This window comes from Njordella aestuarii (genome assembly GCF_056494165.1).
In genome coordinates this window covers 3,747,470-3,978,155 of record NZ_CM151397.1, presented here as the reverse complement: position 1 = coordinate 3,978,155, position 230,686 = coordinate 3,747,470, and the positions used below count along the sequence as shown (strand labels likewise).

134 protein-coding genes, 2 tRNA genes and 1 pseudogene (1 of these 137 only partly in view) are annotated in these 230,686 nt (G+C 51.7%); 64 read left to right on the top strand and 73 right to left on the bottom strand.

All coding sequences use genetic code 11. The features are described from left to right. The 7 genes from dnaX to lptE form a co-directional block, all read left to right on the top strand. A protein-coding gene (dnaX, locus tag SH451x_RS15685) for a DNA polymerase III subunit gamma/tau (RefSeq protein ID WP_479357931.1) crosses the window boundary here: on the top strand, positions 1-231 show its 3' portion. It extends 1,779 nt beyond the left edge of the window; 231 of the gene's 2,010 nt are visible here — the last part of the coding sequence; its start codon lies off the left edge, out of view; the stop codon is at positions 229-231. Between the two features lie 57 nt (positions 232-288). Next, positions 289-645 (top strand): YbaB/EbfC family nucleoid-associated protein, encoded by a 357-nt coding sequence (locus SH451x_RS15680; protein ID WP_479357930.1) that lies wholly within the window; start codon positions 289-291, stop codon positions 643-645. An 18-nt stretch (positions 646-663) separates the two neighbouring features. Then, positions 664-1,263, top strand: a complete 600-nt coding sequence (recR, locus tag SH451x_RS15675) for a recombination mediator RecR (protein ID WP_479357929.1) — start codon at positions 664-666, stop codon at positions 1,261-1,263. A gap of 50 nt (positions 1,264-1,313) precedes the next feature. Beyond that, positions 1,314-1,631, top strand: coding sequence for a tetratricopeptide repeat protein (locus tag SH451x_RS15670; RefSeq protein ID WP_479357928.1), 318 nt, complete (start codon positions 1,314-1,316; stop codon positions 1,629-1,631). 11 nt (positions 1,632-1,642) lie between these two features. Beyond that, complete coding sequence (gene recO / locus SH451x_RS15665) at positions 1,643-2,401, top strand: DNA repair protein RecO (protein WP_479357927.1); 759 nt, start codon at positions 1,643-1,645, stop codon at positions 2,399-2,401. A 7-nt stretch (positions 2,402-2,408) separates the two neighbouring features. Further along, positions 2,409-3,731 (top strand): outer membrane protein assembly factor BamD, encoded by a 1,323-nt coding sequence (gene bamD, locus SH451x_RS15660; RefSeq protein ID WP_479357926.1) that lies wholly within the window; start codon positions 2,409-2,411, stop codon positions 3,729-3,731. Positions 3,732-3,821: 90 nt separating this feature from the next. After that, positions 3,822-4,346 (top strand): LPS assembly lipoprotein LptE, encoded by a 525-nt coding sequence (lptE, locus tag SH451x_RS15655; protein WP_479357925.1) that lies wholly within the window; start codon positions 3,822-3,824, stop codon positions 4,344-4,346. A 48-nt stretch (positions 4,347-4,394) separates the two neighbouring features. Here lptE and SH451x_RS15650 read toward each other — a convergent pair whose 3' ends face one another. Then, a complete protein-coding gene (locus SH451x_RS15650; protein ID WP_479357924.1) occupies positions 4,395-5,186 on the bottom strand; it encodes an SIMPL domain-containing protein in 792 nt (263 codons plus the stop codon). A 273-nt stretch (positions 5,187-5,459) separates the two neighbouring features. Between SH451x_RS15650 and SH451x_RS15645 the strand changes: the two genes are divergently transcribed. Beyond that, complete coding sequence (locus tag SH451x_RS15645) at positions 5,460-7,058, top strand: hypothetical protein (protein ID WP_479357923.1); 1,599 nt, start codon at positions 5,460-5,462, stop codon at positions 7,056-7,058. Between the two features lie 167 nt (positions 7,059-7,225). Next, positions 7,226-7,555, top strand: coding sequence for a hypothetical protein (locus SH451x_RS15640; protein ID WP_479357922.1), 330 nt, complete (start codon positions 7,226-7,228; stop codon positions 7,553-7,555). A 137-nt stretch (positions 7,556-7,692) separates the two neighbouring features. Here SH451x_RS15640 and SH451x_RS15635 read toward each other — a convergent pair whose 3' ends face one another. After that, complete coding sequence (locus SH451x_RS15635; RefSeq protein WP_479357921.1) at positions 7,693-8,466, bottom strand: transposase; 774 nt, start codon at positions 8,464-8,466, stop codon at positions 7,693-7,695. Positions 8,467-8,811: 345 nt separating this feature from the next. Between SH451x_RS15635 and SH451x_RS15630 the strand changes: the two genes are divergently transcribed. The 5 genes from SH451x_RS15630 (at position 8,812) to SH451x_RS15610 (ending at position 15,712) form a co-directional block, all read left to right on the top strand. Continuing rightward, positions 8,812-10,332 carry an aldehyde dehydrogenase family protein gene (locus SH451x_RS15630; protein WP_479357920.1) on the top strand — a complete coding sequence of 507 codons (1,521 nt, stop codon included), beginning with the start codon at positions 8,812-8,814 and terminating at the stop codon, positions 10,330-10,332. A gap of 55 nt (positions 10,333-10,387) precedes the next feature. After that, a complete protein-coding gene (locus SH451x_RS15625; RefSeq protein ID WP_479357919.1) occupies positions 10,388-11,929 on the top strand; it encodes a phytoene desaturase family protein in 1,542 nt (513 codons plus the stop codon). Next, a complete protein-coding gene (locus SH451x_RS15620) occupies positions 11,926-12,744 on the top strand; it encodes a lysophospholipid acyltransferase family protein (protein ID WP_479357918.1) in 819 nt (272 codons plus the stop codon). Before SH451x_RS15625 ends, SH451x_RS15620 begins: the two co-directional genes overlap by 4 nt. Beyond that, complete coding sequence (locus tag SH451x_RS15615; RefSeq protein ID WP_479357917.1) at positions 12,741-13,886, top strand: glycosyltransferase; 1,146 nt, start codon at positions 12,741-12,743, stop codon at positions 13,884-13,886. The genes SH451x_RS15620 and SH451x_RS15615 overlap by 4 nt, the downstream gene beginning before the upstream one ends. 221 nt (positions 13,887-14,107) lie before the next feature. Further along, positions 14,108-15,712, top strand: a complete 1,605-nt coding sequence (locus SH451x_RS15610; RefSeq protein ID WP_479357916.1) for an aspartate:alanine exchanger family transporter — start codon at positions 14,108-14,110, stop codon at positions 15,710-15,712. Between the two features lies 1 nt (position 15,713). Here SH451x_RS15610 and SH451x_RS15605 read toward each other — a convergent pair whose 3' ends face one another. The 4 genes from SH451x_RS15605 to SH451x_RS15590 form a co-directional block, all read right to left on the bottom strand. Then, entirely contained in the window at positions 15,714-16,742 is a 1,029-nt protein-coding gene (locus tag SH451x_RS15605) for a helix-turn-helix transcriptional regulator (RefSeq protein WP_479357915.1), read from the bottom strand. A 44-nt stretch (positions 16,743-16,786) separates the two neighbouring features. Further along, positions 16,787-17,203, bottom strand: a complete 417-nt coding sequence (locus tag SH451x_RS15600) for a bifunctional nuclease family protein (RefSeq protein ID WP_479357914.1) — start codon at positions 17,201-17,203, stop codon at positions 16,787-16,789. Positions 17,204-17,355: 152 nt separating this feature from the next. Then, entirely contained in the window at positions 17,356-18,759 is a 1,404-nt protein-coding gene (locus SH451x_RS15595) for a TIGR01777 family oxidoreductase (RefSeq protein WP_479357913.1), read from the bottom strand. Between the two features lie 34 nt (positions 18,760-18,793). Beyond that, the gene (locus SH451x_RS15590) at positions 18,794-19,804 is read right to left on the bottom strand and encodes a sigma-70 family RNA polymerase sigma factor (protein ID WP_479357912.1); all 1,011 of its coding nucleotides are present in this window, start codon (positions 19,802-19,804) and stop codon (positions 18,794-18,796) included. A gap of 462 nt (positions 19,805-20,266) precedes the next feature. Between SH451x_RS15590 and SH451x_RS15585 the strand changes: the two genes are divergently transcribed. Next, entirely contained in the window at positions 20,267-21,172 is a 906-nt protein-coding gene (locus tag SH451x_RS15585) for a MerR family transcriptional regulator (RefSeq protein ID WP_479357911.1), read from the top strand. 143 nt (positions 21,173-21,315) lie between these two features. Then, positions 21,316-22,068, top strand: coding sequence for a 3-keto-disaccharide hydrolase (locus tag SH451x_RS15580; protein WP_479357910.1), 753 nt, complete (start codon positions 21,316-21,318; stop codon positions 22,066-22,068). Between the two features lie 465 nt (positions 22,069-22,533). On the opposite strand, the gene tnpA is transcribed toward SH451x_RS15580, so the two are convergent. The 5 genes from tnpA to SH451x_RS15555 form a co-directional block, all read right to left on the bottom strand. Beyond that, on the bottom strand, positions 22,534-22,983 hold the full coding sequence (gene tnpA, locus SH451x_RS15575) for an IS200/IS605 family transposase (protein ID WP_479357909.1): 450 nt from the start codon (positions 22,981-22,983) through the stop codon (positions 22,534-22,536). A 591-nt stretch (positions 22,984-23,574) separates the two neighbouring features. Further along, positions 23,575-24,741 (bottom strand): hypothetical protein, encoded by a 1,167-nt coding sequence (locus tag SH451x_RS15570; RefSeq protein ID WP_479357908.1) that lies wholly within the window; start codon positions 24,739-24,741, stop codon positions 23,575-23,577. Positions 24,742-24,927: 186 nt separating this feature from the next. Then, positions 24,928-26,196 (bottom strand): OmpP1/FadL family transporter, encoded by a 1,269-nt coding sequence (locus SH451x_RS15565; RefSeq protein WP_479357907.1) that lies wholly within the window; start codon positions 26,194-26,196, stop codon positions 24,928-24,930. Between the two features lie 521 nt (positions 26,197-26,717). Next, a complete protein-coding gene (locus tag SH451x_RS15560) occupies positions 26,718-26,909 on the bottom strand; it encodes a transposase (RefSeq protein ID WP_479362913.1) in 192 nt (63 codons plus the stop codon). A 414-nt stretch (positions 26,910-27,323) separates the two neighbouring features. Further along, positions 27,324-27,902, bottom strand: a complete 579-nt coding sequence (locus SH451x_RS15555) for a methyltransferase family protein (RefSeq protein WP_479357906.1) — start codon at positions 27,900-27,902, stop codon at positions 27,324-27,326. A gap of 171 nt (positions 27,903-28,073) precedes the next feature. Here SH451x_RS15555 and SH451x_RS15550 point away from each other — a divergent pair, with 171 nt between their 5' ends. The 3 genes from SH451x_RS15550 (at position 28,074) to SH451x_RS15540 (ending at position 29,993) form a co-directional block, all read left to right on the top strand. Further along, complete coding sequence (locus SH451x_RS15550) at positions 28,074-28,490, top strand: hypothetical protein (RefSeq protein ID WP_479357905.1); 417 nt, start codon at positions 28,074-28,076, stop codon at positions 28,488-28,490. Between the two features lie 192 nt (positions 28,491-28,682). After that, positions 28,683-29,420 carry a hypothetical protein gene (locus SH451x_RS15545; RefSeq protein ID WP_479357904.1) on the top strand — a complete coding sequence of 246 codons (738 nt, stop codon included), beginning with the start codon at positions 28,683-28,685 and terminating at the stop codon, positions 29,418-29,420. Between the two features lie 57 nt (positions 29,421-29,477). After that, a complete protein-coding gene (locus SH451x_RS15540) occupies positions 29,478-29,993 on the top strand; it encodes a hypothetical protein (RefSeq protein WP_479357903.1) in 516 nt (171 codons plus the stop codon). 14 nt (positions 29,994-30,007) lie between these two features. On the opposite strand, the gene SH451x_RS15535 is transcribed toward SH451x_RS15540, so the two are convergent. The 3 genes from SH451x_RS15535 to SH451x_RS15525 form a co-directional block, all read right to left on the bottom strand. Next, positions 30,008-30,202 (bottom strand): hypothetical protein, encoded by a 195-nt coding sequence (locus SH451x_RS15535; protein WP_479357902.1) that lies wholly within the window; start codon positions 30,200-30,202, stop codon positions 30,008-30,010. Positions 30,203-30,618: 416 nt separating this feature from the next. After that, positions 30,619-30,700: transfer RNA gene (locus SH451x_RS15530), tRNA-Leu, on the bottom strand. 82 nt (positions 30,701-30,782) lie between these two features. Next, positions 30,783-32,141 (bottom strand): outer membrane protein assembly factor BamB family protein, encoded by a 1,359-nt coding sequence (locus tag SH451x_RS15525; RefSeq protein ID WP_479357901.1) that lies wholly within the window; start codon positions 32,139-32,141, stop codon positions 30,783-30,785. Between the two features lie 489 nt (positions 32,142-32,630). Here SH451x_RS15525 and SH451x_RS15520 point away from each other — a divergent pair, with 489 nt between their 5' ends. Continuing rightward, the gene (locus SH451x_RS15520; RefSeq protein WP_479357900.1) at positions 32,631-34,307 is read left to right on the top strand and encodes a sigma-70 family RNA polymerase sigma factor; all 1,677 of its coding nucleotides are present in this window, start codon (positions 32,631-32,633) and stop codon (positions 34,305-34,307) included. Between the two features lie 436 nt (positions 34,308-34,743). Here the strand turns inward: SH451x_RS15520 and ettA are convergent, their stop codons facing one another. From ettA to SH451x_RS15490, 6 genes are all read right to left on the bottom strand, one after another. Beyond that, on the bottom strand, positions 34,744-36,414 hold the full coding sequence (gene ettA / locus SH451x_RS15515) for an energy-dependent translational throttle protein EttA (RefSeq protein ID WP_479357899.1): 1,671 nt from the start codon (positions 36,412-36,414) through the stop codon (positions 34,744-34,746). Between the two features lie 93 nt (positions 36,415-36,507). Then, positions 36,508-38,118 (bottom strand): glutamine-hydrolyzing GMP synthase, encoded by a 1,611-nt coding sequence (gene guaA / locus SH451x_RS15510; RefSeq protein WP_479357898.1) that lies wholly within the window; start codon positions 38,116-38,118, stop codon positions 36,508-36,510. 122 nt (positions 38,119-38,240) lie between these two features. After that, positions 38,241-40,013 carry an aspartate--tRNA ligase gene (gene aspS / locus SH451x_RS15505; protein WP_479357897.1) on the bottom strand — a complete coding sequence of 591 codons (1,773 nt, stop codon included), beginning with the start codon at positions 40,011-40,013 and terminating at the stop codon, positions 38,241-38,243. Between the two features lie 125 nt (positions 40,014-40,138). After that, on the bottom strand, positions 40,139-41,029 hold the full coding sequence (locus SH451x_RS15500) for a hypothetical protein (protein WP_479357896.1): 891 nt from the start codon (positions 41,027-41,029) through the stop codon (positions 40,139-40,141). A gap of 341 nt (positions 41,030-41,370) precedes the next feature. Further along, positions 41,371-42,930, bottom strand: coding sequence for a serine/threonine-protein kinase (locus SH451x_RS15495; RefSeq protein WP_479357895.1), 1,560 nt, complete (start codon positions 42,928-42,930; stop codon positions 41,371-41,373). Next, entirely contained in the window at positions 42,911-43,522 is a 612-nt protein-coding gene (locus SH451x_RS15490; RefSeq protein WP_479357894.1) for a sigma-70 family RNA polymerase sigma factor, read from the bottom strand. Before SH451x_RS15490 ends, SH451x_RS15495 begins: the two co-directional genes overlap by 20 nt. Positions 43,523-43,665: 143 nt before the next feature. Here SH451x_RS15490 and SH451x_RS15485 point away from each other — a divergent pair, with 143 nt between their 5' ends. The 4 genes from SH451x_RS15485 to mgtE all read left to right on the top strand — a co-directional run bounded on the left by SH451x_RS15485 (position 43,666) and on the right by mgtE (position 47,718). After that, positions 43,666-44,544, top strand: a complete 879-nt coding sequence (locus SH451x_RS15485) for an NAD(P)-dependent oxidoreductase (protein ID WP_479357893.1) — start codon at positions 43,666-43,668, stop codon at positions 44,542-44,544. A gap of 173 nt (positions 44,545-44,717) precedes the next feature. Next, positions 44,718-45,194: a response regulator gene (locus SH451x_RS15480; RefSeq protein WP_479357892.1), complete on the top strand. Its 477-nt coding sequence runs from the start codon at positions 44,718-44,720 to the stop codon at positions 45,192-45,194. A gap of 336 nt (positions 45,195-45,530) precedes the next feature. Then, positions 45,531-45,845, top strand: a complete 315-nt coding sequence (locus SH451x_RS15475) for a hypothetical protein (protein WP_479357891.1) — start codon at positions 45,531-45,533, stop codon at positions 45,843-45,845. Between the two features lie 481 nt (positions 45,846-46,326). Then, positions 46,327-47,718 (top strand): magnesium transporter, encoded by a 1,392-nt coding sequence (mgtE, locus tag SH451x_RS15470; RefSeq protein ID WP_479357890.1) that lies wholly within the window; start codon positions 46,327-46,329, stop codon positions 47,716-47,718. Positions 47,719-47,953: 235 nt separating this feature from the next. On the opposite strand, the pseudogene SH451x_RS15465 reads toward mgtE, so the two are convergent. The 4 genes and pseudogenes from SH451x_RS15465 to uvrA form a co-directional block, all read right to left on the bottom strand. Further along, positions 47,954-48,052: pseudogene (locus SH451x_RS15465) on the bottom strand (hypothetical protein); the annotation flags it as partial. A 230-nt stretch (positions 48,053-48,282) separates the two neighbouring features. Beyond that, entirely contained in the window at positions 48,283-48,669 is a 387-nt protein-coding gene (locus tag SH451x_RS15460) for a GxxExxY protein (RefSeq protein WP_479357889.1), read from the bottom strand. A gap of 248 nt (positions 48,670-48,917) precedes the next feature. Next, entirely contained in the window at positions 48,918-50,183 is a 1,266-nt protein-coding gene (locus tag SH451x_RS15455; protein ID WP_479357888.1) for an SHD1 domain-containing protein, read from the bottom strand. 242 nt (positions 50,184-50,425) lie between these two features. Continuing rightward, entirely contained in the window at positions 50,426-57,223 is a 6,798-nt protein-coding gene (gene uvrA, locus SH451x_RS15450; RefSeq protein ID WP_479357887.1) for an excinuclease ABC subunit UvrA, read from the bottom strand. Positions 57,224-57,381: 158 nt separating this feature from the next. Here uvrA and thrS point away from each other — a divergent pair, with 158 nt between their 5' ends. Beyond that, positions 57,382-59,589 (top strand): threonine--tRNA ligase, encoded by a 2,208-nt coding sequence (gene thrS / locus SH451x_RS15445; RefSeq protein ID WP_479357886.1) that lies wholly within the window; start codon positions 57,382-57,384, stop codon positions 59,587-59,589. A 523-nt stretch (positions 59,590-60,112) separates the two neighbouring features. On the opposite strand, the gene SH451x_RS15440 is transcribed toward thrS, so the two are convergent. Beyond that, positions 60,113-63,877, bottom strand: a complete 3,765-nt coding sequence (locus SH451x_RS15440; RefSeq protein WP_479357885.1) for a hypothetical protein — start codon at positions 63,875-63,877, stop codon at positions 60,113-60,115. Between the two features lie 316 nt (positions 63,878-64,193). Here SH451x_RS15440 and SH451x_RS15435 point away from each other — a divergent pair, with 316 nt between their 5' ends. From SH451x_RS15435 to SH451x_RS15420, 4 genes are all read left to right on the top strand, one after another. Next, positions 64,194-64,859, top strand: coding sequence for a DUF6655 family protein (locus SH451x_RS15435; protein ID WP_479357884.1), 666 nt, complete (start codon positions 64,194-64,196; stop codon positions 64,857-64,859). A gap of 140 nt (positions 64,860-64,999) precedes the next feature. Then, positions 65,000-65,896: a DUF58 domain-containing protein gene (locus tag SH451x_RS15430; protein ID WP_479357883.1), complete on the top strand. Its 897-nt coding sequence runs from the start codon at positions 65,000-65,002 to the stop codon at positions 65,894-65,896. A gap of 105 nt (positions 65,897-66,001) precedes the next feature. Beyond that, complete coding sequence (locus SH451x_RS15425) at positions 66,002-68,407, top strand: BatA domain-containing protein (protein ID WP_479357882.1); 2,406 nt, start codon at positions 66,002-66,004, stop codon at positions 68,405-68,407. Then, complete coding sequence (locus SH451x_RS15420; RefSeq protein ID WP_479357881.1) at positions 68,407-70,719, top strand: hypothetical protein; 2,313 nt, start codon at positions 68,407-68,409, stop codon at positions 70,717-70,719. The genes SH451x_RS15425 and SH451x_RS15420 overlap by 1 nt, the downstream gene beginning before the upstream one ends. A 1-nt stretch (position 70,720) precedes the next feature. Here SH451x_RS15420 and SH451x_RS15415 read toward each other — a convergent pair whose 3' ends face one another. The 24 genes from SH451x_RS15415 to SH451x_RS15300 all read right to left on the bottom strand — a co-directional run bounded on the left by SH451x_RS15415 (position 70,721) and on the right by SH451x_RS15300 (position 106,273). Next, positions 70,721-76,039: a DNA repair ATPase gene (locus SH451x_RS15415; RefSeq protein ID WP_479357880.1), complete on the bottom strand. Its 5,319-nt coding sequence runs from the start codon at positions 76,037-76,039 to the stop codon at positions 70,721-70,723. A 110-nt stretch (positions 76,040-76,149) separates the two neighbouring features. Then, positions 76,150-78,132: a flotillin family protein gene (locus SH451x_RS15410; protein ID WP_479357879.1), complete on the bottom strand. Its 1,983-nt coding sequence runs from the start codon at positions 78,130-78,132 to the stop codon at positions 76,150-76,152. Positions 78,133-78,214: 82 nt separating this feature from the next. Then, positions 78,215-78,970 carry a hypothetical protein gene (locus SH451x_RS15405; protein ID WP_479357878.1) on the bottom strand — a complete coding sequence of 252 codons (756 nt, stop codon included), beginning with the start codon at positions 78,968-78,970 and terminating at the stop codon, positions 78,215-78,217. 250 nt (positions 78,971-79,220) lie between these two features. Then, the gene (locus tag SH451x_RS15400) at positions 79,221-79,610 is read right to left on the bottom strand and encodes a group I truncated hemoglobin (RefSeq protein ID WP_479357877.1); all 390 of its coding nucleotides are present in this window, start codon (positions 79,608-79,610) and stop codon (positions 79,221-79,223) included. 225 nt (positions 79,611-79,835) lie between these two features. Next, the gene (locus SH451x_RS15395) at positions 79,836-80,273 is read right to left on the bottom strand and encodes a nucleoside deaminase (protein ID WP_479357876.1); all 438 of its coding nucleotides are present in this window, start codon (positions 80,271-80,273) and stop codon (positions 79,836-79,838) included. Positions 80,274-80,711: 438 nt separating this feature from the next. Beyond that, a complete protein-coding gene (locus SH451x_RS15390; RefSeq protein ID WP_479357875.1) occupies positions 80,712-82,499 on the bottom strand; it encodes a CRTAC1 family protein in 1,788 nt (595 codons plus the stop codon). Next, complete coding sequence (locus tag SH451x_RS15385) at positions 82,496-83,848, bottom strand: tetratricopeptide repeat protein (RefSeq protein WP_479357874.1); 1,353 nt, start codon at positions 83,846-83,848, stop codon at positions 82,496-82,498. Before SH451x_RS15385 ends, SH451x_RS15390 begins: the two co-directional genes overlap by 4 nt. A gap of 195 nt (positions 83,849-84,043) precedes the next feature. Continuing rightward, a complete protein-coding gene (locus SH451x_RS15380) occupies positions 84,044-84,751 on the bottom strand; it encodes a lysophospholipid acyltransferase family protein (protein WP_479357873.1) in 708 nt (235 codons plus the stop codon). Between the two features lie 61 nt (positions 84,752-84,812). Beyond that, positions 84,813-86,051 carry a M16 family metallopeptidase gene (locus SH451x_RS15375; protein ID WP_479357872.1) on the bottom strand — a complete coding sequence of 413 codons (1,239 nt, stop codon included), beginning with the start codon at positions 86,049-86,051 and terminating at the stop codon, positions 84,813-84,815. Further along, complete coding sequence (locus SH451x_RS15370) at positions 86,041-87,312, bottom strand: M16 family metallopeptidase (RefSeq protein WP_479357871.1); 1,272 nt, start codon at positions 87,310-87,312, stop codon at positions 86,041-86,043. The genes SH451x_RS15375 and SH451x_RS15370 overlap by 11 nt, the downstream gene beginning before the upstream one ends. A gap of 166 nt (positions 87,313-87,478) precedes the next feature. Further along, complete coding sequence (locus tag SH451x_RS15365) at positions 87,479-87,871, bottom strand: FmdB family zinc ribbon protein (protein ID WP_479357870.1); 393 nt, start codon at positions 87,869-87,871, stop codon at positions 87,479-87,481. Between the two features lie 48 nt (positions 87,872-87,919). Next, positions 87,920-88,528, bottom strand: coding sequence for a nucleotide exchange factor GrpE (gene grpE, locus SH451x_RS15360; protein ID WP_479357869.1), 609 nt, complete (start codon positions 88,526-88,528; stop codon positions 87,920-87,922). 104 nt (positions 88,529-88,632) lie between these two features. Then, on the bottom strand, positions 88,633-89,775 hold the full coding sequence (dnaJ, locus tag SH451x_RS15355) for a molecular chaperone DnaJ (protein WP_479357868.1): 1,143 nt from the start codon (positions 89,773-89,775) through the stop codon (positions 88,633-88,635). Between the two features lie 185 nt (positions 89,776-89,960). Next, positions 89,961-91,580: a chaperonin GroEL gene (groL, locus tag SH451x_RS15350; RefSeq protein ID WP_479357867.1), complete on the bottom strand. Its 1,620-nt coding sequence runs from the start codon at positions 91,578-91,580 to the stop codon at positions 89,961-89,963. Between the two features lie 90 nt (positions 91,581-91,670). Next, complete coding sequence (groES, locus tag SH451x_RS15345; protein WP_479357866.1) at positions 91,671-91,967, bottom strand: co-chaperone GroES; 297 nt, start codon at positions 91,965-91,967, stop codon at positions 91,671-91,673. A 112-nt stretch (positions 91,968-92,079) separates the two neighbouring features. Then, complete coding sequence (gene groL, locus SH451x_RS15340; RefSeq protein WP_479357865.1) at positions 92,080-93,774, bottom strand: chaperonin GroEL; 1,695 nt, start codon at positions 93,772-93,774, stop codon at positions 92,080-92,082. A gap of 400 nt (positions 93,775-94,174) precedes the next feature. Beyond that, positions 94,175-95,683 carry a LamG domain-containing protein gene (locus tag SH451x_RS15335; RefSeq protein ID WP_479357864.1) on the bottom strand — a complete coding sequence of 503 codons (1,509 nt, stop codon included), beginning with the start codon at positions 95,681-95,683 and terminating at the stop codon, positions 94,175-94,177. A 15-nt stretch (positions 95,684-95,698) separates the two neighbouring features. Further along, on the bottom strand, positions 95,699-96,451 hold the full coding sequence (locus tag SH451x_RS15330) for an arginyltransferase (protein ID WP_479357863.1): 753 nt from the start codon (positions 96,449-96,451) through the stop codon (positions 95,699-95,701). Between the two features lie 105 nt (positions 96,452-96,556). Further along, positions 96,557-97,744 (bottom strand): ATP-grasp domain-containing protein, encoded by a 1,188-nt coding sequence (locus SH451x_RS15325; protein WP_479357862.1) that lies wholly within the window; start codon positions 97,742-97,744, stop codon positions 96,557-96,559. Positions 97,745-97,779: 35 nt separating this feature from the next. Then, positions 97,780-99,054, bottom strand: a complete 1,275-nt coding sequence (locus tag SH451x_RS15320; protein WP_479357861.1) for an alkaline phosphatase family protein — start codon at positions 99,052-99,054, stop codon at positions 97,780-97,782. Positions 99,055-99,179: 125 nt separating this feature from the next. After that, a complete protein-coding gene (locus tag SH451x_RS15315; RefSeq protein ID WP_479357860.1) occupies positions 99,180-100,265 on the bottom strand; it encodes an Mrp/NBP35 family ATP-binding protein in 1,086 nt (361 codons plus the stop codon). Positions 100,266-100,384: 119 nt separating this feature from the next. Further along, positions 100,385-101,215: a sugar phosphate isomerase/epimerase family protein gene (locus SH451x_RS15310; protein WP_479357859.1), complete on the bottom strand. Its 831-nt coding sequence runs from the start codon at positions 101,213-101,215 to the stop codon at positions 100,385-100,387. Positions 101,216-101,801: 586 nt separating this feature from the next. Then, positions 101,802-103,238, bottom strand: coding sequence for a DUF1501 domain-containing protein (locus SH451x_RS15305; protein ID WP_479357858.1), 1,437 nt, complete (start codon positions 103,236-103,238; stop codon positions 101,802-101,804). A 14-nt stretch (positions 103,239-103,252) separates the two neighbouring features. Then, the gene (locus tag SH451x_RS15300; protein ID WP_479357857.1) at positions 103,253-106,273 is read right to left on the bottom strand and encodes a PSD1 and planctomycete cytochrome C domain-containing protein; all 3,021 of its coding nucleotides are present in this window, start codon (positions 106,271-106,273) and stop codon (positions 103,253-103,255) included. Between the two features lie 145 nt (positions 106,274-106,418). On the opposite strand from SH451x_RS15300, the gene nagA reads away from it, so the two are divergent. From nagA to SH451x_RS15275, 5 genes are all read left to right on the top strand, one after another. Then, positions 106,419-107,618 carry an N-acetylglucosamine-6-phosphate deacetylase gene (gene nagA / locus SH451x_RS15295; RefSeq protein WP_479357856.1) on the top strand — a complete coding sequence of 400 codons (1,200 nt, stop codon included), beginning with the start codon at positions 106,419-106,421 and terminating at the stop codon, positions 107,616-107,618. Positions 107,619-108,057: 439 nt separating this feature from the next. Next, positions 108,058-109,005 (top strand): BBP7 family outer membrane beta-barrel protein, encoded by a 948-nt coding sequence (locus SH451x_RS15290; RefSeq protein ID WP_479357855.1) that lies wholly within the window; start codon positions 108,058-108,060, stop codon positions 109,003-109,005. 401 nt (positions 109,006-109,406) lie between these two features. Then, on the top strand, positions 109,407-115,640 hold the full coding sequence (locus tag SH451x_RS15285; protein WP_479357854.1) for a beta strand repeat-containing protein: 6,234 nt from the start codon (positions 109,407-109,409) through the stop codon (positions 115,638-115,640). 521 nt (positions 115,641-116,161) lie between these two features. Further along, the gene (locus tag SH451x_RS15280; protein WP_479357853.1) at positions 116,162-121,465 is read left to right on the top strand and encodes a beta strand repeat-containing protein; all 5,304 of its coding nucleotides are present in this window, start codon (positions 116,162-116,164) and stop codon (positions 121,463-121,465) included. Positions 121,466-121,545: 80 nt separating this feature from the next. Then, the gene (locus SH451x_RS15275) at positions 121,546-126,759 is read left to right on the top strand and encodes a Calx-beta domain-containing protein (protein WP_479357852.1); all 5,214 of its coding nucleotides are present in this window, start codon (positions 121,546-121,548) and stop codon (positions 126,757-126,759) included. Positions 126,760-126,841: 82 nt separating this feature from the next. Here the strand turns inward: SH451x_RS15275 and SH451x_RS15270 are convergent, their stop codons facing one another. Next, the gene (locus tag SH451x_RS15270; RefSeq protein WP_479357851.1) at positions 126,842-127,210 is read right to left on the bottom strand and encodes a hypothetical protein; all 369 of its coding nucleotides are present in this window, start codon (positions 127,208-127,210) and stop codon (positions 126,842-126,844) included. 545 nt (positions 127,211-127,755) lie between these two features. Here SH451x_RS15270 and SH451x_RS15265 point away from each other — a divergent pair. From SH451x_RS15265 to SH451x_RS15240, 6 genes are all read left to right on the top strand, one after another. Beyond that, entirely contained in the window at positions 127,756-130,605 is a 2,850-nt protein-coding gene (locus SH451x_RS15265; protein WP_479357850.1) for a trypsin-like serine protease, read from the top strand. Positions 130,606-130,660: 55 nt separating this feature from the next. Next, positions 130,661-131,263 carry a hypothetical protein gene (locus tag SH451x_RS15260; RefSeq protein ID WP_479357849.1) on the top strand — a complete coding sequence of 201 codons (603 nt, stop codon included), beginning with the start codon at positions 130,661-130,663 and terminating at the stop codon, positions 131,261-131,263. 198 nt (positions 131,264-131,461) lie between these two features. Continuing rightward, the gene (locus tag SH451x_RS15255) at positions 131,462-135,433 is read left to right on the top strand and encodes a YDG domain-containing protein (RefSeq protein WP_479357848.1); all 3,972 of its coding nucleotides are present in this window, start codon (positions 131,462-131,464) and stop codon (positions 135,431-135,433) included. A gap of 85 nt (positions 135,434-135,518) precedes the next feature. Continuing rightward, on the top strand, positions 135,519-136,580 hold the full coding sequence (locus SH451x_RS15250) for a TIGR03032 family protein (RefSeq protein ID WP_479357847.1): 1,062 nt from the start codon (positions 135,519-135,521) through the stop codon (positions 136,578-136,580). Between the two features lie 9 nt (positions 136,581-136,589). Further along, positions 136,590-148,316 carry a hypothetical protein gene (locus SH451x_RS15245; protein ID WP_479357846.1) on the top strand — a complete coding sequence of 3,909 codons (11,727 nt, stop codon included), beginning with the start codon at positions 136,590-136,592 and terminating at the stop codon, positions 148,314-148,316. 379 nt (positions 148,317-148,695) lie between these two features. After that, complete coding sequence (locus tag SH451x_RS15240; RefSeq protein WP_479357845.1) at positions 148,696-154,941, top strand: spherulation-specific family 4 protein; 6,246 nt, start codon at positions 148,696-148,698, stop codon at positions 154,939-154,941. Positions 154,942-155,032: 91 nt separating this feature from the next. On the opposite strand, the gene SH451x_RS15235 is transcribed toward SH451x_RS15240, so the two are convergent. Together SH451x_RS15235 and SH451x_RS15230 are read right to left on the bottom strand one after the other, a co-directional pair. After that, positions 155,033-156,415 (bottom strand): WD40 repeat domain-containing protein, encoded by a 1,383-nt coding sequence (locus tag SH451x_RS15235; RefSeq protein WP_479357844.1) that lies wholly within the window; start codon positions 156,413-156,415, stop codon positions 155,033-155,035. Between the two features lie 481 nt (positions 156,416-156,896). Then, entirely contained in the window at positions 156,897-158,114 is a 1,218-nt protein-coding gene (locus SH451x_RS15230) for a ribonuclease D (protein WP_479357843.1), read from the bottom strand. 145 nt (positions 158,115-158,259) lie between these two features. Between SH451x_RS15230 and SH451x_RS15225 the strand changes: the two genes are divergently transcribed. From SH451x_RS15225 to SH451x_RS15215, 3 genes are read left to right on the top strand one after another with little or no spacing between them, the layout of a single operon-like run. Beyond that, positions 158,260-159,072 (top strand): (5-formylfuran-3-yl)methyl phosphate synthase, encoded by an 813-nt coding sequence (locus SH451x_RS15225; RefSeq protein ID WP_479357842.1) that lies wholly within the window; start codon positions 158,260-158,262, stop codon positions 159,070-159,072. A 31-nt stretch (positions 159,073-159,103) separates the two neighbouring features. Continuing rightward, complete coding sequence (locus tag SH451x_RS15220; RefSeq protein ID WP_479357841.1) at positions 159,104-159,376, top strand: hypothetical protein; 273 nt, start codon at positions 159,104-159,106, stop codon at positions 159,374-159,376. Continuing rightward, on the top strand, positions 159,363-159,905 hold the full coding sequence (locus SH451x_RS15215; protein WP_479357840.1) for an acyl-CoA thioesterase: 543 nt from the start codon (positions 159,363-159,365) through the stop codon (positions 159,903-159,905). The genes SH451x_RS15220 and SH451x_RS15215 overlap by 14 nt, the downstream gene beginning before the upstream one ends. Before the next feature lie 477 nt (positions 159,906-160,382). Here the strand turns inward: SH451x_RS15215 and SH451x_RS15210 are convergent, their stop codons facing one another. Further along, positions 160,383-185,477: a cadherin domain-containing protein gene (locus tag SH451x_RS15210; RefSeq protein ID WP_479357839.1), complete on the bottom strand. Its 25,095-nt coding sequence runs from the start codon at positions 185,475-185,477 to the stop codon at positions 160,383-160,385. A 543-nt stretch (positions 185,478-186,020) separates the two neighbouring features. Here SH451x_RS15210 and SH451x_RS15205 point away from each other — a divergent pair. From SH451x_RS15205 to SH451x_RS15195, 3 genes are read left to right on the top strand one after another with little or no spacing between them, the layout of a single operon-like run. Continuing rightward, complete coding sequence (locus SH451x_RS15205) at positions 186,021-186,860, top strand: efflux RND transporter periplasmic adaptor subunit (protein WP_479357838.1); 840 nt, start codon at positions 186,021-186,023, stop codon at positions 186,858-186,860. A 2-nt stretch (positions 186,861-186,862) separates the two neighbouring features. Further along, positions 186,863-188,338, top strand: a complete 1,476-nt coding sequence (locus SH451x_RS15200; RefSeq protein ID WP_479357837.1) for an efflux RND transporter periplasmic adaptor subunit — start codon at positions 186,863-186,865, stop codon at positions 188,336-188,338. Between the two features lie 22 nt (positions 188,339-188,360). Continuing rightward, a complete protein-coding gene (locus SH451x_RS15195; RefSeq protein ID WP_479357836.1) occupies positions 188,361-190,514 on the top strand; it encodes a site-2 protease family protein in 2,154 nt (717 codons plus the stop codon). Positions 190,515-190,626: 112 nt separating this feature from the next. Here the strand turns inward: SH451x_RS15195 and SH451x_RS15190 are convergent, their stop codons facing one another. Then, positions 190,627-191,388 (bottom strand): Bax inhibitor-1/YccA family protein, encoded by a 762-nt coding sequence (locus tag SH451x_RS15190; protein ID WP_479357835.1) that lies wholly within the window; start codon positions 191,386-191,388, stop codon positions 190,627-190,629. A gap of 286 nt (positions 191,389-191,674) precedes the next feature. On the opposite strand from SH451x_RS15190, the gene SH451x_RS15185 reads away from it, so the two are divergent. The 3 genes from SH451x_RS15185 to SH451x_RS15175 all read left to right on the top strand — a co-directional run bounded on the left by SH451x_RS15185 (position 191,675) and on the right by SH451x_RS15175 (position 195,371). Further along, on the top strand, positions 191,675-192,808 hold the full coding sequence (locus SH451x_RS15185) for an acyl-CoA synthetase family protein (protein WP_479357834.1): 1,134 nt from the start codon (positions 191,675-191,677) through the stop codon (positions 192,806-192,808). A 212-nt stretch (positions 192,809-193,020) separates the two neighbouring features. Continuing rightward, positions 193,021-194,658 (top strand): hypothetical protein, encoded by a 1,638-nt coding sequence (locus SH451x_RS15180; RefSeq protein WP_479357833.1) that lies wholly within the window; start codon positions 193,021-193,023, stop codon positions 194,656-194,658. 23 nt (positions 194,659-194,681) lie between these two features. Further along, entirely contained in the window at positions 194,682-195,371 is a 690-nt protein-coding gene (locus SH451x_RS15175) for an SMC-Scp complex subunit ScpB (protein WP_479357832.1), read from the top strand. A 7-nt stretch (positions 195,372-195,378) separates the two neighbouring features. Here the strand turns inward: SH451x_RS15175 and SH451x_RS15170 are convergent, their stop codons facing one another. Then, complete coding sequence (locus SH451x_RS15170) at positions 195,379-196,515, bottom strand: glycosyltransferase family 9 protein (RefSeq protein WP_479357831.1); 1,137 nt, start codon at positions 196,513-196,515, stop codon at positions 195,379-195,381. 256 nt (positions 196,516-196,771) lie between these two features. On the opposite strand from SH451x_RS15170, the gene SH451x_RS15165 reads away from it, so the two are divergent. The 3 genes from SH451x_RS15165 (at position 196,772) to SH451x_RS15155 (ending at position 199,927) form a co-directional block, all read left to right on the top strand. Beyond that, positions 196,772-197,188 carry a hypothetical protein gene (locus SH451x_RS15165; RefSeq protein ID WP_479357830.1) on the top strand — a complete coding sequence of 139 codons (417 nt, stop codon included), beginning with the start codon at positions 196,772-196,774 and terminating at the stop codon, positions 197,186-197,188. Positions 197,189-197,437: 249 nt separating this feature from the next. Continuing rightward, positions 197,438-198,787, top strand: coding sequence for a ribosome biogenesis GTPase Der (der, locus tag SH451x_RS15160; protein ID WP_479357829.1), 1,350 nt, complete (start codon positions 197,438-197,440; stop codon positions 198,785-198,787). A gap of 303 nt (positions 198,788-199,090) precedes the next feature. Continuing rightward, on the top strand, positions 199,091-199,927 hold the full coding sequence (locus SH451x_RS15155) for a purine-nucleoside phosphorylase (RefSeq protein ID WP_479357828.1): 837 nt from the start codon (positions 199,091-199,093) through the stop codon (positions 199,925-199,927). Between the two features lie 26 nt (positions 199,928-199,953). Here the strand turns inward: SH451x_RS15155 and SH451x_RS15150 are convergent, their stop codons facing one another. After that, a complete protein-coding gene (locus tag SH451x_RS15150) occupies positions 199,954-201,300 on the bottom strand; it encodes a COG3014 family protein (protein ID WP_479357827.1) in 1,347 nt (448 codons plus the stop codon). A gap of 16 nt (positions 201,301-201,316) precedes the next feature. Next, positions 201,317-201,985, bottom strand: a complete 669-nt coding sequence (locus tag SH451x_RS15145) for an LpoB-related protein (RefSeq protein WP_479357826.1) — start codon at positions 201,983-201,985, stop codon at positions 201,317-201,319. A gap of 383 nt (positions 201,986-202,368) precedes the next feature. On the opposite strand from SH451x_RS15145, the gene SH451x_RS15140 reads away from it, so the two are divergent. After that, a complete protein-coding gene (locus SH451x_RS15140) occupies positions 202,369-203,181 on the top strand; it encodes a hypothetical protein (RefSeq protein ID WP_479357825.1) in 813 nt (270 codons plus the stop codon). A 28-nt stretch (positions 203,182-203,209) separates the two neighbouring features. On the opposite strand, the gene SH451x_RS15135 is transcribed toward SH451x_RS15140, so the two are convergent. Continuing rightward, positions 203,210-204,769 (bottom strand): GTPase, encoded by a 1,560-nt coding sequence (locus SH451x_RS15135; protein WP_479357824.1) that lies wholly within the window; start codon positions 204,767-204,769, stop codon positions 203,210-203,212. Further along, on the bottom strand, positions 204,766-205,962 hold the full coding sequence (locus SH451x_RS15130) for a YcjF family protein (RefSeq protein WP_479357823.1): 1,197 nt from the start codon (positions 205,960-205,962) through the stop codon (positions 204,766-204,768). Before SH451x_RS15130 ends, SH451x_RS15135 begins: the two co-directional genes overlap by 4 nt. Positions 205,963-206,114: 152 nt before the next feature. Between SH451x_RS15130 and SH451x_RS15125 the strand changes: the two genes are divergently transcribed. Next, on the top strand, positions 206,115-206,510 hold the full coding sequence (locus SH451x_RS15125) for a DUF2721 domain-containing protein (RefSeq protein WP_479357822.1): 396 nt from the start codon (positions 206,115-206,117) through the stop codon (positions 206,508-206,510). A 99-nt stretch (positions 206,511-206,609) separates the two neighbouring features. On the opposite strand, the gene SH451x_RS15120 is transcribed toward SH451x_RS15125, so the two are convergent. Next, positions 206,610-206,834, bottom strand: a complete 225-nt coding sequence (locus tag SH451x_RS15120; RefSeq protein WP_479357821.1) for an acyl carrier protein — start codon at positions 206,832-206,834, stop codon at positions 206,610-206,612. A 428-nt stretch (positions 206,835-207,262) separates the two neighbouring features. Between SH451x_RS15120 and SH451x_RS15115 the strand changes: the two genes are divergently transcribed. From SH451x_RS15115 to waaF, 7 genes are all read left to right on the top strand, one after another. Continuing rightward, positions 207,263-207,718, top strand: coding sequence for a hypothetical protein (locus SH451x_RS15115; protein ID WP_479357820.1), 456 nt, complete (start codon positions 207,263-207,265; stop codon positions 207,716-207,718). Between the two features lie 41 nt (positions 207,719-207,759). Beyond that, a complete protein-coding gene (locus tag SH451x_RS15110; RefSeq protein ID WP_479357819.1) occupies positions 207,760-208,173 on the top strand; it encodes a TadE/TadG family type IV pilus assembly protein in 414 nt (137 codons plus the stop codon). Between the two features lie 37 nt (positions 208,174-208,210). Next, a complete protein-coding gene (locus SH451x_RS15105; RefSeq protein WP_479357818.1) occupies positions 208,211-209,242 on the top strand; it encodes a vWA domain-containing protein in 1,032 nt (343 codons plus the stop codon). A gap of 44 nt (positions 209,243-209,286) precedes the next feature. Continuing rightward, a complete protein-coding gene (locus SH451x_RS15100) occupies positions 209,287-209,730 on the top strand; it encodes a TadE/TadG family type IV pilus assembly protein (protein ID WP_479357817.1) in 444 nt (147 codons plus the stop codon). A gap of 99 nt (positions 209,731-209,829) precedes the next feature. Further along, positions 209,830-210,990 (top strand): M24 family metallopeptidase, encoded by a 1,161-nt coding sequence (locus SH451x_RS15095; RefSeq protein WP_479357816.1) that lies wholly within the window; start codon positions 209,830-209,832, stop codon positions 210,988-210,990. Positions 210,991-211,109: 119 nt separating this feature from the next. Further along, positions 211,110-212,417 (top strand): Gfo/Idh/MocA family protein, encoded by a 1,308-nt coding sequence (locus SH451x_RS15090; RefSeq protein WP_479357815.1) that lies wholly within the window; start codon positions 211,110-211,112, stop codon positions 212,415-212,417. 241 nt (positions 212,418-212,658) lie between these two features. Beyond that, a complete protein-coding gene (gene waaF, locus SH451x_RS15085; protein WP_479357814.1) occupies positions 212,659-213,717 on the top strand; it encodes a lipopolysaccharide heptosyltransferase II in 1,059 nt (352 codons plus the stop codon). 107 nt (positions 213,718-213,824) lie between these two features. Here the strand turns inward: waaF and SH451x_RS15080 are convergent, their stop codons facing one another. Beyond that, on the bottom strand, positions 213,825-214,211 hold the full coding sequence (locus SH451x_RS15080) for a hypothetical protein (RefSeq protein ID WP_479357813.1): 387 nt from the start codon (positions 214,209-214,211) through the stop codon (positions 213,825-213,827). 428 nt (positions 214,212-214,639) lie between these two features. Here SH451x_RS15080 and SH451x_RS15075 point away from each other — a divergent pair, with 428 nt between their 5' ends. Together SH451x_RS15075 and SH451x_RS15070 are read left to right on the top strand one after the other, a co-directional pair. Beyond that, entirely contained in the window at positions 214,640-215,860 is a 1,221-nt protein-coding gene (locus tag SH451x_RS15075) for an alpha/beta fold hydrolase (RefSeq protein ID WP_479357812.1), read from the top strand. 387 nt (positions 215,861-216,247) lie between these two features. After that, a tRNA-Val gene (locus SH451x_RS15070) sits at positions 216,248-216,321 on the top strand. A gap of 381 nt (positions 216,322-216,702) precedes the next feature. Here the strand turns inward: SH451x_RS15070 and SH451x_RS15065 are convergent. The 9 genes from SH451x_RS15065 to SH451x_RS15025 form a co-directional block, all read right to left on the bottom strand. After that, positions 216,703-216,990 (bottom strand): DUF1330 domain-containing protein, encoded by a 288-nt coding sequence (locus SH451x_RS15065; protein ID WP_479357811.1) that lies wholly within the window; start codon positions 216,988-216,990, stop codon positions 216,703-216,705. Between the two features lie 46 nt (positions 216,991-217,036). Beyond that, positions 217,037-217,789 carry an SDR family NAD(P)-dependent oxidoreductase gene (locus SH451x_RS15060; protein ID WP_479357810.1) on the bottom strand — a complete coding sequence of 251 codons (753 nt, stop codon included), beginning with the start codon at positions 217,787-217,789 and terminating at the stop codon, positions 217,037-217,039. A 65-nt stretch (positions 217,790-217,854) separates the two neighbouring features. Further along, the gene (locus SH451x_RS15055; protein WP_479357809.1) at positions 217,855-218,736 is read right to left on the bottom strand and encodes an RNA polymerase sigma factor; all 882 of its coding nucleotides are present in this window, start codon (positions 218,734-218,736) and stop codon (positions 217,855-217,857) included. 255 nt (positions 218,737-218,991) lie between these two features. Then, on the bottom strand, positions 218,992-220,611 hold the full coding sequence (locus SH451x_RS15050) for a permease (RefSeq protein WP_479357808.1): 1,620 nt from the start codon (positions 220,609-220,611) through the stop codon (positions 218,992-218,994). Positions 220,612-220,656: 45 nt separating this feature from the next. Beyond that, entirely contained in the window at positions 220,657-221,064 is a 408-nt protein-coding gene (locus tag SH451x_RS15045) for a hypothetical protein (protein ID WP_479357807.1), read from the bottom strand. Between the two features lie 9 nt (positions 221,065-221,073). Next, positions 221,074-222,021, bottom strand: coding sequence for an AAA family ATPase (locus SH451x_RS15040; protein WP_479357806.1), 948 nt, complete (start codon positions 222,019-222,021; stop codon positions 221,074-221,076). A 13-nt stretch (positions 222,022-222,034) separates the two neighbouring features. Next, entirely contained in the window at positions 222,035-224,371 is a 2,337-nt protein-coding gene (locus SH451x_RS15035) for a transglutaminase-like domain-containing protein (RefSeq protein WP_479357805.1), read from the bottom strand. After that, the gene (locus SH451x_RS15030) at positions 224,352-225,677 is read right to left on the bottom strand and encodes a DUF58 domain-containing protein (RefSeq protein ID WP_479357804.1); all 1,326 of its coding nucleotides are present in this window, start codon (positions 225,675-225,677) and stop codon (positions 224,352-224,354) included. Before SH451x_RS15030 ends, SH451x_RS15035 begins: the two co-directional genes overlap by 20 nt. Before the next feature lie 172 nt (positions 225,678-225,849). Then, positions 225,850-226,239, bottom strand: a complete 390-nt coding sequence (locus SH451x_RS15025; protein ID WP_479357803.1) for a hypothetical protein — start codon at positions 226,237-226,239, stop codon at positions 225,850-225,852. Between the two features lie 440 nt (positions 226,240-226,679). Between SH451x_RS15025 and zigA the strand changes: the two genes are divergently transcribed. Next, entirely contained in the window at positions 226,680-227,978 is a 1,299-nt protein-coding gene (gene zigA, locus SH451x_RS15020; RefSeq protein ID WP_479357802.1) for a zinc metallochaperone GTPase ZigA, read from the top strand. Positions 227,979-228,039: 61 nt separating this feature from the next. On the opposite strand, the gene SH451x_RS15015 is transcribed toward zigA, so the two are convergent. From SH451x_RS15015 to SH451x_RS15005, 3 genes are all read right to left on the bottom strand, one after another. Further along, positions 228,040-229,179: a DUF1559 family PulG-like putative transporter gene (locus SH451x_RS15015; protein WP_479357801.1), complete on the bottom strand. Its 1,140-nt coding sequence runs from the start codon at positions 229,177-229,179 to the stop codon at positions 228,040-228,042. Between the two features lie 97 nt (positions 229,180-229,276). Next, complete coding sequence (locus SH451x_RS15010) at positions 229,277-229,975, bottom strand: PEP-CTERM sorting domain-containing protein (protein ID WP_479357800.1); 699 nt, start codon at positions 229,973-229,975, stop codon at positions 229,277-229,279. A 443-nt stretch (positions 229,976-230,418) separates the two neighbouring features. Then, complete coding sequence (locus SH451x_RS15005) at positions 230,419-230,586, bottom strand: hypothetical protein (protein ID WP_479357799.1); 168 nt, start codon at positions 230,584-230,586, stop codon at positions 230,419-230,421. Positions 230,587-230,686: the final 100 nt, after the last annotated feature.

The window sequence follows — 230,686 nt, the reverse complement described above, 5'->3', positions numbered from 1 at the left end:
CAGGCGACTCACCGTACGGTACAACTGCGGTTTCGAATTGCAACATCGGAACAATCTCCGCGGACAACCGCTCGTCCTGGTGCGCCTGCGGCCGCGGCACGACAATCGCTCAATCAAAGTCAGTTAACGCGGCACGTCAGCAGCAACGAGCTCATTTCCCAGTTGGTTAAGACGCTTGATGCAGAAGTCATCCGCGTCGATGTGCCGGCTGACTATACCATTGACGGCTAACATAGCATGCTTCCAGACCGAGCAATCACAGGTCTGACCCTCAGAAAGTTTTCACGAATGTTCAAAAATCTAGGCAATCTTACTCAAATCGCGGGCATGCTCAAAAATGTCGGCCAAATGAAAAGCAAGTTGATCGACGCCAAAGCTCGCTTGGCCGGCGAAACGGTCACTGGCGAAGTGCCTGGTGGTTCCGTCAAGATTGTGATGAACGGTTTAGGCGAAGTAACGCATGTGTCAATCGCGGCCGAAGTTTTGACACCAGAGCTTCAAACTCAACTTGAGCATTCCATTCAACAAGCGACGAACATTGCCGTTGCGAATGCCAAGCAACTGCACTTTGCGGCGATTCGCGAGGTCACGGGCGGCGTTGAGATTCCAGGCATGGATGGAATTCTTGAGGAGCTTGCCAAATAGCGTTTGGCAGATCCGAATATGGCAGAAGGTTCCAATGCGGTCAGTTCACTGATCGACCAGTTCAGCAAACTTCCGGGCATCGGCCGCAAATCAGCCGAACGTTTGGCGTATCATATCTTAAGAGTGCACGAGAGTGAAGCATTTGCACTGGCGGACGCAATTCGGCAGATTAGGTCGAACGTGCGCTACTGCTCGCAATGTTACAATCTTACAGAGAGACAGCTTTGCGATATTTGCTCGGACGATCGACGAGATCAAACCAAGATCTGCATCGTTGAACAGCCACGCGATTTGATTGCGCTGGAGAATTCGTCCTCCTACAAGGGGCTCTACCACGTGTTGCTCGGACGCATCGCTCCGTTAGACGGTATCGGTCCCGACCAGTTGACCATTGATCCACTGGTGGAGCGGGTACGGAACGGAAATGTTGCGGAAATTATTATGGCGACTAATCCGAATGTAGAAGGGGACGGCACTGCGCTCTACATATCTAATGCATTGCGGGAGTTTCCGCTACAAATTACAAGGCTTGCGCGTGGCGTAACCAGCGGAAGCGTGCTCGAATTTACAAATCGTGAAATTCTTGCAGATGCCATGAGCGGGCGTCAAAAATTTTAGGTATTTTCGAAATTTTACCAGCTACTGATTTTCCTAACAAAGCAATCGTTATGAGTCGCAGAGAAAAAATCGAGGCCATGTTGGCCGACGATCCCACAGATGTGTTCCTTCGATACGGACTCGCCATGGAACTAAAAAAAGAGGGGGAAGTTGACGCTGCCATTTCGAAAATGGTTGAACTTACCAGCGAAACGCCTCCGCACGTGCCAGCGTTCTTTATGGCTGCTCAATATGCTGCCGAAAAAGGGGACGTCGAAGAGGCGCGATCGCTTCTCCGAGACGGAATCGAACAAGCGAGAGATCAAAACGATTTGCATGCGGCTGGCGAAATGAGCGAATTTCTTCAAACGCTCGGCGACCTTGGCTGATCGGAGCATCAATGTCGAGTGAAAAGTCGCAAGCTATTGTGCTGCGAGTCGTGCCTTGGAGCGAAACGTCGCTGATAGTCACTCTCTTGACGCGCGACTATGGCAAGATTTCAGCGGTGGCGAAGGGCGCGCGGCGTCTAAAAAGCCCTTTCGATGGTTCGCTTGACCTGCTATCGCTCTGCTCTATCGTATTTATTGATAAGGCAGGCGACGTGCTTGATATCCTGACCGAGTCGAAACTGATTCGTCGTTTCCATTGTGCGAGCCGCGATCTGGATGCTTTACATTGTGGATATTATCTGGCGGAAGTATTAAATAGTGCGACGGAAGCGGATCGCGAGCTCGCAAGTTTGTTCGATTTGGCGAATCAGACTTTGCAAGCACTAGACGACGGGCAGCCACCCTTGAGCGTCATTGTGCAGTTCGAGTTGCGATGTTTGAGCCTCCTAGGGCACGCGCCGCAGCTAAACGCATGCGTCAATTGCGATATGGAATTGCCTGAGTCTGGAACTCGGACTGCGTTTTCTGTAACGGCGGGTGGGGTTGTATGCCAGCAATGTTTGCCTGGACATCGCGAGATTGTGCGAATCAGAAATGAAAGCATTCTCTACCTTCAGGCCGCGATTGGTCGAGATTGGAGTAGCGGCGAGGCGCTACTTTTGCCTACACAGCATGCAGCCGAAATTAGGCAACTCATGAATCGTCTTTTCGATGCGCTGTTAGAGCGACGGATTGGCGTAGCATACCTACTTGATTCCATCACGCGGTAGCCGGGAAATGCAACTTCGAAACACAGCCATCATGATCGGCATTACGATTTTTATCGAAATGGCCAGTGGATGTTCAAGCCTGCGTCCGGATGCTCAAAACTCGCCGGAATACAAAGCTGCAAAGAACGAAATCGAAAGCTACGAAGATAGCGAAGGAAACTATATCCGTCCGGAAGGCTTAAAGGCTGAAAAGAAAAAGGGTGGTGTATTGGGTAACGGTGTGAAAGTGCCATGGCCTGGTACAAAACCACTCGATAGAACCAAGGCCAAGGAAGTGTACGCAGAAGCCAATGCGCTTTTCCAACAAGCATCTGCTGCTGAGGGAGAAGAACGTAGCGAACTCTTTCACAAAGCCGCGAAACGATACGTACTAGCGGCCAAATACTGGCCAAGTAGTGCGCACGAGCAAGACGCCTGGCTACAAAGTGCGGAAAGCTACTTCTTTGCAGAAGAGTATCCTGACGCGGAAGAGATGTATGTCAAACTGTTGCGAAATTATCCGCGGACTCGCCACCTGGACATTATCGACAAACGTCGAATGGAGATCGCGCAATACTGGATTCGTTACGAACGAAGCGATCCTAAACCATTCTATGTCCTCAATATGTTCGACCCTAAGCGTCCCTGGAACGACACCGGGAACCATGGACGGCGAGTTTTGGAGAAACTCCGCCTCGACAATCCAACTGGTCGTTTAGCTGATGATGCTACCATGGAGCTAGCCACAGCGGCCTTCGAAAAAGGTAAGTACGAAGAGGCGGCTAACATCTACGAAGATTTGCGGATGACTTACCCCGATTCGCCTCATCAATTCGATGCACACTTTTTGGGCTTAAAGGCAACGCTGGAGACGTATCAGGGAGCTGAATACGACGGACAAGCACTCGATCAGGCCGAAGCACTTCTCAAGAAGATGGTCCGCCAGTTTCCCGAGCAGTCGCGCAACGAACAAGAGTACATCAATCGAGTCTATGCTGAAGTTCGCTATAAGAAAGCCGAACGACTTCAATATCTGGCAGAGTATCGCATGAAGCGTGGCGAAAATCGCGCTGCCGTCATGTACCTGGATCGCTTGTTGGCTGAATATGGCGATACGCCATTCAGCACTTCGGCAAGTGAAGCTCGTGATGCGATTAAAGATGCGGAGCCACAACCAGAACAGCAACTGAAATGGCTTGCAGATTTGGTTCCGCACAATGACAAAGTATCGCAACTCGCTCGAGAAGTCGAACCAATTGACGTGAGCGATGTACCGCTAGAAGGCGATAATATTAGATCCGATACGCGAATGGCAGAACCATTGCCGGGCGACAACCCGAGTCGCTTCTGATCGCGTTTCGACAGTTCCGATGTTTCAGCCAAATGTTTGTAGGGCTCGTTATAATATTTCGCGATGCAGAACTTGCATAAAAAACCGCCTATGCTTCGCCGAAATTGCTTGGGCTTGATGGCGATGGCTTTCTTAACGCAAGGATGTGCCGGATATCGATATGGCACCGCGTCGCTGTACCGGCAAGATGTGCGAACTGTGCACGTTCCAATGGTACGGACTGATTCGTTTCGCGCTGGCTTGGGCCCTCAATTCACTGAAATATTGCAAAAGAAGATCGAAGATCGGACTCCTTTTAAAATTGCTGATGCATCGACGGCTGACTCGACTTTCGTGTGTCGGATTGTAAGCGATACCAAACGAGTAGTGACGGAAACGCTGTCTGATGAACCTCGCGACTTGATGATCGGACTCGCTGTCGAAACAAACTGGACTGATCGAGTTGGCAACGTCTTGATGCAAAATCGTTTCTTGCCTCCCGGTGAAACGACCTTCTTCTTTACCGACCAAACGCATCTAGTTCCTGAAGGCGGCCAATCGATCACGACTTCGCACATTCAAGCCATGGAGCGACTTGCGGACCACGTAGTCGATCAGATGGAAGTTCGCTGGTAGTCGCTCGTCTTATTTGTTGCGAGTTACTAACAAATTGTTGTCGATGTGCTAATTCTTCAACTCAAATTCGATGTGGACACTGGCGGTAATTTCAAAACCACCGGCAGCTACGTCGCTAGATTCACTCTCGTCTCCAAATGGGTCGCCGATCGAGTTCCGATTTGAATTCGACAGCGTGCGGTAACCGTTTTCGTTCTCTCGGATGCTCAAGACACGTCCGATTGAAACTCCCAACTCTCCCGCCATCGCAGTGGCCTTCTCCTTCGCTGCTCGGACCGCCATTAATCTCGCTTCGTCGCGATATTCGCGAAGTTTCGAAGTTGAAAAGCCAACACTGTCCAGCTCGGTGAGACCACTCTTAAGCAAGCCTTTGTAAACTTCTTCGAATCGTTGCGTATCCTTCAGTTCAATTACAATGTGCCGGCGGGCTTCATACCCGATCGCAGCAAGCTTCTCTAAGCTATCTTCGCCCTCTACGTCGCCGAAAGGAGACTGATTCGCACTTTGATAGTTCGATTTTCCGTAGCCACTTGAGCGGACCGGGAAGATTGGCTTGAGGGAAATATGCTGAGTCTTAACTGCTGATGTAGGCAGTTCCATATCAGAAACGAATTCCGAGAGTTGGCTAATCTTTTCATCATTAGCGTCGGCCGCTTCGTCGATCGTTTTAGATCTTGAGACAATCGCACCACTTATGGTGATCGTATCCGCTTTGACTCGAATTTCAGAGCTACCTGTGACGGCGATCCGCGGAGATGGTTCTTCGGCCTCGCAAAAACGTGGCGTCAACAAAGTTAAACTTGCAAACAAAAGAAACGGGCCGAAGTAGTTTTTCATCATGTGGCTTTCAAGTAGTAAGAACGTATGGACGCAGTATAGATTTTAGCAAAAGCTCGGGTTACTGTTCGAGTCTACCGCCACATTGCGGCTTTTCTTAATGCCGACTGCGGCTTCTGACTAGCGCTCGTTTATCCAGAAAATTCTCTGCGCTATGCCAACGATGTTGGTACCGTAACCTACGTTAGCATACCCTCGTTCCTGTTCGGTGCGTTGAACCGTAGCGCCAACACAGTGCAACCGTTATAGTTGGATTTATCGTTACAAGCTGACACGATGACAATAGCTGCTTCAAGCAACGTATCTACCGCTCTACAACTCGCTCTGCCATACGCAGCAGAGGTGATTGACAGCCGCACTCGTACACAGCTGCTTGCAAGAAGGCTGCTCCGAGATGCTAAGTGGCCTAACGCGATCAAGAGCGCATTTGCGCAAGATAGTTCGGTGACTCACAACGCAAGTTCGGTTCACCCGGCAACTCGTGAGATCGCTGGCTTGTTCGCTTTGATGCAACCACATCAGCGACCAAGCAACAAAGCGTCGCTTGATGCGCTGCACATGATTGAAAAGGCCGTGCAAATCTTGCTCTCTGCAATTTCTCGCGGATCGACGTCTAGCGATGGAATACTGACCCGGTCACTGACACGGCGTGTACTAGCACCACTCTATTTTCCGAACCAGAATTCTATCTGGCAGGAATTACTCGAAGACGCGGTCGCCAATGCGATCGATACTTTTGTACTGTATGAGATAAATACTCATTGCGGCTCAGAATTGCTGCCCTACCTTGATGCGAACTTAACAAGATCTAATTCGGTGCAGCAAATAGTTGAGCGTGATTTTGATTTTTCATTCCAAAAGCTTGCCGCTGAGATACGATTCTCCCTCGCTGGAGATGCTGGTACCAATCGCGAACCGATGCAAGTGCCCGATTTAGTGTGGCCTGTCGTTTGGCAATGGACCAATGCAGAGCCACTGGTTGCGATTCCAGCAGCGTTAAACTGTCGAGCCGTCGACTGGCAGGCGATTGATCAAGCAAATAAGACGATTTCGCAGCTTCTAGCGTCCAAACATGTGCGCGAGACAAAAATCGGTCACGATGCGGTCGCTGATGCATTTCGTGCGCAAGCCGATACTACCAGCGGAGTAAAGCTCGGGGATGACAAGCGATGTGAAACTCTGGAAGCAACGACATCAGAAGTGAAGTCACCCGCTATTTCTAGCAACCGAAACGCGGCGATGGACAAGAGTGAGGCCACCGAAGAGAAGCCTGTTACCACTGTTAAAGTCGACCGCTCGCTCGACGAGGTCGACTCGTACTTGAACGAACTCAATTTTCAGGTCTACGCCGAGGATCAAGCAAGCTCTGAATCCACCAAGTGCGAGATTCGAACTCATCAAGATCCGATGCTGCTCGAAGGCTTGGCAAATGCACTGGACGTCTGTAGATGCGACAAGGGCGTTTTATCGCTACTGCAGATTCGGGCCATTTGTCTGATTGATGCACGTCCGGTGGTGTCCGTCGATACCGTTTGTGACTGGCATATGCGAGTGCTTGAGGCGATCAAGGAGGATTCAAACGGAGAGGCAAAGATTGCTTATTTGAATTCCGATGGGGACCTTTCCATCATGATTTCTGATCTTGACCGCTCCGAACTGGTGCGGCTTGTTCGTGAGTCGATCTTGTCGATGGAAGTAAGCGTAGCGACATCTGACCGGTCTTCAATTCAATGCGGCTTTGTCTGTGGCGTTGCAACCGTCACCAAGCCTCATCGCGGCTTTACAATCCAACAGTTAATCGACGGTGCCGACCGATGTTTGGACGGTGCGCTCGTCCAGGGACGCGGGGCGATTAAGAGTCTGGACGTTTATTAGTTCCCGGCGCCGCATCAAACTGTAACGAATAATCCGGTTGACTTGCGGACTGTGGACGCTCCAAAATTGCAATCGTAGATGTAGTTCACGCAAGATTGACTGTCTGCCGAAGTGAGTTGTATAGGGTAACTTCGACAGGTGAGTGTGTACGGAAGCTTCTTGCAGTCATGTCTTGTTTTGAACGTGATGATTTCGACGCTATTCTGGCTGTAAATCCCGAGATCGGTTTTGAGACGGAGGAAGCTGACGACCGGTTCTCCAAATTTTCGGATCTTGGTCGCCAAGATGTATCGCGCCTCCTTACTCCTGCTACATCGCCTGAGCGATTGCAAAGCATGCAGTTATCCGCGTCGGTAGCTAAGTCTTCCATCGATCGACTTGACCGACTGCTGAACCTGGAACGAGCCTATACCGTGGACCGGCCTGTGTACGATCTGTCAGCAATCTATCTTTCGAACAGCGATCGCTATATTCGGCCTCGCGCAAACGCTGCGTAGCTTTTGAAGTGGCGAAAGTGCCTTCCTTTGCCTACGCCCTTCCCGACCCGGGCTCGCCTCGGGCGATCGGTAGATATCCTTCACCTACGTCCTTCCCGACCCGGGCTTGTCCCGGTCGAACGGTGATCCCGAACATACTAGCGTATCGCTTTGTTCGTATACTCACCAACCGTACCAATGAATGCGCCGAACTGATACATTGCTTTCATGTCATAAACAAAAGCAAAATTGTTGAGATAGCTCAGCGCGATCGAAGCGGGAGCTAAATCAAACGGGCATCCTATAACGAGATGGATGTGATCCGGAAGAATTCCAGCTGTAGATAATCTACAATTCCACTTTTTAGCTACAGCTAGAGCCGTAGAACGTATGGCCGCGAGCTTTTCATGCCGGACTTCGCACCATCGCTCGCGGAGTACAATCACAACGTGTAAGTTGTACCAGTAGATGCCATGCGATGTATATTGTTTCGCTGCCAAATCGATCATGTTGTTCACAATCTGATAAGATGCTAGGCGAGCCTGCACTGCTGGATCTGCCATTTGGTGATGTCCCAATTGGTCTAACACGTACTGCTCCGACATTTGCCTTGTTGTATTTCCAATGCTACGTAGGGAGAAATTACGTTGGAAAGGAGCGTTCTTACGATTCCGAACGCAATAACTTAATCGACCTTTGACGCGTTGGACGATAATTTGCGGCGCGAGGTGAGGAAGAGTGCTCAACGCAAACTGGCTCGTTTTCTGATCTGTAAATCGATGATTGAGAAGTCGGATTCCGTCTGGCTCAAGTGATGCACTCAGGCTCGGCAACCAAGCGTCATTTGGCTCGTCGTCTTTCCAGAACACGGTGACAGACCATTGAAGCGGGGCCGAAAATTTACAAATTTCGATCGTGTATGTTGGCTCCATGGGGCAATACAAATTCGAAGGCGAGATGGAGTGTCTGGTTGTGATCATCTAACCACCAAGACAAGCTTGGTGGTGCAATTCTAGTCAAAATCGGAACGGCGAGAATCCGCTGTCTGGTCATGATCACAGTTCCACCAAGGCAAGCTTGGTGGCGATTTTATCAACCAACGTCCTTCCCGACCCGGGCTCGTCCCGGTCGATATGGGATCACAATCAGACGCCATTCTACGGATAATCGCGTCACGACCCGGGCTTGTCCCGGTCGAACGATGAGCCAAAGTTCCCTGGACAGCGTTTGCTTCGCCGCGACAATAGGGGCTTTCCGAGCCCTAATACTTCTTCTGTATGAACCAGTCCCTCTCCACTCCTCATTCCTTTGCAGTCGATTTGCAGTCTCTGCGCACAGCACAAGGCAACTGGTCGTCCCTACCCTTCGCCCATCGTTGCCAGATTCTCAAGAAACTCCCTGCGTTGCTGGAATCACAGGCCGAATCGCTTCACGGAAGCTTGAAAATTCATCACGATCGTTCTTTGGCAGATACTATCGCATCGGAATTGATGCCGTTAGCGACTGCGACCAAATGGATTTGTCGGCATGGTACGAAAATTTTAGAATCGAAAGGGTTCTCGTACCGCGGACTCAACCTATTTCTTGGGCGACTCTCAGGTGTAACAGTTCGCGATCCATTCGGCGTGGTGTTCGTCGTCGGGCCATGGAACTATCCCTTTTTTTTGACCGGCATGCCGACGCTACAAGCTCTCTTTGCGGGCAACGCCGTAGTTTGTAAGCCAGCTATTGGATGCGAGCAAGCAACAAGACGAATGTTTGAGGCCTTTGTTGCTGCAGGCGTGCCGAAAGACCTGCTTCAGATTGTTGACAGTAAGATAGATTCCGTTGCCAACGTTTTAGCTGCGGGCGTTGACCTCGTCGTCCTGACTGCCTCAAGTACAACCGGGCGTATTGTTGCTGCTGAAGCGGCTAAGTCTCTCACGCCGATGATCGCGGAGCTTAGCGGTTGCGATGCAATGGTTGTGCTAGAGGATGCGGACTTGGCAAGAGTCGTTGACGCAATCTGCTTTGGTTTGCGGCTCAATGGAAGCGCAACCTGTATGGCTCCGCGACGGCTTATTGCGACGCCGAGTACCATTGATGCGTTGCTTCCCGTTTTGGTCGGCCGCGTGCAGAGTTTGCCAGCCGCCAGTTGCAACGAGGCGACTGCTGCTAAACTTCAGCCTCTAGTCCAGACAGCAGTACGAGCGGGTGCAACTTGTGTCATTGGCAAAGATAACGAAGTGTTGCAGGACGGCCAGACCGCAGAGCGGCCCGTCAAAGTTTCGCCAATCGTTCTAGACAATGTCCGGCCGTCGATGGAAATTGCGGGGGCGGATATTTTTGCGCCCGTCATTTCACTCCTGCGTCTTCCTCATGAAGATGGACTCAAGACGCCAAAGTCTACAATCACCGATGAACGAATTCTTGCGGTTGTGGACCAATGTCCTTATGCCCTCTCAGCGAGTATATTTGGCGATGCGGAACGAGCGATGCAACTGGCAAAACGGATGAACGTCGGGTTTGTTTGCATAAATGACATATTCGCACCTTCGGTCGAACCATCCATCGGGTTTGGAGGTCGACGGGCGAGTGGTTATGGTACAACCCGTGGAGTGGAAGGGTTGCGGCAAATGACGCGAGAAAAATCAATTGTGGTTCGACGCGGGAATTTTTTGCCGCACTTGCAGTCACCCACTTCCCAGTCAGATTCCATCGTACGCAGTCTGTTCAAATTTCAATTTGCAAAAACGTTCGGAGAAAGACTTGCCGGGTTACGAACAATGTTTAAAGCTGGCGGTTCTCCTAAAAAATAATTGAGTAGTTTCAAATCGGAAATCTGGCGATCAAATTCGTCAAGGATGCCAAACAATGATTGATCAAAATAGACGTATCTTGAATGTCGGTGTGGTAGGGAGTGGTCTAGCCGGGCTTGCCACCGCTTGCACCCTAGCGGCTCGAGGGCATCGCGTCCATGTCTTCGAAAAGAACGAGTGGTTTGGCGGTAAGGCGGCCGAACATCGCGACCAAGGCTATCGCTTCGACATGGGGCCAACCATTCTTACGCTGCCTTCGGTACTGCATCGCATCTTCAAAGAGGCGGGCAAAGATATCGCTGATTATATGCAGTTGGTTCGACTCGACCCGCAATGGCGTTGCTTTTTCGAGGATAACACGTCCCTCGACTTGGTAGAGAACACCGCGCAGATGCGGGCGAACTTAGAAAAATTGACGGGACGCCGTGAGGTCGCCGACGGTTACGAACGTTTTATCAGTATTTCGCAAAGGCTGCATGACGTATCGAAAAAGTTCTTCTTCTGGAAAAGCATCGGTGGCATCGGCGATACGATGGATGTTGGCGGAGCATTTTCCTTGGACGTTCTCAAGGATGTCCTATCTTTGCGTATGGGGCGTTCGGTCGCAGGCCTAGTGCGATCTTGTGTTAGTGATTCTCGTGCCGCTCAAATGATCGACCACTTTACGCAGTACGTCGGTTCATCGCCCGAAGCATCGCCTGCAGTGCTATGCGGAATTGCGCATATGCAGACGGAAGAAGGCGTCTGGTATCCAATCGGTGGAACACGTGCTGTGCCAGAAGGGCTGCTCAAGCTCGCGCGTGAATTGGGCGTTGAATTTACCAACAATGCCGAAGTGGAACAGATTTTGTCGTCCAACGGTAAAGCATCCGGAATCCAGCTGAAAAACGGATCGTCTTACAAGTTTGATGCGGTGGTGAGCAACTGTGATGCGGTGCGGACGCATGAAGAGTTGTTGTCGGGGTCTTCGGCAGCAGCAAAATTCAAGAAGCGACGGACTTACGAACCAGCCTGCTCGGGCGTCGTTCTCTACCTCGGGTTATCGAAGCGATATGATCATATTTTGCATCACAACTTTGTCTTCTCGAAAGACCCGCACGAAGAGTTCGACTACATTTACAAACGCGGCGAGCCGGCGCCAGATCCGACGGCATACGTCTGTGCTCCTGCCGCTACCGAGCCAGGCGTTGCTCCCGAGGGAGGTGAAGCGTTGTATGTGCTCGTGCATACTCCTTATCTGCGGCCCAATCACGACTGGTCAAAAATGTTTCCAGCGTATCGTGACGTGATCCTGGACAAACTTGAACGGACTGGTGGGATGACTGGGATCCGTGATCGGATCGTCTGCGAAGCGCATCTCACTCCGGAAGGGATTCACAAGCGTTACCAAGTGCTAAACGGCGCTATCTACGGCCTCGCCAGTCATGGCAAATGGCTCGGCGCCTTCAAGCCGGCTAACCGCAGCAATGATATGCAGGGGCTTTACCTTGCTGGAGGTGCCGCGCACCCCGGTCCTGGTATGCCCATGGTAATGATGAGCGGCTGGATCGCTGGCGATGTCGTCGACCAAGATGCAGACAAACTAACTGCAAAGTGACCCATGGTATGGCATCGAAGTCGCGTCGAAGCAAAACTGTGCAAGCGCCAGAGCGTACCGAGTGGATCTTCAAAGGTTTTCAGTGGTACGCGTCGCGAATGGTTCGGCGCGAATTCGAATCGCTCGCCGTTGACGAGTCTTGCCTCAATGGGGAAACCTTTAAGCCTGATACGCCGGTGTTGGTTTATGCAAATCACCCTTCCTGGTGGGATCCTATCCTCGCTGTACTCGTCAATCAGTACGCCTTCCCTGAACGTCATTTTTTTGCACCGATCGATGCAAAAGCTCTCGAAAAATACCAAGTGTTCAAGAAACTTGGTTTTTTCGGAATAGAGCTCAAATCACACTCGGGCGCTGCTGAGTTTCTGGATGTATCAAGATCTATCTTAAATCGTCCCAATTCAGCGTTATGGTTAACGCCCGAAGGGCAATTTAGTGATGCTCGCGATCATGGTAGGCCTCTGATGAATGGTCTGACGCATCTGTTCGTTACAACTCCAGGCATGATCGCCATACCGCTCGCGATTGAATATGTGTTCCTCAACGAACGCAAACCGTACATGCTCACTAAACTAGGAACACCGATTGTCAGTCAGGAGGAAGGGCGGCACAACAAAGAGGCATGTGGTAATCGGCTAGCAAAAGAGCTTCGCACAACTCAAGCAAATTTGGCAGAACTCGCAAAAGAGCGATCGCTGGACCCATTTAAGATGATTGTGTCGTCCCACAAACGACCTGAAAGTTTGTACGATTGGTCGCGAGTCTTCAAATCACTGGTATCTCGCAAGCCAATAGAACTTCGGCACGACGCATGACTATTTTTTACTGGTTTGTCAGCTTGACCCTATTGCTCTTGAGTGTGCTGCCATTGGCGATGGTTATTGCTAATCTCAAGATTTATCGGACTGCGGTTCGACGGTCTGATGAAGGGTCGGCACCAGATGAAGTTGCTGCGGTCAGCGTCCTGATTCCCGCTCGCAACGAATCGACTTCTATCGGTAAGTCGGTCGGAGCAATACTCAATTCCGACTTCGATCGATTCGAGGTTATCGTTTTAGACGATCATAGTACGGACGATACCGCCGAGATCGTCGAGGGCATAGCAAAGACTGACTCACGAGTGCGGCTATGTAAATCCGAACCGTTGCCAGATGGATGGAATGGAAAGCAATTTGCTTGCTGGCAGTTAGCGAATCTTGCAACGCACGATTACTTCCTCTTTTTGGATGCAGATGTTCGTTTGACCCGTGACGCACTTGGGCGAATTGTCGACCAGCAGAGCACGAGTTCGGCAGATTTGCTGAGTGGGTTCCCGTTTCAAGAAACAGGCAGTATGGCGGAGAAGCTACTTATTCCGCTCATGCACCTTGTTTTGTTAGGTTACTTGCCCCTAGCTCGGTCTCGGTCGACCAACGACGCGTCCATGGCTGCAGGCTGTGGCCAGCTTTTTTACACGACCAGACAAGCTTACTTCACTGCAGATGGTCATCGTCAAATCGCCAGCTCGCGACATGATGGAATACAGCTTCCTCGAGCATACCGCAAGCGTCAACTGCGCACCGACTTGTTTGATGCCAGTGACATTGCGACGTGCAGGATGTACGAAGATCTGCCTAGCGTGATGCGGGGCCTTCTGAAGAATGCTCATGAAGGAATAGCAAACCCGCGTTTGATCATTCCGTTCACCGTGCTCTTGCTGGGCGCATTTGTATTGCCTCTAGCGATGGCGTGTCACGCTTTGTTCTGGAGTTGGCCACTGGCCCCGACGGTCATCCTTTGCATTGCAGCTTTGGTCTCGTTTGTGCCTCGCGCATTGATTGCGAAACGTCTTGAGTCGACTTACCTCGGGACACTCTTGAACCCAATTGCAGTGATCTGGTTTGTTGCAATACAATGGATTGCACTCGTGCAGCATTCTCGTGGTTCGAAGGTCGCTTGGCGTGGTCGCCAATCTTAATCGACTCTATCACTTTCCGGCGACGAGTTGACACGGAACGTTTAACTTTCTCCATGCTCTGTTGCAATGTTAAATTACAACGTGATAGATTTCCCTTGAAAGGCATCAAGGGTGTCGCGGTTCGCGTTGCCGGAAAACACTATTCACGTAAGGTCAACGTGCTTATAAAGACGCGTCGTTGGACCATATAAGGTCGTACTTACGAACGAATTGGACATAAAGTGACGCCACTAACGGTTTTGCTTGGCATTATAGTAATCGGTTTAGCGATAGGTCGAATTGCGGTCTATGGCGTTTCGTTTGGTACGTCAGCGATACTGTTCGTCGCATTGTTGGCCGGACACTTTGGTTTGAAAATACCAGACGGGCTTGGAACGCTAGGGCTAGCCATATTCGTGTTCTGCGTTGGCATTTCTGCAGGCCCTACCTTTTTCCGCGGGCTAGCGTCTCGCGGACGGATCATGGCGATCATTGGTGGTTTGATTGTGGTCGCTGGCTTTGCCACAACTATAGTTTGCGCCAAAGTTCTTGAACTGCCACCGGAACTCGCCGCAGGGCTGATGGCTGGTGCGATGACCAGTACACCCGCTCTTGGAGCCATCACAGAATCGACTATCAATCCAGCGGAAGTCGCAGTTGGCTTCGGTGTTGCCTATCCTATCGGCATCGTTGCAGTTGTGCTGTTTGTGCAATTGATAATGAAGCTGCATAAGCCAGCGAGCAGTGATAACGTATCCTATGGTGCAGACGAAACGTCTCCGAACGAACACACTACTATTGAACGGCGTGTGGTAGAAATCGCGAACCCTGGCATTGTCGGTCGCGCACCAGGCGATCTTGCAGTGCTTTCCGATTCGAACTGTCAGATATCACGGGTGCAGATCGATGCAAGATGGCGACCGACGCCACCTGAATTTACATTTCAGCTGGGCTCAAAGATCATTTTGGTTGGCGAACTGCATGTCTTGCAACGCGTCGCTGAAACATTAGGCGTGCTGTGCGAAGAGAATGGAGCTGTGCTGGATGCGGATCGCGAGCGAAAAACAGTTGTCGCGACTTCGAAAGAAATTTACGGGCAGACCTTGAAAGAACTGCGGTTACGGTCGCGGTACGGCGTCACAGTCGCACGGATTCGGCGGCACGATATTGAATTTGTGCCTTCATCGAGGACCCGGATCGAGTTTGGCGACGTTTTGACTTTAGTCGGTGAATCGATCAATCTTGCAAATATCGAAAACGTAGTCGGACATCGACCGCGAGCCTTGAATGAGACCGATTTGCTTTCGTTGGCGATGGGCATTGGCCTTGGGATACTCGTTGGCAATTTCACGTTAAACTTAAGCGGTTTGTCGGTGTCGCTCGGGATTGCAGGAGGGCCGCTCGCCGTCGGACTAGTGTTGGGCCATTTCCGCCGCATTGGTCCCGTTCGTGGTTCTTTTCCTCCTGCTGCCCAATTGTTGCTAACGGAAGGCGGGCTTGCTTTATTCCTCGCTGATGCCGGGGTGGGAGCCGGTTCGAACGTAGCTTCAGTCCTTACGCAACATGGACCGCTTTTGCTTGCCGTCGCAACGGCCATCGCGGTGGTTCCAATGGTCGTCGGCTTCTTGGTTGCTCGCTTCAGTTTTCATTTGCCGATGAAGCAAGTTTTGGGGGCGACTTGCGGCGGAATGACTTCGACGCCAGGGCTCGCGGTCCTAACCGGCGCGACTGATTCTAGCCAACCAGTAACAAGCTACGTGGCAGCTTATCCGGTCGCCTTGGTGCTGATTACGGTTGTCGCCCCGCTGATTATCAAAGTATTAAACTGGTGGATCGTTGCTGCTTAGTTTAAACAACGCCATATGTCTGCCCGATTCGCTTTACAAGGTCGGCAATGATGGTCCTGCTTTCGACAGGTTCTAATAGCTCGGCTTCACTCCCCATTTGCAGGATGCGCGGGATTATTTCCATCGGATGGTATGCCGGCACACTGACTGTTGTGGTGCCGTCCTCGTGGACAATAATTTGTTGTTCCGCATGCCAGGGATCTTCCTGAATCCAACGCGCTGCATTGGGCGACAACTTAATAACATACGATATTGCACGATCGCCGCTGAAGATGCCTACGCTTTTACCTACATGCTCTAAATCGACATCTTCATCGGGTTTAAACCAGTCGTCGAGCGCTGTCGCCTTATAGAATCGGTCCAGCTTCCAGTTCCGCAAACGTTCATGCGCTTCTTTGTCCTCGTCCCCTTTGCGGCCAAACTCGGTTGCTGCAACGTAAATACTCGACTGATATATCGCCAGACCATAAGGTTCAATGATCCGCATCGCGCGAGGCTTGCCTAGCGATTCGTACTCAATCTCCACGCGCCGATGTTCAGCGATGCAACGGTTGATGGTGCGCAGCAAACCTTGTTGTTTCTCATAACTCTTGTTGGGCAAGCCGATGACTCGCAGCGTCTTTCGGTATCGTTGGTAGTGGTCCCAAACGCCGGATGGCAATTGCTCTCGGATTTTATTCCAGAAAGACTCAATTCCTTGCCAGAATACGGTACCAATCAAGGGGACCATCAGGTCGCGACCCATAGAGAGCGAAATCAACTCGGAGGCCGAGATCGAAATCTTGTGGAGACCAATATCCGCGCGGCGCATCTTCCACACGCGACCGCTCGCGGTCTCTTCGCTGACGATGTCCATCCCAGCCGCTTGCAGTGCTTCAATATCGCGTCGGATGCTTCGCACATGCAATGAAGTGAGGCCTAAATCGTCCACCACGCTATCGCGGATATCCTCTAACGTGGAACCGAAACGCCGGCGCTCTAAAACCTGCAACACCTTATGTTGCCGAATCAGTTGCTCATTTCTCGCCATTGTGCCTCCTAGTTGCTTTATTGATCATCCCTGTGCGAACTTTGCTAGATTGCTTGCTCGCCTGACGCCGCATCGAGCACTTCTTCGGCGACGTAGATTGGAAGAGGTGGATCGTACGAAACCGCCACCGCGATTGCATCCGACGGCCTAGCATCAATGTCGATGATTTCGTCTCCGCGCATCAGTCGCAGTGAAGCAAAGTAGGTGCGATCTTTTAGCTCTGAAATGATCACAGATTCAATAACGGCGTCAAGCTTCTGAGCGACATCCACGATCAGATCATGAGTCAAAGGCCGAGCTGGCTTTCCTTCTGATTTGACGCGTCGATCAATGCTGGTCGCTTCAAAAATACCGATCAAGATCGGAAATTCCCGATCTCCCTCGACTTCCCTAAGAAAGATAACCTGCGAGTCGCTGATCTCAGTAATGATGATCCGAGCGAGCTGCATCAAAACGCCCATGATCGCCCCTAGCCATTGTTGAAGTGTATGTTGTTAGCTACACGTGACGTTATAGCTACCACCGGCAACCGTCAAGAACCCTGCAGAATTCTCACCGCCGCAACTGCCGTATGAAGCGTCACTCTGGAGCTAGGGCTACGCCGTCTGTTGGGCTATAAAAGATGCTGCAAGGCCGGTCCTAACGTCGAAAAACGCATCGGGTACCCTGAGGCCTTCAGTTTTGAATTATCACATCGATTGCTACGCAGCAACAATCCATTAGCAAGCTCTCCCAAGCCTAGCTCTACCGCGGCTTCTGGAATGACGATCCAATTGGGCCGCCGCATGACTTGCGCGAGCGAAGTCATAAATCGTCGGTTGCTGACGGGTTCTGCTGACAAGTTATAGGGTCCTTGGCAGCTGTCGTTTAACGCGAGCCATAAAAGCGCCGAGGCGGCATCGTCCCGTTCAATCCAACTCCAATACATTTCTCCGTCGCCGATTCTCCCCGAGCCACCCAATGAGCATTGCCATAAAAGCGGAACTAACCCACCATGCTGTGGATCCAGTACCATGGCAAGTCGTCCAGCGCACCAACGCGTTTTTCCATCGCAAGCCCGACGGCTCGCCGCTTCCCAATCGTGAGCCAGCCCGCCCAAAAAGTCGTTCGCCGGTGGCACAGTTTCGACTAACATCTCGTCCTCAGACGACGGGTAGATACCAACCCCCGAAGCCGTCACCACGCTGGCCGGCAGCAACCCAGCAGTGCTCAGCGTTCCAAATAATTTCTCCGAAGCGGGCACGCGTGATTTGTAAAGCGTCGACTTGTAAGATTCAGTCCATCGCTTCCCAGCAATACTTGCACCTGCGAGATGAATGATCGCGTCGACGTTCTCCCAGTCTTCCAAGTTTAGTGTGCCTGATTCAACATGCCAAGGCGTTGCGCTTGAGAATAAGCTTAGCGAGTCGGTTTTAGTTTGTCCCGAAACTACCTGGCTCGGATCTCGGACGCGTTCCAACGCAATGACTTGATGTCCAAGTACCGTCGCGAGGGCCGTAATTCGACGGCCGAGTGCACCACTTGCGCCTGAGATCACGATCCTCTTGCCCGTCGAACAATTTAGCTTTTGCCCCAATGCGAGATCGTCAAGGGTAACTCGATGCCGATACGCAAACATCTTCTCGAGTTTCGTTGCGATCGGTCCCGCTGCAAGTTTTTGCGCAAGAGAAAACCGCGAGATTTCGTATTCTACTTCGTCGGTCAAGATGCACGAATCGCGAACGCCACTCGTGAACCCGTGCGTATGTTTCCAACGCAAAAATGGGCCTGATCTCTGTACGTCTTGGAACGAATTCGGCGGTTCATACTGAGTGTGTTCGGCTTTCCAAGTGATGGGGATGCCAAACTTCTTAAGCTTAAATTCGACCTTCTCGCCGGTCTTTATCGAAGCAGCCCGTTTCTTGATCTCCACCTTGTCCGACGGAGGCATCAACCTATCGAGAGCCCCTCGACGCTCATGGTACGCAAACGCTGTCTCGCAATCACAGGGTAATTCAGTAGACTTCGTGAATTGCATACCTAGGCTTTGAACTTAAAGGGCGGGACCGCTGCTAATCTCCTTGCGCTGCTTCAACGAGCACAGGCTCTAGTTCTACCATATCACGAAGTTTATCGAGAGACCTTTTTTCGAGCTGGCGAATTCGCTCTTTCGAAACACCTAGTTTATCCGCAAGGCATTGGAGAGTCTTAACGTTGCGATGGCTGCCGAGAGAAAACCTCGCCCGAATAATCAGCTTTTCCCGGCGGTCCAGCGAATCTAGCATCTGAGCCAACCGGGAACGAAGCGCGTTCCATCTCGCTTCCGACATGCTCGACTCGCGTATCTCTTCGCTGATTTCCATACCGGGTTCGTCTACGCTGGCTGTCACCTGGAGGCGTTCGGTCTGGCGCTGCATGATCACGCGATACGAGTTGCGTCGAACGACTTGGGTTGCGTAAGTGCTAAACCGAAATCCACGATGGTAATCAAATTTCTCAACCGCACGGATCAAGGCTACAATACCGTCGCTCAGCAGATCGTCAAAATTGTTGTTAGGATTGACGAACTTCTTAACAATCGAAATAACAAGCCGCATATTCGCTTTGACTATCGAATCTCGATACCAATCCGCTGCTCGTAACATGCAAACTAGTTGCTGAGCTTCACTCTCGCTCATCTGTTTGTGATCGATACTGAGCCGCAACTTTTCAGCACGGTAACGAAGGTAGTTCATCCGCTGGAACAGTTCTTTCTCTTCCACTGCGGTCAGGAGTTTTGTTTCGCATAAGCGAGCGAGATGAATGGGCAGGTCTGGCAACTTGCTGGCTTTAGTGGCAATTGGGACATGAACGCCAAACAACTGATCTCCTAAGATTTCCTTCTCTGCCGTACCGCTCTGAAAGAGTTCGTTGTCGATGAACTCAATTGGCTGCTTGATCAATTCTCTCGCTTGGTCGGTGGCACACTTATCAGCAAAGTTCGCTTGTCGGTATGCGCTAAACGTTTGCTCGAGTTTGCTTCGACGAAAGGTCGCTTTAGCAACTCGCGTCTTCGAAGAACTGGATTTAGGTGGGTGGGACATTTCGCATTCCTTAGTTTCTAGGCACACTTCAATTAGGTTGTGATTTCGTGGCAATTGGCAGCTCAGCAGCATCGCGCGGCAAATGAACGTTTCTCACAAGGACGTACGAGCGATCGCCGTACTTTCAGCCCCGCAGTCCCTAGCGGGCGGGTCAAAACCATCAAATCACTCAGCTAAAACGTCCAAAACGTTCACTCTCTTTATAGCGAGTCTTCACCGATGAAAGCAAGTAGGGGCTCCGCTATTTCTGAATGTTTTTTGGATCGATATTTAAGTAAAGGACATAAGGTCTTTTGCGAAAGCGGTTTACGGTCAGATCGTTTTCCTTGTGGTCTTCGACGAATGACCGCTGCTGGCTCTTTCCTGCAGCGTATAATAGGTCATATGAGGAGAACGATTGTCTTACTGTTAAAACGTTCAACTCGTTCACTGTTTTTCCCTGAACGTTTCCAAGAATTCCAGATGACTTCCGATTACTCCCCGAAACAAATTGCTCAAGCGTTGAGTGTTAGCGAATCTTCGGTGAAACGATGGTGTGATCGCGGAATCATCGAGTCAACGAAGACGCTAGGAGGGCACCGCAGGATTTCTTCTCAGGCGTTGCAAAGTTTTCTGAAAGTGACCAACCGCAAACCCGATGCCCTGGCTGAAATTCCGACTGAAGATCTGAGTTATTCTGGAAGTCGCGCGTCTAGCGCCCATATCCCGGCCGCCCACGAGTTGCAGCGTCCCTATTTCCAGTTGCAGCAGCGGCTTTTGCAAGGGTTGCTGCGGAATGATGAACAAGCATGCAGAATGATCTTGATGCAGTTCTTCTCGTTCACAGAGAGTGTTGCAGAATTAGCAGATCAGTTGATCGCGCCATGCTTCAAGACGATCGGAGATTTGTGGCATAGCGGCGATGTCTGCGTTTTTGAAGAGCGGCAGGCAGTTACGACGATCATCCGGTTGCTGCATGAATTTCGACGAATGATCCCGACGCCCTCGGATAACGCACGCGTCGCGATCGGAGCGTCACCGAGCGACGATAACTATCTGTTGCCAACGACTTTGGTGGAAACGGTGCTGCGGCAATCGAATATCCGAGCGACTAACCTTGGCACAAACGTACCGTTCGATTCGTTGCTGGAAGCGGTCCAACGATTTAACGCAGATTTCGTCTGGCTCAGCATATCGTATTTAGAAGAGGAGTCGACTTTCCAGAATCAGCTAAATCAATTTATTGCAAGCCTGCCCGTTGGGACAACCATGTTGATTGGCGGAAGGGCTACTTCGCCGCTTAACCTCGCGGGTAATTCCCAAGTGATGTCGTTTTCGAACCTGCGGGAGTTGGAGAACTTTGCGCAGCGTCTCAACCGTATCTCGTAATCGATTTTCATGAGTTGGTCGTGATATCGCACCACGCTCGACTCGCCTATGGCATAATGGAAGCCCCAGAGTACCGTGACCAGCTCCCGAGGGTTTGCACGGTTCGGCTTTGCACTCGCCTCCACACAATCGAATACAACTGTATGATGAATCACTTGCTGAATGTATCTCTCCGAACGATCTACTCAACGAAATCGCTTCCCCTGCTTTGTGCGATTTCGATTCTAGCGACAGTTAGCGTTGCTGCCGAACCGGCGGTTTCCATCATCGTGTCTGGGGGACCAGGTTGGACTCAGCTGGGTGAACGGGATTTTGTCCGAGTCAATGGGGACGACAAAACGTTGGTCTGGGACGAAGGTACTGCTCACGGAAGCGGCGAGCCAATTGGTGTGACGCGAAGTGCTAAGATCTACCGCAATTTTGAATTGACGATTGAATGGATGCACCTCAAGTCTGCGGGGAACTCCGGTGTATTCGCTTGGGTTGCCCCCGAGGCGTTGGAAGAATTGCCTCCCGGGGAACTGCCAGCCAGCGGCATCGAAATCCAGATGCTGGACCATGGTTATGCGGAGTACTATGAAAAAACGACGGGCAAGAAGCCTGATTTTTTTACGACCAACGGTGACATATTCGCTGTCGGTAAGTCGACCATGAAGCCCTTCCCACCGCTCTCACCCAATGGGAGCAGGGGTTTTCCGAAGAAGGAGCTTAGCAAAGGCATTAACCAGTGGAACCAATATTACGTCCGGGCGATCAATGGCGAAGTGCGGCTTTGGGTGAATGGCGAAGAGGTCTCAGGGGGAAATCAGTGTAATCCTGCTGAAGGCTACCTTTGCCTGGAATCCGAAGGCTCTCCCATCGACTTTCGAAACATCTTTATCCGAGAATTGCCTTAAAAATCGGTGTTGGATGAGCTGTTTTCCAGCAACGAAAAGACCTGAAGGGGCTGACACCCTCTTTCCTATTGGTGCTAACCAGCGGTCGAATATTACGCTTAATGTTTCCTCATGCAACTCCAAGCCTGAAAGGCTGACACACTCTTTGCCGGCGGTGTTAACCGCCGGTTGATTAGAACCATAATCGCTAAAAAGCCCGAACGGCTGACGCACAGATACAAAAGTGTGCCGGCCCTTCGGGCCTTAAAACCAATCAATGTGTTGGAACCGGGGCCTTCGACCCCGGCAAGAGATGTGCCAGCCCTTCGGGCTTATTAAAAGACCCAGTACTTTTGCATAGCGACTCATCCTGCTCCCCTAAGCCTGAAAGGCTGACACATCCTCTGCCGGCGGTGCTAACCGCCGGTTCGCTAAAATCACCAGCACTTTAAGCCCGAAGGGCTGACACACAAAAGGTCGAGAAAATCAGTCAAACACATACCGTTGATCATATTCAATTTCATGCTTTTCCAGAAGACTGAGATACTCTTGCTCAAAAGACTGGTTAGAGTGATGCGCCATCTGATTCTCAATGTAGGCAACAACGCGATCGATCGCGGATGTACTCACTGTGAATGCTCCGTATCCATCTTGCCAACCAAACTTGCGGATTATTCCGCTGGTTTCATTTATATGTTTACTCGTGTTGGCCTTTAATTGGCCGATAAATTCAGCAACGGCGATTTTGGCGGGGATGCGAACCAGCAAATGCACATGATCGTAGAAGCCTCCTACTTTGATCGCAAATCCGCTCAGTTCCTTCGCTGTACCAGCCAAATAAGCAAACACATTCTCTCGAAACCCATCGGTAAGCCATTTGTGTCGCTTCTTGGTGCTGAAGACAACATGATAGATCAATTGCTGGTGAGTGGTCATTTTTTGTACTCCTAAGAATTGCAAAATCTGTCTTTCAAGGAATTTAAAAGATCTTTATGGAGTAAGCAAATATTCGGATTCATTTTGGTTCAGAGCTGGAACTCTCGGCCAGTTGGGAACGAGCGTCTCGCAGTTCTTTAGGCATTTGGCTCGGTCAATATGATTGCCTCTTGGCGTGTCCGGGGCACGGGCATAGTGATGCTTCTTCTGTCGGCCTAAGCCTGAAAGGCTGACACATCCTCTGCCGGCGGTGCTAACTGCCGGTTCGCTAGAACACAAACGCCTCAAAGCCCGAGGGCTGACGCCCAGATACAAAAATGTGTCGGCCCTTCGGGCCTTATAACCAAACAATGTTTTGGAACCGGGGCCTTCGACCCCGGCAAGAGATGTGCCAGCCCTTCGGGCTTAGTGCTCGGTCATAACAGATACAAAAACGTGCCGGCCCTCCGAGCCAAACAAGTACTTGGGACCGGGGCCTTCGAACCCGGCAGAAGATGTGCCAGCCCTTCGGGCTTAGCGAGAAGAAGATGTGCCACAGCCCTTCTGGTATAGTGAAAAGCTACTTGCCAGCGATTCGGCCTTCAGGAGAAACTACCGCACAGGAGCAAGTGTATAAGAGAAAGCGCCTAGCACTGTACCTCGCTTCACTGAATGGCATTGCATGCAGTCTGAATGCGCTCGCAAGGCGCCTACCATCCGGATACCGCCTTTTTCAAGATTTACAACTAACTGTTCTCCCTGAGTCAACCTCTGGACGCTTGCCGCCTCGAAATCCGTGAGTTTTCGCGTTGGCGCCGTGCGAATCTCTTCCATTTGAGGAAGATTCTTGCTGACATAAGCCACCGGTTCCGAAGACTTCCAAAGCCCAATAAGTTCCAGTGACGACAGACTCCACCCCTGATTCACGTTCGTCATTATATGATCCACCTTCATCCACAATTCGGGCACTCGCGAAACGCGATGAGGCAGAAAACCTGCAACCTCTTTTGGCGAACGAACGAATCCCCAACCACGTTCGAATACAAAGTCGTCGTAAGCTGACTGATGCAGGTACTCTAATGCTTCGGGATGTGGAAACCCATTCAAATACTTTCCATTCGGTTCAGATGACTTGTCTGCCTTCCAATCTGTTCCGACTGCATTTGGCGATGTAAGAAAATCGTCAATTGAATCAGACTCAGAGGATAGCGTTTGTTTGGACTTCAGGACGGTCGGCTGAGCAATGGGCTGGCTCAAATAATTCAGTGCTAGGATATGCTCGGGAATGGAACCATCCATAGTCGATACTCGATATACGCCAAACCCTTCTTGACGAATAAATTCATCAACCGTGGCTTCGTGCAAGACTTTCAACGCAAGCCTTCGATCGTCTTGATTGTCCCGTCGCGGGTTCCACCCAACGGTGCTTTCCAAATGTTCGAGATCTGCAACTGCTTCCTCCGATAAAGGTACAGACCACAGCGATGGCCACGGAGTCTTATAAACAGCAAGCTGCGGTTGAATCGACTCAAACTTATATTTGTGCCGCAGAGCAGCGACAAGCAACCGGGATTGCGCATCCGAGAGTGGTTTCGTCTCCACGCCCGTCTTCTTGTGTAAAAAACGTTCGGATTGATTGAGCAACTGAACGATTTCCTCGTCGCCAATCGATTGCGATACAGCCTGTCCCGATAGCTTTGCTGGATCGTGCCGTGAGTAGACAGTTGCGGCTGCGACGATAACCAAGACTGCCAGAGTCAATGCAAAATAGATTTTCATCGTACCGAGTCCCCTCTCGGGAGCTCAACTCGATCAACGGAGCTAAACGCTACTCCACCGCCATTGCAGCTTGAGCTCTCAGAATTTAGCTTAGCAGAGGCGATGCCAGTTTTCTATCCTATCCGCCGTAAGATACAACAACGTTTCTTCTTAGCAACGCGCCTGATTCCCAGGAGTTCTCGAGTATTAATGATCGACTGAGATGCCAAAGCTAAGAAAATGTGCGTCCATGCTGTTGGTGAAAGTCGAACCGGGCACCGGTCCAACGCCTGGCTGGATAAGTTGTCCCGACCGCGTGTTTTCTAGCATGTGTGAGTAGGCAATGTTGAAAGCGAGGGAGTCATTCGGAGTCAGCGAACCACCTAGGCTGACCATGTGTTCGTAGATCAGTGGCGATGCGATGTTGTAAAACGCTTCGCTGTTCTTTACAGGATTCTGGTTGTACGTGTATCCAACTCGCCCGGTCACCAAGTCAGAAAACTTTCTTTGTACGCCTAGCGCAGTTGCCAGCACCGAACTCCAATCAAGCCCACCCAGCCGACCAGTCGAATCGAAAACTGCTCGATCTCCAAATCCAGCTGTATTGGCATAGTCGAAATAGCGTACATCGAACGCGATGATCGTATCTTCAAAACCAGCATATGCGGTTCCGAGTGAAACGATCATCGGCAAGTCGATATCTGCAGTCATCGTCCGTGGCAAGCCGTTAGCGTCCTCACCAAAGAACTCGAATTCGCCTAACCAGCTAGTGCTCTTGAAAGACGATCCAAAACTCCAGTTGCAGTCGGCAACGTAGAACGCTCCAACTTGAAAGCCACCTCCCCATTGGTACTTGGAAGATCTTCCATTGGCATATTGTCCGTTGGTATTGGGCGAGCTGAATACGAACGGGTCGATTTGTACTTCACCAGTTGTGATTGTTGGGCCGGCGGAGATCGCAAGCTGGTCGGAAACAGCATACGATAGCACGGGAGCAAGCTGCATAAATTGCGCTTGCGAGCTGACTTGACCAAGTCCAATCGGTGGCGGTGCCAGTGCTAAGTTTGTAGGATCTGCTGGCAGGTTTGTTTTGAAGCCACCGACTGCGTTGACGCCTAGCCCCAAAGTGACCTGCGGCAACGACGTTTTATAGACCCAACCAACGTTTGGAATTGGGAAGGTACCGTTGTCGGAATCGGTTGATCCATTGAACGGCCCCAAGCTTGAGGTAACAGTTTGGTTTGACCACAGTAGATCGAGTCCGAATGCCGTTTGAGAGCTGTTCATACCCGATATCGTCGCCGGGTTCCAATAGATCGCACCAATTGCGTCTGTTGGAGCGGCAGTTGAAGCGCCACCCATGCCGCGATTTACTGGCCCTGCTGTTGACAGCCATGTCCCTTGGCCAACAGCGTCGGCTCCGATGAACGCGACAACGGACATTGCGAGAGACCATCGGAAAATGGACTTCAACATGAGTTTATGCTCGACAGGAAACGGTCAGATCCGGAGATTTCCTTAAATTCGGAAGAAATCCTACAACCACTGGATGCAAAAATCGGCGAAGTTGAAATTTGTTAAAGAGTGCAGGCAGATTCGCGGCGTTGTGTTACTGGGCGATTGAACGGGCCTCATCAAACGAACCGTGGTTAGTGTACATCCTTACAATGCCGCTCGACCTACCGCAACGACCTGCGAAGTATACAATCCGGCTGAGCTCGCCTCGGTCGAAATCGGATCAAAACTAGCCTAACGCGTTTTTGCGCTTGAATCATGACTGGCCTTGTTCCCGTAGAACGAAGATCTGATTGCTGCGTCTAGGATCATCAATCCATCAAGTAAAACTTGTTGGCGACTTCGAAGCGCTTGGAGCTGCACTTTGTTGGTCCCACTCCAAGTGAAGCGATTGTCTGGTCTAGCGATAAACGAACACGTCAAATACTAGTTTTGAAAAGTCTTGAGTATCTCTTTGTAAGGTCCCTCGAAGATTTTAGTGGCTAGAGAATTTTGAGACATAGATTGACCTTGCCACAACAGAACAGAATGCGAGTACTGTAGTTCTTGAAATTCCGAAAGCCACCTGCCGCACTTTTGATCGATTGAATGCGACTGTTGAAGCCTTCGCTTTTCGCGTTCGTGATGCGATGGTTTACGTACGAAAGCAAGCCTTCAAGGTGACGAAAAAGCAGCTTGGCGACCTACAGTAACGCCAACAGCAGGTCGATGTCGGCTTGCAAAACCAGAAAAGCTATGGAGCTGGAAAAGAGTCTTTACAACTCTTTTGGAATCAGCAAAGAAGGCGTCTCTCCGCTTAACTTCAAGCTCAGAAATCGACAATTTAATTCATAATTCGAGAATTTTGCTACCTTCGGGCGGTTTCAGTGACTGAGGATTCCGCTAGCATGCAAAGAGGCTTGCTCATTCTGTGAGGCACCGCCTGCTAAAAAATGGCTCAAGTGAAGAAGTTGTTATCTTTGGGGGCCACTCGACGAAAATGTTTTCCACAAGTACTTTGGAAATCGGTTCGTCTCAAGACTATCTATTGTTACATAGCGACTTTTCGTAACAGTGTTCCAGACAATTGTTTAAGGCGGTACAGGGCCTTACTGTAAAATGTGATGATGTGCCATGAGATCACAAATTGCTGGGATAAATACCCAGCGAAACGACCTTATCGCCTCGGCACGAAGTCCCGAAGTAGTCACAACAAGGAACTGTTCCCGAGCGGAATTTTTTAGCGTTGGAAAGAATCGAGGAACCTGGGCGCAATACCGTTCATATTCTCCGCTGAAGATCTCCCTCAATTTTGATTCTTCGTAAAGTATCGTGACCGATAGATAGAATCCGGCTGCAAAAAGGATCCCAACAAATAGTAAAGCGCTATGTACAAAGAACGGTATCGACAAAGTAAGAAGTAAAGTGCCGCCGTAGAGTGGGTTTCTACAAAATGCGTAAGGCCCAGACGTTGCTAAGGAACCGTCTTTCTTTCCGCCTATATAAAGCGTTGCCCACCATCGCGTGAGTGCCCCAGACAGAAATAGCACCCATCCTGTGGCGTGTGAAATGACGTCCAGGACGCTGCCTTCGCGAAGCATTGTCGGATGGAACAGGCTGTATGCGGCGAAAGGGGCGATTAAAAGTATTGAGATCCATGCTCGTGAGCGAACGACTCGTTCCCACATTCTTGCGAATCCTTCCAAGTTGTAACGACAATACGCATAGCGTCCTGCATAAAGCGGTATAGTATCAATAGCGTGTGGTTCAACGCAATGCTGAACGTCTGGAGGTTAACTTTACGTGATCGACTGCGGCGGCTTGGTTATGCAAAAACTGGATCCATTTGGATGAAACATATGCAGAAACGTCTCTTGATTTTGATGTTCTTGGTATGGTTCGCAGGATGCAACAGCAGCCACGATTCTGTTCTACCCGCCGACAAATCGTCAAATCATGTTCTAGCTGATAGTTATGGCGACGCGGAACTAGCTATTTCAACTATTCATGCTGGCACAAGTGAGCGCGAACTTCTGGCTGTAATGAATCCGAGCTCAATTGATTCCGGCACAGAATATATCGGTGGTACCGGTGCCAGAAGAATGTACTTTCACATTCCACGTGACAAACAAGTTTGGTTTGAATTGTCTGGATCTGGCCATGGAAACGAAGTGACCGCGATTGGTCAGATGGAACCGAAAACGAATTGGACGCGTTACGATGGTGACAGCATTTCGGTCGATCCAATCGCGAGCTGGATGCTGATCGCGAAATGACAGTCATGCTTGCACATCGAGTTTCACATTAAGCTTCGCGAGCTCCCGCAGTTCGCCGGCCGCGTGGTCTAGCGATTGTCGGTTCTCGGACTTCATCAAGTTTCGTTTCTATCCATCCTGTGGCCTTCGCAGTTCGAAGGCCCTTACAAAGCACTGCGTGTGACGAGTAGTTATCGCTACACACACAGAGCCATGTTTTCGCAGCGGCATCAAGACGTCATGTTGTTCGTCTTGGCAAATATTTGCAGCGCCGATCGTGGGACCACCAATGGGACCACGCTAGCGCCAGTTGCTATGTTTTTGTTGGTGCCGCGAGTCCTAGGAAGACTCGCGAAACACGCCGACGATCTGCGGCGTTGGGGCGGCTGGTATTGTTTTCTTGGACGCCAATCGCTACGGTCGACGGCAGTATTTTTCGGATTTGAATCGGTGTGGATACCCACAGGTGGAAATAGAATGCTCTTCAAAATACTTCCAATGTTCGCAATAGCATTGATTGCCAGTGCAACGCCTGGTTTCTCCCAAGATGCCCAACCTTCGAAAGACCAAATTGTGGTCTTAAAACAATCCAAGATTGAAAAATCGGATTGGTCGAACGTTGGCTTTAAGACTCCCGAAGCAGCGATGCAAACTTTCTGCTTTGCCATGCGAGAGAGAGACCTGGATCTGATCCGATCAAGCATGGACGGTTTAGTCGACATGAAAGAAATGGTACTCGAAGACATTAAAGTGGCTGCTGATGCCGCGAAGTCACTGCAGTTATTAGCGGTGCGAAGAATCGACGACAAAATCGTCGAAGTGAAATTTGAAGTGGCGGGATGGACGCCATGGCCGGATGACAAAAATGTTGCGATGGTGCACGTTCTTAAAAAGGTAGACGGTGATTGGAAGCTCGATACTGCTACTAGCACTCGCGAATCGACTTGGTAATATCTCGCGGCGAGCGTTTGTCGAACTGACCTACCGATTCCCGAAGCAGGAAATGAAATGCGATTAATGCAACTTCCAATGTTCGCTTTTGTAACAATGGCGAGCATTACACCCGCTATCTCCCAAGTCGCGATGCCTCCGCAGAGCGAGGTCGTTGATCTGAACCAACCCAAAATCGAAAAATCTGAGTGGACCAACGTTGGCTTCAAAACACCTGAAGCGACGATGCAAACACTGTGGTTTGCGATTCTTAAGCAAGATAAAGACTTGTACCAATCGTGTTTCCATTCTGCAGCGGAGAGGAACGCTGGCGAGATTTTCGAGTTTGAAACCGCCGCCATCATGGTGTCAACTCTGCAATTCGTATCGATACGTACGATTGATCCAGAAACCGTTGAAATAGTATTCGACGTCGAAATAATGAAAAATTTTCGTAGGCTGACGTTGAAGCAAATACTCAAAAAGCGCGAAGGTGATTGGAGAATCTTTTCTCCGCGCATGCGGCGTGGGGCAAGTTTAGACATTGAATATTTATCTACCCATGGATTTCGCATCTACAGTCCCAATCGGTAAGGTCCGATTCGTTCTCACTTAGTCTCCAAAAATGGCTTTTGACTTTCACGCAGTCGATCCAGCCTTGCCTGTGCTTCAGCAATCGACCGTGACAGTGATGCGGCTTCGCGTTCACGCATCTCCATTTCGAGAATATCCTCGATCGACTTGAGCAAGTTGTTCTTGTGATCCTCGACGAGATACTCGGCACGCTGCTGCAGTAACTTCACAACATCTTCGGCGTCATGGTCTTTGGCGACGAGAGCAACGATCGCGACGTCTTACTAGAAATTTATTGGAGCTTTCGTGCTGATGGTTGACCTTGCGGCCGCCTTTGACGGTGGCTGACTGAGATTGGCTTTGTGCTCTGCGGCAAAAGAACTCGCCGATACTCTTGGCGTAAGCCAACTAACGCTTTCCAGCCAAGAGCATCAAGACGATATGGAAATCAGCGTGCTGAAGGTAACTATGAAGCTTGAACTTCGGAATGCGAAACCTGCTATAACAGCTCGACCCGGCTAAAACCCTGCAACTAAAATGCTGGTCGCGTTTTCGCCGCGTTTTTCGGATAGTCCACAAAAAAAGGACTCGCCGAATGCTACGGTGAGTCCCTGTTTTGCCAACAATTCAGTGTTTTTTTGAAGAGTGCGGCCAAGAGGACTCGAACCTCCACGGGTTTCCCCACTAGGCCCTCAACCTAGCGCGTCTGCCAGTTCCGCCATGGCCGCAAAACTGGTCTAAGAAGTGCAAAGTCTAAGATCTTCCGCTCGTTCGTCAAGCGACCTACAAACTTTGTCTCTATCCCCGTCCTCAATCCTCCGCGCAGAAACAATACATCGCTTGCGTTGTTCGTACAAATAAACAGTCGCCACATGCCGCAGGTGACGACATACAACCCGCATCTAGCTTGTTTTCCGTTGCGACTTCACCCTTCCCTGTCGCCTGCACTGTATAGCCCTTGCCGGCTTCGTCGAACAAGTAGAGATAACCGTTCGCTGCAATCGGCGAAGAACTAAAATCACCCCCCAGCCGCAACTGCCACAGAGAATCGCCGTTCTGCGGATCAAAACAGCTGAGTACTCCTCGGTCTTCTACCGTAAACAAACGGTCTTGATAAAGCACCGGCGATGGCTTGCTTCCTATACCCCGCGATGCAATCCACTTTACGTTCGAGTCCGTAGCATTGCCGCTTGCACGCGGGTCAATCGCCATCAGTTTCGATTTGCTAAAGCCCGTGTTAAGATACACATGCTTGCCATCAAACAACGGACGCGTCGCACTTGAGTGCTCGTCATACGCGACAAACCAATTGCGTTTGCCGGTCCGCGGGTTCAACGATTCAACCGCCTTGGCCGCTGGACTTATCAACTGCAACTCTTTATCGATTTCAATGAGTGTTGGTGTACCAAACGCTTTGTGCATATCGCCATTGTCGGTCCCAAAATCAACCTCGCGGTCATTTCTCCAAAGCGTCTTCCCTGTCTCTCGATCAAGTGCAACAACGTATTGGAAATCGAAACCATCAAACTGGAGAATCAGAGAGTCTTCGAACAGGATTGGCGAACTCCCGGGGCCGCGATAATGATTGCACGGCAAATCGCGGCGGACCCAGACAACGGATTCTTCAACTGGCTTTGTTATGTCGATAGCCGCAGTTCCATACGCGCCGAAGTGACAATAGACGTAGCGATCATCGCAAACCGGAGTTGAAGACGCATACGAATTCGTGATGTGATAGTCGGGTTGAACTTCCGCATTCTCGAACAACAATTGGTCGCGCACAATTTCGCCAGAGCGGCGGTCAAGCCCAACCAAGCGTTGCCACTTCCCATCTGGATCGGCGTTTGTAAGCCAAACTCTATCACCCCAGACAATCGGCGATGACCAAGCTCGACCTTCAAGTGGTGTTTTCCACACCAAGTTTTTTGATTCGCCCCAGGCTTGCGGAGGCCTGCAATCTTCCGCTGCCACGCCGTCTCCATTTAGCCCTCGGTATTGAGGCCATGCCCAACCATCAAGCTGCTGAATCGTCGGCTTTGGCCAAGCCCACTGCATCAGCTCTGAGCTGGCTTCAGTTGCTGCCTGTTCCTGTGCGTTTGTTGTTCGCGTGACACCTTGGTTAAACCCGAGGAGAAGGAGACCGGCCGCAGCCACACGGAGTGTACTCATGCGATTAATAGAACTTTAAAGGTGATTAAAGCGAACTAAGTGGTAGGGGCGACGCCCTTCATAAGTCTACCCGCTTCCGGAATGATCCGTAAGTTCGTTTCGCAACTGCGACGGGCAATCGCTACACAACTGTTCGACGGTGTCCGTTCATGAAAAACGCCAGGTATCCAAACTGCGATTTTTCCTGAGGACAAATGTCCGCTTACTAGCGTTTTAAATAACTGTAGATGGATTGTTGCCTACACGCATCACGTTGATTTTTTGCTACGTCTAGAAAACAACAATGTTGTTTTGAGGAAACGTCCACGAAACTTAAAAATACAAACCGATTTCATAAATCATTGCGATGTAAGGACTTAGGGATCAATGCCAGTTCGATCCATGCCTTTGGCATCGCGAGTGCAAATAGTCTTATCGTTCTCGCAACGGGAACAAGATCACGAAGATTGACATCCAAGTTTCGCTGCTTCTGATAAGACGACTGGTCCTATGAAAAACTCGAACCAAACCCATCTCGACCGCGACGAACTGTTCTTCAATGATGATTTGAACGGCAAGTTCGATTTCGTTGCCGAACCAGCGGCTCGCTCCGAGGTTGACGAAGATTTCGACTCGGGTTTTGCAATCATTGAGGAAGAAGAGGAAGAGGAAGCTGACGACGAAGAACAAGCTTTCGATGACGCTGACTTTGGCGACGACCAAGAAGCGTTGATCGATATGGACGAAATGGAAGGCTCGGTCGATGCCATCGATGATCCAGTTCGCATGTACCTGATGCAAATGGGCGAAATCCCTTTGTTGAATCGCCATCAAGAAATTTCTCACGCCAAGCGTATCGAGCACACCCGAGCATATTATCGTCAGTGGCTTGTTTCGACCGACTATGTCTTGCTCGGTGCCACCAAGTTGTTGGAGCAAGTCCGTGATGGCAAATTGCGATTGGACCGTACAATCGAAGTTAGCGTGACCAACGCAGCTGAAAAGACCGCGATCATGAAGCGGATTGGACCGAACATCGCAACGCTGCGGAAGCTTTTGGCCAGCAATCAAGTTGACTTCTATACTGCAGTAAACAAATCAAATAGCCTTGAAGTTCGACGTGCAGCGTGGAAGAACCTGATTCGTCGTCGCAACCGAGCTACTCGGTTGGTTGAAGAAATGAACCTGCGAGCGAACCGATTGGAGCCGATCTTTGAAAAGCTTCGCAACATCAACGATCAAATGGTATCGCTTCGTAAGCGGATCGCCGATGTAGCTCTGAAGCCAAGTGATGCTCAAGAGGACGTCGCTACATTGACCGCAGAACTGCGAATGTTGATGCGAGCTACTTTTGAAACGCCAGCTACGTTGGCTCGTCGTGTTGAGCGAGTGGTAAACTATCGCCAAGACTACGAGTTCGCGAAAAGCGAACTGTCGGCCGGCAACTTGCGTCTCGTCGTTTCGATTGCGAAGAAATATCGTAACCGTGGACTAAGCTTCTTGGACCTAATTCAAGAAGGCAATACAGGCCTGATGCGAGCGGTTGATAAATTCGAATACGCTCGTGGATTCAAGTTCTCGACTTACGCAACATGGTGGATCCGCCAAGCGATCACTCGCGCAATCGCTGACCAAAGCCGAACGATCCGCGTGCCTATTCATATGATTGATACCATGAGCAAAGTGCGTCAGTTTACTCGCGACTTGGTACAAGAGCTTGGCCGAGAGCCAACGGTAGAAGAACTCGCCAAGCGAGCGAAGCTGTCGATCGAAGATGCTCGCGTAATCGTCAAGATGGCACGCCAACCGCTTTCGCTGGATCAGCCAATCGGCGACCATGAAGAGAGCACTTTTGGCGAGTTCCTTGAAGATCATCGTGACGACGATCCATTGTATGAAGCTAACCAAGAAGCTCTAAAATTCCACATCCACGATGCAATGCAAACGTTGAATTATCGCGAGCGTGAAATCCTGAAGCTTCGCTACGGTTTAGCTGACGGTTATTCCTACACATTGGAAGAAGTTGGTAAGATTTTCCAAGTTACTCGTGAGCGAGTTCGTCAGATCGAAAGCAAAGCCGTCCGTAAGCTACAAAACCCAGGACGTTGCAAAGCTCTAACGAGCTTCATCGACGGCTTGGATGTCGACCCGAACCACTCGTTTCCAACATCGGAATCGGTCAAGTAACTCCCCTCGTTCCCAGGCTCCGCCTGGGAACGCACGGTCTTGGAGGCTCCGCCTCCTTTTGCACGCTGGTTGACTGAGAGATGCGCAGGCAGAGCCTGCAGTGCAGTGGGTTACCAGGCAGAGCCTGGTAACCAGTGATAGCACTCCTCGTTCCCAGGCTCCGCCTGGGAATGCCCGGTCTTGGAGGCTCCGCCTCCTTTTTGCACGCCGGTTGACTGAGAGATGCGCAGGCAGAGCCTGCAGTGCAGTGGGTTACCAGGCAGAGCCTGGTAACCAGTGATAGCACTCCTCGTTCCCAGGCTCCGCCTGGGAATGCCCGGTCTTGGAGGCTCCGCCTCCTTTTTGCACGCCGGTTGACTGAGAGATGCGCAGGCAGAGCCTGCAGTACAGTGGGTTACCGGGCAGAGCCTGGTAACCAGTGTAAAGATCTCAGTGGTTACTTCAACTTACGGTAGCGATAGCGGCTGTTTTCGTCGTCGTCGATGCCTAGGCGTTCTTTCCGCTGCTCTTCATACGTCTGGAAGTTGCCTTCACACCAGTGCGTATAACCATCGCCTTCGAATGCAAGAATATGAGTTGCAATGCGGTCCAAGAACCAACGATCGTGGGTGATGACCACAACACAACCGGCGAACGAGAGAATAGCTTCCTCAAGCGCTCGCAGCGTGTCGACATCCAAGTCGTTCGTCGGTTCGTCAAGCAACAGGACGTTGCACCCGCGACGCAACAGCTTAGCTAAATGAACGCGGTTGCGCTCTCCACCGGATAGATTTCCAACCTTCTTCTCTTGGTCCGGACCGCGGAAATTGAACTTGGAAACATAGGCTCGCGAGTTCATCCGCTTGCCACCCATTTCCAACCAATCAAGTCCCCCGCTAATCTCCTCGTACACGCTCTTTTCAGCTTCGAGGCTATCGCGATTCTGGTCAACATAACCAAGCTCAACGGTATCACCGATTCGCAGCTTGCCGGCGTCCGGTGTCTCTTGGCCAGTAATCATGCGGAAGAGTGTCGTCTTGCCAGCTCCGTTCGGGCCGATGACTCCGACGATTCCACCCGCTGGTAACCGGAACGAAAGATCGTTGACAAGCATGCGATCGCCGAAGGATTTTTGCACACCTTCTGCTTCCACGACCAACTCTCCTAAGTGTTTACCTGGCGGGATTTGGATTTCGAGTTCCTCTGGTTTATCCTCGAACTGTTGTGCTGCAAGTTGTTCATAGGACGCGATACGCGCTTTGTTTTTCGCTTGGCGAGCTCGTGGCGACATCCGAATCCATTCCAGCTCCCGAGCCAACGTCTTCTGCCGTGCGGCCGCATGTTTCTGCTCAAGCATCATACGCTTCTGCTTTTGCTCTAGCCAAGACGAATAGTTGCCTTCGAATGGAAAGCCAGACCCGCGATCAAGTTCCAAAATCCACTGTGCGACGTTGTCTAGAAAGTAGCGATCATGCGTTACCGCGACGACTGTACCTGGGTATTGTGCCAAGTGCTGCTCGAGCCACTGAACCGCGTCTGCATCAAGATGGTTCGTGGGTTCGTCAAGCAGAAGAAGGTCCGGTTGTTGTATTAGAAGTTTGCACATGGCAACGCGACGGCGTTCTCCACCCGACAAACGACTAACTTCTGCATCCCCCGGAGGAAGATTCATGACGGTCATCGCCATTTCCACCGAGCGGTCCAAGTCCCACAAGTTGTTGGAATCGATGATATCTTGCAGCGTTGCCATTTCATCGCATAGCTTCTGCATTTTGACGTCGTCGGTGACTTCGCCCAGCAGCATCGATATTTCATTAAATCGATCAAGGACTTGGCGACGCTCGGAAACCGCTTCTTGCACATTGCCAGCGACATCTTTGTCAGGATTCAGTTGCGGCTCTTGAGGCAAATAGCCGGCTTTAAAACCGTTTGAAAGCCGAGCAATGCCGTCGAAGTTTTTATCTTGACCGGCCATAATGCGGAGCAATGTACTCTTGCCCGCGCCGTTGTTACCCAATACGCCGATCTTGGCGCCAGGATAAAACGCAAGCCAAATGTTCTTGAGTACTTCCTTTTGACCATGCTTCTTAGTCAAATCTTCGATCTGATAAATGAATTGTCGATTCATAGTTTATTCTGCGGAAAAGCTTAACGTTTGACTGGAATAGATTCGTACGCTGTGACTATCGCGTATCAAGCAACGAAAGATGATCGTCCGTTGTTATTCCCACTCGATGGTGGCGGGAGGTTTCGAGCTGATGTCGTAGCAAACGCGGTTGATACCTTGAATTTCGTTGATAATTCGCGTGCTGATTCGAGCTAGAACTTCGTATGGCAGATGCGACCAGTCGGCCGTCATGAAGTCGTCGGTGTTGACGCAGCGTACAGCAATCGTGTGTTCGTAAGTTCGGCTGTCGCCCATAACGCCGACGCTTTGCACCGGAACGTAAACCGCAAACGCTTGAGATGTTTGTCGATAGAGCCCAGCGCTTTTGATTTCGGAAACAACGATCTCGTCTGCATCTCGTAAGATGCGTAGCTTTTCAGCGGTGACTTCACCTAGGCAGCGAACTGCTAAACCAGGGCCTGGAAAGGGGTGTCGCCAGACAAGCTGTTCGGGTAATCCAAGTTCCAATCCCAGACGTCGGACTTCATCTTTGAAGAGGTCGCGTAATGGTTCGATAAGGTCAAACCCCAATTCTTCCGGCAAGCCACCAACATTATGGTGCAGTTTTATCGTCGCGGCTGGCCCATCGGCTGCAGCTCCGCTTTCGATCACATCGGGGTACAACGTTCCCTGTGCCAGAAACGTCGCGTCTTGAATCTTGTTGGCCTCTTCCTTAAAGCATTCGATAAAGGCATGACCAATTCGGCGGCGCTTTTCTTGCGGATCTGTAACTCCAGCCAGCACACTCAAGAAGCGATCGCCAGCGTTTACCACATGCAGGTCGGCTTTGAAGTGATTCGTAAATTCACTAATAACCGCCGCTTGTTCGTCTTTGCGCAACAAGCCATTGTCGATGAGAATGCACGAAAGCTGTGAGCCGATTGCCTTCGTCAGAAGTGCTGCTGTTACACTGCTGTCGACACCGCCGGAAAGGCCACAGATGACACGGTTCTTACCGACCCTCTCGCGAATGGCAAGAATGGCTTGGTTAGCAAAATCTCCCAAGTGCCATCGCCCCTCGCAATTGGCAATGTTGTATAGAAAGTTATGCAGCAAAGTGCTTCCCAGCGACGTATGCGTCACTTCGGGATGAAACTGAAGTGCATAGATCTTTCGAGTCCTGTGACGAACGGCGGCGATGGGGCAAGTTGATGTGGCAGCGAGCGATTCAAACTCTTCGCCAATTTCTTGCACTTGATCGCCGTGGCTCATCCAAACGTCGATCTCGTTGGGAAATCCGGTGAACAGGTCAGACATGTCGTTGATACGCAGTCGAGTTCTACCGTACTCGCGAGCTTCGGCGTGTTTGACTTTGCCACCTAGACTCTCGGAAATCAATTGCATGCCGTAGCAAATTCCGAGGATTGGAATGTCGAGATCGAAAATCCGTGGATCGCACTTCGGAGCGTTTTCGGCATACACGCTCGACGGCCCGCCGCTCAAAACAATCGCAGTGGGCTTCCGCTCTTGAATTCGCTCTAATGAAATATCGTGCCGCACAATTTCGCAATAAACATTTTGCTCACGAATGCGACGAGCGATCAGTTGGGCGTATTGCGAGCCGAAATCGAGCACAATAACCGATTCGTCGGAGAGATTGTGGCCGGCACCTAAATCCTTAGCTTGCGTAGATGCTTCTGCGTGAGGCTGACTGGCAGTAATCATTGGAATTTGCAGGGGTCAGAGAGGTTTGGCAGATCGCCAACACCTCGAAAAATGGGAAACGGCAAAGTATAGAGGACGAGTGCCGAATCAACTAGGGTTTGCTTCCAACGAACTCAGGAAGCTTATTTTTGCGAAACCAACGCAATTGCCAGATCGCGAAGCTGTTTCGCGTCTACCGTTCCGGGAGCTTCCGTCATCATGTCCATGGCTCGCTGGGTCTTCGGAAACGCGATTACGTCCCGAATATTGTCCAAGCGATTGAACAGCATCACCAAACGATCGATTCCCAACGCGATGCCGCCGTGCGGTGGAGCTCCGAATTGGAGTGCGTCGAGCAGGAATCCGAACCGGTCCCTGGCAATCTCAGGCGTAATACCCAGCAAGTCAAATACTTTTTGTTGCTGAACGTTGTCATGTATTCGGATCGTTCCGCCGCCCGCTTCGTAGCCATTAATGACAAGGTCGTAAGCGATCGCCCGCGCTGCCGATGGATCGGTATCAAGCATCTCCAAATCTTGCGGCCGTGGCGCGGTAAATGGATGGTGCATAGCTACATATCGCTGCTCTTCCGCATCATATTCAAACATTGGAAATTCAACGATCCACGAAAAGTGCATCTGCTGCGGATCGTATAGCTTAAGTTCAGCGCCCAAGCGTCGTCGCAGACCGTATAGGCCTTTGCAAGTCACAGACCACTGATCGGCGAGAATCAACAACAAGTCACCGGTCTTGGCTTCGAAGGTTGTTTTGATCGCTTCGAGCACTTCTGGTTCAATATTCTTTGCGATTGGCGACCACAGCGAACCGTCTGGTTCGACGCGGAACCAAGCGAGACCTTTGGCGCCAAAGTCGTGCTGAACGAACTCCGTAAGTTCGTCGATTCGTTTGCGCGAGAACTCTTCTGCGCGACCGTCTACTTTGATCCCACGGATAAATCCGCCGCCGTCGATCGCACCTTTGAAAACACGAAACGCAGTCGGCTTAACCGCTTCCGTCAAATCGACGATTTCCATGCCAAAACGCAGGTCGGGAGCATCGTGACCGAAACGCTTCATCGCTTCGTCGTAAGTCATCCGAGGCAACGGAACCTGCAGGTCAATGTTCAAGAACTCTTTGGCTAACCTAACCATCAATTGGTCAATCATGCCGATGATGTCTTCATTATTGATGAAGCTCATCTCGACATCCAACTGAGTAAACTCGGGTTGCCGGTCGGCTCGCAAGTCTTCATCGCGGAAGCAACGAGCGACCTGGATATATCGGTCGTAGCCAGCGACCATCATGATCTGCTTGTAAAGTTGTGGCGACTGAGGAAGCGCGTAAAAATGATTGCGATGAACGCGGCTTGGTACCAGATAATCGCGGGCACCTTCAGGCGTGCTACGACCCAGGATCGGCGTTTCGACGTCGATAAAGTTGTGCTCTTCGAAGTAGTCACGCATCGTTTTGATCATGCGGCTACGGCTGAAAAGCGTCTGCTGCATCTGCGGACGGCGAAGGTCCAAATAGCGATACTTCAATCGCAGATCTTCGCCCGGCATTTCATCTTGGTTCGGCACAAACGGCGGAGTCGCGGAAGGATTCAGGATCTTAATCTCTTCGACTCGGATCTCGATTTCGCCCGTCGCCAGCTTGGCATTTGTCTTTCCTTCAAGGCGATCGGCGACCGTTCCGGTAATCTGCACGACGAATTCGCTTCGCAGCTTCTTGGCAACGTCAAGGCAGTCAGCTCCACTTTCGGGGCCGGTAACAACTTGAGTAAGTCCGTAGCGATCTCGCAAGTCAAGAAAAACCGCTCCACCATGGTCGCGGCTGGTATCAACCCAACCGCAAAGGGTAACGCGTTGTCCAATATGGCTGGCTCGTAGTTCGCCGCACGTGTGAGTGCGCATCATGGCAGTGATTCCTGGTCCAATCCGTCCGCTCCAAGCTGCCGTCAACCGCGACAGCCGGAAAAGCGACAGATTCTAAGAGGCGAACGCCAAATTGGCTACGGCATATCTAGAACCCAACAAAATCCTCATTTTCGAGTGTCAGGCGATTCTGGCTGCGGCGGCTGACCTGGCTGAGGCGGCGGGTTTGGCATGACGTTGTCAAAATGCTGATCGAAAATCATTCCTTGTGGGCCTTGCTGGAAGAATCCTTCCGCGCCCGGGCCTGGATGCATGCCGGGCTGACCTCCGCCGATGATTGCATCCATCCATTCGCGAGGCAGACCAAAACCGTTATTCGGGTTCTCAACGACCCGCATCAAGGAATCGATCACCGTTTCGCGGTTCTCTCGATTGTTTTCAAGTTGGTCACGAAGCGCCGACGCACGCTGTTCGATTTCTTCTAGCTGTTTTGTCCGCCGTTCCAAATCCCGTTCGAACTGGCGAGCAAGATTCTCGCGGATCTGATCTCGAAGTTCATCTTTCTCGCCGTCAGGACTCTGACGATAACGATTGAGGAGCGCTCGGAAATCCTCTAAGTCTTTTCGATCTTCGGGGGACATCGGCGGATGTCCTGGGCCATGCATGGGCATTCCAGGACCGCCTTCCATCATTGGTATTTGGATCCGGCGTTCAATGCGAATATCTTGGCCGGGCATGTGACGCTCTCGGCTGAATCGCTCAGAGTCTGCAAGAGCGGCCTCATACGGATCTTGAAAGTCCCGTGGTCCAGCCACTCGGGTGATTCGCTCGAATTCTTCTCGAGCTCGCTGCATCTGCGCTTGAGCATCCTGGACCTGCTTTTGAGCTCGCCGAAATTCGCGGTCCACAGGATTTTCAGGAGCAGCATTGCCGTAAATATTTGGGTTGCCATAGCCGCCGCCAGGTTGAGGCATTGGCTGTTGTGCAAGCGCGACGGCTTGCCAAGCCCCGAGGCCAAGTGCCACGACGGCACAACTATAAGTCCATTGTTTACGCATAATTGAATACTCCTGAGAGAAACTAGGTGGAAGGATGGAACGTAAGTTTTATTAGTTATCACTGGTTACCAGGCTCTGCCTGGTAACCCACTGCACAGCAGGCTCTGCCTGCGCACGCCTCGTTCAACTGGCGTGCGAAAGAGAGGCGGAGCCTCTGAGGCAGTGCGTTCCCAGGCGGAGCCTGGGCACGAGGAAAGTTACTGGTTACCAGGCTCTGCCTGGTAATCGGGTGAACTACAGGCTCTGCCTGCTTATGAGTTCTGTCACTTGTTATGCCAGGAATGAGGCGGAGCCTCCAAGGCAGTGCGTTCCCATACGAAGCCTGGGCACGAGAGAGGTTGTTACTCATACTCGGGTCCCCTAAAATTGAAAGGCGAACTCTGTATCGATCTTTCAAACTCTGCTAGCTCCTGAGCCATCGAATCCAGCTCGTCTCGGTCGTTGAATCTGTCCAGAGGCAAACCTCGTTCGCTCTCGAGACTATTCAACATCTGATCAATTTGTCGGAAATGCTCATGGCTCAGAGGAAAAAAAGTGTTAGTCATCTCGTTCGGTGGAACTGCGGAGAGGATTGCTTCGAAAGCAGAACTCACGGCGATTGGTGTCGGAATGGACTGCCCGTCTTGCACGTCAACCTCGACAGGATGCATTTCGGAGGGGGCGGAAGCTTGTAAACTGTTCGATGCCGAGGTCGGCTGCGATTTGAAACGACCCATCCATAGCGGCGAGGTGCTGGCGATCACAACAAACACCGCTGCTATTCCCGCAAGCCAAAACGCAGGAGTGCGGCTGCGGCGAAGGTGTAAGTTTCCTTGCTGCAGGTCTGCCAGCAGTCGCTCGATCTTGCGATTCACTTCGTCGGCAGTCGCAAAACGCTGTGACGGTTTCTTTGATAGCAGCTTGTCGACCAAGCTCGCGACTTCCACTGGCACTTGCGGATTGATTGATACGACTGGTTCGTGGCGAAAATTGCAGATCCGATGAAGTACGGAAACAGCAGAACTGCCGCGAAACGGAGCACGCCCAGTCAATGTAAAGTAGAGGACGCTTCCGAGCGAAAATAGGTCGCTGCGAAAATCGATCGCCTCGCCAACGGCTTGTTCTGGCGACATGTATTGTGGTGTTCCCGCAACGATACCCGTCTTGGTCAGGGCCGCATCGTCGACGGTTCGTGCAAGGCCGAAATCGCTGAGCACAACGCGATCTGTTTTATCTTCCAACAGGATATTAGCGGGCTTAACGTCACGATGCACCAATCCTTGCTGATGTGCCGCGGCCAGCGCAGCCGCTGTTTGGCTCGCAATGCGAAGCGCTTCCTCGATAGGAAGTGGACCTTCCCGCTCGACCCGGGCCTGCAGCGAGCATCCTGACACAAATTGCATTACCAGGTAAGGTTGTTCGCCGGTAGCTTCGACGTTGTAAATTGGCAAGACGTTTGGATGCAAAACGGCCGCCGCCGCCCGCGCTTCCCTCGCAAATCGACGGCGCCCTGCCCCGCTGTGAGACAAATGTTTGGCGAGTACCTTCAATGCTACGACGCGATGTAGTTCGGAGTCGTACGCTTTCAGTACGATTCCCATGCCGCCAACGCCGACAACACGCTCGACATCATATCGACCCATTCGCCCTAGCAGTTCGGGGTGAACTCCTGGTTCTAGGAAGTCGAGTCGCGGAAGTCGTTCGGCGTTCTCGTTGTCAGCAAATTCCGGAGCCAAATGAGCATCCGTGCATTGTTGCAAAACTTGAGTCAGTTCGCTGCTAGAAGTATCGGCTGCGAACAACTGGTCAAGTCGCTGGCGGCAATGCGCACACGTTTCGACATGCTCCAGAGTTTGCTGGAAATTGGCCGAGTTCTCTTCGCCTGTAACAATCGAACGTAGATTAGTCTCTTGGCAATTCATCTTGCACCTCCGTCATCAGTCCCACTTGTTCTCGCAACCGACTTGTAACTCGAGACCGAGCGGCGTAGACACTTGCTATGCCTATTTCAAGATCTATCGCTACCGATTGAGCCGATTCCCCTAGCACCGCGGTCCTCCAAAAAGCCTCCCAGGTCACGGGTTCGACATGTTTTCGGATGCGAGAGGCAGCAAAGAGAATGACTTCGCGTCGGAACTCGAGAGCATCCGTTTGCATTGAACATGGGTCTGGGATGCTTTTTAAAATATCCAGCGAGGTTGTTCCGCCGCAGGCCGCGTTTCGCCGCGAGCTCATCTGCGAATTGAGAACTTGGTTACGAGCGATTGTGAACAGCCAATTGCGAAACTTCGGACCATTCGCCTCTGGCTTCCATCGCTCGACCGACTTAAGCACCGCGATCATGACTCGCTGCACCGTATCTTGTGCCTCGGAATCTTCCAAGCCACGCCGACGCGCGAAACTGTAAATGAACGGTTCGTAAACTGAAACAAATTCTTCCCACGCTTCGCGATCAGCAACTTGCGGCAATCGCATGATCAAGCTGAGTCGAGTATCTGGTATTTGGCGTGTCACAGTATTGTCCGAATGCGGTACGATTGTCGTTCGTCATATACTAGCACCTTTGATGCAATCGATATCTGACACTAAAATCGTGAGAAATCGGAAAGTTCGTCTAAACCAAGATCTAATCTTGCTAGCACTTAAGGAATCGTCGTTTGAAAATTGGTTGGATTGGCACCGGCGTCATGGGAAAAGCAATGTGCCGACGTTTGATGGACGCCGGACATGAGCTGAACATTTGGACCCGTAGCCCCGAAAAAGCCCAGGAGCTGTTGGCATCGGGAGCGGCGTGGTGTGAGTCTGCGTCCTGCGTCACGGAAACGTCTGAGATCGTTTGCTCGATGGTCGGTTACCCCGACGATGTTCGGCAAATTTACTTCGGCGACGATGGCATATTGGCCAGCTTGAGCGCCGGGCAGATTGCGATCGATTTTACGACGAGCCAACCTGCGCTTGCCCAAGAAATCTATGTCGAAGCACGAAAGGTCAACGCGTCCAGCTTAGACGCACCAGTTTCGGGCGGAGACATCGGAGCGACTAACGGAACGCTTTCGATCATGGTCGGCGGAGATGATATAATTTTCGAGCAGATGAAACCAGTTCTCGCTACTCTTGGCAAAACTATTGTTCTGCAAGGCGGACCTGGCAGCGGTCAGCAAACAAAGCTAACCAATCAGATCTTGATCGCTGGCAATATGATCGGAGTTTGTGAAGCTCTGCTGTTTGCACGTCAAGCTGGTCTGGATCTCGAGACGGTCCTGCAAAGCGTCTCCACGGGGGCGGCTGGCTCGTGGTCACTTTCCAATTTGGCACCACGCATTATGAAAGGCGACTTCGAACCGGGGTTCTACGTTGAGCACTTTGTCAAAGATCTGGGGATCGCACTTGAAGAGTGCAGGCGAATGAATCTAAAGCTAAATGGCCTCGAGTTGGCCTATGAAACATTTACTGCGTTGCAGCAGGCTGGCGGTGCGAAACGCGGAACTCAAGCGGTTATTCAAACGATCGCTGAACGCGCCGGAGTCGCTTGGTAAGCGTCATAATCGTTAATGTCGACGCATGCGGCAATGTTTGCTTGCGCGTCACCTTCTACGCAACTGCTGCCGATTAATAGTGATGTGTGCTCGGAGATCGAGTTCGCAAGCAGGTACCGTCCTTTACGTACTTATCGCTTACCTCGCCGTCATGGATGGGCGGAGGCACTATTATGGCAATTATTGGAACAGACGACTTTGAAGATTGGGATGGCTTTGTGCGCCAACTGCATCGTATGTGGTCGATGGATAGTATGGCAAGCCTCTCCGTACCCCAACGCTCCGTTCGAGGCGTAATTGTCGACGCGGATGCTGAGAGCAGACAGGGCCTTCAGGTTGTTCTCAGTCGCGCTGGGTACAAAGTTATGACCTGCCGCTCCTATGCTGCTGCGGCCCATATCGTTCATAAATTCGAATTCAATTTCCTGGTCGTCGACTGTGGGTTGGAAGATGGGGATGGCATCGATCTTTTACACCAGTTTGCCAACGAGAAGCGGGTACTGAAAGTCATGACCGGTTATGAATACCAGATCGAAGAAGCGTCGCGCTACAGAAGGTTGCACTGCGATGTTGTGATCGCAAAACCGTATCACAGCCTTGCAGCTTCGCGAATAATTTCGAAAGCTCTAAAGCGTTTTCAGTATCGATAGCGTATTAACCACAGATTGGGATCGCAGGAAATTTGGGGACAACACTGAGCGTCCGGGGCAGTTGCTTGCTTTTCTGGCACCACTGTTGGTTGAAATTGAACGCTATATTCCAAACAAGTTCGACAGCTAATACGACCTTCATAACAGTCACTCGACGCACCTTTAGAGCTGGCTGCTATTTGAACAAGCCGCTATCAGTCAATGATCTTCAGAGCACTCTTGCGAACAATTTTCTTGCAATCGAGGTATTTTCACGTCTTGGCATTGCTCTTGCTTATGTACCCGTCAGTTACACCAACAAGTGTTGGTAATCATCCCCTCTCGGAGAATAAAACGATGCATAAGTTTATGACAGGTTTGGCGTTGGCTAGCGTGCTTGGTCTTTCAGTTGGTTGCGAAGATTCCTATATGGATGAGCAAGCAGACGCGGTCCGTGATTCGGCTGACGCGACTGCGGAAAACATCCGTGAGCAAGGTCAAAACACGGCCGAAACAATGCGCGAAGCTGATGGAACAACCATCACGGGCGCTGCTGAGACCGACGCTGTTGAGAACCGTGCCGACACAGTTGAGGCAAATGCTGAAGAACGAGCCGACAAAATCGAGGCTTATGGCGAGCAACGAGCTGATAACCTTGAAGCTCAAGACTAAGTGCCAACGAATATTCACGTAAGTACTGAGGCCGATTTGACCGCACGGCAAATTCGGCTTCATGTCGACCCAGTAGCTAGGCATGACGGTAACGTACTTGCAAAGATACTGGGTCTTTAACATTATTCGACGTGGAGCAATGAGCGGAAGGTTACGCCATTCCTCTGCGTGGGTCCGTTCCAAGAATCACCCATTTTTTAAGAAGCGCCCATCTACCATAGCTTCGTTTCAGTCTTGAACGAGCGATGCTAAGGCCGTCTTTGGAGCGTTATCCGCCCATACTGTGATAAAGTGATATAGAGCCGCGCGAATCATTTGCGCTGATGACGCGTCGGGCAATTATCTATCTCTATGTTACCAGTTGGCATTCTTGAAGCGGATGTTTGGAGAGCGAGTTTATTGAGCTTGCGAGCCTTTTGCCAATTTGCACAATGCATGAATAGTTAATTGCATGCTCGCAAAAAATTAGATTGGCTAAAAAGTGACGTCCGAGTCAAAAATCGAAGCAGGTGCGGCTGGCTTGGCGGAAGAGCAGACACGGCTGAAGGATGTGTTGTCCGAGGCATTGGAGTCAGGCGACGACGCAGTTATATCGGCAACGATTCATGAGATCGAAGCGTCAGAGCTACCCTTCGTTATATCGCACCTGAGTGAGTCGCAGCGGTGTGACCTCATGGAATCGCTGAAAGCGGAAGAAGCCGCTGAGATGGTCGAGCACCTGCCGCTGGTGCAAGCGATCCAGTTGCTGGAGGAGATTGAGCCGAAAACTGCCGCTTCTGTAGTTGAAGAACTGCACAGTGACCATCAAGCTGATTTGCTGAGCGGTCTTGGAGACCGAGACGCTGAAAAGATTCTGGCCTGCATGCATCCGCAGGAAGCCGCAGCGGCTCGAAAGCTTGCTGAGTATGACGAGGATAGCGCTGGCGGTCTAATGGTGACTGAACTTCTGCGATTCAGGCAGGAGTGGACGGTTCAAGAGGTCATTGATGACTTGACAGCGAACGCTGAACGCTACCGCGATTTCCAAATTCAGTACGCGTACGTTTGCGACCAAAATATGGCATTGACTGGCGTTGTGCCAATGCGTTCCTTGCTGCTGGCTGCGCGGACTCAGAAGCTCGAAGAGTTAATGATCGGCAAGCCGACATGCTTTCAAGAGAACACAGATATGGATCGAATGCACGATGCGTTCGAATCTAAACCGTTTCTTGGCTTTCCTGTTATCGACGACGCTGGACGCTTGGTTGGAGTTGTGCAACGTCGCGATTTTGACGAAGCTTGGCACGAAAAATATCAGAGTCAATTTCTCGCGACACAAGGAATTATTGGAGAGGAGATTCGATCGTTGCCTCTACGTATCCGATCTGGCAGGCGGTTGTCTTGGCTATCGATCAATATCGTACTGAATTTGATGGCAGCAAGCATCATTTCTTTTTATGAACCGACGCTGGAGAAGGTGATCGCGCTGGCGATCTTTTTGCCCATCATTTCCGACATGAGCGGATGTAGTGGGAATCAAGCCGTAGCGGTGAGTATACGTGAACTTATGTTAGGGTTAGTCAAACCGGGCGATGTTTGGCGAGTCTGGTACAAGGAATTCCAAGTCGGGATTGTCAACGGGACAGCGTTAGGTCTAATTCTAGGTTCCATTGCTTGGTTTTGGAAAGGCGACGCGATGTTGGGATTTGTCGTAGGGATCTCGCTGCTCGCCAATACGATTGTGGCTGTATGTTTTGGGGGGATGGTCCCGTTGATACTGAAATATTTTAATCGCGACCCAGCGGTTGCATCTGGCCCGCTGTTGACGACCATAACCGATATGTGTGGGTTCTTTCTCGTGTTAAGCCTTGCAACTTGGCTTTTGATCAGCTAGAGCGGAAGGGGTAGGCTTTCCAAGCGGCATCGAAAATCACTGCAGGCTTTCCATTGCTTGTTATGGTATTTGGAACAACTCAGAATGGATCATCCTACAAAATATAAATGGTCTCACACGGAGGCACAAAGACACAGAGAAAGATGAGAAGGCTTGCTTCAGTATTCTCTTATCTCTGTGCCTCCGTGACTCTGTGGGAAAATCTGGCTTCAGGGAATTCTTTTCGGTTACGAGCCTAGTCTTTTATCGCACCGTTGATGATCCGTTTCATCCCATCCTTGATCATTGCTTGGCCAAAATTGATTAGCAATCCCAGGCGATAATCGAGCAAACGGCAATAAGAAACTTGTAGGCAGCATCGACGATTATTCCACGCATTCCATTGATTCTTCTGGTGTTTGAAACAACTCCGATTGGATCATGCTACAAAATGCAAATGGTCTCACACGGAGGCACAAAGACACAGAGAAAGATGAGAAGGCTTGCTTCAGTATTTTCTTATCTCTGTGTCTCCGTGGCTCTGTGAGAAAATCTGGCTGCAGGGAATTCTTTTCGGTTACTAGCCTAGTCTGTTATCGCACCGTTGATGATCCGTTTCATCCCATCTTTGATCATTGCTTGGCCAAAATTGATTAGCAATCCCAGGCGATAATCAAGCAAACGGCAATACGTCAGAGTCTGCTTGAAATGAACGGCCGAGAATTGCTCGACCGATTTCAGCTCTACCACAATACGGTCCTCGACAATTAGGTCTGCTCTGAACCCTTCATCAAACTCCAAGTCTTCCCATCGAATCGGCACTGATACTTGTCTGCGAACTCGCAGCCCACGCCGTATCAGTTCACGCTCCAAAACTGCTTCATAGACGCTCTCGAGCAATGCAGGTCCGAGGCTCGTATGAATCTTGTAAGCGGCATCGACGATAATTCCAGATATTTCATTGATTTTCATGGTGGCTGAAATAGCTCCGATCGGATGATATTAAAAGATACAAATGGTCTCGCACGGAGGCACAAAGACACAGAGAAGGAGAGACAGCCTTCAGTCGTCTCTTTTCTCTGTGTCTTTGTGCCTCTGTGAGAAAATCGATCTTTAGGGAAATCTTTTCGATTGCAAGCCTAGTCAGTTATCGAAGAGTCTGCTTGAAGTGAACTGCCGAGCAATGCTCGACCGATTTCAAAAAACGCTCGCGCTCGAAGTTACTGTCCGAATCCTGGTGGTGGAAAACCTTGTCCTGGAACGCCACCAGGAAACCCCTCTGGCAAATTCATTCCGGGACCTGGCATGCCCGGAATACCCATGCCAGGCATGCCCATGCCTGCACCCATACCCCCACCGAACATCATCATCATCATTCCCAAAGGCCCAAGTGCTTGGTCAAACTGTTGTTGATTTGACGCTCGTTCGATCCCCGTGAGGAACTGTTGATTCATAGATTTAAGCCCTGCCCGCATTTCATTCTGTGAATTCGCGTCAAGCTGACTTATTTTACTGCGAACTTCTGCGATGTTTTCATCCCATTTTTCCACCATGTCTTTAGGCAGCCAGTGCCCTTCGAATAACACAAGTGTAATTTCTTGTTCTTTCTCTTTATCGCTTCGGTAACGCACGATCGCTTCGTTTGAACTTACTTTCTCAATTGTGTAACTGACGCTATCGATATCTGGCAGCGACTGCTGTTCACCTAATTGTAATTCTGCTAGCACACGGCCAAGATCTTCCATGGCGACATAGGTTCGGTTTACATAGCTGCTTAATAAGGCTTGAACATCGCCTTTTTGTAGTTTTGCAGGCGCAAACTCTTCAAGGTCTAATACTGCATCGAGTGTTTTTACAAACGGATCGTAGGCTTTACTAAATTTAGGATCCTTGGGAATTGGGATCATCTGGCTGTTAAGCACGAAATTCTTTTTGGATTTGAGTACTGAAATTAGCCGCTTTTTCGTTGTCATAAGGTCTGCGTGAAGACCAGGATCAAACTTCGTTCCAACAAGTTGAACGATCTCCTGAACATCCTTCTGGTAGGATGGTGGCAGGAGATCCCAAGCGAAATCGACTTTCTTCTGCTTGGCGCTGTCGAGCATCAGTTTCATAAACGCTTCGATTTCCATGTTTTCAGGAATCGAAGTTAGCGATGTGCTTGAATTGCTCGATGGGGGCGAAGGAGTTGGAGTCGGCGCGATGTTATCCGATTCTTCTTTAGATTGACTTCGCATCTTTGCAGCGGCCGCTTTTGCTTGACGCTGGCTAGCCGAGTTCAGTTTCGACAGTGCCACCGTAATTTCTTTGCCGCCATCTCGCTTGAGTATGACGTTTGCTCCATCCATACGCACAAATTCAGCGACGATGGAAAACTTACCGGAAGCGTCCTCCCAGTTCATTCCCTCCTGTGCAAGCAGACAATTTCCAAGAGCCACGGCCAACGCCGCGGAAATTGCAAAGACTCGGAAACGAGAGATCTTCATTGGACACCTCTGAATTGTGGCGTGGAGGGAGGGAAAGTATGAATTTGCGATGGAATCGGATTGAGCGACGAATCGTGGGCGTTTCTTAGAAGCTCCCCCGCAATCTCAGCAACTGCTGGTCGTTTCCTACGACATCTATTTGCAAACGCAGTTACTATTTTTAGCTACGGAACGCCGAAAGTCACCACTTTCCGCCATGATTTCACGCAAATTGGAAACTTTATCGCGTTTGCAATCGCAGATCAAATTTCGCTCGTAAATTGGACGTCGTGAATTGCGTCGTGTGTTTCGTAAGCGGCTTCGGTGAGCCATTCTGTAAATTCGCGGATATTGACGACGGAATCAGTATTCATCGTAAACTCTACGATTGCCCAATTCTCGCTTTGCGTCACGTAATACGAATTAACAGCTTTCCGGAATTTGGAACCCTTTGTTTCAGCAACTCGTTGCGATGAGAATCTCGAACTTATCCGCGGTAGAGCCAAATTCTCAAGGGTATCCTGAGGAACTCGAAATGAGAATGCGACCAAATCGTTATTGCGTTTGATTCGAGCAAACCAAGACTTGCCGTCGGTGTCTATAATTTTAAGCTCCGTTTCGGAAACTACTTCGGGCTCAAAGATCTCCAAGTTCGTAACAACTTCTAACAAGCAATTGGATAAAGAGAATGCGTCCAACATGTCCGATGACGATTCATCGTCATATTCTACGATATTGCTTCCTAGCGAAGCACCATTAAAGTCGTCCGCGTTTGCGCTATCCACTTCATTGAGTACTTGCGACATAAGTTCTGCAAATATCTGAAGGTCAAAATCGTTTGCCCTGCCTTTCGTAACCAATTGGCTTAGTCGGAGAAGTTCCTTTTTGTCGACACCATCAAGACTTGCGACAGGCGAGAACGGAACCTCCAAGCGATTCAGCTCTTCATATGGGCCTGCAGCTAAGACAGGCTGGAGTGCGATTCCAGTATAACTAATAAGGCCGACATTATCATTTGTCGCAGCGACCGTGGAAATTGAGCCTTTAGGCTTACCCCTGCGAGTTGTCGGTTTGGTTGTTTTTCCTGTGGGCAGTTTGGCGACAGTTTTTGCATGCTCGACCAGCCCTTCCGGCGTTCCCGCGAATACAAGTTGTCCACCTTCCCACCCAGCTTCTTGACCGAGATCAATCACCCAGTCGGCACACTTGACCACGTCTAGGTTATGCTCAATGACGACGACGGTATTCCCTTGATCGACTAAACGATTGAATACGTGAAGAAGTTTAGCGATATCGTCAAAGTGCAACCCGGTCGTTGGCTCATCGAACAAGTACAGGGTTTGACCCGTTGCTGGTCTCGCCAACTCGGCGGCTAGCTTTACACGCTGAGCTTCTCCGCCGCTCAGGGTGGGCGCCGATTGGCCAAGGGACACATAACCAAGGCCGACATCATCGAGTATTTTCAGCGTCCGAACGATTTTGGGATGATCTTCGAAGAGTTCAATCGCTTCAGCAATTGACATTGTAAGCACATCATTGATCGTTTTTCCGCGGAAACGAATATTCAGTATCCTGCTTGTGTATCGCTGACCTCTGCAACTATCGCACTCCACCCACACGTCTGGCAAGAAGTGCATTTCGATCTTGCACTGGCCGTTACCTTCGCATTTTTCGCAGCGGCCGCCGGGCACATTGAAACTAAAGTCGCGTGCGGTAGCTTTCGCGGTTTTCGCTTCCGGCTGTTTGGCAAACAATGACCGAATCTCTTCAAATACGCCACTGTAAGTCGCGGGTGTCGAAGAAGGAGAATTTCCTAGCGGTGATTGGTCGACGCGGACGACTTTGTCGATATACCGCACACCATCGATTGCTCGGTGCGGCCCAGCATGCAAGTTCGCGCGATGCAGTTTCCGCGCAAGTGCCGGGTACAAAATTCCATTGATCAAACTACTCTTCCCAGAACCACTTGGCCCGGTGACCGCTGTCAGCCTGCCAAGCGGTATTGCAACATCCAGATGTCGGAGAGTATGCATATGTGCGTCGCGAATAACGAGCCACTGGACGTCGGCATGATCGTCGATGGGACGCCGATTCGAGGGAATGGCGATTGCTTTCTTTCCACTCAAATAAGGACCGGTAACGCCGGCGGATTTTTTTCGAACCTCGGCAACGGCGCCTTGGGCTACGATTTGACCTCCCAAGTGCCCCGAACCAGGGCCAAAATCACACAAGCGGTCGCTCTTGGCGATAACTTCACGATCATGCTCGACAACCAAAAGCGTATTGCCGTTATCTCGCAATCGATGCAATGCTGAAATCAAACGATGGTTGTCTCTCGGGTGCAAGCCAATGGTCGGCTCATCGAGTACATAGAGTACTCCGCCCAAGCCGCTTCCTAATTGCGATGCTAAGCGAATTCTCTGGGCCTCACCGCCGCTCAGCGAGTTAGCTGCTCTGCCCAGCGTCAAATACTCAAGCCCAACTTCCAGTAAGAAGCTCAACCGTTTCTCAATCTCCCGCAGAAGTTCGCCCGCTACTTTCTGTTCGCTCGTGGTCAATTTCCAGTTTTGGATTCGCGCCAACAAATTCCCTAGCGACATGTTTACCAAGTCGACAATGGTATCGTTGCGAAATATCGCGTTTGCCGCTTCTGCTCGGACGCGCGAGCCAGTGCACATCAAGCATTCGACTTCTGCAACGTACATCTCCAATCGCATTCGCAACGAGGGGCTAGATTTTGCAGCCATCTCCAATGCGGGCATCACACCACGATACTGAAATGAAAACTCGCATGGATTTTGAGCTGATTTCTTCGCAACATACCAACGATCTCCAGTTCCAAAAAGCAAAAGATTGCGTTGCGTGGAAGTGAACGCTCCAACCGGCTTCTTTAAATCGAGAGATAAATCCTCACCAAGCGTATTCAACATGACCTTCGACATCTCTACCGAAGTAGAGGGCCACAACATCAACCCATTTTCCTGCAGTGAACGCGTGGCGTCGATCAGCGACTCAAGATTTGTACCGATCTGTTTTCCCAGCCCTTCACAATGCGAACACCAACCTACTGATGTGTTGAAGGAAAAGTGATGTGGTGTAAGTTCCGCGTAAGACTTGCCACACGACAAACACGAAAGAAATAATGAATGCGTTTCGACCGACCATTTGGGTTCGTCTTGTTTGTCATCGCTCAACGCTAACTGCACTCGTCCGTCACTCAGACGCAGCGCTTGTTCGACGGAGTCGCTGATTCTTGATCGCGATTTGCTATTAATTTCTATTCGGTCGACAACGACCTGAACGTCCTGACGTTTCTTAGGGTCAAGTGCCGGGCGCTTTTCAATCGGAGTAGTAACTCCATCGATGCGAACTCGTGTAAAACCATCGACCAAGAGCTTTTCGAAGTACGAATCGGTTAGCTGAATCTCACTGTAGCTTTTCCGATCAACGATGGGGGCCAAAATCAAAGCCCGAGTATTCTCAGGATGCTGCAGTATACGGTCGACGATCTGATCGACCGTTTGTGTGACGACAGGCGCTTTGCAAGTTGGGCAACGCATCTGAGCTGCGCGAGCCATGAAGACTCGCAAATAGTCATAGATCTCGGTCACCGTTCCAACGGTCGAACGTGGCGTATGGCCAAGATTCTTTTGCTCGAGAGCAACAGCTGGCGAGAGTCCGGTAATGCTCTCAACGATGGGCTTTGGCATTTGCCCAACAAACTGTCGCGCATAAGAGCTCAGGCTTTCAACGTAACGTCGCTGTCCCTCTGCGTAGATCGTATCCATGGCCAGCGAGGTCTTGCCGCTGCCACTGCGCCCGCAAAACACAGTCATTTGATCTCGCTCGATCGCGACGTCGACGGTTCGCAGATTATGCGACTGCGCGCCGTGGACGATGATTTGGTGAAGCGGTGTAGGTTGGTTAGACTTTGGTGTTTTCGCGGGAGCTTTTGTAGACCGCTTCTTTTTGGTGCGAGCCAACTGGCTTGCGAAGTACTTTTTCAGTGCTTCGCCCGTGTAAGACTTTTTCACTTGCGAAACTTCTTCGGGAGTACCGCACGCGATCACTTCGCCCCCTTTGTGTCCGCCATCTTGCCCCAGATCGATAACCCAGTCGGCAGCTTGGATCAAATCGAGGTTGTGTTCGACTACTACGATCGTATTACCAAGCTCAACGAGTTTCTGCAGCACCGACAGCAGCATCGAAATGTCGTGAAAGTGCAAGCCCGTAGTGGGCTCGTCAAGAACATACATCGTGCGTCCCGTCGACCGGCGGCTTAGCTCCTTCGCCAGCTTGATGCGCTGCGCTTCGCCACCGCTGAGCGTCGGGGATGGTTGACCGAGCTTAATGTAGTCAAGTCCAACGTCATGTAAGGTCTGAAGTTTCTCTGCAATTTTGGGAACATTTTCAAAGTGCGTCAGCGCTTCTTGGACGTCCATGTTCAACGCGTCGGCAATTGATTTGCCTTTGAATTCAACTTCCAAGGTCTCTCGATCGTATCGCTTACCATCACAGACTGGACAAGGCACCCACAGATCGGCGAGCATTTCCATGTCTAGGCGTGTCGCACCGTTGCCTTCGCAAGCACTACATCGTCCGCCGTCGGTGTTGAAGCTGAAACGGCCCGCGTTGTAGCCTCTTCGTTTCGACTCAGTTAGCTGTGCATAGAGGGTACGGATCTCGTCAAAGACCTTCACATAAGTCGCCGGGTTGCTGCGCGGCGTGCGACCAATGGGGCTCTGATCGATATCGATGATCTTGTCAAGTTGTTCAGCACCGCTGATTGAGTCGTGCAAGCCAGGAACCTGTTGGGCTTTCATCAGCAAGTTTGCCAGCGACGGCGATAGAATGTCGCTGATCAGCGAACTCTTGCCGCTACCGCTCACGCCAGTAACACAAACGAAGCACCCGAGCGGAATTTCAACGTCGACATTCTTTAGATTGTGGTGCCTTGCGCCTTTAATCTCGATCTTCTTGCCGTTGCCAGGGCGTCGGGCGGCGGGACGACCCACCACTTTGCGTCCTGAAATGTAGTCGCCGGTTAAGCTCTTTTTATTTGCAGACAGTTCTTCGAATGTACTAACGCTGATCAGTTCACCGCCGCGAACACCGGGACCGGGACCGAAATCAACCAAGATATCCGACTGCTGCATCGTGTCTTCGTCATGTTCCACAACCAGCAACGTGTTGCCAAGATCGCGGAGACGCTTGAGCGATCCAATAAGCCGATCATTGTCTCTCGGATGCAGTCCAATGGAAGGTTCATCGAGCACATACGTTACACCGACAAGCCCCGACCCGATCTGTGAGGCTAGTCTAATTCGCTGCGATTCGCCACCTGACAAAGTAGGTGCGGTCCGATTGAGCGTTAGGTATTCTAGGCCAACTTGAAGAAGGAACCCAAGCCGTGCTTTAACTTCCTTGACCGCCTCGCTTGCAATCAACCAGCCAATATCATCCAATTCGAGATGTTCGATGAATTCCAAAGCGTCTGCCAAAGGCAAATTGCCGAACTCGGCCAAGCCTAACCAAGAAGACGCCTTGAAAACCGCACTTTTGCTCAAAGTATGCAGGCGCAGGTTTCTTGCTTGAGCATTCAGTCGTTCGCCTGCGCATGTTGGACAGACGGTTGCTCGCATCAGTTTTTCATGCTGGCGACGCAGCAGAGGGTTCCTAGTCGACTCGCGTGCAACTTTGAGTTCGCTAAGAATTCCATTGAATTTCGCGTAAGCCGCTCGGTTTTTATTTCGCCGCACTCGCTCTTTGAAAGCGACAACAAAATCACCGCCGTTCAGTAAAAAGTCCTTTTGCTCAGACGTAAGCTTTTGCCAAGGCGTGCGAAGCAGATAACCTTTGCTGATCTTCCAACGGCTTTCAACAGCCTCAGTTATGGTGCGCAAACGCGTTTGGTTCGCCTTGGTTATACTGCTCCACGGCCCCCACGCCACAACAGCTCCGCCCCGAATCGAAAGCGTCGGATCCGGAATTAACAAATCAATCTCGTAACTGTACAGGACGCCAAGCCCCGAACAATCTGGACACATCCCCTGCGGTGAGTTGAAGCTTAACAACTGCGGGCTGGGTGGTTCAAACGATAGCTGGCAGGCACCGCAAGCAAACTGTGTCGAATAGTTAGATTCAGTGTCTTCTTCAGGTGATTTCTTTTTGCCCGAATTTGAAGTCGTCGTAGTCTCTGTACTGACCACAATGACCGAGCCTTCGCCGATCCGGACAGCAGTTCTTAAACTTTCGAGAATCTGGTCGCGGTCTGAACGGTTTGAATTTGAAACCAGCCCGGCAGTCTGGTCGGCGTCTGCTTTCGACTTTCCACGACGTTTTGGTGCACTTTTTTCCGTCGTATCCGACGCCCGCAGGTTTGACGACGGGACGTTGCAACGGTTCACAACCAGTTCTATCGAGTGCTTTTTGAGTTTCTCAAGCCGTGGCGGGTTTGCTAAATCTATAAGTTGGCCATCGACGCGCGCTCGGACAAAACCTTGCCGCAGCCAGAGCTCAAATAGATCGCGGTGCTCCCCTTTTTGCATTCGAATCAGCGGAGCGAGCAGTAATACTTCCTGACCCGCGAACTTTTGCGTTAGGCTTGCATAAATCTGATCGACTGTTTGAGCGGCGACGCGTTGCCCGCACTTGGGACAGAAACTTGTACCGACCCGAGCGAACAAGACTCGCAGAAAATCTTGGATTTCCGTTATCGTGCCAACGGTACTGCGCGGGTTGTGGCTGGTCGATTTCTGGCTTATCGAAATCGAAGGACTCAAGCCTGAAAGGTGGTCTACATCTGGCTTCGGCAACTGTCCAATGAATTGCCGCGCGTAACTTGACAAGCTTTCCAGGTAACGTCGTTGCCCTTCGGCGTAGATCGTGTCAAACGCCAGCGAACTTTTGCCGCTGCCGCTAACTCCTGTAAAACATATCAATTTTCCATGAGGAAGTTGCAGGTCAACATCCTGCAAATTGTGCTCTCGAGCGCCTCGAACAACGATTTCTCGATCCACGTGCATCCTTTCGACGCTACCTCGTATAACACAGACTGACATTGATCGTTACACTATTGGACCGTAACGTCATTATTTTGCCAATCGCAAAGAGTGCTGCTTACAAAACAGCGAAAAAATCTACTGCTCGCGGACGACTTGCCGGGCAGTTAGCAGAACCAAATGTAGGAAGGAATTGCCAAGCGGCAGACTGAATAAAGATGATCGCAGTTCAATTGCCAGATGGAAAAACAATTGAGGTTGATAACAACGCCACTCCGCTTACTGTCGCGAAGTCGATTAGTGAACGGCTCGCGGCGGCCGTAATTGCGGCTAAGGTCGATGATCTGGTCGTGGATGGCGACCGCCCGTTTGCCGACTTAACAAAGGCGGAAAGCGGTACAGCAGCCAGCCCGCTGCGGCTTCGTCTGCTTACGGATCGCGATCCTGAAGCTTTAGGTGTCCTTCGCCATTCGTCTGCGCACGTCATGGCGCGTGCAATCATGCGGTTGTTCCCCGACGTCTCCCTTGCGTTCGGCCCTACGACTGCGACTGGGTTTTACTACGACTTTGATCTGCCACATAAGCTTAGCGAGGCGGACTTTGCAGCGATTGAATCGGAGATGGAGAAGATTGTCAAAGACGCGGAGGTCTTTGAGCGATTCAGTTTGGGGCGAAGTGAGGCGACAGAGCTCTGCAAGGGCATGAATCAATCGCTTAAGGTCGAGCATATCGACACCGGCCTATCCGATCACAGCGAGCTTGGCTTCTATCGGCAGGGCGAATTTGTAGATTTGTGCCGCGGACCGCATATTCCAGATGCTGGTCGGATCAAGGCCTTCAAGGTTATGAGCGTCGCGGGGGCATACTGGAAGGGCGATGCGGCGGGGAAACAACTTCAGCGCGTTTACGGAACAGCGTTCTTTAGCAAAAAAGAACTGCAAGCGTATCTCGATCAAATGGAAGAAGCGAAACGGCGCGACCATCGCGTCCTCGGCAAAAAGCTGGGCTTTTTCCAAATTTCACCGGAAGTCGGACAAGGCCTTTGTCTGTGGCTGCCTAAGGGTGCTCGGATCCGAATCATCTTGGAAGATTTCCTGCGGGCAGAACTCCTGCGACGCGGGTACCAACCTGTCTTCAGCCCTCATTTAGGTCGCGTTGAACTTTACGAAACCAGCGGTCACTTTCCGTACTACCGCGACTCCCAGTTTCCGCCGTTGTTCGTTGAAAGCGGCGGATCGCTGGTTGATGCCTGGATCGAACGTTTGGAATCGGAAAAAGGGATCAACGCGCAGGAAGAAGCCGCGATGGTCGCCGCAGCCGAAGTGCTTGGATGCCAGCTCTCCGAGTATTCGATCGATGCGCCAAAGGATGCTAAGGTCAACGCCTTAAAGGCTTGGCAAAGCACCCATGAGCGATATCTGGTTAAACCCATGAATTGTCCTCATCACGCCATGATCTTCAAAGCGAGCCCGCGCTCATACAAGCAGTTGCCGTTGAGGCTTTTTGAGTTTGGCACAGTTTACCGATACGAGCAAACTGGTGAGCTGAATGGGATGTTGCGTGTCCGAGGTCTTACTCAAGACGATGCGCATATTTTCTGCACTAGCGAGCAGGTGGAAGAAGAATTCCGCAAGACAATTGAACTTACTCGGTTCGTACTCAAGAGCGTCGGCCTCGAAGACTACCGCGTACAACTTTCGCTTCGCGACCCAACAAGTGACAAGTACGTTGGTTCCGAGGAAAACTGGGTGAAGGCGGAGGCGGCGCTGCGAAAAGTGCTCGAAGAATCCGGCCTGCAGTTCAGTGTAGCCGAAGGCGAAGCCGCGTTTTACGGTCCGAAGGCTGACTTCATGGTACGCGATTGTATCGGACGCCAGTGGCAGTTGGGCACAGTGCAGCTTGACTATAACTTGCCTGAACGTTTCCAACTCGAGTATACCGGATCCGATAATTCTACGCATCGTCCTGTTATGATTCACCGGGCTCCGTTTGGATCGATGGAGCGATTCGTGGGCATGCTGATCGAGCATTTTGCTGGTGCGTTCCCATTGTGGCTTGCTCCGGAGCAAGTGCGTATCTGCCCGTTGAGCGAAAAGACAAACGACTTTGCACTGCAACTTGAGGAGAAGATGACGGCGGCTGGGCTTCGAGTTTCTTGTGATCTGCGAGGAGCGAAGGTGCAAGCGAAAATTCGCGATGCACAATTGGAGTTGATTCCTTACATGGCGATCATCGGTCCCAAGGAAGCGGAAGCTGGCATGATTTCCTTACGCGATCGAATCGACGGCGACCTTGGAGCTCAACCGATCGACGAAGCGATTGCACGATTGCTTAAGGAAGTGGAAACCAAGCAGATACGGCAAGTTGCGAAGGTGGCCGAGGTTGTTGTTCCAGAGCAGACTGCATCGGAAGCCAACGAGTACTGATTTCCGCGGAGTCTTCCTATGTAGCCGGCTTCGCCTAGAAGCCGGTGACGTGTTGGGAGGCTTTACCGTTTCGCCACGAGCACTGCTGGACAAGCCAGCAGTGGCACCCTTTTCAGGGATCTGTTCGTAGTACCGCCTTCAGGCGGAGGCACGCGCAACCAAGCGCATCGTAGCTGGCTTCGCCAGAAGCCGGTGACGTGTTGGGAGACTTAGCCGTTTCGCCACGAGCACTGCTGGACAAGCCAGCAGTGGCACCCTTTTCAGGGATCGGTTCGTAGTACCGCCTTCAGGCGGAGGCATGCGCAACCAAGCGCATCGTAGCTGGCTTCGCCAGAAGCCGGTGACGTGTTGGGAGGCTTAGCCGTTTCGCCACGAGCACTGCTGGACAAGCCAGCAGTGGCACCCTTTTCAGGTACGGTATTCAAAGGCAACCGCACCTAACTTCAACCGCGTTCTAGGCGAACGCAGCTACATGAGGGTTCGAACACCTGCACAGTCGTGAGAAACAGCCAAGTCACCTGGCCTAAAACTTAGGAATTCCAAAGCTCGGAAACTGAGGTAACTGCGGGAGGGATGGAAGCTGCCCAGGCAAGGCTTGAATCTGCTGCTGCAGTGGCTCCAACTGATTCTGGAGTGGCCCTAGAATCTTATTAAGTCCCTTGTCGACTTGCTTTTGAACTGCTTGTTGCGCCGCGGCACTGATCAACTGTTGGCTGATCGATGTAAAGGCGGAAAAGTCGACACGCGGCTGCTGCAATGTTCCGCCGATGGGTAAGCTGATACTTTGACCTGCCAAAGACGCCAGCATCTGATTCTCCGCAACCCAATCTTGTTGAATCGGCACTTGTGCGACCATTTGTAACTTGCCATCAAGCGTTACGCCGCCGGACGTTGTGATAACGACGTCGCCAGCCTTCATCTGCACGTCTTTGTGTGTAATTGTACCTTTGTCTACAGCAAAGGAAATCTTTTGTTCTGGCATTTGAAGCCACAAGTCATCGTTGATCGTATTCGCGTCTAAAGTCAGACCCTTACGCATGGCTCGTATCTGGCGAACAATCCCAATCAACTGGTCCGCAAGAGGTCCAGGCCCCACCGTCGCTCCGTGAACGTAGAGTTTTCCGCTGACAGTTTGCTGCAAATAATCGAATGGATTCAGTTCGGCTCGTTCTACATCCAAGCTAAGCTGCCCTTCGATCGCGGCTACTTCCGAAAGCAGAGGCGCGACGTACTTAAGCCAGCCTTGGCACATTTGTGGCGTGATCGCTACTCGCTCTAAGATCATCTGGGGTTTCTGTGAAATAATCAGAGGTTCCGCAGCCAAATTGCTTTGGATGTCCCAACGCATTGTGCCTTGCGAGATAGGTATTTCAGCTTTGGTAGCGGCGAGCCCATTGCTAATTGTCAATGGCACGGTGCTTTTGCCAAGCACGATGCCGACGACGTTCGCATCGTCCCAACCGATATTCGTACTTGCCGTCAAAGCGTCCGCCCATGAGCCGGTCGAGTCATTGCGGCAGCGCCATAACACAGAGAAAGGCTCGGTCCTCTGGCCTCGAACTTGTGCATAGTCACCAACAAAGGGTTTGAGACGTGTCATCACCGTCTGCATATCGTACGTCAACTGCCCATCACAACTTGCCACCATCTCGACTTGATTTGATTCATAGTGTGATTTGCCAGCCATCGCAATCCATTCTGTCTGAACGGTAATCGATGGCACGTCAACTGAACCGTTGCTGAAAACATAAGTGCCTCTGGCGTCTGCTTTTACCTGAGGCTCACTCCATAAGGTTTCGACTGTCGAACTCGAAGGCATGGCTGTGCTAACGAGGCTGGCTGCTGCCGTGGCGTTCGTTGGCAACTGCTTGACAACTAGATCTTTGCCATCGACCGTGATTTGCCAGTCGACTTTCTCGCCATTCAACCACCATTGAAGCTGTCCAGTTACGTCACCACCGTAAGTGTATGCCCCATTAGATTGAGCATCGGGAGTTTCAAGTGCTTTCAGGAGGCGAGCTGGGTCGATTCGAAAGGCAGCTTGCCCCGCACGTAAATAACCATTCTGTTCCGCCGCTCCGTCTTTTGCTGTTAGTGCAAGCGATTCAGCTTGAACGATAAGCTCGTCGATCCGAGTTGCTGCGAGATCGCCCGTGTTTAAGCTGCCACGATATCTGCCTTGGATACGAGGTTCATTCACCGAGTAGCCGTCACCTTGAACTTTAAGGCCGTTGACTTCATAGCTTGCCGACTGCAGCGCGAGTTGCCAGTTGTCGACGGTACTTTCCAACTGCAGAATGCATCTGCCTGCCAAGTCGATGCCCGGGTCATAACCAGAGATGACTTTAGAGCGATTAATGCAAGCCCCCAGATCGCAATCAACATTTGCAATCGCGGCAGTCGGTGGTACAGGAGGACTGCCCGCTGGAAGTGCAACCAAACGAAGTGGCGTGCTCGTAGAAAAGTCAATCTTTTCGTTGTTCGAATAGAGATTGAGAGACGCTCGGTCGATCTGGACCAGTTCCATGCCTTTCAATTGTAACAGAGCAGACGCTTCGCCTTTCCAAGCCGGTTCTTCCAGGCGGCCGGTTGGCAATACAATTGTAAGTGGTGACGTATCAACGGTGGCTGTAGCGATGACTCTATCACGACCCTGCTGCCGCCACAAAACCGTAGCATTTGCAGTTCCTGCCAGCGATTCTGTGGGCAGTTTAATCCACTGCGATAAGCGATTTTCTAACTTGTCGAAGTCAATTTTTGCAAGTATTTGACCTTGCGTGAGTGTCCCTTGACCTTCCACGTCGCAAAATTCAGCTTTGCAAGCGACCTGAAACTCAGATCCCCCCTGAGTTGCGTCGCTGGTCGGTGTCACTCGCGCACTCATTTGTAATGCGTCATCCCATTGCATGCGAGTTCCGTTGATTTCTGCTAGCAAGTTGCCGAGGCGAACTTCGCAGCTTGCGCGAGGGATGTCGGTGGCGCCATCCGCTGGGATTTGACGAATTGCCAACGTCGCTTTCCCGGACAATAGTCGAGTATTATCCTGCATTACGATCAATTCGGGAGCAACTTGCAGAAGTCGGACGAGGTCAATTTCTCCGTCGACAATAAAATTTGAATTGGGGACCCATGGTTGTGCAAGAGTCGGACTTTCAAATGCAAGAGGAGATTTGGCCGACGCGCGCAGATATCCAACGTCACTCGTGAATTGTAACTGGTCAATCTGAATTAATTCGCCAACCAGCTGTACGTCACCTACCAAGCGAATCTGATTCAGGGACGCTCCACTCTTGCCTAAATATTCTGGAGCATCAATATGAAATTTATCAATTTGCGCTGTGGAGATATTTGCGACCATCGAGGTCGGTGATCGCACATCCACATCGGCCTGCAAAGTGACAGTACCACTTAGATTTTGAATCGGTAGCCAGCTCAGACGGCGTTTTACCAGACTCATCCACTCCAGCGGCATGCCACTGGTGCTGAGGGACAGGTGCAGTTGAGGAGTTGGCTCCCCACCGTCGTGATCCAAAATGGCCGATTGGGTTTTGACTGGTTCGATTTTAGCGCTGAACTGCCCAGTTGAGCGAAGTATTAAGTTGCCTTGACCGTCAATCTCGGCGATTCTACCAACAAAGCTCACGGGTGGAACAGTCGAATAGTCATCCGGTAGTGGGATTACGGCTTCGCTTATGCTGAATTCCCATTGGTTCTGCGCAACACTGTCCCGGGCGAGCACCGTAACGTCCTCGATCTGCAATGTTCCGCTGAAAATGATCGGTTCGCCTGTTGGTTCTTCAATTACCTCTGGCTCAACGGCTTGCCATTTCGCAAGCAACGGTTGTAGCGCTTCCTCGAGACTAGTTGTCTCAGGTTGAACGTCGATAGCAAGCCTTGTCTGACGAATGTAGACATTCCGAATGTTCTTGTAATTTGTAGCGAGATTCCAGAGCGACATCTGAGTTTCAATCTCACCAACTCGTACCAATTCTGCGCCGCGCGAATCCATGACACGAATGTCGTCCAGTTTAAGAGGCGATAGCCACCCAATGCTGATTCCGCCAACCTCGACATGCAGCGGGTCTAAGCCAGCGAATCGATTGATTACTTTTGTTACCAGGTTAGCGCTTGAAAGAGCGAAAGGTACGGCTAGTATCATTCCGACTAGCAATAACAAAAGAGCCGTGCCCACGAGTTTGACTCGTCGGAATTTTTTTACTGTCCGCGAACGGTTGGCGCGGATTTTTCCAAAGCCATCGTCGTTTGAAACTGTGGTGGATCGGGCCATCGAACACTCCTTGTTCAGATTATGTGCGATTCATTCGCACCGGTGACGAGCGACCTTGCGGATCAGCTCGTCCTTTGTATATCGTTTTGCATGGTAAGCATTTTGGTTCGGCGAAGTCAACCGATGCAGTTTTTCATTCGGCAAACCACGCACTCTGGTTGTGGATTAGATAGCAAAGATAGCGTCGCTGCGTCGTAGGTTGGTTCGGTTTCTGCGGGATTTTGTGTTTGGATTTGAGTTGATGTTGACTCCCGCCAGTGATCAACGGTACACACCCCACGATCAAGTCAACTAGGAATCTGTTTGCAGGTGTTGTATGCCAAAATTATCTCTGAATTTAATGTTCGCACTACTTGCGCTATGTAGTGGTTGCGCAAGCGTCAAAGAATCCGACACGGCGCGGACGGGGATCGAGCAGTTGCTGATCAGTTCTGCAGTCGATGATACGTTGAATAAGATAAATTATGCGCCACTTGCCGGCGCTAACGTTTTTCTCAAAACAGATTTGCTGGACTGCGTCGATAAGAACTACGTAATTGTGGGGTTACACTCACGGTTGCTGGCGAATGGATGCAAGCTTGCGAGCTCGGCTGAAGAGTCCGACGTCGTGCTTGAGGTCGCTTCGGGCGGTGTTGGAACTGACCGAACGGATCTTACTGTCGGCACACCCGAAGTTCCGCTCGGGCTTATGGGCAGTGTTCCAAAGCTGACCGTTTTTGAACGCAAGCGAGCAATGGGAACAGCTAAACTGATCGTGGTGGCAACTGATACCAAAACAAATCAGACTGTCATTAACAATGGATTTGCACTTGCGCGAAGCGACCATCAGTTTTGGTCCGCGTTGGGATCGGGCCCAGTCATGTCGGGGACTGTCGTGCAGCAATTGGAAAACCATACCGGTCGGTCGGAATCATTGCTCCCAACGACATGGGTTGGCGGGGAACCTAAGACTGCAGCGACGACGGTGGGATACCAACGTTAAAGTCTCTTTATTCGCGTAAGTTCGATTACGCTTCCGAGCGTTATTGACCGCGCGCTGTAGAAATTTGGCAGTTGGGAATGCCATTGAACCACTCTGTGATAGAATACGCTACTCTTCGAAGTAACATTAAGTAGCGTGTCATGACGGCAGTTGAAGAATATTTGAAGCCCGAGGTCGCTTCGCAAATCAAACGGTTGGATTTGCGAGCTAAGATGATCGTGCGCGGCTTTCTCCAGGGGCTTCATGCAAGTCCGACGCAGGGGTTCAGCGTCGAATTCTCCGAGCATCGGAGATATTCACCAGGCGATGATCCGCGGGGTATTGACTGGCTTGTCTACGCCAAAACCGATCGCTACTACGTTAAGAAGTTTGAGTCTGAGACGAATTTGACTGGCTATCTTTTGATCGATGTCAGCCAGTCGATGAATTACACCTACCGCCAACTACTAACTAAGTTCGACTATAGCATTTGTCTGGCGGCGGCACTGACGTACTTGATGATAGCGCAGCAAGATCCGGTCGGACTCGTAACTTATAACGAGAAAATGGTCGCGAGAGCTGCACCACGTTCCAGGCGCTCACAGTTATCCGCGGTGCTCGGGCATCTGTCGAAGCTTCAGGCCTCAGGTATCAGTAACTTGCCTAACGCCGTACAGCACTTGACATCCATGATGCGTCATAAATCGCTGGTGATGGTGATGAGTGACCTGATCGACGACGTGCCGGCAACTCTGGATGCGCTACGTCGTCTTCGCGCAAGTGGGCATGATGTGATTGTGTTTCATATTCTGGACGAGGCCGAAGTGCATTTCCCGTTCGAAGGTGTCGTAGAACTGATCGATCCAGAAACTCAGGAACGTTTATCAGTACAAGCGGATGAGATCGGAATAGACTATCGGCACTCCATCGAGCAATTTCGGTCTGAACTGAACAAGGGCTGCAGTGAATCGCGTATCGACTATGTGCCTTTGGATACGTCGCTACCGTACGATAAAGCGTTGCTTGAGTATCTTCAAAACCGCCGCCAGCGATTCTAACAGCAGCCATTTGGAATTTGTAGGGAAAACCGTTTGGATGAATATTAGCCGGCAGACGAGCAAATTGTTGGCAACGCGCAATTCAATGATGATTGCGGAGGGCATGTGAATTTTTTGCATGTTTCGTTAGTGGCCGGAATCGCGATGGCGCTTGTCCCCATCTTGATCCATTTTAGTGGTCGCAAGCAACCCAAGCCGGTGATCTTTCCTGCACTGCGGTTCGTCCAATCAACGAAGCTTGTTGCCGCTCGAGGCTGGAACGTCAAACGATGGCTTCTATTGTTGCTGCGAGTCTTACTCCTCGCTTTGGCCGCACTGGCACTGGCATCGCCGCGCGTGAACGGAGCGAGTTTCGCTAGTTGGATCATGATCGGCCTGCTGGCCATCCTAGGTATTTTCGCCGCAGTTGCATCCCTGGTCTCATTTACGCAAAACAAGAACACGACTGTCTCCTATGCAACACTGTTTGTGGCTTCGGTACTCATTGCAATTTCTGCGTTGTGGGGGACGTGGGTCTTGCTGCGTGGGCCAGCGGTCACGATGCAATCGTCATCTGGTCCAGTCGCAGCCGCGATCATTGTCGACGTTTCACCGGCCATGGCGTACCGTACCGAAAATCAGACTCAGCTCGAGAAGGCTAAAGAATACGCAGAATGGATTGTCGATCGCTTAGATGCACAAAGCCAAATCGGGATCCTGACCGACTCCTATAATGATCGCTTGGTCGTTGGCCACGCGAATGCAAAAAATCAACTTGAAAGATTGCAAGTTGGCGGACGTCCAACTGACTTACAGTCCCAGATTGCGAAGGCCGTAGAGTTGGTTCGAACCTCAGAAGTCGAACGTACCGAGATTTATGTTATCACCGATATGGGCACGAGTCAGTGGAATCAAGCTGATCGAGTGCTGCCGTCCATACTCGAAGATGACACGCCGATACTTCTTCAGATAATCGATGTGGGCCGTGAGGGGCGGAGAAATTGGGCCATTGACCAAGTTCAGTTGAGCCAAGACGTTGTGTCAGTTAACAGCGTGGTTCAGGTTCAGGCGACCATCAAATCGGCTCCCGAGACGCCTTCCGATCAAATCATTGTTGAATTGCGTGCTGAGACGAAAGATGCCGCTCTTCCCACGATTCGCGATGGAGAATTAGTGACGCCGTCCGAGGTTGTGGTCGAGCGTAAGATCGTCGATAGCGCAGGAGCAGGCGACAGTTTTCAAGTTTCGTTTCAATTGTCCAACATTCAGTTAGGTACCAATCATTACAGCCTTGCGATTACTTCGGTCGATCCGCTGGACATCGATGACCGCTGGCCATTTACCATCGATGGAGTTAAGGGAGGTGAAACATTAGTTATAGATGGTGGATCTACGTCTAGTACTGATTCATCGCCGAGCGTAAATGCTGAAATACTGAGCTCCATGATTGATCCCGCCCAATCAGCAGGCAACGTGGTTGACCTAGAACAGTTTAAAAGAATAGAGCTTTCCGATACGAGTTTCATTGCACTTTACAATCCCATTGTGGACCTGGATGCATTGACGCTTGAGCGACTAGAGGGATTCGTTGCGCGCGGCGGAGGACTACTTGTCATTTTAGGAGATTCAATTTCGCCGAATCAAGTATCAGGTTCTGGTGAAACGGAAGGGCTCATGAAACTGCTGCCCGGACGACTTGCAAGATTGACGCGCAGACCCACTGCAGATGTGCATCTCGAAACGACGTCAGCCACGCATGGTGTATTAAGAGAGTTTGGAAGTGAGGTAGCCAGGATCCCGTGGTCACGCTTTCCTATCTACCGTCACTGGGATCTCGAAGAACTAAGTCCTGCCGCCGTTCCAATTGTGAGTTACACCATCAGCGGTATGCCGGCGCTTATTGAGGAAGTCCGAGGAATCGGACGCATAATTACACTCACGACTCCAATTCCTGACATCGAATTTGGTGGACATGAGCCCTGGAACGAACTGACCACACAGGCCGAAGCATGGCCGAGCTTTGGATTGATCCTTGGCACTGCACGTTATCTCCAGATTTCTAGTGAGTCTCAACGGAACTTTGAAGTCTCGGAGAACGCGTTCGTCGAGTGGAGCGATTCTGCGATACCTTCTCGATTTGAACTCTTTCATCCCGATGGAACTCTGGAGCAAGTTTCCACTGATCAAAAGGCGTTGGTGTACAATTTTACAAACAAGCCGGGCCACTATAGGCTGCGAGGTCTACTCGAAAGTGCCAAGCTACTCAAAGGTTTTTCTGTGCATTTACCGGCAAGCGCCACAGATCTGACTAGGATCTCGGCAGAGGGGCTTGATGAAAAGTTGGGTGAGAGTAACTATCTCATTGCCAATGATAAAGAGAGTTTACGTGAATCCATTGGGCAAGGAAGATTCGGGCGCAACCTGTCGCCGTTCCTACTGCTGCTGATTACTGGGATTTACTTGGCTGAACAAGCGATGTCCCAGCATTATTATTCGTCAAAACGCTTTGACAAAGCGAAGAGGCGGACATAATGGAGTTTTCTATACAGCCGTATTTTGGCAACTGGGGATTTATTGCGGTCCTCTTTGCCGCCGTGATCGTAGTAGTCCTGTTCTTAAAGGAGCAGCAAAATCTAAGTCGCATGCGACGGTTATCGCTCGCACTGATACGATTCGCCGTTATAGGCATTTTGTTTCTAACACTTTTGCGACCAGGTTTTACTTTCAGTCGTGATGCGACGCCCGAAAGCACAATTGCAGTGGTCGTTGACCAGTCCGGAAGCATGCAGTTGCCTTCGGGGATTTCGACTGAGACTCGATCCGAAATTGCAAAAAGCATCTCGTTGTCGATCGCTTCAGCAGCCGAAACCTTGGGGGAAGGTTCAACGTTGAAGTTGTACACTTTTGATAGTCGGCTTCGAGAGCCTGCAAGCAACGAAGCGGAGCCAGACGCGACCCAGCAGTTTGTTGCGGAAGCGAACCGACTAGTCGAAAAACCGGAGGGGACCGCTACGGACATTCCGGGACCGATTAAAGAAGTGATTGAACGGAACGTCAACCCTCCGTTGCAATCGTTGGTATGGCTGAGCGATGGCATTCAAACTCTAGAGGAATCGTCGCTTTCCGTTCGGCAAATCGCCCGACAGTTGGCCGAATCTGATGTCCCAATGTACGTCGTTGGCATCGGTCCGCGCACGGATGCAGAACGCACGATGGATCAATGGGTTGATGGCGTCCCCGAGCAGATTGATGCTTTCACAAAGAATGTTGTGAATCTGAGAGGACTGCTGCGAGTAGTTGGGCTGACTAACCGTCGCCTCGAGCTGGTGACTACTGTACGAAAAGCGGATGGCACTGAAGTTAGTGTAAACAGGCAAACGATTACACCAAATCGTATCGATCAAACATTGCCTTTTACTGCACCTGTGACTGCAACGGAACAAGGGGCTTTTGAAGTCGAGATCGAAGCGGTGCCGGTTGATGGCGAAGCAACGCTTCGGAACAACAGGCAGATCTGCTTCATGAACGTGCGTGAAACTGGCTCACGATTACTTTACCTGGAAGGCGAACCACGCGCCGAGCAAAAGTTTTTACGCATAGCACTTGCCGATAGCCGAGATTTGCAGGTTGAAGTGCTGCCCATTTATCGGAATACCATGGGAAGTTGGCCGCTGAACGGACTCGCCAACGCAATCAAAGAAGGAACGTACGACTGTTTTATCTTGGGCGACATTGATTCGAATGCACTTGGTAACGAGACCATCGCAGCGATCGTCGATCAGGTTACCGCAGGAGCAGGCCTTATTACATTAGGCGGATACCACGCATATGGACCGGGTGGCTATGCCGAGACCCCTTTAGCGTTCGCGCTTCCATTTAATATTAGCGGGTTTCGTCGACAAACTTTTGATGCAGTTGACACATCTGGCCATATTACTGGACCAGTGAAGTTGAGTCGGCAACGTCGCCACCCCATTTTTGAGTTAGATCCAGCCGCCAACTTGTCCGACCAGCAGCTGATCGATCTCTGGAGCCAAGTGCCTCCGTTTAATGGTGCGAACCGTGTCAACGGGTTGTTACCTCAGGAAGGTATACAGTTGCTAGCGCAGAGTGAACAAGGAGATCCATTGATTGCAACAAAAGGGCTCGGGAGCGGGCGAGTGTTATCAATGACGTTCGATTCTACATACTTGTGGTGGCGTAACGGATTCTCCAATCATCACCGTAGATTTTGGCGACAAGCTGTGCTTTGGGCTATGCAATCCCAGGATCGAGAGCCAGGATTGAAGATATCTATGGATCGAAGACGACTCAGATTAGGTGCAGATGCGCGTTACACCATCGAATGGATTGGTGAAACGGAAAATGAAGCGATGCCTCAGAACCTGGAAATCCGACTAGAACAAACGGGCGAAGAATCCAGACCACTTGTTGCAACGCAGGTCGGCGGGCCCATCGCTAGTGGTGCTATCGCTGCCATGAGTTCGCCCGGGCACTACCAAATTGTTGCTCGAGTTTCCACCAACGACGGGACGACTTATGTAGATCGTTTACCTTTTGACGTCATCGATGACGCAGTAGAACTGATCAAAAGCGCTCCGGACTGGCAACTTATGGGACAGATTGCAGAATTAAATAGTAAAGCAGGTGGACAGCTGCTCTCGCCAGACCAGACGGACACTCTGATCGACTTGCTGAGACAACGATCTCAACGCTCGAGAGTTTCGCTTGTTGAATCACATCACCTGGGGGAGGGGCCGCTTGACAGCTGGATTGTCTTCCTGGCAATCTCAATGCTTTTGACGATTCAATGGCTCTTGCGTAAACGCTGGTTCCTTGCGTAACTCAAGCGGAATTTTCATCGTCGGTTGACTCCGCTTTTTCAACTTCGGCTTTTAACGTGCGATAGCTTTTGAGGCAGTCGTCAATCGCTTTCTTCATACGCTCAAGTTCAGAAGAATTGTGGACGGATGCTTCCAGAACAGGTCGTAAACCGTCGTAAAGCAACTGGTACTGTGTTCGAATTAGGTCACTTATCGAACGAGGAACTGAATGCTGGACAATTATTCGATCTGCAGGCGGAGCTTCAGATTTGTCAGACGAACGATCAGAAACTGCGGTTAAAGTCTGCATGAGATTCTCTCGAACCAAACCAATTTCTCGCGACATGCCATGGAGCCCTTCTGCAATGCGATCCTCTTTGAGTCGATCCGATTGCGCTGAAGTTGCTTGGGTAATCACGCGTCGAATCGATTCCAGTCCATCACGCAGTCCAGTTAGCGATTTGAGTACTTGAGATGCACGATCGTCACTGTCGAGACCCGACATGCGGACATTTTCAGTGAAAGCGTATTTAATTTCTTCCCATCTCGCAGCTTCCTCAGGCGTAAGCATTTCAAGCAATTCTTTAAACTTCAACCAGTTTGCTTCACTATCGCGAGTGAGAGTCTGTACATCTTGCTCGTACGTTGCAATGATCGTCGACATGAGTTCGGACGGATTCATCACCGGCATGATTTTCTCCGCTATGCGATTCATGTTGCGATAGCTGCCCTGCAGTTTAAATGCAGGTTCCGTTCGATATGCGTCGTTTTGTGCCGCACTGCGAATGTACTGGCGGTTGACTTTCAACACAACGTCTCGAACTTTTTCCAGCTTGTTAAGTACAGAGATCATGTCTCGTGCTTGGTCGCTGGAGATATTGCCTTCGAGATCCAGCGGATCATTGGTGCCAATACTTGCCGCACGGATGATCTTCTGTTGGTCAGCAGTACTGGCGCGAGAAAGAGGCAGTAGGGTAGAATTGCTTGTTAGGCAGTTTTCAAGATAGCTGAGTTCGAATGCATCGCGTGAGTCGCCAATAATCTCTCCCAAGTTGTAAACATCGGCCCGGTTGGCAAGCATGTCCGGTATTTGGAAGCGATCGCCGCTTTCTGTATATGGGTTTCCAGCCATTACGACAACGAATTTCCTGCCTCGCAGGTCGTACGTTTTTGATTGCCCCTCCCAGACACCTTCAATTCGGCGAGTCGCATCGCACAAAGAGATGAACTTCTGGAGTAATTCTGCGTTGCAATGCTGGATATCGTCCAAGTAAAGCATAACGTTGTCGCCCATTTCAAGGGCTAGATTGATTCGTTTGACCTCTTCCCGCGCTGATGCATTTTTAGCTTCGGCTGGATCTAACGATACAATCGAATGGCCAAGAGCCGGGCCATTGATTTTCATGAAAACAAGGCCCAGACGATTTGCAATGTACTCCATCAAAGTGGTCTTGCCGTAACCAGGGGGGCTAACTAGCAGCAGCAACCCCATTCTGTCAGATCGCTTGGCGTCTCCGGCTGCTCCCATCTGTTTGGCAAGATTGTCTCCGACTAAGGGCAGATAAACTTCGTCAATCAGTTGGTTGCGAACGAACGATGTAAGGACTTTCGGCTTAAACTCTTCTACTTTTAGGCTGCGAGTCGCTTCGTGTACGAGGTCGATCTTTAATTTAGAAAGGGCGTCAAAGCGAGGTAAGTCGTCCGCAAAGTAGCGACTCATGCGGGATGTGAATTCGTGAAAGTGGAACTGAAGTCGGCCGTGTTCGATTCGAGCGTGATCCCCACGCATGTCAGTAAGCTCCACATGCGGCTTCGCTTCGGACAAGTACTTCACATCCTGTTCACCAGAAGCGAGCAGTAGCAGTGTAGCCAATTCGCTGCGATAATTCGCTGGTGGATCTAGTGACTCGTCCACTGTTGGATGGCGTTCGGCCAAGAACCCATCCACAGCTGCGGTTGCGGTAACCCAACTCCGGTGCGGATTTGTGTTCGTAGCGGCGATGGCCTCGCGGATGTCTTGATACTGGTCATCGAGCAAATGCTGTAGCAGTTCGCGATATAAGTGGTGTGCGCTAAAACTAGAGGACGCAATGTACGGCAGTGGCTTGGAAGCGGAAAGCTTTTCCGAGACGTCGTTGGCTTCTTGAAAAAGTTTTAGAAACAAGTATTCGCTTGCAGGTTCGAGATCGTCCGAGTCGATGATCGAAAGCGAATTCGCTTCTAAACAACTCTTGATCGCAGAAACATAGTGAACGGTTTGCGGCGTCTTCGTGAGAATCTCTTTGACGGTACGGTGGCTGCGAACCCAACGTTCGATAGGTAGCTTCTGCTCGGACGAAATTGCAGAAAACCAGAGGAAGTCCGATTTCCCTCTTACATCTGGGTTGTATTGCAAAATGCCTAACTGTTTCGATTTTTGCACCAGCGCACTCAAAATTTGAGCTGCATCGGCGTCGTGCACACCTCGCATGTAACCTTCTCGATGCCGAGGCTGCATCTGCTCTCTTATCCATTCGATTTGTTCTGGCTTGTCGAAAGTCGCGAACTGTATGGCAGTAATATGCTCTGGCGTATTTGTTTCTAAATCAAGAAATCGGCGGTAGAGATCATAAGCGAGGAATTCGGCGCGATATACTTCCGAGGATTCGCTGCGTAAATTTTGCGACCAGAGATCTTGGGACTCAACAAGGACAGGCAAATTTAGTGGCTGGTAAAACTGAGTTCCGGTAAGATGCAGATTCAAATGATTCGCGCGTGCGACCATTGTCAGTTCGATAGGCTGTGTATTGACAGTAAAAGAGTGCTTGCCTAGTTTGATTGTATCGGAGCCGTCGGCGTACAACTCACGTCGGTCGCGCAATTGTCTCACCGAATCATCGCCGATGGATTTGAGTCGACTAAGCAAGTCCTCCATGCGAACCGTATCATCGAGCTTTTGTAGTTGCTCGGCTATCTGTCGCACTTTTGCAACCATCGAATCTGCTGCCAAGAACGACTGCAGTGCTTGCTCGTTCTCGATGCGGTGGGTACGGGATGCGATGCTGTCGAGAATGCGGTCCGCGGCTTGCGCCAGTCTTTCTGACTTGCGAGAACGCTCTTCGATCAGCAGCGAACGTTTCGATTCGAATGCCGAATAAATCGAAAGCCTTTTTTCTTCCAACCGTTCCAACAATTCATCAAATTCCGCGAACTTACTCTCTAGTTCTTCAATTTGTAAAACGACAGACGTCAGAGTTTCGTCAATCTTCTTAGGCGAATTCGCAGAGTCGATCGCGGCAGCCACGGATTGGTCTAGTAACTTTAATTGGGAAGCGAAATCGGCCTCCATCTCGCCACTTAGCAGTTGTCGAGTTTTGGCAGCGAGAGAGGAGCGGACTTTATTGAGCTCGCCAAACAAATCTCCGATTGGATCGACGATCTTTGTACGCTGAGTGACATCCTCGATATGGAGTTGGGCTACGGTTTCGACTAACAGATCTAAATCGTTGTTAAGCTTTTCAAGCGACTTTTGTAGCGACCGTCCATCGGCGCCCGAGTTGACAGAGTCGATCTGTTCGGCAGCAGACTGGATACTTTTTACATAAGGTTGCAGAGAGTTGTCCGTTAGCAAGAAAGTTACGGCGCGATGTCCAAGTCGTTCGTTAGATTCAACGATGTTTTGCTCAAGTTTCTCGACTGCCGCCAAGTCTATATATTTCAAATCCTTTAAGCCAATCACTTCCCCGCGCAACGTGCGCAACTGTTCGAGTTGGCTGACAAATTGGTCAACGCTTTCGTAGCGTTCACGTTCGATTTTGCTTATTAGATCACTTACAGCGGACGAAGAGCGAGCGAACGCAGCTTCTGTGTCGCGTCGAACGCGCACTACCTTCTCATATTCTTCGATAGCCGCCGTCGCCGCATCGCGGATCTTGACAAGCGGTTCAGAAAGCCTTGCTGTCTCTTCACGGTCTATCCAAAAGTAGCTATCAAGAATATCTGTCGCTCGCTTTTCAAGCTCTGCGTATAAATCCGCGTAGGATTCATCCTTTTCGATCAATTGCAGAAGTTCTTGACATTCGGCCATTCCGCGGACCAGCTCGCGATTACCGATTTTGAACAGAAGCGAATCAGTTGCTACCGCAATCTGAAAATCAGGGCCTACAAAAGGAGTTTGCCACACCTGAGCTGCGTGGTGTTTCTGCGGATCGTTCTGAGAACGAATGGTGATCATGCTACCGTTGTCGAAAAATGCCTGACCATGGCAGATCAACGGCGTATCGACCTCTTGTCGTATCACGTTGTACCTGAGATGGACATAAGTACCGCTCTCTTGGTCATAAAATAAGTACAAGTAGTCTTCGCCATTGGGGGCACTCAAGACGCGTTCGAACTGCAGATTTTCGAAGCCGTGGTCGAATAGCTTATAGTTTCCTGTTTGAAGAAAAAAGCCAGTCGGAAACACGATTCCATGGTCATCGGGCAATAAAGCGCAACTGCGTGCAATGGCGTCGAGCCGAACGACAGATTGCTGTTTCACGCTGTATACAAAATGTCGATAGTTAGTTTCCTGGTATGGCTTGATCTTAAGTAGTACCAAATTACCAAGTACGCAGAAATGGATTTCGGCATCATCGAGCGTTTGATCGGCATTGTCTACTGGCTCGGCATAAATTCCCGTGCCTGATGCTGTGTTATCTTCAATCTTGATCGTAAGGTCGCCGCCTACGCACTCCACGAAGACGATATCTTGGATCGACACATGGGGATGGAGGCCAGATCGGTGTTGGTCGCGAGTGACTCGAGTCCAGTTGAAGGCAACCTGTGTAGGGAGTTTGACTTCATGCACGCTGCGATTGTCAACATAATGCAGCGACTCTTTATCGATTGTCCATTTAAACGCCTTCACATCAGAAAAGTTCTTTCCGACTTGAAAGACCATATAAAGCTTTAGGCCACTCTGAAAGAATCGCAAGAAGGTAGGCGTTTTGTAGTACCGATACAACTCCTCAAAATCACGCAGGAATTGCGGTTGTTGCAGTTGATCGAGTCTCTCCTGATGTGCGTGCTGATCTTCGATACGGAAAAGATTGAAGACATCACTAGGGGCAATCTCGGTTTTCAGGCCAAACTGAACGTTAACCCCCAGAAGTAGCTTTGACCCAATTGCGATTAAATCTCGAGGAACACAGTTGTGATCTGTGGTCACATGCGCCGTCGAAAGCAACTGCGTTTCGATGTTCCCGAAGACTTCGGCGCGGGATTGATTAAGTTGCTTAAAGCGCAACCGAAGATCCGACGCGGCATCGCGCAAACGGTTGCGCAGAACCTCGTACGTTCCGGTTGTCAGTTGATTAGACATCGAGGAAAAGTGGTCTCGTGGCCGCGGTCGATCGTGGAACGGGGAAGCGAACGCGCAAATTCATTATTGAATGGTTACGCGTCTGCAGACTTCGAACATGACTAATTGGGTTAGTCGTCGTTGCTGATAACATCGCTCACCGACTTGTCAGTCAGGTTCAACGATTCCGCCATGGAAAGGAGCTTGATAATTCCCTGATTGATGTTTGAGCCTTTTTCTTGCGACATCATCTTTCCTAGCAGTGCCGCAACCGATAGGTTTCTTACATCGGAGCTATCGATGGAAAACTGCTGAATCAACTTTTTTAGGCTTTGTTCGAAATTCGATGGATCACCATTGAAGAAAGTATTCTTGACGTCTGAGGCAACTTTCGAGTTATTTACAAAGCTGTCGATGGCTTTACCGCCCTTCACTGCGGCGGAAATTTGACGGAAGAAGTCACCGTCGCCGCCAACAATATCGATGTTGGCAGACTTGAGTGCTTCCGCTAGCACGGACGCCTGGCTGATCGCAATACCGCGTTGTGTTTCGATTGCCTGAAGTTCGATCTGCTTATCCTTCTCCAATCGAAGTTTAAACTCTTCGTGATCGCGACCGACGCCATCCAACTCTTTCATTGCCGTCGCTTTGTCTGAAATGCCTTTCGCCTCGCTAGCGAACTTCTCCTGCAGCACGTGCGCTTCAGCCAAACCAAGCTTTTCGGTCGCTGCAGCTTTTGCTTCCATAACGCGAGCTTCAGCAAGACCTTGAGCGGCATTTTCTGCCGTCGTGCCTTCAGCCAACATTTTCATAGCGGCAGAATTGCGTTCAGCACTGTCTCGTTCGGCGTCGGCCGCGATGCGGACTTTCTCGGCGTGGAACTCGGCGGCTTTACGAGCAGCTTCGGCCGCTTTAATCTCTTTAACAAGCTCCTGTTCGGCGCGCATTTCAGCGCCCATAACTTCGACTTTTTTGCGACGCTCGGCTTCAGCGAATTGTTCTGTATCTTTGATCTTCTCTTTCTCTTCGACGACGGCGCGTTCTACTGTGACGCGTTCTCGAATGACGTCTTGAATGTTACGCTTTTCAATTTCGATCGCTTTCTCTTTTTCGACCTCTGCAACGCCGACGACGCGCATGCGCTCCATGGCTTCCAGCGATCGGTCACGATCAACTCGTTCGATTTCTACCGCATCAGTGCGCTCTTTATTTCGTTTAGCGACCAAGATCTGACGCAATTTGTTTTCTTCGGCTACACCAATTTCTTCGTCGGTTGCGATCTTCGCACGTTCGGACTGCAGACGATTTTCTTCTCGGACCTTGGCAGCGGCGGCATGTTCGCGTGCTTCAATTTCGGCCACTTCACGCTTCTGTTTTTCGACCGCTTCCACACGCTGACGTTCGAGTTCTAAAATTGCTTCTTGAGCTTCGACGTCCTGTTTCTTGAGAGTCTTTTCTCGTTCGCGTGTAAAGAAATTTTCCTTTATCTTTTCGTTCGAGGTAAGCTCGGTAATTTTCTTGATGCCCTCAGCGTCCAGAATATTGTTAGGATTCAGGAGTTCGAGTCTCGTTTGCTCGAGGTAGTCGATTGCAGCATCGTCCAAACGGTAGCCGTTCAAGTCCGTTCCAATGACTTTGAGGATTTCTTCCTTGAAACGTTCGCGTTTATCGTAGAGTTCGACGAACTCAAATTGCTTCCCAACAGTCTTCAATGCTTCCGAAAACTTCGCGTCGAATAGTTCTTTTAACGTTTCTATCTGACTTGCGCGTTTGGGGCCAATCGACTGCGCGACTTCTTTCATCTCGTCATCGGTCTTGTCGATGCGGATAAAGAAGGCAACGCGAATGTCGGCACGAATGTTGTCTTTACAGATCAGGCCCTCCGCCCCTTCTCGTGCGATCTCAAAGCTCTTGAGAGTGAGGTCCATTTTTTCGGCGCGATGCACGATCGGAAAGACGAAAGTTCCACTTCCCGTCACAACGCTAACTCCGCCGCGGCCTGTACGCACGATCGCTTCGTCAGGTCCTACACGCTCGTAGAACTTTCCAGCCAAACCCAAAATTCCGGCGATGACAAGAAAGATTGCTACGAATCCGATGATGCCGTAAACCATATTTGTCTGAAACCTGTTGTAAATCGAGAGAGGAAAAGGCGGCAAACGTCAAAAAGTGCGACCTCAATCGCCGCAAATTATCTTAATCGGGATCCGGCTGACTGGTACTTTTTAGAACCGGATCCAAGGAGGAAACGTGATAAATTCTCCTTTTCTGGTCATAGTGCGTGATCCAAACTCGAGCTCCCCGGGCCAGATTCGCACCATCTGTAACAACACTTAGTAATAGCGGAGCACCATTGGTTTTGTATTTTACCTGGCCAAAGGTCGCGTTCGCTTCGGTACTGCTAATTTCACACTCTTTGCCAATCAATGACATGGCGGTGATGTGCGAGCTGTTTTCCCAATCCCGAAGTGGCATGGTAAACAATTTCGTAACGGGCAAAGTCAGGACTACATTCCGAATGACAAGCACCGTGGACCAAACAAAACCTACTTCCCCAAACAGCCATTGATCGACGGCGAGCCACAGCGTGATGGAAACTCCCCACCAAGCGACCGAAAAGATAGCCATCCAGAAAACCAGTGGCATATCGCGGACGTTCAACCACTGCAGCAGCGTCGCTAAAGCGTCACCGACGCCAGTATGCACACCGTCACTTGGGGGTAACGGTGTGCTATGATGGCCGCCGTGAGACGGGATATGATTGACGTCGACCGAAAGTGGCTGGTCGGCATGGCCGGGCAAATGACCTCCGCTTCCATGAAGGTCGGCCCCGCTACTGTCGTGAAATTCGATCGAAAAAAAGGAAGCGACCAGTCCCCAGAGCGATGCCACAATAAGAAACATCGTGGGCAAAAACATCGGTCCAGAAAACAACGTCTGCAGAGTTTCCATAGGTTTTCGATAACGCTACTAGCAAGTGGCAGGGCATAACCAATGTCTGACTCAATTGAGCGCATCTTTGGCCGAAATAATGGCGTTCTGACCAGCTTGCTCTTGGAGATCGACGCGTCTAAGTATAACTCAGCTGAGCTCTGTTCGCTTTGGTTGCAAGATCGCAAATTAGAAAATTGCGTTCGGCTGCGTATCGTCACGAACCGAGCTGCCTGCGAGACTACTGCGATATGCAGAACTGAGTTTGCGATCAACCGTCGACGTTGGCTTCGCCTGTAACGTCTCGCGCTGACATTGCTATTCGGCGAACCGTTTCATCAATGTCATTGCGATCAAACCCCATCTCCGCCAACGTCTCGAAAAGATGCTGGCAGAACTTGGAGAAATGTGAGCGCTGGATATTTCGACCATGGTGTACGGCAGCTAGCGAACGGCCTGAATACTCTTGAGGCCCTCCCAAGGCCGCGGCAAAGAACTCCTGCTGCATGCTACGAAGTTTATCGATCGACGAATGTTCAAAAAAGGGAGCGAGTTCGGGGTCCTTTAACACTCGCTCGTAGAAATCATGGACTAAAGCGTCGACTCTTTCTGCACCACCAATCCGCTCGTACAAGGAAGAACTGTCGGACGGAGAATTCATCGGAGGAACCTTTACGATATAAACACACATTCAAGTCAGTTTGCCGCCATCCAACGGACGTTCCGGTCCGTTCAATTCACATTAAACGCCAAATGCCATCAAAATTAAAGCATCGATTTCCTTAATCCAGCAAGTTCTATTGTCGCGGGCTTGTCCTGACTTACGCAGCAAGCATTATGGTCCCAAGCCGCACAGTCGCCTGCGTGTTTGGCAACGAAAGCTTGGCTAAACTCCAATATCTTCATTCCACAGTTCCGGATGCTGCCTAATAAATTCTCGCATCAGTTGTATGCATTCTTGGTTTTCTAGGATTTCGAGCGACACGCCTCGAGAACGTACGTAGTCTTCAGGGCCTTGAAAAGTCAAATTTTCTCCAACGATCACGCGCGGGATTTTGTAAAGCAAAACGGTGCCGCTGCACATATCGCATGGTGAAAGAGTCGAATACAAAGTTGATCTCGCATACTGCCTCGCAGTCAAGCGGCCCGCATTCTCGAGGCAGTCCATTTCAGCGTGCAAGATCGCGCTGCCCTTTTGAACGCGTCGGTTATGTCCGCGTCCAACAATCTCATCGTCGATCACCAACACGGAACCTATTGGTATACCGCCTTCTTCAAAACCAAGTTTTGCTTCGGCAATCGCTTCGCTCAAAAATGAGGTCATGTTGTTGTGTTCCAAGCTCTTCGCAAAAGTAATGAACTGAAAAGTGCATCTGCTGGTAACGCTAGCAATTGTACACGAGCTGAAGAATTTTGGAAAATCTTCAATTGGAAATGCAAGACGCCGTTGATTCTGGCGATGAAAATCTTCAAGCTATGAGCATCACGCGACCAGCGATGTTCGAATGTGTCGAGCTGTTAGGTCGCAGGTGTTATGGTGAGGTCTGTTGTTATGGCCAAGAATACTGCGAAACCGGCTGCTTCCCCTGCGAAGAGCCCTGCCCCAGCAAAAAATGCAAAACCTGCTGCGAAGGCAAAAGCTAAGAAAAAATAAACTTCAATAGACCGTCGCGACAACAATGTGCGATGTGTCCGTCGAAACGTGCGTTGGCTTCGTTGCTTCCGAAGCCGACGCCTCTTTTCTTTAAGAACCTTCTTGCTTTCACATCTCGAAAGTTGTAGCGGACTCACCCTCAGCGAAACCTTCGACGATATAAATCTGCTTATTCCAACCGTCGACCGTAATTGTGTCGCGTTTGCCCGAAGGCCAGCGTACTTCTAAGGTCACGGAATTCGTCGTAGTTGACTTTGCCGACGTAAAATTCAAGAGTCGTTGCGACGTTGAAAGATAAGAACCACCGCCAACAGCGAGTCTCAATTGTTTCTTATCGTCGTCCTGCAAAACAACGGTCGCGCCTACTGCATTGCGGTTGCTGCGAGTGCCGATCAGACGCACTTGGAGATATCTTCCGTCGGTTTCTGTGATATTCTGAAGTATGTGCGAAGGTTCGTCCAAGTGGCTGACTACTAGATCCAAACGGCCATAGCCGTCGCCATCGAACAAAGCAAGGCCACGAGCTGCCCAATGCCCTGCGAAGTACCCGTCCATTTCAGGGCTTCGATCAATGAAACCTTCAAGCTGGTTCTCTAACAAACTCGGGCGCTGCAAATGGTCAGGATTTTTTCGATCGACGTGCCCGCTGACGACGAGGATTTCTTCATCGCCATCCAAATCCAAATCTGCAAACGCAGTTCCCCAGCTAACTTGCGACGGTCCAAGAAGTCCGATGCCCGCATGGATTGTTCCAAATCGATATCCCATGCGACCACGGCTCGAGTAGAGTGCTGGTAACTCTTTAGCGAAGTTCGTTACAAAAAGATCTGGGCGCTGATCACTCTGGAAGTCACCGACGGCGACGCCCATGCTTCCTTGATTGCCACCATTGCCATCAGTTGCACAACCCCACTGAATCGCCGATTCCGTTAGCTTTCCCCCGCCATCGTTCAGGTAGAGAAAATTTCTATCTTCGTCATTGGCAATGTAGATATCACAATCGCCATCCTGGTCGATGTCGCAGCAGACAACTCCTAGACCGCGACCGCCAGGAATTAATGCATAGGCCGAGCTTGATTCGACAAATTTTCCTTCTCGAGTTTGAATAAATAGTTTATCGTCGATGCCTGGGAATTGAGTTGGCGAGCAAGCTCCGCGCGGGCTGCCTGGTAGAGACAACGTGCAGACTGGATTGTTCTCCAGTGACCAGTTCCCATAGTGCGCAACATAGATATCCAACAAACCGTCGTTATTGAGATCCCCCGTCGCAGCAGTCGTGCTCCACAGGTTGTCATTAAGCTCTAGTGATGATGTTGCATCTGAGAACGTGCCATCCCCATTGTTTATTAGGAGTTGCAAGCTGCCGAATCCTGAAACAACAATATCATCAAAACCATCGGCGTTGATGTCGTCGCAAGTTATTGCATGGTTGTACCAGGATTCGAGGTTTATAGCGGAGTTGTTGGTCACGTCGGCGAATTCAAAGGGTCCGCTTCCACGAAAGAGTTTGCCGCGGCGGCCAGCCATAGAGCTGGGGTCGGGAAAGTAGCCGCCGCCAGCAAACATTATATCGACCAAGCCGTCGAGATCGAAATCGAACACGCTAACGCCGCCACCCACGAACTCGATCATTCCAAAAAGTTCGCTCTCGTATCCGCTGGTGATTGTGTGTTCAACTCCCGCCGACTCTGTTACGTCTTGAAATTGAAAGAGTGGTATAGTCTCCGGTACATTGGAAGAGGCCAAGCCGTTCACTGCTGACGTGCCCACGCCGGCTGTACCAGACACCGTAGGATCTGGTTTGTCCTGCTTACATCCACCGACGAAGCATGCGGTGAAGCAAGTCACGAGGCACGCGACAATCGGAGTTCGATATTTGAGGCGGCAGGGATTCATTGGCCAACATTTTCCACAGCATCTCGATGCTTCTGAGCCATTTCACTGTTACCGGCGGCAAAATAAAAGCGACTTAGATCGAGATGCGCTTCCTTCATATTCGGGTTCAGGGACAGCGCAGTTTGTAAATGCTGGAATCCCTCCGGTCGGGACATCAGGTTCATCAATAGATGACCGAGCTGATAGTGCGCGTCGGCATTGGCTGGATCTTGGGAAAGAGCTTGCCGGATCGCAGCAATCTGCCCCTGCTTACTAGTGGACTCCTCTGCAATGACTGCATGTTCAGCCGCTTTCGCCTTTTGACCAGTCGCCTGATAGGCAACCGATAGCAATTGGTTAGCTTCGGTATCCTCCGGCCAAGCTTGAACGAGTGGCACCAACGTAGTGATGACTGCTTCGTAGTTTTCAACGCCTTCGTACGCTTGAGCGCGGAATATCCTCGCGCGACTATTTAGGTCGAGGACAATAGTTTGACTATCGAAATACTCGTTGACCTTCTCGAATTCCCCAATCGCCAACAGCGTTTCGATTTGGCCGCCTTCCGCTTCAGCGTCGTCGGGGCGAACGTCGCTATACATTTTGAAGAAATCGTATGCTTTCCGCGGATCGTTCTTGCGCCAATATGATTTGCCGAGCTCTAGCCAAACAGGCACATAGTTCGGCTCTTTTTCATAAGCCGTCTCAAACTGTGTCAGGGCGTCGTCGAACAGGTTCGCCCTTGCTGCTAGCATGCCGGCTAAATAGTCGATGCGATAAGAATCGGGTTCTTGTGTCTTCCAAAGACCAAGCACGCCAAGAACGCCCTCTGTTTCGTCCAAGCGCATGAGCCCACGCGCCAGGGCCGTCGCATTCTCTGCAAAGTCAGCCTGATACGACTCCAGCACAGTATCGACGATTGCCTTGTCCATCGTCGACATCGTGTACTGGACATCCAAAAGCAACTGCTCGTGATCTAGTCGTGGTTGGTTGTATTTCTCAATCGCAGCTTGATCGAGCGCGCGATCGGATAGCTCAAGCTCACCCAGGTGACGATAGGCTCGGCCACGTAAGAAATTCGTCTCGCCAGTGCGTCCCCATTTGTCTTCGATGGTACGGATATGTTCCAACGCAGTGTGTGAATCTTCGACTTCAAGCAAGCGGTAAACTTGCTTTGTCGCCGTGGACCATAGATAACTGCGGTAGCCGTAAATCGACAATCCGATCAGCACCAACGTTAGTACTGTCAATCGAATTCGCTCAAGTCTATTCATCGTTTTGGCGGACAAAACGGGTTTCCTTTTCGTAAGCAGTCTGCGAGGTGTCGCAGGTGGATCCAGTTCGTCCACGTCTGTATGTTTCGAAAGTGCCATTCAATAAGCGTCAAAAGTGTCTGTAAATGTCGGGGCAACATCAACCCATTTTAGTATCAATCGAACCGTCGTGACTTCCAGTATACCACGCCGAATTCCGAATATTCGATGCATGCGTTGCTTTCGAAGATTGGAAAGCCGGGGGATTAGTGCCGTGTCGAGCTTTGCGACAATGTTTGGTTGTTCTGCAATAAATCAATCGCCAAATTTGTTGTCCATGAGCACTTCCTGAAGCCACTGAGTTTGTTCGGTGCGAGTTCTAGTCAAAATATCTTCAGGAAGATGTGTGACAGGTCCGACTTTGACCGTAACCTGAGCAGTCATAATCAAAGGCACCCAAACGTCCGCGCCGATTGGCGAACCGCGAAGCCATAGAGGGACGATGGGCACGTTTGCTTTTTTTGCAACTAGCAGCGCTCCAGCTCGAATCGATTGGATCGGCATACGTGTCCTGTTGAGTCGGCCTTCAGGAAACATTCCAACCAATCGCCCTTCGCTGGCAAGTCGGATTGCTTGTTTTGTCGCCGAGCTATCGTTGCCGCTACGAGTTGTAGGTATCGCTTGGAAAAGCCGGAGGGCTTTACCGAACAAGGGATGCTTAAAATACTCAGATGCAACCATCCAATGTACACGGCGGCCTGCAGCCAGCTGTACAAAGAAGGGATCTAAAGAGCAGCGATGGTTCGCCACGACGATCGCACCACCGGACGTAAAGTCGGTGATCTTCTTCGCATCCATGATGCGCACCCGCCACAGTAGTCTAGCAATCGTGTACGCAGGAGCATACAAGATTTTCTCCCAAGTCGAATACTCGCTTCTTTCAGCGAGCATTTCACGAATGCGAAAAAGCATGTAGACCAGAACACTCATTAGCACCAAAACGGAAATAAAACTTGGTACCATTAGCCGCCAGCCATCCAGTCTGATTCAATTGTAAGCTCAAGTTCAGTCAATTATCATCGAATCAACAAAAACGAAGTCCTGCCGTTGGCCCAACTGCCGTAATGGTGCCCTGCCCAGTTGCTAGCGAAACTGCCGCTTCGTTGAACTGATCCAGGCTGACACTGGCATAGTTTTCCAAGGTCTTCGTCAACGGCTCGTACAACTGACGAAAGATCCAGTTGTTCCCGATGGAGAACAAACGGTTGCTCGGTCGCTCTGCTGCGAGAATGATTGACGAGCAGATGCGATTCCTGACCAGTTCAAGCTCGCGCTGTGAGAGCGGGTTTTTCTCGACGCCCAACACGACTTCGCGGCAGATCGTCCAGTTTTCTTCTGCATCTTCGGGCGGGCATGCAAGGATTGTTGCTACAATCCCAGTGTCGTCAAAATGTTGAGTAAACAATCCTGCTGATTCGGCCAGTCCCGTGTCGATCAGAGCCCAAAATAGTCTTGAGCCACCGTCGTCACCGATGGCACTCGACGCCATCCGATAAGCAAAACGGTCACTCGACTTGCGATGCGGAGCACTTTGCAGTTTCACGACGTATTGCTGGTTGGCGATCGCAACAACTTGTTCAACAAACAATCGCTCCGGAGCAGCAAGTGCTGGAGTAATCTCAGGCGCTTTCGATGGTTCCCAGTCGGACGTTAGTTTCTCAAGCTGTCCGACAAGTTTATCGAAATCAACTGCTCCAGTCGCCACGAAACAGAGATGGTCTGCAGCATAACGTTGCCGGTGATAATTTCGCATCCCAGTCGACGTCAGAGTACCGACAGATTCATTAGTGCCTAGTATCCGGTTTGCCAAAGGGTGCGAGCCGAAGTATTGCTCCATCGACAACTCTAGTGCACCATAGGGTGGTTGGTCATCGTACATGGCAATCTCTTCTAAGATTACTTTGCGCTCGGTCTCAAAATCTTCATCACGCAACGACGGACGCATAAGATCTGTCAGCAAGTCGACCGATTGCGATTGGTATTCAGGGATCACATGCATATAGTACACAGTGTGATCTTCACTCGTGTAAGCGTTTGAATTTCCGCCTAATTCGTCAATCTCTCGATTCACCTGTTCCGCGGTTCGTCGCTGCGTACCTTTAAACTGCATGTGTTCAAGGAAGTGGCTTACGCCGGAGAGTTCTGCGGACTCATGGCGAGCGCCTGCTTTGACAAAGTAACCGAGCGATACGCTCAGTGCAGCATCGTCGATTTCAGCTACAACTTGCAGCCCATTTGGAAATGTATGATTTCTAAACTGCATATTCGTTTTCGAGTCTTCGTTCGCCTAAAGTTACTAGCGTCTTGTTTCGAGGCTGATACTCTGTTGCATGTTGCTTTAAGGTATCAATGGTCAGTCGGTCGACTTTGGCAGAAACCTCGCGTCGGTCAACAATTCGATGCAGATAGTACCAGTCCGTAGCATTCTGCGACGAACGCGATGTGCAAGATTCTTGCTCGAATACCAACGAAGTTTTCACGCGGGCCTTCAGACGCCGCAGTTCGTCATCGGAAATGCCATCAGCCAACGAATGGATCGTCGCTAGAATTACGCTCAGCGTTTCACCGGCGCGTGCCGTGGTTGTGCCAGCGTAAATGATCGTTGACGACCGTGTGCCGATTGATTGTGGAGCCGCAGAAACAGTGTACACGAGTCCGCGTTTTTCACGGACTTCAGTGAATAGCCGTGAGCTCATACCATCGCCAAGAATATTGATAAGTGCTCGTGACTCATAATATCGTTCATGGTCATACGGCACAGCATCGTAGGCTAGTGCGATTTGCGTCTGGCTGGTCTCTTCATCGATATGATCGTAGCCATCGCTCACTGGGATTTCAGCAATGTCACGAGGATTACCAGAATTCCAATCCGATAAAAGTGTTTCCACGGCGTCGATCGTATTTTGATAATCGATGTTGCCAGCAATCGATAGAATACTACCATGTGCGTGGATCTCATTTGCGTAATAGCGTTTAACATCCTCGAGCGTAACGCCTTGTACGCCTTCGGCGGTACCTGACGAATTGCGACCGAAGACTTCTCCATAGCGAAGCCGTCGAAGCCGAATCAGGCAGCGCTGGACGGCATCATCTTCAAGTGCCGATAGTTCCTGGAGCGCCGTCAGGCGTGAATCATCCAATTGATCTTCTGGAAAGTGCGGGCTCTTGAGAATCTCGGCATAAATCGCAAGCGCATCAAACAGGTATTCGTCGATCATGGCCGCCGAAAATGAACTGTGTTGCGTCGATACATGGCTATCGCGTTCCACGCCCAGAAAATCGAGATCTTCTACAATTGCACGGCTGCTGCGCGAGCCGGCTCCACGCTGCATCATCTCAATTACAATCGCCGCCAGTCCCTGTCGGTCCGCCGGCTCGTTGGCTGTTCCAGCGGGGACCATCATCGTGAAGGCTGCCGAACGCAGATGCGGCATCCGTTCCATGATCAGAGTCAGGCCATTTCCGAGCTTGTGCACGCGAACTGTTTCAGGAATGGTCTCTCCGAGCGTAGAAGAATTTGACATCGTTCGTCTGCGTTTCCGCAATAAAACCTTGTAAAAGTGTGCATATCCGCGCGAATCGTCGCACGAATACTTCAAAGCTCGATGGCCGTGTCTCCACCGCTTACGAGAGTTTATAGCACCCTAAACTATTCTTCAGATGCCACAAGCGGTGAAACTCCGCCAATTCCTAGCCGTTTTTAGGGCGACCGCCCGACTTTTTCGCTCCAGTCGAACCAGAGGGTTTCGAATCGTTGGATTTTGGACTGGCTGACTTCTCGGAAGTCGAGGAGCTTTCGGACTTGCTCGTCGACCCTTCGCCGCTCTTTTTGCTCTCTGACTTCGAATCAGAACTGCTCGTGGATTTGGAATCTGCAGCAGCCGACTTGCGATATGAATCGCTTCGATAGTCCGTCTGATAGAACCCCGAACCTTTGAAGACAATCGCAGCACCAGTTCCGATTAAGCGTCGGAGCTTCTTCTTTTTACACTTAGGACAAGTCTTTTCCGGATCAGCTGAAATCGACTGATACAGTTCAAACTTGTGATCGCATGCATCGCATTCGTAATCGTATGTGGGCATATTCGAGTGATAAAATCTGTAGAACGAAAAGTTACCCGGAAACTAAAACTATGACTCAGGTGATCCAGTGGAAACGATAACTTGGGCCGGACGAACTACGCGGTCGTACATTCGATAACCCTTGGTCGCTTCATACATAACTTCGCCACTTGCAAACTCGGTGCTGGGCGCTTGTGAAATCGCTTCGTGAAAGTTTGGATCGAATTCTTTACCTAACGCTTCAATGGGAACACACTGATATTTTGCTAACGCATTCATCAGCTGTTGGTTCACCATAACGACCCCCTGCAGCAAGCTATTGGACTGAGCGTCACCTGCGGACTTTGCAGCCTCTGTTGCCCGGGCCAGGTTATCAACGACTTCTAATACATCCCGAATCAAGGGAAGAGAAGCGTATCGCAATTGTTGCTCGCTATCACGAATCATACGCTTACGAAAGTTCTCAAGTTCCGCTTGAGCCATCAGTTCGCGCTTCTTATGATCAGCTAATTGTTGTTCGAGTTCAACAATTAGTTCTTCCGGAGAATCGCTCGGTGGCAATTCTTCGTTCTCTTCCATACGAAACGTCTGCTGTTCGCCGTCATACTGCGATTCCATAGCATCAATCGCTTCTTCCAGCGTCTTGTCGGTGTCTGATTCGTTGTTTTGATTGTTCATTACTGTAATTCCTTTATGAATCAACTGCGAAGGGTGGTGCACAGTTTCATTGAAGCGAAAATCGTTCCACTGATTTGTCTACAGCGAAGTTCGGCTGAACACTGCTAGCCGGCTGCTACATCATCCGTCTGGAAATAGGATTTAAGGCGGTCGAGAAATCCCTTTCGTTCCGGCGTCACATTTTCATGTTCCAATTCAGCCAGTTCGCGAAGCAATTCCTTCTGCCGTTTTCCTAGCTTCGTGGGAACTTCGATCACCGATTGAATCAGCAGATCTCCTTTGCCACCTCCATGGGGATCGGGCATGCCTTGGTTTCGCAATCGGAAGACAGACCCACTTTGTGTTCCAGCCGGAATCTGCAGTGATTGCTTGCCCGCTAGCGTCGGGACTTCTGCCGTCAGACCAAGTGCGGCTTGAGTAAACGTGATAGGCATCGTCAGCAGCAGGTCGTTTCCATCCCGGCGAAATATTGAATGTTGTTTGACCTTGATAAAGCAGTAAGCATCGCCTGGCGGTCCACCTTCGGGGCTGGGCTGCCCTTCGTTCGGCATCCGCACACGCATATCATTATCGACACCAGCCGGAATCGCGACCTCAAGCCGGACTTCCTTTGGCAAGAGGCCTGCTCCGTCGCAGCTCTTGCAGGGAGTTGTAATGACGCGACCGTTACCGCGGCAAGTTGGGCAAGTCGTCTGAACACGCAAAATTCCAGAAGACTGAACGACTTGTCCACGACCACCGCAACGTCGACACGTTTCTGGCTGCGATCCTTTGGCTGCGCCGCTACCTTCGCACGTCTCACACGCTAAATGCCGTGTTAGGGAAACAGTCTTGCGAACTCCCTCAAACGCTTCCTCTAACGTTAGCGTAACATCGCAGCGGAGATCTGCACCCCGCCGTACGCGGGAGCGACCAGAGCGAGCGCCGCCAAAAAAATCTTCGAATATTGTTCCACCGAAAGCATCTCCGAAGGCTTCAAAGATATCGCTTACATCATTAAACCCGCCCCCGCCTTGCTGATTCACGCCAGCATGGCCAAAGCGATCGTAGCGAGCTCGCTTCTCTTCATCACTGAGCACCTCATAAGCTTCAGCGGCTTCTTTGAACTTGAGGGTCGCATCCGTATCGCCAGGGTTTGAATCCGGATGAAACTTGAGTGCAAGCTTTCGATATGATTTTGCTATTTCGTCTTTGCCGGCAGTCTTACTGACCTGCAAAACTTCGTAGTAACATCGCTGCGTTGACATCCATCGCCTATTCCGGAACGCGTGATTCGCTCAGAGTCGTTGAGAAATCGTATTCCGCGGAAAGTGTTGTGAATCGGTTATTTGCGACAATGGCCACGTCGACAAATTTGAATGTCGGACGTGGCCACTATCAATCCTCGATGATATCCGCTGACAACATGCAAACGGATATGAAATTCAGCAGACTAAGCTATTACGCCTTCACCTAGTCGCTTCTTCTTGTCGTCCTTGTCGTAGGTCGTGACCAACGCTTCAGTCGTTAACAACAATCCGGAAATGCTGGCAGCATTAGCCAATGCCGTTCGCACTACCTTCAATGGATCGATGATACCCGACTTCAACATGTCAACATACTGACCAACGTTTGCGTCGTATCCAGTGTTGATGGGTTTCTGAGAAACTTCATCAGCCACTACACTTCCATCGATTCCAGCGTTGTCAGCGATCTGACGAAGAGGCGCTTCGAGCGCTGCGAGAATGATATTCGCACCGACTTGCTCGTCGCTCTTGAGCGTGCTAGCAAGCTTCGCAACCGCTTCACGGCAGCGAACCAAAGCGACACCGCCACCAGGAAGAATGCCTTCTTCAACCGCCGCACGCGTTGCATGCAAGGCATCTTCGACGCGAGCCTTCTTCTGCTTCATGTCGGCTTCAGTTTCAGCACCGACACTGACAATTGCCACGCCACCAGAAAGCTTCGCAAGACGTTCTTGAAGTTTCTCTTTATCGTATTCGCTGTCGGTTTGATCGATCTGAGCACGAATTTGAGCAACGCGGCGATCAACGTCGCCACGGTCTCCACCGCCTTCAACGATCGTCGTGCTGTTCTTGTCGACAGTAACCTTCTTCGCACGACCAAGGTGCTCCAAAGAAACCTTCTCAAGCTGAATACCGAGATCTTCGCTGATGAAAGTACCACCGGTCAACGCCGCGATGTCACCCAACATAGCCTTACGTCGATCGCCGAAGCCCGGAGCTTTGACAGCACAGACGTTCAAGGTGCCGCGTAGCTTGTTAACAACCAACAGAGTGAGAGCCTCAGCATCCACATCTTCTGCGATAATCAACAACGGCTTGCCGCTCTGCGCAGTCTTCTCAAGCAGTGGAACGAGATCGCGAATGTTGCTGATCTTCTTTTCGTAAATCAACAGCAAAGCGTTTTCGAACGAGCAATCCATGTCAGCAGGATTGTTGATGAAATATGGAGAGACATAGCCTTTGTCGAACTGCATACCGTCAACATAGTCGACAGTTGTATCGATCGTCTTGCCTTCTTCGACTGTGATTACGCCGTCTTTACCGACTCGCTCAAGAGCTTCAGCCAGCAAATTTCCGATGACCTTGTCGTTGTTAGCACTGATCGCACCAACTTGGGCCACTTCATCACGATGGCTGACAGGTTTCGCCATCGAATGTAGATGCTCGACGGCCGTGTTAACGGCCTTGTCGATACCGCGACGAATCGCAGTTGGATTAGCTCCCGCAACGATGTTACGCAAGCCTTCCTTGAAAATCGCACGTGCCAGAACCGTTGCCGTTGTGGTTCCATCACCAGCTAGATCGCTAGTCTTTTGAGCCACTTCCACGACCAGTTTGGCACCCATGTTTTCGAAGCGGTCTTCTAGTTCCACTTCCTTTGCCACTGTCACGCCGTCTTTAGTGACCGTGGGGCCGCCAAAGCTCTTGTCAATAATCACGTTGCGACCAGTTGGGCCCATCGTGACGGCGACAGCGTTCGCCAGTTTCTCAACACCGCGAAGCATTCTCGCGCGTGCTTGATCATCAAATAGTAGTTGCTTTGCCATTGTATGTTGAAGCCTTTGTCAAACGAAACTTGTCCCTGATACTCCGGTCGCTTAAGAGCAACCGGACGTTTCAACTAGCCGCATTCGCGCCTAGCTAACTTTCGCCAAGATGTCTGATTCGCGAAGAATCTTGTACTCAGCACCATCCACTTCAACTTCGCTGCCGCCGTACTTGCCGAAGATAACTTCGTCACCAACTGCGACGCTCAACGATCCTCGCGAGCCGCTATCAAGCAACTTGCCAGGACCAACAGCTACAACCTTGCCGCGCTGTGGTTTTTCACGTGCCGAGTCTGGCAACACGATACCGCCAGCAGTGGTTTCTTCTGCTTCAACAGGCTCTACAACAACACGATCATCTAGAGGCTTGAGATTAATTTTAGCCATATTTGAAAATCCTAATTTACGATTGATTTTGATTATTTGAACGGGAAAAACGAGAAACAAACTTTAGCCTTCTGGTTCCCCAGTTGCCGAAGTCAGCAATAGTCGCGGCTTACTACATCATGCCGCCCATACCGCCCATGCCACCCATTCCTCCCATGCCGCCCATACCACCCATGTCGCCCATGCCACCGTGGTCGTGATGTCCGCCAGCAGCTTCTTCCTCTTCCTTAGGAATGTCGCAGATTAGCGATTCGGTTGTTAACAACAACGACGCGATGCTCGCAGCGTTAGCTAACGCGGTCTTCACAACCTTAGCAGGATCAATAATGCCAGCCTTGATCATGTCGCAATACTTGTCGGTATTGGCATCGTAGCCTTCATTCTTGTCCTTGAGTTGTCGCACGCGGTTAACAACCACAGCACCGTCAACTCCAGCATTGTTTGCAATGGCACGAAGTGGGTAGTCAAGCACGTTTTGAATGATGCGTGCACCCAATTGCTCGTCACCTTCCAACTGCAATTTCTTAATCGCAGCTTCGCAACGCAGCAATGCAACACCGCCGCCAGGAACAACGCCTTCAGCCAGAGCGGCTTGAGTCGCAGCCTTCGCGTCGTCCATTAACGCCTTGCGTTCTTTCATTTCCGTTTCGGTAATTGCACCGACATGAATTTGAGCAACACCACCAGCAAGCTTGGCAAGTCGTTCCTGCAGCTTTTCACGATCGTAATCGCTATCGGTGTTCTCAATCTGACGGCGAATCTCTTCTACGCGTCCTTGGATTTCGGCTTTGCTGCCCGCGCCAGAGACGATCGTCGTGTTCTCGCTGGTGATAATTATCTTCTTGGCTTTACCAAGATCGCTCAGCTTGACGCTCTCAAGATCGATTCCCAGATCTTTGAAAATAGGCTTCGCACCGGTCAAAATTGCGATATCGCCAAGCATTGCCTTACGACGATCACCATAACCAGGAGCCTTAACCGCAGCAACGCTCAAAATGCCTCGCATCTTGTTGATAACCAACGTTGCCAATGCATCGCCATCGACATCTTCAGCGATAATCAACAGTGGCTTCTTGGCCTTGCTGACTGCTTCGAGCAACGGGATCATCTTCTTGTTATTGCTGATCTTTTCTTCGTAGATCAAGATATGGCAATCTTCAAGTTCGACACTCACTTCGTCTTGGTTCGTGACGAAGTGCGGAGATAGGTAGCCGCGGTCAAACTGCATGCCTTCTACGACTTCGACAGTCGTCTCATTTCCGCGACCTTCATCGACGGTGATAACTCCGTCCTTGCCAACCTTCAGAAAGGCTTCGGCCAATACATCGCCAATGGAAGGATCATTGTTGCCAGCGATCGTGGCGACTTGCTTGATTTCTTTTTTGCTCTTCTCGTTAATCGGAATAGCATTCTTGGCGATCTCGGCCGTAACCGCGTCAACCGCTTTCGCGATACCACGTGAAAGAGCCATTGGATCGCCACCCGATGCGATCATCTTCAAGCCTTCGCGGAAAATCGCTTCAGCCAGAACTGTTGCCGTGGTGGTTCCATCGCCAGCGACATCGTTTGTCTTGCTCGCGGCTTCTTTTACCAATTGAGCACCGAGGTTTTCGAACGGATCGTCCAGTTCAATATCCTCTGCAACGGTCACACCGTCTTTGGTGATCTTCGGCGATCCCCAGCCCTTATCCAAAACAGCATTCCGGCCCCGCGGCCCCAACGTACTGCGAACTGCTCGTGCAAGCTTGGAAACCCCAGCAAGTAGGGGTTGCCTTGCTTCATCGTCAAAGACCATTTGCTTCGCCACGTGCGAAATCCTTATCAAAAAGTAACGGAAAACTCGTTATCGATTGAATTCATGAATGCCATTCGCGAAACCGACCCGGCAATAGTGTGCTCGGGACCGATGGCGAAATGGCAGTGCTAACTAGCGTTTCACGCCCTGGTAAGCAAGATTCGGGCCAAACGCATTGGGAAACAGCTGCATCAACTGCGAGAAGACGCGTTCTAGATGTAGAATTGCTTGGAAATATGAAGACAAAACTTTTTGCAAAATTTTGAATTGTCCATTGCTCCAGTTCGTCTCGTCCGAAAACAGGGGGCCATGACGTACGCCTGTCAAATTGGCAAAGATGACGTTCTACAGCAGAGGACAACAAGGCTGTTTGAGTCAGCCTCGCCTGTGTCACGCTGCGAATAGAGCACCCCTACTTCATGTTCCACGCAGTGAGCCATTCGATGTTCTCAAGCTTTGCACCGAAATCCTGTACGAGCTTCACATGCATGTCGTCCAAGTGAGCTGCACCAAAAAAGATGGAGACATTACGCTTACCTTTTTTAAGTTCACGCCGCAGGACACTCATCGCTTTTGCGTTGCGTTCCGTAACCAAAGTTGACAGGCCGTCGGAATCTGCCAATCCTGCCATTTGCTGGTCGCTCGATTCGAACTGCATGGCGAACACTCGTCTCAGGGCTAACGCGCGGTTGGGCTGCATCATCGCTGCCAGCATGGCTGCCTCTTGCCCACCACCGCTGCTCTGCGCGGCAATCGAAGACCCCAGGACCCTCGCAAACATGTTAATGAAGCTGTCTTTTCGCTTTCTCATGTCAGCCATGAATTCAGCCGGAGACATATCCGCATGCACGAAATTCTTCGCGTCATAGTCAACTTCGTCTAATTGAAATTCCAGTTCGAGTGCGTCTTTCATCGCTACCTGCATTGAACTGACCGGATTGATAACACCCTCGGTGTCTTTGCGATTCGACAAGCGAATATCCGGATCGGCGACAAGTTCGAACAGTACTGCGTCATATTCTTTAAAGCGACGATTCAGTTCGCGATAATATTCAACTTCCCCAACATGCACCGCTCCAATCAAATCAACCTTCGCACCGTCGAATTCTCCGCCAACAATCTGGTAAGATGCCACTGCGGTTTGAAGCGATTCGATGATATCGTCTTCCGTTTTGACGATCTGCATAAACTTTGGAATTGTGTTCGCGGAGGCCGCATTTGCTTCACTTCCAGCAGGCTTCGAAAGATCGCGAAACGCCAACTCCTTCACTTCGGTAACGCACTGAAAGGTCGCATAGCCCAGCGGCTTGCTGCGAGTCACTTCAATACGAGTAGAAAACGTCCGGTCTTCGCGTGGGACTTCAATCAAGTCGATGTCGTCCACCTTAAACTTGATCGACTCTTTAGAAACTGTAAGCAAGAACTTGTACCAGCGGTCGTTCTCAAAACTCATGAACTGGGTTGACTCGTTTTCGGACGCGTCGTTGTTGTTGATGCTGCTGATCCCGACAACGCCGCCCCCCCAGCCACCGACGACTATCGAAAAAAATTCTTCGCCGATGGGAACAGTGACGCATGCAAAAAAATCGTTGCCGCTGATCCGACGAGCTTCCCATTTCAACTCGTAATTCTCAAGCGGAAGCAGTTGTTTTTTCGCAGTAATGCCAGCGAAAGGTTGTCCTGAACCTAGACTTAGCACTCCATTCTCAAGCTCGACTTTTCCTTCTCCCCCGAACTGTGTAGTTTCCCAGCGGTCTGCATATTTCTCAGCGTCCAACAGGTCGGTCCAGGTCTCAGTCGCAGATTGATTTTCGGTGGCGGCTGGCGACTCTTTGATTGCCGTTTCTTGAGAAACGGCGGGCGACCATGTTCCGATGATGCAAGACGCGAAAATGGCGAATGTTCTAAAATGAGCTTTCATTGTTCTTCAGCCAATTTAAGTTGGTGGTTGTTCGGATGGTGAGCGGACCCAATCGGTCGATGCTTCTTGGAAGCGGACCCATTCGCCTTTGACAAGTCGTTCTTGAACAGCAAATCTTGCTTTGTATCGCAGATGTTGATTTTCTGCCACGTAAAGCCCCAAATAAACGTACATCATTTTGAGTTGTTCGGCGAGGCGAATCAGTTTTAGAACAGCGTAAGTTCCAATCGACCAGTGCGAGTATGCCGGATCGAAAAAAGTATAGACCGCAGACATTGATACTTGCCCTACGTCGATAACGGTGCAACCGATCAGCTTTTCTTGATCGTAATAAGCTAACTCGCGTGTGTCGCAGCGACTGTCGGTCAAGAACTCTTTGTACTCAGTCGGCGTTGTCTCGTCGCCGTCTCCGAGATGTCGTTGCGACTTGTGCAAATTGTAGAGCTCGACTCGACGATCATCACACTGTGCATGGTTGAATTCACAACGGATCTGACGATCGCCCCGTTTTTCAACTCGAGCTATCGAACGAGTCCAGCGAAACTCGGGCACAATTACTCGTGTTGGCTCGCATGCACGGCATGCTAAGCAGTTCATGTAGTACAAATAAGGGCCTGAACGCCGCTGGCCTTTGGCAAGCTGACGGTCAAGCTGTTCTGGAGGCAAAATGTTCCGCGGGTACAGATACGACAACCTCGCGGTCCGACCAGGAAGGTAAACACAAGGATGCGCTGTCCCAAGCGCTTCAATCAATTGCGCTTCGTTCAACGGTATCCTCTCCTAGAATGTCATAGGGACACTTAAAATCGTTCACTGGCTCGTACGAAATCGATTCGTCTAACGACCAAAATTGTACCACACGCACCACTGAACTTAACAGATGCTGAAAGTCGTAAATGGTGCGATCAGCGTCGAATTGGAAATCCGGCGCCCAAACTCGTTTAGCGACTGCTCGGAAACGCTATTCTCAAAGCGGACGAGCACGGTGCAGACTGGATTTGACTTTGGAATCTGCGTCCCGGCAAACGGAATGTCAGCGTATCTGATCCAAATCTCCGAATCAACTTGATACCATCCGCGACGAATTAGCCACTGGTCTGACTGCTTTTTGCTAATCGTGACATCGTTTTCTGCGTAGACGATCTGTTTCGCCCAACGCGTCGAACTCGCCGCAGTAGCATTCCCTAGTGGCGAACTAACGCCAGCATTTGCAAAAAACGCATTGACCACACTCCCCGGGGCCGCAATTTCTAGCAACTCCATACCCGCCGTCCAGCGTGGGTTGATTTCGAGCAAACGAAACGATCCATCGGGCACTCGAATGATGTCTGCTTGAATGACGCCTGCATATTTTGTAGTTCGAGCGAGCAATCCAACTGAGGTTTCAAGCAGAATGGTGTCAACAGCGGAAAGACGCACCGGGCCAATGCTTCCAGTGTAAACAAACGGTTTGCCACCAACGGCCGGAGCGAACCCCTTGCCGATGGCACCAATAAGTTTTGCATCTTCACCGTTGCATAAGAATATGGTTCCATACTCAGTTCCATCAACGGCTTGTTGAAAGTATTCTGATTCGCTGTCGAACGAGGTTGAATGGTCGGCGCGGCGAATGCCAAGCCCTCCCGCGGACTTAAACGGCTTGCATAACCATTTGTGGCGCGAGAGAAGTTCATGCGGAGGCCTCTCTGGTACAGTCAGAGGCATCGTTAGTCCAGTGCCAGCGCGAATCAAGAAATCGTGCAACCAAAATACGTCGCGAAAGCATCGCAACGTGTCCGTATCTGGTCCAAGAAGCTGATGTTTTTGCGCTAACGCATTCCAGACTTCGGGATGGTTCTCAAGTCCACCGCATGGCAAGAGAAGCGCACGTTCCGCTTCTAGCAAGCCGGTAAGTTGATCTGTTGAGAATGAGTCGATGCGGTGACATTCGCACAGCGCCATCGTGTCGCGATCGGCGTACAAGTCCCACGCTTGAACCTTCCAGCCGTTTGCAACGAGGCATTCAGCAGCAGCGCGGCAAGATGCTCCTACCAGATAGACTGATTGATTTTGGCGTAGCAATAGAGTCTCGCTTTACCGATTATTCGCCACGAAAACTAAAGCATGCCACGAACGTAACCAAAAAATTCGCACATATCACTTGGGGCATTCGGGCCAACAATCACCGGCCCTTCGTCGGCTGGAGCACGAAGTCCGTGTGAGCCTTTTACAAGTGAAGTGTCGAGCGGAATAACATCCATCTTGTAACGCATGCCGACCTTCTTCTGGAGAAGTCGGCTGGCGGCGCGAAGTTTCGAAGTCATGAAAAGTTCGACTGGATCGTAGCCAGGCTTGCGATGGATATCGACGGTTCTCGCAAAATCCGGTGCATATTGATCTTCCAGCCAATAATAGTAGGAAAACCATGCGTTAGGCTGCGACAATGCGATCAACTCGCCGCTGCGTGGATGATCTAGCGATAGCTCGGCTGGGGCCACGACTTGGTCAACGCCATCTAGTTCGCGCAGATATGCGGCAACATCAGGTATCATTGCTTTGTCGCGAACGTACACATGCGCTACTTGATGGTCACAAACCGCAAATACGTTTGATTCGCCTGGAAGCATCATTTCACCATACGGGCCGTTTCGTACTGCCAGCCAACCTTGCTCCCGAAACTTTCGATTGATCGCAATTGCTTTATCAACAGGTCGGAGGCCATACTCAGAAACGATGATCGGTGTTGCGCCAATGTCGCTGCAAGCTTCGATTAGTTTGCCAACACATTGATCTACTTCCACCACTCGCTGCGGATCTTGCGTGGTGAAACGCTGGTAGTCGTAATCCAAATGGGGAAGGTAGGCGAGCGTAATTTGAGGTTTCTGTTGACGCATCACGACGCACGTTGCATCTGTGATCCACTGTGTCGACGCGAGTCCAGCAGCTGGCCCCCAAAACGCATGAAAAGGGAAATTGCCAAGTTTGGCCGTAAGTTGGCAGTCAGAATAATCGAGGACGTCAAAGGCCTTGGATCCGTCGCACCCGTAATGCGGCTTTGGAGTGACACTCCAGCGTACCGGTGCGTTTTGGTTGTACCACCAGAACATCTTGGCGGTCGTAAAGCCTTCGTAAAATTTTTCTCCTTGAACAAGCGAGTTGGCTTGCTGCCAAAATCGGATTTCGGCCGTATCGCGAAAGTACCAACCGTTAGCAACAATCCCATGCTCCCGAGGAGGCTTGCCAGTCAGCATCGTCGCCTGCGCAGTACTGGTGACTGCCGGCACAACTCCGCGCCAAGCAGTAGCGGGGCCGAGAGCCGAGATATGCTTGGCATGCGGCAGGAGCTTGGCTGTGAGTCCTACGACGTTGATGATGCAAACGCGTTTGTCCATGTCCCTGGTGGCTCTAAAAAATCGGTTACATTGAAGCCGAGTACCTTTAATCTAAAAGGCTCTCATTCCGCAGCGGAAATTTGCTTAGGCCATTTGAACAACAGTTGAATTGGACGTCCGCCGTATTACGAAAGCACGGGAAGTGGCATCGTCGGAGCATTCGAGCTGGCCGCGCGATCCGCGATCGCTCTAACCAATGCCCTGGTTACATCTTCAATGGGAGCACTCAATTGTGGATCGTCCATTGCCAGCGCAAGTTGGCCATCGTCGCACATTGTTCGGAGGGAAATGTTAATTGGCATGTCTCCCAAGAATGGGATATTCAGCTGTTCTGCTTTTTCACGAGCCCCACCGCGGCCGAATATGTCATAAGTCTTGTTGCAATCGGGACAGGTGAAGCCGCTCATGTTTTCGACCATACCCAGCACGGGTATCTTTACTTTCTCAAACATCGCAATCGCTTTACCAGCATCCAATAACGCGACCTCTTGCGGCGTGCAGACAATGACTGACCCTGTGAGTGGCAATAGCTGTGACAAAGTCAGCGCTATGTCGCCAGTTCCTGGAGGCATGTCGATAATCAGGTAATCCAGTTCACCCCACAAAGTATCGCGCAAGAATTGCGTGATAGAGCCGTGAAGCATCGGACCTCTCCAAACCACCGCTTGGCTAGGTTCGACCAAAAAGCCCATCGACATCACCGGCATGCCGTGGCATTCAATAGGCTGAATCTTACCTTCAAGCACTTCAGGGCGACGGTTTACTCCCAAGAGTGTTGGGATGCTCGGTCCATAAACGTCCGCATCCATCAAGCCCACTTTTGCACCTAGCTTCTTCAACATCAGAGCGATGGAAGCGGACACAGTGCTCTTGCCAACTCCCCCTTTGCCAGCAGCAACTGCGACGACGCTGCGTACCTTCAAGCCAACCTGTCCTAAGGTCGGGATCGGTCGGTCATCAGGAACTACCGTGACGTCGATTGACTTTACGCCGTTCAGGTTGATCCGCAAATGGTCAACGAAGCGGTCGACGACCTCCTGTGCAATTGGTGCGCTATGCGAAGAAAGCTTTAAATTGCAGCGGACGTTTCCGTCACTGATCTGCCAGTCGAGCACTTGTCCGGTCTTCGAAAGTGGTCGTCCCGACATTGGGTCTTTGAAACTGTCGAGCGCTTTAATTGCGTCGTTATGCAGGCTTGCGTCAGATGTCATCGAATGTCCAGTTGGAAGATTTGCAGAGCAGAAAGTGCTTGCCGAAATCGGATTTTAACGACATTCTAACCGATATTTATTTTAGCAAAACCTGAACTCGGCGCGATTCGCCGCAGATCTTAAGCGGACGAACATTCCAGCCAGCTGGACATGCGAGTCGCCGAATTTTCAAGAATCGTTGCATACTCAAGATGCTCGACCTCTTCGCCCAGTACTTCTATTTCGTAAGCACCGGTGTAGTGATTCGCTTCAAACGCCTGGACAATCTCGGCAAGAGGCAGGTGCCCATCGCCAGGGACGCAACGATTTTGCTCGCCAATCGGAGCACACTTGGCATCGGCGATCTGAACCAGGTTGACATGCGGAACAATCGAAGGCAGCCAGTGAATAACGTCAGAATTTTGACCCAAGTGGTAGCAATCAAACACGATTCCAACATTGCCGCGATCCATCGACGATACGATATCGAGCGTGTCGGGCAGATCGTTCAAAAACGTCCAATCTTTCGCACATCCAACATGCATCGGTTCGATTGCAAGTTGCACATTCACAGCGGCAGCGGCCTCGCTGAGCTCCTTGAGGGCATGCTTCATAATTCGACGGACATGATTTCGCGTGTGGCAACGTCGCCCACCGGTTAGCACGACCAAACAACCTGCATCGATCAAGGCTGCTTGTTCAATAGCGTCGAACGCGTCGCACAGAGATTCACTGTAATTGCGGTCGTCGCCTCCGGTGAAACCACCGGCCCAGTGCAGTGAAGAAACTTTGACGTTGAACTCGTCCAGTAAATCTTTCGCTTTGTGAATTCCGTAATCGTTCAGTTTGTAACGCCAGACTCCCATCGTTCGGAAGCCCTGCTGGCTGTAGCGTAGAACGTCTTCTTCAAATGTCCAGTTAAAGGTCGAAACTTCATTGACAGCTAGACGCGACGTCCATGTTCGCTGCATCCTAGACTCCCTTCGAAGATTTAAACACAATAGAGGATAAGTTTGGTAAGTAATCCATCATGGTGTCAACACGCGTAGCTGTTTGATGCCCGTGGATTGTAAATGTTCCAAGCAACTCGAAATTTGGCTCGCAGACACTCGTTCAAGAGCGAATGTCCAGCAAATTTGCCGTGCTAGGATGAGGAGCGAACATCGCAAACGTGACTCACGTTTGCAACTTGTGTCGCGGGCAGGGATGTTACCACCGATGACGCTTCTTGACGAGCGGACAAGTGAATTTTCTTTTGCACAAATGCCAACTTTGCAAGCTTTAGAGTCGTTGCAAAAAATCTTGAGAATTGTTTTGCCCATTCACAACGAACCATGTATAAAACGCGTTACGCAAAGTTCAAGCTGCGCGAATAATACACATGTGTGTATTCATTGGTAATGGACCGACTGAACCGCTCTTCGCGATTGTCCACTTACGATAGAGGTCTCTTTGCGTCTCATATGCATATGCGCGGGTGGGTTGCAGTTAAAGCGATGTATGATGCTTCAGCGACGACAGAATTTAAAAGTTCCGGAGCAAAAATTGAGTGACGCTCTAAGCTAAAATCGCTTCGACGACGTTTGGCTGTTCCACTCCGGTGAGCCTCGCGTCCAGGCCTTGGAACTTGTACGAAAACCTTTGGAAATCGATCCCACACAGCCGCAAGATCGTTGCGTGCAAGTCGTGCATTGTGACAACGTTTTCCACGGCGTTATAGGAAAATTCGTCCGTCGCGCCGTAGGTCATGCCTGGCTTTATACCACCTCCGGCTAACCAGATCGAGAAGGCGCGAATGTGATGATCGCGACCGGAACCTTGTCCCATCGGAGTTCGGCCAAACTCACCGCCCCAGATGATTAACGTTTCGTCAAGCATGCCGCGCGCTTTTAGATCGGCCAACAGTGCCGCACTGGCTTGGTCGGTTTCCTTAGCGGTAATTGGCATTTCTTTTTCGATATTCCCGTGATGGTCCCAGCCGCGGTGATAGAGCTGTATAAACCGGACGCCGCGTTCCGCCAGTCGACGAGCTAACAAGCAGTTGGATGCAAAAGATCCGTCACCAGGTTCTTTCACACCGTAGACGTCTAGCGACTGCTGACTCTCCTGCGAAAAATCGGTCAACTCTGGAACGGAGCTCTGCATCTTGAAAGCCAGCTCGTATTGCGCGATGCGCGTTTCAATTTCCGGGTCAATGACGCTTTTTGCTTTCAGTCCGTTCTGACGTTGAATCTCTTCGACGACCAATCGCTGCATACTTTGGCAGACGCCATCTGGGTTACCAATGTAGTGGACCGCGTCGCCTTGCGATTGGAACTGCACGCCTTGAAATTTACCGGGAAGGAATCCGCTGGACCATTGTCTCGCCGACACTGGTTGAACTCCGCCACCATTGGTCTTGGACATGAGCACAATAAAACCGGGCAGATTTTCAGTCTCCGAGCCTAGCCCATAGAGTAGCCATGAACCCATGCTTGGACGCCCATTCAATATTGAACCGGAGTTCATGAATGCCTGCGCCGGATCGTGATTGATCTGCTCAGTCACCATCGACCGAATTATACAAATGTCATCAGCGTGCTTTGATATGTGAGGAAAGAGGTTGGAAATTTCCTGGCCTGACTGGCCGTGTTTGGCAAAGTCGACGAAAGGTCCTCTCGCAAGCAACGTCGTGTTTTGCAACTGTGCAAGTTGTTGGCCGCGCGTGAGGGATTCAGGGAAAGGTTGCCCGTCTAACTTCTTGAGTTCGGGTTTGTAGTCAAACGTTTCGCACTGCGAAGGTCCGCCGGCCATAGCGAGGTGAATTACTCGTTTCACTTTCGCGGGAAAATGTAGTGGTTGGATTATCCCCTTCGACTCCACGATACCTGTCGACGCCGCATGGCTGAGAGGCGTCAGCAACTGAGAAAGGGACATTGAGCCGATCCCGAAGGCGGAATTTGTCAAGAAGCTTCGGCGGAGCATCGGCAATGTTGGTCGATCGAAAAATCGCATCGTAAGCTGACTCCTTAGTAAACTGTTATTGTTTCGTGAAGATTTAGGAGCACGCGACAAACGTTTGTCCAAGCGGCAAGTTCGCTGGCTGATGTATTCGATACAATTTCAGCTTGGCCAACTTTAAGGAGTTGTGCTGCCGCCTCCGAATCCGCTTCATAGTGCGTTCGAAGTGTCGCTAGCATTGCTAAAAGCGAATCAGATTCATCCTTCGTTGGCTCACGACCAACTGCTTGTAAATAGCCGGACTTGATAAGCGTCTCGTCGTTACCTTCGGCCAACTTTAAATTGTCGGCAAACTTCTTCGCCGCCTCGACCATCGAGGGATCATTCAACAGCGAAAGCGCTTGCTGAGGAGTGTTTGAATCGACGCGCATCGCGACACAATCTTCGCGAGTCGGTGCGCCAAAGTTCAGCAGCATTGGATGGAGGAAGGTCCGTTGCCAATGCATGAAGATTCCGCGGCGGTACTGAAGGTTTCCGCTGTCGGGTTTATAGTGACGATCGGGGAACTGCAAAGCCGCGTAATAATTGTCGGGTTGGTAAGGCTTGCTGGGTGGACCTCCAGCTGTCAAATTCAGCAGCCCAGCGATCTTCAGGGCGTTGTCACGCACCAACTCTGCACGTAGACGCCGCGGCTGATGTCTCGAGAACAATCGATTGTCAGGATCTTGCACCTGCGATTTGGGGTCACAGTTGCTTGATTGCAAGTATGCATTGGAGGTGACCATCATTCGCACCAAGTGTTTGATGTTCCAGCCGCTTTCGCGAAACTCGACTGCCAACCAATCGAGTAGCTCCGGGTGGCTCGGGGCTGACCCTTGGGCACCGAAATCGTCAAGGCGTTCACTCAGGCCTCGACCGTAGAACGTTGCCCACATTCGATTGACAACCACCCGAGCCGTCAGCGGATTTTGCTCCGATACAATCCAGTGTGCTAGATCAAGTCGATTCTGCTCTGGGCTTGCATCTGCAGGCTTGGGAAGAAATCCAGGCGTCTGCGGTCGGACCAATTCGCCCGTTTTGTCTTGCCAATTCCCACGTGGCAGAATTCGTACTTCGACCGGCTCTTTGGTCTCGACGATCATGACCGGAGCTTGCCCTTCGTTGCAGTTGCGGATCTTTGCATCAAGCTCACGCAGGACATTGCGTTTTGCGGTTTGGTCAGGAGAACTGCGGATGAAAGTTTCGAGGCATTCGCTCTTAGATTCTTCGAATGGTTGCGTAGCCAACTCTGTTTGCTTGGCGTTCACCGGAGCGAAAGGCGTTGCAAAAAAGGTGGCTTCCGATGACATCGGGCTTTCAAAATCGACGACCAGTTTATCTCCGACCTGCACAGCGACCGGTTCTGTAAACGTCCAGACCGATACGATTTCTTCCGCCAGGTCTCCAGAAGTGATCACCCAATTGTTATGGATGCCATCGATTGGAGAGCCGCCAGAATATTGCGGTACAAATTGATTTGCCCAACCATAGTGAATGGGCAACGGTAACTCCGATCCGTCCACTCTCAACAACTTAAACTTCGGTTTGAGCGACAGCTTTTTCTTAGGCTCATTGATGACCTGTCCGGAAATCGGCGTGAACTGGATTTTCACTGCGGACAGTGTAGGCATATCGAGTAAGAAACCTTTCGCAGCCTCTTCCGTTTCAGTCGCTGCTGTCTGGGGACCTTCAACTCGTATTGGCAAGACCTCTAACCTCTGCCAACCAGATTTACGTTTGCTTCCAAAGTCTGCAGCATCCACCAGCCATTGCTTATAGGAAGCTTGCTGCACTTCGTCCGCGGCAATTTCTGAACGCCACGTGGCAAGCAGTGTTTGCTTGTCCTCCATTAGTCGATGTTCTTCATCAGCCAGATACTTGCTGGCGACCATTTTCTCCGGTGGAAATGGGTGGTCGTTTCCCCATCCAGGTAAGTCTTTGTTAGGCGTATAGTTGTAATCAGCGTAGACACCCCATTGCTTCATGTCTACAAAGTAAGCCGACATCGCGTAAAAATCGCGAGTTGAAATTGGGTCAAACTTATGGTCATGGCATTCAGCACATCCAAACGTTGAGCCGAGAAAGGCCATGCCTACGGTTCGCACACGATCAGCAGCGTACTTGGCAAGATACTCTTCGGGCTGTGCTCCGCCTTCACGAGTCATCATGTTCAAGCGGTTGAAACATGTCGCCGTTAACTGCTCGTCAGTCGGGTCGGGCAGCAGGTCGCCAGCGATTTGTTCGATTGCAAATTGATCGAAAGGTTTATTCTTGTTGAACGAATCGATAACGTAATCACGATATGGCCACGAGTTCATAACTTGATCGCCATGATAGCCGACGGTGTCGGCGTAGCGGACCACGTCAAGCCAATCGATGGCCATTTGCTGTCCGAATTCAGGCCGAGCGATCAGGCGGTCTATCAGGTTCTCAGTCGCTTGCGGTGTGTTGTCGGCAACAAATTCTGCGATTTCGTCGGGCGAAGTCGGCAGGCCTATCAGATCGAGCGACAACCGACGAATCAACGTGGCCTTGTCAGCCACCGGGGCGAAGCTCAAGCCATTTTCATCTAGCTTTTTCTGGACAAAATAGTCGATCGGGTTCGTGCTTGTTATGTCCAAATTGGGTGTTTCGGGTCTCTTTGGCGGTACATAGGCCCAATGAACTTCATATTCAGCACCTTCGGCAACCCACTGTTGAAGGATTCCAATTTGTTTGGCCGTAAGAACTTTATGCGAATCTGGCGGAGGCATTAGTTCGCTAGGATCTTCGGCAGTGATTCGCAATAACAAACTAGAGGAAACGAGGTCATTTGAGTTGATAGCGCCGGCTGCAATCGCGTCTTCACGGATATCCAAACGCAAGTCGGCTTGTCGTTGTGCAGAGTCGGGACCGTGACACGAGTAGCAGTTGTCGCTAAGAATTGGCAGCACATCCCGATTGAACTTCACATCTCCTGCAACTGAAATGCTGGAGGCGAACGGGAGTATAAGAATAAGCAGCGTAACGTTAGACGCTTGACGCATGGGAGGTATCGGCATAGAAGACATGGATATTGGCTTTGCGGTTACAGGCTTGCCGTCCGCGGTGGGAATTGGTCCGTTTAAGCGTAAACGAAATCCGAGAGCTTTGTGTGAGCTTCGGCTCCAAATTTTGACTTTTTTGCTCGCTTTCAAGTTGCAAAGTAACTACCTCATGTCAATAACCGCCAGCAAGGGAATAGATGTAGCGTTCATAAATGGTACCGTCATTCTTGAGGATAATTTGCTCGCAAGTGGGACCGTCGTTTGCCAAGGCGGTCAAATAGTCGAGATTACAGACGAGAATCGGAATCTAAGCAACTTTGAAACTGTCGATTGTGGCGGTTGTTATGTGTCGCCAGGCTTTATTGATTTGCATGTGCACGGAGGGAACGGAGCCGACTTTATGGATGGAACAGTCGAAGCGGTGCAGACGGCATGTCGATCGCATCTCCTTCACGGGACCACGACAATTTTCCCAACGACGACGACCGGGTCGGCTTCTCAGATTCTTGACATGATCAGCGCATGCAAAGAAGCTCGCGGATCTGCGAATGTTCCGCATATTGAAGGCGTACATCTGTACGGTCCATATTTTGCGCCGGACAAAGTTGGTTGCCATTCAGCCGACGGTCGCCGAGATCCCGCTTGGGAAGAGTTTAACCAATATTTTGAAACGGGCATGATCAAGATTGCTACGTGCGCTGCGGAGTTGAACGGGGCCACAGAGTTTTATGAGAAAGCGAGGCAGCACAATTGTCTTATTACCTGTGGCCATTCGAATGCAAGCTGGGCTGAAATGCAGGTGGCGTTTGAAAAAGGAGTTCGGCATGTGGATCATTTTTGGTGCGCGATGAGTTCTGTACCGTCGCTTCGTCAACGCTTGGGCGTTCCGATGCAAGCGAGCATGGCAGAATTCGTGTTGATGCAGAAAGAGATGAGTACTGAAGTGATCGCCGACGGCTGCCACTTGTCTCCAGAGTTGCTAGAATTTGCTTATCAAATGCTTGGCGTAGAGAGGCTTTGTTTAGTCACCGACTGCAATCGCGCGCTTGATTTGCCTGCGGGACGATATCGTTTCGGCAATGAACATGACGGTAGCTGGTTCGAAAGCGACGGCCGCGTTGGCTGGGCTGGCAGTGGCAGTCTTGCAAGCTCTGTTGTAGGCATGGACCATATGGTGCGCACCATGTTTCAAAACACCTCTGCAAGCTTACCCGAAGTGATCCGCATGGCGAGCCTTACGCCAGCCCAGCGAGCAGGAGTCTCGAGTCAAACCGGGAGTTTAGCCAAAAGCAAGCGAGCAGACATTCTCGTGCTATCGGAACAACTTCAAGTGACTCAAGTTTTCGTCAAAGGAACCAGGCTTGTTTGATCAGTGCTGCGTGAGCGATCGACGCTACGGCAGTTGAACGATTCAAACTTTCGCTCCGCCATTTGCCAGTAATCAACCCAAAGGGAGTCACTGAAAGGCAGCCCACTTGGCGTCAAGCGAATGTGTTCGTTATGCCACTCCAGGACTCCCAAAGTAATGTGTTTAGGAATTTGGTGGGCGATGGCTTCAATGGATTGCGGTTGGAGTTGGGGATTTTATGTAGCGACTTCAAGAAATCCCTGAATCGACCTCCCGGATGTGAGAACAACCTTCTTACGGTAATTTCTGCGGATCATACCAAATAATTATGGAGAGGTAGTGGACAACTGCGAAACTCGGGTCATTTCGCTTCACGGCTGGATGCTATCCGACGATTAGTGATAGCATAGCGTCGTCGCAAAGGATGCAGGGACGCAAGCGTTAGAAATGGAGTTCGAAAATGCTGTCAATCCGAAACGTCTCAGCCATGGTATTGGTGGCACTGTTGGCTTCCTCATGCTATTCGCAACAGGTCTGCTGTGATGAATTCGGCAAGAGGCCGGACCGTAACGGTATATGGACTGCCCGTGCCGATGCACTCTTTATGCACCGTGAGACTGAGTCTGAGAGGGTGTTAGCGTTTAATACCGCTGACCCGACTGAAACTCTTCGCTCCAGTGGTCTTGATTTTGGAGTGCATACCGGATTCGAATTGGCCCTGCGTCGAGAAGCCTGTGATGGGACGGCTATTGAACTACGGTACTTCGGTTTTGACGGTTGGGATGCACGGACACGCGTTGCAACCACCAATGGAGATCTCCTGCAGTTCAATTCAAATCCGCCTGTTTTTGTAACAGCAGGTAACGCGCTGTCTGCGACTGCTTCTTCTGAATTGCATAACGCAGAATTAAATCTTTCACGCCCACTTTCTGAGTGCATCGATTTGTTATTCGGCTTTCGATATTTGGAGCTTGACGAAGTTGGAGCGATTGATGTAGTCGGCGCTGGAATCCCTACTACCTTAGCGGCTCGCACATCGAATCGACTTTACGGAGCTCAGTTGGGAGGCGAAGCGAGCCTATTCCAAGGCAGTTGCATTTCGCTCGACGCGTTTGGCAAAGTCGGCTTGTACGGGAATCATGCTTCACAACTGAGTCAACTTGCAACCTTTGCATCACTACAGTCGGAAGACGGCAGTTCGGTGGCATCGTTTGTTGGCGAGACGGGATTTACGGGAACAGTAGCGCTGACGGACCGACTGTCGCTTCGCGGGGGTTATCGTTTGTTATGGGTCGATGGAGTCGCACTGGCGACAGAGCAGACCAGCACGACCTTCAACAACGCGATTAATGACTCGGGGAGCGTCTTCTACCACGGAGCCCAAGCTGGCCTGGTTTGGTCATTTTAGTCCATTGCAGCCAGACACTCGAGAATTCTGCGTGCTAATTGGTTGGACTTGAGTAGTCATTGCTTGCCTCATTTGCAGCCCCATTGCTGACGCAGCAAAGCTATTGAACGATGATAGCTGCGAAAAATGAGCTTCTTTTCGCGGGAAAATCTGTCCTATCCGTTGCATGCTCTGTGGACGGAAGTAGCTAAGGAATAGAGATCTGCCGTAGGTAAGCAAGGTGGTTTTCATAAACTCCAGTTTTTGCTTTTTCACGTAAATGCCAAAGAATTTGACGGGGCATGGTTGCAACCACATGCCGCCGAGCTAATTTGAATGGGTCCAAGTCACCCGGATATTCGATATTATCGCTTTAACTGTTTCGGCGGTTGCCTGGGTGCAAAGCATCCCAGGTAGCCAAAATGAAAATTCCGTTTTTCAAGTCGTCTCGCGGTAAGACAAACAAAAACAAGCAATATCTACGACGATTGCTTATTGAGCAGTTCGAACCTCGCCGCGTTCTTGCTCCAGTTGCCACAGACTTTCCGATCGGCTTCGTGCCGCTGGGGACGACACTAAGGATCGAAGCGGCCGATATCGTGTCCGACTTCGGAACCGACTCGAATAGCAACCTGCAATCGAGTTCGATTAGTTTTACCAGCGCCTCGGTCGACGGCGGAGTAGCGCGGCCGCTGACGGATGTAGGGTTTGCGTTTCTGACCGGAGCCGGTAAAGCAGGGACCATTGTTCTCAACACGGCGACAGCTCCGGCATTCACTGGACTAGCGGTCGGCGCGACTGCGAATGTGTCGATCGGCTTCCGAGTGAGCGATGGCACGCTATCCGACACCGAAGTCTTGACGTATGCGGTCACGCGAGGCACCGCGATTGCCGATTCGGTCACGATTGAGTTTCTCGGCAACAATATTGCTGCCCGTGAAGTCACAGCCGAAGCAGTCACCACGAACAGCGTTTCGGTCCTTGACGTCGGGATCTCGGGGATCACCGATATTTCCGATGGCCTTGCGAAGTTTGATCTTCGCCAGTCCTTTGAACAAGTCTTTCCTGCATCGCCCGCGTTCGCGCTTAACGGGCCAAGTCAACAACTAACCATCGCCGCCGCGTTTGCCGATGATGCCAGCCGAGCAACGGCGTCTGCGACGGACGTCTCTCATGCTTTCGCGATGGCCACGCTTGGCTCGGAAGCGACCGCGACCGGCAATGTCATATCTTTCACTTTCTCGAAGTCCACAGACGAATCCACGTCGGTCGCGTTTGCGCAAGCGAACTCGACTGCTCGCGCGATATCGAACAGCAATTCCAGCGCAGCGGTAACAACGATCACTGGTTCCCAAGCGACGGCCAATGCCGATGACGGCTCGACGGGCGTTGCGACTTCGGCACAGACTTCGGTTGCGTCAGCGACCTCAAGTGGCGATTCGGTCGCGTCGAGTAACGCGAACTTGAATTCCACGTCGACAAGTACCGCTGAGAATCGTTCGGCGGCTTCTGCTTCGGCGGACATCGGTTCCAATGCCACTTCACAAGCAACTGAGGGTTCGGCAGCGGACGCGACTTCCACCAATGAAAGCACCGCGTCATCCACTGCGACCGACGATTCGGTTGCTACCACGACCTCCAACAGCAAAGCCAACGCAACGGCGAGTAGCTCAGACAACTCGAGTGCAACTGCGTTTGCAACGAAGTTTGGGGTAGGCACTGCAACGGCAACACTTGCCAGCGTTGCAAACGCGATCGCAATCGACGGCTCACGTTCTCTTGCCATCGCGAATGGGAGTTCCAATGCGGTTGCATTTGCCAAGGACCAATCATCTGATGCACGTGCCGAAGCAATTACCAATTCGTCGGCGTCGGCCGGTGCCGAATCTCGTTCGCGAGGTTCTGCGACCGCCCGAGATACTTCCACGGCCGTCGCGGGTGCAACCGATGAATCTTTTGCCGGTGCATTCGCTAATTTTAGCAGCGCTACATTAGCTTTGGCCACGCTGCGGGGCTCCAGCGGGGCAAGCGCCTCCTCTGGATCGACGGCCCAGGCGTTTGCATTTGCACCTGTCAGTCGAGTCGAAGCCTTTGCCGACACCTCGTCGGCTGCCCACGCCACGTCCGGTCACAATTTTGTCTCCACGGGTACGCTGGCGCAGGCGATCGCCGAAACGACGGCAGAGACCGACTTGGCAAAAGCTCGGGCCGCAGAGATTGCCAGCGATTTTATATTTGCGGCATCGGGAGGCGTATCCAATGGCGACAGCATCGCAAAGTTCATCGACCAGATCCCAGGCCGCAATCCGACCGCGCAGTTGCCTTCCGAAAGTATTGGTACTGTTGATGCAGACGCTCGAAATAACTCCCTGGCCACCAGCGTGGACGCAAGGGCGACGGCCTTGGACTTCAAGACCTCTAGAGCACGGTCACTCAGCACGACTGTCACCAACATCTCCATTTCCACGACCGCATCAGGAGTCGCTGGGCAAGGCAGTGACCTCAGTATAACCGCACCCGCGACGCCGATCATTGGTGCGGCGGGCGTTCCCATCGCTTTGCCATTCAATCTCACACAACTCGCCGCGGATCCCATCGATTCCATTCGATTCTTTGGATTTCCTGACGGCACTGTTTTTTCGGCAGGTGCGGCAGGGTCGTTAGGCTCTGGTGAATGGATAATCAACTCGCCACCACCAAGCAACCTAACATTCACTGTTCCAACTGGGACCAACAGAACATTCAACTTGGGTATCACGGCCATCAACGGGTTTGACGACTTTGCAACCGTATTCCGGCCCGTAAAAATTGGCACCACGTACACGATCACTCCGACCGATGCCAACAAGCCAGAGGGTAACTCAGGCGTCACCCCCTATACTTTCACGGTGACGCGGCATGGCAGCAGCAGCGTGGCGTCTACCGTCAATTATGACGTGCGCAACATCAACGGTGCCTCCACGGCGGCGGACTTCCAGGGCGGTGTACTTCCTCGTGGTGCAATCGCCTTTGCTGTGGGAGAAACCAGCAAGCTACTGACCATCAACGTGGTCGGCGATCGAAACGTTGAACGGAACGGACTCTTTGATGTCCGACTGCTTCGCGAAGTGATTCTAGTTCATGACCTAGCGTATGGATTGATTCGCGACGATGACACAACCGTATCTGTCGAATCACAAAAAACTGACCAGTTCGAAGGCTCAACGGGAAACACGCCATTCATCTTCCGTGTCACTCGTGCCGGTGACGTGAGCAGCGCCGCAACCGTCAACTACAACGTCGCTCCCATTGGAACCTCCACCGTCAACGCCGCCGACTTCGGCGGAACCCTACCCAGCGGCCAAGTCTCTTTCGCAGCCAACCAAGTATTCAGAGACATCATAGTTAACGTCACAGGAGATACGACGTTTGAACCGGATGAGAATTTTAATTTCGTACTGTCCAACCCAAGCAGCGGAGTCAATTTAGTTACTTCAATCGCTGGAGGAGTCATTCGCGCGGACGAGACGAGCTTGACCGTCGCAGCGACGAGTGCCAATAAGTCGGAAGGCAACAGCGGCATAACTCCTTTTACATTTACCGTGACTCGATCGGGATTAGCCTCGTTCCCCAGCACGGTCGATTTTGCGGTCACCGGAAGCGGTTCCAGCCCGGCAAACGCCGCCGACTTTGGTGGTGCTCTCCCGTCTGGGCAGGTCTTCTTTGCTGCCAACGAGCGCAGCAAAGTGATCACCATCAATGTGCAAGGCGATACCACCGTGGAACCCAACGAAGGGTTCACCTTAACGCTCTCCGGTGCAACGGCTGGTGTGACGATCGCTGCACCATCCGCGAATGGGATCATCCTTGATGACGACGCGGCACTCATGCCAACCTCGCTGGCTGTCGCGGCAACGAGCGCTGACAAGGACGAAGGAAACAACGGCAACACACCGTTTACGTTTACTGTGACGCGATCCGGCAACGTCAGCAGTGCAACCTCGGTCAACTTCGCGGTTTCTGGATCGGGAACCAACCCAGCCAACGCCACCGATTTCGGCGGTACTTTGCCTTCTGGACAGGTCACCTTCGCGGCGAATGAAACAAGCAAAGTGATCACCATCAACGTGCTTGGCGACACCGTTGTCGAGCCTACCGAAACCTTTGTGGTGACGCTCTCGAACGCAACGTCCAGTGCGTCGATTACAACCGCCACGGCAAACGGCATCATCATCAATGACGACATCCCGCCTGCCCCCGCGTCACTCGCGATCGCAGCAACGAGTGCCATCAAGAACGAACTGAATACAGGGAGCACTCCGTTTACGTTCACGTTGACTCGCTCCGGCAATCTTTCTGGAGCCACGACGGTCAACTTCGCAGTCACCGGCAGCGGTGCAACTCCGGCTTCGGCCGCTGATTTTGTCGGCGGCGCTTTCCCCAGCGGACAAGTAACCTTCGCTGCCAATGAGACTTCCAAAGTCATCACAATCAATGTGCTCGGTGAACTAGCCGTCGAAGCCAACGAAGGATTTACGGTAACTCTGTCAGGAGCAACCGGCGGCGCGATCATCGCCACCGCTAGTGCCGTTGGCTCGATTCTGAATGACGATACGGGCTTGGCCATCGCAGCGACGAGCGGCAACAAAGCCGAAGGGAACTCCGCGAACACGGCGTTTACGTTCACCGTGACGCGGACTGGTAATGTCTCCGGAGCAACCACGGTCAACTTCGCCGTCACAGGCAGCGGTGCGACGCCGGCGCAGGCAAGTGATTTTGTTGGTGGCGTGTTCCCGACCGGGCAGGTGTCTTTTGCCGCCAACGAAGCATCCAAAGTCATAACGATCAATGTGCTCGGTGATACAATCGCTGAAGCCAACGAAGGATTCGCGGTGACACTCTCTGGTGCAAGCGTTGGAAATACAATCACAACTGCGGCAGCCAGCGGTCTGATTCGCAACGATGATACGGCTCTGGCCATTGCCGCGACCAGTGCCAATAAAGCGGAAGGGAATTCCGGAAGCACACCGTTTACCTTTACCGTTACTCGCTCCGGCAATGTTGTTGGAGCTACCACAGTGAACTTTGTTGTCGTCGGTAGAGGAGCGACACCTGCTCAGGCTAACGACTTCGTCGGTGGTGCCTTGCCGAGTGGTCAAGTTGCTTTTGCGGCGAATGAAACGACCAAACTCATAACAGTCAATGTGCAAGGCGATCCAACTACGGAAGCCAACGAAGGCTTTGCAGTAAGACTAATGCATCCTAGCGCCGGGGCGACCATTCTGACCGCGATTGCACTCGGAGTCATCCAAAACGATGAGAACTCAATCTCCATCGCGGCTACCAGTGCCAATAAGAGTGAAGGGAATTCCGGCACCACTGCGTTCACGTTTACGGTGACTCGCATCGGCAATATAGGGACGCCGTCCACCGTGAACTATGCGGTCACCGGCAGTGGAACCAGACCGGCTCAAGCCAGTGACTTTGTTGGGGGCGTCTTCCCGACCGGTCAAGTCGTGTTTGCTGCCAACGAAACGTTCAAGGTGATCACGATCCCCGTGCGTGGTGATACGACGGTTGAATTTAACGAAAGCTTTACTGTCGGACTCGCGAACGCTTCGGCCGGCTTCTCCATCACCACTGCAACTGCCGCAGGTTTAATTCAGACGGACGATACATCGCTGGCCATTAGGGCGACGAGTGCTAACAAGGCTGAAGGAAACTCGGGTTCGACGCCCTTTACGTTTACAGTCACGCGTACTGGCGTACTGACCCGAGCCACGACCGTCAACTTTGCAGTTGCCGGAAGTGGTGCATCGCCAGCGCAAGCTAGCGACTTCGTAGGCAATGTGCTTCCCTCAGGTGTGGTGACGTTTGCAACTGGCGAAACCAGCAAGTTGATCACGATCCTTGTGGTGGGTGATCGGATTGTCGAAGTCAACGAAGGTTTTGTAGTGAATCTGACTGGAGCCACGTCGGGCGTCAGCGTTGCAACAGCTAGTGCCGCCGGATTGATTCGCAATGATGATACGACCATATCCATTGTGGCCACAAATGCTGAACAGTTCGAACCTGTCTCTGGTTCATCCTCTTTCACCTTTACGTTGACAAGGACAGGAGTCAGGTCCGGCACCAGCAGCGTGAACTTTGCCGTGGTCGGTAGCGGCAGCAATCCAGCCTCGCCAAGTGATTTCGTGGGAGGTCGATTCCCAAGTGGCACGGTAGTTTTTGCAGCTGGCGAGACTCGTAAAGTGATCACGATCCAGGTAGCGAGTGACGCTATCGCTGAAGTGAATGAAGGATTCACTGTCAACTTATCCTCGCCCAGCGCCGGAGTAACATTGGGCACCGCCAGCGCTTCAGGGCTCATTCGTGAAGGCTGTTTGAGCGGAGGACCTTTGGTTGCAGGTAACAACATACTGACTTACAGTTGCGGAGTGTCTGGCACCGTGGTGGCCATCGCGATGGGAAGTCGATCCGGTGCGACAACCATTGCCCAGCACGGAGTTACGCTTGACATTGCCGGCGCTGCGGTGATCGGCATGGGAGTGGTTGATGCCAACGGAATAGCGCGGGTCGTTGTTTGCTTGACAGCTCAACAACTTCGTTCACCATTATATTTCCAGGCCTTTGAGATTTTACCAAAAGGCAAAAAGAGCAACGTCTTTATCGACTGACGAAAGCTGGATTGTCTAACGCAGAGTTAAATCTGTTACGCCCACTTTCTGAGTGCATCGATTTGTTGATTCGCTTTCGATGCTTGGAGCTTGACGAAGTTGGAGCGATTGATGTAGCTGGTGCTGGGATCCCTACTACATTAACGGCTCCGCACATCGAATCGACTTTACAGCGCTCAGTTGGGAGGCGAAGCGAGCCGATTCCAAGGCCGTCGGATCTCGCTCGACGCGTCGACTTAAGGCGTTAGTCGACTCAGTTGTAGCGACCGGCTGGCTTAGGAAATGCAATCGATCGTTATTCGGAGCGAGAAGAGCGTTTCTTTGCCCGCTAAGGATGGACTTATTCAATTCGCTCTATGACGACGTAGGAAAAACGAAATCTTGAAAGAATTCGACGGGGCATGGTTGCAACCACATGCCGCCGAGCTAATTTGAATGGGTCCAAGTCACCCGGATATTCGATATTATCGCTATAACTGTTTCGGCGGTTGCCTGGGTGCAAAGCATCCCAGGTAGCCAAAATGAAAATTCCATTTTTCAAGTCGTCACGCGGTAAGACAAACAAAAACAAGCAATATCTCCGACGCTTGCTAATTGAGCAGTTCGAACCTCGCCGCGTTCTGGCTCCGGTTGCCACAGACTTTCCGATCGGCTTCGTGCCGCTGGGGACGACACTAAGGATCGAAGCGGCCGATATCGTGTCCGACTTCGGGACCGACTCGAATAGTAACCTGCAATCAGGATCGATTAATTTTACCAGCGCCTCGGTCAACGGCGGAGTAGCGCGGCCGCTGACGGATGTAGGGTTTGCGTTTCTGACCGGAGCCGGTAAAGCAGGGACGATCGCGATCAATACTGTCGGCGCGTCGGCGTTTACAGGTCTAGCAGCGGGAGCCAGCGCGAGTGTCTCGATCGGCTTTCAAGTCAGTGATGGGCTCGCATCGGCTTCGGGTGTGTTTAGCTATGTCGTAACCAATACGACGCGGATCGCGAATACGGTCGTGCTCCGATTCAATGCCGACTCGAATCAAACGCTTGTCGAGGATTTTACAGCGGCACTTCCGGTCGGAACGTCGCGCCTGCAAACTTCGTTCATGGGTGTTCAAGACATAAGTAGCGGATTGGCACAGCTCGACCTACGCCAGCCTGTTGACACCGCATTCAATCCACTCTTTAGCAATGCTTCTTTGACGATTGCCGCCGCGTATGCAGAAGGCTCGTCTAGCACCGACGCCCGCGCCTCAGGCTTTAGCAAGGCGTTATCGATTGCTTCGTCCGAATCACAATCCGTCGCGAATGCGTCGATAAATTCCCGCTCGATATCGAACGCAAGCGTTGTTTCAATTGGTTCGGCAATAGCAACTCTCGGTTCTGAAGCTACCGTTTTCGCACTTGACAATTCTGAGGCTACCGTTTTCGCGTCCGGTGGTTCAATTGCGATTTCCGTCGCGACAAGAGGCTCGACTGCTGATACTTCCGCAAGCGAACAATCGGATGTACTCGCTGATGCACTCGATGGCTCCAAAGCTTCCGCGTTCGCGAAAAATATTGGTTCTGCCTCGGCATCGGCGAGTGCAGAATCGACAGCGAATGCAACCGCTTCCGACCTTTCGACAGCCACTGCAACGGCGTCGTCGAGCAGCGTCGCGAATGCCGTCTCCGTCAAGGCCTCCGTGGCTTCGGCAAGTGCGAATCTAAGCTCCGATGCTCAGGCAGCCGCGAAGGAATCATCGGCTGCTTCGGCATCTGCCGATAGTTCGTCTTCTGCATCAGTGGGCGCGGAGGTCGGTTCCGCAGCAAACGCCGTTGCCACGACAAATTCTGCGGCGGTCGCAGGGGCCGCGGACGGCTCGGTTGCCAGTGCCACGGCAGACGTCGATTCCATCTCGCGAGCTCTTGCATCGCAGGAGAGCAGTAGTTCAAGCTTCTCGGTTCGAGGCTCAGCGTCGCAAGGGCTCTCATTGACACAGAGCGTTGCCAGTGCATTTGCGGAAGACTCGTCGGCGGCGGACGCAGCAGCCAATCACGATCTGGTGTCGACAGGAACGTTAGCGGCAGCGATTACGGACCTTGCCGCCGAGATCACGCTTGCGATAGCCCGTGCTTTTGACGTTACTCAGAACATGATCACCGAAGCCACGGGTGGAGTTTCGAATGGCGATAGCATTGCGAAGTTGATTGACGAGGCCCTCGGACGCAATCCCAACGCACAGCTACGTGCAGGTGCGAGCTCAACAGCGTTTGCCGACTTGAGTTCGCTGGCCACCAGTGTGGGTGTCAACGGACTGAGTTCGACGGCCGATGCCGAAAACTTCATGACGTCGCGGGCAAGATCAGGCAGCCCGACAGTCACGAGTATTTCGATCGCCACGGCAGCCGCTGGCGTCATTGGTCAAGGAACCAATCTGAGCAACACCGCTTCGGCAGCTCCGATCATCGGACGGCCGGGAGTCCCCGTCGCTCTGCCCATCACGCTTTCGCAACTCAGTTCGGATCCGGTCGATTCGATCGTTCTGTCGGGCTTCCCCACCGGCACGGTCCTCTCGGCAGGTACCTCCAGCAATGGCGGAACGACCTGGACGTTCAACTCCGCTCCACCGAGCAACCTTACCTTTACGACCTCGGCAGGTGCTTTCCTGCTGAAGACTACCGCCCGCAATGGGAGCAATTCCGTCGCCACTTCCGAGCGATTGGTCATGATCGCCGCGACCTCCTCGTATTCGATCGCACCAACCGATGCGAACAAGCTGGAAGGACATACCGGAACCACGCCGTTTACCTTTACCGTGACTCGCCATGGCATCGTCACCGGTGCTTCCACGGTGAACTGGTCCGTCGCTGGACGTGGCGTTTCAGCCGCCGACTTCCCTGGTGGTGTGCTTCCATCTGGTCAGATCGCCTTCGCAGCCGGAGAAACGAGCAAAGTGCTGACGATCAATGTTGCCGGGGATCGCACGGTTGAAAACAATGAGATTTTTCAGGTCAAGCTGTCCGCGTCTGCAACTGGGACAACGGCCTCACTCATCGAAGCTCTCGGCCTGATTCGCAACGACGACAGTAACATCTCGATCCTGCCGCTCAATCCTGATCAATCGGAAGGCGCGACAGCCACAACTCCGTTCACTTTCCGCGTAGCTCGCATGGGCGATATCAGTACCGCAGCCACAGTGACTTTCAATGTCGTTGGTAGTGGAACAAACCCTGCATCGGCCAGCGACTTCGGCGGAACGTTCCCCAGTGGAACCGTCATGTTGGCTGCGAATCAATCGTTCAAGGACATCACGATCAACGCGAGCGGCGACTTGATCGTTGAACCCGACGAGGCGTTCAACGTGGTCCTCTCAAACCCCAGCGGCGGAATTCTCCTTGGCACGTCGACAGCCCCAGGGGTGATTCGCAACGACGACACCAGCTTCGCCATCGCTGCCACCAGCGCGAACAAGGCCGAAGGGAACTCGGGAAGCACGCCGTTCACGTTCACTGTGACGCGATCCGGAGTTACCACGAATGCGACCTCCCTGAACTTTGCCGTTACTGGTTCGGGCGCGACACCGGCTCAGGCCAGTGATTTCGCTGGCGGACTGTTTCCATCGGGCCAGGTTGTCTTCGCGGCCGATGAGACAATTAAAGTCGTCACAATTCTCGTGCAGGGCAACACGGTCTTCGAAGCAAACGAAGGCTTTACCGTCACCCTCTCTGATGCCATCGCCGGTGCAACAATCACGACTGCGACGGCTGTCGGGACCATACAGAACGATGATACCTCAGTTGCGGTTGTCGCAACGAGTGCCGACAAAGCCGAGGGGAACTCCGGGAACACGGCGTTTACATTCACCGTGATTCGGTCGGGTAATACATCCGGAGCAACCACGGTCAACTACGCCGTCAGCGGCAGCGGTGCGACGCCGGCGCAGGCCAATGATTTCGCTGGCGTAGTGTTTCCCACCGGACAGGTGTCTTTCGCCGCTAACGAAACATCCAAAGTCGTCACGATCAATGTGCTGGGGAACACGGTTGCTGAACCCAACGAAGGCTTCACGGTGACACTCTCTGGTGCAACGGGTGGAGCCATCATCACAACTGCAGCGGCCGCTGGTCTGATTCGCAACGATGACACGGCTCTGGCCATTGCCGCGACCAGTGCCAATAAAGCGGAAGGGAATTCCGGAAGCACACCGTTTACCTTCACCGTAACTCGCTCCGGCAATGTTGTTGGAGCTACCACAGTGAACTTCGTAGTCGTCGGCAGAGGAGCGACACCTGCTCAGGCCAACGACTTCGTCGGTGGTGCCTTGCCGAGTGGTCAAGTTGCTTTTGCGGCGAATGAAACGACCAAACTCATAACAGTCAATGTGCAAGGCGATCCAACTACGGAAGCCAACGAAGGCTTTGCAGTAAGACTAATGAATCCTAGCGCTGGGGCGACCATCCTGACCGCGATTGCACTTGGTGTCATCCAAAACGATGAGAACTCAATCTCCATTGCGGCAACCAGTGCCAATAAGAGTGAAGGGAATTCCGGCACCACTGCGTTCACGTTTACGGTGACTCGCATCGGCAATACAGGGACGCCGTCTACCGTGAACTATGCGGTCACCGGCAGTGGAACCAGACCGGCTCAAGCCAGTGACTTTGTTGGGGGCGTCCTCCCCACCGGTCAAGTCGCGTTTGCTGCCAACGAAACGTCCAAGGTGATCACGATCCCCGTGCGTGGTGATACGACGGTTGAATTTAACGAAAGCTTTACTGTCGGACTCGCGAACGCTTCCGCAGGCTTCTCCATCACCACTGCAACTGCCGCAGGTTTAATTCAGACGGACGATACATCGCTGGCCATTAGGGCGACGAGTGCTAACAAAGCCGAAGGAAACTCGGGTTCGACGCCCTTTACGTTTACAGTCACGCGTACTGGCGTACTGACCCGAGCGACGACCGTGAACTATGCCGTTGTAGGAAGTGGAGCCGCGCCGGCAACGGCCAGCGACTTCGTAGGCAATGTGCTTCCCTCAGGTGTGGTGACCTTTGCAGTTGGCGAAACCAGCAAGTTGATCACGATCCTTGTGGTGGGTGATCGGATCGTCGAAGCCAACGAGGGCTTTGTAGTGAATCTGTCCGGAGCCACTTCCGGCGTCAGCGTTGTAACAGCCAGTGCCGCCGGATTGATTCGCAATGATGATACGACCATATCCATTGTGGCCACAAATGCTGAACAGTTCGAACCTGTCTCAGGTTCATCCTCTTTCACCTTTACGTTGACAAGGACAGGAGTCAGGTCCGGCACCAGCAGCGTGAACTTTGCGGTGGTCGGTAGCGGTAGCAATCCAGCCTCGCCAAGTGATTTCGTGGGAGGTCGATTCCCAAGTGGCACGGTAGTTTTTGCGGCTGGCGAGATTCGTAAAGTGATCACGATCCAAGTGGCCAGCGACAATATCGCTGAAGTGAATGAAGGATTCACCGTCAACCTATCCGCGCCCAGCGCCGGAGTGACATTGGGCACCGCCAGCGCTTCAGGGCTCATTCGTGAAGGCTGCTTGAGCGGCGGGCCTTTGGTCGCAGGCAACAACGTACTGACTTACTCGTGTGGAGTTCCGGGAACCATCGTTGGATTCGCGATGGGTACTGGACTTGGCAAGACGAACATCGCGCAGCACGGATTGCAAGTCGACATCGCAAGGGCAACGGTGATCGGCACGGGTGTCGTGGACGCGAGCGGCCGCGCCAGGATCGTGGTGCGCTTGACCGCCGCCCAAGCCGCCTCACTGATGTACTTCCAGGCCTTTGAGATCGCCCCGACCGTGAAGAAAAGCAACGTCTTCGTCGACTGACAGCCGCCCGTAGCAACCATCGGCAGACACCATTTCACAATTGAATTGAACTTCTCAACAACTGACTCAGCAAAATCATCATGAAATTCAACTGGTTTAACCGTCGCAAGAATAGTAATTCGACAACCCGCCGCAGGGCACAACAGCGGCTGCGCTTCGAGATGCTCGAAGATCGCCGAGTACTGGCCGCTGCGTTCCCGGAATTTCTCGACCCAAACCCGGCTCCGGGCAATTTTTTCGGGTCCAGCGTAGTGGCACTGAGTACTGGCAACGTCGTCATTACGTCGCCAGGCGATGATGCCAACGGGACGGATACCGGCGCGGCGTACCTATTCAATGGGGCCACAGGGGCACTCATCAGTACGATGCGAGGATCCAGTGAATTTCCGCTTGTCGGAATTCCTTTCTTCTCCGTGCAGGAACTGACCAACGGAAATTATGTGCTGATCAATCCAGGTTCGGTGACCTTTGGAAACGGGACTACGGGTGTCAGCGGAGTGATCTCCGCGGCTAACTCTCTGGTCGGGTTCGGATCTGACTCGATTGACTTACAAACGCTACGCGTGAATCCTCTGCCCAATGGGAACTACGTCGTCACTAATGCGTTCTGGGATAACGGAGCGGTGCAAGATGTGGGGGTGGTCACCTTTGGCAACGGAACGACCGGAACCGTCGGTGTAGTTTCTGCAGCCAATTCCCTGATCGGGTCGAGCGAGAACGATCGCATTAGCCAGGGGAACGCAATTCGGCTACTTCCGAACGGGAACTATGTTGTCTTAAGTGGGCAGTGGGATAATGGAGCGGTCGTCGATGCTGGGGCCGTGACATTCGGCAACGGAACGACCGGAGTTAGCGGAGTCGTGTCCGCAGCCAACTCACTCGTTGGCTCGTCTACGGGAGATATGCTCAGTTCTGGCCTTGACGTCCTGAAGAACGGGAACTACGTGGTCGTGAGTCCGAATTGGGACAACGGTGCTGTCGCGGACGTGGGTGCGGTAACGTTCGGCAACGGAACGACTGGTGTTGTAGGTGTCATCACGCCTGCGAATTCGTTGGTAGGCTCTACCGCAAACGACAAAATCGGTGGCGATGTGAGAGGGTCTTTGGGACTCGGAGTGAAGGCGCTCGAGAACGGCAACTATGTGGTCGCAAGTCCAGATTGGGACAATGGGGCGGTGGAGGACGCGGGAGCGGTGACGTTCGGCAACGGCAACACAGGCGTGAGCGGCTTCATCTCCGCCGCCAACTCTCTCGTCGGCTCGACCGCGATTGACCGAGTCGGCAATTTCGGTGTTCAACCCCTCACGAACGGCAACTATGTCGTCGTGAGCCCAAATTGGGACAATGGAACGATCGTACAAGCAGGGGCAGCGACGTTCGGGAACGGAACGACAGGCATCAGCGGGGTCATCTCGGCCGCCAACTCTCTCGTGGGAGGTACAGCCAATAACTTTGTAGGCGCGTCAAACTCGTTTGGTTTTACTAACGGAGCTGGTGTGACGGCGCTGACCAATGGCAACTACGTGGTAGTAAGCCCGTTCTGGGACAACGGCGCGATCCAGAATGTGGGGGCGGTCACCTTTGGGAACGGTACCACCGGCACCACAGGCGTTGTTTCCGCGGCCAATTCTCTCATTGGGGCGACTGCAGACGACCGGGTGGGAGGGGTCATCTTTCTCTCCAACCCCAACAGCACGTTCAACAACGTGTATGCCCTGGAAAACGGGAACTATGTTGTCGGCAGCACGCTCTGGAATAACGGCACTACGCAGGATGCGGGGGCAGTGACCTTGGGCAACGGCGCGACCGGAGTGACAGGAGTAGTCTCCGCTGCCAATTCACTTGTCGGAACTTCCGCAAGCGACTTCGTGGGCCTGAGAGTCACGCCGCTCACCAATGGCAACTTCGTAGTCGAAAGCCAGGACTGGAACAACGGCACCGTAGCGGATGCCGGCGCGGTGACATTCGGCAACGGCACGACGGGCATCGTGGGCATCGTCTCTGCCGCGAACTCACTGGTCGGCACCACGACAGGAGAACGCCTCGGCAGTTCGCGCGTGCAACCACTCAAGAACGGCAACTATGTCGTCAGGAACGGAAATTGGGACAATGGCACTGTTGAAAATGTGGGAGCGGTGACATTCGGCAACGGCACAACGGGCGTGAGTGGTCTCATCTCGGCCGCGAATTCACTCATCGGATCGTCAGTAGAAGACCGCGTCGGCGATTTCGGTAACGACGTGATATCACTGACTAACGGCAACTATGTGGTCTTGAACAACACATGGGATAACGGCACGATCGTCAACGCAGCACCAGTGACATTCGGCAACGGTACGACTGGTGTCTTGGGACCCATCACGGGCAATAACAGCGTTGCTGGTTGCTCGTCGCCTAGCTTCGCTCGAGTTGAGATTGATGACGTCAACCGCACGATTATTGTCAGCCATTTTTCTGACGGCGGCGGACGAGTCTTGGTCGGCTCGCAGGTCGATGGCTTCGCGCCGAGTGGACCGTGTGTTGCCATTGCGGCGACCAGCGCGAACAAAGTCGAAGGGAATTCAGGAAGCACTCAGTTCACTTTCACGGTGACACGATCGGGATTTACCGCGAACGCGAGCACCGTGAACTTTGCCGTCACCGGCTCGGGCCCGACACCGGCCCAGGCTAGTGATTTCGTCGGCGGAGTATTCCCAACTGGTCAGGTTTCGTTCGCAGCCAATGAAATCAGCAAGGTGATCTCGATCAATGTGCGTGGTGATGTTGCGGCTGAAGCCAGTGAAGGATTTACGATTACACTTTCCAATGGATCCGGCGGAACAGTGCTTACGACTCGGAGTGCCGTCGGAACCATCCAGAACGATGACACGGCTCTCGCCATTACGGCAACCAGCGCCGACAAAACGGAAGGCAATTCGGGAAACACACCGTTTACGTTCACGGTGACGCGATCTGGTAATGTGTCGGGGGCCACGACGGTGAACTTCGCTGTGACCGGCAGTGGTGCGACGCCGGCTCAGGCGAGTGATTTCGCTGGCGGAGTGTTTCCGACCGGACAGGTCTCGTTCGCGGCTAACGAAACATCCAAAATCATCACAATCAATGTGCTGGGTGATTCAGTGGCTGAAGCCAACGAAGGGTTCACCGTGACGCTCTCCGGTGCCAGTGGTGGAGACACCATCACAACCGCAACGGCCAATGGAATGATTCGCAACGATGATACGGTTCCTGCATCACTCGCAATCGTCGCAACCAGCGCTAGTAAGAACGAAGGCAACAGTGACAACACTCCCTTTACATTCACGGTGACACGTTCCGGCAATGTTTCTGTAGCAACGACTGTGAACTATGTGGTTACAGGTAGCGGAACAAGCCCAGCTCAGGCCAATGATTTCGCTGGCGGTGTGTTTCCCACCGGACAGGTGTCTTTCGCCGCTAATGAAACATCCAAAGTCGTCACGATCAATGTGCTGGGGAACACGGTTGCTGAACCCAACGAAGGCTTCACGGTGACACTCTCTGGTGCAACGGGTGGAGCCACCATCACACCTGCAGCGGCCGCTGGTCTGATTCGCAACGATGATACGGCTCTGGCCATCGCCGCGACCAGCGCCAATAAAGCGGAAGGGAATTCCGGAAGCACACCGTTTACCTTCACCGTAACGCGCTCCGGCAATGTTGTTGGAGCTACCACAGTGAACTTCGTAGTCGTCGGCAGAGGAGCGACACCTGCTCAGGCTGACGACTTCGTCGGTGGTGCCTTGCCGAGTGGTCAAGTTGCTTTTGCGGCGAATGAAACGTCCAAAGTGATTACCGTCAATGTGCAAGGCGATCCAACTACGGAAGCCAACGAAGGCTTTGCAGTAAGACTAATGCATCCGAGCGCCGGGGCGACCATCCTGACCGCGATTGCACTCGGTGTCATCCAAAACGATGAGAACTCAATCTCCATCGCGGCTACCAGTGCCAATAAGAGTGAAGGGAATTCTGGCACCACTGCGTTCACGTTTACGGTGACTCGCATCGGCAATATAGGGGCGCCATCCACCGTGAACTATGCGGTCACCGGCAGTGGAACCCGACCGGCTCAAGCCAGTGACTTTGTTGGGGGCGTCTTCCCGACCGGTCAAGTCGCGTTTGCTGCCAACGAAACGTCCAAGGTGATCACGATCCCCGTGCGTGGTGATACGACTGTTGAATTTAACGAAAGCTTTACTGTCAGGCTTACGAACGCTACCGGCGGTTTCTCTATCACCACCGCAGCGGCGACGGGACTGATACAAAGCGAGGATACATCGCTGGCCATTAGGGCGACGAGTGCTAACAAAGCCGAAGGAAACTCGGGTTCGACGCCCTTTACGTTTACAGTCACGCGTACTGGCGTTCTGACCCGAGCCACGACCGTGAACTATGCAGTTGCCGGAAGTGGAGCCACACCGGCAACGGCTAGCGACTTCGTGGGCAATATGCTTCCCTCAGGCGTGGTGACGTTTGCAGTTGGCGAAACCAGCAAGTTGATCACGATCCTTGTAGTGGGTGATCGGATCGTCGAAGCCAACGAGGGCTTTGTAGTGAATCTGACCGGAGCTACGTCGGGCGTCAGCGTTGCAACGGCCAGTGCCGCCGGATTGATTCGCAATGATGATACGACCGTATCCATTGTGGCCACAAATGCTGAACAGTTCGAACCTGTCTCTGGTTCATCCTCTTTCACTTTTACGTTGACAAGGACAGGAGTCAGGACCGGCACCAGCAGCGTGAACTTTGCCGTGGTCGGTAGCGGCAGCAATCCAGCCTCGCCAAGTGATTTCGTGGGAGGTCGATTCCCAACTGGCACGGTAGTTTTTGCAGCTGGCGAGACTCGTAAAGTGATCACGATCCAGGTAGCGAGTGACGCTATCGCTGAAGTGAATGAAGGATTCACTGTCAACTTATCCTCGCCCAGCGCCGGAGTAACATTGGGCACCGCCAGCGCTTCAGGGCTCATTCGTGAAGGCTGCTTGAGCGGTGGTCCTCTGGTCGTAGGCAACAACATACTGACCTACAGTTGCGGAGTGCCTGGCACCGTGGTAGCCATCGCGATGGGAAGTCGATCCGGAGCGACAACCATCGCTCAGCACGGAGTTACGCTTGACATTGCCAGCGCTGCGGTGATCGGCATGGGAGTGGTTGATGCCAACGGAATAGCCCGGGTCGTTGTTCGCTTGACAGCCCAACAGCTTCGCTCCCCTTTATATTTCCAGGCCTTTGAGATTTTACCAAGAGGCAAAAAGAGCAACGTCTTTATCGACTAACCAATCCGGTTTTACACTGGATTGCGCCCAAAAAGGATGTGGCGCTCTGGCAATGGGATTGTAGAGATGAAAGGAGGACTGGCTACACAAAGTCGTCGTCAAGATCGTTCAAAGACTCGTCAAAGTCGGTTAAAGTGTCCTCGCTACATTCGGAAGATTCCAGAAGCGATCGATACCAATGCAAATGCGCATCTTTGCTCAACTTCAACGGTTTCAGTTCAGAGCAAGTTATTGGATCATGCAGGGTAAACTGCAATGTCTCTTCATCTCTTCTTAACGCAAACTCTCGACTGACTCGCGCAAACAAAATTGTTGCACTTGATGGATCGGCGATGGAGTCAAGCTTAGAGAGAATTTCATTCCAATTTGGAAGCTTTTTGTTGGAGGGATCGTTCCTAGCGAGAAAAATTATGTCGCTATTGTCCTTCCATTTCGCAACTATCAAAAACATATCGAACTGATCCTCGTCGACTGGAAAGTTGTAAAATCCTGCGCTCAGCTTCTGCCTTAAATCCTATGAAAAGCATCTCCACATCTGTTTGAAGACATCGATAAGTTTATCAAGGTATTCGTGTGACAAAAAATCCGATTCACGAACTTCTTCTCACAATTTTCCGACGTTAGTTTGCGTGGCAGAGGAAACTAGACCTATCGACGAACTTATGCCATTGTATGATAGGCGCCAATTTGCAAGCTCAGTTGATGGCAAGCGGCGTTACAGCAGTTCCGTCTTGTTTTCTGGCGGCATGCCTCCCCGGTAGCGTCATCTGTCAGAGACGTCTGACAACGCACCAGAGGGCAATGCAATGGAAATGATTTGTAGCTCTTGAAGCGAGATTTTCCTCGCCAAAAAAGCTTGACTCTGTCAAATATTTTTCACTTTCGTTTTGTGTTCGCATGACTAACTTTTTCAAAAGCACTGGCAAAACCTGCACCGTCGCACGACACCGCAAAATCCTTCGGCGAATGAGGATCGAATGTCTTGAGCGGCGGAGTATGCTTGCCAGTGACTTAGAGGCTTTTGAAGAATTGCTCCTAAATCACACAAACGTCAACTCTGACAGCGTGGCGCATATTCGACCACCTGTGATGCGAATCATCAACGGTTCGCAAACGAATTTGTATCCGTCGGTCGGAACGGTTGGCGATTCAACCTTTGGGCAATACTGCACTGGGACACTCATCGCGCCTCAGTACGTTCTAACAGCAGCGCACTGTGCGGTCGATGGATCAAGTAGGGTTAGCGATACTCAAGGTCGAGTTCGATTGGGTACTACGACTTATTCGACCAGCCAAGTTATTGTGCATCCGGACTACAACGAATCACGGTTCGGTACCGACGCAGCCAACGATATTGCGATCTATAAACTCGCCGCGCCCATCACAACGATTACGCCATCGAATCTTTTCCGCCAAGTACCGACGGTCGGAACAACGATGACGCTCGTCGGCTTTGGTGGCGGCGGTTCAGGCAACACGGGCAGCGATGGATCCTTTGGAACGAAACGCGTTGGTACGACTCCAATTGATCGCGTGACTTCGACGCTGATCCATTGGACGTTTGACAATAACACTGAGAGCAACACCGCTCCCGGCGATTCTGGTGGCCCTTCATTTATTGATGTTGGAGGAGAACTGCAAGTCGCCGGTGTGACTTCTGGTGGGACGCTGGCTTCGGCAGGTCTTGGTGATGAGTCATACAATACACGCGTTGATGCTTACGTATCTTGGATCGATTCTATCCTCAATGACGAGCCAACTGCTGATTTCATCGACTATTCGACTGCGGGTGCGAGCTATAGCCAGTCGTTCGACACGCTTGCTTCTTCCGGAGCATCGTCGTCATTACCTAGTGGCTGGATGATTGCCGAGACTGGAAACAATGCCAATACAACGTACGGGGCTGGTAGCGGCACGGATACAGCAGGTAATACGTACAGCTTCGGCGCTTCAAGTTCGACCGAAAGAGCCTTGGGAAGTTTACTCAGCGGCTCACTTACGCCTACGTTTGGTGCTGCCATCAAGAATACGACTGGGGCCGCGCTTACATCAATGTCAATCAGTTACCGGGGAGAGCAATGGCGTTTAGGTACGACAGGTCGCGACGATCGGCTTGATTTTCAATATAGCTTGGACGCTACGTCGCTTACAAACGGTACGTGGGTAGATGTCAACGCGCTGGATTTCGTAACACCAACGACGACAGGTCCTGTTGGTGCACTCAATGGAAATGTCAGTGTCAATCAATCCATTCGGTCAGCAACTATCGAAAATATCGACGTCCCCCATGATGCGATGGTTTGGATTCGTTTCGCGGATGTCAACGCGTCTGGCGCAGACGATAGTTTGGCGATCGACGACTTTGTCTTTTCTGCATCAGCCGACACATTGGTCACACCAACGATTACCGCAACACCTTTAAACAAGGTCTACGACGGACTTGCGTTTTCGATAGCTGGGACGGCAGATGACGGTCCTGGTGGACTCGCAGCTGACACGACTGCTGCCAGTTTTACTTACACGTTCTATGCGGGCCCAAATCTAACGGGTGGTGTCATTGCGGCTCCAAAGAATGTAGGCAGTTATTCAGTTGAAGTTAGCTATGTCGGTAACGCGAGCTATAATCCGGTCGCTTCTGCCGTGTTTAATTTTGAGATCACTCCATTCACGTTGGTCGGGGACATCACTGCTGCCAATAAGGTGTTTGATGGCACGACCACTGCGACAATTCTCACTCGCACGCTCTCCGGTGTAATCGGTACGGATGTAGTCGACTACGTTGGCGGAACAGCCACATTCGACACTGCTGCGGTTGGAGTCGGCAAAATAGTGACTGCGGTCGGATTGAGCTTGTCCGGTGCGGCTGCTGGCAATTATACGGTGAATACAACAGCTACGACTACAGCTAACATCACGCAGCTGGTGGCGACGGTCGTCAATCGACGCGTGTTTTACAACAACGCTCAAGGCTTTAGCTCTGCTGGGTCAGCAGAGGCAGCCATTGCAAGTGACAAGACGGCTCTGCTGCCGGGCGGGACATCAACCTTTGCGAATTACACAAACTACGTGCGTGGACTAAACGGTGTGATCGTTGACATTGACAATTTGCCGGCGGCAACAACGGGCGATCAACTCTTGGCAAGCTTGCAATTTGACCGGTGGGATGGCATTTCGTCCGCTGGATTTGTGGATTTGCCCGCAGCGGCCGTGCCCGCCGTTACGATTCTAACTGCTAGCGGTGTTGGGGGATCAGATCGCGTCAAAATTACGTTTCCCGATAACACACTGCAGAACACTTGGTTGCGCGTTACGATCGTGGCAAACACCGAAACAGCTCTGGCAATGGATGATGAGTTCTACTTTGGGAATGTTATTGGCGATTTTAACACTGGCAATACTAATAATCGGCTTCGCGTGAACGCAACGGATATTGGGGAAGTCAGAAACAATCAATCAACTGGCCTGAACTCTGTGTCCGTCGTAAGCATCTTCGACATCAATCGTGATGGACGCGTAAATGCCACCGACATCGGAATTGTTCGAAGTAATCAGCAGACGGCTGGAATTGTTGCACCGATTAGTATTCCGTTAAATTTAAATTCGGTGGATTTAGCGACGCCGGTTTTAACGCCTTCAAGCGTGAGCGGCGGAGGAGTCGACTTTGTTTTGCGGGATTCGTCTAAAGCCATTACAGCCAATAAAATGGGAACTCTGACCCCTTTAATATCGCCCCCATCTCCCAGAAGCTTAATAAGTTTGAAGACATCCCGCGAAATTACTGCAAAAGTGGATGAAGCAATGCGGGTGAAAATTGAAAGATTAGACTTGTTTTTTGCTATGTTTTGAGCACCAACTAGATTACCTTTTTAGAGAACCTATTCGTCCCCTTGGAATTAATGATATGAAGAACGTTGCGTTTTGTTTCGGGCTGCTTGTTGCTGCTTACACAAGTGTTGCCAGCGCTGCGATTATCGTTTCGGTCGAGACACCTGCTGCTCCATTTGTGGCGAATTCGGGGATTCAGTCCATAAATATATTTGCGCGTGGCAATGGCATCGGCTCTGATTCAGGAATCGTCGTGACTGCTGATTTTCAGCTTGATGGGGGAGCAACGTTTGCTTCGCCGGATGCTGGAACTTTTGGTGGAATAGGATTCATAGGAAACGGAAATATCAACGGAGCAGGTTCCAGTTTTTTGCGTGATCCGAATGACGCATCGGTCGGAAACCTTAGCATCGAGTACAACCTTACTCAAGATTTCCTTATGGCCGATACTCTCTTTGCAACGTTAAGTATTGACACCACGGGTCTTGCTCTGGGGACCTATGACATTAATGTGCTCGATGTCCAGCTTGATGGAAACCCGGGAATATTTTCAGGCGGCTCGTTTTCTATTTCTGCGGTACCGGAGCCAGGAACTTTTGTGGTCCTTGCGGCGTTCGGTGCTGGAGCTTGGTTCCAACGACGACGGCTTGCTAAGAAGACTGAGTCGGTCGCTGCCTAGTTCATGCTACTCAGATTCTAGGATAGGCGTTAAGCTTATCCTGTGATTCAATGGCGGACTGGAAGCTTATCCTTCTTAAAAGTTCGCGTTTAAGAAATGGCGGAAACAGGCGTTTTAGTTTCCTCTCCAAGGAAATCTTGCACTGTAAATATAGCCGCCAACCAATCGGCGATTGTCCACGACCATAAAGTCTAGCCGATGACACGACGTAATTTCCACAGCCTTCGCCGATTACTCCTTGCGCTAGACTCAAGCAGGCTTGGCCGACAAGCTCGAAAAGAGTTTCGACGACTTGCGATAGAGACGCTGGAAGATCGTCGTGTACTAGCGGCGGCGCAGTTGATTGGGGCAATCTACACTCAAAACTTCGATTCGCTCGCAAGTTCCGGAAGCGTCGAGATTGTCGGAGGGCTCTTTCCGGATGGAGCCAATGGAATGCAGGGCTGGGCTTTCTCCGAAACAGGCACGAACAACAACGCAAGCTATTCAGCTAACTCAGGGACGTCGAACGCTGGTGATACTTTCAGCTTTGGTGTGGCTGGCACCAACGCCGCAACTGACCGTGCGTTTGGTATGCTTCAAAGTTCAAGTTTAGTAGCCACTATCGGTGCTTCCTTTCAAAACGCAACGGCCTCGACTCTGGAGTCAGTTCGAGTCTCGTATACTGGCGAGCAATGGCGTTTGGGCGCAACCGGAAGGAATGATCGGCTCGATTTTCAGTTCAGTACCAATGCAACCAGTTTGACGACGGGTACTTGGACTGACGTCAATGAACTCGATTTTATTGCACCGGTCTCATCGGGAACTGTTGGAGCTATGGACGGAAACGCTCCAGGCAACCAAGTCGCGTTTTCCAATATCGTGCTCCCCAGTGTGACGTTGTCACCCGGTTCTACTTTTTGGATACGCTGGCTTGATGCAAATGCCTCAGGCGCAGATGACAGTTTAGCAATCGATGATTTTAGTATCTCCACATCAGGTACCTCAAACTCTGGTGTCATAATCACTGAAACCGGAGGTAACACGGCGGTCACCGAAGGCGGCACGACAGATACTTACACGATCGCACTTCAGTCTGCGCCAACTTCCGACGTTACGATTTTGATCAACTCCGGCAGTCAACTTACGGTATCTCCCACTACGCTGATCTTTACACCCACGAACTGGGCGACACCACGAGTTGTTACGGTCACGGCTGTAAACGATTCTGCAGTAGAAGGGACACACGTTGGTACGCTTACACATACGGCCACAAGCAACGATGCGACTTACAACGCGATCCCAATCTCCAGTGTAACTGCGACAATCACCGACAATGACGGAACGTTAACAACCACGAACTTGCGAGTCGTTAACTACAACATCGCCAGTAGCAACGGTTCGATTCGAACAGGGCTTGATACAATATTGCAAGGGATTGGAAGCGAGATTGTGGCTGGCTTTGCGCGTCAGATCGACCTGATTGCGTTTCAAGAGGTCGATGTCATTCAGACCGTTACATCCACTGTTGCGAATCTATTGAATAACATTTATGGCGCAGGAATCTACGTCTCCGGGACGCTCGCCGGTTTGACTACAGGGGCCGGAACGCCAGGCATCGTTTACAATTCGCAAACGCTTCAAATGCTTGGCGAAACAGCGGTTGGTACGGTAAGCGGTTCTGGTCAAACTCGCCAAACATTGCGCCATCACTTCCAACCGATTGGCGGCGGAATAAACACCGATTTCTATGTCTATAACAGCCACTGGAAAGGCGAAGACGATTCGGAGAGCGAAGGTCGGCGTTTAATTGAAGCTCAAGCCATTCGCAACAATGCTGACGCTTTGGGCAACGGCAAGAATATTCTGTACGTTGGTGACTTCAACGTCTATCGAAGTTCCGACGATGGTTTTCAAGAGTTACTCAGCCCCGGGAACGGTCAAGCATTTGATTCAATCAATCGGCTTGGCAATTGGAGCAATAATTCTTCGTTTCGAGACGTCCATACACAAGCTCCATTAGTCAACGCTCCCAGCGGATTAGTCGGCGGAGGTTTGGACGACCGATTCGACTTCCAGTTAATCTCCGGCGAGCTTAACGACGGCGTTGGACTTGAGTATCGAGCTGGCAGTTATCATACCTTTGGCAATAACGGCAGTGTTTCGCTCAACGGCAACATTAACGCTTCGTCAAACACCGCGCTGGCCGGAGTGCCGAATCGGACCACATTGCTGAATCGATTGTCAACTGTCAGCGATCACCTGCCAGTAGTCGCCGATTATACCTTTACAACTTTTACCGATACGACGCCCCCTACGGTTGTAATTGACGACAATGACGCTGACAATTCAGTGTTTGTCGGCACGCCCGTCAACTATACGCTTTCGTTTAGTGAAGACATTCTCGACGGCACCGTTACAGCCGCCGACTTCAATAACGCCGGTACCGCCAGTATTTCGATTGGAACGGTTACTGAAACAGCCGCAGGGACTTTTTCAGTCACCGTAACACCGAGTTCGGCGGGAACGATCATCTTGCGCATCCCTACTGGTTCTGTGATCAGTGATCTCGGAGGCAACAACTTGGTGGTGCCGGTGCAAGACGCAGATACCATTACCGTCGTTGCTTTGGCGAACCCAACGATTACCAACAGCTCCGGCAACCGTGTCTACAACAACGCGGTGTACACGGCGACTGCTTCTATTAGTGGAAGCAATTCACCGCAACCAAGCCTCTCATTTGTCTACTACAGCAATGCAGCCGCTACCAACGTCATTTCAGCGCCCACCAACGTCGGAACATATTACGTACGAGCCTTCTCAACTGCCAACGCGGGCAACAACGCTTCGCAGTCTCCAGTCACTCAATTTCAAATCACTTCATTCGCGTTGACAGGCAACATTACCGCTGCCAACAAGATCTTTGACGGGACGACAAATGCCACGATTCTGACTCGATCGTTGGTTGGTGTTTTTTCTGGCGATGTGGTGAGTTATGTTGGCGGAATTGCGAATTTTGCCAGTACGTCGGTCGGAACTAACAAACTTGTCACGGCCACCGGCTTGAGCTTGACTGGTGCCGATGCAGGCAACTACACAGTTAATACCACTGCGACGACGACTGCGAACATTACTCAACCAGTTGCGACGATCGCCAATCGAAGGGTGTTCTACAATGGAGCTACCGGGGCAAACCTTAGCAGTCTTGGTGCCGCGGAGAATGCGATTGCGAGCGATAAGACAGCCTTGCTTCCAGGTGGAACATCAAGTTTCGCAAATTACACCAATTACTCACGCGGACTCAACGGCATTATTTTTGATATCAACAACCTTCCAGCGACAACAACACCAAGTCAGATGCTGGCAAGCTTGCAGTTCGCTCGCTGGAATGGAATCGATGTTGCGGGATTTGCAGGGCTGCCAAGTTCCGCGGTCCCGACAGTAGCAATCCTCAACGGCAGCGGAGTCGGTGGCTCCGCTCGGGTGAAGATAACTTTTCCCGACAACACGCTCCAGAACACTTGGTTGCGAGTCTCTGTTGTTGCGAACTCACAGACAGCACTCGCTGCGAATGATGTGTTCTACTTTGGCAATGTTATTGGTGAGGTCAATACCGGCAATACATCAGGTCGATTGCGAGTCAACGCGACCGACACAGGTGCCGTTCGCAGCAATCAATCGACGGCCAGTAACTCCGTAGGGGTCACCAACATCTACGACGTTAACCGTGACGGACGTGTAAATGCGACCGATACCGGCTTGGTCCGAAGCAACCAACAAACAGCAGGCATCGTTGGGCCACTGACGATCCCCTTAAATAGCGAGACAACAGGCCTTCTCTCGCGCAGTTCCAGCGGGGGCATCAACCGGAATTCGTTATTTGCGCCGCTGATGTCAGCAACAACTTTGGCCGTGCCGCTCGTTAAAGAAGGCTTCTTTTCGCTTGCAACGATGAATAAATCAACGAATGGAGAGGCGATTGGATGGAATGCACCAACGTTCGTTTCCCAGGACGCGATATCCAATCCTGCAGGCGTAGCGTCGGGGCTATTAAAGAGCAATTCAACAACGTCGGAAGAACTGGCGTTGCGACTGAAAGACGACATATTCGCTTCTTTAGATACGTCGGACTTGATCGAATCCTTGGGTGATCGAAGTTTCGTGAATTGGGACCGTCAAGAAAAAATCTGATCGATCAACCCTACCATGGAAAACTCAGCTTGGTCAGCGATGCCCAGCAAGAACGTGTCCCAGCAATCATGAGACTTTTTTTACAATGAATAGCGCAGCGACACCTGCACTGGAAATCAACACATCTCGTCAGTTCACCAGTTGGATGAGCGAGCAACGGTTAAGCCTAGCTTTTACGACTTATCAAGCCGGAAAGTTATTCTTGTTAGGTTTGCAGCCCGATGGAAAACTCTCTGTATTTGAGCGGACGTTCAATCGGTGTTTGGGGCTTTGGGCAGATGGTCAGACGATGTGGATGTCTTCGCTCTATCAAATGTGGCGGTTCGAAAATGTGCTCGATCCAGGCCAGAGTGCAGGCGGATATGATCGACTGTACGTACCGCAGGTCGGGTACACGACCGGCGATTTGGATATTCATGATGTGGCGGTCGAAGCGAGCGGTCGTGTCGTGTTTGTCAACACATTGTTTGGTTGCTTGGCCACGCTCAGCGACACGCACAGCTTTGTTCCTTTGTGGAAGCCACCTTTTATCAGCAAGCTTGCGGCCGAAGATCGTTGTCATCTGAACGGTTTGGCGATCGAGAATGGTAAAGCCAAGTACGTCACTGCGGTGAGTCAATCCGATGTGGCCGACGGTTGGCGAGATCGCCGTCAGGATGGCGGATGTGTCATTGATGTCCCGTCCAACGAGATCATCGCGACTGGGCTATCGATGCCACATTCGCCGCGAGTTTACCGCGACAAGCTGTGGTTGCTCAATTCAGGCACCGGGCACTTTGGATTCATCGATCGCACGACCGGCGAATTTGAAGAAGTGGCTTTCTGCCCCGGTTACTTGCGAGGATTATCTTTCCAAGGTGATTTCGCCATCGTGGGGTTATCGAAATCCCGGGACAACAAAACTTTCTCTGGACTAGCGTTGGATGATAACTTGAAGTCAGGCGATGCAGAAGCAAGATGCGGGTTACAGGTCATCGACTTGAAGAGCGGCGACGTCGTTCACTGGATACGTATTGAGGGAGTGGTCACTGAACTTTACGACGTCGTTGCATTAGCAAACGTCGTCCGGCCGCAATCGCTTGGTTTCAAAACCGATGAAATCCGCCGAGTTTTAAGAATCGGTTTTGAACAATCGATCAACGGTTAGAAAATCAGCATGAAGATGGCAAAACATTTCTCGAAGTCTAGAAACCGCGCTCGTAACGACAAGCATCGAGCCAAAACTCCACACCTTCGGCGCTTGTTTATCGAACAGCTGGAGGAGCGCAAGCTACTTACGACGATCGACTTGGCGGCGCTGGTGGCAGGTCAGGGGGCGACCATCTTTGGTGCGGAAAGTTATGACAATAGCGGATTCTCGGTGAGCGGCGCGGGAGACATCAACGGGGATGGCTTCGACGACCTGCTGATCGGCGCTCGCTATGCCAATGGGCCGGGCGTCGATAATACTATTATCGGTATTGATATCGGTGCCAGTTATGTGATCTTTGGTGGCCCGTCACTGCCAACCACGGTCGATCTGGGCAACCTGGGGACCGCCGGGATCACTATCTTCGGAGCGGCCGATTTTGACCGGATCGGCAACGCGGTGAGCAGCGCGGGGGACGTGAACGGGGACGGCTTCGACGACCTACTGATCGGAGCCTCCAATTCTAATAAGAGCTACGTAGTCTTCGGCCGCGCCTCGTTGCCGACAACGATTGATCTGGGCACCCTGGGGACCACTGGGATAACCATCTTCGGAGTGGACGCTGGAGACAGGAGCGGAATTGCGACAAGTAGCGCAGGGGACGTGAACGGGGATGGCTTCGACGACATATTGATCGGCAGCTACGCCGCTGCACAAGGTAACGCGAAACCGACTGCAGGTGAGACGTACTTGATCTTTGGCGGGGCTTTACTGTCACCGACCATGCAACTGGCCAACTTGGGATCTGCTGGGATCACCATCTTCGGCGCAGATGCAGGCGACCGCAGCGGCTTTGCGGTGAGCAGCGCGGGTGACGTCAATAGCGACGGCTTCGACGATCTGCTGATCGGGGCACCGTTGGCCGATGCAGGGGGCAATGCCAGGTTAAATGCCGGCGAAAGCTACCTGATCTATGGAGCTGCTTCGCTGCCTGCTACGTTCGACCTGGGCAACCTGGGAACGGTTGGAATTTCTTTCTTCGGTGGAAGCAATTACGACAGAAGTGGCAACGCCGTCAGCGGCGCTGGGGATGTGAATGGGGATGGCTTCGACGACCTGTTAATCGGTGCCTTCGAAGCCTACGGGTCCACTGCCGTCAAATTCATGGCGGGAAGGAGCTACGTTATCTTTGGCGGTCCCTCGCTGCCGACGACGATCAACTTGGCCAACCTCGGGACGGCTGGGATCACGATCTTCGGTAGTGACTCACTTGATTCTAGCGGCAATTCGGTCAGTCGAGCGGGCGATGTGAATGGTGATGGTTTTGACGACTTGCTGATCGGTGCCTTTAAGGCCGATGCGGCGGGAAATGCCAAATCCAATGCGGGTGAAAGCTACGTGATCTTCGGCAGCGGCTCGCTGCCATCGACGATCGAACTGACCAATCTGGGAACGCCGCAAGGGGTACCTGGGATCACCATCTTCGGTGTGGACATCGGTGACCAGAGTGGATCGATAGTTAGTAACGCGGGGGACGTCAATGGAGACGGCTTTGATGACCTGCTGATCGGTGCCCCCGGAGCCGCTGCGTCGGGCAATGCAAAAAATCAGGCGGGGGAGAGCTTCCTGATCTTCGGCGGCAATTTCACCGGAGCAATCACGCATCAGGGGACTGCGGGCGGCGACACTTTGACGGGCAATGCAGCCGCTAATGTGATCAACGGTGGCCGCGACAACGATACGCTCATCGGTGGCGGCGGAGCGGATGTGCTCATCGGTGGCCAGGGCAACGACGTGTTCGCCGTGAGCGACCTCAATTTTAAACGCATCGTTGGCGGAACCGGTAGCAACACTTTGCGGCTGGATGGGAATGGGCATTCCCTGAACCTCAGCAATATTCGGGATAACCGCATCCTTGGAATCGAAACGATCGACATCACCGGCAACGGCAACAACACGCTGACAATAACTCGGCGAGAAGTGCTGAACATTTCGGACGAATCGAATACGTTACTGGTTAAAGGTGACGGCGGCGATCAGGTGATCCTGGACGGTGGTTGGATGCGAGGAGCCGATGAAGTCATCGGTGGCGTGATCTTCCGCGTTCTGAGTCAAGGAGCTGCTACAATTAAGGTACCTAATGCCGTAGCGCTGGTGTCACCGACGACAATTGATCTGGCTAAGCTAGGACCGGTTGGGGTTACCATCTTTGGCGCCGACGCTTATGACCAAAGCGGCTTTTCAATAAGCAACGCGGGGGATGTCAACGGTGACGGCTTTGACGACCTGCTCATTGGAGCACGCTATGCCGATGGTCCGGGCAACGCCAAGTTGTCTGCAGGTGACAGCTACGTGATCTTCGGTGGCCCTGCGTTGCCGACCACGATCGATCTGGGGAATCTGGGGACAGCCGGTATAACCATCTTCGGCGCGGGTGTAGCCGATTGGAGCGGCGGTTCGGTAAGTAGTGCTGGGGACGTGAATGGGGATGGATTCGACGATTTGCTGATCGGCGCTCACCAGGCGGATGCATCAGGCAACACGATATTGTACGCAGGTGACAGCTACGTGATCTTCGGCGGGGCCTCGCTGCCGCAGACCATTGATTTGGCCAATCTGGGCGCGGCCGGGGTTACCATTTTCGGTGCCGCCACGTTTGACTTCAGCGGCATTTCGGTGAGCGGCGGCGGGGACGTAAACGGGGACGGATTCGACGACCTACTGATCGGCGCCAGTCGCGCGGATGCAGCGAACAACGCAAAATCGTTGGCTGGCGACAGCTACGTGATCTTCGGCGGCCCTTCGCTGCCGACAACAATCGATCTAGCCAATCCTCTCGGGGCGGCTGGGATCACCATCCACGGCGCGGATGCAGATGACCAAAGTGGCTTTTCGGTGAGCAGCGCCGGGGACGTCAACGGTGACGGCTTCGATGACGTGCTGATCGGTGCCTACTATTCTGATTCGCTGGGCAACGTCAGATTCTCTGGAGGTGAGAGCTACGTAATTTTTGGCGGCACTTCAATGCCACCGACGATTGACCTGGCCAACCTCGGGACGGCTGGGATCATTCTCTACGGAGCGGAGGGCAGCGATCAAAGCGGTTTTTCGGTCAGCAGCGCGGGGGACGTGAACGGCGATGGTTTCGACGACGTGCTAATCGGGGCTCACTTTGCCGATGCTTTAGGCAACGCCAAGTCGTTTGCCGGTGATAGTTATTTGATCTTTGGCGGTGCCTCGCTGCCGACGACGATTGATCTGGCCAACCTGGGGATCGCCGGGATAACCATTATCGGCGCGGACACGGGAGACAGAAGCGGAGTTTCCGTCAGTAGCGCAGGGGACTTCAACGGAGACGGTTTTGACGATCTGTTCGTCGGTGCGTTCCGAGCCGCCGCGTTGGGCAACGCCAAATCCAATGCCGGTGAGGCCTACGTGATTTTTGGAGGTGCCTCGATACCGTTGACAATCGATCTAGCCAACCTGCAGACGCTTGGCACCACCATCTTCGGCGCAGACCCAGAGGACCAAAGTGGCCGCAGCGTCAGTAGCGCCGGGGACGTGAACGGGGACGGTTTTGATGATGTGCTGATCGGTGCCCCTCAAGCCGATGCGGCGGGCGATGGGAAAGATCGTGCTGGTGAGAGCTACGTGGTCTTTGGTGGTGACTTCTCGGGAGTCGTCACGCACTCTGGGACAGCAGATGATGATACGCTGACGGGTACAACAGCCGGCAACTTGATGATTGGCGCTCGTGGCAACGATACGCTCATTGGCGGTGGCGGAGCCGATGTTCTCATCGGTGGCCAAGGCGATGATGTGCTGGCTGTGAGCGATTTGAGTTTCAAACGTGTCGTGGGCGGAACCGGAAATGACACTCTTCGGCTGGATGGAAATGGGCTTACGCTGAATCCTGGCAATATTCGCGACAACCGCATCCTGGGGATCGAAACGATTGACCTTACCGGTAGCGGCAACAACACGACGATTTTTACGCAGAGAGAAGTGCTGAGCATCTCGGATGAAACGAATACACTGATGGTTCGTGGCAACAGCGGCGACCAAGTGTTATTGCCAGAGGCTGGCTGGATCCGTGGATCCGATGAAGTTATCAACTCCGTGACCTATCGCGTGTTGACCCAGGGAGCTGCCACGCTCAAAGTGGTCTATGCGATATCGCTGTTGACAACGCCAACCATCAATCTGGCCAATCTGGGAACGGCCGGAATCACTGTCTTTGGTGCGAACACGGGTGACCAAAGTGGTGTTTCAGTGAGCAGCGCTGGAGACGTGAACGGGGACGGTTTTGACGACCTGCTGATCGGTGCGTACCGTGCGGATGCACTGGGCAACGCCAAATCGTCTGCGGGCGATAGCTACGTGATCTTCGGGGGGCCCTCTCTGCCAACGACGATCGACTTAGCCAACCTAGGTAACGCCGGAGTCACTATCTTTGGTGCAGGAACCTATGACTCAAGCGGCATTTCGGTAAGCGGCGGGGGGGATGTAAACGGAGACGGATTCGACGACCTCATTATCGGCGCCCACCGTGCCGATGCGTCGAGCAACGCCAAGTCCTCTGCGGGTGACAGCTACGTGATCTTCGGCAGTGCGGCGCTGCCGCCGACGATCGATCTAGCCAACCTGGGCGCGGCCGGGGTCACCATCTTTGGAGCGGACGAGAATGACCGGAGCGGCATTTCGGTAAGCGGCGCGGGGGACGTGAACGGGGATGGCATCGACGATCTACTCATCGGAGCTTGGTTGGCAGATGCGTCGGGTAACGCGAAATCATATGCGGGCGACAGCTATGTAATCTTCGGTCATACCTCGTTGCCGACGACGATTGATCTGGCCAATCTTGGTACGGCCGGAGTGACTATCTCAGGTGCAGATGCGTTTGACTACAGCAGTCATTCCCTCAGTAGCGCCGGAGACGTAAACGGGGACGGTTTTGATGACGTGCTGATCGGTGCTTTCCGTGCCGATGCGTCGGGCAACTCTAAATCTTCGGCAGGTGACAGCTACGTGATCTTCGGCAAAGCCTCGCTGCCGACGACAATCGATCTATCCAACTTGGGTTCGGCTGGGTTCACCATCTTCGGATCGGATGCATTTGATAACAGCGGCACCTCCGTCAGCAGAGCGGGTGACGTGAACGGGGACGGTTTTGACGACCTGCTGATTAGTGCCTACAGTGCGGATGCGCTGGGCAATGCCAAATCATCTGCGGGCGATAGCTACGTGATCTTCGGCAGTGCGTCGCTGCCGCCGACTATCGATCTGGCCAACCTGGGGACGCCAGGTGGAGTACCCGGGATCACCATTTCCGGCGCAGATGCGATTGACCGAAGTGGATTTTCGGTCAGCGGTGCCGGGGATGTGAATGGCGATGGCTTCGACGACTTGCTGATCGGAGCACGCGGGGCCGATGCGGCGGGTAATGTCAAAACTTATGCAGGTGACAGTTACCTGATCTTCGGTGGTCCTTCACTGCCAACGATGATCGATCTGGCCAACTTGGGAAGCAGTGGAATCCCCATTTTCGGAGCAGACGCGAATGACCGGAGCGGCGTTTCGGTAAGCAGTGCTGGAGATGTGAACGGGGACGGCTTCGACGACCTGCTGATCGGAGCTTACTATGCCGATGCGGCAGGCAACGCGAAATACAATGCTGGTGAGAGTTACGTGATCTTCGGTCGAGACTTCAAAGCGACAATCACACATGCCGGCACAGCAAACGATGATACGCTTACAGGCAGCGCAACCGCCAATGTGATGAATGGAGGTCGCGGCAACGATAGGCTTATTGGCGGTGGCGTAGCCGATGTGCTGATCGGTGGTCAAGGTGACGATGTGCTGGCAATCAGCGACCTGTCGTTCAAACGCAACGTGGGTGGAACTGGCAATGACACATTGAGCTTGGCTGGAAGTGGACTGCACCTTAACTTGCCGACCATCCGCGACAATCGCATCCAAGGGATCGAAGCGATCGACATCACTGGCACCGGTGACAACACACTAACGCTCAGTTATCGAGACGTCCTCAATCTCTCCGACGAATCCAACACGCTGATTGTCCGCCGCAACGCAGGCGATGTCGTCAACATTGGAACCGGTTGGACTGCGATTGCGAACGAAAACATTGGTGGTCGTACCTTCATTGTCTATAGCCAGGGAATTGCCCGGCTCAAAGTTCGATCCGCGACCGTGAATCAATTACCGGTCGGTGTACCAACGATTTCAGGAACGACAACCGAAGATCAAGTACTGACCGCAGTTACCAGCGGTATCAGCGATGCTGACGGATTGGGGACATTCACTTATCAATGGCAGCGAGCTACCGATGCCGCCTTTACGACAGGCGTAGTCACTGTTGGCAGCAATGCGGCGACTTACACGTTGGGTGACGCCGATGTTGGCAGGTTCATTCGTGTCAGGGTAACGTACATCGATGGCGACTCGACGGCCGAAGGCCCGCTGACATCGACTGCGGTTGGTCCGATAGTCAATATCAATGACGCGCCTATCGGCGTGCCGACGATTGCAGGAACCGCAACCAACGGTCAAGTGCTGACCGCAGTCACCAGTGGCATCAGTGACGTCGATGGATTGGGGGCATTCACTTACCAGTGGCAGCGTGCCAACGATGCAGCGTTCACGGCCGGCGTAGTCACTGTCGGCAACAACGCGGCAAGCTACACGTTGGGAGATACCGATGTTAGTAGATTTATTCGAGTCAGAGTAACTTATAACGATGGGAATGGGACCGCCGAAGGTCCATTAGCATCAACCGTTGTCGGAAGAATTTTCAAGTCGGTTGATCTGGCCAACCCGGGGACTGCCGGGGTCACCATCTTCGGCGCCGAAGCCGGGGACCGGAGCGGCATTTCGGTGAGCCATGCTGGGGATCTTAACGGGGATGGCTTCGACGACATGATCATCAACGCCAAATCGGGCGCGGGTAAAAGTTATGTGATCTTCGGCGGAACATCGCTGCCATCGTCTATTGATCTGGCCAGGCCGGGGACGGCTGGGATCACCATCTTAGGCGCGCGAGCGGGTGGTAGAACTGGTACCTCGGTGAGCAGCGCGGGGGACGTCAACGGGGATGGCTTCGATGACCTGCTGATCGGAGCCTACCATGGCATTACGAGCTATGTAATATTCGGCGGCTCTTCGCTGCCGACGACGATCGATCTAGCCAACCTGGGGACGGCCGGAATCACTGTCTTTGGCATTGATCCTGGTGACTTTACCGGCGGTTCGGTAAGCAGCGCCGGGGACGTCAACGGGGATGGCTTCGATGACCTGATAATCGGAGGCTATGATGCCGATGCGTCGGGCAACGCCAAATCGAATGCAGGTGAGAGCTATGTGATTTTTGGCGCAGCCTCGCTGCCGACGACGATCTATCTGGCGAACCTGGGCAGCGCAGGGATCACCGTTTTTGGAGCAGATGAGAATGACTGGAGCGGTGTTTCGGTAAGCGGCGCGGGGGACGTCAACGGGGACGGTTTCGACGACCTGCTGTTCGGAGCTTTCGGTGCTGACGCGTTGGGCAACGGCAAATCGAGTGCTGGAGAAAGCTATCTGATTTTCGGCGGCCCTTCGCTGCCACAAACGATCGATCTGGCCAACTTGGGGACGACCGGGGTCACCATTTTCGGCGCTGACTCGTCCGATCAAAGCGGTATTTCAGTGAGCAGCGCTGGAGACGTGAACGGCGATGGTTTCGACGACCTGTTGATCGGCGCTCACTGGGCCGATGCGTTGGGCAACGCTAAAGTGGATGCGGGCGAGAGTTACGTGATCTTTGGGGGTGCGTCGTTACCTACGACGATCGATCTGGCCAGCCTGGGGGCGGCCGGGATTACGATCTTTGGAGCCAACACTGGTGACGCTAGCGGACACAGCGTAAGCAGAGCGGGAGACGTGAACGGGGATGGCTTCGATGACCTGCTGATCGGCGCTTACCGTGCCGCTGCATCGGATAACGCTAAAGTGGATGCGGGCGAGAGCTACGTGATCTTCGGTGGTGCGTCGCTGCCGACATCAATCGATCTGACGAACCTGGGGATCGCTGGGATCAACATCTTTGGTGCCGACGCGAATGACTTGAGCGGTCGTTCGGTGAGCAACGCGGGGGATGTAAACGGAGACGGTTTTGATGACCTGTTGATCGGTGCCCACAATGCCCATTCGGCGGACAACTCAAGATTCGCGGCAGGGGAAAGCTACGTGATCTTCGGAGGTGACTTTTCCGGGGCAACCACGCACTCGGGGACAGCCGCGACTGAAACTCTGACCGGGACCGTAGCCGCTAACGTGATCAATGGCGGACGTGGCAACGATTCACTCATTGGTGGCGGCGGAGCGGATGTGTTGATCGGTGGGCAAGGGGACGATGTGCTGACGATCAGCGATCTGACCTTCAAACGCCTCGTTGGTGGAACCGGGGTCGATATGTTGCGACTGGATGGGAGCGTGCTCTCGCTGAACCTCAGCAACATTCCGGACAACCGAATCCTGGGGATCGAGCAGATCGACCTTACCGGAAGCGGCAACCATACACTCACGCTCAACCGCCGCGAAGTCCTGAATATCTCCGACGGATATAACACGCTATTGGTCAAGGGACACGGCGGAGATCAAGTTATCCTGCCGGAAGACGGCTGGATCCGGGGATTTGATGAAGTCATTGGCGGCGTGACGTACCGTGTGCTGACAAAAGGGGCTGCCACGCTCAAGGTGGCAGAGTCCATTTCACTGCAGGTGCCGGCGACGATTGATTTGTCCACTTTGGGTACGAACGGGATCACCATCTTCGGGGCAGACGCCGGTGATGGAAGCGGACGCAGCGTGAGCAGCGCGGGGGACGTCAACGGAGATGGCTACGAAGACTTCCTGATCGGTGCCGTCGGTGCTGCTGCGTCGGGCAATGCGAAAACTCTTGCGGGTGAAAGCTACGTGATCTTTGGCGGTGCCTCTGTGTCGAGCACCATTGATCTGGCCAACCTCGGTACCGCCGGGATCACCATCTTCGGTGCGGAGCATTTTGACTTCAGTGGCATTTCGGTGAGTGGCGCGGGGGACGTCAACGGTGACGGCTTTGACGACCTGCTGATCGGTGCCAGTCATGCAGGTGCTTTGGGCAATGCCAAATTCCTTGCGGGCGAGAGCTATGTCATCTTCGGCGGTGCGTTCCTGCCGACAACGATTGATCTGAGCAACCTGGGATCAGCCGGAGTAAATATCATTGGCGCGGAGGCGGATGATCAAAGCGGTATTTCTGTAAGTGGCGCAGGGGATGTGAACGGTGATGGATTTGATGACCTTTTGATCGGTGCCTATTTGGCCAATGGTCCTGGCAATTCCAAATCGGATTCCGGCGACAGCTACGTAATCTTTGGCAGTGCCTCGCTGCCCAGCTCGATCGATCTGGCGAACCCTGGGACAGCCGGTATCACCATTTTCGGAGCGGACGCTTACGATCATAGCGGCTTTTCGGTCAGCAGCGCCGGTGACGTGAATGGCGATGGCTTTGACGATTTGCTGATAGGCGCTTACCGCGCGGCTGCGTCAGGCAATGCCAAACCTCTTGCGGGTGAAAGCTACGTAGTGTTTGGTAGTGCTTCGCTGCCAACGACGATTAACTTGGGAAGCCTGGGAACTGCCGGGATCGTAATTTTCGGCGCGGACGCTGGTGACCAGAGCGGACGTGCAGTTAGCAGCGCTGGGGACGTCAATGGCGACGGTTTTGACGATCTACTTGTTGGTGCCAACAAGGCGGCTGCGTCGGGCAACTCCAAACCAGAAGCGGGTGAAAGCTACGTCATATTTGGCGGTGCCTCGCTGCCGACAACGTTCAACCTAGCTAACCTGGGCAACGCTGGGATCACCGTCTTTGGAGCGGAAGCAAATGACAGGAGCGGCATTTCAATAAACAGCGCCGGGGATATCAACGGAGACGGCTTCGACGACCTGCTGATCGGAGCCTATTATGCCGATGCGTTGGCCAACGCTAAGAGCTTTGCTGGTGACAGCTATGTCATTTTCGGCAGTGCCTCGCTGCCTACGACGATTGATTTGGCTAACATTGGGACCTCAATTGGAATACCCGGAATCACCCTCTTTGGAGCAGACGCGGTTGACTTCAGCGGTAGTTCGGTAAGCAGCGCAGGAGACGTGAACGGAGACGGCTTTGACGACCTACTGATCGGTGCGTCCCGTGGTGCTGCGATGGGCGAAGCCAAATTAAACGCTGGGGAAAGTTACGTGGTCTATGGCAGTAACTTCACCGGAGCGATCACGCAGGCCGGCACTGCGACCGGAGAGACTCTGACGGGCACCGCATCCGTCAACATAATGATTGGTGGTCGCAGTAACGATACAATCATTGGTGGCGGCGGGGCGGATGTACTCATAGGCGGGCAAGGCGATGATGTCCTCGCAGTCAGCGACCTAAACTTCTCTAGGATCGTCGGCGGAAGCGGCATTGACACTCTGCGTCTGGATGGCAGCGGACTGCACTTAAACTTGCTCACGATACGCGACAATCGTATTGTTGATATCGAGGCGATTGACATTACCGGCAGCGGCACCAACACCCTGACACTGAGCTATCGCGAAGTGCTGAATCTTTCAAGCACCTCCAACACGCTGATCGTTCGCAGAAACGCAGGAGACACCGTCAACATCGGCAGCGGTTGGTCTCAAGGGGCCGACGAAATAGTAGGACCGGAATTATTCACAGTCTTTACTCAAGGCCAGGCGATCCTCAAAATCCAACAGACCAGCTCTACAATCGCTGCTCGTCAAGTGTTCTACAACAATGCAACTGGAGCCAACTTGAGCAGTGCCGGTGCTGCCAACAATGCCATCGATACGTCGAAGACTGCGCTGCGAACCCCCGGCGCAACATCGACGTTTGCGAACTACACTAGCTACTCGCGTGGACTCAACGGCATCATCATCGATATCGCTGACCTACCCGCTGGAGTCACCAATGCGCAGATGCTTGCGAGCCTTCAATTCTCGCATTGGAACGGCATGAGTGGGGGCGGCTTCGCTGCTTTGCCTATCGCTGCAGTGCCGACAGTGACTGTTCTCGCGGGCAGCGGAGTCGGTGGTTCCGCACGGGTGAAGATTACTTTTCCTGACAACACGCTACGGAACACTTGGTTGCGAGTGACAGTACTAGCAAATCCGACTACCGAGTTAGCGGAAAATGATGTGTTCTACTTTGGAAATGTTATCGGTGAAGTCAATACGGGAAACACAGGCACTCGTCTCCGAGTCAATGCAACCGATACAGGTGCAGTGCGCAGCAATCAATCGACGGCGAGTAATTCTGTGGGCGTGACGAATATCTATGACATCAACCGAGATGGTCGCGTCAACGCGACGGATACGGGCTTGGTTCGAAGCAACCAACAGACCGCAGGGATTGTCGCACCGCTGGTTGTTCCACTAGCAGTTGAACCTGTTGCGACTCTCGCAGTGGATGTGATTGCTGTTGCTCCGTTAGTTCTGTTCGCGAGTGAAACTCCGAACAGATTGCCCACGGAAGACGAAACTGTAAGGATTGCTATGGTTTTCGAAGCACCAAGATTAATACCACAAACTTCAAATTTTACACACCAATCGCCGACAGAACTTGCTTCCCATATCACGACAGATCTTAAAGCCGATAAGATTACTGAAGAGTATTCCATTGTAGAGATCACCGACAAATACTTTTCGACGTTTTAGCGTCACTAGCTCCGCAAGTCCGCTGGTCGTAGCGTCCAGATATGCTGGTGAGAACGTAAGGGCCAATAGGGGCTTGACTCAAGCTCTTTTCCGAACAAACTTTGCTCCTGGCAATCTTATGGTTCGGGTTTTTCAAGGGATCTATACGGTTTCCAATCCCAACCGTCCTTCCCTTGAAAAGTATCTATTCATCGCCAATACAAGGTGGTATCAACGATTGATATCGTTTAGCCCAAGGTCGTTCGGCAAGACTAGCGAGTGGAAATTACTATCTTAGTTCAACCGAGATTTATGTGCGGTGAGTGACCACGGTTGATTCAACGATTATACTGGCGGCGATCTGCTTACCTATCAGTCGGAATTTTCGAGTTTACCTGTCATGATCAAGAAGCGACAATGCGGGCGTTCTTTACGCTTTGAGTCGTTCGAGCCTAGGTGTTTGTTAGCGTTAGACACCATCGCGGGAACTGGTATTACCGCGCAGTACTTTAACGATGCCGAATTGCAGACTGCCTTTACTTCAAGGACGGAACTGGGATTCACTCAGAATTGGGGAACTGGCGCACCGGTAGCAGGGCTGAATACGGATCAATTCTCAGCTCGATTTGTCGGTCAGGTCGAAGCGGCTTTTACGGAACCGCACACGTTCACGGTTAGTGCCGAAGGTGGCGTACGACTTTGGATCAATGGCGTTAAGGAAATTGACCGTTGGAATGACTCAAGCGTTATCGATGCAACCTCGACAGTCGACTTAGTCTCCGGTCGAAAATATGATATTCAATTGGAATTTAGAGAAACGGGCGGTACGGCCAGCGTCGATCTGAAGTGGTCGAGTGCATCGCTACCAAATCAAATTCTCCCCACAGATCGCTTATTTCCGAGCGAACGCGGAACCGTTGAACGACGCGTTTGGAACTCGTTGGCGGGCAGTGACGTTTCAAACCTAACGTCGCTTACCACCTATCCCAACAGTCCCACGTCGATCACTTCGTTGACATCTCTTGAAGTTATCTCTTCAGGCAGCAACCAGTACGGCGAACTATTGATAGGAAATTTGCATCCAACGGTCACGGGCATATATCGATTTTACATCGCTGCCGATGATTCGGCCGAGCTTTGGCTCAGCAATTCTGCTGACCTATCGGGAAAGCAGCGGATTGCGATCGTGACCAGTCCTACGGCGAGCCGCGATTGGACCGCGACTCCGGGGCAACAGTCTGTGCTAATTCCGTTGGTTGCTGGTCAAACCTATGCCTTCGAAGTCCTACACAAAGAAAACACCGGTGCCGATCATGTTGCTGTCGGTTGGAAAATTCCCGGTTCCAGTGCTATCAGCGTGATCGACGGCCAGTATCTTTCACCAAGATTGCCAACGGTACGGGCCTTCTCAGATAACGTCGTCGTAACCGAAGGACAATCGACGCCTCTAAGTTTTTCAGTGGTGCGTGACAACGGTCCAACGACCAATCCGCTGGTTGTGAATTACTCACTTCGTGGGACAGCGACGGCAGGACTTGACTACACTCCTGTGTCGGGCAGTGTAATAATCCCCGCAGGTTCGGTTTCGGCTAGTGTGTTTGTTACGTCGCTGAGTGATGAACTGACGGAAGGTACGGAGACGGTAATCTTCGAAATCATCGACGGCCCAGGCTATCAAGTTGGTTTGATCAGCGAACGTCGCACTCTTGCAAACATTCAAGACCTACGCGATGCGCCAGAGGGTGGTATACAAATTACATCTGTCTCGACCCTGGGGAACTCGGTAAACTTCGGCGGTGCGTTTCAGGCGGTTTCGGCGAGCCCCTTTACCAACGTCATTCAAGCTGCGATTACAACGCAGCCGATCAGCGAGTTTGGTGCACAGCTCAAGTTCTACTACAACGCGGCAATTCAATCCGGCGATTTGCTTTGGGCAGACTTCCACGTGCGCGCTATTGGTAGCGAAGGTAAAATTACGGCCGTTTCTGAAATTTCGTCTACGCCGTTCACTAAGAGCGCGGAGCGATCTTATGCAATCTCGACGGATTGGACTCGGATTCAAATTCCTTTTGTGTCCGTAGGTTCAACCGAAGCAGGCTCGGCTACGTTCGGTTTTTTCTTGGGATCTAAAATCCAGACTTTGCAGTTTGCTGACCTCTCCGTGAGAAACTATGGACCGGCCAAGGATTTCACGCCGTCGTCCTATTACCTGAACAACATTGATGGAATGTTTGGCAATTCAAGCGTCGAGACTGTCACCGGTCAATCGTTTGCAACTTCGGTGCGCATTAACACCGTGACCACACCTGATCAGTCCTACAAGCTTCAACACGTGGGTCGAAGCTCTCAGCGCGTAGCAGCAGGAAGCAACATTCGGCTTGAGTATTATGCCCGATCCATCTCAGGTTCCAATCCTCGCATCGAAACAGTTGTCCAGCAGGCAAGTGGCTCGTACTCAGTTTTGTCGAGTGTATTGCACGTGGTTACTCCGACTTGGACGAAGTACACACTCGATGCTACCACAGCGGTAGCCTTCGATGTCAATGATCTTCAAGCGGCATTCAACGTTGGCTTTACGCCGCAATCCGTTGAGATCGCCGACATCAAATGGACGAATTTATCGGCAACGGTTAGTCTCAGTGACTTGCCGTCGACCGGACCAGCGATTTCATACCTCGGACGCAGCGGCGAAGATCCCTGGCGTACTGCTGCGAATACTCGAATCGACGACGCGCGAATGGCAGCTTTGACGGTCAATGTCGTTGATGCCCAAGGCAATCCGATCGATGGTGCAGTGGTTTCGATTCAGCAACGCCAACATGCCTTCCGTTTCGGATCTGCGATTGATGGCTTCGATGGTTTGCTAAGCCCAACCGGTGGAGCTTCAGCGATCAAGTATCAAAATGAAATCAAGCGGTTGTTCAACACCGTAACGATCGAAAACAGTCTAAAGTGGCCTTTTTACTTAGAAGATCAACAACGCGGGGTCGATGCGGCGAGGTGGGCATATGACAACAACCTCTACCTGCGCGGACACACTATTGTTTGGCCCAGCAGGCGCAATATGCCGACAAGCGTTTGGGCTCAATACGATTCGATCAACGCCAGCCAAGGCAGTGTGGCTGCCGCGAACTATCTTCGTTCGACAATTGAGGCTCGCATCCAAGATTCTGTAATGACATTCGAAGACTTGGTTGGGGAATGGGACGTTGTCAATGAACCGTTTGACAACAACGACGTTATGACCATCCTCGGTGATAACATCGTCAATGACTGGTTTGCTCAGGTTCGAGCGCTCTCCCCAAACACAGAGCGCGTCCTCAATGACTATGACATCTTTTCGAGCAATGGCGGCAACGTAGCTCATCGAGCGAACTTTGATTATTGGCTTGGCCGACTAAGATCCAATGACGGCGATGACACGAACGACTTTATCGAACGCATTGGAGAACAAAGCCACTATAGCGAACGCAACTTGACCGACATCGTAGTTTTGGGCCAACTGCTTCAAACTTACCATGATCAGTATTCGTTACCGATCGGAATTACCGAGTTTGATATTTTGAGTGGTAACCAGCAACTGCAAGCCGACTACCTTCGTGACTACCTGACTATGTCCTTCAGCCAACCCGGAGTGGATGAATTCATCCTTTGGGGATTTTGGAGTGCACGGCACTGGATTCCCGATGCGGCACTCTACAACCAAGATTTTTCGATTCGATCCCATGGTCAAGCGTACGAGGATTTAGTATTCGGAAACTGGTGGACGGATACGCGCGGGACGACTCGCAATGGTGCGGTTAGCGCAGAAGTGTTCAATGGGGATTACGAAATTACGGTGACGTTTGGTGGTCAAACAATGACCCAAACTCTCAATGGTTTCAATGCCGACGGTGCAACTACCGTGATGATGCCAGGAATCGTCTGGTCACAATCGCAGTTGACAGGAAGCGAGGGGTTGCCGACTGGTTTGACAGCGGTGTTGTCTCAAGCCCCAACTGCGGATGTTGTGGTCAGCTTTCCGTCGAATACCCAAGTTGACGTTTCTCCATCGCAGTTCACGTTTACTTCTGCCAATTGGAATGTACCCCGAGCGATCGTGCTTACTCCAATCGAAGACTTTACTATTGAAGGCACTCAAACCGTGCAGCTTTCAGCATCGGTTTCGAGTACCGATTTACAGTTTAACGCGTCGCAAGTCAGTCCGATTTCGATCCAATTCGCCGATGGGCAATCCGCATGGCCCATCGTGACGCCTGCAACATTCGCGATTACCGAGAACAGTCTTAACGGCACCGCTGTTGGTACCGTTGTCGCTAGCGACCCTGATGTTGGGCAGACTCTCACCTTTAGCATCCTTAGTGGGAACACAGGCGGTGCGTTTTCTATTAACCCGTCAACGGGTCAGATTACGGTCGCGAACAACAGTGCGATCGATTTCGAATCGATGCCAGTATTCAACCTCGTAGTGCAAGCGACCGACAACTGGACTCCATCCGCTTCCGGCATTGGGTTGATCCATGTCAACTTGCTGAATTTGCCAGAGGCAACACCGTCGGCAGTACAGTTGATATTGCCGATTTATCAGTATCCGCTTTCAGCGCCAGACGTGTTGAGTCCTTGGTGGCAACAGGTGCGAGATGCTGCCACTTCAACGACGCCGATCACGGTCATCGCCAATCCAAACAGTGGTCCCATCGCGCCGGCGCATCCAGCCTACGCAGATTGGGTCACTGGTTTAACTAGGCTTCGCGAGAACCCTAACATCAGGATACTTGGATACATCAAAACGCGGGTCTCACCTACGACAGTGGAAGTTCGCACGCCCACTGAAATTCTGACTGACGTGGCGAGTTATGGATCGAGCTACAAACATCCAATAACCGGCGCTTCGCTCATCGACGGAATTTTCCTCGATGAGATGAGCAACGAGCTAGCGAACATTGCAACCTACTCATCCGTCGCGACAGGAATTCGGGCGAGCGTCGATCTCGCGGGGCGATTTATTGTTGGGAATCCAGGGACGGCGATTCCGGCAGCATACCTTGATCAGAATACGGCGGATCTGTTCATCATTCGCGAAGGAACGCCAGAGGACCTACTGAACAACCCAGACCCGAGCTATTTAAATGCGCCGGCATACTCGTCATTCGGGTTCGGCGCGATGATTCACAGTGCAAGCGGCGTTACAATGCTCGCTCAGATGCTGCGTGAGATTAAACGCCGAGGCTTTGATTATGCGTTTGTAACTGACGATTCGGGCAGCAATCCATATGATGAATCGCCCACTTACTTTTCTACGCTCTTGAGAGACATTCATGCTCCATTCATTGTTGCCGCGTCCTACACGCTTCCGGAAAATTCAGCTGGCGGCACGATCGTAGGAACTCCATTCGCCGGAGATCCTGACGCAGGTCAAATACTCAGCTTCAGCATCACAGCTGGCAATAGTAACAGCGCATTTGAAATTAACTCTGCGACCGGCCAGATCACAGTTAATAATTCTTTAGCTTTGGATTTCGAAACGACACCAATGTTTCAATTGATGGTGCAAGTCAGTGATAATGGTATACCATCGCTCATCGACTCAGTGGCCATCACAATCAATCTCTCGAACGTAGAGGAGCCCTCAGCCAGCATAGCTAATCGACGCGTGTTCTATAACAATGCAACGGGGGCAAATCTTAGCAGCGCCGATGCGGCCAACAATGCGATCGATACTTCGAAGTCGGCACTCCGAACGCCGGGCGCGGCCTCGACGTTTGCCAACTATACGAACTACTCGCGTGGTCTCAACGGCATCATTGTTGACATCGCTGGATTACCCGTAGGGGTAACGGTCTCGCAGATGCTCGCGAGCCTTCAGTTCGCACTTTGGAACGGTATCGATGCCGTTGGCTTTGCCGCATTGCCAGTTGCTGCCGTGCCGACAGTAACACTACTTCCGGGCAGTGGCGTCGACGGCTCGGCTCGCGTCAAGATCACGTTTCCCGACAACACGCTTAAAAACATTTGGCTACGTGTGACGGTGTTAGCCAATGAGATTACCGATCTAACTGCCGATGACGTATTCTACTTTGGCAATGTCGTTGGTGAAGTCAATGCCGGCAATACATCGAGTCGACTGCGAGTCAACGCGACCGACACAGGTGCTGTCCGCAGCAATCAATCAACGGCCAGCAATTCCGTAGGAGTTACCAACATCTACGACGTTAACCGTGACGGCCGAGTCAACGCAACCGATACGGGCATCGTCCGAAGCAACCAGCAGACCGCAGGCATTGTTGCACCGCTGAGCGTTCCGCTGAACACTTTGTCCGCCAACTCTGTGTCACACAGTACTATTGGAGAAAACAGCAAGAAGCTACCGGCAACACCGCTTATACCTGCATCAGAATGGACTGCACCACCGGTTCTAGTCGGCTCCAGCGTGCCTGCGGCGCTAAGGGAATCAGCGAAGGAAAACACGGTTGAATCGGAGACGATGCCACCAGTCCCCCTGGCTTCATCACAATCGCAGCCAGCAGTTATCGTGGCGATAGAACTCAAGAGCAAATCACAGTTAGCGGATGAGCTTTCATTGCAATTGAAGAACGACATCTTCGCGAGCTTCAACGAAGAAGACTGGAGCGAATCTTTGCGGTAACAAGATGCGTTGAACTCGGATAGTCAATGCAACTGATGTATGACCTCGGGCGATTAACAATCAACTAACATTGAAGTGAGGTTGCTTTTATTCAATCGGTTACTTGCAGGACTTGTAGCGGCACTGCAGGGCCAATGGAGTGGTACGTGAGTCGACGTTTCACATCCGTTTCGAAAAGTTCAAAGTATTCACCGCTGTAAACATCAAAAGGTGGTTCGTAAAACGTAATTCGATGACTTGGCTCCAAGTCCGAACTGGATTTTCGACTGAACAGCGAGCCAAAACCGTCGCTGCTGATCAAATTGCCATTTGTTGCTACAATCCTGGAAACGAAAGGCTGATCGTTCCGGACTTTCAACACTTCCGATTCCCAGTCAAACTCGCCAATTCCTGATTTGGTGCCAACCCAAGCTATCCCACTTTGCCAGTCAACTTCCAGACAAAACAAACAACCTTGGTCCAATTGGTGCTCGTCAATGATTCCAAACGTACTCAAATCCCAGCAGATCAATTTTCCATCATAAGCAACACTTATTGCGAACTTGCTATTTGGTCCAATTCGAACATCCATACAATCGTCGTTGTGCCCGACCAACTCGCCTAACAGTTCAACTTTGGAGCCGCTCCCTACCCGCCAGACTAGCAGTCGATCGTCGCGGCTTGCAGTAATCAGGGTTTTTCTGTCTTCAGAAATTCGAATGCGAGGAATTGAGCCATGATGTTCTTGTCGCGACTGCAATAGGGTGAGCTTGTAGTTGGCAGGTGCAATGCTCTCTTTTTTCGACGTCATTTGCCAGGTGCGAAGCAGGCAATCATCACCGACCGTTGCCAGATGGGCATTATCGATCCACGCAACGCCATGCAAATCATCGTCGTGCGCAACAACATCACAAGCAAGTTGCATTTCAGGGTATTTCCATATGGCAAGTCGATTGTCGCCGCCAGCGCTTGCCAAATACGCTCCGTCCGGAGATAGTGCGAGATCAAACAACCAGTTGTCGTGGAGTTTAAAGGTTTGTCGAGCGTGTTGCCGGGCCAAGTCAACTCGATGCATTCTCCCATCACCACTACCAGTAAGAACTGCGCCGGAGTCTGCCAACACGGCTACGATTGCCCCAGGAGGGATGGGAGCAATAGCCAGTCCAGATGCAATTGGGTCAGGGAGTCGACGCTCTATCAAAAGGTCCGTTCGCCGTCTCTGTGTTTCATCGATCGCTTTGTCAGAAATTTCGTTTCCAAGCACTACCATATGTTTAATTTTGCCGCGTGCGAGCGTTATGGATTCCCACCCTTTGTCTGTGACGCGAGTTTGAAACAGATCGAGTTGAGTTAGCTCTGGAAATGATTGAATTTGGTAGGCCAGATCAGAAATCAGTTTATCGTCGATCGCTTTCCCACTGAGAAAGAGACGCTTATCGGGAGCTCGACCTTGTATTTCCGCCCATTGTCCGCCAGCGGTTGCGATGCGCTTCAACAGAGTGTCCCTTGCTCGTGTGCGCATTGTTGGCACAACTACGAAACGAACTATCAGGGCTCCAATGCAAACAAGCAGAAGCATCGAGAGCAAACTGAATTGACGACGGCGGAAAATGCTACTCGTCTCTCTTCCAGCTGCAAATGCATCTGGACTATCCACATTTGAGCGTGGAATTCCGAGTCGCGTCCCAATGCTCGTCAGAAGTTTGTTAGCCATGGCGGAAGCTCGATCGGTAACTTCAGGAATCGAAAACGCGACAAGAATTTTGCCTCAATTTTCAGATCAATTCTAAACCACGGCAGAGCGGTAAAGTTTAGTTGAGGTACAGAAATTGACGAAAAGCATATTCTATGGCTTCGTCGTACCATTTTGGCAAGAATGCTATTTCTTAAGTGTTTTAACGAACTTCGTCACGCCTTCAGAACGAAGATGCTTTATTGCGTTGCTTGCTTGGCTTAAGCCGATAACCGGGACGGGATCAATCGTGGGGTATGACTCTCAGGGGCGCTTCGCTGGCTGGGTTGTGAATGCGAAGCGATGCCTTGCCGCTTAGCAGATCGTCAAGAACGCGCCCCACGATTTCTGACCGCCATCCTTTCAACAATCCTGGAAGGTCGTCTGCATCGTCGCCAGCGTTATCGGTCAGCCGATAGCTAACAAACTCCTTTAAATCGTCCGCGGTCCCCACGATCGATGCAGAAATCTGCTTGCGTCTGCAGATGCTTGACAAAGCAGCAGCTAGGAACTGAGTCAGCATTGTTGGTGGTTGCACGCGTGAAGCACGCCCATGGATAGGCCAATTCGGTGGCTCGTCATTTTTGCTCTCTTCGATCGCTTCGGAGATCGCCTCCAGTTGAGCACGAATATTACGCTGTTCCATGCCCCGAAGTGTCGAGATTCGTTTAACGTCCGATGATCGACGCTTGGCGAGCTCCACCAGCAAGTCGTCGCGAAGTACTCGCCGAGGTGGAATGTTCTTGCGTCGACCTTCCGCGTCGCGCCACCGCCATAATGCTCGCGCAATCGTCAGCGATTGGCGTGGCAAAGACTGAATGCCTGACATCCGATACCACTGTTCATCGGTTTCGAAATTCATGAGGTCTTGCTGTCGCGTGATCGATTCTTCGCGCAGCCAGTCCATGCGACCGGTGCGAGCAAGATCGGTCGCAAGCGCGTCATAGATTGTCGGCAGATCTTTTACATCTTGTATTGCATATTTGAGCTGCTGGGATGTCAGCGGCCGCCGCCGCCAATCACTGCGAGTTTCTTCCTTGTCTAGCTGCGTGCCAACAATACGATTGACTAAGTTGCCGTACGAGATCGGATATTCGTAACCCAAGAAACCCGCGGCAAGTTGCGCGTCAAATAGACCTTCGATCATCTGCCCTGTGGCTCGAAAACAGAATAAGCATTCTTCGCGGGCGGCGTGAGCGATAATGACCTTGTTCGGATCGACCACTTGCTCCCAAAAGTTGGTAAGTGGGCCACAGGTGAATGGGTCGATGATTGCAAGCTGCGACGGCGTTGCGACTTGGATGAGGCAAAGTTCAGGCTTGTAGGTGTCTTCAGCGACAAATTCAGTGTCAAATGCGATCAGATCGACTGAGCTCAGATGCTGACAAAACTCTTCGAGCGCTCGCTCGGTTTCAATGTATAGCGGATTCACTCGGATGTAAGCTTGACTACTGCAATGCAAGGATTGTGGCTTTTGAAGTTATGTTCTTGTAATTCCGATTGTCTTTTTGCACAACTTCTAGCCTGCCAATTCGGCCCGGAATTGCGTAGATTATCCACTCGCCGCGCAGTTACAGACTTCCAAGCCGTCAAAAATTTGCAGAAAAATGGCTTTGCCTCAATCAGGTTCCGGATCGATTTCAGAGCGTTTCTTTGGACAAAATCCGTCCGTTGAGGCGGGATCCGGCCGAAATACGAGTGTCAAGCTACCACGCACTTCGGTCCTGGTGAGCGTGCAAAATGCACGTGAACTCGATGCCTTAGTCGACTATGAAATCGCGTGGATTGACCTCAAGCGACCGAGCCACGGATCGCTGGGGTGTCCGACGCCAGAGGAAATCGATCAGTTCGTCGCAGGATTTCGCCGACTCTCGCAGTCGGTTTCAGGTGCTCGATGTTCGTTGGCCGTCGGTGATTTGGAAGAGCGAGATGAGTTGGGGTTAAGGGCAGAGCAATTGCAAGAATTCTCAATTCTGAAAGTTGGCATACGGGAGCTTGGCAATCTCGAAGGCAATCTTGCGAAGCTGCGAACATGGCGTGAGGCAAGTGGATTTAGCGATCGGTGGGCGATCACTTACTATGCTGATTTGAATGGTGCCGACCTTACGCGTTGGGAAGTATTCATCGATTTGGCGGGCAGAGAACGAGTTAGTCAAGTTTTAATTGACACGTCGCTCAAGAATGGACTTTCGACACTAGCTTATCTGCCATTAGACTTGCTGAAATCGATGATAGCATCTGCCGCCGACCGCGAAATCGATGTCATGGTGGCCGGTTCGTTACGGTTAGTTGATCTGGCTCCCGTTTGGAACTGCGGAGCAAAAATTGTGGGCGTTCGTTCTGCCGTTTGTGAAAAAAATATGCGCACAAACGCACTTGATACTGGTAAACTGCGAGAATTGGCGGAATTTTGGCTTTAGCGAATCGTACGATCTATAAAGGTACCTAACCGTGTCATCGGGAAGCGATCGAGGCAAACCGTCTGGGATAATTACTCAAGGGACTCGCGTGGTTGGGGCTGTCTGTATCCCTAACGCGGACGACCAGTTTATCGAGCAATTTAATCACTGTTACGGGCCAATGAAAATGGAATGTGCGCGGCTGGATGTACCAGTCGATACGCGAGAGTTGATCGAGATCGATCGCTTTCGTATGCCTGTTTGGTTTCGTCGGATGTGGGAGCGAAACGCTTCTGCAAATACGACTACCGTTGGGTCAAGATAAATCGCGTGACGCGACTCATAAGTTTCGGATTCTGGAAAATCAGCAAGCTTTGTCAGACATCTTTCATTACCAACGGTTGGTCGAGTTTTCTGATACCGATGCGGCGGGCATTGCCCATTACACATCGTTGATACGCTACATGGAATCGGCGGAACATGCATTGCTGAGGTCATTGGGCACTTCGGTAATGGATCAAGCACGTCGGCCGGTAACACATGAGCGAGACGATTTGCAGAATGGAGCAGACTTCCATTTGTCGTGGCCGCGAGTAAATATCAATGTTGATTTTAAAGCTGCGGCTTATTTTGAAGATCTCTTGGACGTCTCGGTGTGTGTGGTACATCTTGGACGATCAAGCTTGAAGTATCGATTCGAGATATCTAGGGCCGAATCGGACCATAACCCGATCGAACTTATCGGTATCGGAGTATTTACCACCGTTTGTTGTCGGGTTGTTCCAAGCCAACCGCTGCAATCGATTGAAATTCCAAATCATCTCAGAGCTGCTTTGGAGAGATTCTGTTGTTGATTTTGAGCTTGTAGAAACACAAACGCATCAGAGCTGGCTTCGCCCAGAAGCCGGTGGCGTAATGGAAAGCTCACCCAGGTTCGACCGCGTTCTTGGCGAACGCAGCTACGGAAGAAAATTACAAGCGCATCGTAGCTGGCTTCGCCAGAAGCCGGTGGCGTAATGTAAAGCCCACCCAGGTTCGACCGCGTTCTTGGCGAACGCAGCTACGGCAGAAAATTACAAGCGCATCGTAGCTGGCTTCGCCAGAAGCCGGTGGCGTAATGGAGAGCTCACCCAGGTTCGACCGCGTTCTTGGCGAACGCAGCTACGGAAGAAAACTACAAGGGCATCGTAGCTGGCTTCGCCAGAAGCCGGTGGCGTAATGTAAAGCCCACCCAGGTTCGACCGCGTTCTTGGCGAACGCAGCTACGGAAGAAAACTACAAGCGCATCGTAGCTGGCTTCGCCCAGAAGCCGGTAGCGTTGGGAAAAGACGCTAGCCTTTACCATGCTTTTGGTCGACGTCAAAAATCTTCATCGACTTGTCTTCCTCTTCATCACGCAAAATTCCACGCTTGTTTTCTGCGATAACAACTAACGGATCCAGCTGCATCCAAACCGGAGCTGTCGACATAACGGTGGCAACGACTTGTGCACTTTGCACAATCCAAATCACGACACCAGTACTAATGACTGTCTTAATCACAATGCGGTCGACGCTGGTCGTTTGCTCGATCAAACCATTGTCATCATTTCGGTTCACCGTCAAAAAGCCATTGTCAACTCGTTCCAACTCCCGCTGAGACGAACTTCCGTTTTGAAGCTCAAAAGGGTTCAGATCGACATGTGAATAACTACCTAGTCCCGATTGCGATCGTGTACGTACAAAGTTTGAACCTCCGATCTTAATCGCATTTACGGAGTCGTTAGACTGGGTCGTGTCTTCCGACGATATTTCGATCCCGGCGGCAATCAGCGCTTTTTCTTGTCCTGCACCAGAATCGCGACTTTGACTACCTTCGTTCTGCTTGGTGGAAGATTCCGTGGGAGAATCCAGTGGAACAACGCCGGTGCTAGCGCTTGGCGCCGCAGCATCTGGCTTTGGCTGCGAAGGCGCTTTTGTGGCACCAGACTCTGGTGAAGTAGAATTTGAACTGTTCAAATTGCCGGCCGGGCTGGTTTCAACTGTAACGTTGCTTGGAAGGGTTAGATTGATCACAGCCTGCGTCGGAGCTGACACGAGCACACCGTCTGTAACAATGTACGCGAAGGATACGGAGCCGACAAAGCCAGTCTTCGGCGTGTAGCTGAAACTTCCGTTGCTTGATAAGACAAGCGTGCCTTGTGTAGGTCCGCTGACAAGCACAACGTTCAGCGGGTTTCCATCGGGGTCGGAGTCGTTGGCTAGAACTCCGGAGCTACCGACGTTTAAAACATCAATGTAAGAGGTCGAGTATGATTCGCCCTTGGCAAGCGGCGCCTCGTTTACGTCTGAAACTTGAATATTGAAGTCTCGAAGCGAAGTTGAACCGTCTTGCGATGTTGCCAGTACAGTGATTTGATGGCCTGCGGATGTTTCGAAGTCTAACAAAGTGCCGTTGTTGACTCGCACTACGCCGCTGTTTGCATCGATTTTGAATCGCCCTCCTGCATCATCAGTCAGTGCATAAGCGATCAGATTGTTGGTGGCGTCGTTGTCGAAGGCGGACGCGGTTAATCCGACCACCGAATTGGTCACAGAGTTTTCCTGGACCGAATTATTGCCCGCATCTACATCCTGGATTCCGGAAATTCCGAATTCATTTACGTCCAGAATCGTGACCGCAAATGTTTGGACCATGAATGATCCATCCTGCGAATCGGCGCGAACGACAATGTACCGGCTAAGCCCCAGGGCTTCTCGATCGATCGCGCCCGCTACCCTAACAATACCCGTGACGGCGTCGATCGCGAAACGTCCAGCGTCGCTGTCAATGAGCGAATAAGTTATCACGTTGTTGGTTGCATCCGCATCGTATGAAGACGCGGTAATGCCTACCGCTGTACCAATCGCGGCGTTCTCGTAGACTTGATTGATCGCCGAATCAAGATCAACGACCGGTGATGCATCATTTTCATCGACATCGCCAATATTTATAACAAACGATTGTTCAATCCAACTTCCATCACTGGAAGTAGCTCGCACGATAATGCTTCGACTTGCACCGATCAGCTCTCGGTCAATTGTCGTGGCCGCTGTCACAACGCCGCTTGTGGCATCGATTGCGAATCGTCCGCTATCGCTATCGACCAAGGTGTAGCTAACGGTGTTGTTGGTGGCATCGTAGTCGACCGAATTCGCTGTTATGCCGACTTGTGTTCCGATCGCGGCGTTTTCAAAGATAAAGCTTGGGGAAGAGTCTAAGTCGTTTACAGTCGTAAGAGCATATTCGTTAACATCGCCGATTAGCACCGTAAAAGTGCGGGTGATGGTTGAAGCGTCGGTGGAAGTCGCCCTAACGATAAGATTGTAGCTGGCCGCAAGTTCACGATCGATCGCGCCTGCGACGGTAACTACACCGGTCGCCGAGTCGATGGCGAACACGCCACCAAACGTGGTGTCTAATGAATAGCTAACAGAGTCTGTGCCATCGGCGTCAATTGCGAAAGCTGTGATTCCGACGCTTGTGCCGAGCGCGGAGTTCTCTAAAACGTAGTCAGCCGCGGCGTCACCGTCGTTGATTGCTGAAACGCCAAACTCGTTGACGTCCGTGACTACGATAGTATAACTCGCTGTGGCTGAACTGCCGTCGGAGCTAGTGGCTCGAATAACGATTGTTTCTGTCGCAGAGGTTTCGTAATCCAAGCCGCCGATTGTAGTGACTACACCCGAGATGGAGTCGATAGCAAACTTCCCGTTGGCACTATCGTCGAGAGTGTAAGTGATTGTATTGTTCGTTCCGTCCTGGTCAAACGCATAGGCGGTAATACCTACGGTCGCTCCAATGGAGTTTTCGGCAACGATCTGAGCGGCAGGATTTGTGTCAGCGATCGATGAAATCGCAAACTCATTGACATCGGCAACTTGAATTGTAAAGCTCTGCGTATTGAACGAGCCATCCTGCGATGTTGCTCGCGCGACGATTGTGTGCGATGTCGCAACTTCATAGTCGATCGAACCAGCGACGGTTACCACGCCAGTAGTCGCGTCAATGGCGTAGCGTCCGCTGGAATCATTGTCCAGTGAATAAGTGATCTGGCTATTAGTAGCGTCCAGGTCTGCTGCGTTGGCGGTGATACCAACGGAGGATCCGATTGCAGCGTTCTCATTGATGATGTTGGTCGTTATATCGGCGTCGATAATCGGTCCGACATTAAACTCGTCAATATCGTTGATGTTAATGTAGAACACCTGAGAAGTAAAAGAGCCGTCACTAGATGTTGCTTGCACTGTAATCGATCGAATTGCACCATGGTTCTCACGGTCAACCGCTGCAGCGGTCGTAACGGTTCCTGTAGTTGCATCAATGGCGAAAAGGCCGTCAGGATTGTCCACCAAGCTGTAAGTTACACTGCTATTGGTTGCGTCCGCGTCGAACGCATTGGCGGTGATGCCAACTGCGGTTCCAATAGCAACATTTTCATCGATCTCATTTGCCGCTGAATCGTTATCAAGCGGGACTGTAACGCTGAACTCGTTTACGTCTATGATGTTAATCGTAAAATTTTCATCGGAGATAGAGCCATCAATCGATGTGGCACGAATGGTAATAGTACGAGTTGGACCATCCGTCTCGCGATTCAACGCACCCGCAACAGTCACGATGCCTGAAGAACTATCGATTCCAAACCTTCCACTATCGTCGTCGATCAAAGAGTAGCTGACCGAGTTGTTCGTTGCATCGTTGTCCAATGCATTTGCCGTGATACCAATGGTTGTACCGATCGAGGCATTTTCGAGCACACTATTAGCACCAGAATTTTGATCGACTACGGGAGACACGGCAAATTCATTTACATCTCCTATTTGAATCGTGTAAAGCTGTGTCGAATAAGAGTTGTCGCTCGATGTTGCGCGAACGACGATGTCGTATGACGGTACCGCTTCACGATCAATTGCGCCCGCAACGGTCACTACGCCGGTAGTCACATCGATAGCGAACCGACCTCCAGCATCGTCGTCCAGAGTGTAAGTGACGATATCGGTGCCATCTGGGTCGACCGCGCCTGCTGTGATTCCAACCGATGTTCCTAACGCTGAGTTCTCAAGAACGAAGTTGGCCGCCGTGTCGCTATCTGAAATTGCTCCAACGGTCGCTTCGTTTGCGTCCGTTAGATTGATTGTAAACGTCGCAGTGCTTGACGAGCTATCGGCGCTCGTAGCGCGGACGACAATGTTGTGAGAAGTCAACGATTCGTAGTCAAGCAGACTTCCATCGGCGACGGAGACGACGCCGGTGGAGCTATCGATGGCGAATCGTCCTCCTGCATTGTCATCAAGCGAATAGGTTACTGCGTCTGTTGTGGCATCTGAGTCAAACGCCCACGCGGTGAGACCGACGAGCGTTCCATTTACCGCATTTTCGCCGACTTCGTTTGCTGTAGCATTGGAATCTGTTGGCGTAGTGACGGCGAACTCATTTACGTCGTTGATTGTGATTGTAAACGTTTGCGTTGCGGTCGATCCGTCGCTTGATTGTGCTTGTACAGTTATGCTTCGCGACGCCCCGTGAGCTTCGCGGTTAATCGCTGCAGCAGTCGTTACCACGCCAGTGATGGAGTCGATTTGGAAAAGTCCATCAGGATTGTTGGTTAAGCTGTAGGCGATAGCATTCGTGGTTGCATCCAGATCAAACGCGTTAGCGGTTATACCAACGGTCGTTCCGATCGTAACGTTCTCGTCGACTTCGTTGAAAGCGTTAATGGTATCAGTGGGCGTTGTTACATCGAACTCGTTATCATCAACGATGTCGATTGTAAAACTCTGGTCAGTGAATGAGCCGTCGGCACTGGTAGCGCGGACAGTGATATTCCGAGTTGCACCATCAGCCTCGCGGTCGATCGCGCCCGCGACAGTGACCGCGCCGGAGTTGGCATCGATTGTAAAGCGTCCGCCATCGTCGTTGGTCAGGGTGTAGATAATGGTGTTGGTGGTAGCATCGTTGTCGCTGGCGAAGGCGACGATTCCTACGGATGTGCCTATTGCGGAATTCTCGACAACGGCATTCGTAGTTCCATTGGCGTCAGTGAGGAGGCCGACGTTAAATTCATCCACGTCACCGACAGCGATGGTAACGAGACGAGTCGTAAATGTTCCGTCTGTTGAGGCCGCTCGAACCATGATGTCGTAGCTTCCTGCCGCTTCGCGATCAATCGCTCCAGCGACAGTAACGACACCGCTTGTTGCATCGATGGCAAAACGTCCGCCTGCAGTGCTGTCAAGTGAGTAGGTAACTACATCGGTACCGTCGTCGTCAACGGCGAAGGCAGTAACGCCGACCACAGTTCCGATAGTACTATTTTCAAGTACGAAATCTGCATTTACGTCATTGTCGGAGATCGCCGAGATTGCTGATTCGTTGACGTCAGTGACGTCGATGGTGAAGGTTTCTGTGGAGTACGAACCATCGGCACTTGTCGCCCGAACGGAAATGTTATGCGAGTTCGCTGTTTCGTAATCAAGTGATCCGGCGACGGTAACCACTCCGGTCGCAGCGTTGATCGAAAAGAGTCCGCCGGCGTTATCATCAAGCGAGTACGTGATTGTGTTGCTGGTTGCATCAGCGTCTTGAGCAAAAGCGGTCAAGCCAACCGAAATCCCAGTTGCGGCGTCTTCTGCAATTGTGTTGCTGGCAGCATTGGCGTCTGTGACCGCTCCAACGTCAAACTCGTTTACGTCGTTGATCGAAATGATGAAAGTTTGAGTAGCCGTTGTGCCGTCGCTCGACTGAGCTTGTACAGTAATCGAACGTGTCGCCCCGTGAACTTCGCGATTGATGGCAGCCGCCGTCGTGACAACACCCGTTGCAGAGTTAACCTGGAACAATCCATCTGGATTGCTGGTCAAAGTGTAAGTAATGGTATTGGCGGTAGCGTCCAAATCAAACGCGTTCGCAGTGACACCAACGTTGGTTCCAATGCCTACGTTTTCATCTACTTCATTGGCAGTATTATCTGCATCGGTAGGCGTCGAAACGTCGAACTCGTTGACATCATTGATCGCAATATTGAAGGTCTGCGTAGCAGTCGATCCATCGCTCGATTGAGCCTGTACCGTTATGGAACGCATCGCGCCGTGAACTTCGCGATTGATAGCGGCCGCCGTTGTTACAACACCCGTAGCGGAGTTAATCTGGAACAATCCATCTGGATTGCTGGTCAAAGTGTAAGTAATGGTATTGACGGTAGCATCTAAATCAAACGCGTTTGCAGTGACACCAACGCTGGTTCCAATGGCCACGTTCTCGTCTACTTCATTGGCAGTAATATCTGCATCGGTAAGCGTCGAAACGTCGAACTCGTTGACATCATTGATCGCAATACTGAAGGTCTGCGTAGCCGTCGATCCATCGCTCGATTGAGCCTGCACCGTAATATTGCGTGTTGCTCCGTGCGTTTCGCGGTTGATAGCGCCGGCCGTGGTAACGACGCCAGTGCCCGCATTAATTTGGAAAAGTCCGTCGGGATTGCTAGTCAAGCTGTATGTAATTGTATTGTCCGTAGCATCGATATCGAACGCGTTGGCGGTAACGCCGACGGTCGTTCCGATGGCCACGTTCTCATCGATCTGATTGACTGCATTATCTGTGTCTGTCGGAGTTGAGACTGCGAACTCGTTCAAATCAGTCAAATCGACAACGAAATCCTTCTCGTAGCTCGTGTTCGTAGCATCGGTAACTCGTACTCTGATCGTGTGATTGTTCGAGGACTCGTAGTCGAGCAGGCTGCTATCGGCGACAATGATTTCTCCGGTCGAGCTATCGATCGCGAAGCGTCCGGAGGCATTGTTGACCAACGTATAGGTAAAGGTTTCGCCGCTATCGACATCGCTGGTTGAAATCGTCCCAACGGTGGATCCGTTTGCCAAATTTTCAGCAATCGTCAGGCCGGTAGCAGACATGTCGTATGGAGTGTCATTAGCGCCTTGGATCGTAATCGTGATCTGCGTCGTGCTAGTGAGACCACCGCTATCTTGCATCGTGTAGGTGAAGATATCTTGCAGTGTATCGCTGGACGTGCGAAGAGCTTGAACGGAAGCGTTGTTATTGTCGACGACGTAAATGTAGGCACCGCTGGCGTTAATCGTGATGCTACCGTAGTTTCCGGAGATGTTCGAGTTGACTGCGCCTGAGGCTGACGTCTGCACACCAACGCTGACCCCGACAACTGTCTTCGTGTCGCCTGCGTCGACGTCGGAGTCGTTCGTGAGCACGTTGCCCGTTGGATTAATGCCCAATGTTGCATTTGCAGTTCCGCTAGCTTCAACTGCGATTGCGGTGTCAAGGACAGCAGCCGGATTGTCGTTTAAGGCTGTTACCGTAATGGAGGCAACTTCGGTCGCGGTGCTGAATGCGGTTGCGTTACCGTTGGTAGATGCATCGACTTTGGCTCCGGCTGTGCCGTTGGTTTGGTCCCAAGCGCGAAAGGTGAAGTCGGCGGTGGTGGCGTTCTCTGCATTGGGTACGAAGCGAATAAGGTCAATACTTCGCAAAAGTAACGCTGAGCTATCTGTAACCGCACCGACAGACAGCCAATTGTTTCCGTTATTGAGCGAGTATTCCCAGATGCCGTTACCGGAATCGAGCGAATTGATGGCGATCCCTTCAAAGGCGCCGCTATCTACATCAGTGATCCGATTGCCTCCCGCCGATAGAAGAATCGATGCGACGGTTTGACCACTGTTGTTGGTGGCGTCTTCGGTAATAGTTGCCAGTGTCATGTCACCGGTGTTATCGAGCACAGGTGCATCGTTCACAGCCGTTATGTTTATCGTAGCCGTTGCGACGTTGCTGCTGGCAAAGGCGTCCGACGCCTCAACGGTGATGATTCGGTTGGCCGCGTCAGGCGACTCGCTCGCGTTATCGTACGTGATCGACCGCAGCACTTGCTGGTAATTCGAAACCGAGTCGCTGCCCGTGAGCGTTAGGACGCCGGTGCCACTGTCGTAGCTGGCGGTGATGGAGGTCCCGGACGTATTCGCCGCGAGAGTTTCCAGTGGACCGTCCAAACGATTGGTCAACGTGACCGTCATCGATTGCAACTGTCCGCTGTCGGTATCAGTTAACGTGGCATCCGTATCGGAGATTAATACGGGACCGCCATTTTCGGTCCACGTACTTCTGAATCCAGTACCGGGTGCTCCCGAGCTATTGTTGGCATCGAGGTCAATTGCCGGCGGCTGCGGGCCGACGTAGGAGATCGTAAGGTAAGGTCGAAGTGCGACGCTGCTGTACTCGGACGAGTAGAAGTCCCAAGCATCTGAATGATTTGTTAAAAGTGTCCAACCTAGCGCTGCTTGCCCATCGGCCCAAAGTTGAACGTCCGAAGTAAGATTCGTGAACGTCACCCATCCGCCTTGAGTTGCGGAGATCGTTGCGGATGCGGCCGCGACGGCTTCAGAGTTGTTGGCTGAAACACCGCCTGTTAGCGTATTCCAGGTAGAAGATTCCGACCAATTCGACAGCATACGGTGGAGGTTGACCACCGATGAAGAACTGGTGTCGTTCGGATGTGAGACATACACCGACAGCGAAGCATCGAGAATCGTTGAACCCGCAAGAATCTGTCCCGCACCTGTGCCGAAGAGGTTCTCGAATCGAATCAGTCCCTGTTCCGCAAAACCGCCCCAGTTATTCAATTGGACTTCAGTGTCGTTGCCAAACGAACTGTTGACTGCGTATTGCCGAACAAAGGTGTCTTGCGTGCCTGTGTAGCCATCGACGCCTTGTTGGAATTGAACGCCGCCGACTGTAATGTAGATAATATCTGAGTCGGTTAGGCTTCCGCCGGTACCCGTATTGCCAAGATCGTTGACTTCAACTGCGATCGCTGCCGTTCCGTTGAAGCCCACGTTCGGCGTGTAAGTCATTCCATCCAGAGCTGCGTTGATCGAATCGATGGTGCCTGTGATTTCCATGTAGCTGTCGGCCGCGCCATCGCCCACCAAGAATGTTAATCCTGCGGTGGTCGCAAGCGTTGAAGTACCATTAGATACGGCAAGCGTGACTTGGACGATGTTGTTTCCGGCATCCACATCAGAGACTTGAATGGATTGAGCACCGCTCAGCGTCAGCGTGCCATTGACTGGGATCACTTGTGCTCCCGGCATACCCAGGATCGGTGCATCATTGATTGCGGTAATCTGAATTTCGCGAGTTACCGTTGTGCTGTTCAATTCACCATCATTGATCGTAAATGAAACCGTTCGTGCTGCAGTGTTCGGAGCCTCGCTATTATTCGTGTAAGTAATTGATCGTATCGCCGCTTCGTATTCGGCTTGGGATGCCGAACCAGCGAGGGTCAGAGTGCCTGCGTTCCATGAGCCGACGATGCCATTCTGATCCACGAAGTTCAGCAAGTCCTCGGAACTAACATAGCCTCCGGAGATCTGTACTACCGCCGATACGATGTCCGCGTCGTCGACATCGCCAACAACCAGGGTGGAAGTCAGCACGACTGGAGCGTCATTCTCGCTGTAAGCGATCGGCGAACTTTCGATCGAGGTTTGAGTCGGAGCGTCATTGGCACCTTCGATCGTGATCGTGATCTGTGTCGTGCTGGATAAGCCGCCGCTGTCTTGCACAGTGTAGGTGAATACTTCGGTAAGCGTGTTGCTGTTGCTACGAAGCGCTTGAACATCCGCGTTGTTGTTGTCGGCAGAATAGATGTAAGTGCCGTCGGCAGCGATGGTGATCGAGCCGTAGTTGCCGGTGACGATTGAGTTGACGGAGCCAGTTGCTGAAGTTTGGACGCCAGCAGCGACGCCGATGACAGTCATGGTATCGCCGGTGTCAACATCGCTGTCGTTGCCGAGCACATTACCAATCGGGCTCGTACCTGCAGTTCCGTTAGCGACGCCGCCCGCTTCGGTTGCCGTGGCGGTGTCTGATCCGACCACGATCGCATCGTTGATCGATGTAACGACGATCTGCGCAGTCGCTTCGATAGTCGAATAGGCTGTCGTGCTACCACCGGTACCTGGATTCGCAAAACGTGGCGTGCCCGAAGTGGACGCAGTCCCCGAGGTTTGATCCCATGCCTTGAACGTTAACTGAGCCGTCTCGCCATTTTCACCATCGGGGATATAGCGAACTTGCGAGGCTGAGCTCAAGAGCAGAGCGTTGCTGGAGGTCACTCCATTGATCGTCGTCCACGCACCGCCAGTGGAGTATTCCCACGTGCCATTTCCAGTCAAGCCAGTAATCGCGATGCCACTTAGCGGCGAACCATCGACATCACTCCAACTTGCGCTGCTCAGAATGTCAGCCACAGCGTTCGGCGACGATGTGGTGTCTTCATCGGTTCCGGTCAAACTCACTATGCCAGCGTCAGATATCGTGGGCGCGTCGTTGACATTCGAAACTGTGATGAGAGCGGATTCCGTGAAACTGCTGAATGCGGTGGACCCACCGGTCGCGGTGATGTTCACTCGGTCGCCAGCATTGTCACCAGAAGACTGGTCCCAGGCGCGGAAGCCAAAATTGGACGATCCGCCTTGCTGTGCATCGGGATTGAATCGCACCCAATCCGTTGCCCTTAGAAGCAACGCGGTGCTGTTAGTAACACTGCCAACATCCAGCCAGTTCGTGCCTCCGTCGAGCGAGTACTGCCAAGTTCCATGCACGGCACTGGTGGAGATGATCGCGATGCCTTCGACAGCGCCTGAATCTACATCGGTGACAATGTCCTGACCTGATGAAGCGAGAACACTGGCTACCGTTTGTCCTGCATTGTCGATTTGATCTTCGGTTATTCCAGTGAGAAAGGTGTTGTAGTTGAAGTTGACCACTGGTGCGTCATTAACCGCCGTCACGGTGATGTCGCGAGTCATTGTGTTAGAGTCTTCTTGACCGTCGCTGATAGTGAAGCTCACGGTACGCATTGCGGTCGATGGTGAATCGCTGGTGTTTGCGTAAGTGATGCTGCGAATAGCCGCTTGATAGTTTGCAACTGTATCACTTCCCGTCAGAGTCAACGTGCCGCTACCGGAGTCCCATACGCCTGTGATGTTCGCGGTGTTGGCGAACGCAAGCACGTCTTGTCCGATAGCGTAGTTGCCAGTGATCGCAATCATCGCAGAATCGATATGCGTGTCGTCTTCGTCAGCGAGCGTAAGCGTGGATGTAATCGCCGTGGCAGTCTGATTCTCCGTGTATGCCAGCGGCGTGCCTTCGATCGATGATTCAACTGGCGCATCGTTGATCGCAAACTGTTGCGAGAATTCAGAAGTTTCTAGCGTGGTCAAGTCAGTCGCGGTTGCCGTGACTTGCATGCCCGTCGGAATGGATGCGATGAGGCTCTCGCTGAACGTGGTGTTTCCCGAGCCGTCGGTCGTGACATTGACTGACCCCAAGTACGTTTCGCCTTGGCCGTGACCGTTGGCGTACACGTCCGACAAGTAGAACTCGATGCGGTAAGTCCGACTGGCAATGCTGTTGAAGCTGCCGGTGACATTCAATCGCGTTCCATCGCTGCTGGCTGAACTGAACACTGGAAAATTCTGTAGCGAATTGCCGCCGGTGTCTGCGTCGCCAGCGTCGTTCGCGGAATAGTACGGCGCGGTGCCGAAACTAAGGTTGTCGCCAGTGGTTTGCAGGTCGATGCCAACAATGCCGCTGGCGGCCGCGCCTTGTCGCGACAAAACCGTGCCATTGCCGTAGAACGAGTTTTGGCTGATCTCGACTCCATAAGCACCATTGTTGACTGTGATGCCAGCACCGTAGTTGTCGGCGATGATGTTTTGGCTGATTGTGATGTTGTTAGTGCCGCTGCGCAGCGCGATTGCGTCGTACTGTGAATGCGAACCCGTGATCGGACCAACGGCATTTCCGGTAATCGTATTGTTGGAAATCGTCACTCCACTGGTTGATCCCGAGAGAATGATGGCTTGAGTCGAGCTGCCTGTGATGATGTTGCCATCGATCAGGCCACCGACGGAAGCATTCATGGCAATGGCATCACCATTGCTGTAGTTGTAGCCGCTGTTGATGAAATGGTTTGACAGGACATACCAGCCATCCGACGCGTTGCTTGCGTAGAAACCTGTCGCCCGCGAATAGGCTAGGATGTTGTTGGTCAACCATCCATTGTCTGCGCCAAGCGACTGCACGTTTTGGAAATTGTTGAGCGCAGCACCTGGGTCTGAAATCGACGTTGGACCTGTACCCAGGACGTTGGACTGAATCGAGGTATTCTGAACGCCGTTGTTTAATAGGATTGCGGCCGAACTCGAGAATCCATACATCGACAAACCTTGAATCGTTACGTCGTCGGCTCCCACGACGATACCCGCAAAACCGCTCGCACCCACAATCGCGATCTCGGGGCGGTCGATGGCAAAGATGTTTTGAGCGCCACTACCGACGCTGCTGTCTGAGCCCAAGGTTCCTGGATTGACGTTGCCGCTGAAAGCGGTCTGTGTGAGACCGTCGAGTACGACCGATTCGGTTATCGTGGGTAAGGCGGCGGTGAGCGAAATTTGCCAGTAGGCATCGACTCCTGCCACTCCGGTGTAACCAGCGTCGGTGTTGAGGATTGCGAAACTAATGGTATTCGCGCCGAGCGTGTTGTTGGCCGCGATGATAGCTTCTCGAAGCGATATGTGTCCGTCCGCACCGCCGCCAACAGCATACAATTGCTCGATGTTGTAACTCGCGCCCAAGCCTGTATCGTCAACATCGGAAGTCGTCGTGACGGTAAGGACTGAGTTTTGCACATCAGCAATCGTCACGGTGATGATTTGATTGTCGAAGTGGACGCCGTCGCTGACTTGAACGGTGACGATGTAGACATTGTTCGAATCGCTATCGGTCGGATTCTCGAAATCTGGTGCGGTAACAAAGCTCAAGTTGCCGCTGCTGTCGATCGTGAATTCGCTTTGATCGAGTCCGCCGATGATTGAGTAAGTGAACGTATCGCCCGGCAAGTCACCGTCATTGACCGTCACTTGAGTGACAAGTGAAAGCGTTTCGTTCAGAGTGATACCGGCACTTGCCCCACCGCCGTTGCTGGTAATTGCAACCGCTTGGTCATTGACCGGGTATAGCGTGATGTTGAACGTGCCAGTCGATGCCGTTCCAACACCGTCATCGACGCTGAAGGAAAAACTGTCGCTGAAGACTTCTGCGCCATTGTGGCTGTAGGTAACCAAATTCGAATCGATATCGGCCTGGGTGAACGTACCGCCGTTGCTCAGCAGCACACCGTTTCGATACAAACTGCCTGTCGTTGAGTAACTTGTGATCGTGTAAGTCAACTGCGATGTTGTGTTGTCGACATCTGTTGTCTCCAGCATCCCGGTTGAAATCGTGTTGCTGGTCGAATTCTCGTCGAAGGTCGCACCCGTGTTTGTCGACAAGACTTGCTCGTCGTTGACTGCCGTCACGCTGATGATGGCCGCTTCGATTTGATTGCTGAATGCGGTCGATCCGCCTGTGGTTGTTGCATCGACTTTGTTTCCGGCACCGCCACTGGTTTGGTCCCAGGCATGAAACAGCACGGTGCCGGTGTCGCTATTTTGACCGTTGGGAACGAATCGCAAGCTGTCGGTGTCGCGAAGGAGTAATGCATTACTTGTGTCGACCACTCCCACATCGGTCCAGCCTGAGCCGGTATTGTACTGCCAGACACCATTTGCACCGGAGACCGAAGTGATCGCAATCCCTTCGAGTGCTCCGGCATCGATATCGGTGATTCGGTCGCCGCCATCACTCGCGATGATCTGGGCAATGGTGTTTCCACTGTTATTTGTATCGTCCTCACTAATCGTCGTCAGCGACATAAAGCCGCTGTTATCCAATGCCGGCGCATCGTTGACGGAGTTGATAGTGATCGCGATGTTATCAGTATCGCTTTCCGTCAAGGCAGCGTTCGAACTATTCAAAGTCAGCGTGTCGCCGCCGTTGTAATTGACCGTCGGTGTGTAGTTCAGTCCGTTCAGTGCTGCGTTGATGTCTTCAACCGTGCCTGAGATCGTCATCGATGCAGTGCCGTTGGCTCCAGCATTGAACGTCAGGCCCGTTGTTTGTGAAAGAGTCAACATTCCATGCAGGACTGATACTGTGATTCTCTCGCTAGTCCCGGCATCATCGTTAATCGAGATGCGGTTGCCGTTGGAAGTGCTGAATATGATCGCTGTGTCTTCGTCGGTGACTTGCGCGGGGGGGACTCGGTTGCTGATCGGCTCAGGTGCATCCGTCAAGTTGATCGTCATCTGCTCGGTGTAAACAAGACCGCCTGCGTCTGTGACTTTCACGTCGATCGTGTGCGAGGTGGCCGCTTCGTAGTCAAGCAGCGTGCCATCGGCCACGGTGACTTGCCCAGTGGTTGGGTTGATGGCAAACCTTCCGCCAGCGTCGTCCAGCAATTCGAAAATAAACGAGTCGCCTGGATTCGGATCGGCAACGGCGAGCGTTCCGACAACGGTTCCATTAGCGGAGGCCTCGGCAACTGTGGAATTGCTGAGCGTCAGATCCGTCGGCGCATAGTTTGTCGGACTTGGGTTGATCACGAACTCTTTATCGAACGTATTGCCAACGGAATCGGTAACGCGGATCGTTACGTGACGATCAGGGTCTGTGTAGGGATCGAATGCAGCACCGGCTTTCACAACTAGGTGGCCATCGACAATGTCAAAGTCGTTATTGTCGGCAGCGACGATCGAGAACGTGTGCGTGTCGTTGACTTCGGTGTCCGTCGCGATCAATGCGCCGAGGTCAGCACCGACTTGTGTTGAACTCACCAAACCCGGCGTGTAAATTCGCTGTTGAACAACACTGCCGATATTTTGATCGAATGCAGTCCAGGTGAAAATCAACGCACCGTCGGCTCGTTCTGTGATTGCCGGTTGGCGTCCCCAACCTTGCGCGATGTCACTCACCTTGAACTCGTCGTCGGTGGCGATTCCATTTTGGTCGAACGTTCGTCCCCAAACAGCAGAGCTTTGGCCTTCGCCGCTGGATAGCCAAGTCACTGCGAAACCGCCGGTGCTGAGGGACGCGATATCGACGAAACTTTGATTGCCGGCGGTCGATTGGCTCAGTTGCAGATCGCCGGTCGCGAAACTTCCATCAGCGTTGAGGATGCGTCCGTAGATGCCAAACAACGAACCGTCTTGTCCGCTGCTCTGCCAGGTAACGGCTAGTTTGCCGTTGCTGAGCGTGGTGACGTCCGGCAGGTATTGTGTGCTGCTGGTGTATTGATTGACAAGAAACTCATTGCCCGCCGGAGTGCCGTCCGCGTTGTAGAACCGGCCTTTAACGCCCCATCCCGACGCGTCGCCCGATTGGTCGCTCCAGACCACAAAGACTCGACCATCGTTCGTGTAGGTCACATCCGAGTAGTACTGCTCGCCTGAGAAGTTTTGATTGACGACTTGTTCACTACCTACTTTCACGCCACTGGAATTGAACATCTGCAGTACTGTTTCGTAACCGTTGCTGATGCTATTTTGATAGCGACTCATCCACGAGACTACAAAACTACCGTCAGCGTTTACGGCTACTGTCGGTATTTGCTGGACGTTATCGGTGTAAGTGTTGACCACCGTCTCACTGCCGACTAGCACACCGCTGTTATCGTAGCGGGCCACGACAATTCCATGGCTGCTTCCGTCGATACTATTATCTGTCCAACTAGCAACGAAACCACCGTTGGGGAGCGCTGCAACTGATGCGTAGTATTGCGACGCTGTCGAACCGATGTTCAATGCGAAAGGACTACCAACGGCAATTCCAGCCGCATCAAAAACTTGTACCAGAACACCAGTCGAGTTTCCTCCGCCCGTTTCAAATCCGTTGTTATGCCAAACGACCACGTGCCCACCATTGGCAAGGGCTGTCGTATCGGCGTACATGTCCGTGATTTGGCCGTAGACTTCCGTTTCGAGCAAAGCCGTTTGAGCGACTCCACTGAGGTCAAAATGTTGGCGGAAAACCTTATCGTTCGTCTCGGTCGCTTGTGTGTAATTGCTGGTTTTCTCCCAAGCGAACACCAGATCGCCGCTGGCCAGTTGATCAACCGATGGCAAGCGTTGTTGATACGACGCGCTGTAGCTGCCGACAGCGAACTCTGATCCTACTGCGTTTCCGGACGCATCAAACCGGCTGGCCAGCATGCGGTAGGTCGCGCCTTGATCGGCCGAAGCGTAGACGACCACGAAGCCGCCGTCGCTGAGCAGTGTCAGTTGTTGAGCCGTTTGATCGCCGGTCGCGGTTGTGTTGAGCTGGAACTCCGCTTTTTCGACGGTTCCATTGACGTTGTAGATTTTGCCGTAGATGCCGTAGCTGCTACTGTCAGGACTCCGGTAGGTTACCAGCACACTGTCGGCGTCGAGCTGCAGCATTTCAGGGTTGAGCTGCGCGTTAGCGGTCGATGTGTTCACGACAAACGGCGTCCCCTGAGCAACCCCGCCTGCAGTAAAGAATCGCCCCAGCACAGTATAGCTGGAACCGTCAACAGCATTCATCGAGTCGCGCCAAGTCACCATAAACGATCCGTCGCCGAATCCAGCAACCGCCGGCTCCGTTTGATCCAGGTTCATCGTGCTGACGGCCATCTCGCTGCCGACCTTATTACCGGACGCGTCAAATTTCTGCGCGTAAATGTGGTAGTTGTCGGCCAGCCCATTGCTGTTCTCGTCGATCTGACTTCGCCAAGTGACGGCGAAACCTCCATCCCCGGTCGACGCCACGTCTGCATCGAGTTGATAGAATTGGAGCGTCGTGTTGACCTGGAATGTAGTGCCAATTCCATTGAAGTTGGCATCAAAGAGCTTGGCGTTCACCCCGAAAGTATCGCCGTCGTAGTTGTTGTGCCAGGTAACGACGAAGTTTCCGTTGCTCAACTGCGTTACGTCCATCGCATAGTCGCTATAGCCCAGGACGTCCAAGGCCAGCGGCGTGGGCTCGCCGACTGCGACGCCGTTGTCGTCGTAGCGTTGAATGGACGCATCCCAGCCCGAATCAACATCGTAGGAGGTCGATATCAAAACGTAGCCGCCGCCACTGAGCGCGACGACTTGCGGATAGGTGTCTGTGTATCCCGTATAAGTTTGCAGATTCTCGATCGGTTGAGCGACCAGTTCATTGCCTGGTGTCTCAAGCGAAATGTCCGTCGGCGCGGCGTTGAATGCACCCAGCGTCGTGTCATAAGTTGAATCAGCAAAATGCAGTTGCTCGACACCCGTCAGCGTGTCAGTACCATCACGGCCTGGCGTATTGTCAGTAACCGTCCAACTGCCGTTGCCGTTGTCCGTTATCGTGTACTGTGAAGCATTGCCGGTGTAGAAAGCCGTGTCGCGACCGATGCCGCCTTCGATCGTGTCATCGCCTGCACCTCCGGTGATCTGGTCATTCATATTCGTCGGCACGAACTCGATGATGTACGCAAAGTTGGTCGCCGTGCTTTGGTCATCCCAAGTTCCATCCGTCTTGAGAATCACACCATCCTGATAAATGCCGCCTGCAGGCTGTCCGCTTGCAAAATTCTCGTAAGTGACCGACGTTCCATCCGTCCACACAAAGGCCTCTTGATGTCCATGATCGTTCGCTCCAATCCAAACGTTGTTTCCTCCAGCCAAGGATTGCACAAAAGCGTTTTCCGCCGCCGAAGTGATTTGAACCAAGCGGCCTTCAACACCGAGAACGGTACTTCCATCAGCCGCCGCCTTAGCCGCATCCCAGCCCACCGCGCCGGTTACAAGTTTGTAAAACTTGCCAGTCTGTGCGTTGTAAACGAGCGATGGATCAGCGGCTGCCATGTTCGCCACCGTCACATCGTCAGCGCTAACCACATCGTTGCCATCGCCAGCGTAGATCACGTCGTTGCCAGCACCGGCATGGATCGCATCGTTGACGACCGCTCCACCACTGGCGTTTCCATCCGCGTTTCCGCCGTAGATCGTGTCGCCACCAAAGCTGCCCGTGATGGAGCCATCATCGCTGCCATCGCTGAGGTCGTGATAGACATCGCTGCCATCATTGATCGCAATAGTCAGCGACTCGACGTAGCTATTCCCTGCCGCATCGGTGACTTGCACGCCAATCGTTTCGGTTGGCCGAGTTTCACAGTCCAGCAACAATCCATCGGCGACGGTGATCTCGCCAGTGCTGCTGTCGATCGCAAAGCGTCCGCCGGCAGTGTCAGTTAAGCTGAACGTGAAGCTGGAAAGAACTTCGCTGGCGTCCCATTCAATGACGTACGTGTTTGTTCCGGTTGCATTCGCATCGTTCCACAAGCCGGTACTGAGCGTGAGTTCCGCTGCGTCTTCATTTCCGCCAGAATTGTTTGGCTCAATTCCGTTCCAGTTTGCATAGGCGCCAGCTGCAAGTGTACCGCCGCTTGTGCCTGTCCAGAACAGTTGCGATTCATTTGAACCATCAAGCCAATGCCATGAGCTTTCCGTAGTTGCGTCAGTCGCACCGATCCAGACATTGTCCGAGAACCCCTGTACTAATCCGCGTACGAGTTCGTTTTCGTAGTCCGAGTTGATCGTAACAAGTTGCCCACCGAATCCGTTCAACAGCGCAGAAGTTGCATTGCCGACCGCAGTGCTGAAAGTCACGCCACTGTTGACCGCTTTGTAGAACTTACCAGTTGCCGCGTCATACGACAGGGTCGGATCGTTGTTCAGAATCGTCGTGACGGCAGCGGGAATTTCGATCACCCGAATGTCGCCGACCGATGGCCCATAGCCTGTTGCACCTGTGTCCAGCGTCGCGAAGCGAAGGCTGGTTGAGCTACCATCGGCCGTAAACGTCAGGCTTCGAGTTTCCCAACCCATATTGCTGAGTGACCAATCGTTGCGCGCAGTTAGCGACACGTCGAGCGATTGGCCGGCGGCAGAAACGCGTAAGTCCTGAACCGCATCGCCGCCAGAGAATTCTCCTGCAGCAACAAACACGACTTGGTAACTGCGTCCAGCGACCGTCGAGATGGTTTGAGAAATTGAGCCGCCACTATCCGTGAGCGATACTGAGCGTCCGCCAAAAGGCGTTGACTCAAAGTAGGTTCCGATGTGGTAAACATCGTTGCCGTGAACAGTCCAATTTCCAAGAGTAGCGCCATCGGACATCAGCAGGAAGCTACCGGGATCAGCCGCCTCCAGAAACAGCCCATCGCTGACGACATCGTTGCTAACATCCGGATCGCTCGGCACGACGTAGCCAACCCTGGTTCCATCGGTCGCGTTCTCGCTGATGTGCAGGTCTTCGACCGGCGTGCTGGCGGTGAAGCCAACTCCGGTGGCGTGACCAATGCTCAGGTTGTTGCCGCTGACGACATCGACGACTTGGCTCGATCCGTTGAAGCCATCCATTTGCCAGTTGGCAACCAGGCCGCTGGGCAAACTACCGCTGTCGAACTTGTTTTGATAGTTCAGAGCGATTTCGGCTTCGCTGCGGACCTCGTTCCAGATGCGAACATCGTAGATGGTTCCAGCGAACGTAAGGCTCGAATCAGTGTCCCCCGCATCGTCAAAAGACTGTCCGATGGAAAGCGTTGCGCCAGTTGCGAAACTCGTTCCAGTTCTTAATCCCGTTCCAGTCTCCGCAAGTTCACCGTCAATGTAAATGGCCCAGTTCCCTCCGTCCGAATCCCAACTCAACGCGACATGATGAGCATTGCCATCAAGCAGGGATGGATAAAGCTCGCTCGATTGCCGACTTACATCGCCTACAGCGATTTCGATCTCTCCGGTGTTATGGACGATAACGGTGAGTTCGTCAGCGACTCCCGCAGTGTTGTAAAAGTCGATGAGCGTATGACTGGTCCCCGTGGAAGCATCAATCGCAAACATCGTTTCGACCGTGACAGCATCAAGATTACCAATCAGCTCTGCCGTTGATTGCAAGTACGCATCATTACCACCGTCGGTGTTCAACTCGATGCCGCTGGATAGATTGGTCGGCGCGTTGTTTGATTCGGTGAGGTCCGTCAGCGAAATCGTAAACGCTTCATCGTAAGTCGCCGTGCCATCACTGACGCGAACCGTCACCGAGTGCGACGCATTCGTTTCGTAGTCCAGCAGCGAACCATCGGCCACGGTGATTTCACCTGTGTCGGCGTTGATGGTGAATGCACCGGCGACCGTTTGCGACTGGATCGAATAAGTCAATGCGTTAGTGGCATCGAGAACGGCGTCAGCTTCCCACTGGACAATAAACCCGCGAACGCTAGAAATTCCAGAGTCGTCCCATTTACCGTCCGAGCGGCGAATTACTGCAGCATCTTCATCTGCGGTGAAGGCGTCTGGTCGTCCAGCAGCCCAGTTGCTGTAAGCACTGCCAACTGAAAAACCGCTGCCATTGCCCTGCCAAAATTGCTCTGTTTCTGTACCACCATCTAGCCAGCGCCAGTCACCTTCCGTGCCTGCATCGCTGGCACCGATCCATGGATCCGATGTCGCACCTTGACTCAGTGAGCGGGCGATCGCTTGCTCGGTTGCATTGCGAATCGTCATCAACTGCCCGCCAACGCCATTGATGAGTGTTGATCCAGAATTCACAGTCGCCGTTGCGAAGGTTACTGAACTGTCAATGAGCTTGTAGAACTTCCCCGTCTCGGCGCTGTATCTTAAACTCGAATCTGCAGCCAGCAATTGTGTGATGCGTGCTTCGCGGTCGATGTCCAATCCATCAACTTTGCCGACAACGGTTCCGTCCAGAGCGTTTTCGTCGAGTGTCAAAATTAACGACGGTTCGCTAGCCGTGAATCCGCTTTGGTTGGTGTGCTTTACCGTCAGGTTATTTCCCGAAACGGTCTCGGTGATCACGCCTCTAGTGGATAGATTGTCGAAATTCCATTGGGCGATCAGGCCGTCTTCGTTGTGCGGCAACTCGCTGCGGTAGGAAGCCGCTATTTCACTCGCTGATCGAATGTCAGAGAACAATCGCGAGTTGAAAATGGTGCCTTGGAATGACTGGCTCGATTGAAAAGCACCCTCGACGGAATCTTGCTCCTGACCAAAGATCAGCGTCCCGCCGCTCTGGATGGTTGTGTTGGCGGCCAAGCCTGTACCGCTGCCCATGGAGACACCGTCGAGAAACATCTCCCAGGCTCCGTTGTTGCCGGTTCGGCCATCCCAAGTGAAACCGATCGTGTGCGTGCTACCGTCGCGTAAGGTCCTGAAATCGAACGTGCTCGAGGGAATGGCTACCGAGCTGCCGCTGGCACCCACGTTGACACGGAGGTCGCCGGCACTGCCGATGATCATCAGCACCTCGTTGGATTGACTGGTCGTCGCGTAAGAGACGAGTGTGGTGTTGCCAGTGTTGCGCGTTGTCGAAAACTGAGTTTCAAAAGTCAGCGTGTCGCGTCCACCCAAGATTGCCGAGCCGTCATCCGCAATCAGGTACGCGTCATTCCCGCCGTCATTGTTGAGCTGCAATCCGCCTTGGGTGCTAGAATTCGTCGTGAGTTCCACTGGTGCCGAGTTGCCGACGGTGGATGTCGCGACGACGGCTTGTGACAGCTCGGACGTATTGTTGTTGTAGGTTGCCGTGGCAGTGACGACTTCGCCTGCCGCCACGGTGCCTGAATAGCCAGTCAATGCAACATTGGTGAAGGTTGCGTTGCCGCTGGTGTCGGTGTTGACGGTGGTACTGCCGAGGTATTTTTTTGCGTCACGACGGCTGTAGTTTTCCGTCGATGGCGTAGCGTAGAAGTGAATGACGACACCCGTCAGACTGGCCAACGTATTGATCGAGCCGCTGACGGTGACCGTTGTTCCTGCAACATCGACCGTCGTTGAGGTGATCGTAGGGAAATTCTGCAGGTGGTTACCGCCTGAGTCGGGGTCGAGATTGTCATTGGCCGTAACACCGTTTGCTCCCAAATCAATTCCCAATCCTACGTTGCTGTAGATCGAGTTGCCGACAATCGCATTGCCCGCGCCAGCCGTGGTGGCAACCTCCACACCAGCCGTGTACAGACCACCGATCCCGTTTGCAATAATCGTGTTGCCTTGACCCGTTGTCGTTCCCCCGAGCGTGTTATTCGTTGCGCCGTTGGCGAACAATACACCGCGTTCCAGATTGCCTTCGACGAGCGTAGCGGTCGAGTCCGTACCGATGGAGTTGCCGTAGATGAGGGTTCCCGAAGAAGCTCCATCCACCGAAATGCCGCTGTGAGTGTGCCCCACGATGACGTTGCCAAGCCCAATGCCTCCGATCGTCGTATTGTCTGCACCGCCGCTAATCAAAATGCCGGAGTTACCGTTGCCAAGAATTTTGGTGCCGTTGCTCCCTAGGCCGATGTAGTTGTTCTGGATGAAGTTACCATCCGAGGCTTCTCCATTGACTTCGACTCCATCCCCATCATTGCCGGCGATAATGTTTCGGCGGGCGGAGCCTGCACCACCGATGATATTATTCGTTGCTCCATTGTAAATGCGTATACCGTCATTCGTGTTTCCACGGTCAAGCTGTCCGGTTACATCGGTGCCGATGTAGTTGCCGTAGATCATGTTGCTTGAGCTTCCGGCACCCTCGATCAGGATCCCATTCAGATTTCCCGAGATCACATTGCGTTCGCCGGAGTCGTTGGTGCCATCGGCATTGGTACCAATCAAATTCCCGCTGCTGCCACCGGTGATGATGATGCCTGCCCAGTCGTTGCCCAGAACTGTCGAGCCATCGACCGCGAGCCCGATATAGTTACCCTGAATGAATGAGTTATCAGTGTTGAAAAATGAGATCCCATACCCATCGCTGGCCACGATGTTACGTTCGGCTGCGTCATCTCCCCCCACGTACACGCCGGTCGAGTCGCCATACCAGATACTGTGGAGCAAGTTGGCGACCAGGTTCATTCCGGTTTTGTCGGTCCCCAGATAGTTGCCGATGATCTGGGTATTATTTGCCCCGCCGGCCCCGTTGATGCCGTTGTTGGAATTGCCCGAAATGACATTACGATCAGCCGCTGTTGTTCCGCCGATGATGTTGTTATCACCCGACCATATGTTGATTCCGTCGTAGTTGGCGGCCGCCGCAGTGCCGGCCGCATTCGTGCCGATCCAGTTACCCACGATCAGGTTGCCGGACGACTCAATGTGGATTCCGGCCGTATCGAATCCCTGAATATTGAAGCCCCGAAGCGTACTGCCGTCACTGCCTGCATTCAGCGTCAGCCCGTTCATTCGCGTGTCACCGTCAACCAGCGAAATCAGTGGTTCGCCCGCGAAGCCGGATTGAGTGGTTGCGTCAATGATGACCGTATCCGTAATTCCCGGAAGATCAGTGCTGGAAATCGTAATGATCTGATTCCCCGTACCGATTGCAAAGTCGATCGTGTCCGTCCCAACATTCAAATTGGCCTGCGTGATCGCCCAACGGAGGCTGCCCACGCCGCCGTCATCCAGTGTGTTGGTGACGGTATAGGTTTGCGGACCGACTCCCGTCAGATTGAATTGCCTCGCAAACACTCCGCTCGCATCGGATTGTCCAGACTGGCTGCCGTTGCCGCTCCAAACGATGACGGCCAGACTACCATTGAGTGCCACCGAAGGATTCTGTTGGTTGTTGGAGGTCGTCTGGGCAACCCGAATTTCTCCGCCTACGGCAATTCCTGAACTATTGAACTGTTGTGCGTAGGCACCGGTGCCCGTTCCATCTTGACCGGAAGTGTCGTGCCAGGTGATGACAAAGTCTCCGTCACCGTCGACAGCTACCTTGGATGCAGTCTGAATTCCTTGAGTGTACGTGTTAACTTGGAAGTCATTACCCTGAGCTACACCTGAGGCGTTGATTCGTCGAGCAAAGATACCATCTTGATTTCCATCGCTACTTGTAAAGGAAATGACAATGTTGTTGCTGTCGTCGATTCCGATGGAGGAGTAGTCTTGATTCCCGGTGATTGTCGAATTGATAAGCGATTGATTGTTGACAGCGACACCGGTCGATGAGAAGGCGCGAGCGTAGATACCCGTTCCATTACCATCGTTCGCATCGGTCCAGGTAACGATGAAGATTCCATCACTCCGTATAGCCACATCTGGACGGTTTTGTACACCAGTCGTTACGTTGTTCGCGATGGTATTGGCACCCTGCGCAACTCCACTGCTGTTGTAGCGTTGGAAGTAGACATTACTGGTGTCTTGAAACACGATCACAAACGAGTTGTCCGCGCCAAAGTCAGCCGAATGGTTCGTCTGAGCGCCTGCGAGCGTGCTAACAACTGTTTCGCCAGTGATCGCAGTCCCGTTGACATCGAACAGTCGCATATAGACTTCATTCGTGCCCGAACGATTGTCCGTCCATGTCACGACAAAGTTGCCGTTATCTGCCATCGCGACATTCGCTGACGTTTGTGCACTTGAGTTCACAGCGTGTACACGAAACTCTGATGTAAGAACGGTGCCATCCGCATTGAACACCGCGGCATAAGTATCTGCGTTCCCACTGCGATAGTCTTCCCAAGCAACGACATAGCGACCGCTTCCATCCATATCTACTGCGCTGCCGCCATTCGCCGACGTAAATTGGTTCTCTGCGGTTGAGGTATGAACCAGTGTTTCACCACCAGCGACTACAAGATTCAGCGTGTGGGACCAGTTAATCTGGGAATATGCATTGATGACAAGTCCCGAGGAAATTTCGCCCTGACTGTATTCCAACTCCCAGTCGCCATCGAAGCTTGAATGACCTGTTACGTTATCACTAGCTGCGACGTCAGCACCCGTTAGCATTGCGATCGAGTCAACCAGTCCGCGTCCAGTAGACGTGCTGGCTACATCGCAGCCGTAGATCAGAATGTCACCATTGTCGCTGAGCGCCATTCCGATCCGACTCAGGCTTTCAGAATGATCTGTTACATTATCATAGGTCAACCAGGAGTTACCTAGCTGGATCACTCCATCGAAACCGTGGGTGATGATGTGTATCGCATCGATCGGTTGGCCGAACTGGGCCAAATAGTCGGCGATCTGCCCCAGACCATCTTCGCTGGAATCTATATATGCAACCTGCAACCAAGTGCCAACTTCATTTTGATTTTGCAGGTCGGCAAGTAACGTATCGAAGTCAGCGAGGTTGGCATCTACGAATACCAGTTCGACACGTTGCCATTCTTGAGACGAGATATTGGCAGTAGAGCCTGTTTCCGTTCCAAGTTCATCGGCTGCTGGCGAGGCAATTGGCGGTGCGTCGAATATCGCTTCTTCGAGAGCCCACTGAATTCCCTGTTCAGCTTGATCAATGTTGACGTCAATACTTTCAAGAAATGCGTCATCAATCGGAAAGGGACTTGCGCTGTACAAGACCCTGGGTTCGATCACCAGTGCATCGATTGAATTAAAATCAACCGGCCCTGTAAGACTGCTTCTAATTTGGGAAGTGATTTTACGGAAACGCTCTTGCCAAGTGGCGTTTGTGCCGTACTGATTGTGCCGGTTGTTCATCGATCAAAAACTAGCTGCCAGGGATGAGCAAGGTCGATGTTGCTCGACATGCGTTTTTGCAGCAAGCGCGGTGCGAGCATGTGTAGCTCGGTGAAAAAATCGCGCAGTGCACCAGACTAAATGTCGGTCGACTTTTCCTAAGAGGTCGGACTATTCGATCAGTATGCCCAAGACGTTTGGCAAAGGCGTTCGGTTTAGGAGGCTTTTAGCGATGGCGGCAGTCCCGAAAATTTTCTCGATGTTCTTAAAATAGCTCCGGCGCGACTGTTGAGCTTGTTTTATAATCTGTTGCTGTACAGATGTGACGCTTTTGGGCTCTACCTAACTTTCGGAAGAACGATATTCAAACGAGTCGAATATTCGTTAAAATCATTAGAAATTAAAACCTCCTAAAGGTTTCCCGCAACTTATCTTCGCAATCCTTCTACTTGCTTAGTTTTCTCGCGGTAGTCTTCGACGAGTTTAAAATATGCCAATTGGTGTGTTTATTACTTGTTCATCCCTAAGACTAATTTCCACACGATAGACCGTTTTCGGTTGCCAATGTTTAAGCATCAATCAGGCGTGATGATGGTACTAGCCATAATCATGCTTGTTGTACTACCTTCGAAAGGATATTCGCAAACTGCTTTAAACAGCGGTGCGGGGGAAGGTGTGTTCGAAGGTGTGTTACAACCAATCCGAGAGATCGACGTCGCTTCCGCCGATTTTGCAATTCTTCGCGAACTGCGAGTCAAACCGGGTATGCGATTGAAAATGGGTGATGTAATAGCTGTTTTAGAGGGGCAGGACTTTGAAAATCAGCTCGAAATTGCAAAGGCTGAATTCAATTCCAGGGGGAAATTAGAACAAATCGAAGTCGAACTAAAGCTGCAGCTTCAAAAGATTGAAACACTTTCTGAGTTATTTGAAACTGGGAAAGCAAACCTCCAAGAGCTCCAACGCGCACAAAGCGATCTGGAGATCACGCAAGCAAGGCTGCGTAGCGAGCAGGAAAGCATTGAGATTCAGGGGCTACAAGTAGCCCGACTCCAGCACATGCTGGAACAAACCTTTGTTAGGTCACCGATCGATGGAATCGTCGTCGAGATACAAAAGGAAGTTGGCGAGTTCGTCGCGTCGCATTCGCCTAGCATTGTGCGCATGCATGATATCTCAAAGCTCAAAGCTACATTTCCGATGTCCGAAGTTGAAGTGGTACGTTTGAACAAACGCTCAACGATGAAAGTCAAGCTTTCCGATGGACGAGTGACGGACGGCGAAATCGAGTTCATTCCCCCAGTTGCTGATCCCGAAAGCGGTTGGTTTATGGTCACCGTTGTTATCGACAACGCCGATGAATCGATTCGTTGCTCACGATGCAGTCGTGCAGGGTCTGACTAGCTATGTCGGGATCACTATTAGCAAACGATTTGAATGCTCGACTCGATGGTTTGTCGCAAACTATTGATTGCCTCTCGGAATCCATCGAGCACAGCAGTTTAGCGGAAAGCGAGAATTCCTCGAGCAAACCTGATTCGTTGACGGCGATTTCTGGGGCCATGCGCCAAACTCAGTTGCAGACCGATTACGTTCAGCGCATTTGGCAAGCGCGTTTTATACAAGATCAAGTTGTCGAGATATCAGCTCGCTATCGTTCGGAAGTGCATCTGTTTCAGATTCGATTCGGAGGTCCGAAAGTAGTTGCAGCCACAGGCCTCAATGGAGGACCGCCCTCGCTGAGTACCAAAGAACTAGTGCGACTTGTTGTTGACGCAAGCGCGAGCAGTCTTCCGCTAAGCTCGGTTTTCGTTCCCGGTAAGTCAGCTGCGAGCGCTTTGGCGAACGACGTGTCGAGCGAGCGCGCTGGTGCAACTGTTTATGCGTTCGTTACAACGCCTCCACATCAGGCTCGCAGCCTAGTCATGATTTTGCTGGCGTCCCAAACCGATTCCGTTGAAAGAGCCGCGGCAGTCCTTCAAGAATTTCCAACCGAATTCCGCTCGGTGGCTGAACAATTTTCAATCTGGAGATTCTGTCAAACTGGAATTAAAACACGAAGCCGTTCCAAATGGTTGGCCACAATCAGTACTCGATATTGGATCTGGGCGTGCGCCATATTGCTCGGGGTCATACTCTTATATCCTGTACCATATCGGCCTACTCGCGATTGCAAATTTGAGCCTGCGTTTCGACATTACGTGTCAGCTCCCGTGGACGGGATTTTAAAAACTACGTTGGTGCGCACGGGGGAACGCGTTGAGCAAGGGCAATTACTAGCTTTCTTGGATGACAAACAACTCCGCCGCGATTTGGCAGTGGCTGAAGCTGACTATCAAGCTGCTTCAAAACGACGTGACATCGCATTAGCAAGCAGGATTGGCGGAGAGCTTCGTATCGCGCAGTTGGAGCAACAGCAAGCGGAGCTGAAGATCGCTTCAATCGAAGAACGGCTTGGCCAGCTTGAGATTCGAAGCCCGATTGCGGGACTTGTCATCCAAGGAGATTGGCTGGGAAGCGAAGGGAAACCGGTTGAATCCGGTGAGAGTCTTTTCGAAATCAGCGATCTAAAGACTTTAATTGCAGAGGTTGAGCTAGAGCCTCGCGATATCGGTCGGGTCGGAGTTGGTACGCAGGTTATCATTCAGTCTGATATGAACGGATCTGAAGCAATACGTGGAACGATTCAACGCATTGAACCTCGAGCAACAGTGGTCGATTCAAAGTGCATATTTTACGCCGATGTAGGCCTACCAACTTTCGATGAAAAGTTGCGGCCAGGTCTGAAAGCAAAAGCCAAATTAGTCGCAGGCAACCGGTCGATCGCACGGCAACTGTTCCAGCAGCCATACGAATGGCTGACGAACCTTTGGGTCTGGTAGCTCCAGAGGGACTGAGCAAACGATGGCTGACTCGACACTCAAACTGCGCAGAGGAATAAAATTCGTACCGACGGGTAAAGCGAGTCGGTTGCGGTACGTCGTGGAAGATCGGTCAACCGACCGGTTCTTACGCATTGGACGTCGCGAGTATCTCTTTGCATCTGCGCTAGACGGGCAACGCGATGTTAGCGAAGCGGCCAAGACCGCCATGCTATCAGCACCTGAACTGCACTGGTCGCAACCGTTTTTCGAGAATTGCCTGCAGTGGCTGATGCAAAATCGTATTGCAGAAAAAGTTGCAGTAGCCGAACCTGCAATCAGCGAATCGAACAGCTCACGTGGGAGTGAAGCAGCTGGTGTCGCGCCGCCCTCGACCAAACCCAAGAAATTTGATCCGTTTTCGATTCGCATACCGCTCTTGAGTGGCGACGTAATTCAGCGGCTACTGTCGAGTGTAGCCATGTGTATGGGGCTCTGGACGGTAGTCTTGACGATAGTTCTACTGGCGATTGCGATCGGCGTTGCGGCAGCAAATTGGCAATTTGTGACGAGTCTATCAGCCAAGCTATTTGTTCCAGAGAGCAAGTATTGGTGGTTGTTTGCATGGGTTGTGCTTAAATCAGTTCACGAAGTTGGGCATGCTGCGGTCGCAATTCGCATTGGTGGGGCAGTTCGGCAAGCTGGCATAACGTTCTTTTGTTTTGCGCCGATCCCGTATGTTGACGTCACGGATGTCTGGCGAACTGACAGGCGTGTTGATCGTATCCTTTGTTCGATCGCCGGCATGTGGGCAGAGATTGTAGTTGGCGCAGCTGCGATTATCGTTTGTTGCTTTACGACCTATCCGTCGATCCAATACGCCTGCATCTCGTTAGCGACGCTCGGTACCATCACAACGTTAGCCTTTAACGCGAATCCTCTGATGCGATACGATGGCTATTACGTCGCCAGCGATCTGTTGGAGAGACCAAACTTGTGGGCAGACGCCCAGAACGCGTTAACATCCCGATTCAAATCCTTCCTTTCGCGCGACAGCATTCTGATCCAGGGTCATTTAGGGTTAGCATTGTACGGCTTTGCGACCACGGTCTACCGCTTTCTTCTGCTGGGTGGAATTGCCTGGGGGGCGGTCTCCGTATGGCAGGGTATCGGCTGGCTTGTAGTCGGATTAGCTGCGTATCTGTGGTTCGTAGCCCCTTGGATTTACGCCATCAAGAGCCCTGCAAATCCTGCAAGACCGCCGTTTCGACTATGTTGGAAAAAGGTTGCATTCATCGCTACTGGGCTATCAATTTTAGCGCTCGCAGCAACAGTACTTCCCTCACCGTTTGTTCGTTACGTTCCAGGTGTCGTAACATACATCGATCCTATCGAAGTCAGACCCGAGTCGAGCGGAGTCTTAGTGGAGATCTTCGTAAAGGACGGAGATTGTGTGGAATCCGGGCAAGCGCTAGCGACGCTGCTGAACCCAAAGTTGAAAGACGAGTTAGCGCTTGCACGATTGGAATTCGCAAGCGCAAACGAGCGTTCTGCGACGCTGGCTGCTCAGCGAAAGTTGGGAGAGATGCAAGCAGAAATTGCTCGTCGTGATTCGCTCGCAAAACAATTGCATGTACTCGAGAAGCAGGAAGCTGGATTAGTGGTTCGAGCTGGTGCGACAGGCATATTTCTGTCCAAAACGGCCGGTCGGAGGATTGGCTTCCAGCTAACAGAACAAGATATCCTGGGCACTATTAACAGTTCCTCGGACCTTGAGGTAGAACTCTCAATACGACAAGAGGATATCTCTCCCTTCAATCGCCTTCTAAATAAAAATTCGGGGGCTGCCGAAAACTTTGATGGAATTGAAATCCGAACGATTCGCGGCGAAGTAGTGCATGGAACCTTACAAAAGGTGTCGCCCAGAGCTTCAGATGAAGTAAAAGATCCGATGTTTGCCGCTATTTATGGCGGTCCCGTTCCCGTGCGTTTGGAGTCTGACCAATCCGACGAACGACTGCTAGCTGACGAATCGCGATTTTCAGCCAGAGTGTCCTTGGGTGAAAATGCGGCGAAGTATGTCCGGGTTGGTCAGCGTTGTATGTGCCGCGTAAAAGATAGGAACGAAACTCTATTTAGCCAGATCTGGTTGTTGGGCCGCACTTGGCTTCGTTCCTTTGCGGCGCAGCATCAATAGATCGTTGCAACATTGTACAGAGGCTCCGGCCAGTTTTGTGACTCCACCTTGGCGTGGTTCCGACAGCTGATACCCAGCGTTTTGTCTCTCAAACAAAATTTGGGAAAAGCCGCTAGTCTTCGCGAAAGAATAGAGTTACACGCAAGAAGTGCCACACGAGCAGCGACACGGCAGCGAAGAGCGATAGCGAAGCGGCTATGTGTTGGTCCGTTCGATACTGATGCAGAATATTGGAAGTGTCGTACAAGATAAACAATGCCGCAACGACGATCAGTCCGACAGAAATCCAGAGTCCTGGACCGAAGCCAGACTGTGAGAAAGCGCCGAGCACGACGAACGCTGCGAGAGCCAATCCCCCCAACATCAGGTAGTACCCTAACCAAGTATAGTCATGGTTAGTTGCATAGCCGAATAAGGTCATGCCACCGAAAATTATAAGTGTGGCAATGGCGACTGTGCGTGGCATGTCGGGGTCTATTACGAGGGCCTTTGCAATCAGTGGCCATAGCAGCAAGGCGGAGACAAGGACGTAAGTCGCCAGTGTCCCGTATTGAATGACGCGCGATGGGTTCTTGGCCGCAATGTACCGAGCAATGCAGCTCGATAGTACGAACATTGCGAGGACGGCGATCCATAGGGCGCCGCCTAGCGGTTCGACTTGCTCGAGTACTCGCTCGGGCGTAACCATCTGAGTTAAACCGGCCAGTAAACCGATAAAAGTGAGGATGGCGACCGACAGGTGGAGGTATGTCTGTCGAAGGAAGGTAGTGCGTTCGCTGTGCGTAGCAAACGCTGCAAAATCCCGCTGCCCTTGTTGGGCGTAAGGATTGGTGGCGTCCATATACTGTTGTCCGAGAGGAATAAACAAATCCATTTCATACCGCCGGTTCATCATGAATCTCACATTTGTGGTGGCGATAGGGGTGGGGAATCTTACTCGAATATTGTAAACTGCCAAGTGGGTATTTGTACAAGCTTGAAATCAATAGTTTTCCCAAAATTAACGTTTGCGGGAGAAAAAACGCCTTTCTAGCTTCGCTATCGTCTAAATCGCATTCCCAACTGCTGGAAATTTTACGATTTGCTATAGTATTCAGCACTCGGTAAATCCGTCAGCATTTTCGAATCCCACCTCACCTTTGCAGGACCAGACACGAAACATGAGCAGCTCCACTGCCCCATCCTTTGAAATTGCGTCTCAAGCGGCAATCGATGACGCGAAAAGTAAGCTTGACGAGCATACTGTTGAAACGGTTCAGTGGCATTTCTCGGAGGAAACGGGCTCCCCATTTTGGCTTGGAAAGAAAAGCGAACTGAAATTTGACCCGTTGAAAGAGGTCAAGTGTTTTGACGATTTGAAAAAGTTCCCGCTATTCGAAGACGATTGGTTACGGGGTGGTCCGATCAATCGCTGGATACCCAAAGGAATGGCGGGGAAGCCAACTTACGTTTTCGAAACAGGTGGAACAACGGGAATACCCAAGAGCCGCATGGTAATTGATGACTTCCGCATTGATTATGAAAACTTTAGTGCCACATTGCCTGACGAGTATTTTCCGAAGGGCTCTAATTGGTTGATGCTGGGACCGTCTGGACCGCGTCGCCTGCGTCTTGCGGTTGAACACCTTTGCCAGTTCCGGGGCGGCATATGTTTTTGCATCGACCTCGATCCTCGGTGGGTTGTCAAGCTGATCAAAAAAGGCTGGATGGAGCACTTGGAGGAGTACAAGAAGCATTGTATTGACCAAGCCATTACGGTCTTGACGGCTAATCACGATATTAAGTGCATGTTTACCACGCCAAAGTTGCTAGAGTCTTTGGCGTATGGACTCGCTGAGAAGGGGACAAGTATTCAGGAAGTCGGCATAACTGGGATTTTCTCTGGCGGTACCGAGTTTACTCCGCAGTGGACTCGTTTTGCGGTTGAAGAGTTGTTGGGCGGTCCGACTGACGAGAGTGGTGTCTACATGACTCCGACCTACGGTAACACTTTGATGGGTCTGGCGTGCTCGCGACCGCTCAAAGGGCCTGACTACACGATCGCTTACTATGCTCCTGAGCCACGTGCTGTGGTTGAAGTCGTCGATTTTGAAGATGCCAATCAAATTGTTGGTTACGGCGAAACAGGGCGTGCCAAGCTCTATACGATGACGAAAGAATTCTTTGTCCCTGGTTTCCTCGAACGTGACGAAGGGGAACGAGAAAAGCCATACGTTAAGTATCCGTGGGATGGGATCAGCGGTGTGCGCCCTTATCATGCGATCTCTGGTGGAACCACGGTCGGCGTATATTAGGACCGCTTCGCGGTAGAATGGGTGGTTCTGTCATGGCCGCGCCGGGCAGAACTCAGAGAAAAGATCGACTTTTTAGTGCTGTTCGATTGCATTGAGCGTGGCGGACTGCGAAAATCGGGGCAGTTGAACTGGCCGTCAGTCGCTTTGCATCGGGCGAGCTACCAAGGTTGGTGCAGGCTAACAATGCGTCCAAACTGAAAACGAGGCAGGCCGTGGATAGTTTAGAAAAGCCGATCCGAGTTGCTCAACGAAGGCTGTTCGTTCAAAAGTTTTTGGATGTACTGGGCCGCGCGTTGTTATGGTGTTTGGGCATCGCGGCCATTGCGGTCGTCGCGGCTAAATTCGTTGACTTGCCGTACGAATTTTCGCCTTGGGTAATCTTTTGGAGTGCGCTAGCGTGCGGCTTGGCCTTGGTCGTCTCGGCTGTCATCACTATCCTTCGTCGTCCGAATCGTGTTGCCTCTGCGACAGCGGTCGACAAACGGATGAACTTGAGAGAACGACTCAGCACGCTTGAGCAGTTGACTCCAGAACTACGTCAATCGCCGATGGGGCAAGCGTTGGTCGACGATACACGTCGCAAGACTCAACGGTTAGATGTTCGAGACTCGTTTCCAATTAAGTTGAATACGCACTGGGCTTACACGCTGGTGCCAACATTGGTAATAGCCCTCTCCTTTCTGTTCGCTGATCCAGCCGACATAGCTGCGAAAACGGCGTTAGAACAAAATATTACTGTCGAGCAGGTTAAGAACAGTACCGAGACGCTACTTAAGCAAGTTAGAAAGCAACGTGAAGCGGCTGAAAAGGATAAGTTAGAGGACGCTGACTTCTTCAAGAATCTAGAGAGCAAGCTTGAAGATTTAAGATCCAATCCGCCCAAGCAAGAAAAGCAGATGCTTGCAGAACTGAAAAAGATGCAGGACCGACTGGAGCAGAAGCGGCAAGAAATGGGGACGGGTGAATCGCTCAAAAAGCAGTTGGCGGGGCTAAAGAAATTAGACGATGGGCCTGCCGAAAAACTAGCTGAATCGATGAAGGATGGCGACATGGAAGAAGCTGGCGAACAGGTTCAGCAAATGATGGAGAAGTTAGAAAAGGGCGAGCTTACAAAGGCAGATCAAGAGAAGCTGGCCGAACAGCTTGAGCAGATGAGCAAAGCGTTGGAAGAAGCCGCCAAGGAGCACGAGCAGCAAAAGAAACAATTGGAAGAACAAATCAAGAAGGCCGAAGAATCGGGCGACTCGGAAAAAGCGGCTGAATTATCTGAGAAGCTGAACAAAATGCAACAAGCTGACGCTGATGTAAAGGCAATGGCTGAGATGGCGGAATCACTGGCCAGTGCAGCCGAAAGCCTCAAGAAAGGTGACCAAGCAAGCACTAACAAAAGCTTGGGCGAAATGAAGGATAAGCTCGGCAAGATGGCACAAAATCGCAAGCAGTCCGAGAAGCTTCAGGAGTTGCAAGAGGGGCTGAACAACTCCAAGAGAGCGTCCAGCTGCACCCAGTGCAGCGGCGAAGGATGCGCCGAATGCATGAGCAAGAGTAACCAAAGTGGCTTTAAAGATTTCGCTAAAGGCTTCGGTCGTGGCGGTGGCAAGCGAGATGAGTCAGCCGACGATACATCAGACTACGACTCACAAGTTCGTGGGAATCTGCAAAAGGGCGAAACTGCTTTCGGAGGGACTGTTGGCGGTGAAAACAAGAAGACTCCGACTCAGATGGATGTTCGCGATGCAATCCTGTCGGCAGAAATTGAAGAGCCCGATCCGATCGAGCAGGCAATTTTACCCAAGCGAGAACGAGATGTCTCGCGCGAGTATATGGATTCAATCCGGAAAAACGAGTAAAGATAGCTTCGGAAAAAACGATCATGGACGACGAAACAGAGATTTCGCTGGAAGATCTGGGTAAAACCTATCAGCAATTGTATGCGCAGGAGAATGCTCCGCAGCCCGATGCTTTGACAGGGGCCATCGTTAACGATGAAGATAACGATGTAGAGCCGCAATGGTCGGAAGACGACGAAAATGCAGCGGAAGGCCCGATCGCTACTACCCCCGACGCTATCATCGAGGCAGTTCTTTTTGTCGGCCACCCGAGAGGTAAGGGAATAAATGCTGCATCGCTAGCGAGCATGATGCGCGGTGTGGCTGAATCGGAAATTCCGGTCATTGTGCAACGGTTGAACGAACGGTACGAACTGAACCGAAACGCTTTTCGCGTTGAACTACGTGACGATGGCTATCATCTGATTCTTGAGCCGTCGATGTCTCACATAAAGGCTGCGTTCGCCGGTAAGGTGCAGACCTTTAAACTGAATCAGCAGACGATCGATTGCCTTTCGCTAATTGCATATCGTCCGGGAACAACACTCAGCGAGATTGAGACGCAGTGGAACCGGCCCGCCGGCGCGATTGTTCGAATGTTGCTACGACGAAACTTGGTCGAACTGAAGCGAGACGGTCAGGGCAAAGCTGCAATTGATCGCTATTACCCCGCAGATCGTTTTTTTGAAGTCGTCGGAATAGATTCGCTCGATGATTTGCCGCGAGTTGACTAGCCGTTTGTTACGCAGCACGCCGTTGCATACATTCGAGTTGTAAAAGATGCGGGACGCTCTGCTTGCGAAGCTTCGATATACAGGCTTGAAAAACCTCGTCTACAGAAATCGCCTTCATCGCGGCATTGGTTGTGCCACGACGATATCTAGCTGAACCCCCGTCGTATCGCTTTTGGATCGTGACATGTTGCGGTCCATATGGGCCCGACCGCTGCGCTAAAGACGTGCCAAACATCGCGATGCACGTTGTGCCAACCGCGGCTGCCAAATGCATGGGGCCGGTGTCAGAACCGATGAATAGCTGGCAACGGCATAGCCATTGTGATAGGCTCACTAGGTCGGTACTCGGTGCCAGCACCGTTGACCGCGGCGCTAGGGATACAATTGTCTTCGCGAGATCTTCTTCTTTGTCATTGCCCCATAGAACCATTGATTTGACCCCAGTCGCTTGAAAGATGCGGTCGGCCAGCACAGCAAAGCGATCGACCGGCCAGCGTTTGCTCTCCCACCCTGCCCCGGGATTGAGTGCGATGAATCCTTTGTGTTTCAGCCCAAGCTGCCGCATCTCCGATTCAACCCGCGCCGGGTCCAGTAATCGGTCATCCCACCCAAAATCAGTTAGATTCAGTCCCGTGGCAGGATCGATCTGTGGTTCAATATGGCACATCTCTAGTAATTCCAGATGACGTTCCAGAATGTGCTCCGAGAGTGGATGTCTCCGCTCGTTGTAGAAGATGCTCGCTCCTTCGCGAGCTTGGCAACTATCAAAACCAAAACGGCGAGGTGCGCCGGAGAGCCAGGTAACCAAACCACTCTTGAACAGTCCTTGAGGGTCGATTGCCAAATCAAACTTTTCTGCCTTTAATCTTCTGCGCAGAGAAAGCAAAATTTTGGGCTTAAGTAGGAAGCCCTTTTGAAGGCGAATCACGTTATCGACGCAGGGATGATGTTCCAACAGTGAAGACGCGCCGCAATCGACTAGCCAAGTGATCGTGGATCTAGGCCAAGCTTTCTTCAACTCTGTGACCATCGGCATGGTGAGAATGCAGTCACCGATGGCGCTCATGCGCACGATCAAGATCTTTGGTTCGGGGCCAAGATCGATTCGTGACTGTTTTCGTTCATCGATAAATGTTGGTAGCACCAGATGCCTCGCAATGGCGTGAACTCGCTTAGCTATCGTTCAAGTGAGCGGTTTAAACGATGCCAGTCCTAGCGGTTGTATCGGCAACCCCGAAACCAGTGGAACAGGAATTTGGCGAATCTGGCGGTTTGCCAACATTTTTTCCTGCTCGAAAATTTTAGCCGGACGCATCACGCAGCATGTTCGGCTTCGGAACCGCTATAATACCGCACGTCAAAAGTCTCAAACTCATCTCCTGAAATCGCTGTCGTTTGTCATGGGTGTACGTTTTCGCTGCCATCATTGTGAACACCAATTACATGTAAAGAGTAATTTAAGTGGCCGACGTGGGATTTGCCCCGAATGTGGCGGTCGCTTTCGAATACCGCTAGCAAACCAGCCACATTCTTTTGATGTGGAAGTAAAGCTGGCTAAAGAGCCCGCTCTTTTGCCACCGTTGGATACCTTTGGAGCGCAGGTTAAAAATATAGCCGAGGTGTCGGAGGATTTTGACGATAGTTCGCGGAAGTATTTGGTGCGACCGCCAAACGGCGGAATTTATGGACCTGCGGACTTACACACAATTGAAAGTTGGATCGCTGAAAACCGCATTACGGCTGACACGGAGCTTGCGCCGGTTGGTTCGAATGACTGGACAAAGGCGTTAGATGTTCTGCCGAAAGCTTTCAAGTGACGTAGATTCGTAGCGGTTTACAGTTTTTCGCTGCAAATTGCTGGCTATCATTAAAACGCTAACCAAGTAAGATTGTGTCTTTGCAGGACAAATTGGATTAGTTTAGACAGTCGTCTCCAATCCGCGGTTTTAACGTTCAAAACAAGTAAACCTGCCATCATTTAGCACACTAGTTCAGGTCTTTGGTAGGAATCGACAGCGATTCTTTTCGCCGCGAACTGGTGCTTTTTAGTAAGTTTGTAGAGCTTCATGTCTGTTCCAAGTGTAGCAATTATTGGTCGTCCCAACGTCGGCAAAAGCAGTATATTCAACTGGCTTTCGGGACGGCGTTTGGCAATCGTCGATGATGTCGCAGGTGTCACTCGCGACCGTGTGATTACGTTGATCGAGCATGAAGGGGTGCATTTCGAGCTGATTGATACGGGCGGAATTGGCATTGAAGACGTCGACAACTTGACGGCTCAAATTGAAGCTCAGATTCAGGCAGGAATTGACGAAGCGGATGTGTTGCTCTTTGTTGTCGATACCCGTACTGGTCTGTTGCCGCTGGATCAAGAAGTCGCGGACCGGTTGCGCCGCATTGACAAGCCGATTTTGCTTGTTGCCAATAAAACGGATGATCCGGCGATGGATCCTAATGCCGAAGAGTTTCAGCGACTGGGACGCGGCTGGCTGATTCGTGTGAGCACAATGCAACATCGCAACAAGGGAGAGTTGTTGGATGCGATCATCGAGCGCTTGCCGGATACGGAGCAGACCGAAGCAGACACTGCTCCGCCAACGATGAAGGTAACGATTGTTGGGCGTCGTAACGTTGGCAAGAGTACCTTTGTGAATTCGCTGGTACGAGCGGAACGTATGATTGTTAGTGAGGTTGCCGGTACGACTCGCGATAGTGTCGATGTGCTCTTTGAGTTAGACGGTCAGAAGTTCTTGGCAATTGATACGCCGGGGCTTCGGAAAAACAAGAGCGTGCGCACGGACATCGACTGGTATGGAATGCATCGCGCTCAGCGAAGCATTCGCCGCGCTGATGTGGTGCTAATGTTCTTTGATTGTTCGCAGCGTATCAGTAAAGTCGACAAGCAACTCGCGCATTACATAACAGAGCAATTTAAACCATGTATCTTGGTTGTTAACAAATGGGACAAGATGGTCGAGCATATGCCGACCGAACGTTGGGTCCGATATCTTCGCGAACACTTCCCAACAATGTCATATTGCCCGATCGCCTTTATTACAGGGCAGACCGGAAAGAACATGAAGACATTGCTGAATCATGCCCAAATGCTTTACAAGCAAGCGAACGATCGAATTACGACGGGGCAGCTGAATCGATTAATCAAAACGGCGCTTGAGAGTCATCCACCGCCGATGCATCAGATGAAGCGACCGAAGATCTTCTATGGTACTCAGATTGGAACTGCCCCGCCCACGATTGTTCTCATGTGCAATAATCCGCAGGGGTTTCCGGGGCCGTACCAGCGATATCTGCTAGGGTATCTTCGCGATCATTTGCCGTTCGGGGAAATTCCGATCAAGCTGTACCTGCAAGCGAAAACGCGTGACGATGAACGTGACGAAATCGGGCACTCGTAGAGCTTGCAATGCTGTTAGATTAGTTCCGAGCAAAGCAGTCGTATTCTTCGATCGAACGTGGCCTTAGGAATTGCACCGCAATAACTTCCGCATTCGAGTTAAGATTTCGGGATTTGGTTACAGGACAATTCCTTAGTTGGATGCACTCTACGTCAGGCATCTAGCTATATGGAGAATGGTTCAGGTATCAGCGGCCAGCAAGCACCCGGATTATGATGTGATCTTTTCGAATCAAGATCCATTCTTACAATGGCAGCACTATTATTGAAACCATGGACTTCTGTTAGTTGAAAGCTCTTTTATATGCTTGATTTGTTCGACAAAATTCAAGAATCCGCCGCCTTCATCCAGTCGCAGTGGGATCGAAAGGTCGATGCGGGAATCGTTCTTGGTACTGGCTTGGGGCCATTGGTCGAGCAGATCGAAATCGAAGCGTCGATCGAGTACGGAGAGATACCGCACTTTGTGAAATCTACAGCGACTTCGCACCGGGGACGATTAGTCTGCGGAAAGCTCTGCGGTCTGAACGTGATGGCGATGGAAGGCCGCTTCCATATGTATGAAGGGTATCCACTTAAAGCGATCACCTTACCTGTCCGCGTCATGAAAGCTATGGGCGCACAGTTACTGGTTGTGTCTAACGCGTGTGGTGGCATGAATCCCTATTACAAAGCGGGGGACATTATGCTGATCGATGATCAAATCAATCTGATGGGCGACAACCCGCTTATCGGAATCAACGATGATCGGTTGGGACCACGATTCCCCGATATGTCCGCGCCCTACGATTTGCAATTGATTGATGCGGCACTTGAAGTTGCCCGTAAGCACAACATCGTCGCGCACAGGGGAGTCTTTGTCGCCGTGGCGGGACCCAATTTGGAAACTCGAGCCGAGTATCGTTTCTTAAGGATGATTGGTGCTGACGTTGTTGGTATGTCCACAGTACCTGAAACCATCGTCGCCGTGCATTGTGGTTTGCGAACGGTTGGGTTTTCGGTGATCACAGACATGTGTTTAGCCGATGCGTTAGAGCCAGCGAATGTTGCAGAGATCATTGCAACGGCAAACGACGCCGCGCCCCGGCTTACGACCTTGGTGAAAGGTGTTCTCGAGTATGAGAAGAATTCTCGAGCTTAAGGCTGTGGCTACCTAGAACTGTATGGTTACTTGCTCGTCGAAACAGTTCCGACTAGACGGTCATCCGGAAAGTAGCCCAGCATGTAAGTATTTGATCCATCCCGAATCTCAACTTGATGATCGTTGGGCTGGCCTATGGCGATATTTGATCGCAGTGGAATCAACGATACTCGATGCGAGCCAGTAGGGAGTTCGATGCGGACGATTTGAATGCACCGGGGCAACAATCCCCAGCTTCGCGTATCGGGCGCTTCGGTTGCTTCCCATGCAACGCCGGCGGCATCCATAGCGAACGAGACCAGCGGATCGGTATTCATCGTTTCTTTAGCAACCACGACAGACGCTTTTTTGACGACACGCCTTGCCACAGCACGTGCAAGAATTTCGGAGTGGTGCAGCCGGTAAGCCTGGATTGCCATGCTTTCGATATCGGCAATCGTCTCAGTCCGGGCGATCGGCATGTTATTTACTCGAACAAGCAGATTTTCGATCGGTGAGTCCGTTGTCTGGATGGCAGGGACCTGGATCGGAGCGATCGTTGGAGGCAACGAATAGGGGCCGGCTGCGGAAATGATTCTGTCTGCAATCAGCAGCGCGTCGCTGGTGGGTTCCTCTGAAACGGCGATTTTCTGCGGCCCACGACCTACCAAGCCGATTACATAGAGTACGCCCATACCTGGCCGAGAGTGGACGCCTCTCTGGGCGCGTTCCAAGTCCCAAGCAAAAGCTTGTACTCCTGGATAGATTTCGCACACGCGTGCATAATTGGCAGCGGCTTCATCATAGTCATGAAAGGTTGCTTCGCGGAGTAAACCGCGCAGGTAAAACCCGACCGGTACGACTGGATAAGATGCGATCTTTTCGGCGCCCAAGCGTTCCTGCGCAGCAAGATATACTTGCTGCTGCTTCTGGTCCAACTGCAAAGAGTAGCTTTCGGCATCGATCCCGTCGTACATCAAATTGCTGATGGAAAGCATTGCACGTATCAGAATACGCTCATAGTCTTCTCCGGCGTAAGCACGCGTTCGGTCATCCGTTAGATAGGACGAAGCGTTCTCGGTGAGCGATTTTTGCTCGAGGTGGTCGAGTCTGTCGCGGACTTTGCGTAAACGGACTTCGGCAGATTCGGGTTGACCGTTAGAAAGATCTACGATGGCCATGTCTAGCTCAAGGCAATCGCGATCACCGCGGTGGGATGCGGCCAGTTTCTCGAGTTGCAGCTTGCAAGAGTCCAAGTCGTTCGCGTAGAACGCTTGGCGCGGTGCTTGCATCCTTTTGGAATAAGTCGCACAACCGACGCTTGCGCATGTGCTAACGACAACTATCGCGAGATAGCTGAATCGCGACAGTCGCGAAAGTGACATGCTGCGCATTGGCCTTACTCCTGGCCTAGGATTTCAGCGGGTTGTAGTTCCAGAATTTTCCAACGGCTGATTTATGGTAACCCTTACGCACTTCGGCTGACTGTTTGTCGTACTGGCCGGTATGGACATTCGTTAGTTCGAGTGTCAGAACATAGTCACGCTGGGTGTTGGAGTTCTTCTGCGTCGTACCGCTGGTCAGGGTGGCGAACAACAAGTAGTCAATTGGTGCGCCTTGACGTTCCAGCGTCGCTGTGAAGAGTCGCATATTGTCGGGCACCAGCAGCGAATCTGGACGCAATCTTGTCTCGATCAAAGCTGAATCTACCAAACGGCGACTGATGGCTTGGAAGCAATTTGATTGGACGATCTGGGTATCGATTTGTTGGTATAGTTGGTCCTTGAAGTCACCGAGTTCTTCGGCACTCTTGTTTTCGATTCCGACAAAACAAATCGTCTTTTGTAGCGGTTGACCATCGTAGCCGACGAGCTGATTTGGTGACGCTGGATCTTGCTGGCGTCCCAACAGCTTGCTCACAGCCTCGTCTACTAACGGATCGAAGACTTCGGCGCCCGCGTCGTGACTGCCAACCATGTTTGCGTCTTCTTTTTTGAGCACGTGGCCATATTGATAGCCGCGGCAGCCAGCGAGTAAACCGCTAGCACAAGTAACGCTTAGGAAATATCGCCGCTTCATGATTGCTTCCGTGCAAAACATGGTTATTCAATGGTCAAGAAAGCCAGTTCGGCTTCTCTAATGCATTTCGGCATGATAGCTACGTTGTCCGCAGCAATTCGACCGAGACGCTCGATTCATGTTGTCAAATTACCTATTTTGATGCAAGACAGATTCAGACGGGAATGCTGTCAATTGTAACGTCACGGGATTTCTCTCTGGAAATTTAGGCGGAAGACAAGAAATCTCTTCGGACGGAGATTGCTTCCGGGTAACCCTCAATTCATGTTTTAAGCTTGCAAAGAAATTTCGCAGCTATCTTGCCCCACGCCGTGCGCGAAGCGAAGATAGATCGTTCGCATCTCTTTTCTTCTCCCGGTCTGCCTTATCAAGGAGTTCTTGTCATGAGAAAAACACTGCTTGCAATTCTTGCGACGGTTTCAGTTGGAACACTCTTAGCCAATCATTCTCTGGCTCAATTTCCAACCCCTCAAACCGGCCCAGCGGCATCACAGCCAGAAATTCAGATCAACAGTCTAGAGCAACCGTTGGTATGGGATAGGCCAAAAGGCGACAAGCCTGGCTGGTTATTGAGTGGGGAAGCAAGCAATCAAGAGAAGGTTGAATTACAACGAATAGTGGCGGAGAAACTCAACCGTAAAATATCAGTTGAATTTAACAATGTTCCGCTTCGAAGTGCGATGGAGACTTTATCCGAAGAGCTGGAGTTGGGAATCGTTTACGACGAAGTTGCGATGGAAGGCGGCATCTCATCGCCTGATGATCCAGTGATTTTGGAGGTCAAGAATGTGCGTGTGATCGAAGTGCTTAAGCTCATGTGTGAGCCGCTGCAGCTTGCCGTGAAAGTAGAACCTGAGTACTTGTTTGTTACCACGCTTGATGAGGGAAATGCAACTGAAGTTCGCTATTACGATTTAGGGTATGTTATACCAAGCAGTGAGCTGACTTCGGATCTATTGGAAGTAATGCACAGTAGTTTGCCTGGGGATTGGGGGCATGATGAAGACAGGCTGAGCGTATTTGGTTCACTCTTGATAGCAAAATGTTCGGTTGAAACACACGATGAGTTGGAACGTTTCTTAGCGAGGATTGGGCAAATACCTAGAGAGGAACTCCTCAAGCAAGCGGCTCTCAAGCGAAACGAATCGCAGCTGAATGCTCCCAGGATGAGCCAGTCTACCGGCGGAATGTTTTAAGGGGCTGCCGAGGTTCAGCTTCCGACTGCTATTCGATGATTCGCTTTCCAATCGTCTTGATCAGTCCAGTCACTTGTTTCGTAAGCAGCCGATAACGCTCCTTGCTTAACTGCTGGTAAAATGCTCGCAGAATGGCGGCTGATTGACCGCTGGGAAGATGATTGACCAATTGAGGAACCAATTCTTCTGCGACTGACGTGTCGCCGCTATGGACGTCTCCTGTATAGACGCAGGCAAGCCCAGCAAGTCGATCGCCGAAAACCTCTTTCACGTAGGCCGCTGACTGAGCGATCGAGTGCTCTTTCGGCGACTCAGGGTTTTTCCAATTGTAGGGCGGTGACCATTCGCGAATCGGACGTAACAAATCGATGTGAGTGAGCACGGCGATAATTGTTGGCGCGTTCAAATGCTCGCGCTCACGATAGTGTTGTCGGATTTCACGAATCATAGCCAGATCGGTTTCGCGAGCCGAAGAGTTCGCAGCCAGGACTAACAGCACGATATCAGCCTTCTCAGAAGCTAATTTTACCTCATTGCGTTGTTGTTTCGACACACCTGCTTCGCTGTAGCCGGGGGTATCAAGCAACGTGATGGCGGTGGTCGAACCCGGAAGTTCAAAACGGTACTTTTGAACTTCCCGCGTTTCAGGAAGTATATTCGTTATGGCAACTTTGTCGCGCATGAGTGCGTTAACGAGACTCGATTTTCCTGCCTTAACTTGCCCCATAATAGCGATCGTTGTATCAACGGTTTCCAACTGCGTAAACGCTGCTGTATCGCCACGCGATTGATGCAAGGCGTTGGCTAGTTTCCCGAAACGTTCCCGGTAAACTTCGGATCCACCCTTTAGCCGACCGCTGTACATCTCAATCAGATAGTAGCCGATTTGTCGCAGATACCGCTGATAGAACGCTCGAACCAATTCATTCTGCAATTCGACGGTGACCTGACCTGACTTACGCCAGAGCGGGTAGGCAAGAATCTTTGTAGGATTCGCGATCGTTGTCGCGAGAAAGGTTATCGTTTGGCCAACATCAAGTGCTTTGGCCAAGGAAGGCACTTTTTGAATGTGTCCAAGAGTAGCGATATTGCTACCAGGAAGGTTTTCGATAGTCCATTCTTCGAGGTCTTCCACAGCAAGATGGATTACCGTGAAGATCTCGACGATCGTAATCGGATCGAAAGCAGAACCTTTAGCGTCAGCATGGTAGTGCGCGGCAAGTCGACTTGCTATCTCCTGCGCGTCACGGATATAACGCTGTGGTTCGGCGATACCAAAGCGATCAATATCAGCGACCTGAGATCGGAAAGCCTCAACAACTTTGATAGCATCTGCATCTTTCGCCGTCCAGAATTTTGGCGCTTGCATCGGTTGCAGATGATGAGTTTCGGACAGCGTCGGAGCCTTCCAAAATCTGGCTACGAGCCAAGTTGTCAACCATACAATCGGTAGCGATATAACGATGAAGGGCAACCACCCCGTTTCGTAAACTGCAAACAACCCAATCGCCACATAGATCGCAACCGGCAACACCCACAAACCAAACAAGACAACGGTGCGGAGACGAATCAATTTGAGGAAGCTCATTTGGGATTGGTACCCCAAAGCTGACGACCGCGTTTCAATTCCTCACCGAAAATCTCTCTAAGCTGCTCCGGCGTCGGGACGTTTCCGTGACGTAGACTTGAAAAATACCAATCCCAAGACATGCCTAACGCATAAGTGAACGCGAACGATGAGGCTGCTCCCGCTGCCATCCCGACTATGGGAATAAACTTCAGAGCTTCTCGGATTGCCAATCGAAATGCAATCCGCGAACCAGCTGCGCTGCTCAGTACAGCCCAATTCGCTGGTGTAATTTCTTGTTCGTAAATTTCAGCAATTTGATATGCAAGGTGAGCTTGGATGCCTAGCACGGCAGGAATATCGACCCACGGTACCGGGACTGCGCCGGCGGTTGCTGCCAAAGAACTGGATGCCAAAATTTGCCAACGAGATCGCTTCTGACGATAAGATTCATTCGTCTTCTTGGTCGAATCCAACGCGATCAACGATTGTCGATAGGCATGCGGGAGATACTCCAAGATCGCATTCTTCAATCGCTGGCCGCCGAAGTTCGGATCGGCAAAACCATCCTCGGGTTTAGTCAAATCGATAGCGATCAGCATGTCGTACAATCCAACGAACTGCATGATTTTCTCGTCAATTAGCGTCTGCAGTACATCGGGGACTTTAGTGCCAGGTGCCACATCTTTGTCGGTTGCGTCTGGTGCTGGAGGTTCGAATGGGTCTGGGCCAGCGGAAATATCTAGCTGGCCTGTTGCCTGATGAAGGCAAGTCACGACTAACAGAATCGGCCGAAGCGGAGCGGCCTTGCGAATCCGTCGCAAGGGCGCCAAAAAATCCTCGAGCGCATGGTCGGTTACCCGCACCGTGACAATCATGAGCTGTGTAGTCGCCGCAAACTTCTCAATATCCTCTTGGGGATCATAACTCGCTTCCCCTAGACCGCGTGTATCTAAGAATCGAAGTAGAGGTTCTTCCGAATTTGGGAAATCAAACTGGCGCGATGTTCGAGTTTGTGGCCGGAAGCCTTCCCCGATGGTTGCTGCTTCTGCCCCTGTCAGGTAATGAACAACCGAGCTTTTGCCACTGCCAGTCTTGCCATACAGCCACAAGGTCGGAATCGGAGCTTTCTCACGCAGTTTGTCAATTTCCTGCTGATACTCTTCCGCCGATGGTGGTTTGCTAAGGCTCCAGCGATTCCAAAAGAATGCCATTCAATGTTGTACTGTCTAAAAGGAGCTGAAATGGTGCTTCGCGAACGTCGGACCGTACGTCATGATGAATGATTATAGCGTACGCGGCCGATTGGAAACCCCGGAAATACCCTTCCATACCGCTGCGAAGTTCTCTTACCCGGATCGCCGCCATGAATATCGACCTGACTACGCCAGCCCTACTTTTCTCGACAATTTCGTTGTTATTGTTAGCGTATACGAACCGATTTCTGGCACTTGCGAACATCATCCGCAAGTTGCATTCCGATCACCTTAGCGATCCAAACGATGTGTACATCAAGCAAATTCAGAACCTACGAACCCGTGTTCGACTGATTCGCGATATGCAGACCTTCGGCGTGTTAAGTCTTTTGTTGTGCACAATCTGTATGGCTCTGCTGTTTATTGGATGGCAGGAAGTCGGCAAGTGTATCTTTGGTGTCAGCCTGCTTGCGATGGTAATCTCCCTTGCCTTGTCGATGGTTGAAATCCGGATGTCGGTCGGTGCGCTTGATCTTCACCTGAACGACATCCGCGATAGTGACTGAAGCAGTCCTACTGAGCTTTGTTGCAAGCTTACGAATGTGACTGTGCAAAGAAACATGTGGCGAGGATCGTACGCAGCATTAAGAATGGGACTGCGCCGCCTACTTTTCGTATCGCTCACGGACGTATTCGACCAGTTCGCCGATAGTTTCTACCTGTACAACGTCGTCGCCAACGCGAATCTTAAAATGACGTTCTAGCTCGAATGTGAGTTCTGCCAGGGTCACGCTGTCGATTCCAACGATTGCCAACGAGTCCGATAGTGTAACGTCTTCGTCCGTGTGAAATCGAACGCGTTCGAGTATGTATTGTTCGATTGAATCCATTTGCGAGCTTTTGCGACACGCTGCGAGTAATTTCGGCTTGGCTCGGCTGTTTACCATAAACAACCAGTGCTGTCTATTCAGACCCTCCACGATTAAAAATTAAATTTCCCGACCAAAACCGCGCAGGGTGCAAACAGCGCACGACGCATCTCGAACTTGAAAACTCAAGAATGGTCGCGCAGGCCAAACCGGCCAACACGCCTGATGGCAAACCAGATGCCAAAGCTTTCTCCTACAGGTCGTACATTCGTTATTATTCGCAGGACCACCCGAAGTGGAAGAGCTTGCGAAAAGTGTACAAAGAAACAACTCGTCTCATCTGGCTGGTGTCAACTCGCAACCTACTGTTTTTGAACAGGATAAACCTGGATTGAACACTCTTAATGATAATGGCGATCCCGAATTGGGATTAGTGACGAGGGGCAATAATGAAACGTCGGAAAAGTCTGCTGGTTAGTGATGAAGTGCAGCATTCACTTTTGCTGCGAGTCACTCTGCATTGGGTGCTGTTTTTGTTAGCCAATTTCGTCGCGATTGGAATCTGGGTATGCTGCATAGAAGCTCCCCTTTCGCCCCGTGACGAGCAAATCGGTGCGTTCCTGCGACTTGCAATTCCGTTGCTAATATGCTCGCTAGCGATCGTGCCAGTCTTTCTATATGACATAACGAAGTTGTCCAACCAATTTGCAGGGCCGATCCGTAGAATTCGTCAAGGGCTCACTGATTATTTGGATAACGGTAAGGTCGAACCGATCAATTTACGCCGGAGCGACTTCTGGCAGGTTCTTGCCGACGATTTCAATCGCGTGATTGCACGCAGCACCGGTCGAACGTCAGACGCAACCGAAGGTACCAACGTCAAGTCGTCTTATCCCGAAGCTTAATAAGTTTTGCTCAGCCGAAAGCTCAAGTGCAGTATATTGCCATGATTACAAGACGGTCTACCAAAGTCCTCCAGAAGAACCGCAAGGGAGCTGCTCTAGTCGAATTCGCAGTCTGCCTGCCAGTGATCGTGCTGATCGTTCTAGGAAGTATCGAAGCGACCTCTGCAGTATTCGTTCGCCAGAGCTTGGCGGTGTCAGCCTACGAGGGCATTCGCCAAGCGGTGCGGCGCGACGGCGACGCAGCCTCTGCTACAGCAAAAGCGCAAGCGGTGCTCGAAGGGCGAAGTGTTCGTTCTGCGACGATCGAATTCATACCAGCGAACTTTGACGAAGCACAACGCGGGGAGGAAGTGGCGATCCGTGTTTCGGCACGAGTTCGCGACAACAGCCCACTATTTGGCAAAGTTCTCGAAGATCGTTTAATTACAGTAACCACAACAATGGTCCGAGAATAGTTCGCTCTCGATAAAATTGGAAATGTGCGAAAAGACTATGAAGAGACGATACAAGTCCAAACAACCGAACCGTCGCGGCGCAATGATAATATTGCTTGCGATCATGATGTTCGCATTCCTCGTCACAGCCGCTTTTTCAGTAGATATCGCATACATGCAGTTGGTTAAAACCGAACTGCGATCTGCTACTGATGCCGCAGCCAAGGCTGCGGCTGAAGAACTCGCGAGGACGCAAGATAGAGACGCTGCAGTTGCAAAAGGTATCGCCGTTGCCAACAAAAATTCAGTAGCCAGCGAGCGTCTGCAGTTGGACAAATCTGACTTTACTTTCGGCTCATCGAATATGGACGCCCAAAACCGTTTCATATTCAACGAAGGAAGTACACCGTTTAACAGTATTCGAGTATCCGGGCGGCGAACATCAGATTCTTTGGGCGGTGCCGTGCCACTGTTCTTCGGAAGGATCTTTGACGTTCGCACGTTTGAGCCGAAAGAGTCCGCAACTGTAACCTTTCTCGAACGAGATATCGTGGTAGTTGTCGATCGCTCGGGTTCAATGCTTGACGATCGAAAGTTTATCGGACTCCGAGAAGCGATGACGGTATTTCTTTCAATCTTGGCAGATTCTCCGACGGAAGAACGTGTTGGGTTGGCTTCATATTCCACTTTGGCATCTTCGGATGTGCAAATGACTTCCGATCTGGGTCGGATCAGCGCCGCAATGGCCAGAATGCCTGTCGCTGGTTTGACAAATATTTCCGGAGGGATGGACGCGGGCGATTCAATCTTGGAGCGAGCCAGATCAACGGAGTTTGTCGAGCGGGCCATGATTGTGTTAACTGATGGTCTTCAGAACGTGGGACGACCGGCGACTACAGCAGCAACGCAGATTGCCGAAAAGGGAGTTCGGATTCACACCATTACGTTTGGTCGCGACGCTGATCAACGCGCAATGCGTCGAGTGGCTGAGATTGGTAGCGGGGAATTCTACCATGCCCGCGACAACGAAGAATTGAAAGAAGTCTTTCGAGAGATCGCGACGACTTTTACGACGATCATCACGCAATAGTGCCTCTCAAATCCAAATCCGACCAGTATTACGAGTCTACTATTATGCGCAACAAGCCAATGAACTCAAAAAGACTGCTATTGCCAAAGTTTTGTCGAGCGCGAGCTGGTGCAGTCACTGTAGAGTTGGCACTTACGATTGGGCTAGCGTTTTTCTTCTTCTTTACGGCGTTCGAATTTTGCCGTGTAGCCATGTTGCGTCACACGATCGAGAACGCGGTTTATGAAGGTGCACGCCAGGCAATCGTGCCTGGGGGGACTAGCGAAGATGCTGAAAATGAAGTGCAAAGGATATTGCGTATCGTTGGTATTCGGACCAGCGAAACATCGGTCACCCCCGCTGTAATCGCGCTCGATACTCCTAACGTTGAAGTCACTGTGCGAGTGCCGATTGCAGGCAACATGTTTTTGCCTCCGCTGTTTTTCAAGGACAAGACTTTGCAACGCTCCATCACGATGCAACGTGAAATTCCGTCGAACATTCGTTAGCGCTTCATTTACGCCTTCCTAGCCTTTAAAGATTCCTGGTTGGTCCGTAAGATCTATCGCTCGAACGATATTTCTGTATACAGGCACAAAGGATTCTCAATGAAGACGGCTTATTTGATCGCTGGAATTCCGGAAAAGAGCATGACGCTCTACCATCGCGTCCAGTTTTCTGCCGGCGACCCTGCAGCACTGCTGCTGCTGACTGATGCCGATGGGGCGATTACAAAGCGGATCTTTATTGTTCGAGATATCGAAGCTGATCGAGCGCGAAAGATCGCGCTTGCAGATGTTGTGTATTGCCCATCAGAGCTAGAAAAAGGAACCAGTTTTTCGGTCGATCGGGAAATTGCAACAGCGCAGGCCGTTGCGCAACTGGTACGCCGACATGCAGTGACAAGTCTAGTCATCGATCGCAGTACTCCAGTCATCTATCAACACGTCTTGCAACAAGAAGGCGTCAATACGAGCTGTGATCCTGGCTGGCAGTCGATGGCAAGGCGGCAAAAATCGGAGTTCGAACTTGATGCGCTGCGAGAGGCCCAACGCCTAACTGAACTTGTGATGAAGCAGACTTGTGAATTCATTGCGAACGCTGAGGTGAATTCGAAGGGAGTGTTGATGAGCGAGAATGAACCGCTATCAAGTGAAATAGTTCAGACGCTGATTGACCTTTGGCTTCTTAGAAACGGTTGTGTTGATTCTTCGTCTATTGTTGCGTGTGGATTGGCCGGCGCTGATTGCCATGATCGAGGTAGCGGAGTATTGCTTACGAGTCAGCCAATCATTGTCGATATTTTTCCGCGCAACAAGAGTTCTCGCTACCATGGGGACTGCACACGAACTGTTGTGCACGGAGATATTCCGCCGATCGTTGCTCAGATGCATGCAGATGTAAAGATGGCCAAGCAAGCCGCTGTTCAAGCGACTCGGGCAAAAGTAACGGGCGGCCAAGTCCACGCGGCTTGCGTTGCGCCTTTGGTCGAGCGTGGCTATGGAACCAAGCCGTTTGCCGCAACGGACGCGCTTGACAAGATAAGCATGACGCATGGCACCGGTCATGGTGTCGGGCTCGATATTCACGAATCGCCGTTGTTGGTCGATGGCGGACCAGAATTGCTGGTTGGTGACGTCATTACTATTGAACCCGGACTTTATTGTCGTACCATCGGCGGTGTCCGACTGGAAGATATGTTTGCGGTGACAGAATCGGGTTGCGAAAATTTTAATTCGCTGCACGAAGAGCTCGATTGGCGTAGCTAAACCGGCGGCATCCTAAATTGAATTTCAGCCGCGGCGGTAGTTCCCTCTGCCTTGGTATCTAGATTACAATACAACGCTCCCACCAAAATTTCATCCTACCTGAAAGCGAGTTCACCACGATGCCAGACCAACCGAAAAATGCGATCACAACGCCCACCCGCCGATCGTTTCTTCAAAAGGTAGGAGCCGGTGCGGGGACTGCTGCTGGGGTATTGGCTGCAGCAAATCGTTTGCCGATGGTGCATGCTGCTGGCGACGAAGTTATCAAAGTCGGCGTGATTGGTTGTGGAGGCCGAGGCAGCGGCGCGGCCAGCGAAGCGATGGAAGCTGATCCCTCCGTGCGCATCGTAGCGTTAGGCGACTTGTTTGAATCGGCTATCAAAAACTGCCGACGCTCTTTAATCAGAAACAAAGAATCCCAGTTTACGGTGACGGACGACCAATGCTTTACCGGGATCGATTGTTACAAGAAAGTGCTCGCGTGTGACATCGACGTTGTTCTGCTTGCCGCTCCACCGCACTATCGACCTGATCACTTCGAAGCTTCCGTAGCCGCGGGAAAACAGATCTTCTGCGAGAAACCTGTCGCAACCGACCCGGCTGGCGTGCGGCGGGTCATTGAAGCATGCAAGCAAGCCGAAGGAAAGGGGCTGAATGTAGTGAGCGGCCTGTGCTGGCGTTATCACTCCGGCATGATTGAGACCGTAAATCGGGTTATGGACAATGCGATTGGCAAGATCGTGAACACTCAAGCAAACTATCTCTCCAGTCCTGTGTGGATGAAGACTCGCAATGCCAACGAGAGCGAAATGGAGTATCAGATGCGGAACTGGTACAACTATATCTGGTTGTCCGGCGATCACTACGTAGAGCAGTTTATCCATAGCTTGGACAAGGCTATGTGGCTACGAAATGATGTGCCGCCAGTGAGAGCATATGGAATGGGGGGGCGACAACTTCGTGACGCCGAGACCCAAGGCAATATTTACGACCATTTTGCTGTAGTTTATGAGTGGGAAGATGGCTCCAGAACTTTTGCGAACACGCGTCAAATGCCAAACTGCTTTACTGATGTAGAGGACTACGTGTTCGGCTCGGAAGGTACAGCACTGCTGTGCAATAGTAAAATCACCGGTTCAAACGCTTGGGAGTTTAAAGGCGACGTGGTTCAAATGCACCAAGCCGAACAGAATGAACTTTTCAAGGCTGTGAGAGGCGAACGCGATCGGATCAATAACGGCGATTACATGTGCAAGAGTACGATGATGTCGATTCTCGGTCGAGAAGTTTGTTACACGGGCAAAGTCCTCACTTACGAGGAAGTCGCTTCAAGTCCGATGGATCTGCGACCTGCATCCTATGAACCTGGCGATGGCCCGGCGGTAATCGTGCCAACTCCGGAATCGTATCGGTTCCCTGTTGCTTAAAGAAAGATGCAGCTCGGTATGAGCGCTTGCTGAGTCGAATCCACACATTTGCGACGCTGAAGCTGCTTAAATGGCCAGCGTTTTGTGCTTGGAAGCGGAGTGGACTTGACCTGAAACAATGCTTTTTGTTATGCAGATATTGTGGTCGATTCGATCGCTCATGAATCACACCGCGCGATTTTGAAGTGCTCTACAATCGAATGACAAACGTCATTCCATCCTCATCTCGACAAAAAGCACGATGCGACTGGGAATATTTTTACCTTCATGGATAGGCGATACTTGCATGGCCTCCCCTGCCCTGCGAGCGCTGCGTCATGGGCTACCGGAATCGGAAATCATCGGGATTTCGCGTCCAGGGCCAGCCGCACTGCTGGAAGGTAGTTCGTACCTCGACCAGATCATTTCATACAAGCCACGCAGCAGTAAACCGGGCGAGAATCGGTTCGGTCTAGTGAAGAAGCTTCGCGCGGCTGAGCTCGACGCTGTCTTGCTGTTCACCAACTCCCTAAGCAGTGCCGCGATTGCGTTTCTTGCACGCATCCCTCGCCGAATTGGTTACGTTCGTGACCTTCGCGGATGGCTGCTGACTGATCGCGTCGCTCCCGCAGATGTGAGTAGTGAAGGCGTAAAGAGATCGCTAATAGAAAAGTACCTTGAGCTCACGAAGGTGCTCGGGTGTGACTCAACTGATCGACGAATGGAATTGCCCGTCGCAGAAGCGGATGTGGAGCGAGCAAAAAACATTCTTGGTATCATCGGATTCGACAACCGACGTCCGTTGATTGTGATTAACAATTCCGCTGCCGCCGCCAAATCGCGAATCTGGCCACAACAGTATGTAGTTCATCTCTGTCGGCAGCTTTCCATCGGGCTGAACTGCCAGATTCTAATTCACTGCGGTCCGAATGATCGTGACGAAGCGAATGCAATCTCGCAACAAGTCAACAATCCGCTCGTGCAATCCATGGGAGAATGGCACGATGTGCCGCTCAGTATTTCAAAGGCGGTGATTTCCCTTGCGACTATCGTCGTCAGCAGTGACTCGGGCCCGCGGCATATAGCGGCTGCCTTAAATCGACCGATTATCGGGCTATACGGTCCTACTGATTCTCAGTCCAATCGGACTTTTAACATGGAGGAAGTTATCTTGGAAAGCTTCCTTGAATGCAGACCTTGTAACAAGACGGAATGTCCTCTTAAGCATCATCGCTGTATGCGGAATATCGAAGTCGATACCGTTAGGTCGGCGATCGAAAATATTCTGCTTGAGAAAGCGCGACTTCGACTCGCGTCCTAGCGTTGTTAGGGGAGCCAGCGTTGCTGGCCTCCACTCCGCATTGAACTCTCTTGCCAACTCATGGCAAGGAGCATGATCTTGATTACGGCAGAGTAGTAGGGCTGGGCTTACGGATTGATCACTTCAAGTCGCTGGCCATAGCTGCTTTCGATTGGGCTGCCCATTGAAGTCCCGTTGTAGACTTCACCTTCGTAAGCAGGCGAGCCCATCATTTCGTAGCCGGAATAGTCGGGATAGCTGAGCGAAGTTGGTCCGCATGACTCGCATGGTGGAGCAATGGCAGTTTGCGGAAGGTAGCCTGGCTGAGGCGGTAGTGCCACTGGTGCCGATCGGAAGCAGCTTCCTGCATTGCAAGGTGCACCCACATTATCTCGCCCGTGCAAGCGGTCATACGCACTGCGGAAGAACCCTGGGCGACCGTCAGATCGACCCGTAATGCAGCCAGTGCTAGGGATAATTGCCAAGCTCAATACGATCAATATATGACGTTTCATTGTGTCTCTCTCAGAAAACTTTGCCGTTTTTCTAGTATTTCAAGCAACTTTGTTGAAGCCGAACAACTCTACGACACAGAAAACGTTGAGCAAACGAAACATGTCGATTATTTTCAACAATCCTCAAAGTTTGACTGAAGATTTGTTGTCTAAGTGCTACATTTGCACGTCGAGATTATTAGCGAGCTCGCATAGAAATCCGTTGCGGCGTTGTCTGAAACGGATTGGTAGGGATGTGCTGGGGCCGTCAGAATGTTCGCAAAGTTTACTTCGTCGCGTACGATAATTGTAAAAACAAAGTGATTAAGGATCGCAAATTGCTGTGTGATTTCTATAAGCCGCGTTTGCGATTCAAAGTCTGATGAACGTGAGTTGAATCCTCAATACGCTCGATTCTTCCATCAAAACAAATTACCACGTTAAAGCAGATGATTTTAGAACTTAAAGCTCCGTGTTACGCTCCGCTTTTGGCTTCACTGACGCTTTTGATTGCTGTTGTGATGCCGAAATCCTATGGGCAAGAAATCATTTTGCCGGTGGAATCGCTAGAGAGTTCTGGCACTGTATCGGGGTCGGTCACAATCGGATCGGATGCGCCAGCAGTCAACGGCCCCGCCATAGTAGGTGGCGGGTATCAGAACCAATACGCTGTCCAAGAGCATGTGCTTAGTGCGCCGGTGCCGATGGAAGGTCGCACTTATTCTGCGTCGGGAGTCGGTGTCAGCGGTGATGTATGGGAGCTTTCAACGCGTGGGGCCCCTTGCTGCGTCAACACTACATATATGAAGACTCCGCCGTTTCAAGTCTATCGTATCGAGAACCGACGTTGGCAAACACGAACTTTTAATGATTTCTTAGCATCAACGTCGGCGAACATGTCTCTGATGCAACAATCGGATGGGACGTTTGTCGCACAAACGCCGCTTACGATCATCTATGTGCATGGTAACTGGATGACCGAGGAAAATGCACGCGAGCGAGTTCAGACTGTAAACTGCGCGATAGCTCGTCATGCGACTCGTCCCTATCGAATTGTAATGTTGTCTTGGCCAAGCCAACGTGACCGAGGTTTTGTTTCGGATATTCGAGAGAATGCAGAGTGTGCTGACGTTCAGGCTCATTATGTGAATTACGTCTTACAGCAACTTGGCACGACGACGGACATTAGCCTACTTGGTTTTTCTTTTGGCGCTCGCACTGTGATGGGTGCGCTTCACTTAGCGGGCGGGGGAACGATCAACGGCTATTCTAGTCACTGTGGAACAAACTGCGTCAACGGAGCAGGACCGCGTTTCCGAGTATCGCTCGTTGCCCCTGCAGTAGATCGCGCTTGGATTGCACCGGGGGGGCGATTTGAACGGGCGTCCTATTCAGTGGATTGGCTGGTGAACCTTTACAATTCAAGGGACCCAGTATTGCGCAGATTCCGTTTCCTCAATAATCTTTCGAATCCGATAGCTGCTGGCTTCCGTGGTTTTGGAGTAATCTCAGATCCGCGAGCGACAACGCCGCTGGCGACAAATGAACTGATAGAGCAGTATGATTGCGGGCCTGTCGTCGGGACATCGCATGATGAAAAGAACTACTATTCGAATTGTCCTTACTTTCAGAAGGCAATAAAGAATCTGTTGTGGGAGCCTGTACATTAAGTTGTGCAAGAGTTTAGCTCGACCCGCCAAGTTGACATTTTGCCATGGGTTGAATGTCGTCGGAGGATTAGGTCGCCGTCTGGCTTCCGCGCATGCGGGCATTACAAGAATTCATCTCCGTTAGGCGACGGGAAGCCTTGGTGTTATCGGCGGCGATTTCTGGCGATGGGGTAGAATTTGTTGCTTGCTTTGGCGTTGCGAAATGGTTCGAACGCTTAAAGTTGAGTAGTGAGCGAGTGTGAAGGTTGGGGAGTGTCGAGTTCGGCTGGGTCTTGGTTGGAAAAAATGTCGGAACGGTCCATTCGTAGCGGTGTACGGCTTGACGAAGTGTCCATTTGAAGGCAAACTTTGCACATTGCTGGCGGAAACCGTCGGACAAAATTGAGAGGGCGGTTAGCTCAGTTGGTTAGAGCACCACGTTGACATCGTGGGGGTCGTTGGTTCGAGTCCAATATCGCCCATTTTATTCGCGTTTTTGTTGAGAAAAGCGCAAGAAGTCGGTAGTACGGGCCGTGGAAATGGTCGTACTTCTGTATTTTTCCAGCCATTCTGGCGAATTGCTTACAGTTGTTGTTGTCACTCCAATGTGACTGCTGAATCTCTCCCCCGATTGGAAAAATGTCGATCGTTCAGGTCCTGTTTGGACAACTAGGTTAGTTTGCGAGAACTACTGTTAGTCCATCGTAGGATGAGCACTCCCCCGGTTGCGAAGAGCAAGTAATAGACGAGCAAGAGCAACTGTCCAACTTGATAGTGCTCCAGCCGTCAAAATCAAAAGACGGACGTCAAGTTATCCTCACCGCATATTTGGCTCGCGTCATTCAAGCAGCGTATGCTCAACTCTATGTGCTTTCAACAATCAACCCACGATAGATTGCGCCGGCTAGACGGTGTCGAGCCGCATCCTGATATGCAGGGCTGTCGTACCACTGACGCGCAGCGTCGGCACTCGGGAACTCGGCAATCACGACGCCCTCAACGGCTGGGCCCTCTAACGTCACATGAGGACCATAGGCCGATAGCACCTTGATCGGGACTCCTTCGAGCGTGGAAGCAACTTTGGCCCAATATGCTTCGAGCTCAGTGCGATCAAGTGTCTGTTCGCGAATGAATATCATGTAAGCTGGCATCTGATTCTCCTAATCGTAAATTGGCTCAAACGTTTAAATGGATTGTCTAAAGGCCGCCAGTCGCGTGAATGATCTCTCCAGTTAACCAACCGGAATCTTCTGAGGCTAGAAAGACAACGACTCTCGCGATATCCTGCGGCATGCCAATGCGCCCCAGAGGCGTCATACTGACAAGTTTCTTCTCGATATCGCTCCCCACGCCGTACAATCCCGCCTCCTTTGTACCTTCGCTGAGCGTGGCACCTGGATTGACGGAGTTGACCCGAATACCCCGCGGAGCGAGTTCCTTGGCCAGTACTCCAGTGATCGCATCAAGGCCGCTCTTGCTGGCCGCGTATATTGAGAATTCAGGTGGCAACGATCGAGATGCAGCGGAGCCGATGTTGATAATGCTGCCACCCCGAGAACTATAGTGCTTGAGGGAGCCTTGAATCGTCAGCAATGGGCCCAGCAAGTTTACATTCATTTCTCGTTGGAATTCCGCCTCCGTGATCTCCGCAATGGGCATGGCTTGATACACGCCTGCATTATTGACCAGGATGTCGAGCGCCCCGAATACACTTGCCACTTGGTCAAACATGCGTGCCACATCTTTAGCTTTTGAGACGTCCGCCTGAATCGCGATCGCTTGGCCACCACGGTCTGTGATCGAACGAGCAATTGCTTCTGCTCCGCTTTTGTCTGACGCGTAGTTCACCACTACAGAAGCCCCGGCGGCGGCGAGTTCTAGAGCGATACCCGCCCCAATCCCTTTGGATGCACCTGTAACAAGTGCTGTTTTTGATTGCAGTTTTAACATGGTTTGTCCTCCTACCACTTTTGACACCGTCTTTGGCGGAGTGTGACAGAAGCCATGCAATTTTTTTAGTTTAGGTGTAAAGTCTCACGGATGTCATGACGTTCTAGCATCTTCCGCAGCCAAAGAATCTGATTTTTGGGATCGAGGAATGGGTGTTCGCGGAAAAGTGCCGCGTATTGCCGGTCCAAGACATCGTCGATCTGAGAATACGTGTCGGACACTACACTTCGTACATTGCCAACACGTAGAGAGGAGAATTTTAGATTGTGAGGGTCAACATGGCCGGCATCAATAAAACCTTTTGTCTTCTTGGGGCAGCGACAGGGGTTGTCTGCGTTGATAAGGCCGCATTGGTTATTCATAAATTGATACAGATCACGACGTGATCGAGCAAGCAATTGCCGAAAGTTGTCTGGCGAAATCTCGAGGATCTCGCTCCCCACTGTGTCGCTGACACCGAAAATTTCTGCCAACACAAAAACAAGTCGCTGTTTTCGGTCGAGGCACAATAGCATACCCATCGTGCAAGATATTTTGGCTTCTTCAACCAGAAGCGGCACTTCAGCCGGCACCGTCTTAGGGTCGGGAAGATCGAGATCAGGAGTCCCATTGATAGCGTCAGCATAGCTGGGGAAAGTTTGACTTTCCTTTTCACCGCCTCGACGCTTCATGTTCAGTACATGATTAGTTGTGATCCGATAAAGCCAAGTGCGAAATTTGCTTTCACCATTAAAAGTGCTGAGCCGAGTGATGGCCTTGATCAAAACTTCCTGCGTGACTTCTTCAGCGTCATGAGGAAGGAAAACCATACGCAGGGCGATGTTATAAATCCAAGCTTGATGACGTAGTATCAGTTTCTCTATTGCCGTCTGGCTTCCATTTTTCGACTGTTCGATCAACTCGCAATCGGTGGATTCATCGACAAATTCGGCGAATGGATTGTGCATATTGCTGTGTTCCTATCGGGATAACTGTTCTTGATCAGCGAACGACCGCATGCATCTTGGACACCGAATATTGTGTACTGTGACAGTGGCTCCACAAAATAGCATAACAATAGACAAAATGCCTTGGCATCTTCGCGATCTTCAAAAAAGGCTCGCGTACCGGCGAGAACGACACGCGAGCTTCGGCTTTTTTCCTTGCGGAATGCTATTCGCCTATGATTGGTAGCGATAGTTTTGTATTGAAAGCTTGAAACGCTAATTGCGATAAGCTGTGCCAATGCGCCGGCTTGTTTGACCTAACAAATGAATTAACGTTTTAAGCTCTTGCTCATGTTCATCTTCGGCAGGGTGTGTGTGATCGTGGTCATGATGATGGTCGTCATGATGTTTCCCGCCATCTTCTAGTTGATGTTCAAGCTCGTGTTCTAGTAGTTCTAACTGCTTGCGTAGCAGATGTGTTTGCATCTGCTGATATGGACGAAGTTTAAAACGACGCAAGAAAGTACCGACTTCCAGCTTCCTAGACCACTCTTCCCAAATCGGAATCCAGTGCAACGCAGCTTCTGCCTCACCTGTCAGGGCAGCGCCGAGCACTTCTCCTTTCGCCATCTGCATCTCTTCTAGGACTTCCTCAGGTCCAGGATAGTAGGCAAAGCAACCGACGACACTTAGTACAACAATTCCTAATAAGCAAGTCAGACCAACGATGCGGGCAGAAACGACACGACCAAGCCCGCGGTTTTGCGCTCGCTTACTCGATAAAGCAAACAGTGTTTCCTCGGTCCACTTCTCAGAGAACGCAGCTCGGAGAACGACTCCTACCACCAACAATACGCCTAAAAACTGTAAGCTGAATCTTGTGGCGACCGAATTTGCATCAGCGATCAAGGCAAGCAAAAGATCGGAAGATACGATCTGGCCGACATGCAGTGGATTGGTGTACACGTCGAAAGCATGCGTATGACCAGCCGGTACTACACCTTTCGGAATCAATGGTCGATCAATCGCATACGCACTCGCAAGAACCACTGTAAACAACGTTACCAGCCAGAGCGACGTGCCCTTCACACCGTAGTTTCTAGCAAACCAAACGATCGTCGCTAGATTCATCCCCGCACCAAGAATCAACAAACAAAAGGCTGCTCCAGGAGAATTGCCATGCGCAAACATCATGCCCAGTTGGCTCATAATCAGCATAGGAGTCGAATACACCGGAACGGCGACCGCGGCCATGAGTAACGGTGCTCTTGGGTCAAGTTGTTCAACGGACGTTTGAAGTGCTCCATGCGGCAGCCAACTTCCCAAGATCCATAAACCGAGCGAAGCGACAATCACTAAAACGCCCGTAGCTCCAAACAATTCTCGTGACATCATGAAAAAGCAGGCTGCGAGCCGCGACATGCCGCTCATTTTGAGCGATCGCTCCGTGTCGATTTGATCTGCGTCAGCGTTGCGCGTCTTATCGGCGAAGCGGTCCCAGATCAGCCCCAGCACTGTTACCACAACGAGCGAGCCGGCGATGAATCCGAGGATGACTGAAGATCGCGACAATGTCAGTCCATACAATAACGATAGTGGATTGAATAGCGGGGCCGACAGTGCAAACGCAGTCATCGCTCCGGCGCGAATCTTGGCTCGGTGCATTTCTCGCAAAACTGGCAGCACGCCTATCGAGCAGACGGGCAGGAGCATTCCAACTAACCAAGATTGTGGAAGCGAACGAATAGAATCGCCACCGAAAAGTCGACGCATACCTTCAGCCTGAAGGTAATACCGAAATACTGCGGCAATGAAGAGGCCTACCAACAAAGTTGGAGCCGACAGTATGATTGCCTGTACCGCGCGAACGAACCCGCCAAAGATAATTATGTCCACAAACGAAAGCCTCTACGGTCAGAAAATGGGAGCATCGACGATTTACTACTGCTGTGAAGATTGGAGTTTCATCTGCGCCGAACGTAGACTATCTGCCAACCGCTCTAAGAGGTCAGCAAGCTCTTTGGATTTAGCGCTAGGTTGCTCCAAAGCGCTTTCAGTAGCAGCACACAACTGGTTGATCGAATCCCATTCTTGTTCCGCCAAGTCTTGTTCAGCAGCGGCTTCGGGGAGGTAGCCAATAAACTCCTTGAAATCAGCCATCGAATCATTCGTCTGTTGTGAGGACGTTATCGATGCAAGCATGGCATCAACACGGTCTGCAGATTCTAACAAGCTGCCAGGCCAATTCTTCGGCAATGCATGATCGTGTTCATAGAGCGAAGCTTTCTCCGAACCGCAACCGACCAAAAAGCAAAGTAGAGCCAATATTGAAGCTACGTGTAGTTTCATGTGTTATCTTTATCGATAATCGGGAACAGTAACGGTATTGAGGATTTCCTCCAGCACTTGGGTGACCTTACGTTGCCGCGTCACTAACCGAACACTTGTAACCGGTGACGCAACTTCTTGGATATCACTGGTCGTGACGAAGTCGCGGCCATGCAGCACGGCCCAACTGCGTGCGACCTGCTGCCAAATCAACATACCGCGTGGGCTGATGCCGAGCTCAACTGATGAATGCGCCCGAGTCGCTTCACACAGTTCCACAAGGTATTTCTGAATCTTAACGTCGACATATATTTCTGAAACAGTCTGCTGCAAACGTTCTAGCATTTGCATAGTCAACATTGACGGGGCGTGAGATTGGGACGTCAAATGTTTCTGAGAAGATGCCAAGATCGCCATCTGGGCTTCGACATTCGGATAGCCGATTTCCAGTTTCATCGCAAAACGATCTAGCTGAGCTTCAGGTAGCGGATAAGCTCCATGGCTGTCGATTGGATTTTGCGTCGCTATTACAAAGAAGGTGGACGCTAGAGGGCGTGTGTTGCCATCAATCGTGACTTGCCGCTCCGCCATCGCTTCGAACAATGCACTTTGTGTCCGCGGTGTCGTGCGGTTAAGTTCGTCTGCCAGCAGAATTTCCGCAAAGACGGGCCCCGAATGGAATTCGAATTCACGAGTCTTTTGGTTGAAGAGATTGAAACCGGTGATATCGGTTGGCAATAAGTCGGGCGTACACTGCACACGTGCGAATTTCGCCCCGAACGAATTTGCGATTGCCTTGGCCAGAGTCGTTTTTCCGAGTCCAGGAAGATCGTCCAACAGGAGATGTCCGCGAGCCAACAGGCAGGCAAGCACCAGTTCAATCTTATCTTGTTTACCGAGCACTACGTTGTTCAAGCGATCACGTAGATGAGACAACATTCCCGGTGTGTCGAGCTCAAGTTCTTGTTCTAAAATCATTGGAGGTTCATTCTTAAGTTTGCATGGAACGCTGAATCTTGTTCACTGTGAGCTCGTGCCATAATCGCTTGAGCGCATGTCGGCCTTGAACGGTCATCTGCTTTCGTTTTCCAAAAAAGACCGAATCAGCGTCTTTGAAGAACACACCGATTGCCTCTTGGATGGCAAGTGTATACTCACGTTTTTGTAGCAGCCAAGATTTGTGCGCCGCACCAGCTGGCCGTCGCGCGCCCGCTAACTTCAATCGCATGTCAAGGATCCGAATAAACCAAGCGATTCGTGATGCATCGTTGAGTGCGCTCAGTGGCCACCAAATTAGACGGCAAAAGACTTCAAAAAGGATTCGACGCGTGGCATACAAGCCGAGTGTAATGCTAGACAAAGCCACGACTGTTGCCAATATTTGCGCCCAAGCTTGTTTGATCCTGTACCATAACCCGGCTCGGTAGTAGGGGATGGGATAGGTAGGCGTGGGTTCGATCGGAATCCATTGGCCGTTTCCCACATGAACTTCCGCCCACGCATGCAGGTCTTCTTTGAGTATCGCACATTCGGAAGTGCTAGCGCCTAGGAATCGAGGTCTGACGAAAAAGCCAGTAGCGAATCGAGTTTCATAACCAAGCTCCCTTAGTAGTAATGCCGCCGCGGTAGCAAAGTGAATGTCCGCTCCAGACTTACGCTCCAAAAAATATTCGATCGGTAGCCGATCGTCTTCACGCGATTCGAGTGTTTCGCTAACCTTAAAATCTGATCGCAGATGATTTACTACCGCTTGTACCTGAGCCCAGCCGAAATTTGAATCGGCAGCGAACTTTTGCGACAACTCGGTCAACTGTTCTTTCCATGCACACGCGCCGGTGGATTTGTCAACAAAACGAGCTGCCTGCGACTTCAGACTGGCGTCGATTCCGGCCAAGTCGCGTTGCTGGTTAACGAAGCGAACGACAGTGTAGTCTGGCACGTGCTCACGATCGGTCATCTCCAGAATACCGCAGGGCCGCAACGCAAAGAAATCCGCGCGATCGACTTGGTCGATACTCCACAAACTCATGCTACTGTCAGTCGGAATATACGGTGTTCGATAATTCGCAAACTTAAGCGCTTCGGATTGCGGATTTACGAACGCAGGTTGTGTATCCTGCCTTGAATTCCCTTCGACCTGAAACCAAGTCTGCTCGCCTAAGACAACAGGTTCGAAATTGTCGTCCGCAATTTCCAACGGATCATCAGTGGTATTGCGGTCGTGCCATTCCACGCCGTCAAAGTCTTCATAGCGAGCGGCCGCTAGAAGAATGTTGGACCGCCCTGTCCAGAACATGAGAGCATTGGATTGCAAGTCATTCAGTTTTGGCAGTACCTTCGATTCTGTGCGGTCAGTTGAAAAACTGCTGCCAGCCCGCTTGCCTTCGGAAAGCTGCGACTCCTGCTCTTTTACTTGGTCCAAAGCCAAAGCCTGAGTGCTCTCGGTTCTCTTCTTTTTTCGCGGCTCCCCGAACTGCTCATTGAAAAGATCGTATAAGCTCGGCTCGGGTGAATCGACAAAGATGTCGGTGTCTACATTACCGAAAGAGTTAGCGTGACTGCGGGCTGCCACTAACGCTTCGCCATCGCCTACGCCTTTTCTTGCTGTTCGATCGCTATAAGTCGAACCTCCGCTCGTCCACATCAGTTCCCAATTCAACCTCGCGATAGCGGGAGCATACATCGCGGCAATAAAGGCAGCGCAACCGAAGACTGTACTTCCCAATAGCAACGAATTGAGTCGCAGTAGTCGCGGCCGGCGGACGTTCATGACAGCCGTCGTTTCAATTTGCTCCCAATGGTTGGCTACCATCCAATGCAAACATGCCCAGCCCCAAACAGCAGCCGGTACGAGCGACTCCCAGTGGTCAGAAATGCAAGTTACAAACAGGGTAAGAAAGCCACTTCCAATGACAGTCAAATCAATCGCTCTTGCCCGTTTCGTTGTCATGCTGAACAACAGACAGGCCCAAGCCATTGCCGTGATAACGACAATTTCATTTCCGTTTCCATAGCCAAGCGACTCGGAAAGCGCGTTGAAACTCCAAATACCTCCCACCGCAATCGCAAAAGCAGCGTAAAGATAGATGCTTCGATTTTCGTTGGTTGGAGACACACGGGACAGCAAGACTGCCAATAATAACAACACCGACGACTCGACGATCGTCAACCAAACCAAGTCATACGCTGAACGAAGCAAGTAGACAGCGATCAGTCCGCAGACCGCTAAGAAGACCGCTCCCTTGCGTCGACGGTCTGGCATGGTAAGCGCAGGTTTGTTATGGCGAACTCGGGGTACTGTCGGGACTTTAGGCTGCTGAGTGAGCATGGCCAACTCCTTCCAGAAACTCTTCGAGCTGACATGCAACATCGGTGCGGAGATCGATAACGGACCAGTGTCCAGACTGCAAATCGTTCTGTTCCGTCTCGCCGTGCTTATATTTAACAAGTACTTGCGACGCCGGTAGCGGTTGGCCAAAAGTATCCCATGAAAGAACGGCTAGTTCGCAATTGCTGGCTGGCAAGTTTCCGATGGCCGTCGAAGGTTGTACTCCATTATGCGATTGGCCTGCTAGAGCTCTTGCATCAAGCGGAATATCGGTCAACAGTTCCATCGCTTTCTTCAGCGTCATTGCAGTGGCAATGATACGAGGATGGCCGACCACGCCAGAATCGACAAGCAGCCTGAATGAAATATGTTCGGTCGACAAAATTTTTGCTAAGGTTGCTGTAATGCGTACTCGCCACGCCAAGTTATCGCGAGCTTCCAATGCGGTACCATAACAGCGGTCTAACGACATTCGTAGTGCAACCGTTTGTTCCGTAGGCTGGCTTCGTTCACAGACGACCAAGTCACCAGTTCTAGCGGTTTGAGCCCAGTGAACCGATTTAAGTGAATCGCCACGTCGATACGGTCGTATCCCGAGATACTCGCTGCTGCCACCAGCTTTGTGGCCAATTCCCATGCTCGTCAGTCGTCGGCCAGAATATTCTACGCCACACTTGTTTGCGAGAATGCGTGGTCGCACCACTAGACTGTCTGAAGTCGCTACCACTCTTCGCGAGGTCCAGATGCCAAATGGGAATCCGCATGTTACGTAAACGACTTCTGCGGGATACCTACCGCGGTATTCCGGACAGATCGGCAAATGGTAATCAGCTAGGCTGAGCGATGGGACACATGCAAGCCCCGTGTCCTCCGTAGCAAGCGTGTGTTCCTCCGACTGCGAACTGCCGAATGCAACTGGTGGTAAAGGTTTGGAAAGATAGCCGTCGACCAGCAACCCCCAAAGCGGGAACGGCAATCGATTTCGAACAGATAGCACGATCGTCGCGTCATCGTCTTCACTGATTTCCGCAACGCTAGGCGTCATCCAAAAGCTGGATGTATGAATCGCGAGCCAAGGGTACAGCAAACCAAGCACTAATACGCCGGATAAGCCGCCCGCGATGATCCAAGCACGTGATGTGAAATAGAGGCCGGCTAAGACGCAAACGGCAATCGCGATCAAGAACCATCCGACCGGCTGCTTGATCCAATAGACGTAACGATTTGCGCTAGGAACAAAATCGTAGTTTAACGCACGCGTGCAGAACGCAAGAATACGCTTGAGAGTATCAAAGGGGTTGGACATAACAAATTGCTTGCTTGAACTGCTAGAACACGCTGCACCGTTCGACCAAAGCAGAACCGCAACGTATCCGGGGTATCGAAGAACGCTCAGAAAGAACCGCCGCTACTAAGCACTAAACGAAGTGCCCGTAGCTAATGCGAGAAGTTTGCTGAACGCAGAGCCGCAGAAAGGCTTAGCAAGCAGGTGGCCCACGCAGCGGCGTAGCAATCAAAAGAGGTCGCTTGAGAATCGGCGACATATAGCCGATAGCCGATTCGCCTACTACGATTTCTAGCGATAGACCAAGCAAATCAGGGCCGACGTCATGAATCAGCACACGAGCTTTGGCGACGCACAACACGCACGAATCTTCATCATGCTGAGATCCGTTGCTGTTCTCGTTTTCAACCGGCGCCGCGTCGCTAGGGCAGTGATGGTGGCAGCAGCACGTTGTTGCAGATGGCACTTTGGCGTCTACGCTGACGTTCTCTGCGCACGTCGAACTGTGCGCGACCACTGCGAAGTCGCTCATGAAGAGCGCCGCAATCAATAACAAACTGATCGCAGTGGATTTTTGCTTCATAGGTCTGAAAAGTAGTTCGGCTGGGCTCGAGACATTAATATTACTCTACGAGCAGCAACGGTAAACCTACGTCCGATTCTAGTAAAAGTTCATCCTTAACGGAAGAAACATCCGCAAAGATTTCATCTTCTGAACGTTCCTTTCACATTAATTCCGAAGTGGGACTATCGAACTTGACGCCACCACTTGGCTCTAACCTCGTTTGATCCACCTTCTCCAAATCCAAAAGTTTAGCGAACTCCCGGCCAACAGGACTCGTACATCATGCCTTAGATGCATATTATGTGCAACTGCAATTGGTTTTCCTCTGTTGGCGGCGTGGTCGGCGTCGGCCGCAATGGAAAACCGCGTCTATTTGCCGGGCAGCGGATGTAGTAGGTCCAATGTTGGACCTTCCGACTGTCGAAACAGCTCCTATTCGATGGGGACAAACGAACACAATGTCGAACATAAAAACCGATCGCAAACTGCCAGTAACCGTCCTTTCTGGATTCCTCGGGGCCGGCAAAACGACGTTGCTGAACCATATATTGGCAAACCGTCAGCAGTTACGAGTTGCCGTTATCGTCAATGACATGAGCGAGATCAACATCGACGCCGCCTTGGTCCGTGATGGAGATGCCAAGCTGTCGCGAACCGATGAGCAGCTTGTTGAAATGACCAACGGTTGTATTTGTTGCACGCTCCGCGAAGACTTGTTAATCGAAGTAGCTCGATTGGCCCAAGAGGGGCGTTTCGATTACTTGCTGATTGAGTCGACAGGAATTAGCGAACCGATGCCCGTCGCCGAGACGTTTACGTTTGAAGACGAGAACGGACAAAGCCTGTCGGCGATCGCCCTGCTCGATACGATGGTTACAGTGGTGGACGCCGGTAGCTTCATGAACGACTTTAGTTCCTGGGATGACCTAGCGGAACGAAAGATTGGACTGAGCGACGACGATACACGCAACATTGTCGATTTACTAGTTGATCAGATTGAGTTCGCAAACGTCATCGTTATCAATAAGACGGACCTCATCTCCAAAGACCGACTCGTTCAGTTATCTGAACTGCTTCGCAAGCTCAATCCGCAATCACAAATCCTGTTCTGTGAAAATGGACAAGTCCCGATCCGTTCGCTCCTAGGCACTGGTTTGTACTCATTGTCCGAGGCAGAATCGCGACCAGACTGGTTAAAGACTCCGCGGGGTGAAGAACAGAGCGAGACAGACGAGTACGGAATCTCTAGCTTTGCGTATCAAAGTCGTCGGCCTTTTCATCCCAAGCGACTTTCTGACGCAATGGATCAAGACATGGCCGAGGGGCTATTCTCCGGCGTATTGCGAAGCAAGGGGCTGATATGGATTGCATCCAAGCACGATTGGGCATACGAATGGTCGCAAGCTGGCTGTTCCATTCGCATCGATCCTAAGGGTTGGTGGTGGGCGGCAGCTCCCGAGGACGCTTGGCCGCAGGACGAAGAAGGTCTGGCGATCGTTCGACGGAATTTCGATGGACAGTATGGTGATCGCCGACAAGAGTTAGTCTTCATTGGAAATGCGATGGACGAGTTGAACACGAGGCAGATCTTAGATCAATGCCTGCTGACCGACGAAGAGTACGAGCGCGGTCCGTCTGGATGGTCAGAACTAAGTGACCCATTCCCGGCAATTGAACTCGAAGAGGAGGAGTCACAAATTGAGCAAGGCCTAGTTGAATCATTTACTAGGGAAAAAGATGACGTGGCTGCGAACTGAAGCTGTTTTTAATGGATTAACTTGCCAAGCCGACGTCTCCGATAAATATTCGGCCTGCCGGCTATCGCAGTGAGTGTTCATTGGCATTAATCTCTGTCGAGAGACCATCGTTCCGCGAGCCAAGCGACCACCAAGTATTGATGTCAATATCATCATCAATGCTGGCTACGCGACCATCGCTCATCAAGACAACAACACCACCTGAGTGATTGCTGCTAGGTGAGGCAAGATGCCCACCATTGCCTTCGCCGCCCATCAAATGGCAATTCACTTTGTTGGGTGGCAATACATGTAAGTATCCGTTTCCCACCGGTGCCCAACCTGAAATCCAAGCGTTACCGATCGGCATCGAATAGATTGAGTCTACAAATAGTTTCTCATGCATACATCCAAGATATTCTTCCATCGGACGAATCGTGTTGTAGCCCATTGCACAGTAACTTTTGTACCGGGCATCCTTGTTATGTTCAACATTGTCAGGTGAAACTTCCCGATTCACGAGACGTTCTGTAACTGCGACGGTATGTGACAGGCCGTCAACTATGCTTGAAATAGTGACAGCACCATCCTCGTTGCGATTTGTTTGTAACGGATTTGTATATGCGAAAAAACCATTAGGTGTCGAGTTTGGAATTCGCTCGTCCCTAATTCCCGTTGTGTAGGGTGGCCACCCTAAATTGCCGGTATAGTTCGACGGAGCCGGACGTGACGAACCCATCGTGAACATTGATTTCGAATTGTCCGATGGACACAGGAAAATTGAGACTCTGGTCGCTGCAGCTTTTGCATTGCGGTGATTTATGCCAATTCTTCCGTCATAGAGTGCGTCGAAACCACACTCATCGGAGTTGTTGTAGTTAAAGTCAATCAAATTATAAACGGTCACTGCATCCACAAATGGAAGGATGCTTGAATGCCACGAGTAGTACCCTGTGCTGCAGTTCGTGCCAATATTTTTACCAGGGCCGGTGAAGGCTACTGGGAACTGACGAAAGCTAGTGTGGTAAGCATGCAACGCAAGACCGATTTGACGTTGATGGCTTGCACACTGAAGTTTGCGAGCAGACTCCCGCGCGGTGAAAATCGCTGGCAGCAACAAACTCAGCAGAACGCCTAACAAAGCGATCACCACCAGAAGTTCTACTAACGTCATGCCGGCTGGTCTATATATACGTAACAAAAGTTTTCGCTTCGTTTTCATTGGAAGGTTCCCGTTCGATCAAATTGGAACACGAGCCCGCGAGACTAGATCCTGTGGACTCGTTCGAAATTTCTATCCAGGAGACTACTTGTCGCTCTTACGCCAACTTTTTGCGTCGCTTGCGGCGAACGATCGGCCCGCATAGAGCAAGTCCAGTCACTGCAAACGTACTAGGCTCGGGAACTGCCGTCGTTGTCAGTAACGCTGTATAACCTTGCCGACTTGGAGCTGTCCCAAGTGGGGGATTCCCGGCTAATACAATGCTGTAGTTTCCTGCACTCAGGTTAAACGATTTGCTTACGAAACTGGCTTGACTATCGTTGGGCTCGTTACCGATGAAACTTAAATCCTCGGCCCATCCGAAATCGCCACTATTGTTGTAGACATGGTCGTCACCATCGTCGTTGTCGGATCCCGACCAAATTGCAAAGGCAGGATACAAGTTTGCACCGGCAAGATTAGCTCCGTTGGAAACGTTTGCTGTTCGCTCGAGCGATACAGTTAGGACCGCGTTCTCTAGGAGTTCCAGCTGTACCCAGTGTGATGTGTGTGTCCATCCAAAGTATCCGTCTTCATTTCCAAAATTGACAGGGTCTTCAAAGCTCAACGAACCCACGTGACTAACTAGTGGCCCAGACGAATCGTTCTGTGTCATTTCGTTGACCGTCCAACGATATCCGATGCCTCCTTCAAATGGGTCTCCACTTATTACGACTGCTGCCTGTACAGCACTGTTTTGCAGAGTTGCTAGGAGCGCTGTCAGGAATAAAATGAAATTTATTTGCTTGATGTGCATTATTTTGATTCGAATCTTGATAGTAGTTGTTTGAATTAAGTTGCTTTCATGAAGTCCCCCAACGCGCTTGCGATAGCAGCGAAGAACGAACTGACGAGGAACGAATCGTCGGTTGCCTATCGCAAGCGCGTAGGAGTACCTCAATCTGGCGACGAAGTTTGAGTTGTGCAGCGAAACGTTGCACTGCAATCAAGGTGCATATGACACCCGATCGTCAAAATATTGCATACCAAAGGTTTGAGCCCGAGCAAACTCTCATGCCGTAAACCAAAGGCTTGGCTTGCGGGTCGAGTGATTTTCTCACTGCGCGCGGACGAGTTTCGCTGTGGCAGACCTTGTATGCAGAGCGGTAGCTCGAGCCGACTTTAGAAGCGGCGAAACTCCCACCATTCAACGATTGCCCACAATCATCAAATGGCGGGTAGTTCGGAGATTCATATTGTCTACGAGCGACGAGCGAAAGATTTCGGCGGCGGCACCGAGGGCTCAGGTCGTTCAAGCAAATAGAATGCATTCGGTAGAGTGCATATAGGATTGCTGACGGTGGTTACGATGACTAGTTGCTCCTGCGACGGAATTACCACGCCTGAATTAATCCAATCAGTTGACATTCCTCGACATTTCAGCGCGCTTAGCCCAATGATCCAACGCGATTTATTCTCGCGGTCATCATCGGCGCTGTACCTTGCCTTGGAAGCTGAGTCGCAGGTC

Excerpts from the sequence above, each read along its gene's own strand:
- SH451x_RS15420 (WP_479357881.1), top strand. The coding sequence starts at position 68,407 with ATGGAGTTTTCTATACAGCCGTATTTTGGCAACTGGGGATTTATTGCG.
- SH451x_RS15300 (WP_479357857.1), bottom strand. The coding sequence starts at position 106,273 with ATGTCTTCTATGCCGATACCTCCCATGCGTCAAGCGTCTAACGTTACG.
- SH451x_RS15045 (WP_479357807.1), bottom strand. The coding sequence starts at position 221,064 with ATGAAACTACACGTAGCTTCAATATTGGCTCTACTTTGCTTTTTGGTC.
- SH451x_RS15080 (WP_479357813.1), bottom strand. The coding sequence starts at position 214,211 with ATGAAACGTCATATATTGATCGTATTGAGCTTGGCAATTATCCCTAGC.
- SH451x_RS15550 (WP_479357905.1), top strand. The coding sequence starts at position 28,074 with ATGCAGAAACGTCTCTTGATTTTGATGTTCTTGGTATGGTTCGCAGGA.
- SH451x_RS15240 (WP_479357845.1), top strand. The coding sequence starts at position 148,696 with ATGATCAAGAAGCGACAATGCGGGCGTTCTTTACGCTTTGAGTCGTTC.
- SH451x_RS15670 (WP_479357928.1), top strand. The coding sequence starts at position 1,314 with ATGAGTCGCAGAGAAAAAATCGAGGCCATGTTGGCCGACGATCCCACA.
- SH451x_RS15010 (WP_479357800.1), bottom strand. The coding sequence starts at position 229,975 with ATGCACATCAAGCAAATAAATTTCATTTTATTCCTGACAGCGCTCCTA.
- zigA (WP_479357802.1), top strand. The coding sequence starts at position 226,680 with ATGTCGAACATAAAAACCGATCGCAAACTGCCAGTAACCGTCCTTTCT.
- SH451x_RS15680 (WP_479357930.1), top strand. The coding sequence starts at position 289 with ATGTTCAAAAATCTAGGCAATCTTACTCAAATCGCGGGCATGCTCAAA.
- SH451x_RS15385 (WP_479357874.1), bottom strand. The coding sequence starts at position 83,848 with ATGGCACTTTCGAAACATACAGACGTGGACGAACTGGATCCACCTGCG.
- SH451x_RS15375 (WP_479357872.1), bottom strand. The coding sequence starts at position 86,051 with ATGCAGTTTAGAAATCATACATTTCCAAATGGGCTGCAAGTTGTAGCT.
- SH451x_RS15140 (WP_479357825.1), top strand. The coding sequence starts at position 202,369 with ATGAGAAAAACACTGCTTGCAATTCTTGCGACGGTTTCAGTTGGAACA.
- SH451x_RS15595 (WP_479357913.1), bottom strand. The coding sequence starts at position 18,759 with ATGCAATTCACGAAGTCTACTGAATTACCCTGTGATTGCGAGACAGCG.
- SH451x_RS15320 (WP_479357861.1), bottom strand. The coding sequence starts at position 99,054 with ATGGACAAACGCGTTTGCATCATCAACGTCGTAGGACTCACAGCCAAG.
- recR (WP_479357929.1), top strand. The coding sequence starts at position 664 with ATGGCAGAAGGTTCCAATGCGGTCAGTTCACTGATCGACCAGTTCAGC.
- SH451x_RS15405 (WP_479357878.1), bottom strand. The coding sequence starts at position 78,970 with ATGGAAACTCTGCAGACGTTGTTTTCTGGACCGATGTTTTTGCCCACG.
- SH451x_RS15395 (WP_479357876.1), bottom strand. The coding sequence starts at position 80,273 with ATGACCTCATTTTTGAGCGAAGCGATTGCCGAAGCAAAACTTGGTTTT.
- SH451x_RS15015 (WP_479357801.1), bottom strand. The coding sequence starts at position 229,179 with ATGAAAACGAAGCGAAAACTTTTGTTACGTATATATAGACCAGCCGGC.
- SH451x_RS15095 (WP_479357816.1), top strand. The coding sequence starts at position 209,830 with ATGAAGACGGCTTATTTGATCGCTGGAATTCCGGAAAAGAGCATGACG.
- SH451x_RS15065 (WP_479357811.1), bottom strand. The coding sequence starts at position 216,990 with ATGCCAGCTTACATGATATTCATTCGCGAACAGACACTTGATCGCACT.
- SH451x_RS15030 (WP_479357804.1), bottom strand. The coding sequence starts at position 225,677 with ATGTCCAACCCCTTTGATACTCTCAAGCGTATTCTTGCGTTCTGCACG.
- SH451x_RS15175 (WP_479357832.1), top strand. The coding sequence starts at position 194,682 with ATGGACGACGAAACAGAGATTTCGCTGGAAGATCTGGGTAAAACCTAT.
- SH451x_RS15640 (WP_479357922.1), top strand. The coding sequence starts at position 7,226 with ATGTCTTGTTTTGAACGTGATGATTTCGACGCTATTCTGGCTGTAAAT.
- SH451x_RS15075 (WP_479357812.1), top strand. The coding sequence starts at position 214,640 with ATGATTTTAGAACTTAAAGCTCCGTGTTACGCTCCGCTTTTGGCTTCA.
- SH451x_RS15280 (WP_479357853.1), top strand. The coding sequence starts at position 116,162 with ATGAAAATTCCATTTTTCAAGTCGTCACGCGGTAAGACAAACAAAAAC.
- SH451x_RS15645 (WP_479357923.1), top strand. The coding sequence starts at position 5,460 with ATGACAATAGCTGCTTCAAGCAACGTATCTACCGCTCTACAACTCGCT.
- SH451x_RS15475 (WP_479357891.1), top strand. The coding sequence starts at position 45,531 with ATGCATAAGTTTATGACAGGTTTGGCGTTGGCTAGCGTGCTTGGTCTT.
- SH451x_RS15305 (WP_479357858.1), bottom strand. The coding sequence starts at position 103,238 with ATGCGATTTTTCGATCGACCAACATTGCCGATGCTCCGCCGAAGCTTC.
- SH451x_RS15055 (WP_479357809.1), bottom strand. The coding sequence starts at position 218,736 with ATGCACAATCCATTCGCCGAATTTGTCGATGAATCCACCGATTGCGAG.
- SH451x_RS15245 (WP_479357846.1), top strand. The coding sequence starts at position 136,590 with ATGAAGATGGCAAAACATTTCTCGAAGTCTAGAAACCGCGCTCGTAAC.
- nagA (WP_479357856.1), top strand. The coding sequence starts at position 106,419 with ATGTCAATAACCGCCAGCAAGGGAATAGATGTAGCGTTCATAAATGGT.
- der (WP_479357829.1), top strand. The coding sequence starts at position 197,438 with ATGTCTGTTCCAAGTGTAGCAATTATTGGTCGTCCCAACGTCGGCAAA.
- SH451x_RS15130 (WP_479357823.1), bottom strand. The coding sequence starts at position 205,962 with ATGGCATTCTTTTGGAATCGCTGGAGCCTTAGCAAACCACCATCGGCG.
- SH451x_RS15185 (WP_479357834.1), top strand. The coding sequence starts at position 191,675 with ATGAGCAGCTCCACTGCCCCATCCTTTGAAATTGCGTCTCAAGCGGCA.
- SH451x_RS15525 (WP_479357901.1), bottom strand. The coding sequence starts at position 32,141 with ATGAGTACACTCCGTGTGGCTGCGGCCGGTCTCCTTCTCCTCGGGTTT.
- SH451x_RS15315 (WP_479357860.1), bottom strand. The coding sequence starts at position 100,265 with ATGACATCTGACGCAAGCCTGCATAACGACGCAATTAAAGCGCTCGAC.
- ettA (WP_479357899.1), bottom strand. The coding sequence starts at position 36,414 with ATGAATCGACAATTCATTTATCAGATCGAAGATTTGACTAAGAAGCAT.
- SH451x_RS15115 (WP_479357820.1), top strand. The coding sequence starts at position 207,263 with ATGAAACGTCGGAAAAGTCTGCTGGTTAGTGATGAAGTGCAGCATTCA.
- bamD (WP_479357926.1), top strand. The coding sequence starts at position 2,409 with ATGCAACTTCGAAACACAGCCATCATGATCGGCATTACGATTTTTATC.
- SH451x_RS15500 (WP_479357896.1), bottom strand. The coding sequence starts at position 41,029 with ATGCGTAAACAATGGACTTATAGTTGTGCCGTCGTGGCACTTGGCCTC.
- groL (WP_479357867.1), bottom strand. The coding sequence starts at position 91,580 with ATGGCAAAGCAACTACTATTTGATGATCAAGCACGCGCGAGAATGCTT.
- SH451x_RS15440 (WP_479357885.1), bottom strand. The coding sequence starts at position 63,877 with ATGGCCCGATCCACCACAGTTTCAAACGACGATGGCTTTGGAAAAATC.
- SH451x_RS15165 (WP_479357830.1), top strand. The coding sequence starts at position 196,772 with ATGGGTGTACGTTTTCGCTGCCATCATTGTGAACACCAATTACATGTA.
- recO (WP_479357927.1), top strand. The coding sequence starts at position 1,643 with ATGTCGAGTGAAAAGTCGCAAGCTATTGTGCTGCGAGTCGTGCCTTGG.
- SH451x_RS15565 (WP_479357907.1), bottom strand. The coding sequence starts at position 26,196 with ATGTTGAAGTCCATTTTCCGATGGTCTCTCGCAATGTCCGTTGTCGCG.
- SH451x_RS15310 (WP_479357859.1), bottom strand. The coding sequence starts at position 101,215 with ATGCAGCGAACATGGACGTCGCGTCTAGCTGTCAATGAAGTTTCGACC.
- SH451x_RS15190 (WP_479357835.1), bottom strand. The coding sequence starts at position 191,388 with ATGGATTTGTTTATTCCTCTCGGACAACAGTATATGGACGCCACCAAT.
- groES (WP_479357866.1), bottom strand. The coding sequence starts at position 91,967 with ATGGCTAAAATTAATCTCAAGCCTCTAGATGATCGTGTTGTTGTAGAG.
- SH451x_RS15555 (WP_479357906.1), bottom strand. The coding sequence starts at position 27,902 with ATGTGGGAACGAGTCGTTCGCTCACGAGCATGGATCTCAATACTTTTA.
- SH451x_RS15135 (WP_479357824.1), bottom strand. The coding sequence starts at position 204,769 with ATGAGCTTCCTCAAATTGATTCGTCTCCGCACCGTTGTCTTGTTTGGT.
- SH451x_RS15625 (WP_479357919.1), top strand. The coding sequence starts at position 10,388 with ATGATTGATCAAAATAGACGTATCTTGAATGTCGGTGTGGTAGGGAGT.
- SH451x_RS15585 (WP_479357911.1), top strand. The coding sequence starts at position 20,267 with ATGACTTCCGATTACTCCCCGAAACAAATTGCTCAAGCGTTGAGTGTT.
- SH451x_RS15400 (WP_479357877.1), bottom strand. The coding sequence starts at position 79,610 with ATGAATTCTCCGTCCGACAGTTCTTCCTTGTACGAGCGGATTGGTGGT.
- SH451x_RS15380 (WP_479357873.1), bottom strand. The coding sequence starts at position 84,751 with ATGGTACCAAGTTTTATTTCCGTTTTGGTGCTAATGAGTGTTCTGGTC.
- SH451x_RS15540 (WP_479357903.1), top strand. The coding sequence starts at position 29,478 with ATGCGATTAATGCAACTTCCAATGTTCGCTTTTGTAACAATGGCGAGC.
- SH451x_RS15455 (WP_479357888.1), bottom strand. The coding sequence starts at position 50,183 with ATGAAGATCTCTCGTTTCCGAGTCTTTGCAATTTCCGCGGCGTTGGCC.
- SH451x_RS15415 (WP_479357880.1), bottom strand. The coding sequence starts at position 76,039 with ATGTCTAATCAACTGACAACCGGAACGTACGAGGTTCTGCGCAACCGT.
- SH451x_RS15650 (WP_479357924.1), bottom strand. The coding sequence starts at position 5,186 with ATGATGAAAAACTACTTCGGCCCGTTTCTTTTGTTTGCAAGTTTAACT.
- SH451x_RS15635 (WP_479357921.1), bottom strand. The coding sequence starts at position 8,466 with ATGGAGCCAACATACACGATCGAAATTTGTAAATTTTCGGCCCCGCTT.
- SH451x_RS15600 (WP_479357914.1), bottom strand. The coding sequence starts at position 17,203 with ATGGGCGTTTTGATGCAGCTCGCTCGGATCATCATTACTGAGATCAGC.
- SH451x_RS15145 (WP_479357826.1), bottom strand. The coding sequence starts at position 201,985 with ATGAAGCGGCGATATTTCCTAAGCGTTACTTGTGCTAGCGGTTTACTC.
- SH451x_RS15260 (WP_479357849.1), top strand. The coding sequence starts at position 130,661 with ATGAAGAACGTTGCGTTTTGTTTCGGGCTGCTTGTTGCTGCTTACACA.
- SH451x_RS15520 (WP_479357900.1), top strand. The coding sequence starts at position 32,631 with ATGAAAAACTCGAACCAAACCCATCTCGACCGCGACGAACTGTTCTTC.
- SH451x_RS15265 (WP_479357850.1), top strand. The coding sequence starts at position 127,756 with ATGCTTGCCAGTGACTTAGAGGCTTTTGAAGAATTGCTCCTAAATCAC.
- SH451x_RS15570 (WP_479357908.1), bottom strand. The coding sequence starts at position 24,741 with ATGAAAATCTATTTTGCATTGACTCTGGCAGTCTTGGTTATCGTCGCA.
- SH451x_RS15100 (WP_479357817.1), top strand. The coding sequence starts at position 209,287 with ATGCGCAACAAGCCAATGAACTCAAAAAGACTGCTATTGCCAAAGTTT.
- SH451x_RS15435 (WP_479357884.1), top strand. The coding sequence starts at position 64,194 with ATGCCAAAATTATCTCTGAATTTAATGTTCGCACTACTTGCGCTATGT.
- SH451x_RS15205 (WP_479357838.1), top strand. The coding sequence starts at position 186,021 with ATGTTTAAGCATCAATCAGGCGTGATGATGGTACTAGCCATAATCATG.
- SH451x_RS15430 (WP_479357883.1), top strand. The coding sequence starts at position 65,000 with ATGACGGCAGTTGAAGAATATTTGAAGCCCGAGGTCGCTTCGCAAATC.
- aspS (WP_479357897.1), bottom strand. The coding sequence starts at position 40,013 with ATGATGCGCACTCACACGTGCGGCGAACTACGAGCCAGCCATATTGGA.
- SH451x_RS15195 (WP_479357836.1), top strand. The coding sequence starts at position 188,361 with ATGGCTGACTCGACACTCAAACTGCGCAGAGGAATAAAATTCGTACCG.
- thrS (WP_479357886.1), top strand. The coding sequence starts at position 57,382 with ATGATCGCAGTTCAATTGCCAGATGGAAAAACAATTGAGGTTGATAAC.
- SH451x_RS15060 (WP_479357810.1), bottom strand. The coding sequence starts at position 217,789 with ATGTTAAAACTGCAATCAAAAACAGCACTTGTTACAGGTGCATCCAAA.
- guaA (WP_479357898.1), bottom strand. The coding sequence starts at position 38,118 with ATGATTACTGCCAGTCAGCCTCACGCAGAAGCATCTACGCAAGCTAAG.
- SH451x_RS15335 (WP_479357864.1), bottom strand. The coding sequence starts at position 95,683 with ATGAAAGCTCATTTTAGAACATTCGCCATTTTCGCGTCTTGCATCATC.
- SH451x_RS15495 (WP_479357895.1), bottom strand. The coding sequence starts at position 42,930 with ATGAATTGCCAAGAGACTAATCTACGTTCGATTGTTACAGGCGAAGAG.
- dnaJ (WP_479357868.1), bottom strand. The coding sequence starts at position 89,775 with ATGTCAACGCAGCGATGTTACTACGAAGTTTTGCAGGTCAGTAAGACT.
- SH451x_RS15155 (WP_479357828.1), top strand. The coding sequence starts at position 199,091 with ATGCTTGATTTGTTCGACAAAATTCAAGAATCCGCCGCCTTCATCCAG.
- SH451x_RS15025 (WP_479357803.1), bottom strand. The coding sequence starts at position 226,239 with ATGAAGCAAAAATCCACTGCGATCAGTTTGTTATTGATTGCGGCGCTC.
- SH451x_RS15615 (WP_479357917.1), top strand. The coding sequence starts at position 12,741 with ATGACTATTTTTTACTGGTTTGTCAGCTTGACCCTATTGCTCTTGAGT.
- SH451x_RS15270 (WP_479357851.1), bottom strand. The coding sequence starts at position 127,210 with ATGTTTTTGATAGTTGCGAAATGGAAGGACAATAGCGACATAATTTTT.
- SH451x_RS15090 (WP_479357815.1), top strand. The coding sequence starts at position 211,110 with ATGCCAGACCAACCGAAAAATGCGATCACAACGCCCACCCGCCGATCG.
- SH451x_RS15480 (WP_479357892.1), top strand. The coding sequence starts at position 44,718 with ATGGCAATTATTGGAACAGACGACTTTGAAGATTGGGATGGCTTTGTG.
- SH451x_RS15250 (WP_479357847.1), top strand. The coding sequence starts at position 135,519 with ATGAATAGCGCAGCGACACCTGCACTGGAAATCAACACATCTCGTCAG.
- SH451x_RS15365 (WP_479357870.1), bottom strand. The coding sequence starts at position 87,871 with ATGCCCACATACGATTACGAATGCGATGCATGCGATCACAAGTTTGAA.
- SH451x_RS15460 (WP_479357889.1), bottom strand. The coding sequence starts at position 48,669 with ATGAAAATCAATGAAATATCTGGAATTATCGTCGATGCCGCTTACAAG.
- SH451x_RS15200 (WP_479357837.1), top strand. The coding sequence starts at position 186,863 with ATGTCGGGATCACTATTAGCAAACGATTTGAATGCTCGACTCGATGGT.
- SH451x_RS15275 (WP_479357852.1), top strand. The coding sequence starts at position 121,546 with ATGAAATTCAACTGGTTTAACCGTCGCAAGAATAGTAATTCGACAACC.
- SH451x_RS15255 (WP_479357848.1), top strand. The coding sequence starts at position 131,462 with ATGACACGACGTAATTTCCACAGCCTTCGCCGATTACTCCTTGCGCTA.
- grpE (WP_479357869.1), bottom strand. The coding sequence starts at position 88,528 with ATGAACAATCAAAACAACGAATCAGACACCGACAAGACGCTGGAAGAA.
- SH451x_RS15105 (WP_479357818.1), top strand. The coding sequence starts at position 208,211 with ATGAAGAGACGATACAAGTCCAAACAACCGAACCGTCGCGGCGCAATG.
- SH451x_RS15210 (WP_479357839.1), bottom strand. The coding sequence starts at position 185,477 with ATGAACAACCGGCACAATCAGTACGGCACAAACGCCACTTGGCAAGAG.
- SH451x_RS15285 (WP_479357854.1), top strand. The coding sequence starts at position 109,407 with ATGAAAATTCCGTTTTTCAAGTCGTCTCGCGGTAAGACAAACAAAAAC.
- SH451x_RS15005 (WP_479357799.1), bottom strand. The coding sequence starts at position 230,586 with ATGTCAACTGATTGGATTAATTCAGGCGTGGTAATTCCGTCGCAGGAG.
- SH451x_RS15035 (WP_479357805.1), bottom strand. The coding sequence starts at position 224,371 with ATGCTCACTCAGCAGCCTAAAGTCCCGACAGTACCCCGAGTTCGCCAT.
- waaF (WP_479357814.1), top strand. The coding sequence starts at position 212,659 with ATGCGACTGGGAATATTTTTACCTTCATGGATAGGCGATACTTGCATG.
- SH451x_RS15630 (WP_479357920.1), top strand. The coding sequence starts at position 8,812 with ATGAACCAGTCCCTCTCCACTCCTCATTCCTTTGCAGTCGATTTGCAG.
- SH451x_RS15580 (WP_479357910.1), top strand. The coding sequence starts at position 21,316 with ATGATGAATCACTTGCTGAATGTATCTCTCCGAACGATCTACTCAACG.
- SH451x_RS15370 (WP_479357871.1), bottom strand. The coding sequence starts at position 87,312 with ATGTCAAATTCTTCTACGCTCGGAGAGACCATTCCTGAAACAGTTCGC.
- SH451x_RS15225 (WP_479357842.1), top strand. The coding sequence starts at position 158,260 with ATGGCTTTGCCTCAATCAGGTTCCGGATCGATTTCAGAGCGTTTCTTT.
- SH451x_RS15590 (WP_479357912.1), bottom strand. The coding sequence starts at position 19,804 with ATGTCCCACCCACCTAAATCCAGTTCTTCGAAGACGCGAGTTGCTAAA.
- uvrA (WP_479357887.1), bottom strand. The coding sequence starts at position 57,223 with ATGTCAGTCTGTGTTATACGAGGTAGCGTCGAAAGGATGCACGTGGAT.
- SH451x_RS15120 (WP_479357821.1), bottom strand. The coding sequence starts at position 206,834 with ATGGATTCAATCGAACAATACATACTCGAACGCGTTCGATTTCACACG.
- lptE (WP_479357925.1), top strand. The coding sequence starts at position 3,822 with ATGCTTCGCCGAAATTGCTTGGGCTTGATGGCGATGGCTTTCTTAACG.
- SH451x_RS15150 (WP_479357827.1), bottom strand. The coding sequence starts at position 201,300 with ATGCGCAGCATGTCACTTTCGCGACTGTCGCGATTCAGCTATCTCGCG.
- SH451x_RS15040 (WP_479357806.1), bottom strand. The coding sequence starts at position 222,021 with ATGATTTTAGAACAAGAACTTGAGCTCGACACACCGGGAATGTTGTCT.
- SH451x_RS15125 (WP_479357822.1), top strand. The coding sequence starts at position 206,115 with ATGAATATCGACCTGACTACGCCAGCCCTACTTTTCTCGACAATTTCG.
- SH451x_RS15410 (WP_479357879.1), bottom strand. The coding sequence starts at position 78,132 with ATGGTTTACGGCATCATCGGATTCGTAGCAATCTTTCTTGTCATCGCC.
- SH451x_RS15545 (WP_479357904.1), top strand. The coding sequence starts at position 28,683 with ATGTTTTCGCAGCGGCATCAAGACGTCATGTTGTTCGTCTTGGCAAAT.
- SH451x_RS15110 (WP_479357819.1), top strand. The coding sequence starts at position 207,760 with ATGATTACAAGACGGTCTACCAAAGTCCTCCAGAAGAACCGCAAGGGA.
- SH451x_RS15290 (WP_479357855.1), top strand. The coding sequence starts at position 108,058 with ATGCTGTCAATCCGAAACGTCTCAGCCATGGTATTGGTGGCACTGTTG.
- SH451x_RS15605 (WP_479357915.1), bottom strand. The coding sequence starts at position 16,742 with ATGGCGAGAAATGAGCAACTGATTCGGCAACATAAGGTGTTGCAGGTT.
- SH451x_RS15390 (WP_479357875.1), bottom strand. The coding sequence starts at position 82,499 with ATGAATCCCTGCCGCCTCAAATATCGAACTCCGATTGTCGCGTGCCTC.
- tnpA (WP_479357909.1), bottom strand. The coding sequence starts at position 22,983 with ATGACCACTCACCAGCAATTGATCTATCATGTTGTCTTCAGCACCAAG.